General features: G+C 70.1%; 215 protein-coding genes, 1 pseudogene and 2 riboswitches (2 of these 218 running past the window's edge). Of the genes and pseudogenes, 147 read left to right on the top strand and 69 right to left on the bottom strand.

The features are described from left to right. The 5 genes from ACWGI2_RS16670 to ACWGI2_RS16690 form a co-directional block, all read right to left on the bottom strand. Positions 1-158: the start of a Pycsar system effector family protein gene (locus ACWGI2_RS16670; protein WP_453696036.1), read on the bottom strand. Its footprint begins 406 nt before the window's first position; 158 of the gene's 564 nt are visible here — the first part of the coding sequence; its start codon is at positions 156-158; the stop codon falls past the left edge of the window. Beyond that, positions 155-1,336 carry a PE-PGRS family protein gene (locus tag ACWGI2_RS16675; protein WP_453696037.1) on the bottom strand — a complete coding sequence of 394 codons (1,182 nt, stop codon included), beginning with the start codon at positions 1,334-1,336 and terminating at the stop codon, positions 155-157. Before ACWGI2_RS16675 ends, ACWGI2_RS16670 begins: the two co-directional genes overlap by 4 nt. Positions 1,337-1,367: 31 nt before the next feature. Continuing rightward, entirely contained in the window at positions 1,368-3,428 is a 2,061-nt protein-coding gene (locus ACWGI2_RS16680; RefSeq protein ID WP_453696038.1) for a hypothetical protein, read from the bottom strand. Positions 3,429-3,556: 128 nt separating this feature from the next. Next, on the bottom strand, positions 3,557-4,390 hold the full coding sequence (locus ACWGI2_RS16685; protein ID WP_453696040.1) for a hypothetical protein: 834 nt from the start codon (positions 4,388-4,390) through the stop codon (positions 3,557-3,559). A 136-nt stretch (positions 4,391-4,526) separates the two neighbouring features. Then, the gene (locus tag ACWGI2_RS16690; protein ID WP_453397441.1) at positions 4,527-5,246 is read right to left on the bottom strand and encodes a Crp/Fnr family transcriptional regulator; all 720 of its coding nucleotides are present in this window, start codon (positions 5,244-5,246) and stop codon (positions 4,527-4,529) included. Positions 5,247-5,639: 393 nt separating this feature from the next. On the opposite strand from ACWGI2_RS16690, the gene rpsL reads away from it, so the two are divergent. The 4 genes from rpsL to tuf all read left to right on the top strand — a co-directional run bounded on the left by rpsL (position 5,640) and on the right by tuf (position 9,996). After that, the gene (gene rpsL, locus ACWGI2_RS16695; protein ID WP_003948652.1) at positions 5,640-6,011 is read left to right on the top strand and encodes a 30S ribosomal protein S12; all 372 of its coding nucleotides are present in this window, start codon (positions 5,640-5,642) and stop codon (positions 6,009-6,011) included. A 2-nt stretch (positions 6,012-6,013) separates the two neighbouring features. Next, entirely contained in the window at positions 6,014-6,484 is a 471-nt protein-coding gene (rpsG, locus tag ACWGI2_RS16700) for a 30S ribosomal protein S7 (RefSeq protein WP_003974303.1), read from the top strand. Between the two features lie 39 nt (positions 6,485-6,523). Next, positions 6,524-8,650 (top strand): elongation factor G, encoded by a 2,127-nt coding sequence (gene fusA, locus ACWGI2_RS16705; RefSeq protein WP_453397440.1) that lies wholly within the window; start codon positions 6,524-6,526, stop codon positions 8,648-8,650. A 152-nt stretch (positions 8,651-8,802) separates the two neighbouring features. Further along, positions 8,803-9,996 carry an elongation factor Tu gene (gene tuf, locus ACWGI2_RS16710; protein WP_160506655.1) on the top strand — a complete coding sequence of 398 codons (1,194 nt, stop codon included), beginning with the start codon at positions 8,803-8,805 and terminating at the stop codon, positions 9,994-9,996. Positions 9,997-10,141: 145 nt separating this feature from the next. Here the strand turns inward: tuf and ACWGI2_RS16715 are convergent, their stop codons facing one another. Together ACWGI2_RS16715 and ACWGI2_RS16720 are read right to left on the bottom strand one after the other, a co-directional pair. Then, a complete protein-coding gene (locus ACWGI2_RS16715; RefSeq protein WP_453696042.1) occupies positions 10,142-10,537 on the bottom strand; it encodes a hypothetical protein in 396 nt (131 codons plus the stop codon). Positions 10,538-10,547: 10 nt separating this feature from the next. Then, positions 10,548-10,979, bottom strand: a complete 432-nt coding sequence (locus ACWGI2_RS16720; RefSeq protein WP_453696043.1) for a CdiA C-terminal domain-containing protein — start codon at positions 10,977-10,979, stop codon at positions 10,548-10,550. A 70-nt stretch (positions 10,980-11,049) separates the two neighbouring features. Between ACWGI2_RS16720 and ACWGI2_RS16725 the strand changes: the two genes are divergently transcribed. Further along, entirely contained in the window at positions 11,050-11,178 is a 129-nt protein-coding gene (locus tag ACWGI2_RS16725) for a hypothetical protein (RefSeq protein WP_453696044.1), read from the top strand. After that, positions 11,175-11,684, top strand: coding sequence for a hypothetical protein (locus ACWGI2_RS16730; RefSeq protein WP_453696046.1), 510 nt, complete (start codon positions 11,175-11,177; stop codon positions 11,682-11,684). Before ACWGI2_RS16725 ends, ACWGI2_RS16730 begins: the two co-directional genes overlap by 4 nt. A 12-nt stretch (positions 11,685-11,696) precedes the next feature. On the opposite strand, the gene ACWGI2_RS16735 is transcribed toward ACWGI2_RS16730, so the two are convergent. From ACWGI2_RS16735 to ACWGI2_RS16745, 3 genes are all read right to left on the bottom strand, one after another. Beyond that, positions 11,697-11,954 carry a hypothetical protein gene (locus ACWGI2_RS16735; protein ID WP_453696047.1) on the bottom strand — a complete coding sequence of 86 codons (258 nt, stop codon included), beginning with the start codon at positions 11,952-11,954 and terminating at the stop codon, positions 11,697-11,699. Further along, the gene (locus ACWGI2_RS16740; protein ID WP_453696049.1) at positions 11,951-12,298 is read right to left on the bottom strand and encodes a hypothetical protein; all 348 of its coding nucleotides are present in this window, start codon (positions 12,296-12,298) and stop codon (positions 11,951-11,953) included. The genes ACWGI2_RS16735 and ACWGI2_RS16740 overlap by 4 nt, the downstream gene beginning before the upstream one ends. A gap of 88 nt (positions 12,299-12,386) precedes the next feature. Then, positions 12,387-13,277 (bottom strand): helix-turn-helix domain-containing protein, encoded by an 891-nt coding sequence (locus tag ACWGI2_RS16745; protein ID WP_453696051.1) that lies wholly within the window; start codon positions 13,275-13,277, stop codon positions 12,387-12,389. Positions 13,278-14,184: 907 nt separating this feature from the next. Here ACWGI2_RS16745 and rpsJ point away from each other — a divergent pair. From rpsJ to truA, 31 genes are all read left to right on the top strand, one after another. After that, positions 14,185-14,493 (top strand): 30S ribosomal protein S10, encoded by a 309-nt coding sequence (gene rpsJ, locus ACWGI2_RS16750; protein WP_003948644.1) that lies wholly within the window; start codon positions 14,185-14,187, stop codon positions 14,491-14,493. Positions 14,494-14,506: 13 nt separating this feature from the next. Continuing rightward, the gene (rplC, locus tag ACWGI2_RS16755; RefSeq protein ID WP_160506658.1) at positions 14,507-15,151 is read left to right on the top strand and encodes a 50S ribosomal protein L3; all 645 of its coding nucleotides are present in this window, start codon (positions 14,507-14,509) and stop codon (positions 15,149-15,151) included. Between the two features lie 7 nt (positions 15,152-15,158). After that, positions 15,159-15,812 (top strand): 50S ribosomal protein L4, encoded by a 654-nt coding sequence (gene rplD, locus ACWGI2_RS16760; RefSeq protein WP_160506659.1) that lies wholly within the window; start codon positions 15,159-15,161, stop codon positions 15,810-15,812. Further along, the gene (gene rplW / locus ACWGI2_RS16765; protein ID WP_160506660.1) at positions 15,812-16,228 is read left to right on the top strand and encodes a 50S ribosomal protein L23; all 417 of its coding nucleotides are present in this window, start codon (positions 15,812-15,814) and stop codon (positions 16,226-16,228) included. The genes rplD and rplW overlap by 1 nt, the downstream gene beginning before the upstream one ends. 39 nt (positions 16,229-16,267) lie before the next feature. Beyond that, positions 16,268-17,104 carry a 50S ribosomal protein L2 gene (gene rplB, locus ACWGI2_RS16770; RefSeq protein WP_160506661.1) on the top strand — a complete coding sequence of 279 codons (837 nt, stop codon included), beginning with the start codon at positions 16,268-16,270 and terminating at the stop codon, positions 17,102-17,104. A 12-nt stretch (positions 17,105-17,116) separates the two neighbouring features. Next, positions 17,117-17,398 (top strand): 30S ribosomal protein S19, encoded by a 282-nt coding sequence (gene rpsS, locus ACWGI2_RS16775; RefSeq protein WP_160506662.1) that lies wholly within the window; start codon positions 17,117-17,119, stop codon positions 17,396-17,398. A gap of 41 nt (positions 17,399-17,439) precedes the next feature. Beyond that, positions 17,440-17,787, top strand: a complete 348-nt coding sequence (gene rplV / locus ACWGI2_RS16780; RefSeq protein WP_016645177.1) for a 50S ribosomal protein L22 — start codon at positions 17,440-17,442, stop codon at positions 17,785-17,787. Further along, positions 17,787-18,629: a 30S ribosomal protein S3 gene (gene rpsC / locus ACWGI2_RS16785; RefSeq protein ID WP_453397438.1), complete on the top strand. Its 843-nt coding sequence runs from the start codon at positions 17,787-17,789 to the stop codon at positions 18,627-18,629. The genes rplV and rpsC overlap by 1 nt, the downstream gene beginning before the upstream one ends. A gap of 5 nt (positions 18,630-18,634) precedes the next feature. Then, positions 18,635-19,054: a 50S ribosomal protein L16 gene (gene rplP, locus ACWGI2_RS16790; RefSeq protein WP_135332557.1), complete on the top strand. Its 420-nt coding sequence runs from the start codon at positions 18,635-18,637 to the stop codon at positions 19,052-19,054. Continuing rightward, complete coding sequence (gene rpmC, locus ACWGI2_RS16795; RefSeq protein ID WP_010036720.1) at positions 19,054-19,278, top strand: 50S ribosomal protein L29; 225 nt, start codon at positions 19,054-19,056, stop codon at positions 19,276-19,278. Before rplP ends, rpmC begins: the two co-directional genes overlap by 1 nt. Continuing rightward, positions 19,278-19,562, top strand: coding sequence for a 30S ribosomal protein S17 (rpsQ, locus tag ACWGI2_RS16800; RefSeq protein ID WP_055564830.1), 285 nt, complete (start codon positions 19,278-19,280; stop codon positions 19,560-19,562). The genes rpmC and rpsQ overlap by 1 nt, the downstream gene beginning before the upstream one ends. A 108-nt stretch (positions 19,563-19,670) precedes the next feature. Continuing rightward, positions 19,671-20,039 (top strand): 50S ribosomal protein L14, encoded by a 369-nt coding sequence (gene rplN, locus ACWGI2_RS16805; RefSeq protein WP_003974257.1) that lies wholly within the window; start codon positions 19,671-19,673, stop codon positions 20,037-20,039. A 2-nt stretch (positions 20,040-20,041) separates the two neighbouring features. After that, positions 20,042-20,365 (top strand): 50S ribosomal protein L24, encoded by a 324-nt coding sequence (rplX, locus tag ACWGI2_RS16810; RefSeq protein WP_160506664.1) that lies wholly within the window; start codon positions 20,042-20,044, stop codon positions 20,363-20,365. Next, entirely contained in the window at positions 20,365-20,922 is a 558-nt protein-coding gene (gene rplE / locus ACWGI2_RS16815) for a 50S ribosomal protein L5 (protein ID WP_355803841.1), read from the top strand. Before rplX ends, rplE begins: the two co-directional genes overlap by 1 nt. A gap of 5 nt (positions 20,923-20,927) precedes the next feature. Continuing rightward, positions 20,928-21,113 carry a type Z 30S ribosomal protein S14 gene (locus tag ACWGI2_RS16820; RefSeq protein WP_003948630.1) on the top strand — a complete coding sequence of 62 codons (186 nt, stop codon included), beginning with the start codon at positions 20,928-20,930 and terminating at the stop codon, positions 21,111-21,113. Positions 21,114-21,337: 224 nt separating this feature from the next. Continuing rightward, a complete protein-coding gene (rpsH, locus tag ACWGI2_RS16825) occupies positions 21,338-21,736 on the top strand; it encodes a 30S ribosomal protein S8 (RefSeq protein WP_030359017.1) in 399 nt (132 codons plus the stop codon). Positions 21,737-21,757: 21 nt separating this feature from the next. Next, complete coding sequence (gene rplF, locus ACWGI2_RS16830) at positions 21,758-22,297, top strand: 50S ribosomal protein L6 (RefSeq protein WP_160506667.1); 540 nt, start codon at positions 21,758-21,760, stop codon at positions 22,295-22,297. Positions 22,298-22,300: 3 nt separating this feature from the next. Continuing rightward, the gene (rplR, locus tag ACWGI2_RS16835) at positions 22,301-22,684 is read left to right on the top strand and encodes a 50S ribosomal protein L18 (protein WP_363212681.1); all 384 of its coding nucleotides are present in this window, start codon (positions 22,301-22,303) and stop codon (positions 22,682-22,684) included. A gap of 46 nt (positions 22,685-22,730) precedes the next feature. Further along, positions 22,731-23,333 carry a 30S ribosomal protein S5 gene (gene rpsE / locus ACWGI2_RS16840; RefSeq protein WP_453397437.1) on the top strand — a complete coding sequence of 201 codons (603 nt, stop codon included), beginning with the start codon at positions 22,731-22,733 and terminating at the stop codon, positions 23,331-23,333. Then, complete coding sequence (gene rpmD / locus ACWGI2_RS16845) at positions 23,333-23,515, top strand: 50S ribosomal protein L30 (protein ID WP_056552385.1); 183 nt, start codon at positions 23,333-23,335, stop codon at positions 23,513-23,515. Before rpsE ends, rpmD begins: the two co-directional genes overlap by 1 nt. A 1-nt stretch (position 23,516) precedes the next feature. Further along, positions 23,517-23,972: a 50S ribosomal protein L15 gene (rplO, locus tag ACWGI2_RS16850; RefSeq protein ID WP_098244248.1), complete on the top strand. Its 456-nt coding sequence runs from the start codon at positions 23,517-23,519 to the stop codon at positions 23,970-23,972. Between the two features lie 224 nt (positions 23,973-24,196). Continuing rightward, positions 24,197-25,510 carry a preprotein translocase subunit SecY gene (gene secY, locus ACWGI2_RS16855; protein ID WP_160506670.1) on the top strand — a complete coding sequence of 438 codons (1,314 nt, stop codon included), beginning with the start codon at positions 24,197-24,199 and terminating at the stop codon, positions 25,508-25,510. Continuing rightward, positions 25,510-26,163, top strand: coding sequence for an adenylate kinase (locus tag ACWGI2_RS16860; RefSeq protein ID WP_160506671.1), 654 nt, complete (start codon positions 25,510-25,512; stop codon positions 26,161-26,163). Before secY ends, ACWGI2_RS16860 begins: the two co-directional genes overlap by 1 nt. Before the next feature lie 121 nt (positions 26,164-26,284). Continuing rightward, positions 26,285-27,121 (top strand): type I methionyl aminopeptidase, encoded by an 837-nt coding sequence (map, locus tag ACWGI2_RS16865; protein WP_453397435.1) that lies wholly within the window; start codon positions 26,285-26,287, stop codon positions 27,119-27,121. 163 nt (positions 27,122-27,284) lie between these two features. Continuing rightward, on the top strand, positions 27,285-27,506 hold the full coding sequence (infA, locus tag ACWGI2_RS16870) for a translation initiation factor IF-1 (protein WP_003948620.1): 222 nt from the start codon (positions 27,285-27,287) through the stop codon (positions 27,504-27,506). 58 nt (positions 27,507-27,564) lie between these two features. Beyond that, positions 27,565-27,678 carry a 50S ribosomal protein L36 gene (rpmJ, locus tag ACWGI2_RS16875; protein ID WP_003948619.1) on the top strand — a complete coding sequence of 38 codons (114 nt, stop codon included), beginning with the start codon at positions 27,565-27,567 and terminating at the stop codon, positions 27,676-27,678. A gap of 179 nt (positions 27,679-27,857) precedes the next feature. Continuing rightward, positions 27,858-28,238, top strand: a complete 381-nt coding sequence (rpsM, locus tag ACWGI2_RS16880; protein ID WP_116511038.1) for a 30S ribosomal protein S13 — start codon at positions 27,858-27,860, stop codon at positions 28,236-28,238. Between the two features lie 62 nt (positions 28,239-28,300). Continuing rightward, a complete protein-coding gene (rpsK, locus tag ACWGI2_RS16885) occupies positions 28,301-28,705 on the top strand; it encodes a 30S ribosomal protein S11 (RefSeq protein WP_003948617.1) in 405 nt (134 codons plus the stop codon). A 120-nt stretch (positions 28,706-28,825) separates the two neighbouring features. After that, positions 28,826-29,848, top strand: coding sequence for a DNA-directed RNA polymerase subunit alpha (locus tag ACWGI2_RS16890; RefSeq protein WP_016645160.1), 1,023 nt, complete (start codon positions 28,826-28,828; stop codon positions 29,846-29,848). An 81-nt stretch (positions 29,849-29,929) separates the two neighbouring features. After that, positions 29,930-30,427: a 50S ribosomal protein L17 gene (gene rplQ / locus ACWGI2_RS16895; protein WP_453397434.1), complete on the top strand. Its 498-nt coding sequence runs from the start codon at positions 29,930-29,932 to the stop codon at positions 30,425-30,427. 81 nt (positions 30,428-30,508) lie between these two features. After that, entirely contained in the window at positions 30,509-31,363 is an 855-nt protein-coding gene (gene truA / locus ACWGI2_RS16900; protein WP_453696052.1) for a tRNA pseudouridine(38-40) synthase TruA, read from the top strand. A 30-nt stretch (positions 31,364-31,393) separates the two neighbouring features. On the opposite strand, the gene ACWGI2_RS16905 is transcribed toward truA, so the two are convergent. After that, positions 31,394-32,242 (bottom strand): hypothetical protein, encoded by an 849-nt coding sequence (locus ACWGI2_RS16905; RefSeq protein ID WP_453397432.1) that lies wholly within the window; start codon positions 32,240-32,242, stop codon positions 31,394-31,396. 74 nt (positions 32,243-32,316) lie between these two features. On the opposite strand from ACWGI2_RS16905, the gene ACWGI2_RS16910 reads away from it, so the two are divergent. The 4 genes from ACWGI2_RS16910 to glmM all read left to right on the top strand — a co-directional run bounded on the left by ACWGI2_RS16910 (position 32,317) and on the right by glmM (position 36,217). Continuing rightward, positions 32,317-33,528 carry a glycosyltransferase family 87 protein gene (locus tag ACWGI2_RS16910; RefSeq protein WP_453696054.1) on the top strand — a complete coding sequence of 404 codons (1,212 nt, stop codon included), beginning with the start codon at positions 32,317-32,319 and terminating at the stop codon, positions 33,526-33,528. Between the two features lie 211 nt (positions 33,529-33,739). Beyond that, positions 33,740-34,183: a 50S ribosomal protein L13 gene (gene rplM, locus ACWGI2_RS16915; RefSeq protein ID WP_361182318.1), complete on the top strand. Its 444-nt coding sequence runs from the start codon at positions 33,740-33,742 to the stop codon at positions 34,181-34,183. A 42-nt stretch (positions 34,184-34,225) separates the two neighbouring features. Then, positions 34,226-34,747, top strand: a complete 522-nt coding sequence (gene rpsI / locus ACWGI2_RS16920; RefSeq protein WP_055548454.1) for a 30S ribosomal protein S9 — start codon at positions 34,226-34,228, stop codon at positions 34,745-34,747. A gap of 111 nt (positions 34,748-34,858) precedes the next feature. Next, positions 34,859-36,217 carry a phosphoglucosamine mutase gene (gene glmM, locus ACWGI2_RS16925; protein WP_453397430.1) on the top strand — a complete coding sequence of 453 codons (1,359 nt, stop codon included), beginning with the start codon at positions 34,859-34,861 and terminating at the stop codon, positions 36,215-36,217. On the opposite strand, the gene ACWGI2_RS16930 is transcribed toward glmM, so the two are convergent. Then, entirely contained in the window at positions 36,214-37,164 is a 951-nt protein-coding gene (locus ACWGI2_RS16930) for a DUF389 domain-containing protein (RefSeq protein ID WP_453696055.1), read from the bottom strand. The genes glmM and ACWGI2_RS16930 overlap by 4 nt on opposite strands. A gap of 31 nt (positions 37,165-37,195) precedes the next feature. Beyond that, complete coding sequence (gene coaA, locus ACWGI2_RS16935) at positions 37,196-38,194, bottom strand: type I pantothenate kinase (RefSeq protein WP_453397428.1); 999 nt, start codon at positions 38,192-38,194, stop codon at positions 37,196-37,198. A gap of 100 nt (positions 38,195-38,294) precedes the next feature. Between coaA and ACWGI2_RS16940 the strand changes: the two genes are divergently transcribed. The 5 genes and pseudogenes from ACWGI2_RS16940 (at position 38,295) to tsaE (ending at position 43,852) form a co-directional block, all read left to right on the top strand. Further along, a complete protein-coding gene (locus ACWGI2_RS16940; RefSeq protein WP_160506682.1) occupies positions 38,295-38,663 on the top strand; it encodes a holo-ACP synthase in 369 nt (122 codons plus the stop codon). Positions 38,664-38,852: 189 nt separating this feature from the next. Next, positions 38,853-40,289 (top strand): NAD(P)H-hydrate dehydratase, encoded by a 1,437-nt coding sequence (locus tag ACWGI2_RS16945; RefSeq protein ID WP_453696056.1) that lies wholly within the window; start codon positions 38,853-38,855, stop codon positions 40,287-40,289. A 635-nt stretch (positions 40,290-40,924) separates the two neighbouring features. Further along, positions 40,925-42,094, top strand: coding sequence for an alanine racemase (gene alr / locus ACWGI2_RS16950; protein WP_453696057.1), 1,170 nt, complete (start codon positions 40,925-40,927; stop codon positions 42,092-42,094). Between the two features lie 13 nt (positions 42,095-42,107). Next, positions 42,108-43,401: pseudogene (locus ACWGI2_RS16955) on the top strand (alpha/beta fold hydrolase). Beyond that, positions 43,340-43,852 (top strand): tRNA (adenosine(37)-N6)-threonylcarbamoyltransferase complex ATPase subunit type 1 TsaE, encoded by a 513-nt coding sequence (gene tsaE / locus ACWGI2_RS16960; RefSeq protein WP_453397425.1) that lies wholly within the window; start codon positions 43,340-43,342, stop codon positions 43,850-43,852. The pseudogene ACWGI2_RS16955 and the gene tsaE overlap by 62 nt, the downstream one beginning before the upstream one ends. A gap of 285 nt (positions 43,853-44,137) precedes the next feature. Here the strand turns inward: tsaE and ACWGI2_RS16965 are convergent, their stop codons facing one another. After that, the gene (locus tag ACWGI2_RS16965; RefSeq protein WP_453397424.1) at positions 44,138-44,689 is read right to left on the bottom strand and encodes a hypothetical protein; all 552 of its coding nucleotides are present in this window, start codon (positions 44,687-44,689) and stop codon (positions 44,138-44,140) included. A 108-nt stretch (positions 44,690-44,797) separates the two neighbouring features. Here ACWGI2_RS16965 and tsaB point away from each other — a divergent pair, with 108 nt between their 5' ends. The 6 genes from tsaB (at position 44,798) to ACWGI2_RS16995 (ending at position 49,210) form a co-directional block, all read left to right on the top strand. Further along, the gene (tsaB, locus tag ACWGI2_RS16970; RefSeq protein WP_453696059.1) at positions 44,798-45,454 is read left to right on the top strand and encodes a tRNA (adenosine(37)-N6)-threonylcarbamoyltransferase complex dimerization subunit type 1 TsaB; all 657 of its coding nucleotides are present in this window, start codon (positions 44,798-44,800) and stop codon (positions 45,452-45,454) included. Positions 45,455-45,483: 29 nt separating this feature from the next. Further along, positions 45,484-45,966, top strand: a complete 483-nt coding sequence (rimI, locus tag ACWGI2_RS16975) for a ribosomal protein S18-alanine N-acetyltransferase (RefSeq protein ID WP_453696747.1) — start codon at positions 45,484-45,486, stop codon at positions 45,964-45,966. Next, on the top strand, positions 45,959-47,065 hold the full coding sequence (gene tsaD, locus ACWGI2_RS16980; protein WP_453696060.1) for a tRNA (adenosine(37)-N6)-threonylcarbamoyltransferase complex transferase subunit TsaD: 1,107 nt from the start codon (positions 45,959-45,961) through the stop codon (positions 47,063-47,065). Before rimI ends, tsaD begins: the two co-directional genes overlap by 8 nt. Beyond that, a complete protein-coding gene (locus ACWGI2_RS16985; RefSeq protein ID WP_453696062.1) occupies positions 47,062-47,319 on the top strand; it encodes a hypothetical protein in 258 nt (85 codons plus the stop codon). The genes tsaD and ACWGI2_RS16985 overlap by 4 nt, the downstream gene beginning before the upstream one ends. Positions 47,320-47,508: 189 nt before the next feature. Next, entirely contained in the window at positions 47,509-47,865 is a 357-nt protein-coding gene (locus ACWGI2_RS16990; protein WP_453397420.1) for a YciI family protein, read from the top strand. A 49-nt stretch (positions 47,866-47,914) separates the two neighbouring features. Then, positions 47,915-49,210 (top strand): RNA polymerase sigma factor, encoded by a 1,296-nt coding sequence (locus ACWGI2_RS16995; RefSeq protein ID WP_453696063.1) that lies wholly within the window; start codon positions 47,915-47,917, stop codon positions 49,208-49,210. A 51-nt stretch (positions 49,211-49,261) separates the two neighbouring features. On the opposite strand, the gene ACWGI2_RS17000 is transcribed toward ACWGI2_RS16995, so the two are convergent. Then, entirely contained in the window at positions 49,262-50,503 is a 1,242-nt protein-coding gene (locus ACWGI2_RS17000; RefSeq protein ID WP_453696064.1) for a THUMP-like domain-containing protein, read from the bottom strand. Positions 50,504-50,585: 82 nt separating this feature from the next. Here ACWGI2_RS17000 and ACWGI2_RS17005 point away from each other — a divergent pair, with 82 nt between their 5' ends. The 3 genes from ACWGI2_RS17005 to groL all read left to right on the top strand — a co-directional run bounded on the left by ACWGI2_RS17005 (position 50,586) and on the right by groL (position 54,042). Further along, complete coding sequence (locus tag ACWGI2_RS17005) at positions 50,586-51,509, top strand: polysaccharide deacetylase family protein (protein ID WP_453696065.1); 924 nt, start codon at positions 50,586-50,588, stop codon at positions 51,507-51,509. 476 nt (positions 51,510-51,985) lie between these two features. Further along, positions 51,986-52,294: a co-chaperone GroES gene (gene groES / locus ACWGI2_RS17010; RefSeq protein WP_006347174.1), complete on the top strand. Its 309-nt coding sequence runs from the start codon at positions 51,986-51,988 to the stop codon at positions 52,292-52,294. Between the two features lie 119 nt (positions 52,295-52,413). Next, positions 52,414-54,042: a chaperonin GroEL gene (groL, locus tag ACWGI2_RS17015; RefSeq protein WP_453397416.1), complete on the top strand. Its 1,629-nt coding sequence runs from the start codon at positions 52,414-52,416 to the stop codon at positions 54,040-54,042. Between the two features lie 140 nt (positions 54,043-54,182). On the opposite strand, the gene ACWGI2_RS17020 is transcribed toward groL, so the two are convergent. Both ACWGI2_RS17020 and ACWGI2_RS17025 read right to left on the bottom strand, forming a co-directional pair. Continuing rightward, the gene (locus ACWGI2_RS17020; protein WP_453397415.1) at positions 54,183-54,956 is read right to left on the bottom strand and encodes an SDR family NAD(P)-dependent oxidoreductase; all 774 of its coding nucleotides are present in this window, start codon (positions 54,954-54,956) and stop codon (positions 54,183-54,185) included. Positions 54,957-55,087: 131 nt separating this feature from the next. Then, positions 55,088-55,765 (bottom strand): MOSC domain-containing protein, encoded by a 678-nt coding sequence (locus ACWGI2_RS17025; RefSeq protein WP_453696067.1) that lies wholly within the window; start codon positions 55,763-55,765, stop codon positions 55,088-55,090. A 79-nt stretch (positions 55,766-55,844) separates the two neighbouring features. Between ACWGI2_RS17025 and ACWGI2_RS17030 the strand changes: the two genes are divergently transcribed. Continuing rightward, positions 55,845-56,741, top strand: a complete 897-nt coding sequence (locus ACWGI2_RS17030; protein WP_453397413.1) for a LysR family transcriptional regulator — start codon at positions 55,845-55,847, stop codon at positions 56,739-56,741. A 22-nt stretch (positions 56,742-56,763) separates the two neighbouring features. Here ACWGI2_RS17030 and ACWGI2_RS17035 read toward each other — a convergent pair whose 3' ends face one another. Further along, on the bottom strand, positions 56,764-57,126 hold the full coding sequence (locus tag ACWGI2_RS17035; protein WP_453397412.1) for a WhiB family transcriptional regulator: 363 nt from the start codon (positions 57,124-57,126) through the stop codon (positions 56,764-56,766). A gap of 390 nt (positions 57,127-57,516) precedes the next feature. Here ACWGI2_RS17035 and ACWGI2_RS17040 point away from each other — a divergent pair, with 390 nt between their 5' ends. The 4 genes from ACWGI2_RS17040 (at position 57,517) to ACWGI2_RS17055 (ending at position 61,933) form a co-directional block, all read left to right on the top strand. Next, positions 57,517-58,128 carry a response regulator transcription factor gene (locus ACWGI2_RS17040; RefSeq protein WP_003948568.1) on the top strand — a complete coding sequence of 204 codons (612 nt, stop codon included), beginning with the start codon at positions 57,517-57,519 and terminating at the stop codon, positions 58,126-58,128. A 266-nt stretch (positions 58,129-58,394) separates the two neighbouring features. Beyond that, entirely contained in the window at positions 58,395-58,970 is a 576-nt protein-coding gene (locus tag ACWGI2_RS17045; RefSeq protein ID WP_160506701.1) for a sigma-70 family RNA polymerase sigma factor, read from the top strand. A 152-nt stretch (positions 58,971-59,122) separates the two neighbouring features. Further along, positions 59,123-60,640 carry an IMP dehydrogenase gene (guaB, locus tag ACWGI2_RS17050; protein WP_453696069.1) on the top strand — a complete coding sequence of 506 codons (1,518 nt, stop codon included), beginning with the start codon at positions 59,123-59,125 and terminating at the stop codon, positions 60,638-60,640. Positions 60,641-60,808: 168 nt separating this feature from the next. Continuing rightward, on the top strand, positions 60,809-61,933 hold the full coding sequence (locus tag ACWGI2_RS17055; RefSeq protein ID WP_453397410.1) for a GuaB3 family IMP dehydrogenase-related protein: 1,125 nt from the start codon (positions 60,809-60,811) through the stop codon (positions 61,931-61,933). A gap of 75 nt (positions 61,934-62,008) precedes the next feature. On the opposite strand, the gene ACWGI2_RS17060 is transcribed toward ACWGI2_RS17055, so the two are convergent. After that, complete coding sequence (locus ACWGI2_RS17060; protein WP_453397409.1) at positions 62,009-63,262, bottom strand: nucleotide sugar dehydrogenase; 1,254 nt, start codon at positions 63,260-63,262, stop codon at positions 62,009-62,011. Positions 63,263-63,512: 250 nt separating this feature from the next. On the opposite strand from ACWGI2_RS17060, the gene ACWGI2_RS17065 reads away from it, so the two are divergent. Next, complete coding sequence (locus tag ACWGI2_RS17065; RefSeq protein WP_453397408.1) at positions 63,513-65,240, top strand: glycerol-3-phosphate dehydrogenase/oxidase; 1,728 nt, start codon at positions 63,513-63,515, stop codon at positions 65,238-65,240. On the opposite strand, the gene ACWGI2_RS17070 is transcribed toward ACWGI2_RS17065, so the two are convergent. After that, entirely contained in the window at positions 65,237-66,463 is a 1,227-nt protein-coding gene (locus ACWGI2_RS17070; protein WP_453696070.1) for a serine hydrolase domain-containing protein, read from the bottom strand. The two genes, ACWGI2_RS17065 and ACWGI2_RS17070, sit on opposite strands and share 4 nt — an antisense overlap. A gap of 135 nt (positions 66,464-66,598) precedes the next feature. Here ACWGI2_RS17070 and ACWGI2_RS17075 point away from each other — a divergent pair, with 135 nt between their 5' ends. The 7 genes from ACWGI2_RS17075 to ACWGI2_RS17105 all read left to right on the top strand — a co-directional run bounded on the left by ACWGI2_RS17075 (position 66,599) and on the right by ACWGI2_RS17105 (position 81,196). Next, entirely contained in the window at positions 66,599-68,806 is a 2,208-nt protein-coding gene (locus tag ACWGI2_RS17075) for a protein kinase domain-containing protein (protein ID WP_453696071.1), read from the top strand. Positions 68,807-68,971: 165 nt separating this feature from the next. Beyond that, the gene (locus tag ACWGI2_RS17080; RefSeq protein ID WP_453696072.1) at positions 68,972-72,076 is read left to right on the top strand and encodes a protein kinase; all 3,105 of its coding nucleotides are present in this window, start codon (positions 68,972-68,974) and stop codon (positions 72,074-72,076) included. Positions 72,077-72,273: 197 nt separating this feature from the next. Further along, positions 72,274-73,932 (top strand): serine/threonine-protein kinase, encoded by a 1,659-nt coding sequence (locus ACWGI2_RS17085; RefSeq protein ID WP_453696073.1) that lies wholly within the window; start codon positions 72,274-72,276, stop codon positions 73,930-73,932. Positions 73,933-74,035: 103 nt separating this feature from the next. Further along, positions 74,036-75,670 carry a serine/threonine-protein kinase gene (locus ACWGI2_RS17090; protein ID WP_453397403.1) on the top strand — a complete coding sequence of 545 codons (1,635 nt, stop codon included), beginning with the start codon at positions 74,036-74,038 and terminating at the stop codon, positions 75,668-75,670. 135 nt (positions 75,671-75,805) lie between these two features. After that, positions 75,806-77,515: a serine/threonine-protein kinase gene (locus ACWGI2_RS17095; RefSeq protein WP_453696074.1), complete on the top strand. Its 1,710-nt coding sequence runs from the start codon at positions 75,806-75,808 to the stop codon at positions 77,513-77,515. Positions 77,516-77,689: 174 nt separating this feature from the next. Beyond that, positions 77,690-79,306, top strand: coding sequence for a succinic semialdehyde dehydrogenase (locus ACWGI2_RS17100; protein WP_453696075.1), 1,617 nt, complete (start codon positions 77,690-77,692; stop codon positions 79,304-79,306). A 54-nt stretch (positions 79,307-79,360) separates the two neighbouring features. Continuing rightward, entirely contained in the window at positions 79,361-81,196 is a 1,836-nt protein-coding gene (locus ACWGI2_RS17105; RefSeq protein ID WP_453696077.1) for a GMC oxidoreductase, read from the top strand. An 82-nt stretch (positions 81,197-81,278) separates the two neighbouring features. Here the strand turns inward: ACWGI2_RS17105 and ACWGI2_RS17110 are convergent, their stop codons facing one another. After that, positions 81,279-82,388, bottom strand: a complete 1,110-nt coding sequence (locus ACWGI2_RS17110) for an LAETG motif-containing sortase-dependent surface protein (RefSeq protein ID WP_453696078.1) — start codon at positions 82,386-82,388, stop codon at positions 81,279-81,281. 180 nt (positions 82,389-82,568) lie between these two features. Here ACWGI2_RS17110 and ACWGI2_RS17115 point away from each other — a divergent pair, with 180 nt between their 5' ends. Together ACWGI2_RS17115 and ACWGI2_RS17120 are read left to right on the top strand one after the other, a co-directional pair. Next, a complete protein-coding gene (locus ACWGI2_RS17115; protein ID WP_453696080.1) occupies positions 82,569-82,994 on the top strand; it encodes a hypothetical protein in 426 nt (141 codons plus the stop codon). Positions 82,995-83,087: 93 nt separating this feature from the next. Continuing rightward, entirely contained in the window at positions 83,088-83,888 is an 801-nt protein-coding gene (locus ACWGI2_RS17120; RefSeq protein WP_453696081.1) for a hypothetical protein, read from the top strand. A gap of 709 nt (positions 83,889-84,597) precedes the next feature. Here ACWGI2_RS17120 and ACWGI2_RS17125 read toward each other — a convergent pair. Then, a complete protein-coding gene (locus tag ACWGI2_RS17125) occupies positions 84,598-84,885 on the bottom strand; it encodes a chorismate mutase (RefSeq protein WP_453397396.1) in 288 nt (95 codons plus the stop codon). Between the two features lie 397 nt (positions 84,886-85,282). Here ACWGI2_RS17125 and guaA point away from each other — a divergent pair, with 397 nt between their 5' ends. Then, positions 85,283-86,866, top strand: coding sequence for a glutamine-hydrolyzing GMP synthase (gene guaA, locus ACWGI2_RS17130; protein WP_453397395.1), 1,584 nt, complete (start codon positions 85,283-85,285; stop codon positions 86,864-86,866). Positions 86,867-86,940: 74 nt separating this feature from the next. Here the strand turns inward: guaA and ACWGI2_RS17135 are convergent, their stop codons facing one another. Beyond that, on the bottom strand, positions 86,941-87,456 hold the full coding sequence (locus ACWGI2_RS17135) for a pyridoxamine 5'-phosphate oxidase family protein (protein WP_453696082.1): 516 nt from the start codon (positions 87,454-87,456) through the stop codon (positions 86,941-86,943). A 163-nt stretch (positions 87,457-87,619) separates the two neighbouring features. Here ACWGI2_RS17135 and ACWGI2_RS17140 point away from each other — a divergent pair, with 163 nt between their 5' ends. From ACWGI2_RS17140 to ACWGI2_RS17150, 3 genes are all read left to right on the top strand, one after another. Continuing rightward, entirely contained in the window at positions 87,620-88,405 is a 786-nt protein-coding gene (locus ACWGI2_RS17140) for a class II aldolase/adducin family protein (RefSeq protein WP_453397393.1), read from the top strand. A gap of 169 nt (positions 88,406-88,574) precedes the next feature. After that, a complete protein-coding gene (locus tag ACWGI2_RS17145) occupies positions 88,575-89,840 on the top strand; it encodes a hypothetical protein (RefSeq protein WP_453397392.1) in 1,266 nt (421 codons plus the stop codon). 198 nt (positions 89,841-90,038) lie between these two features. Continuing rightward, positions 90,039-90,563 (top strand): DoxX family protein, encoded by a 525-nt coding sequence (locus ACWGI2_RS17150; protein WP_453696084.1) that lies wholly within the window; start codon positions 90,039-90,041, stop codon positions 90,561-90,563. Here ACWGI2_RS17150 and ACWGI2_RS17155 read toward each other — a convergent pair. Together ACWGI2_RS17155 and ACWGI2_RS17160 are read right to left on the bottom strand one after the other, a co-directional pair. Then, on the bottom strand, positions 90,560-90,835 hold the full coding sequence (locus ACWGI2_RS17155; RefSeq protein ID WP_453696085.1) for a hypothetical protein: 276 nt from the start codon (positions 90,833-90,835) through the stop codon (positions 90,560-90,562). The genes ACWGI2_RS17150 and ACWGI2_RS17155 overlap by 4 nt on opposite strands. Next, positions 90,822-92,159 carry a PspC domain-containing protein gene (locus ACWGI2_RS17160; RefSeq protein WP_453397389.1) on the bottom strand — a complete coding sequence of 446 codons (1,338 nt, stop codon included), beginning with the start codon at positions 92,157-92,159 and terminating at the stop codon, positions 90,822-90,824. The genes ACWGI2_RS17155 and ACWGI2_RS17160 overlap by 14 nt, the downstream gene beginning before the upstream one ends. A gap of 183 nt (positions 92,160-92,342) precedes the next feature. Here ACWGI2_RS17160 and ACWGI2_RS17165 point away from each other — a divergent pair, with 183 nt between their 5' ends. Beyond that, positions 92,343-93,632 (top strand): ATP-binding protein, encoded by a 1,290-nt coding sequence (locus tag ACWGI2_RS17165; RefSeq protein ID WP_453696087.1) that lies wholly within the window; start codon positions 92,343-92,345, stop codon positions 93,630-93,632. Then, a complete protein-coding gene (locus tag ACWGI2_RS17170) occupies positions 93,629-94,420 on the top strand; it encodes a LuxR C-terminal-related transcriptional regulator (RefSeq protein ID WP_453696089.1) in 792 nt (263 codons plus the stop codon). The genes ACWGI2_RS17165 and ACWGI2_RS17170 overlap by 4 nt, the downstream gene beginning before the upstream one ends. A gap of 3 nt (positions 94,421-94,423) precedes the next feature. Here ACWGI2_RS17170 and ACWGI2_RS17175 read toward each other — a convergent pair whose 3' ends face one another. Continuing rightward, positions 94,424-95,044 carry a hypothetical protein gene (locus tag ACWGI2_RS17175; protein ID WP_453696090.1) on the bottom strand — a complete coding sequence of 207 codons (621 nt, stop codon included), beginning with the start codon at positions 95,042-95,044 and terminating at the stop codon, positions 94,424-94,426. A gap of 34 nt (positions 95,045-95,078) precedes the next feature. Further along, a complete protein-coding gene (locus ACWGI2_RS17180) occupies positions 95,079-96,122 on the bottom strand; it encodes an NlpC/P60 family protein (protein ID WP_453696092.1) in 1,044 nt (347 codons plus the stop codon). Between the two features lie 319 nt (positions 96,123-96,441). Here ACWGI2_RS17180 and ACWGI2_RS17185 point away from each other — a divergent pair, with 319 nt between their 5' ends. Beyond that, complete coding sequence (locus ACWGI2_RS17185) at positions 96,442-96,795, top strand: hypothetical protein (protein ID WP_160506724.1); 354 nt, start codon at positions 96,442-96,444, stop codon at positions 96,793-96,795. An 85-nt stretch (positions 96,796-96,880) separates the two neighbouring features. On the opposite strand, the gene ACWGI2_RS17190 is transcribed toward ACWGI2_RS17185, so the two are convergent. Further along, entirely contained in the window at positions 96,881-98,089 is a 1,209-nt protein-coding gene (locus tag ACWGI2_RS17190; RefSeq protein WP_453696094.1) for an NlpC/P60 family protein, read from the bottom strand. Between the two features lie 8 nt (positions 98,090-98,097). Next, a riboswitch (cyclic di-AMP (ydaO/yuaA leader) is annotated at positions 98,098-98,254 on the bottom strand. A 243-nt stretch (positions 98,255-98,497) separates the two neighbouring features. On the opposite strand from ACWGI2_RS17190, the gene pcrA reads away from it, so the two are divergent. Next, entirely contained in the window at positions 98,498-100,999 is a 2,502-nt protein-coding gene (gene pcrA, locus ACWGI2_RS17195; RefSeq protein WP_453696095.1) for a DNA helicase PcrA, read from the top strand. A 21-nt stretch (positions 101,000-101,020) separates the two neighbouring features. Here the strand turns inward: pcrA and ACWGI2_RS17200 are convergent, their stop codons facing one another. Together ACWGI2_RS17200 and ACWGI2_RS17205 are read right to left on the bottom strand one after the other, a co-directional pair. Beyond that, a complete protein-coding gene (locus ACWGI2_RS17200) occupies positions 101,021-102,631 on the bottom strand; it encodes a M23 family metallopeptidase (protein WP_453696097.1) in 1,611 nt (536 codons plus the stop codon). A gap of 206 nt (positions 102,632-102,837) precedes the next feature. Further along, positions 102,838-103,698 carry a lipase family alpha/beta hydrolase gene (locus ACWGI2_RS17205; protein WP_453397381.1) on the bottom strand — a complete coding sequence of 287 codons (861 nt, stop codon included), beginning with the start codon at positions 103,696-103,698 and terminating at the stop codon, positions 102,838-102,840. Between the two features lie 407 nt (positions 103,699-104,105). On the opposite strand from ACWGI2_RS17205, the gene ACWGI2_RS17210 reads away from it, so the two are divergent. After that, positions 104,106-104,522: a cobalamin B12-binding domain-containing protein gene (locus ACWGI2_RS17210; RefSeq protein WP_160506729.1), complete on the top strand. Its 417-nt coding sequence runs from the start codon at positions 104,106-104,108 to the stop codon at positions 104,520-104,522. A gap of 68 nt (positions 104,523-104,590) precedes the next feature. Here ACWGI2_RS17210 and ACWGI2_RS17215 read toward each other — a convergent pair whose 3' ends face one another. Together ACWGI2_RS17215 and ACWGI2_RS17220 are read right to left on the bottom strand one after the other, a co-directional pair. Next, positions 104,591-106,267, bottom strand: coding sequence for a DUF5691 domain-containing protein (locus ACWGI2_RS17215; protein WP_453696099.1), 1,677 nt, complete (start codon positions 106,265-106,267; stop codon positions 104,591-104,593). 276 nt (positions 106,268-106,543) lie between these two features. Then, a complete protein-coding gene (locus ACWGI2_RS17220; RefSeq protein WP_453696100.1) occupies positions 106,544-107,926 on the bottom strand; it encodes an SWIM zinc finger family protein in 1,383 nt (460 codons plus the stop codon). 155 nt (positions 107,927-108,081) lie between these two features. Between ACWGI2_RS17220 and ACWGI2_RS17225 the strand changes: the two genes are divergently transcribed. The 7 genes from ACWGI2_RS17225 (at position 108,082) to sucD (ending at position 117,442) form a co-directional block, all read left to right on the top strand. Then, positions 108,082-109,236, top strand: a complete 1,155-nt coding sequence (locus ACWGI2_RS17225; RefSeq protein WP_453696102.1) for an ATP-binding protein — start codon at positions 108,082-108,084, stop codon at positions 109,234-109,236. 75 nt (positions 109,237-109,311) lie between these two features. Next, complete coding sequence (locus tag ACWGI2_RS17230; RefSeq protein ID WP_453696104.1) at positions 109,312-111,753, top strand: DUF5682 family protein; 2,442 nt, start codon at positions 109,312-109,314, stop codon at positions 111,751-111,753. Further along, positions 111,753-112,982 carry a vWA domain-containing protein gene (locus tag ACWGI2_RS17235; protein ID WP_453696106.1) on the top strand — a complete coding sequence of 410 codons (1,230 nt, stop codon included), beginning with the start codon at positions 111,753-111,755 and terminating at the stop codon, positions 112,980-112,982. Before ACWGI2_RS17230 ends, ACWGI2_RS17235 begins: the two co-directional genes overlap by 1 nt. A gap of 119 nt (positions 112,983-113,101) precedes the next feature. Further along, the gene (locus tag ACWGI2_RS17240; RefSeq protein WP_453696107.1) at positions 113,102-114,010 is read left to right on the top strand and encodes a hypothetical protein; all 909 of its coding nucleotides are present in this window, start codon (positions 113,102-113,104) and stop codon (positions 114,008-114,010) included. Between the two features lie 112 nt (positions 114,011-114,122). Beyond that, the gene (locus ACWGI2_RS17245) at positions 114,123-115,028 is read left to right on the top strand and encodes a hypothetical protein (protein WP_453696108.1); all 906 of its coding nucleotides are present in this window, start codon (positions 114,123-114,125) and stop codon (positions 115,026-115,028) included. Positions 115,029-115,357: 329 nt separating this feature from the next. Further along, positions 115,358-116,536 (top strand): ADP-forming succinate--CoA ligase subunit beta, encoded by a 1,179-nt coding sequence (gene sucC / locus ACWGI2_RS17250; protein ID WP_453696110.1) that lies wholly within the window; start codon positions 115,358-115,360, stop codon positions 116,534-116,536. Positions 116,537-116,557: 21 nt separating this feature from the next. Continuing rightward, positions 116,558-117,442: a succinate--CoA ligase subunit alpha gene (gene sucD, locus ACWGI2_RS17255; protein WP_365862608.1), complete on the top strand. Its 885-nt coding sequence runs from the start codon at positions 116,558-116,560 to the stop codon at positions 117,440-117,442. A gap of 132 nt (positions 117,443-117,574) precedes the next feature. Here sucD and ACWGI2_RS17260 read toward each other — a convergent pair whose 3' ends face one another. After that, a complete protein-coding gene (locus ACWGI2_RS17260) occupies positions 117,575-118,801 on the bottom strand; it encodes a helix-turn-helix domain-containing protein (RefSeq protein ID WP_453696111.1) in 1,227 nt (408 codons plus the stop codon). A gap of 150 nt (positions 118,802-118,951) precedes the next feature. Here ACWGI2_RS17260 and ACWGI2_RS17265 point away from each other — a divergent pair, with 150 nt between their 5' ends. Beyond that, the gene (locus tag ACWGI2_RS17265) at positions 118,952-120,550 is read left to right on the top strand and encodes a cell division protein PerM (RefSeq protein WP_453696113.1); all 1,599 of its coding nucleotides are present in this window, start codon (positions 118,952-118,954) and stop codon (positions 120,548-120,550) included. 438 nt (positions 120,551-120,988) lie between these two features. Here the strand turns inward: ACWGI2_RS17265 and ACWGI2_RS17270 are convergent, their stop codons facing one another. Then, positions 120,989-121,822: a hypothetical protein gene (locus tag ACWGI2_RS17270; RefSeq protein ID WP_453696115.1), complete on the bottom strand. Its 834-nt coding sequence runs from the start codon at positions 121,820-121,822 to the stop codon at positions 120,989-120,991. Positions 121,823-122,088: 266 nt separating this feature from the next. Between ACWGI2_RS17270 and purN the strand changes: the two genes are divergently transcribed. Together purN and purH are read left to right on the top strand one after the other, a co-directional pair. After that, positions 122,089-122,718, top strand: coding sequence for a phosphoribosylglycinamide formyltransferase (gene purN, locus ACWGI2_RS17275; protein WP_453397370.1), 630 nt, complete (start codon positions 122,089-122,091; stop codon positions 122,716-122,718). Then, the gene (gene purH, locus ACWGI2_RS17280) at positions 122,715-124,286 is read left to right on the top strand and encodes a bifunctional phosphoribosylaminoimidazolecarboxamide formyltransferase/IMP cyclohydrolase (RefSeq protein ID WP_453397369.1); all 1,572 of its coding nucleotides are present in this window, start codon (positions 122,715-122,717) and stop codon (positions 124,284-124,286) included. Before purN ends, purH begins: the two co-directional genes overlap by 4 nt. Before the next feature lie 69 nt (positions 124,287-124,355). On the opposite strand, the gene ACWGI2_RS17285 is transcribed toward purH, so the two are convergent. Next, positions 124,356-124,985: a hypothetical protein gene (locus ACWGI2_RS17285; RefSeq protein WP_453397368.1), complete on the bottom strand. Its 630-nt coding sequence runs from the start codon at positions 124,983-124,985 to the stop codon at positions 124,356-124,358. Positions 124,986-125,251: 266 nt separating this feature from the next. On the opposite strand from ACWGI2_RS17285, the gene ACWGI2_RS17290 reads away from it, so the two are divergent. The 5 genes from ACWGI2_RS17290 (at position 125,252) to ACWGI2_RS17310 (ending at position 129,576) form a co-directional block, all read left to right on the top strand. Next, the gene (locus ACWGI2_RS17290; RefSeq protein ID WP_453696117.1) at positions 125,252-126,118 is read left to right on the top strand and encodes a bifunctional methylenetetrahydrofolate dehydrogenase/methenyltetrahydrofolate cyclohydrolase; all 867 of its coding nucleotides are present in this window, start codon (positions 125,252-125,254) and stop codon (positions 126,116-126,118) included. A 19-nt stretch (positions 126,119-126,137) separates the two neighbouring features. Next, the gene (locus tag ACWGI2_RS17295; protein ID WP_453696119.1) at positions 126,138-126,716 is read left to right on the top strand and encodes a DUF3017 domain-containing protein; all 579 of its coding nucleotides are present in this window, start codon (positions 126,138-126,140) and stop codon (positions 126,714-126,716) included. A gap of 240 nt (positions 126,717-126,956) precedes the next feature. Continuing rightward, positions 126,957-128,111: a sensor histidine kinase gene (locus tag ACWGI2_RS17300; RefSeq protein ID WP_453696120.1), complete on the top strand. Its 1,155-nt coding sequence runs from the start codon at positions 126,957-126,959 to the stop codon at positions 128,109-128,111. Next, entirely contained in the window at positions 128,112-128,798 is a 687-nt protein-coding gene (locus ACWGI2_RS17305; RefSeq protein ID WP_453696121.1) for a response regulator, read from the top strand. 253 nt (positions 128,799-129,051) lie between these two features. After that, positions 129,052-129,576: a helix-turn-helix domain-containing protein gene (locus ACWGI2_RS17310; RefSeq protein WP_453696122.1), complete on the top strand. Its 525-nt coding sequence runs from the start codon at positions 129,052-129,054 to the stop codon at positions 129,574-129,576. A gap of 61 nt (positions 129,577-129,637) precedes the next feature. On the opposite strand, the gene ACWGI2_RS17315 is transcribed toward ACWGI2_RS17310, so the two are convergent. Beyond that, positions 129,638-130,183, bottom strand: a complete 546-nt coding sequence (locus ACWGI2_RS17315) for a peptidoglycan-binding domain-containing protein (RefSeq protein WP_453397362.1) — start codon at positions 130,181-130,183, stop codon at positions 129,638-129,640. A 356-nt stretch (positions 130,184-130,539) separates the two neighbouring features. Here ACWGI2_RS17315 and ACWGI2_RS17320 point away from each other — a divergent pair, with 356 nt between their 5' ends. Together ACWGI2_RS17320 and ACWGI2_RS17325 are read left to right on the top strand one after the other, a co-directional pair. Then, positions 130,540-131,664, top strand: coding sequence for an XRE family transcriptional regulator (locus tag ACWGI2_RS17320; RefSeq protein ID WP_453397361.1), 1,125 nt, complete (start codon positions 130,540-130,542; stop codon positions 131,662-131,664). A gap of 394 nt (positions 131,665-132,058) precedes the next feature. Continuing rightward, positions 132,059-133,048 carry a malate dehydrogenase gene (locus ACWGI2_RS17325; RefSeq protein WP_453696123.1) on the top strand — a complete coding sequence of 330 codons (990 nt, stop codon included), beginning with the start codon at positions 132,059-132,061 and terminating at the stop codon, positions 133,046-133,048. Here ACWGI2_RS17325 and ACWGI2_RS17330 read toward each other — a convergent pair. Next, entirely contained in the window at positions 133,045-134,478 is a 1,434-nt protein-coding gene (locus ACWGI2_RS17330; RefSeq protein WP_453696125.1) for an MFS transporter, read from the bottom strand. The genes ACWGI2_RS17325 and ACWGI2_RS17330 overlap by 4 nt on opposite strands. Before the next feature lie 91 nt (positions 134,479-134,569). Here ACWGI2_RS17330 and ACWGI2_RS17335 point away from each other — a divergent pair, with 91 nt between their 5' ends. The 3 genes from ACWGI2_RS17335 (at position 134,570) to ACWGI2_RS17345 (ending at position 136,367) form a co-directional block, all read left to right on the top strand. Beyond that, positions 134,570-135,499 (top strand): LysR family transcriptional regulator, encoded by a 930-nt coding sequence (locus ACWGI2_RS17335; protein WP_453696126.1) that lies wholly within the window; start codon positions 134,570-134,572, stop codon positions 135,497-135,499. A gap of 74 nt (positions 135,500-135,573) precedes the next feature. Continuing rightward, the gene (locus ACWGI2_RS17340) at positions 135,574-135,822 is read left to right on the top strand and encodes a helix-turn-helix transcriptional regulator (protein ID WP_160506754.1); all 249 of its coding nucleotides are present in this window, start codon (positions 135,574-135,576) and stop codon (positions 135,820-135,822) included. Beyond that, positions 135,819-136,367 (top strand): hypothetical protein, encoded by a 549-nt coding sequence (locus ACWGI2_RS17345; RefSeq protein WP_453397358.1) that lies wholly within the window; start codon positions 135,819-135,821, stop codon positions 136,365-136,367. The genes ACWGI2_RS17340 and ACWGI2_RS17345 overlap by 4 nt, the downstream gene beginning before the upstream one ends. Here the strand turns inward: ACWGI2_RS17345 and ACWGI2_RS17350 are convergent. Continuing rightward, entirely contained in the window at positions 136,361-137,143 is a 783-nt protein-coding gene (locus tag ACWGI2_RS17350) for a hypothetical protein (RefSeq protein ID WP_453696128.1), read from the bottom strand. The two genes, ACWGI2_RS17345 and ACWGI2_RS17350, sit on opposite strands and share 7 nt — an antisense overlap. Before the next feature lie 165 nt (positions 137,144-137,308). On the opposite strand from ACWGI2_RS17350, the gene ACWGI2_RS17355 reads away from it, so the two are divergent. The 5 genes from ACWGI2_RS17355 to ACWGI2_RS17375 all read left to right on the top strand — a co-directional run bounded on the left by ACWGI2_RS17355 (position 137,309) and on the right by ACWGI2_RS17375 (position 144,603). After that, the gene (locus ACWGI2_RS17355; protein WP_453696130.1) at positions 137,309-138,838 is read left to right on the top strand and encodes an aldehyde dehydrogenase family protein; all 1,530 of its coding nucleotides are present in this window, start codon (positions 137,309-137,311) and stop codon (positions 138,836-138,838) included. Between the two features lie 135 nt (positions 138,839-138,973). Then, a complete protein-coding gene (locus ACWGI2_RS17360) occupies positions 138,974-140,518 on the top strand; it encodes a GMC family oxidoreductase (RefSeq protein WP_453696131.1) in 1,545 nt (514 codons plus the stop codon). Beyond that, positions 140,515-141,654, top strand: a complete 1,140-nt coding sequence (locus tag ACWGI2_RS17365; protein WP_453397354.1) for a quaternary amine ABC transporter ATP-binding protein — start codon at positions 140,515-140,517, stop codon at positions 141,652-141,654. The genes ACWGI2_RS17360 and ACWGI2_RS17365 overlap by 4 nt, the downstream gene beginning before the upstream one ends. After that, complete coding sequence (locus tag ACWGI2_RS17370) at positions 141,654-143,630, top strand: ABC transporter permease (protein ID WP_453397353.1); 1,977 nt, start codon at positions 141,654-141,656, stop codon at positions 143,628-143,630. Before ACWGI2_RS17365 ends, ACWGI2_RS17370 begins: the two co-directional genes overlap by 1 nt. Positions 143,631-143,652: 22 nt before the next feature. Then, positions 143,653-144,603 (top strand): ABC transporter substrate-binding protein, encoded by a 951-nt coding sequence (locus ACWGI2_RS17375; RefSeq protein ID WP_453696748.1) that lies wholly within the window; start codon positions 143,653-143,655, stop codon positions 144,601-144,603. 585 nt (positions 144,604-145,188) lie between these two features. Here the strand turns inward: ACWGI2_RS17375 and ACWGI2_RS17380 are convergent. Both ACWGI2_RS17380 and ACWGI2_RS17385 read right to left on the bottom strand, forming a co-directional pair. After that, a complete protein-coding gene (locus tag ACWGI2_RS17380) occupies positions 145,189-145,635 on the bottom strand; it encodes a carboxymuconolactone decarboxylase family protein (RefSeq protein ID WP_453696132.1) in 447 nt (148 codons plus the stop codon). Beyond that, positions 145,632-146,141 carry a carboxymuconolactone decarboxylase family protein gene (locus ACWGI2_RS17385; protein WP_453397350.1) on the bottom strand — a complete coding sequence of 170 codons (510 nt, stop codon included), beginning with the start codon at positions 146,139-146,141 and terminating at the stop codon, positions 145,632-145,634. The genes ACWGI2_RS17380 and ACWGI2_RS17385 overlap by 4 nt, the downstream gene beginning before the upstream one ends. Positions 146,142-146,188: 47 nt before the next feature. Here ACWGI2_RS17385 and pdxR point away from each other — a divergent pair, with 47 nt between their 5' ends. Beyond that, positions 146,189-147,622 (top strand): MocR-like pyridoxine biosynthesis transcription factor PdxR, encoded by a 1,434-nt coding sequence (gene pdxR, locus ACWGI2_RS17390; protein ID WP_453696133.1) that lies wholly within the window; start codon positions 146,189-146,191, stop codon positions 147,620-147,622. Next, on the top strand, positions 147,604-147,741 hold the full coding sequence (locus ACWGI2_RS17395; RefSeq protein ID WP_453696135.1) for a hypothetical protein: 138 nt from the start codon (positions 147,604-147,606) through the stop codon (positions 147,739-147,741). Before pdxR ends, ACWGI2_RS17395 begins: the two co-directional genes overlap by 19 nt. Here the strand turns inward: ACWGI2_RS17395 and ACWGI2_RS17400 are convergent. Then, complete coding sequence (locus ACWGI2_RS17400; RefSeq protein ID WP_453397650.1) at positions 147,722-148,579, bottom strand: hypothetical protein; 858 nt, start codon at positions 148,577-148,579, stop codon at positions 147,722-147,724. The genes ACWGI2_RS17395 and ACWGI2_RS17400 overlap by 20 nt on opposite strands. Before the next feature lie 132 nt (positions 148,580-148,711). On the opposite strand from ACWGI2_RS17400, the gene ACWGI2_RS17405 reads away from it, so the two are divergent. The 3 genes from ACWGI2_RS17405 to ACWGI2_RS17415 all read left to right on the top strand — a co-directional run bounded on the left by ACWGI2_RS17405 (position 148,712) and on the right by ACWGI2_RS17415 (position 151,326). Beyond that, positions 148,712-149,167: a hypothetical protein gene (locus ACWGI2_RS17405; RefSeq protein WP_453696137.1), complete on the top strand. Its 456-nt coding sequence runs from the start codon at positions 148,712-148,714 to the stop codon at positions 149,165-149,167. A 61-nt stretch (positions 149,168-149,228) separates the two neighbouring features. Further along, positions 149,229-150,416, top strand: coding sequence for a glutathionylspermidine synthase family protein (locus ACWGI2_RS17410; RefSeq protein WP_453696138.1), 1,188 nt, complete (start codon positions 149,229-149,231; stop codon positions 150,414-150,416). 112 nt (positions 150,417-150,528) lie between these two features. Beyond that, on the top strand, positions 150,529-151,326 hold the full coding sequence (locus ACWGI2_RS17415) for an SAM-dependent methyltransferase (RefSeq protein ID WP_453696139.1): 798 nt from the start codon (positions 150,529-150,531) through the stop codon (positions 151,324-151,326). A 32-nt stretch (positions 151,327-151,358) separates the two neighbouring features. On the opposite strand, the gene ACWGI2_RS17420 is transcribed toward ACWGI2_RS17415, so the two are convergent. Next, positions 151,359-152,381: an NADP-dependent oxidoreductase gene (locus ACWGI2_RS17420; protein ID WP_453696140.1), complete on the bottom strand. Its 1,023-nt coding sequence runs from the start codon at positions 152,379-152,381 to the stop codon at positions 151,359-151,361. 218 nt (positions 152,382-152,599) lie between these two features. Between ACWGI2_RS17420 and ACWGI2_RS17425 the strand changes: the two genes are divergently transcribed. Then, positions 152,600-156,184: an AfsR/SARP family transcriptional regulator gene (locus ACWGI2_RS17425; protein ID WP_453696141.1), complete on the top strand. Its 3,585-nt coding sequence runs from the start codon at positions 152,600-152,602 to the stop codon at positions 156,182-156,184. Here the strand turns inward: ACWGI2_RS17425 and rocD are convergent. After that, complete coding sequence (gene rocD / locus ACWGI2_RS17430; protein WP_453696143.1) at positions 156,129-157,331, bottom strand: ornithine--oxo-acid transaminase; 1,203 nt, start codon at positions 157,329-157,331, stop codon at positions 156,129-156,131. The genes ACWGI2_RS17425 and rocD overlap by 56 nt on opposite strands. A gap of 111 nt (positions 157,332-157,442) precedes the next feature. Beyond that, a riboswitch (ZMP/ZTP riboswitch) is annotated at positions 157,443-157,533 on the top strand. A gap of 40 nt (positions 157,534-157,573) precedes the next feature. Here rocD and ACWGI2_RS17435 point away from each other — a divergent pair. Further along, entirely contained in the window at positions 157,574-158,896 is a 1,323-nt protein-coding gene (locus ACWGI2_RS17435) for a serine hydroxymethyltransferase (protein WP_453696144.1), read from the top strand. A gap of 69 nt (positions 158,897-158,965) precedes the next feature. Here ACWGI2_RS17435 and ACWGI2_RS17440 read toward each other — a convergent pair whose 3' ends face one another. From ACWGI2_RS17440 to ACWGI2_RS17450, 3 genes are all read right to left on the bottom strand, one after another. Next, on the bottom strand, positions 158,966-159,670 hold the full coding sequence (locus ACWGI2_RS17440) for a hypothetical protein (RefSeq protein WP_453696146.1): 705 nt from the start codon (positions 159,668-159,670) through the stop codon (positions 158,966-158,968). A 108-nt stretch (positions 159,671-159,778) separates the two neighbouring features. Beyond that, a complete protein-coding gene (locus ACWGI2_RS17445; RefSeq protein WP_453696147.1) occupies positions 159,779-160,639 on the bottom strand; it encodes a hypothetical protein in 861 nt (286 codons plus the stop codon). Then, positions 160,632-161,246, bottom strand: coding sequence for an RNA polymerase sigma factor (locus ACWGI2_RS17450; protein ID WP_453696148.1), 615 nt, complete (start codon positions 161,244-161,246; stop codon positions 160,632-160,634). Before ACWGI2_RS17450 ends, ACWGI2_RS17445 begins: the two co-directional genes overlap by 8 nt. Positions 161,247-161,392: 146 nt before the next feature. Between ACWGI2_RS17450 and trpS the strand changes: the two genes are divergently transcribed. Both trpS and ACWGI2_RS17460 read left to right on the top strand, forming a co-directional pair. Beyond that, positions 161,393-162,406 (top strand): tryptophan--tRNA ligase, encoded by a 1,014-nt coding sequence (trpS, locus tag ACWGI2_RS17455; RefSeq protein ID WP_453397339.1) that lies wholly within the window; start codon positions 161,393-161,395, stop codon positions 162,404-162,406. Positions 162,407-162,480: 74 nt separating this feature from the next. Continuing rightward, positions 162,481-163,068: a 2'-5' RNA ligase family protein gene (locus tag ACWGI2_RS17460; protein WP_160506774.1), complete on the top strand. Its 588-nt coding sequence runs from the start codon at positions 162,481-162,483 to the stop codon at positions 163,066-163,068. A gap of 52 nt (positions 163,069-163,120) precedes the next feature. On the opposite strand, the gene ACWGI2_RS17465 is transcribed toward ACWGI2_RS17460, so the two are convergent. Together ACWGI2_RS17465 and ACWGI2_RS17470 are read right to left on the bottom strand one after the other, a co-directional pair. After that, a complete protein-coding gene (locus ACWGI2_RS17465; protein WP_453397338.1) occupies positions 163,121-163,876 on the bottom strand; it encodes a decaprenylphospho-beta-D-erythro-pentofuranosid-2-ulose 2-reductase in 756 nt (251 codons plus the stop codon). A 20-nt stretch (positions 163,877-163,896) separates the two neighbouring features. Then, complete coding sequence (locus ACWGI2_RS17470) at positions 163,897-165,282, bottom strand: FAD-binding protein (protein ID WP_453397337.1); 1,386 nt, start codon at positions 165,280-165,282, stop codon at positions 163,897-163,899. A gap of 167 nt (positions 165,283-165,449) precedes the next feature. On the opposite strand from ACWGI2_RS17470, the gene ACWGI2_RS17475 reads away from it, so the two are divergent. From ACWGI2_RS17475 to ACWGI2_RS17490, 4 genes are read left to right on the top strand one after another with little or no spacing between them, the layout of a single operon-like run. Continuing rightward, complete coding sequence (locus ACWGI2_RS17475; RefSeq protein WP_453397336.1) at positions 165,450-165,971, top strand: phosphatase PAP2 family protein; 522 nt, start codon at positions 165,450-165,452, stop codon at positions 165,969-165,971. Beyond that, positions 165,964-166,905, top strand: coding sequence for a decaprenyl-phosphate phosphoribosyltransferase (locus ACWGI2_RS17480; protein ID WP_160506778.1), 942 nt, complete (start codon positions 165,964-165,966; stop codon positions 166,903-166,905). The genes ACWGI2_RS17475 and ACWGI2_RS17480 overlap by 8 nt, the downstream gene beginning before the upstream one ends. Positions 166,906-166,931: 26 nt before the next feature. Further along, positions 166,932-167,357, top strand: a complete 426-nt coding sequence (locus ACWGI2_RS17485) for a GtrA family protein (protein ID WP_453397334.1) — start codon at positions 166,932-166,934, stop codon at positions 167,355-167,357. After that, the gene (locus tag ACWGI2_RS17490; protein WP_453696150.1) at positions 167,345-168,304 is read left to right on the top strand and encodes a YihY/virulence factor BrkB family protein; all 960 of its coding nucleotides are present in this window, start codon (positions 167,345-167,347) and stop codon (positions 168,302-168,304) included. The genes ACWGI2_RS17485 and ACWGI2_RS17490 overlap by 13 nt, the downstream gene beginning before the upstream one ends. Here the strand turns inward: ACWGI2_RS17490 and ACWGI2_RS17495 are convergent. Beyond that, positions 168,252-169,514 carry a D-alanyl-D-alanine carboxypeptidase family protein gene (locus ACWGI2_RS17495; protein WP_453696152.1) on the bottom strand — a complete coding sequence of 421 codons (1,263 nt, stop codon included), beginning with the start codon at positions 169,512-169,514 and terminating at the stop codon, positions 168,252-168,254. The two genes, ACWGI2_RS17490 and ACWGI2_RS17495, sit on opposite strands and share 53 nt — an antisense overlap. A 118-nt stretch (positions 169,515-169,632) precedes the next feature. Between ACWGI2_RS17495 and ACWGI2_RS17500 the strand changes: the two genes are divergently transcribed. From ACWGI2_RS17500 to ACWGI2_RS17510, 3 genes are all read left to right on the top strand, one after another. Continuing rightward, positions 169,633-169,875, top strand: a complete 243-nt coding sequence (locus ACWGI2_RS17500) for an SCO4848 family membrane protein (RefSeq protein ID WP_160506782.1) — start codon at positions 169,633-169,635, stop codon at positions 169,873-169,875. A 40-nt stretch (positions 169,876-169,915) separates the two neighbouring features. Further along, a complete protein-coding gene (locus ACWGI2_RS17505; protein ID WP_453696154.1) occupies positions 169,916-171,184 on the top strand; it encodes a metallophosphoesterase in 1,269 nt (422 codons plus the stop codon). A 147-nt stretch (positions 171,185-171,331) separates the two neighbouring features. Beyond that, positions 171,332-171,727 (top strand): ATP-binding protein, encoded by a 396-nt coding sequence (locus ACWGI2_RS17510; protein WP_453696155.1) that lies wholly within the window; start codon positions 171,332-171,334, stop codon positions 171,725-171,727. Between the two features lie 121 nt (positions 171,728-171,848). Here the strand turns inward: ACWGI2_RS17510 and ACWGI2_RS17515 are convergent, their stop codons facing one another. Both ACWGI2_RS17515 and ACWGI2_RS17520 read right to left on the bottom strand, forming a co-directional pair. Beyond that, on the bottom strand, positions 171,849-173,273 hold the full coding sequence (locus ACWGI2_RS17515) for a sensor histidine kinase (protein WP_453696157.1): 1,425 nt from the start codon (positions 173,271-173,273) through the stop codon (positions 171,849-171,851). 23 nt (positions 173,274-173,296) lie between these two features. Next, positions 173,297-173,962 carry a response regulator transcription factor gene (locus tag ACWGI2_RS17520; protein WP_453696749.1) on the bottom strand — a complete coding sequence of 222 codons (666 nt, stop codon included), beginning with the start codon at positions 173,960-173,962 and terminating at the stop codon, positions 173,297-173,299. Positions 173,963-174,277: 315 nt separating this feature from the next. Between ACWGI2_RS17520 and ACWGI2_RS17525 the strand changes: the two genes are divergently transcribed. Beyond that, positions 174,278-176,749 carry an MMPL family transporter gene (locus ACWGI2_RS17525; RefSeq protein WP_453696750.1) on the top strand — a complete coding sequence of 824 codons (2,472 nt, stop codon included), beginning with the start codon at positions 174,278-174,280 and terminating at the stop codon, positions 176,747-176,749. A 16-nt stretch (positions 176,750-176,765) separates the two neighbouring features. On the opposite strand, the gene ACWGI2_RS17530 is transcribed toward ACWGI2_RS17525, so the two are convergent. Further along, on the bottom strand, positions 176,766-177,692 hold the full coding sequence (locus ACWGI2_RS17530; protein WP_453696158.1) for an SMP-30/gluconolactonase/LRE family protein: 927 nt from the start codon (positions 177,690-177,692) through the stop codon (positions 176,766-176,768). A 130-nt stretch (positions 177,693-177,822) separates the two neighbouring features. Between ACWGI2_RS17530 and ACWGI2_RS17535 the strand changes: the two genes are divergently transcribed. Beyond that, positions 177,823-178,275, top strand: a complete 453-nt coding sequence (locus ACWGI2_RS17535) for an Lrp/AsnC family transcriptional regulator (protein ID WP_453696751.1) — start codon at positions 177,823-177,825, stop codon at positions 178,273-178,275. On the opposite strand, the gene ACWGI2_RS17540 is transcribed toward ACWGI2_RS17535, so the two are convergent. The 9 genes from ACWGI2_RS17540 to ACWGI2_RS17580 form a co-directional block, all read right to left on the bottom strand. Next, positions 178,272-178,721, bottom strand: a complete 450-nt coding sequence (locus tag ACWGI2_RS17540; protein WP_453397326.1) for a VOC family protein — start codon at positions 178,719-178,721, stop codon at positions 178,272-178,274. The genes ACWGI2_RS17535 and ACWGI2_RS17540 overlap by 4 nt on opposite strands. Before the next feature lie 89 nt (positions 178,722-178,810). After that, positions 178,811-179,884: a hypothetical protein gene (locus tag ACWGI2_RS17545; protein WP_453696160.1), complete on the bottom strand. Its 1,074-nt coding sequence runs from the start codon at positions 179,882-179,884 to the stop codon at positions 178,811-178,813. After that, positions 179,884-180,528 (bottom strand): hypothetical protein, encoded by a 645-nt coding sequence (locus tag ACWGI2_RS17550; RefSeq protein ID WP_453696162.1) that lies wholly within the window; start codon positions 180,526-180,528, stop codon positions 179,884-179,886. Before ACWGI2_RS17550 ends, ACWGI2_RS17545 begins: the two co-directional genes overlap by 1 nt. Positions 180,529-180,728: 200 nt before the next feature. Next, complete coding sequence (locus tag ACWGI2_RS17555; RefSeq protein WP_453696163.1) at positions 180,729-181,355, bottom strand: Uma2 family endonuclease; 627 nt, start codon at positions 181,353-181,355, stop codon at positions 180,729-180,731. A gap of 195 nt (positions 181,356-181,550) precedes the next feature. Next, positions 181,551-182,321, bottom strand: a complete 771-nt coding sequence (locus ACWGI2_RS17560) for a succinate dehydrogenase iron-sulfur subunit (RefSeq protein WP_453397322.1) — start codon at positions 182,319-182,321, stop codon at positions 181,551-181,553. Next, the gene (gene sdhA, locus ACWGI2_RS17565) at positions 182,321-184,075 is read right to left on the bottom strand and encodes a succinate dehydrogenase flavoprotein subunit (RefSeq protein WP_453696165.1); all 1,755 of its coding nucleotides are present in this window, start codon (positions 184,073-184,075) and stop codon (positions 182,321-182,323) included. The genes ACWGI2_RS17560 and sdhA overlap by 1 nt, the downstream gene beginning before the upstream one ends. A 16-nt stretch (positions 184,076-184,091) precedes the next feature. After that, complete coding sequence (locus ACWGI2_RS17570; RefSeq protein WP_351172835.1) at positions 184,092-184,574, bottom strand: succinate dehydrogenase hydrophobic membrane anchor subunit; 483 nt, start codon at positions 184,572-184,574, stop codon at positions 184,092-184,094. 8 nt (positions 184,575-184,582) lie between these two features. Next, positions 184,583-184,963, bottom strand: a complete 381-nt coding sequence (sdhC, locus tag ACWGI2_RS17575; protein ID WP_160506796.1) for a succinate dehydrogenase, cytochrome b556 subunit — start codon at positions 184,961-184,963, stop codon at positions 184,583-184,585. A 149-nt stretch (positions 184,964-185,112) separates the two neighbouring features. Continuing rightward, complete coding sequence (locus ACWGI2_RS17580) at positions 185,113-185,664, bottom strand: 2-oxo-4-hydroxy-4-carboxy-5-ureidoimidazoline decarboxylase (RefSeq protein ID WP_453696167.1); 552 nt, start codon at positions 185,662-185,664, stop codon at positions 185,113-185,115. Positions 185,665-185,932: 268 nt separating this feature from the next. Between ACWGI2_RS17580 and ACWGI2_RS17585 the strand changes: the two genes are divergently transcribed. The 4 genes from ACWGI2_RS17585 (at position 185,933) to ACWGI2_RS17600 (ending at position 189,783) form a co-directional block, all read left to right on the top strand. Continuing rightward, complete coding sequence (locus ACWGI2_RS17585) at positions 185,933-187,522, top strand: beta-N-acetylhexosaminidase (protein ID WP_453696169.1); 1,590 nt, start codon at positions 185,933-185,935, stop codon at positions 187,520-187,522. Between the two features lie 88 nt (positions 187,523-187,610). Then, positions 187,611-188,450, top strand: coding sequence for a DUF4328 domain-containing protein (locus tag ACWGI2_RS17590; RefSeq protein ID WP_453696170.1), 840 nt, complete (start codon positions 187,611-187,613; stop codon positions 188,448-188,450). Positions 188,451-188,606: 156 nt separating this feature from the next. Continuing rightward, positions 188,607-189,113 carry a hypothetical protein gene (locus ACWGI2_RS17595; protein ID WP_453696171.1) on the top strand — a complete coding sequence of 169 codons (507 nt, stop codon included), beginning with the start codon at positions 188,607-188,609 and terminating at the stop codon, positions 189,111-189,113. Between the two features lie 61 nt (positions 189,114-189,174). Beyond that, the gene (locus tag ACWGI2_RS17600; protein ID WP_453696173.1) at positions 189,175-189,783 is read left to right on the top strand and encodes a hypothetical protein; all 609 of its coding nucleotides are present in this window, start codon (positions 189,175-189,177) and stop codon (positions 189,781-189,783) included. 131 nt (positions 189,784-189,914) lie between these two features. Here the strand turns inward: ACWGI2_RS17600 and ACWGI2_RS17605 are convergent, their stop codons facing one another. Then, positions 189,915-192,710, bottom strand: a complete 2,796-nt coding sequence (locus ACWGI2_RS17605) for an FG-GAP-like repeat-containing protein (protein WP_453696175.1) — start codon at positions 192,708-192,710, stop codon at positions 189,915-189,917. A gap of 211 nt (positions 192,711-192,921) precedes the next feature. Between ACWGI2_RS17605 and ACWGI2_RS17610 the strand changes: the two genes are divergently transcribed. The 4 genes from ACWGI2_RS17610 to ACWGI2_RS17625 all read left to right on the top strand — a co-directional run bounded on the left by ACWGI2_RS17610 (position 192,922) and on the right by ACWGI2_RS17625 (position 197,047). Next, a complete protein-coding gene (locus tag ACWGI2_RS17610) occupies positions 192,922-193,785 on the top strand; it encodes a hypothetical protein (RefSeq protein WP_453696177.1) in 864 nt (287 codons plus the stop codon). A 99-nt stretch (positions 193,786-193,884) separates the two neighbouring features. Further along, entirely contained in the window at positions 193,885-194,472 is a 588-nt protein-coding gene (locus tag ACWGI2_RS17615; protein ID WP_453397313.1) for an RNA polymerase sigma factor, read from the top strand. A gap of 803 nt (positions 194,473-195,275) precedes the next feature. Next, entirely contained in the window at positions 195,276-195,941 is a 666-nt protein-coding gene (locus tag ACWGI2_RS17620) for an RNA polymerase sigma factor (RefSeq protein ID WP_453397312.1), read from the top strand. Continuing rightward, positions 195,941-197,047, top strand: a complete 1,107-nt coding sequence (locus ACWGI2_RS17625; RefSeq protein ID WP_453696178.1) for a hypothetical protein — start codon at positions 195,941-195,943, stop codon at positions 197,045-197,047. Before ACWGI2_RS17620 ends, ACWGI2_RS17625 begins: the two co-directional genes overlap by 1 nt. Before the next feature lie 219 nt (positions 197,048-197,266). Here ACWGI2_RS17625 and ACWGI2_RS17630 read toward each other — a convergent pair whose 3' ends face one another. Next, the gene (locus ACWGI2_RS17630; RefSeq protein WP_453397310.1) at positions 197,267-198,109 is read right to left on the bottom strand and encodes a L,D-transpeptidase family protein; all 843 of its coding nucleotides are present in this window, start codon (positions 198,107-198,109) and stop codon (positions 197,267-197,269) included. 166 nt (positions 198,110-198,275) lie between these two features. On the opposite strand from ACWGI2_RS17630, the gene ACWGI2_RS17635 reads away from it, so the two are divergent. Continuing rightward, positions 198,276-199,856, top strand: coding sequence for an acyl-CoA mutase large subunit family protein (locus ACWGI2_RS17635; protein WP_453696180.1), 1,581 nt, complete (start codon positions 198,276-198,278; stop codon positions 199,854-199,856). A 114-nt stretch (positions 199,857-199,970) separates the two neighbouring features. Further along, positions 199,971-200,624 carry a leucine efflux protein LeuE gene (leuE, locus tag ACWGI2_RS17640; RefSeq protein ID WP_453397308.1) on the top strand — a complete coding sequence of 218 codons (654 nt, stop codon included), beginning with the start codon at positions 199,971-199,973 and terminating at the stop codon, positions 200,622-200,624. Positions 200,625-200,660: 36 nt separating this feature from the next. Here the strand turns inward: leuE and ACWGI2_RS17645 are convergent, their stop codons facing one another. Both ACWGI2_RS17645 and ACWGI2_RS17650 read right to left on the bottom strand, forming a co-directional pair. Beyond that, entirely contained in the window at positions 200,661-201,125 is a 465-nt protein-coding gene (locus ACWGI2_RS17645; RefSeq protein WP_453696181.1) for a MarR family winged helix-turn-helix transcriptional regulator, read from the bottom strand. 33 nt (positions 201,126-201,158) lie between these two features. Continuing rightward, entirely contained in the window at positions 201,159-202,619 is a 1,461-nt protein-coding gene (locus ACWGI2_RS17650) for an FAD-dependent oxidoreductase (protein WP_453696182.1), read from the bottom strand. A gap of 29 nt (positions 202,620-202,648) precedes the next feature. Between ACWGI2_RS17650 and ACWGI2_RS17655 the strand changes: the two genes are divergently transcribed. Together ACWGI2_RS17655 and ACWGI2_RS17660 are read left to right on the top strand one after the other, a co-directional pair. After that, positions 202,649-203,314 (top strand): TetR/AcrR family transcriptional regulator C-terminal domain-containing protein, encoded by a 666-nt coding sequence (locus ACWGI2_RS17655; protein ID WP_453397646.1) that lies wholly within the window; start codon positions 202,649-202,651, stop codon positions 203,312-203,314. A gap of 9 nt (positions 203,315-203,323) precedes the next feature. Continuing rightward, on the top strand, positions 203,324-203,506 hold the full coding sequence (locus ACWGI2_RS17660) for a hypothetical protein (RefSeq protein ID WP_453696184.1): 183 nt from the start codon (positions 203,324-203,326) through the stop codon (positions 203,504-203,506). On the opposite strand, the gene ACWGI2_RS17665 is transcribed toward ACWGI2_RS17660, so the two are convergent. Genes ACWGI2_RS17665 through ACWGI2_RS17675 form a run of 3 tightly spaced genes read right to left on the bottom strand, consistent with a single transcriptional unit; the run spans position 203,490 to position 206,958 of the window. Beyond that, positions 203,490-204,632 (bottom strand): acyltransferase family protein, encoded by a 1,143-nt coding sequence (locus ACWGI2_RS17665; protein WP_453696186.1) that lies wholly within the window; start codon positions 204,630-204,632, stop codon positions 203,490-203,492. The two genes, ACWGI2_RS17660 and ACWGI2_RS17665, sit on opposite strands and share 17 nt — an antisense overlap. Then, positions 204,629-205,981, bottom strand: coding sequence for an alpha-2,8-polysialyltransferase family protein (locus tag ACWGI2_RS17670; RefSeq protein WP_453696187.1), 1,353 nt, complete (start codon positions 205,979-205,981; stop codon positions 204,629-204,631). The genes ACWGI2_RS17665 and ACWGI2_RS17670 overlap by 4 nt, the downstream gene beginning before the upstream one ends. Continuing rightward, positions 205,981-206,958, bottom strand: a complete 978-nt coding sequence (locus ACWGI2_RS17675) for a glycosyltransferase family 2 protein (protein ID WP_453397302.1) — start codon at positions 206,956-206,958, stop codon at positions 205,981-205,983. The genes ACWGI2_RS17670 and ACWGI2_RS17675 overlap by 1 nt, the downstream gene beginning before the upstream one ends. A gap of 198 nt (positions 206,959-207,156) precedes the next feature. Here ACWGI2_RS17675 and ACWGI2_RS17680 point away from each other — a divergent pair, with 198 nt between their 5' ends. From ACWGI2_RS17680 to ACWGI2_RS17740, 13 genes are all read left to right on the top strand, one after another. Then, positions 207,157-208,470, top strand: a complete 1,314-nt coding sequence (locus ACWGI2_RS17680; RefSeq protein ID WP_453696189.1) for a DUF6716 putative glycosyltransferase — start codon at positions 207,157-207,159, stop codon at positions 208,468-208,470. Between the two features lie 44 nt (positions 208,471-208,514). Further along, a complete protein-coding gene (locus ACWGI2_RS17685; RefSeq protein WP_453696191.1) occupies positions 208,515-209,801 on the top strand; it encodes a cytidylyltransferase domain-containing protein in 1,287 nt (428 codons plus the stop codon). A gap of 14 nt (positions 209,802-209,815) precedes the next feature. Next, complete coding sequence (locus ACWGI2_RS17690) at positions 209,816-210,766, top strand: N-acetylneuraminate synthase family protein (protein ID WP_453696193.1); 951 nt, start codon at positions 209,816-209,818, stop codon at positions 210,764-210,766. Positions 210,767-210,850: 84 nt separating this feature from the next. Further along, entirely contained in the window at positions 210,851-211,963 is a 1,113-nt protein-coding gene (locus ACWGI2_RS17695; protein WP_453397298.1) for a hypothetical protein, read from the top strand. A gap of 160 nt (positions 211,964-212,123) precedes the next feature. Beyond that, complete coding sequence (locus tag ACWGI2_RS17700) at positions 212,124-213,386, top strand: M20 family metallopeptidase (protein ID WP_453397297.1); 1,263 nt, start codon at positions 212,124-212,126, stop codon at positions 213,384-213,386. Positions 213,387-213,561: 175 nt separating this feature from the next. Further along, positions 213,562-214,689, top strand: a complete 1,128-nt coding sequence (locus tag ACWGI2_RS17705) for a BMP family lipoprotein (protein ID WP_453696195.1) — start codon at positions 213,562-213,564, stop codon at positions 214,687-214,689. 209 nt (positions 214,690-214,898) lie between these two features. Further along, positions 214,899-215,954: a BMP family lipoprotein gene (locus ACWGI2_RS17710; RefSeq protein WP_453397295.1), complete on the top strand. Its 1,056-nt coding sequence runs from the start codon at positions 214,899-214,901 to the stop codon at positions 215,952-215,954. Between the two features lie 206 nt (positions 215,955-216,160). Next, the gene (locus ACWGI2_RS17715; RefSeq protein WP_453696753.1) at positions 216,161-217,786 is read left to right on the top strand and encodes an ABC transporter ATP-binding protein; all 1,626 of its coding nucleotides are present in this window, start codon (positions 216,161-216,163) and stop codon (positions 217,784-217,786) included. Beyond that, entirely contained in the window at positions 217,783-218,925 is a 1,143-nt protein-coding gene (locus tag ACWGI2_RS17720) for an ABC transporter permease (RefSeq protein WP_453696197.1), read from the top strand. Before ACWGI2_RS17715 ends, ACWGI2_RS17720 begins: the two co-directional genes overlap by 4 nt. Next, positions 218,922-220,184 (top strand): ABC transporter permease, encoded by a 1,263-nt coding sequence (locus ACWGI2_RS17725; protein WP_453696198.1) that lies wholly within the window; start codon positions 218,922-218,924, stop codon positions 220,182-220,184. The genes ACWGI2_RS17720 and ACWGI2_RS17725 overlap by 4 nt, the downstream gene beginning before the upstream one ends. Then, on the top strand, positions 220,181-220,570 hold the full coding sequence (locus ACWGI2_RS17730) for a cytidine deaminase (RefSeq protein WP_453397291.1): 390 nt from the start codon (positions 220,181-220,183) through the stop codon (positions 220,568-220,570). The genes ACWGI2_RS17725 and ACWGI2_RS17730 overlap by 4 nt, the downstream gene beginning before the upstream one ends. Before the next feature lie 109 nt (positions 220,571-220,679). Beyond that, positions 220,680-221,957, top strand: a complete 1,278-nt coding sequence (locus ACWGI2_RS17735; protein ID WP_453696199.1) for a thymidine phosphorylase — start codon at positions 220,680-220,682, stop codon at positions 221,955-221,957. Between the two features lie 248 nt (positions 221,958-222,205). Beyond that, positions 222,206-222,601: an STAS domain-containing protein gene (locus ACWGI2_RS17740; RefSeq protein ID WP_453696200.1), complete on the top strand. Its 396-nt coding sequence runs from the start codon at positions 222,206-222,208 to the stop codon at positions 222,599-222,601. Here ACWGI2_RS17740 and ACWGI2_RS17745 read toward each other — a convergent pair. Further along, on the bottom strand, positions 222,488-223,078 hold the 3' portion of the coding sequence (locus ACWGI2_RS17745) for a sigma-70 family RNA polymerase sigma factor (protein ID WP_453397288.1). The gene runs 417 nt beyond the window's last position; the window shows 591 of its 1,008 coding nt (coding positions 418-1,008); its start codon lies off the right edge, out of view; it ends in the stop codon at positions 222,488-222,490. The two genes, ACWGI2_RS17740 and ACWGI2_RS17745, sit on opposite strands and share 114 nt — an antisense overlap.

Here is a 223,078-nt window from a genome sequence, read left to right on the forward strand (position 1 = left end):
ACCAGGACCGACGCCTTGCTGTCGGCTCGGGCGATCTCGGACCGCAGGTCGGCGAGGAGGCGCTCGGCGGTCTTCTCGCCGGGTCGCCCCACCCCGGCCGCCGGTGGTGTGTCCGGCGGCGAGACCGGCGCTGACGGGGGTGCGTCCGGCGTGCTCATGCGGGCGTCGGGTCGTGCGGAGGCGTGCGCGGATCGGATCCTGGTGCGCCGGGCCCGCCCTCGGCGGTCGGCCCGGCCTGGGGCGGTGCCCAGGCGGCGTACGTGGCTGCGGGCCCGGGCGGCGCACCCTCCGGTGCCGGAGGGGCGTACGGCTGCTCCGTGTACGCCCCGGGCTGCTGCGGCAGGGCCGCCGGTTCCGCTTCCGCGTCGGCCGGGGGCCCGGCGGGCGCGAGGCCCTGCTGGTGGATGAGTTCGTTGACCGCGTGCAGGGCGAACTTCGCCGACTCGGCCTTCTGGTAGTCCTCCAGGCCGTCACCGCTGATCAGCTCCAACTGGCTCTGGATGAGGGAGAGCTGGTCCTTGCGGATGCTGCTCATCACGAGCTGGGTGTCCTCGGGGTGCTCCGCGAGATGCAGCGCCCACGCCCCGACCCCGTTGTGCTGGAGGTGATAGCGGTAGAACTCGATCTTCCGTGCGGTCAGCTCCTGCGCCTGCTGCTGGCGCAGCACCTCCAGCTCGTGCTGCTGACGCGCCTGCTGCAGGTGGTACTGGTGCTCGGGGGCCAGCATCTCGTGCTCGTAGCGCAGACTGCGCCTGCGCCGTCGGTGTGCGACCGCCTCGTCGTCGAGCCGCAGCCGCAGCATGCAGGTGACGGCGATCCCGATCCCCGCGGCGAAGACCCCGGCCTCCACGGTCTGCTGCACCGCCTCCTCGGCGGCCGGGCTGTCCTCGATGGAGAACCGGCGGCTGACCGGTCGCGCGCACTGGTGGAGCTCACGGGTGAGCCGGGCGGGCAGGTTCCGCTCACCGCTGCGCACGTACGCGATCGGATCAGCCACCCGCCAGGTCAGATCGGCGGTGACCCCGAAGGAGAACGCGTCGTCGTCGCTGGGCAGTTCCAGCTCCAGCTGAACCGGATGGCTTCCCATGTCGACCTCGTACACGGATACGTAGCGCCGGGTCGCGGCGTCCGTGCGGGTGGGCCGGTGCGGGGGGATGTAGACGTCGTAGACGCCCGCGGCGGTGGCGAAGACCAGGGCGTGGTCGATCGCGGTGACGGGTCTGCGGGCCGTGTAGTCGAAGCGGGAGATCGGCCGGACGGTGAGCACTGGGTCGATCAACTGGCTGTGCCGGTCGGCGTGTTGCTGCCACTCCGGCTGACGGCGGAACTCCGCCATGGGCTCAACTCCTCGGTGGATCGGGCAGGGGTCAGTGGGCGACGGCCGGGGTGCCCGCCGGGTGCACCGCGGCTAGGAGCCGGTCGGCGACCTCGGGGCGGGGCCCGCCGTCCTCGGCGCGCAGGGTCTGCAGCAGGTGCGCCAGGCGGTCCCGGTCGGCCGCCGTTTTGACCAGGGAGGGCAGCAGCAGGGCAAGCGCCCGCTCGGCGTCGGGGCGCCGCACGGCGACGTACACCCAGGTCCGCAGCGCGGCCAGGGCCTCGCGCGTGTGGGCACGCTCGCCCAGAGCCGTGTGCCATAGGGTCGCGAGGTCGCGGGCCCACTCCGGACTGTGCATCCCGGAATCCGCGTACCACTCGACGAGGCTCCCCTCCTCGCGGTTGTCGCAGGCGCGGACGAAGGCGCCGAGGGCGAGCGCCCGGACGGCGGGGGTGTCCAGGTGGAGCAGCCGCACCAGCTCCGCGAGCATCTCGCCGCGGTTGCCCGCGGACAGGAGCAGGGCCGTCGATTCGATCAGGTTGTGGCGCTCGGCGTCGCTGCTGTCGTCGGCGCGCGCCCGCGAGGACAGCGCGTCAAGGGCGGGCCCGGCCAGGTCGGGCCGGAGCGGTGCGAGCAGCGCGAAGGCCCGGATCGCCGTCCAGCGGCGGGCCCAGTGGCGGTCGGTGCACCACTGCGAGAGCAGCTGCGGGATCACCGGGGCGCCGGAGAGCTGCGCCAGGGTGAGCGTGTTGGCCGCCGTCACCCGCGGTCCGAAGGAGCCGGAGGCCGACCAGCCGTCGACCAGCAGAGCCACGGTCGAGGGCAGATCGGCGGCTGCGAGCAGCGCGGTCGCGGCGGCGGCACGGGTGCGCACCAGCGGTCGGCCGTCGCGGGCCAGCTGCTTGAGCCAGGGGACCAGGGCGGGACGCGTCGAGGGATGGCCCGTCCACACCTCGGTGAGCAGCGCGCCCGGCATGCGGGCCTCACTGAACTGCGCCAGGTACTGAGGGACGGGACCCCAGTCCGTCGCCTCGCTGCGCAGCTCGCCGACAGCTCGCGCGAGGTCGAGACGGTCGCCCGGCGCGGGACCGAACACCGGGATCTCCGGCGGCTGTTCGGGATGCTGGAGCCGCTGGAAGTGGACGAAGAGCGTGTCGGCGAACTCGGCGGCCAGCACATACGGCGCCTGGTCGAAGACCGCGAGCGAGATGAGGAACGCCTTGTCGCGCAGGCCGAGCGCGGGATCGCTCAGCCAGTCCCTGCACTGCTTCTCGACCGAGGCCAGGCTGAACCCCCGCAGCCGGTCGAGCGCCTGCTCAGTGCCGTCGTACGCGGCGAGACCGGTGGCGAGGTCGACGGCCTCGGCGGGCCTGCGGTGGCCGTGCCCGAGGAAGTCCCGCACCGGTTCGAGGGCGAGGAGCCGGTCGACATCGGCCGGCTCCGGAAGGTGCGCGGACAGGTGTGCGCGGAGCACGTCGGCGGCGTCCGGGGCCTCCCAGCCGACCGGGGTGACGCCCAGCAGATGGGGGGAGTTCTCGACGGTGATCACGAGGTGCCCGCCGGTCTGCCTGAGCTGATCGCGCGCCGCGTAGAGATGGGTGTCGCGCAGCGGCTTGTTCCTGCTCAGCGGCATGTCGCACAGCACGTGGCCGCCGCCGTTGGTGAGCTGACCGGCCAGCTCGGTGGGGCTGGTCTCGGGCTGCAGGGCACGCACGGCAGGGGCACCGACGCGGCGCAGGAGCATCAGGGCCGCCGCGCTGCGCCCGGTGGCGTGGGCACCGCGGAGCACAAGGACCTGCTCCTCACGCAGGCGGCGCAGGGCGACCGCGAAGGCGGGGCCCTCGACGAACACCTCGGCGAGGGTGTCGAGGCGCGCGCTCGGGATCTCTCCGGAGGCGTACGCGGACGGGGTCGCGGCGCCGTGATGGTGGATCTCCGTCTTGGCGCCCATCACGACGTCGCGGCCGACGTGCCCGCCGGACACGCCGTGCTGGGCCCCGCCGACCAAGGAGCCACCGAAGGATGCCGCCGAGCCGAGCATGAACTCCGGGGCGTGCGCGAACAGTTCGCGCTGCGCCGCGCGTGCCTCCTGGGCCTGCTCCTCCGGCTCCATGGTTTCGGCGCCGTGCGGATCGGGCGCCTCGGTCCTGCTCGGGGGGCTCTGGCCCTGGTTCCGCGCCGGACCACCCGGGCGCGGGTGGCCGGCCTGCGGCTGTGGTGGCGTTGCACGCGGAGGGAGGTTCACGACGCATCGCCACGGTCGGGGGCGGTGTTGCCGGAGCCTCCGATGTGGATGTCGCCGTGCACGGTCCCGCCGGACACGATGTGCTGGTCGCCGCCGACCAGGCTGCCGCCGAAGCTCGGCGCGCCGCCGTTGAAGGTGAAGCTGGCGCCGCCCGCGGGGGCCGCCCCCTGCCCCGGCGCCGGACGCTCCCCCGAGCCGGCGCCCGGCGCCGGGGCTCCCCCGGCCCCCCTCTCACTGTGGTCGTCGGCCTCGGCGCCCGGGGGCACCGGACCGTGCAGCCAGGCCCGAAGCGGGCCGTTCTTGCTGGCCACGGTCACGGCGCAGAAGTCATCGGCCGGTACGCCGGGCCTGTCGTGCCGGACGACCCCCGCGTACACGCTCTCGGAGACACAGAGCGCGAAATCGTTCGTACGTTCCCGCAGTGCCGCACGCAGTACGTCGGCGTCCAGCAGCCGACACGCATGGTTGAGGTCGGAGCCGACCCACCCGTCGAGTTCGTCCACCGCGACGTACCCCGTCGCGAGTACCGCCCGGAGCCGGATCTGCGCGGAGCTCGAAGCCATCCGGTTGACGGCCCGCAGCTGCACCGGCACCTCGGTGAGCAGGGCGCGCAGGAGAGCGGTCAGGGAGGCGTTGGCGTCGATCAGCTCCATCACGCTGTCACCGCGGTCGGCGCGCAGGCGCAGCGTCTCGTCGATGCCGGCGTTCTCCAGGGCGCGGTCGGTGATGTCGTAGAGCATGCGTCGCAGATAGGCCTGCTCGACATCGTCACGGTCGCTGAACTTCTCGATGTCGAGCAGCAGGATCGTGCGGCTCACGGGGTCGGTCATGGTCGCCCTTCGGTGGGGAATCCGAACTGACCAGCAGCGTGGCCGTGCGGGAGCCGCCGTCGTGAGGGCGGATGACGCACTCGAACTGTGACCGTGTGCACAGAGTCGCCCTACGGGGGCAGGCGGGCACCGAGAGTCACGCAGGGCCTGTGTGACCCGCCCGTGCGATCCGCCGCAGCACGTCAGGCCGCATGATCACCAGCTCCCGGCGGCCGGTGGCCACCGCCTCCCGGTCCCGCAGTTCCTTGAGCAGTCGCTGCACCATCTCCCGGGAGGCGCCCACGGAACCGGCGAGCTCCTGCTTGCTCAGGGGGACGGCGAGCTCGATGCCTTCGTCGGTACGTCGCCCATGGGTGCGGGCCAGGTCGAGGAGCAGCGCCGCGAAGCGCTCGCGCACGGTCATCGACGCGAACTCCAGGCGGCGCCGGTCCGCGGCCCGTGTCCGGTCGGAGGTGAGGCCGAGCAGGGCGAAGGAGACCGTGGGGGAGCGGGCGAGGAAGCCGGTGAACTGCGCGAGCTCGACGGCCACGGCACGGACCGGTTCGAGTGCGGTGACCGTCGCGGAGCGCGGGCGCCCGGTCAGCGCGGCGGACTCGCCGACGATGTCGCCGGGGCCTCGCAGCGCGAGCAGCGCTTCGTACCCGTTGGCGGCGGACGCGGTCACCTTGGTCCAGCCGTGCAGGATCAGCAGGACGTGCGACGAGGGTTCGTGCTGATGGATCAGCGCCGCCCGGGCGGCGAAGGGCAGGGTGCTGCCGAGCGCGAGCAGCGCGGAACGGTCCTCCCGCTCCAGGCGGGCGAGGAACGGCACCCGGTCGTCGAGGCCTCCGTCGCCCGGTAGCTGCGCAGCCGTCATACGTCCCCCGATCATTGAGCCGACCGACGAACGTAGTGAAGGTTGCCTGTCGCGCGAGCGGGAACGGCTGAAAGCTGCTGCCCGGCCGCCCTGAACGGCTGAAATCGCGTCGGAGGCGTCGGGTGGGAGGTGCGAAAAGCCCGGCGTGTCGCCCCCCACCGCATTTGTTTTGACCAGACTCGATGAGGTAGGTACGCTCAGACCTTGTGCCTGGGGTGTGCCTGGGCTCGCGCGCGTGTCTTCAGCCGCAGCGTGAGTCCGAGAACGGCCACCGTAATCTGCGCCCCTTTCCGCCTTGCGGCGGGAGTCTGCAGCATTCGACACACCCGACCGCGTGGGTCGGCGACGTTCCAGGTTAGCTTTACTATTCGGCACACAGAAACCGGAGAAGTAGTGCCTACGATCCAGCAGCTGGTCCGGAAGGGCCGGCAGGACAAGGTCGAGAAGAACAAGACGCCCGCGCTTGAGGGATCGCCCCAGCGCCGCGGCGTCTGCACGCGTGTGTTCACGACCACCCCGAAGAAGCCGAACTCGGCCCTCCGTAAGGTCGCGCGTGTGCGTCTGACCTCCGGGATCGAGGTCACGGCCTACATTCCGGGTGAGGGACACAACCTGCAGGAGCACTCCATCGTGCTCGTGCGTGGTGGCCGTGTGAAGGACCTGCCGGGTGTTCGTTACAAGATCATCCGCGGCTCCCTTGACACCCAGGGTGTCAAGAACCGCAAGCAGGCCCGCAGCCGCTACGGCGCCAAGAAGGAGAAGTAGAAATGCCTCGTAAGGGCCCCGCCCCGAAGCGCCCGGTCATCATCGACCCGGTCTATGGTTCTCCTCTGGTGACCTCCCTCATCAACAAGGTGCTGCTGAACGGCAAGCGCTCCACCGCCGAGCGCATCGTGTACGGCGCCATGGAGGGCCTGCGCGAGAAGACCGGCAACGACCCGGTCATCACGCTCAAGCGCGCGCTCGAGAACATCAAGCCGACCCTCGAGGTCAAGTCCCGCCGCGTCGGTGGCGCGACCTACCAGGTTCCGATCGAGGTCAAGCCCGGTCGTGCCAACACGCTGGCCCTGCGCTGGCTGGTCGGTTACTCCCGCGCCCGTCGCGAGAAGACGATGACCGAGCGTCTCCTCAACGAGCTCCTCGACGCCTCCAACGGCCTTGGTGCCGCTGTGAAGAAGCGTGAGGACACCCACAAGATGGCCGAGTCCAACAAGGCCTTCGCGCACTACCGCTGGTAGTCGCTACCCACATCGAGACCGAGAGAAGACTGAGCCGATATGGCTACCACTTCACTTGACCTGGCCAAGGTGCGCAACATCGGCATCATGGCCCACATCGACGCGGGCAAGACGACGACCACCGAGCGGATCCTGTTCTACACCGGTGTCTCGTACAAGATCGGTGAGGTCCACGACGGTGCCGCGACCATGGACTGGATGGAGCAGGAGCAGGAGCGTGGCATCACGATCACCTCTGCTGCCACCACCTGTCACTGGCCGCTGAACGATGTCGACCACACCATCAACATCATCGACACCCCGGGCCACGTCGACTTCACCGTCGAGGTAGAGCGTTCGCTCCGTGTGCTCGACGGTGCCGTGACGGTGTTCGACGGCGTCGCCGGTGTTGAGCCCCAGTCCGAGACCGTGTGGCGTCAGGCGGACCGCTACGGCGTCCCGCGCATCTGCTTCGTCAACAAGCTCGACCGTACGGGTGCCGAGTTCCACCGCTGCGTCGACATGATCGTCGAGCGCCTCGGTGCGACCCCGATCGTCATGCAGCTGCCCATCGGCGCAGAGGCTGACTTCAAGGGCGTCGTCGACCTCGTCACCATGAAGGCGTTCGTCTGGTCCGCAGAGACCAAGATGGGCGAGGCGTACGACATCGTCGACATCCCCGACACGCACACCGAGGCTGCCGAGGAGTACCGCGGCAAGCTGCTCGAGGCTGTCGCGGAGAACGACGAGCAGATGATGGAGCTGTACCTCGAGGGCCAGGAGCCCACCGAGGACCAGCTGTACGAAGCCATCCGCCGCATCACCATCGCCTCCGGCAAGGGCGGCGACACCACCGTCACCCCCGTGTTCTGTGGCACCGCGTTCAAGAACAAGGGCGTCCAGCCCCTGCTCGACGCGGTCGTGCGTTACCTGCCTTCCCCCCTGGACGTCGAGGCCATCGAGGGCCACGACGTCAAGGACCCCGAGACCGTCGTCAAGCGCAAGCCTTCGGACGAGGAGCCGCTTTCGGCTCTCGCGTTCAAGATCGCGAGCGACCCGCACCTCGGCAAGCTCACCTTCGTCCGGATCTACTCCGGTCGCCTGGAGGCCGGCACCGCGGTGCTGAACTCCGTCAAGGGCAAGAAGGAGCGCATCGGCAAGATCTACCGCATGCACGCGAACAAGCGTGAGGAGATCGACTCGGTGGGCGCCGGCGACATCGTCGCCGTCATGGGCCTGAAGCAGACCACCACCGGTGAGACGCTGTGTGACGACAAGAAGCCGGTCATCCTGGAGTCCATGGACTTCCCGGCGCCGGTCATTCAGGTCGCCATCGAGCCCAAGTCCAAGGGTGACCAGGAGAAGCTGGGTGTAGCCATCCAGCGTCTCTCGGAGGAGGACCCCTCCTTCCAGGTCCACTCGGACGAGGAGACCGGCCAGACCATCATCGGTGGTATGGGCGAGCTTCACCTCGAGGTGCTCGTCGACCGCATGAAGCGCGAATTCCGCGTCGAGGCGAACGTCGGCAAGCCCCAGGTCGCGTACCGCGAGACGATCCGTCAGGCCGTCGAGCGCGTGGACTACACCCACAAGAAGCAGACCGGTGGTACCGGTCAGTTCGCCAAGGTGCAGATCGCGATCGAGCCCATCGACAGCGGCGACGCTTCGTACGAGTTCGTGAACAAGGTCACCGGTGGCCGTATCCCGCGGGAGTACATCCCGTCGGTGGACGCCGGTGCGCAGGAGGCCATGCAGTTCGGCATCCTGGCGGGCTACGAGATGACTGGTGTTCGCATCACGCTTCTCGACGGCGCCTACCACGAGGTCGACTCTTCCGAGCTCGCCTTCAAGATCGCCGGTTCGCAGGCCTTCAAGGAGGCCGCGCGTAAGGCGAAGCCCGTGCTGCTCGAGCCGATGATGGCCGTTGAGGTCACCACGCCCGAGGACTACATGGGCGATGTCATCGGTGACATCAACTCCCGTCGTGGCCAGATCCAGGCCATGGAGGAGCGCAGCGGCGCTCGCGTCGTGAAGGGCCTCGTGCCCCTCTCGGAGATGTTCGGCTACGTCGGAGACCTCCGCAGCAAGACGTCGGGTCGCGCAAGCTACTCAATGCAGTTCGACTCCTACGCCGAGGTTCCGCGGAACGTCGCCGAGGAGATCATCGCGAAGGCCAAGGGCGAGTAACTCACCCGAGTTCACGCTTTAGGCTTGACTCCGGAGTCTCCGGGGCATTCCGACCCTCTTCGGGTCGGGTGCCCCGGGCCCCGGGTATCCCAGCAAAGATCACCTGGCGCCGATGAAGCAAGGCGTACAGAACCACTCCGCAGGAGGATTCAGTGGCGAAGGCAAAGTTCGAGCGGACTAAGCCGCACGTCAACATCGGCACCATCGGTCACATTGACCACGGTAAGACGACCCTCACGGCCGCCATTACCAAGGTGCTGCACGACGCGTACCCCGAGCTGAACGAGGCCTCGGCCTTCGACCAGATCGACAAGGCTCCCGAGGAGCGCCAGCGCGGTATCACGATCTCGATCGCGCACGTCGAGTACCAGACGGAGACGCGTCACTACGCGCACGTCGACTGCCCGGGTCACGCGGACTACATCAAGAACATGATCACGGGTGCCGCGCAGATGGACGGCGCCATCCTCGTGGTCGCCGCCACCGACGGCCCGATGCCGCAGACCAAGGAGCACGTGCTCCTGGCCCGCCAGGTCGGCGTTCCGTACATCGTCGTCGCCCTGAACAAGGCCGACATGGTGGACGACGAGGAGATCCTGGAGCTCGTCGAGCTCGAGGTCCGTGAGCTCCTCTCCGAGTACGAGTTCCCGGGCGACGACCTGCCGGTCGTCAAGGTCTCGGCGCTCAAGGCGCTCGAGGGCGACAAGGAGTGGGGTGAGTCCGTCCTCAACCTGATGAAGGCTGTCGACGAGTCCATCCCGGAGCCCGAGCGTGACGTCGACAAGCCGTTCCTGATGCCGATCGAGGACGTCTTCACGATCACCGGTCGTGGCACCGTCGTCACCGGTCGTATCGAGCGCGGCATCCTCAAGGTCAACGAGACCGTCGACATCATCGGCATCAAGACCGAGAAGACCACCACCACGGTCACCGGTATCGAGATGTTCCGCAAGCTGCTCGACGAGGGCCAGGCCGGTGAGAACGTCGGTCTGCTCCTCCGTGGCATCAAGCGTGAGGACGTCGAGCGCGGCCAGGTCATCATCAAGCCCGGTTCGGTCACGCCGCACACCGAGTTCGAGGCCCAGGCCTACATCCTGTCGAAGGACGAGGGTGGCCGTCACACCCCCTTCTTCAACAACTACCGCCCGCAGTTCTACTTCCGCACCACGGACGTGACCGGCGTCGTGACCCTCCCCGAGGGCACCGAGATGGTCATGCCGGGCGACAACACTGAGATGACCGTTGAGCTCATCCAGCCCGTCGCGATGGAAGAGGGCCTGAAGTTCGCCATCCGTGAGGGTGGCCGGACCGTCGGCGCCGGCCAGGTCACCAAGATCAACAAGTAAGCATTTCGCTTGCGCGTTGATCGGGGAGACCCGGTTGCTCTGAACTGAGAGCACAGCAGTACACGCAGTAACGGGAGGGCCCGTACGACTTCGGTCGTACGGGCCCTTTCGCGTGCTTGCCGTACCCGGTCCGTATGGCCCGGACTCATGGGGCGGCCTGTCGTCCTTGTCCCACACCTTGATCCGGTGTGGCCGCATCGATGAACTCCTGCACATCGAGCGTGAGAAGAAGGTAGTAGCGCCTCAAGGAGGCGAGCCTTTCGTAGATTCGCCTGGCCGTGGCTTCTTGCCGTCCGATGTCCGAGTCGAAGTCCCGCACGGCGAACACCGAGTCGTACCGCTCGAACGGCATTCTCTGATCTTCCTCATACTCATGTTCAAGTTCGAGCTCGACGGCGGCATACCCGAGGCTCGCGCAGTAGTCCAAGTCAGGGTTGCCGTCGAGCGCGCGCAGTTGGACACCGCAGGCCCACGAGAGATCGGCGACCAGCTGGTCAGGTGGAGAGCCAGGGTGGACGAAGACGTAGTGATACTCGCTCATGTGGATTTCCCTAGGGCCAGGTGATGTTGTAGTTGTTGCCGATGATCCTGATGGAGTTCATGCGCCCGGGTGGATTATTGCGCAGCCATTTCCCGAGAACCTCCCTTGCCTGGTCCTCACCGACTGTGCTGTTACGTGTATCGATGATCGCGTCACGTGCTTGTTTCTTGGCGGTGTTGAGATTGTTCTTGATCGCGTTCGGTGTGGCATCTGGAGACAGGGATTTGAATTCAGTCGGAACTCCGTCCACCAGCGAGTCCGCCCGCTTCTCGCCGGCCACTGTCGATTCCTTGACCGCTTTGACATGCTTACCCTCCTTCTCCAATTCCTCAGCGATTCTGCGTTCCTTCGGCGAAAAGGGCTTTTCCGACTCATCTATGGAGCCCCGGCCTCGACCTGCCGGTGAGCCGACGCCCTTTCCGCTGCCCGACTCCGCCGGCACCGGAGGTGTGGTGATCCCGGACTCGGAGATGGGGCGCCTGCACCAGACAGGTCTTGCCCAGGAGTTCGATATGCGCGGCAGTAGCTCGAACTACACGTACGACCTGAACAGTGATGCGTCCCCGACGACGAATCCGCCGGACCAGGGACGCGAAGGCACCCGTGGAGACGTCTCCCGCGGCGACGAGGAGAACCGTTGAAGATCAAACGTGGTGCGTGCTTCGTCGCGTCACTGGCTGCCGGCCTCCTCCTCTCCGCGTGTTCCGTCCCGGACGCGGGTGATCGCCCGGTGACCGAAGGACGTGACTGGCAGTGGGACCAGGAGGCAGGAGCGGACGAAGCTTCAGCCTTCATGGATGTGGCGGTGCCCAAGGGAGCGGCCGAGGTTAAAGGCGCGGTTCAGATCAACCCGCAGGAGGACGTCTACTTCCTGTCGTTCGTCACCGGCGAGAAGGATGCCGAAGACATCGCGGAAGCCCTCCACTCCGAAGAGCCCCTTCGGGCGCGTAAAGCGGAAGCCGTACCGAAGGCGGAGCTTTTCGGGCATCTGGGGCTGGCCGAGCCGCAGACCCTGAAGGGAACGCGCTGGGCAGGCGTTTGCCCGCCGTGCGTCAACGACGACCGCCGCAAGAAGGTTCAGTGGATCGAGATCCACGTTCAGACTCTCAAGTCCGATCGGGCGCGGGTCTATCTGCAGGCGTTCTGAGACCTTCCGGACTCAGAAGCCCAGGTACGTCAGTTGGACGACGTAGACGCGTTCGCTGCGTACGACGATCTGGTACCGGAACATCCCGCCGGGGACGGTGATGTCGCCGCCCTTCGGGTCGACGCCTTGGTGACCGCGGCCGTGGACGTACAGTGCCTCGGCCGCCCTGACCAGCTCCCCGGCCTTGCGCTCCACTTCGGCGAGAAAGGCTGGTGACGCGGTGCGGGCGGCTTCCTCTGCCGCGAAGGCGTACTCCCAGCTCCAGCTCAAGTCCGTACTGCCTTCATGGCCTCGTCCAGGACGGCGCTCAGCTCGCGCAATGCCTCCTGGGCGACGGCGGCGTCCTCATGCTCCAGATCTCGCGTGGCGCGGGCGTGCCGGGCGGACAGGTCGGGGCGGCGGGCGATCTCGATGTCGCGGGCCCAGGCGAGGACCCAGCTCTGCACCGGGCTGAGGGACTGCCATTCGACGGCCTTGGCGAAGGCCTCGTCCTTGGTCCGCTGCATCTCCGGCAGGCGCGCGGGGGCGACGACGGCGAGGGCGGCGCGCAGGGCGTCCGGGGTCTGCTCAGGGCGGGGCGCCAGCTCGTGCCCGTGATCGGCCTGCGTGCTCATGGAGTCCTCCCGGGAGTGCACTGGCCAGGTTAGTCGGCCGGGGCTCGCGGGGTGCGGGGACGCGAACATTGCTGAGTGTTTCCCCTGGTCAGTGGGCGTGCGGGGAGCTGTGGCAGTCGCGGCAGCGGCCTGGTTCGGGAGCACGGAAGGCGCGGTCGCAGGTGTCGCAGTTCTGGAGCGGGTGCCGGGCGGGCGGCGGGCCGTGGAAGGGGGGTGGGAGGAGCGCTGTCAGGCGGTGCGCGAGGAGGGCGGCTGGGCGGCGCGGGCCCTCGGGTGGCAGGTCGTGGGTGAGGGCGTGGCGTACGGAGGTGGGGGCGACCTCGCGTTCCAGCCAGGCGGCGACGCCGGGGGCGAGGTGAGCGGTGTCGCGGGCCGAGAGCAGCAGGCGCGGGTCCTCGTGGCGCAGGTCGGCGAGGAGGTCGGTGGCCTGCTGGAGGAGGGCGGAGGCGGGGAAGGCCGGGTGCGGTACGGCGGGGAGGGGGCGGGGCTGCTTGGGGCGCGCGTGTGGGGCCGGAGTCACGTTGATCTCGGGCGGCGGGTGCGAGTGCCGCTGGGCCGCCGCGCGTGGCTGGTTGCAGGAGATCGTGCGGGTGACGATGCGGCCTGCGGGGGTGCGTTCACGTTCGCGGCGCAGGTAGCCGTGGGCCTCCAGCTCGCGGAGGGCCGCGGCGATACGGGTCGCGCCCTCGGGGAAGCGGGCGGCGAGCGTCTTGATGTCGACGCGGGATCCGGCGGGCAGCGACTGCATGTGGCAGCCCAGGCCGATCGCTAGGAGGGATAGCTCCTGGTGCTGGGTGAGGTGGTTGCCGATCACCGTGAAGCGGGTGGTGTGGCGGGTGTTCTCGTGGGCGATGCCGGAGGGGCGCGCAGCGGTGGGGCGGGGGTGGCTGCGGGGGTGCCGGGTCGCTCGTGAGGGGGGTTGATTGCCGCCAAGGGCGGACTGGGCGCGCGGGGGCGCGCTAGGGTTTTGGGTGTCCATCGGGAAGCTCTTCTCTTCCTCGGTGGTCAGGCCCTCGCCTCGGGATTGCCGTCCCGGCGGGGGCCGTCGCATGTTTGCTGTTGTTTCGCCTACTGGGGCTGAGACTAAGGCAGTTGGGGGAGCGGAAAGCCAGCTGAGCCGGTGATGTTCACTCGGGTGAGTGAGCGGGGTGTCGGTCGTTGCCGCCGACGTTCGGGCGGGCGCGTCTGCGGGCGGGTGGGGTGGGGTTTGGTGCGGTCCTTTCTCCCTCTCAGGTTTCTTGGGGAAAGGCGCGAGCGGTACCGGAGCATGAGGGGACGGGATCCGGTGGCGCGAAGACGCGCCCTGGGGTGCGGCCGTGGGGACTGCGTCGAGGTCGCCGCCGTCGGCGGCACGGTCCAGGTCCGTGATCGAGCGCTCACCGTGCGAAACCGGTGGTCGAGTGAGTCGGCTCCCCAGGCCGGTACGCACGCGCCGGGACCCGTGGAGCCTGGGCCCGGGTTTGATCTCCGGCGTCCGCCGGGTACGATCCCAAGCTTCGATTGGCCAGGCCCGTGCCCCGTATGGCAGACTGTCGGGGTTGCTCGGTTGAGTGCCGATGCTGTGCGCCTCCCGCCGGGAGGACTGAAAGCGAGTCCCACAGTACTCGTCGCCCCATCTGTCAAACGGTCGTAAAAAGCCCGCAGGCAGCGCTGGAGCGGACGTACGGGAATCTTTCGGGAAGTGCAGCGCGGAGGCTCAGCCAGGCGCCCGGTGGGTTTCTTCCCCCGGACCGGCGGTCATCTGGGCCGCAGCCCCTAGCAGGGAAATCCTTCGGGAAATCTCCGTGAGCGGGACTGCGACACGCCCGACCGCGTGGGTCGGAGGAAGTAGAAAAAAGGGCCTCCCGGGAGCCAGAGCGTTCGAGACAAAGGACTACCAAGTAGCCATGGCGGGACAGAAGATCCGCATCCGGCTCAAGGCCTACGACCACGAGGTCATCGACTCTTCGGCGAAGAAGATCGTCGAGACGGTGACTCGCACTGGTGCGTCGGTCGCAGGCCCGGTGCCGCTGCCCACTGAGAAGAACGTGTACTGCGTCATCAAGTCGCCGCACAAGTACAAGGACTCGCGCGAGCACTTCGAGATGCGCACGCACAAGCGCCTGATCGACATCCTCGACCCGACGCCCAAGACCGTTGACTCGTTGATGCGCCTGGACCTTCCGGCCGGCGTCGACATCGAGATCAAGCTCTGAGAGGCGCGGACAGATGACTAAGCAGATCAAGGGCGTCCTGGGCGAGAAGCTCGGCATGACCCAGGTCTGGGACGAGAACAACCGTGTCGTCCCGGTCACCGTCGTCAAGGCCGGGCCCTGTGTCGTTACCCAGGTCCGTACGAATGACTCCGACGGCTACGAGTCGGTCCAGATCGCCTTCGGCGAGATCGACCCTCGCAAGGTGAACAAGCCCCTCAAGGGTCACTTCGCCAAGGCCGACGTGACCCCCCGCCGCCACCTGGTGGAGATCCGCACCCCCGACGCCAGCGAGTACACGCTTGGCCAGGAGGTGACTGCCGAGGTGTTCGAGTCCGGCGTCAAGGTTGACGTCACGGGCAAGAGCAAGGGCAAGGGCTTCGCCGGTGTCATGAAGCGTCACAACTTCAAGGGACTCGGCGCGGGTCACGGTACCCAGCGCAAGCACCGCTCTCCCGGTTCCATCGGTGGCTGCGCCACCCCGGGCCGTGTGTTCAAGGGCCTCCGCATGGCGGGCCGCATGGGCAACGAGCGGGTCACCACCCAGAACCTGACCGTTCACGCCGTTGACGCGGAGAAGGGCCTGCTCCTCATCAAGGGCGCAGTTCCCGGTCCGAACGGTGGCCTCGTCCTGGTCCGTACCGCGGCCAAGGGGGTTTGAGGAACCGATGAGCACCATTGACATCCTTTCGCCGGCAGGCGACAAGGCCGGGACGGTCGAGCTCCCCGCGGAGATCTTCGACGTAGAGAAGATCAGCATCCCGCTTCTCCACCAGGTCGTCGTCGCCCAGCTGGCCGCTGCCCGTCAGGGCACGCACAAGACCAAGCGCCGCGGTGAAGTCCGCGGTGGTGGTAAGAAGCCGTACCGCCAGAAGGGCACCGGCCGCGCGCGCCAGGGTTCGACCCGTGCGCCGCAGTTCGCAGGCGGTGGCGTCGTCCACGGCCCGCAGCCGCGTGACTACTCGCAGCGGACCCCGAAGAAGATGAAGGCCGCGGCCCTGCGCCACGCCCTCACCGACCGGGCCCGCAACGCTCGTATCCACGTTGTCACCAACGTGGTCGAGGGCGACATCTCCACGAAGGCCGCGAAGACGCTGCTCGGCAAGGTCAGCGAGCGCAAGAACGTGCTCCTGGTCATCGACCGTGCGGACGAGACTTCGCTGCTCTCCGCCCGCAACCTGCCCCAGGTGCACATCCTGGAGCCGGGCCAGCTGAACACGTACGACGTGCTCGTCTCGGACGACGTGGTCTTCACCAAGGCCGCCTTCGAGTCCTTCGTGTCTGGCCCCAAGGCCGATGAGACCGAAGGGAGCGAAGCCTGATGGCTACGCGTCACCCGAGCATCGCCCCCAAGGCGGCCAAGGCCGCCAAGGCCGCGCGCGTCGCCAAGGCGAAGCGCCACGCCACCGAGGGCAAGAACACCGTTGAGACGCCGCTGAGCAAGAGCTTCACGGACCCCCGTGACGTCCTCGTCAAGCCGGTCGTCTCTGAGAAGAGCTACGCGCTTCTCGACGAGGGCAAGTACACCTTCGTCGTCGCGCCCGGCGCCAACAAGACCCAGATCAAGCAGGCCGTCGAGGCGGTCTTCTCGGTCAAGGTCACTGGGGTCAACACGATCAACCGCCAGGGCAAGCGCAAGCGCACCCGCACGGGGTTCGGTAAGCGCGCTGACACCAAGCGCGCGATCGTGACCCTTGCTGAGGGCGACCGTATCGACATCTTCGGCCAGGCCTCCTAACGGAGCGCCCTGGTCCGAATATCGGACGAGGACTGAGAAATGGGAATCCGCAAGTACAAGCCGACTACGCCGGGCCGTCGTGGCTCCAGCGTCGCCGACTTCGTCGAGGTAACGCGGTCCACGCCGGAGAAGTCGCTGGTCCGCCCGCTGCACAGCAAGGGCGGCCGTAACAACGCCGGTCGTGTGACCGTTCGCCACCAGGGTGGCGGACACAAGCGCGCCTACCGAGTGATCGACTTCCGTCGTCACGACAAGGACGGCGTGCCGGCGAAGGTCGCGCACATCGAGTACGACCCGAACCGCACCGCGCGCATCGCGCTCCTGCACTACGCGGACGGCGAGAAGCGCTACATCCTGGCCCCCCGCAACCTGTCGCAGGGTGACCGGGTCGAGAACGGACCGGGCGCGGACATCAAGCCGGGCAACAACCTGGCCCTCCGCAACATCCCGGTCGGTACGACCATCCACGCCATCGAGCTGCGGCCCGGCGGCGGCGCGAAGTTCGCCCGCTCCGCGGGTGCCTCCGTGCAGCTGCTGGCGAAGGAGGGCTCCATGGCCCACCTTCGTATGCCGTCCGGTGAGATCCGTCTGGTCGACGTCCGCTGCCGCGCCACCATTGGCGAGGTCGGCAACGCCGAGCAGTCGAACATCAACTGGGGCAAGGCCGGCCGTAAGCGCTGGCTTGGCGTTCGCCCGACCGTTCGCGGTGTGGCGATGAACCCGGTCGACCACCCGCACGGTGGTGGTGAGGGCAAGACCTCCGGTGGTCGCCACCCGGTCTCGCCCTGGGGTCAGAAGGAGGGTCGTACTCGTTCGCCGAAGAAGGCGAGCAACAAGTACATCGTCCGCCGCCGCAAGACGAACAAGAAGCGCTAGGAGCGGGTTTAGATGCCGCGCAGTCTCAAGAAGGGGCCCTTCGTCGACGGACACCTCATCAAGAAGGTGGATGTCCAGAACGAAGCAGGTTCCAAGAACGTCATCAAGACCTGGTCCCGTCGCTCGATGATCGTCCCGGCCATGCTGGGCCACACGATCGCGGTGCACAACGGCAAGACCCACATCCCGGTGTTCGTCACCGAGGCGATGGTCGGCCACAAGCTCGGCGAGTTCTCGCCGACTCGCACCTTCCGCGGCCACGTCAAGGACGACCGGAAGTCGAAGCGCCGCTAGCGCGGGGTGGAACGACTATGACTTACACCGAAGGGACAACCATGGAAGCCAGGGCCCAGGCGCGGTACATCCGCGTCACGCCCATGAAGGCCCGCCGAGTGGTGGACCTCATCCGTGGCATGGATGCCACGGAGGCTCAGGCGGTCCTGCGTTTCGCCCCGCAGGCCGCGAGCGTGCCGGTAGGCAAGGTGCTTGACAGCGCCATTGCCAATGCCGCGCACAACTACGACCACAGTGACGCCTCTTCGCTGGTTATCAGCGAGGCGTACGTGGATGAGGGCCCGACCCTGAAGCGGTTCCGTCCGCGTGCTCAGGGCCGTGCCTACCGGATCCGTAAGCGGACCAGCCACATCACCGTGGTCGTCAGCAGCAAGGAAGGAACCCGGTAATGGGCCAGAAGGTAAACCCGCACGGGTTCCGGCTCGGCATCACCACCGACTTCAAGTCGCGTTGGTACGCCGACAAGCTGTACAAGGACTACGTCAAGGAAGACGTCGCCATCCGTCGGATGATGACGTCCGGCATGGAGCGCGCCGGCATCTCGAAGGTTGAGATCGAGCGCACCCGTGACCGCGTGCGGGTGGACATCCACACCGCGCGTCCCGGCATCGTCATCGGCCGCCGTGGCGCCGAGGCCGACCGCATCCGCGGTGACCTCGAGAAGCTCACGGGCAAGCAGGTTCAGCTGAACATCCTCGAGGTCAAGAACCCCGAGGTCGACGCTCAGCTGGTCGCGCAGGCCGTTGCGGAGCAGCTGTCCTCCCGCGTCTCCTTCCGTCGCGCCATGCGTAAGAGCATGCAGTCGTCGATGAAGGCCGGCGCCAAGGGCATCAAGATCCAGTGTGGCGGCCGTCTCGGCGGCGCCGAGATGTCTCGCTCGGAGTTCTACCGCGAGGGCCGCGTGCCCCTGCACACCCTCCGTGCGAACGTCGACTACGGCTTCTTCGAGGCCAAGACGACCTTCGGCCGTATCGGCGTGAAGGTCTGGATCTACAAGGGCGACGTCAAGAACATCGCCGAGGTCCGCGCCGAGAACGCCGCGGCCCGTGCGGGTAACCGCCCGGCCCGTGGTGGCGGCAACGACCGCCCGGCCCGTGGTGGCCGTGGTGGCGAGCGTGGCGGCCGCGGCCGCAAGCCGCAGCAGCAGTCCGCGCCGGCTGCCGAGGCCCCCAAGGCCGACGCTCCCGCCGCAGCTGCAGCTCCGGCTGAGAGCACCGGAACGGAGGCCTGACCGACATGCTGATCCCTCGTAGGGTCAAGCACCGCAAGCAGCACCACCCCAAGCGCAGCGGTATGTCCAAGGGTGGTACGCAGGTTGCGTTCGGCGAGTACGGCATTCAGGCCCTCACTCCGGCGTACGTGACCAACCGCCAGATCGAGGCGGCTCGTATCGCGATGACCCGCCACATCAAGCGTGGCGGCAAGGTCTGGATCAACATCTACCCGGACCGCCCGCTGACGAAGAAGCCCGCCGAGACCCGCATGGGTTCCGGTAAGGGTTCCCCCGAGTGGTGGGTCGCGAACGTCAAGCCCGGACGGGTGATGTTCGAGCTGTCCTACCCGAATGAGAAGACTGCGCGTGAGGCGCTTACCCGCGCTGCTCACAAGCTTCCGATGAAGTGCCGGATTGTTCGGCGCGAGGCAGGTGAGTCGTGATGTCGGCCGGTACCAAGGCGTCCGAGCTGCGCGAACTGGGCAACGAGGAGCTTCTCAACAAGCTCCGCGAGGCCAAGGAAGAGCTGTTCAACCTCCGCTTCCAGGCGGCGACCGGTCAGCTCGAGAACCACGGTCGGCTGAAGGCCGTCCGTAAGGACATCGCGCGGATCTACACCCTGATGCGTGAGCGCGAGCTGGGCATCGAGACGGTGGAGAGCGCCTGATGAGCGAGAGCAACGTGACTGAGACGAAGACCGACCGCGGATTCCGCAAGACCCGTGAGGGTCTGGTCGTCAGCGACAAGATGGACAAGACCGTCGTCGTCGCTGTCGAGGACCGCGTGAAGCACGCGCTGTACGGCAAGGTCATCCGCCGTACGAACAAGCTCAAGGCGCACGACGAGCAGAACGCTGCCGGCGTCGGCGACCGCGTCCTCCTGATGGAGACGCGTCCGCTGTCGGCGACCAAGCGCTGGCGCATCGTCGAGATCCTCGAGAAGGCCAAGTAATTCTCTGAGGGATTTTCCTCAGAGTTCGTTCCGCCAGGCTCGGTGGGGGCCGAGTCCCGCAAGGGATGAAGCCCCCGCCGGGAACCGGCAGACAATCAGGAGATAGACGTGATCCAGCAGGAGTCGCGACTGCGCGTCGCCGACAACACGGGTGCGAAGGAAATTCTCACCATCCGTGTTCTCGGTGGCTCGGGTCGCCGCTACGCGGGCATCGGTGACGTCATCGTCGCCACCGTCAAGGACGCGATCCCCGGTGGCAACGTGAAGAAGGGTGACGTCGTCAAGGCGGTCATCGTTCGCACCGTCAAGGAGCGCCGCCGTCCCGACGGCTCGTACATCCGCTTCGACGAGAACGCCGCCGTCATTCTGAAGAACGACGGCGACCCTCGCGGCACCCGTATCTTCGGCCCGGTGGGCCGTGAGCTGCGCGAGAAGAAGTTCATGAAGATCATCTCGCTCGCGCCGGAGGTGCTGTAAGCATGAAGATCAAGAAGGGCGACCTGGTCCAGGTCATCACCGGTAAGGACAAGGGCAAGCAGGGCAAGGTCATTGCCGCTTACCCGCGCGACGAGCGCGTCCTGGTCGAGGGTGTCAACCGGGTCAAGAAGCACACGAAGGCCGGCCCGACCGCCAGCGGTTCGCAGGCCGGCGGCATCGTGACCACCGAAGCCCCTGTCCACGTGAGCAACGTTCAGCTCGTCGTGGAGAAGGACGGCAACAAGGTCGTCACGCGTGTCGGTTTCCGCTTCGACGATGACGGCAACAAGATCCGCGTTGCCAAGCGGACGGGTGAGGACATCTGATGACGACCACCACCACTCCGCGTCTGAAGACGAAGTACCGCGAGGAGATCGCGGGCAAGCTGCAGGAAGAGTTCTCCTACGAGAACGTCATGCAGATCCCCGGTCTGGTCAAGATCGTGGTCAACATGGGTGTCGGCGACGCCGCCCGTGACTCGAAGCTCATGGACGGTGCCGTCCGTGACCTGACCACGATCACCGGTCAGAAGCCGGCCATCACCAAGGCCCGGAAGTCCATCGCGCAGTTCAAGCTGCGCGAGGGTCAGCCGATCGGCTGCCACGTCACGCTCCGTGGCGACCGCATGTGGGAGTTCCTGGACCGCACCCTGTCGCTCGCGCTTCCGCGCATCCGCGACTTCCGTGGTCTGTCCCCCAAGCAGTTCGACGGCCGTGGCAACTACACCTTCGGTCTCACGGAGCAGGTCATGTTCCACGAGATCGACCAGGACAAGATCGACCGCGTCCGGGGTATGGACATCACCGTGGTCACCACGGCGACCAACGACGCCGAAGGCCGTGCCCTTCTCCGTCACCTCGGCTTCCCCTTCAAGGAGGCGTAAGCGAGATGGCGAAGAAGGCTCTTATTGCCAAGGCTGCTCGTAAGCCCAAGTTCGGTGTGCGCGGCTACACCCGCTGCCAGCGCTGCGGCCGTCCGCACTCCGTGTACCGCAAGTTCGGCCTGTGCCGCGTCTGCCTTCGTGAGATGGCTCACCGTGGCGAGCTGCCGGGCGTGACCAAGAGCTCCTGGTAATTCCCTCCCGTCCTTAGGGACTTGGGAATTTCCGGACGCTCTCGGTAAGTATCTGGTCGGTAGGTGGCCCACCTCTCCATGGCTTAGGCTAGGAGGGTTGGGCGCCTGCCGCCCTGACCGACTTACTACGCCGTAGGTCCCCGCGCCGCACCCGTCCCGCCTCTGAGTGGGGAGAGGGATGGCGCAGATAGGAAACCACGGCGAGAGAGGCCGAAGGCCAATTCATGACCATGACTGATCCGATCGCGGACATGCTGACTCGTCTGCGTAACGCGAACTCGGCGTACCACGACTCCGTGGCGATGCCGCACAGCAAGATCAAGTCTCACATCGCGGAGATCCTCCAGCAGGAGGGCTTCATCACGGGCTGGAAGGTCGAGGACGCCGAGGTTGGCAAGAACCTCGTTCTCGAGCTGAAGTTCGGCCCGAACCGTGAGCGCTCCATTGCGGGCATCAAGCGGATCTCCAAGCCCGGTCTCCGGGTTTACGCGAAGTCCACCAACCTGCCGAAGGTGCTCGGCGGCCTGGGCGTGGCGATCATCTCCACGTCGCACGGTCTGCTCACCGGCCAGCAGGCAGGCAAGAAGGGCGTAGGTGGGGAAGTCCTCGCCTACGTCTGGTAGTCGGGAACGGAGGAATAGCTAATGTCGCGTATTGGCAAGCTCCCCATCACGGTTCCCGCCGGCGTGGACGTCACCATCGACGGCCGGACGGTCTCGGTTAAGGGTCCCAAGGGCTCCCTTTCCCACACCGTCGTCGCGCCGATCGACATCGCTAAGGGTGAGGACGGCGTCCTGAACGTCACCCGCCCGAACGACGAGCGTCAGAACAAGGCCCTGCACGGCCTGTCCCGCACGCTGGTGGCGAACATGATCACCGGCGTGACCACGGGTTACGTGAAGAAGCTCGAGATCAGCGGTGTCGGTTACCGCGTCCTCGCGAAGGGCTCCAACCTGGAGTTCTCGCTGGGCTACAGCCACCCGATCCTGGTCGAGGCGCCCGAGGGCATCACCTTCAAGGTGGAGTCCGCGACCAAGCTTTCGGTCGAGGGCATCGACAAGCAGAAGGTCGGCGAGGTTGCGGCCAACATCCGCAAGCTGCGCAAGCCCGACCCGTACAAGGCCAAGGGTGTCAAGTACGAGGGCGAAGTCATCCGCCGCAAGGTCGGAAAGGCAGGTAAGTAAGCCATGGCATACGGTGTAAAGATCGCCAAGGGTGACGCTTACAAGCGTGCCGCCAAGGCTCGCCGCCACATCCGGATCCGCAAGCACGTGTCGGGTACGGCGGAGCGTCCGCGCCTCGTCGTGACTCGCTCGAACCGCAACATCGTTGCTCAGGTCATCGACGACCTCAAGGGTCACACCCTTGCGTCGGCGTCGACCCTGGACGCGACGATCCGCGGTGGCGAGGCCGACAAGTCTGCGCAGGCCAAGCAGGTCGGCGCGCTCGTTGCCGAGCGTGCCAAGGCTGCGGGTGTCGAGGCCGTCGTGTTCGACCGCGGTGGCAACAAGTACGCCGGGCGCATTGCCGCTCTGGCGGACGCCGCCCGCGAAGCCGGGCTGAAGTTCTAAGCCCCGGTTCCGGAGCTAGCGGACGTAACAGAGAGAGGTAATTCCAATGGCTGGACCCCAGCGCCGCGGGAGCGGTGCCGGTGGCGGCGAGCGGCGGGACCGGAAGGGTCGCGACGGTGGCGCTGCCGCCGAGAAGACCGCATACGTTGAGCGCGTTGTCGCGATCAACCGTGTCGCCAAGGTTGTCAAGGGTGGTCGTCGCTTCAGCTTCACCGCGCTGGTCGTGGTGGGCGACGGTGACGGCACCGTAGGTGTCGGTTACGGCAAGGCCAAGGAGGTGCCGGCCGCCATCGCCAAGGGTGTTGAGGAGGCCAAGAAGCACTTCTTCAAGGTCCCCCGTATCCAGGGCACCATCCCGCACCCGATCACGGGCGAGAAGGCCGCGGGCGTCGTCCTGCTCAAGCCTGCTTCCCCCGGTACCGGCGTTATCGCCGGTGGCCCGGTGCGTGCTGTGCTCGAGTGCGCCGGCGTTCACGACATCCTGTCGAAGTCGCTCGGTTCGTCGAACGCGATCAACATCGTGCACGCGACTGTGTCGGCCCTCAAGGGCCTGCAGCGTCCCGAGGAGATCGCGGCTCGCCGTGGTCTGCCCCTCGAGGACGTGGCCCCCGCGGCCCTGCTTCGTGCACGTGCCGGGGCGGGTGCGTAATGGCTCGCCTCAAGGTCACGCAGACGAAGTCGTACATCGGCAGCAAGCAGAACCACCGCGACACGCTGCGTTCGCTTGGCCTCAAGCGGGTCAACGACGTGGTTGTCAAGGAAGACCGCCCCGAGTTCCGCGGAATGGTGCACACCGTCCGCCACCTCGTGACGGTTGAGGAGGTCGACTGACATGGCGGAGCAGAACCCGCTGAAGGTCCACAACCTCCGGCCCGCCCCGGGCGCCAAGACCGCCAAGACCCGTGTGGGTCGTGGTGAGGCGTCCAAGGGTAAGACCGCTGGTCGTGGTACCAAGGGCACCAAGGCCCGTTACCAGGTTCCGGAGCGCTTCGAGGGCGGGCAGATGCCCCTCCACATGCGTCTCCCGAAGCTCAAGGGCTTCAAGAACCCGTTCAAGACCGAGTTCCAGGTCGTGAACCTCGACAAGCTGAGCGCGCTGTTCCCCGAGGGTGGCGAGGTCACCGTCGAGGCCCTCGTGGCCAAGGGTGCGGTTCGCAAGAACAGCCTCGTCAAGGTCCTCGGCCAGGGTGAGGTCACCGTGGCGCTGCAGGTGACGGTTGACGCCGTCTCCGGCTCCGCCAAGGAGAAGATCACCGCCGCCGGCGGTACCGTCACCGAGCTCGTCTGAATTCTTCAGGCCACTCGATGACTTGAGCGATTCCCAGCCGGGGATGCCCCACAAAAGGGGCATCCCCGGTTGGTCGTTCCTAGGGGGGCACGGTCGCCGGTAAGGTGGCGTGCACTGTCTAAGCTCCGTGCGGTCTGCCCGTGCGGTTTTTGTGACTGATACGTATTCGTCATTCCTCAGACCACTACCTCTGACGCACGCGCGCGGGGGTCGCAGGAGGCACCGTGCTCACCGCGTTCGCCCGGGCGTTCAAGACGCCCGACCTGCGCAAGAAGCTGCTCTTCACTCTCGGCATCATCGTGATCTACCGGCTCGGAACGCACATTCCGATCCCGGGCGTGAGCTATAAGAACGTCCAGGTATGTATGGACCAGGCCAACTCCAACCAGGGGTTGTTCGGTCTGGTCAACATGATGAGTGGCGGGGCGCTGCTGCAGATCACGATCTTCGCGCTCGGCATCATGCCGTACATCACGGCGAGCATCATCCTGCAGCTGCTGACCGTGGTGATCCCGCGGCTCGAGGCGCTCAAGAAGGAGGGCCAGGCCGGCACGGCGAAGATCACGCAGTACACGCGTTATCTCACCGTCGCGCTCGCGATCCTCCAGGGCACCGGCCTCGTGGCCACCGCACGCACGGGCTCGCTGTTCTCCGGCTGTCCCGTCGCCACCGAGATCGTGCCGGACCAGTCCATCTTCGTGACCGTCACCATGGTCATCACGATGACCGCGGGCACGGCCTGCGTCATGTGGCTCGGTGAGCTGATCACCGACCGCGGCATCGGCAACGGCATGTCGATCCTGATGTTCATCTCGATCGCCGCGACCTTCCCGAGCGCCCTGTGGGCGATCAAGAAGCAGGGCTCGCTGGCCGACGGCTGGATCGAGTTCGGCACCGTCATCGCGGTCGGGCTCGTCATGGTCGGCCTGGTCGTCTTCGTGGAGCAGGCTCAGCGCCGCATTCCGGTCCAGTACGCGAAGCGCATGATCGGCCGCCGGTCCTACGGCGGTACGTCGACGTACATTCCGCTGAAGGTCAATCAGGCGGGCATCATCCCTGTGATCTTCGCCTCTTCGCTGCTCTATATCCCCGCTCTCGTCGCCCAGTTCGCGGGTGGCAACTCCGGGTGGAAGCAGTGGATCGAGGCGAACCTGACCAAGGGCGACCACCCGATTTACATCGCGACGTACTTCTTGTTGATCGTGTTCTTCGCCTTCTTCTACGTGGCTATCTCGTTCAACCCCGAGGAAGTCGCGGACAACATGAAGAAGTATGGTGGCTTCATCCCGGGCATCCGGGCTGGCCGTCCGACCGCTGAGTACTTGAGCTACGTACTCAACCGGATCACGTGGCCGGGCTCGCTGTATCTGGGTCTGATCGCTCTCGTACCGACGATGGCGTTGGTGGGCTTCGGCGCGAACCAGAACTTCCCGTTCGGCGGGACAAGCATCCTGATCATCGTGGGTGTGGGTCTGGAGACCGTGAAGCAGATCGAGAGCCAGCTCCAGCAGCGCAATTACGAAGGGTTCCTCCGCTGATGCGAATCGTCCTCGTCGGGCCGCCCGGTGCGGGCAAGGGAACGCAGGCCGCGTTCCTCGCCAAGAACCTGAAGATTCCGCACATCTCCACGGGCGACCTGTTCCGCGCCAACATCAGCCAGGGCACGGAGCTGGGCAAGCAGGCGAAGGCCTTCATGGACGCCGGCAACCTCGTCCCCGACGAGGTCACCATCGGCATGGCCCACGACCGCATGACGCAGCCGGACGCCGAGAACGGCTTCCTGCTCGACGGCTTCCCGCGGAACGTGTCGCAGGCCGAGGCCCTGGACGAGTCGCTCAAGGCGGACGGCCAGAAGCTCGACGCGGTGCTCGACCTCGAGGTCCCCGAGGACGAGGTGGTCAAGCGCATCGCCGGCCGCCGCATCTGCCGGAACGATTCCAGCCACGTCTTCCACGTGACGTACAGCAAGCCGAAGACCGAGGGTGTCTGTGACGTCTGCGGCGGCGAGCTCTACCAGCGCGGTGACGACCAGGAAGAGACCGTGCGCAAGCGTCTCGACGTGTACCACCGCGAGACCGAGCCGATCATCGACCACTACAAGGCTCAGGGCCTGGTGGTCACGATCTCCGCGCTCGGCAAGGTGGACGAGGTCACGAAGCGCGCGATGGACGCCCTCAAGGGCGACAAGTAGCACGTAGCCAGTACGCTGTCTCGGCCGCGGTGCCCCTCGGGGGACCGCGGCCGTAGTGTTGTGTACGTAGCGGTTACGTGCGTAGCCGGTTGTCGGACGGATGACGGAGAGCGGAAGCCCCATGGTGCAGATCAAGACCCCCGAGCAGATCGCGAAGATGCGTGAGGCGGGCCTTGTCGTCGCCGCCATCCACGCCGCGACGCGCGAGGCGGCGGTGCCGGGTGCCACCACGAAGGACCTGGACGACGTCGCCCGCAAGGTGATCGCCGAACACGGCGCGAAGTCGAACTTCCTCGGGTACGGCGGCTTCCCCGCGACGATCTGCACCTCGGTCAACGAGGTCGTCGTGCACGGCATCCCGGACGACAAGACCGTCCTGAAGGACGGCGACATCATCTCGATCGACGCGGGCGCCATCATCGACGGCTGGCACGGCGACGCGGCGTACACCGCGTTCGTGGGCACCGGTCACGCCCCGGAGCTGGTCGAGCTCTCCCGGGTGACCGAGGAGTCGATGTGGGCCGGTCTGGCCGCCATGAAGCAGGGCAACCGGCTCGTCGACATCTCCCGCGCGGTCGAGACGTACATCCGCCGCCAGCCGAAGCCCGGCGGCGGCAAGTACGGCATCGTCGAGGACTACGGCGGCCACGGCATCGGCACCGAGATGCACATGGACCCGCACGTCCTGAACTACGTCGAGCGCCGCCGCGGCAAGGGCCCCAAGCTGGTCCCCGGCCTCTGCCTGGCCATCGAGCCCATGGTCTCCCTCGGCACGCCCCGCACGGAGGTCCTGGAGGACGACTGGACCGTCATCACTACTGACGGGACCTGGTCTTCGCACTGGGAGCACACGATCGCTCTCACGGAGGAGGGGCCGCTTGTTCTCACGGCTCCTGACTGCGGGCGGGCGAAGCTTGCCGAGTACGGGGTTACGGTCGCGCCCGATCCGCTGGGCTGAGGCTCTTCGTGCCGTTGCTTAAGGATCTTGAGCGTGGGGCAGACTTCCTCGATTCGTCTTTCCGGGGTGCCTGACGTAGACTGACTCGTCGGCTCTCGTGCATCCGTGTGCCTGCATGCGGCAGTACGAAGTCGATCAAGGTAGTCGATTCGAAGGGCAAAGCGTGGCCAAGAAGCAAGGTGCCATCGAGATCGAGGGCACTGTCGTTGAGTCTCTTCCGAACGCCATGTTCAAGGTTGAGCTCCAGAACGGCCACCAGGTCCTGGCACACATCAGCGGCAAGATGCGTATGCACTACATCCGCATCCTCCCTGACGACCGGGTCGTGGTGGAGCTGTCTCCGTACGACCTGACGCGTGGCCGGATCGTCTACCGGTACAAGTAGATCTTGCCCGCACCCCATTCACGTGGGGTGATGGCACTGACCCGGAGAACCTCACCCAATGAAGGTCAAGCCGAGCGTCAAGAAGATCTGCGACAAGTGCAGGGTGATCCGCCGTCACGGCCGGGTCATGATCATCTGCGACAACCCGCGCCACAAGCAGCGCCAGGGCTGACGCACGACTGCAGTTCGCAGATTTTCGCGCGACGCACGTAAAGCACATGTGCAGGACCCGTCCCTCTTCAGTGATGGAGGGCGACACCCCCGGTCGGAGGCCGGGGACCCAGGATGTACCTCGTACGGCACCTGGGACCGGTCCTGCTGAAGACCTCCGAAAATCAACAGGAGCCTTGAATGGCACGCCTTGAAGGTGTTGACCTCCCGCGCGATAAGCGTGTTGAGGTTGCCCTCACGTACGTGTTCGGCATTGGCCGCACGCTGTCCCAGCAGACGCTGGACGCCACCGGTGTGGACCGCAACACCCGTGTTCGTGATCTGTCCGAAGAGGACCTGATCAAGATCCGCGAGTACGTGGACGCCAACATCCAGACCGAGGGTGACCTCCGTCGCGAGATCCAGGCCGACATCCGCCGCAAGGTCGAGATCGGTTGCTACCAGGGTCTTCGTCACCGTCGTGGCCTGCCCGTCCGCGGTCAGCGCACCAGCACCAACGCCCGCACCCGTAAGGGCCCGCGTCGCGCCATCGCCGGTAAGAAGAAGCCGGGCAAGAAGTAGTCCTCAGCGGTCGATCGACAGCTGTCGCTGCAGGACCGACCACCTCGCGTAGGAGTTAATAGATGCCCCCCAAGGGTCGTCAGGGCGCTGCCAAGAAGGTGCGCCGCAAGGAAAAGAAGAACGTCGCTCACGGGCACGCCCACATCAAGAGCACGTTCAACAACACCATCGTCTCGATCACGGACCCCACGGGCAACGTGATCAGCTGGGCCTCCGCCGGCCACGTCGGCTTCAAGGGCTCGCGCAAGTCGACTCCGTTCGCCGCGCAGATGGCCGCCGAGTCGGCCGCGCGTCGCGCCCAGGAGCACGGCATGCGCAAGGTTGACGTCTTCGTGAAGGGCCCGGGTTCGGGTCGCGAGACCGCCATCCGTTCGCTTCAGGCGACCGGTCTTGAGGTCGGCTCGATCCAGGACGTCACCCCCACGCCGCACAACGGCTGCCGTCCCCCCAAGCGCCGTCGCGTCTGACGCACGTCGCTTGACTCAGGGATTTTCGGGCGGTGCGGCTCTCCGGAGCCGTACCGCCCGTACCCTTGTAGCACTCAAGGACATCAAATAGTGGGTGTCCATGACTGAAGGAAACACTTCATGCTGATCGCTCAGCGTCCCTCGTTGACCGAAGAGGTCGTCGACGAATTCCGCTCCCGGTTCGTGATCGAGCCGCTGGAGCCGGGCTTCGGTTACACCCTCGGCAACTCCCTGCGTCGGACCCTTCTCTCCTCGATCCCGGGTGCGGCTGTCACGTCCATCCGCATCGACGGTGTCCTGCACGAGTTCACCACCGTGCCGGGCGTCAAGGAAGACGTCACCGACCTCATCCTCAACATCAAGCAGCTCGTCGTGAGCAGTGAGCACGATGAGCCTGTCGTGATGTACCTGCGCAAGCAGGGCCCGGGTCTCGTCACCGCCGCTGACATCGCCCCGCCGGCCGGTGTCGAGGTGCACAACCCCGACCTGGTCCTCGCCACGCTCAACGGCAAGGGCAAGCTGGAGATGGAGCTGACCGTCGAGCGCGGTCGCGGCTACGTCTCCGCCGTTCAGAACAAGCAGGTGGGCCAGGAGATCGGTCGTATTCCGGTCGACTCCATCTACTCGCCGGTCCTGAAGGTCACGTACAAGGTCGAGGCCACGCGTGTCGAGCAGCGCACCGACTTCGACAAGCTGATCGTCGACGTCGAGACCAAGCAGGCCATGCGTCCGCGTGACGCCATGGCGTCTGCCGGTAAGACGCTGGTCGAGCTCTTCGGCCTGGCCCGTGAGCTCAACATCGACGCCGAGGGCATCGACATGGGCCCGTCCCCGACGGACGCCGCCCTTGCCGCTGATCTCGCCCTGCCGATCGAGGAGCTGGAGCTCACCGTTCGGTCGTACAACTGCCTCAAGCGCGAGGGCATCCACTCCGTGGGTGAGCTCGTGGCCCGCTCCGAGGCGGACCTGCTCGACATTCGCAACTTCGGTGCGAAGTCGATCGACGAGGTCAAGATGAAGCTCAATGGCATGGGCCTTGCGCTGAAGGACTCGCCTCCCGGCTTCGACCCGACCGCCGCCGCCGACGCCTTTGGCGCCGACGACGACGCTGACGCCGGGTTCGTCGAGACCGAGCAGTACTGATGAACTGCCCGGGGGCGTCCGCCCTCGGGGCCCTGTCCCCGGTACCTGATACGGCCGGGGCAGATCACTAGGAGAAACACCATGCCGAAGCCCACCAAGGGTGCCCGTCTGGGCGGCAGCGCCGCGCACGAGAAGCTTCTGCTTGCGAACCTCGCCAAGCAGCTCTTCGAGTACGGCCGCATCACCACCACCGAGGCGAAGGCCCGTCGTCTGCGTCCCTACGCGGAGCGTCTGGTCACCAAGGCGAAGAAGGGTGACCTTCACAACCGCCGCCAGGTGCTGTCCGTCATCACCGACAAGAGCATCGTGCACACGCTCTTCACGGAGATCGGCCCGCGCTACGAGAACCGCCCGGGTGGCTACACCCGTATCACCAAGATCGGTAACCGCCGTGGCGACAACGCGCCCATGGCTGTCATCGAGCTGGTGGAGGCCCTGACCGTGGCCCAGGAGGCCACCGGTGAGGCCGAGGCGGCCACCAAGCGTGCCGTCAAGGAAGACGCCCTCAAGAAGGACGACGCGCCCGTCGAGGACGCGAAGCCGGCTGAGGACGCTGCCGAGGAGTCCAAGGACGCCTGAGGCTCTGCCTTGCTGTGAGCGGGTCCGCCCTTCGGGGCGGGCCCGCTTTCGCGTGTACCTGGTGCTGAGAGGATTGTTGGTGTGAGTGATGAAGTAGAGCCCGGGTTCGTGCGGGTGCGGCTCGACCTTTCGTACGACGGCAAGGACTTCTCCGGCTGGGCGAAGCAGCGGCAGGGGCAGCGGACCGTCCAGGGGGAGATCGAGTCCGCGCTGCGGACCGTGACGCGGTCGCAGGAGACGTACGAGCTGACCGTCGCCGGGCGGACCGACAGCGGGGTGCACGCGCGGGGGCAGGTCGCTCATGTCGATCTGCCGGAGAGCGTGTGGGCCGAGCACAGTGACAAGCTGCTGCGCAGGCTTGCCGGGCGGCTGCCGCACGACGTGCGGGTCTGGAAGGTGGCCGAGGCCCCTGCGGGCTTCAACGCCCGGTTCGCGGCCGTGTGGCGGCGCTACGCCTATCGCGTGACCGATCACCCGGGCGGCGTCGATCCGCTGTTGCGCAGTCATGTGCTGTGGCACGACTGGGAGTTGGATCTCGATGCCATGAACACCGCTGCCGAGAAGCTTCTCGGTGAGCATGATTTCGCTGCCTACTGCAAGCGGCGCGAGGGTGCCACCACCATTCGTACGCTCCAGGAACTGCGGTGGGAGCGGCGGCCGGACGGGATCCTCGAAGCGACCGTGCGGGCCGATGCCTTCTGTCACAACATGGTGCGTTCGCTCGTCGGTGCCATGTTGTTCGTGGGCGACGGGCATCGGCCCGTGGAGTGGCCCGCCAAGGTGCTGGCCGCCGGGGTGCGTGACTCCGCCGTGCATGTCGTACGGCCGCACGGGCTGACCCTTGAGGAAGTCGGTTACCCCGCCGACGAGTTGCTCGCCGCGCGCAGCAAGGAAGCGCGCAACAAGCGGACGTTGCCCGGCGCCGGGTGCTGCTGAGCCCCGGCTGCCGGAACCCGGACTGCCGGTCTACTGCGGGGCGTTGGCCGCGGCGGAAGCCTGGGCTTCGCCCCGCCGCTGGATCTGGCCGAAGGCGAAGCGGGCCAGGTCGTCGCCGACCGTGTAGACCTTGCGCTCCTTGGTCGTGACGTCCTTGTCGCTGGTGAAGCCGGACGTCGTGAAGTAGGCGTAGCGGCCGTGGGCGTTGTAGGTGCCGCGGCAGACCGCCGTACGGCAGAAGGCGGGCACGCCCTTGCCGGGCAGGGCGACGACCAGGCCTTCCTTCGCCTCTTCGTTGACCTTGGCGGCCTGGGCCGCCGTGTCGAAGACGGCGACGCCGACCGTCACGGCGATGTTGTCCTTCACGTAGCTGGCGCGGAAGAGCTGCGTGCAGTCGTTCTTGGTGAGGATCGCGCCGAGCTTGGCCTGGGTGACGCTCGCGCACTTCTTCGTGCCGCTGGTGGCGCCCTTCTTGTAGACGCGGTCGCCCGAGGTCAGCGACTTGCCGGGGAAGAGCGTGTCGGCGCTGAGCGGCGCCTTGTCCTTCTTGGCGCTGGAGATGAACTCCTTGGGGTCCGGCGGGGGCGGCGGCGTCGTCTCCTCGAAGGACGGGCCGGGATTCTCGCTCGCGCCGGGGATGTCCGCGGTCGAAGGCAGCTCGCTCGCCGGTTTGTTCGACGCGGAGGTGTTGTCGCTGTTCGCGGAGACGACCGCGACGGCGACGGCGGCCGCGACCACGACGGTGGCGAGCGCGCCGCCGCCGATCATCAGCCATTTGCGGCGCCGGGTGCGCGATTCGGACGCCTCGGCGAGCGCCGCCCAGTCAGGGGTCTGTGAATCCCCTGGACCCCACTGAGGTCCCCCTTGCCCAAAGCTCATGCGCCGCATCTTAGACGGGGAGTTGGGGATGTTGAGCGGGGGCCGGGGGGGGCGCCCGACCTAGCCTGATCCCTATGAATACGGGCAAAGTAGCTGTTAGCGGGTGGGTGCTGCGGCCGGTGACCTGGCACGCCTGGGCGGCGCTCGGGGCCGTGCTGCTCGCCGCGGTCGTCCGGGTGGGGCTGAAGAGCTCGGGCGGAGGCATGGACAACGCCATCGTGGTGCGGGCGGCCGAGGCCTGGCTGGAGGGGCGTTCGCCCTATGCCGACCGGCACTTCCTCTATCTGCCGGGTGCCGTGCTCGCCGCGGTGCCGCAGGCGCTGCTCCCGCAGTCCGTCGTGCGCTTCCTCGTCCCCGCGGGGGTCACGGCCTCGCTCGTCTTCGGGTGGGGGTGCGCGCTGCGGATCTACGGGGTGCAGTGGCGCAGCCGGTTCGCGGTCCTCGGGCTGCTGGCCCTCGCCGTGGGGTTCGCGCCGTTCGGGCACCTCGTCAGCCTCGGCAACTGGACCGTGGCGTCGGCCGCCGCGCTGCCGCTCGCGCTGCTCCTCGCGTGCCGGGGGAAGTGGGTGGCCGCGGGCCTGGTGATCGGGGCCGCCGTCGCCGTGAAGCCGCTGCTCGCGCCCGTGGTGCTGCTCTTCGTCTTCGCGCGGCGGTGGCGGGCGCTCGCGGACGCGGTGCTCGTGCCGGCGGTGGTTTCGGCGGTGACGGCGCTCGCGATGCCGGACCCCGCGGGGTTCTTCACGCGGACGCTGCCGTTCCTGCTGCGGGGCGACGACAGCTTCGTACGGCTCTACGAGGCTTCGCCCGCCGCTGTTCTGCCGCGGCTGGGGGTGCCGCAGGGGGCGGCTTCGCTGCTCGCCCTCGTGGCCGCGGGAGCGGGAGTGTGGTGTGCGTGGCGGCGCTGGCGGGGCGGTGAGGGGCCGCGGGAGCTGCGGGTGGTGGAGACGGCCGTGATGCTGATGCTGGCGGCCTTCCTGGTGTCCAGGCCGTCGTACGACCACTATCTGCTCGTCGTCGTGCCGCTGCTGCTCGCGGGGGCGCTCGTGCCCGGGGCGGCGACCCGGGAGAAGTGGTTCTGGCTGGCGCTCGTCCCGCAGATCCCGGGGTTCACCTGGCCCTGGCTCGAACCCGGCACCCGGCGGGCCTTCAAGGACTCCGTAACGCTGTGTGTGCTGGCCTTCACGGTCGGCCGGTCCTGTCTGCGGCCGAGGGCGGTTACCTTGGATGGCGCAGAACCGCCTGAGGCGGCGGAGTCGGCTGTGCCGGTCTCCAGGTCCGCGTTTTGACCCGTACGGGGCGGCGCGGGTACTCTCGTGGATTGTTATGCGTATTGGTGTCGTCGTTCTCACGCGATGGGCACATACGTAGGTTCCCTGGAGCAGTTACCAGTGGCTCGCATACGGGCAGCGTCCCCGGCATTGTGAGCCCCAGCTGCATGATCGCTTCCTGGGTGCCGTGTGTCTGGACCCCATCCACTGAAGAAGCGAAGGCTACGAAGTGCGTACGTACAGCCCTAAGCCCGGCGATGTGACCCGCCAGTGGCACGTCATTGACGCTCAGGACATCGTCCTGGGCCGTCTGGCGACCACTGCCGCCAACCTCCTGCGGGGCAAGCACAAGGCGATCTACGCCCCCCACATGGACATGGGCGACTTCGTCATCATCATCAACGCCGACAAGGTTCACCTGTCCGGCAACAAGAAGACCCAGAAGATGGCGTACCGCCACTCCGGCTACCCGGGTGGTCTGCGCTCCGTCCGCTACGACGAGCTTCTGGAGAAGAACCCCGAGAAGGCCGTCGAGAAGGCCATCAAGGGCATGATCCCCAAGAACACCCTGGGCCGTCAGATGCTCTCGAAGCTGAAGGTCTACGCGGGCGACCAGCACCCGCACGGCGCTCAGCAGCCGGTCCCGTTCGAGATCACCCAGGTCGCGCAGTAGTTCCGGCCACCCCCAAAGACGTAAAGAAATCTGAGGAGAATCGTGGCCGAGACCACCGTTGAGCAGCCGGTCGAAGAGACCGAGGTTGTTGACGTAGAGCAGTACACCACCGAGTCCGAGGCGCCCGTCGAGGGCGAGTACACCTCGGAGTCGAACGCCGCGCGCTTCGGCGACCCGCAGCCGGCCGCCGGCCTGGGCCGTCGCAAGAACGCCATCGCCCGCGTCCGGATCGTCCCGGGCACCGGCAAGTGGAAGGTCAACGGGCGCACGCTCGAGGACTACTTCCCGAACAAGGTCCACCAGCAGGAAGTCAACGAGCCCTTCAAGGTGCTCGAGCTCGACGACCGCTACGACGTCATCGCCCGCATCTCGGGTGGCGGCGTCTCCGGCCAGGCCGGTGCGCTCCGTCTCGGTGTCGCCCGTGCGCTGAACGAGGCCGACGTCGACAACAACCGCGCGGCCCTCAAGAAGGCCGGTTACCTCAAGCGTGACGACCGTGCGGTCGAGCGCAAGAAGGCCGGTCTCAAGAAGGCCCGCAAGGCTCCGCAGTACAGCAAGCGCTAATCTGCCTGCTTGTACTTTTCGTTCGCCCCGGCGGCACGTTGTGTGCTGCCGGGGCGTTCGTTTATCGGGACCCCGGTGATCCCCGGGGCAGAAGTCCGGAGGAGGACAGCAGTGGGACGACTCTTCGGCACGGACGGCGTGCGCGGTGTCGCCAACGCGGATCTGACGGCCGAGCTCGCGCTCGGGCTCTCCGTGGCGGCGGCTCATGTGCTCGGCGAAGTGGGCACGTTCGAGGGCCATCGGCCGGTCGCGGTGGTCGGGCGGGACCCCCGCGCGTCAGGGGAGTTCCTGGAGGCCGCGGTGGTCGCCGGTCTCGCGAGCGCGGGCGTGGACGTCCAGCTCGTCGGTGTGCTGCCCACCCCCGCGGTGGCGCATCTCACCGGTGCGCTGGGCGCCGACCTCGGCGTGATGCTCTCCGCGAGCCACAACGCCATGCCGGACAACGGCATCAAGTTCTTCGCGCGCGGCGGCCAGAAGCTGGCCGACGAGCTGGAGGAGCGCATCGAGTCCGTGTACGAGGAGCACCGCACCGGTGCCCCCTGGCAGCGCCCCACGGGCGCGGGCGTCGGCCGCGTGCGGACGTACGACCAGGGCCTCGATCAGTACGTGGCGCATCTCCTCGGTGTGCTCCCCAACCGCCTCGACGGACTGAAGATCGTCCTCGACGAGGCGCACGGCGCGGCCGCCCGCGTCTCGCCCGAGGCGTTCGCCCGCGCCGGTGCCGAGATCATCACGATCGGCGCCAAGCCGGACGGCCTGAACATCAACGACGGCTGCGGGTCCACGCACCTGGACCTGCTCAAGGCCGCCGTCGTCGAGCACGGCGCCGACCTCGGTGTCGCGCACGACGGCGACGCCGACCGCTGCCTCGCCGTGGACCACACGGGCGCCGAGGTCGACGGGGACCAGATCCTCGCCGTCCTCGCGCTCGCCATGCGGGAGCACGGCACGCTGCGCGAGGACACCGTTGTCGCGACGGTCATGTCGAACCTCGGCTTCAAGCTCGCCATGGAGCGCGAGGGCCTCTCCCTCGTGCAGACGGCCGTCGGCGACCGCTATGTCCTGGAGTCGATGAAGGAGCACGGCTTCGCCCTCGGCGGCGAGCAGTCCGGGCACGTGATCGTCCTCGACCACGCGACCACGGGCGACGGCACCCTGACGGGGCTTCTGCTCGCGGCACGCGTCGCCGAGACCAAGCGCAGCCTCGCGGAGCTCGCCGGGGTCATGCAGCGGCTTCCGCAGGTCCTGATCAACGTGCCCGACGTCGACAAGTCGCGCGTCACGACATCCGCCGAGCTGACGGCCGCCGTCGCCGAGGCCGAGCGTGAACTGGGCGCCACCGGGCGGGTGTTGCTGCGCTCGTCCGGCACGGAGCCGCTGGTGCGCGTCATGGTCGAGGCCGCCGACATCGACCAGGCCCGGTCCGTGGCCGGCCGCCTCGCCGATGTCGTGAAGTCCGCGCTGGGCTAGGTCAGCCGGGCCTTTCCGGCCGTACGTTCATGCTGCCTGGCCCAGAGAATCTTCTGGGCCAGCAGTGTGAGGGTGCCGGCAAGGACGATGCCGAGCAGGTTGAGCAGGAGCTGCTCGGTGGAGCCCCACGCCTGCTTGTACTCGTCGTAGCTGAAGGCGACGGCGGCGTTCGCCGCGGCCGGGACCGTCGTCACCGAGATCGCCACGCCCACCAGCGCACCCGACTTGGCCGAGGTGAGCGAGAGCGTGCCCGCCGCGCCCGCGAGGACGGCCACGACGAACGAGAACCAGTCGGGGCGGTAGATGAAGTTCGTGTTCGGGCGCTCCGACTTCAGGGCGTCGTCGCTGAACAGGTTCACCGCGTCCATGAAGTAGCTGAAGCCGACCGTCACCACCATCGCGGCCGCGAAGCCCACCAGGATCGCGATGAGCGAGCGCAGGGCCAGCCGCGGGGCGCGCTGGACCAGGGCGGTGCAGAACCCCGCGAGCGGGCCGAACTCCGGGCCCACCGCCATCGCTCCCACGATCAGGATCGCGTTGTCGAGGACCACACCGCAGGCCGCGATCATCGTGGCGAGCGTGATGAAGGCCACGTACGTGATCGTGAGCGTCGACTCCTCGTGGGTCGCGTCGCTGAGCTGCTCCCACAGCACCGCGTCCGCGCCCTCGCCCGGCGCGTCGTCCTCCGCCTTGTCCGCCTGCTCGGAGAGCGACAGGTCGATGTTCTCCAGGGCGATCGAGCCCGTCTTGTCGATGCCGAGCACGCGCAGGCCGCCGATGAGCGTGTCGCCCGCCTCACGGGCGACGTCGCACATCACGACGTCGCCCGCGGGGGAGCGGGCCGCGCCCGGCATGACGGTCAGGTGCGTGGCGCCGACCGTTCTCTCGATCAGACGCACCACGTCGTCCGTCTTGTCCGCCGGGGTGATCAGGCGCAGATGCAGCATGCGCGCAGCGTAGCCGGGGCGCCCCGGGCGTCTACAGCTTGCGCAGGCTCAGCCGCTGCACCTTGTGGTCGGTGCCCTTACGGATGACCAGCGTGGCGCGGCCCCGCGTGGGGGCCACGTTCTCCAGGAGGTTGGGCTTGTTGATCGTGCGCCAGGTCGTGCGGGCGTAGTCCAGGGCCTCTTCCTCCGAGACCTGCGTGTACTTGCGGAAGTACGAGGACGGGTCCTGGAACGCCGTTGCGCGGAGCTTCTTGAAGCGGTTCAGGTACCAGCTCTCGATGTCCTCCGCGCGCGCGTCCACGTACACGCTGAAGTCGAAGTAGTCCGCGAGGCCCACGCGGGTGCGGCCGTCCTTGCCGGGGAGTGCGGGCTGGAGGACGTTCAGGCCCTCGACGATGAGGATGTCGGGGCGGCGGACCGTGAGGCGCTGGTCCGGCACGATGTCGTAGATCAGGTGGGAGTAGACGGGCGCCGTCACCTCGTCCTTGCCCGCCTTGATGTCGGCGACGAAACGGGTGAGGGCGCGGCGGTCGTACGACTCCGGGAAGCCCTTCCTGGACATCAGGCCGCGGGCTTCGAGCTCCTTGGTGGGCAGGAGGAAGCCGTCGGTCGTCACGCGCTCGACGCGGGGGTGCTCGGGCCAGCGCGAGAGCAGGGCCTGGAGGAGGCGGGCGACGGTCGATTTGCCGACGGCCACCGAGCCGGCGACTCCTATGACGAAGGGCGTGCCCGACTGGGAGCCCTTCTCGCCGAGGAAGGTGTTGAGGGCGCCGCGCAGGCCGTCCGTGGCGCCTACGTAGAGGTTCAGGAGGCGGGAGAGCGGCAGATAGATGTCCCGCACCTCGTCCAGGTCGATGACGTCACCCAGGCCGCGCAGCTCCTCCAGCTCGGCGGCGGTCAGAGGAAGCGGCGTCTTGTCACGCAGGGCGCTCCACTCGGTGCGGGTGAGGTCGAGGTAGGGAGTCGCCTCCGGCCTGTGCCGGTGGGCGCTCCGCGCGGTCGTCGGGGGTACGGAGACCGAAGAGATCACAGTCCATTGTTACGGCTGTTTGAACGGGCCGGGGGGTGGGGTGCGTCACCCCCTGCGGGGCTTGAACGGTCGGGGTGCCCAGGCTCGTAGGCTGCTGCTCGTGATTATTGGGGTCGGAATCGACGTGGCCGAGATCGATCGGTTCGAGGCGGCGATGGAACGTACGTCCGGGATGGCCGGGCGGCTCTTCGTGGAGCGGGAGTTGCTGCTGCCGAGCGGGGAGCGGCGGGGGATCGCCTCGCTGGCCGCGCGGTTCGCGGCGAAGGAGGCGCTGGCCAAGGCGCTGGGCGCCCCCGCGGGGCTGCGGTGGACGGACGCGGAGGTGTACGTCGAGGGGAGCGGGCAGCCGCGGCTCCGGGTGAAGGGGACGGTGGCCGCGCGGGCCGCCGAGTTGGGGGTGCGGTCCTGGCATGTCTCGCTCAGCCATGACGCGGGGGTGGCTTCTGCTGTGGTGATTGCCGAGGGATAGGCGCGGGGTGGTGGTTGTGGTGCGCGCGGAGCTTGCAGCGGTGGCTTTGGGTGAGGGGGCGGTTGCGTGGGTGGCTGGGCTGGGGGTGTGGTCGTGGCGTGTCTTGCTGGGGCGTGGCACGGGGTGGCCTCCGCCGTGGTGGTTGCTGAGGGATAGGCGCTGTTCGCGGCGCTGGGTGACACTCGGTGTATGCGTATTGCGTATCCGGTGGAGACGGTAAGGGCCGCTGAGCGGGAGTTGATGGCGCGGGTGCCGGAAGGTGCCCTGATGCAGCGGGCGGCCGCCGGGCTCGCGGTGGTCTGCGCCGAGGTGCTCGGCAAGGTGTACGGCTCCCGGGTCCTGCTGCTCGTGGGGAGCGGGGACAACGGCGGCGACGCGCTGTACGCCGGGGCGCGGCTCGCCCGGCGTGGGGCGGGCGTGTCCGCGGTGCTGCTTTCGCCCGAACGGGTGCACGGGGCGGGGCTCGCGGCTTTTCGGGCGGCTGGGGGGAGGGTCGCCGGGGGTGCGGGCGCGGAGGGCGTTCTTCGCGGGGCCGATCTTGTCGTGGACGGGATCGTGGGCATCGGGGGGAAGGGCGGGCTGCGGGCCGAGGCTTCTCAACTGGTGAGTGCTGTACGGGGTTTGGGGACCCCTGTGGTCGCCGTCGACCTGCCGAGCGGGGTCGACGCGGACAGCGGGGTCGTGGACGGCGATGCGGTGCGGGCCGATGTGACGGTGACCTTCGGGGCGTACAAGCCGGGGCTGTTGATCGATCCCGGGCGGGAGTACGCGGGTGTGGTGCGGCTGGTCGACATCGGGCTCGACCTCGGGGAGGACGGGGGCGGGGTCGAGGCCCTTCAGTACGCCGATGTGGCCTCGCTGTTGCCGATGCCGACCGGGGAGAGCGACAAGTACCGGCGGGGCGTCGTGGGGATCGTCGCCGGGTCCGCCCGGTATCCGGGAGCGGCGGTGCTCTCCGTGGCCGGTGCGCTGCGGGGTGGCGCGGGGGCCGTGCGGTACGTGGGGCACGCGGCGGATGCCGTCATCGCGCGGTACCCGGAGACCCTCGTGTCCGCGGGTCCGCCCTCGAAGGCGGGGCGCGTGCAGGCCTGGGTGGTCGGTCCCGGGCTCGGGGACGACGCCGAGCGGCTCGCGGAGGTGGTCGGCGCCGATGTGCCCGTGCTGATCGACGCGGACGGGCTGCGCCTTGCCGACGCGGCGGCCGTGCGGGGGCGGGGGGCGCCTACGTTGCTGACGCCGCACGCGGGGGAGGCGGCGGCGCTGCTGGGGGTCGCTCGGGAGGAGGTCGAGCGGGGGCGCCTGGCCGCTGTGCGGGAACTGGCGGGGCGGTACGGGGCGACGGTGCTGCTCAAGGGCTCTACGACGCTGGTCGCCGCCGGCCGGGAGGGCGTCGTGCGGGTCAACCCGACGGGGACCCCTTGGCTCGCCACGGCGGGCAGCGGCGACGTCCTCTCGGGCCTGGCGGGGGCGTTGCTCGCGGCGGGGCTCGGGGCGGGGGACGCGGGGGCGGTGGGGGCGTATCTGCATGGCCTTGCTGGGCGGCGGGCGGCGCAGGGGGCGCCGGTGGGAGCGCATGACGTGGCGGCTGCGCTTCCGTTGGCTTGGCGGGATGTTCGGGGGGTCTAGGGGGGCGGCTTGGGCGGGGGCCGGCGCGGGGCGCTGCGGGGCGCTGCGCTGTGCGGGGCTGGTTCGTGTGTGGGTGCGGGGCCGTGCCGGTATGTCCGTCCTCGCTATCGTCCGGTGGCTGTGGGGCTGCTGCGGCTCCGGAGTCTTCGGGAGCTGTGCTCCGGGCGGACATACCGGCACGTCCCCTCGCGTGCGTTGCCGGCTGCGGGTGCGTCCGGGGTACGGCAACGGTTCGTCTGTGGGTGCGGGGCCGCGCCGGTATGTCCGTCCTCGCTATCGTCCGGTGGCTGTGGGGTTGCTTCGGCTCCGGAGTCTTCGGGAGCTGTGCTCCGGGCGGACATACCGGCACGTCCCCTCGCGAGCGTCGCCGACTGCGGGTGCGTGTGGGCCGGGGCTCCCGAGGGTGGGGCGCGGTGTTGCCCCATCGATGTCCCCCCGGTTCCCCACCCACCCCTGCTGCGCACCCCTCGACACCGCGGGGCAATCGGGTGGGTGGGCGGGAAAGCTTGTTCGTTCAGGGGCGGATGCGGGGTAAACGGGCGGGTGGGTGGGAGAGGCCTGTTCGTCCAGGGGTGGATGTGGGGGAGGGCTATGGGCCAGGCGGCCAGGGATGCTCTGAGACACTGGTCGGCGTTATGACTGAGACCGCACCTTTGCGTGCCCGCGCCGAGATCGACCTGGCCGCCCTCCGGGCCAACGTGCGGACTTTGCGCGCCCATGCCCCAGGAGCCGCCTTCATGGCCGTGGTGAAGGCGGACGCGTACGGCCACGGGATGGTGCCCTGCGCCCGCGCAGCCGTCGAGGCCGGAGCCACCTGGGTGGGCACCGCGACCCCCGAGGAGGCCCTCGCGCTGCGGGCCGCCGGGATCAAGGGGCGCCTCATGTGCTGGCTGTGGACCCCGGGCGGGCCCTGGCGCGAAGGCGTCGAGGCCGATCTCGACATGTCGGTCAGTGCGCTCTGGGCGTTGCGGGAAGTGTCCGCCGCCGCCCGCGCAGTGGGACGTACGGCGCGGATTCAGTTGAAGGCCGACACCGGGCTCGGGCGGGGCGGCTGCATGCCCGCCGACTGGCCCGAACTCGTCTCGCAGGCGCGGCAGGCCGAGGCCGAGGGCCTGGTCCGCGTCACCGGGCTCTGGTCGCACTTCGCGTGTGCTGATGAGCCGGGGCATCCGTCCATCGCCGCTCAACTCGCGCTGTTCCGCGAGATGGTGGCCGCCGCCGAGGAGCGCGGGATCCGTCCCGAGGTGCGGCACATCGCCAACTCGCCTGGCACGCTCACGCTTCCGGAGACCCACTTCGATCTCGTACGTCCGGGGATCGCGATGTACGGGATCTCGCCGAGCCCCGAGGTCGGCACGTCGGAGGAGTTCGGGCTGCGGCCCGTCATGCGGCTCAGCGCCTCCCTCGCCCTCGTGAAGCACGCTCCGGGGGGTCACGGCGTGAGTTACGGGCATCACTACGTCACACCCGGCGAGACGACCCTCGGGCTCGTCCCGGTCGGGTACGGGGACGGGATCCCGCGCCACGCGTCCGGCACCGGCCCCGTGCTCGTCGGCGGCAAGCTGCGGACGGTCGCGGGACGCATCGCCATGGACCAGTTCGTGGTCGACCTCGGCGGCGACGAGCCCGCGGTGGGCTCCGAAGCCGTCCTGTTCGGACCCGGCGACCGGGGCGAGCCGACCGCCGAGGACTGGGCGCAGGCGGCGGGCACCATCGCGTACGAGATCGTCACCCGCATCGGATCGCGTGTTCCGCGCGTCTATGTGAACGAGGGACCACAACAGCGAGCAGCGGACGGCGTCTGAGGAGGAGCGGCACGTGAGCGAGACCAGCACGGGGGCGGCCGCGGACGCGGTGACGGAAGTCGCGGCGGCGGCCGGTAACTGGCGCAGGGCCGGCTTCGCCGGTGCCGCGATAGGTGTCGTCGCCGCGGGCGCCGCGGCCGGTGTCGCCATCGAGCGGCTGACCGTCGGCCGCGGCATGCGCAAGAAGGCGCGGCTCGCACTCGACGCGTCCGGGCCGTACGGCTCGCTGCGCGGCATGCCCGGCGTGGCGTACGCCGATGACGGCACGGAGCTCTCGTACGAGGTGGACGAGGTCGACAAGGCTTCGGCGGACAGCGCGCAGGCGCCGCGCCGCCGCAGGCTCTTCGGACGCAAGACCCCCGCTCCCGTCACCGTCGTCTTCAGCCACGGCTACTGCCTGAGCCAGGATTCCTGGCACTTCCAGCGGGCGGCGCTGCGCGGCGTCGTGCGCTGTGTGTACTGGGACCAGCGCAGCCATGGCCGTTCGGGGCGCGGCGTGGCGCAGCTGACGGACCGTACGCCGGTCTCCATCGACCAGTTGGGGCGGGACCTGAAGGCCGTCATTGACGCGGCGGCTCCCGAGGGGCCGCTGGTCCTCGTCGGGCACTCCATGGGCGGCATGACGACGATGGCCCTCGCCGACCACTTCCCCGAGCTGATCCGCGAGCGCGTCGTCGGCGTCGCTCTTGTGGGTACGTCGTCCGGGCGGCTCGGCCAGGTCAACTTCGGTCTCCCTGTCGCCGGGATGAACGCCGTGCGGCGCGTGCTTCCGGGGGTCCTGAAGGCGCTCGGATCGCAGGCGGAGCTGGTGGAGAAGGGGCGGCGTGCCACGGCGGATCTCTTCGCCGGCATCATCAAGCGCTACTCGTTCTCGTCGAAGGACGTGGACCCGGCTATCTCGCGGTTCGCCGAGCGGATGATCGAGTCGACGCCCATCGACGTGGTCGCGGAGTTCTATCCGGCGTTCGCCGAGCACGACAAGGCGGAGGCGCTCAAGCACTTCGCCGAGCTTCCCGTACTCGTCCTGGCCGGGGACAAGGACCTGGTGACGCCCAGCGAGCACAGCGAGGCCATCGCCGATCTGCTCCCGGACGCCGAGCTCGTGCTCGTCCCGGACGCCGGGCACCTGGTCATGCTGGAGCACCCCGAGGTCGTCACGGACCGCATCGCCGACCTCCTCGCCCGCACGGGAGCCCTGCCGACGGCGGCCGACGCACGGACCTCCAGCGGCTAACGTGGGTGGGCATGGAAGCACCGCACAACCCGGCCCCCGTGAACTCCCTCGGCATCACCGTCACCTCTCCTGAGCAGATGGGCGACCTGGGCCGCCGCCTGGCCAAGCTGCTCCGCCCCGGCGACCTCGTGATGCTCACCGGCGAGCTCGGCGCCGGCAAGACGACACTGACCCGCGGCCTGGGCGAGGGCCTCGGCGTGCGCGGCGCCGTCACATCGCCGACCTTCGTCATCGCCCGCGTCCATCCCTCGCTCTCCGAGGGCCCGCCCCTGGTGCACGTGGACGCGTACCGCCTGAGCGGCGGACTCGACGAGATGGAGGACCTCGACCTCGACGTCTCGCTGCCCGAATCGGTGATCGTCGTGGAGTGGGGCGACGGCAAGGTCGAGGAGCTCTCGGACGACCGGCTGCGCGTCGTCATCCACCGGGCCGTCGGCGACACGACGGACGAGGTACGGGAAGTGACGCTGACCGGGGTCGGGACGCGGTGGGCGGAGGCCGACCTCACGCTGCTTTCGGCCTGATCCTCGTCTTTTCGCCCGAACTTTCCGACAGGGCGTCGGGAAGATGTTGCGCGGCGTGCGTCGCGCGTGGTCACATGGATACCGGTACTGGTTAGGTCTACCTAACCACGTCTGCCCCCGGAGCCCAGGAGGCATCCATGTCGGCTTCAGAACGTGACGCACAGCCCCGGCCGCACGGGCTGTCGGGGCCATCGGGGATTTCCATGCGCGATCTGCTGGCGTCCTGCGCGGCCGCGAGCGCGGTCTCCACACCGCCGCGTGATCCGGCGCCCAGGGGCGACGCGCCTACGGAACGACGACGACCTTCTTGCTGATCGTCGCGAACTCCCACATCGCGTTGCCGTCCTTGCGGGACTCGCGGATGCCGCCGGTCTTCTTCGACGGGTCGGGCTTCGGCGTCGAGCCGTCCACCGCCGCGCTGAAGCCGATCGCGATCCCCTCGACGCTCGCGAAGCGCACGACGTGCTCGATCGCCACACCGTCCGTTCCGGTGACGGTGCCCGAGCGCGAGGTGACGGCGTACGTACCGGGGACCGGGTCCACCGTGCTCGGCGTGACCTTGAAGGTGCGCAGCGCCTTGCCGGAGCCGCCGACCAGCCACACGCGGTCCTCGCCCACCGAGTAGACGACCCGCTCGCCCGTACCGGACTGGGCCGGGACCGCCGTCGGGTCGGCCTTGTCCTTGGGGGAGCGCGAGGCCGACGCGGAAGGGGACGTGTCCGGTTTCTTGCCCAGGCTGTCCGGCGCGCTGGCCGATGCCTGGTAAGCGAGGAAGCCGACCGCGGCGAGCGCAGCGGCGGTGAGCCCGGCCACGAATCCCGAGCTGCTCCTGGACACCTGCGCCACCCTCTTCGTACTCCGTACGGCTACGGGGTGACGTTAGCAGCAGGTGTGCGGCAACCTCGGTCGGCCGTGCTCCGGGCGTCGGAGCCGTAGGCTATTCGCGTGCTCTTGCTCGCTCTGGATACCGCCACCCCCGCCGTCACCGTCGCGCTGCACGACGGCTCGTCCGTCGTCGCAGCCTCCAGCCAGGTGGACGCCCGCCGCCACGGCGAGCTGCTGCTTCCCGCCGTCGACCGGGTGCTCGCCGACGCCGGGCTCAGACTCGACGCCGTCACCGCCGTCGTCGTCGGCGTGGGCCCCGGCCCGTACACGGGTCTGCGCGTCGGCCTGATGACCGCCGACACCTTCGGCCTCGCGCTCGGCGTGCCGGTGCACGGCGTGTGCACGCTGGACGGCCTCGCGTACGAGTCCGGCATCGAGGACGGCCCCTTCGTCGTGGCCACGGACGCGCGCCGCAAGGAGGTCTACTGGGCGCGGTACGCGGATCCGCGCACCCGCCTCACCGACCCCGCGGTGGACCGCCCCGCGGACATCGCGGACGCGGTGGCGGGCGTGCCCGCCGTCGGCGCGGGCGCGGTGCTCTACCCCGAGACCTTCCCGGACGCCCGCGCCCCCGAGAACGTCTCGGCGGCCTCGCTCGCCTCCCTCGCCGCGGAGAAGCTCGCCGCGGGCGAGGAGCTGCCTGCCCCCAGGCCGCTGTACCTGCGCCGCCCTGACGCGCAGGTCCCCAAGAACTACAAGGTGGTCACCCCCAAGTGACATCCGTGACGACAGTCGTCCTGCGCGAGATGCGCTGGTGGGACATCGAGCCCGTCTTCGTCCTGGAGAAGGAACTCTTCCCGGACGACGCCTGGTCGCGCGGCATGTTCTGGTCCGAGCTCTCCCACGCGCGCGGGCCGCTGGCCACCCGCCGGTACGTGGTGGCGATGGACGGCGAGCGGCTCGTCGGGTACGCGGGGCTCGCATCGGCCGGCGACCAGGCCGACGTACAGACCATCGCGGTGGCCCCCAGCCACTGGGGCACGGGGCTCGGCTCCCGGCTCCTGACCGATCTGCTGAACGCGGCGACCGCCTTCGAGTGCGCCGAGGTCATGCTCGAGGTGCGGGTCGACAACACCCGGGCGCAGAAGCTGTACGAGCGCTTCGGCTTCGAGCCCATCGGCTTCAGGCGCGGCTACTACCAGCCGGGCAACGTGGACGCCCTGGTGATGCGCCTGACCGATCCATCAACTTCAGTGAATCCCGTACAAGGAACCGACACCCATGGCTGACTCGCGCGACCAACCTCTCGTTCTCGGCATCGAGACCTCCTGCGACGAGACCGGCGTCGGCATCGTCCGCGGCACCACCCTGCTCGCCGACGCCATCGCCTCCAGCGTCGACGAGCACGCGCGCTTCGGCGGCGTCGTGCCCGAGGTCGCCTCGCGCGCGCACCTGGAGGCGATGGTGCCGACCATCGACCGCGCCCTGAAGGAAGCGGGCGTGACGGCGAAGGACCTGGACGGCATCGCGGTGACCGCGGGGCCCGGCCTCGCGGGCGCGCTGCTCGTGGGCGTCTCGGCGGCCAAGGCGTACGCGTACGCGCTCGGCAAGCCGCTCTACGGCGTCAACCACCTGGCCTCGCACATCTGCGTCGACCAGCTGGAGCACGGCACGCTGCCCGAGCCGACCATGGCGCTGCTGGTCTCCGGCGGCCACTCCTCGCTGCTGCTCTCCACCGACATCACATCGGACGTACGCCCTCTCGGTGCGACGATCGACGACGCGGCGGGCGAGGCCTTCGACAAGATCGCGCGGGTGCTCGACCTGGGCTTCCCCGGCGGTCCCGTCATCGACCGGTACGCGAAGGAGGGCGACCCGAAGGCGATCGCGTTCCCGCGCGGCCTCACCGGCCCGCGCGACGCCGCCTACGACTTCTCCTTCTCCGGCCTGAAGACCTCGGTCGCGCGCTGGATCGAGGCCAAGCGGGCCGCGGGCGAGGACGTCCCCGTCCGTGACGTGGCGGCGTCCTTCCAGGAGGCGGTCGTCGACGTGCTGACCCGCAAGGCCGTGCGGGCCTGCAAGGACGAGGGCGTCGACCACCTGATGATCGGCGGCGGAGTGGCCGCCAACACGCGGCTGCGCGCCCTGGCGCAGGAGCGGTGCGAGGCGGCCGGGATCCGGCTGCGGGTGCCGCGGCCGAAGCTGTGCACGGACAACGGCGCGATGGTGGCCGCGCTCGGCGCGGAGATGGTGGCGCGGAACCGCTCGGCATCCGACTGGGACCTGTCGGCGGACTCCTCGCTCCCGGTGACGGAACCGCACGTGCCGGGCCACTCGCACGACCACAGCCACGTGCACGAGGTAAGCAAGGAGAACCTGTACTCGTGACCGTCGCGCTGATGTGGGAGGCCCGCGCCGCCGACGGGCGCGGCGAGGAACTGCTCGCGTGGGCGAGGGCCCAGCCCCTGGACGGTGCCCCGGTCCGCCGGGAGAGCTTCCGCGCCCCGCAGGACCGGGTGCTCGTCCTGACGTGGTGGGACGCGCCGTACGACGCAGACCTCCCCGAAATCCCGGAGCCCACACCGGAGTTGGTGACGCGGGCGGTGCACAGGTGGCGGTTCGAGTCGGCCGGCCTGGACTGACGCCTCGTGGCGGCAGCCGTCGCGACGGTGGTGCTGCATCGCGGCCCCGCGCGGCCGCGACCTGCGGAAACGTGTGCCCGGGAAAAATCTTCGAAGAATCTGGGCGACGATGTCGATCCGGGCGTCTCCCGTTCGACGCATGGGTGAGAGGCGAGGAGAAACCCCGCCGCCACCTGTTGGGAGACCACCATGCCGCGCTTTCTGACGATGATCCGCGTCGACGAGAAGAACTCCCCCGAGGGCGGCCCGAGCCCCGAGATGGGCGAGCGCATGGGCGCGCTGCTCGAAGAGATCACCAAGGCGGGAGTGATGCTGGAGACCGCGGGTCTCACCCCGAGCGACCAGACCACCCAGGTGCACTGGAAGGGCGGTCGGCTGTCCGTCACGGACGGCCCGTTCACCGAGGCCAAGGAGGTTGTCGGCGGCTACTCGATCAGCCAGTGCAAGGACAAGGCCGAGGCCGTCGAGTGGGCGAGCCGGTTCCTGAAGACCCACGACGAGCAGTGGACCGTGACGGCGGAGGTCCGGGAGATCATCGAGGGCTGACGTCCCGGCGCCGACCCTTTGCGGTGCCCCGCGGAGGGTGCTCTGATGGGTGGCCGTGACGGCCCACTCCTCAGAGCACCCCCGCCCGGACACCCCTGACCGCGCCATCGAGACCGTCTTCCGCATCGAGTCCCCGCGCCTGATCGCGGGCGTCGCGCGGATCGTGCGCGACGTGGGCATCGCGGAGGAGCTGGCGCAGGACGCGATGGTCGCCGCGCTGGAACAGTGGCCGCGGACCGGCGTCCCCGACAACCCGGGCGCCTGGCTGATGACCACCGCCAAGCGCCGCGCCATCGACCTCGTACGCCGCAGGGAGCGCTACGCGCGCAAGCTTCAGGAGGTGGGCCGCGACCTGGAGGCGGCGCCGCCCCACGTCGACGAGCCCGCCGACCCCGACGACATCGACGACGACCTGCTCCGCCTCGTCTTCACCGCCTGCCACCCGGTGCTCTCCGCGGAGGCCCGCATCGCACTCACGCTGCGGCTACTCGGCGGCCTCACGACGGCGGAGATCGCCCGCGCGATGCTGGTCCCCGAGTCGACGGTGGCCCAGCGCGTCGTGCGCGCGAAGCGCACCCTCGCCGCCAAAGGCGTGCCCTTCGAAGTGCCGTACGGGGGCGACCGCGAGGCCCGGCTCGGGTCGGTGCTCGAAGTCATCTACCTCATCTTCAACGAGGGGTACGCGGCCACGGCGGGCGACGACTGGCTGCGCCCCTCCCTGTGCGAGGACGCGCTCCGCCTCGCCCGCGTGCTGGCGGGGCTCATGCCGCGGGAGGCCGAAGTGCACGGCCTGGCGGCGCTGTTGGAGCTCCAGGCGTCCCGGTCGGCGGCGCGGACGGGGCCGAAGGGCGAGCCGGTGCTCCTCGCGGACCAGGACCGCCGCCACTGGAACCGGCCGCTGATCCGGCGGGGCTTCACCGCACTCGCCCGCGCGCGGGCCGCGTCCACGGGCGGCCCCGGCCCCTACGAACTCCAGGCCGCGATCGCCGCGAGCCACGCCAACGCGCTGTCGTACGAGGAGACGGACTGGCCCCAGATCGTCGCCCTGTACACCCTGCTGGCCGAGCGGGCTCCCTCGCCGGTGGTCGAACTGAACCGCGCCGTGGCGGTGTCGATGGCCTCGGGCCCCGCGGAGGCACTGCCCCTGGTCGACGCGCTCGCGGATGAACCCGCCCTGAAGGACTACCACTTGCTGCCGAGCGTGCGGGGTGACCTGCTGGTGAGGCTGGGACGGGTGGCGGAGGCGCGGGTCGAGTTCGAGCGGGCGGCGGGGCTCACGCGGAATGGGAGGGAGCGGGAGTTCTTGCTGGGGCGAGCTGAATCCTCCAGCCCGTCCGGCGATTGAGGACGAACTCGGCGGAGCCGGTGATCGACGGTGCCCGGGACCCGGGGGGCTTCAGGCTTCCGCCACGGGGTGAGCGATCACGGGGCGCCCGATCAGCATCGCCGGCGCCCCCGCCACCCTCGTCAGGAACACCGTCGCGGAGTTCTTGCCCTGCGGCTTCACCTTCCGCCGCAGTTCCTCCGGCTCCACCGCCGAGCCCCGCTTCTTCACCGTCAGGATCCCGACCTCCCGCTCCCGCAGCACCGCCTTCAACTTCTTCACGCCGAAGGGGAGTTGATCGGTGATCTCGTACGCCACCGCGTACGGCGTCGTGTGCGGCGCGTCGGAGGTGACGTACGCGATGGTCTCGTCGATCAGACCGCCCTCCACCCGCGCGGCCACCTCCGCCACCAGATGGGCACGGATGACGGCGCCGTCCGGCTCGTACAGATAGCGCCCCACCGCCCGCACCTCCGGATCCGGCAGCATCGCGTCGAGCGAGGACCACAGCGATGCCCCCGAGGGCAGCAGCGTCGCGCGGTGCGAGGACGGGGTGTCCGTGCCGAACCACAGCACGGCCTCCTTCACGTCCCCGCCGTCCGAGATCCACTCCGCCGCGGCATCGGCGGGAATCGCCTCGTGCGGAATGCCGGGAGCGATCTTCAGCGCCGCGTGCGGAGCCTTGCGGGCGGCCTCGATCGCCCAGGAGAGGGGCGGCGAGTAGGCCTCGGGATCGAAGATGCGGCCCCGCCCCCCGCGCCGGGCGGGGTCCACGAAGACCGCGCCGTACGCGGACGTGTCGACCTCGGTGACATCGGCCTCGCGCACCTCGATGAGGTCGGCGAGGCCAAGGGCGTCCGCGTTCGCCCGTGCCACCGCGCAGGTCAGCGGGTCGCGGTCGACGGCGAGGACGGAGATCCCGGCGCGGGCGAGGGCGATCGCGTCGCCGCCGATGCCACAGCAGAGATCGGCCACGCTCCGTACGCCGAGGGCCTTGAAGCTCTCGGCGCGGTGCACGGCCACGCTCGTCCGGGTCGCCTGCTCGACGCCGTTCGGCGTGAAGAACATCCGTCCCGCGTCCTCGGCGCCGAACTTCGCCACGGCCCGCCGCCGCAGCCGCGCCTGCGCGAGGACCGCCGTGACCAGCTCCGCCGGGTGGTCGCGGCGCAGACGGGTGGCGACGGCCAGCTCGCGGGCCGGATCGGCCTCCCGCACCTCGCCGAGTTCGAGCAGGGACCGGCCTTCGGGGGTGAGCAGCGCGGAGAAGGAGGTCAGGGCGGTCGAGTCGCGGTCGAGGTCGTTCACCCGGCCCATTGTGGGCCAGTCGGTGGATGGTGTGCGTCCGGTGGCGGTGTCGGCCCCACAGCGGGGCTGTGAGCTGCAAAGATCCGGCGCCATGCAACTAGTACGACAAAACGAAAAATACGGCAGAAGGCGGACGCGGCATGTACGGGCCGGAGTGGCCGCTCTCGTCGTCGCCGCGATCGCCTCCGGCTGCGCCTCGGGCGACGACGGCGGAGCCAACCCCGCCCCCGGTCAGCAGCGTCTGGACGCGCCGCCCGCCCGCGCCCTCGACTCCTACGCCCACAAACTCCGCGTCACCCAGGTCGCCCGCGCCGCCGCCGCGAAACGCTGGGGCCTGGCGAAGACCCCGCTGGCCGCGCCGCCCGCCCCGGCCAAGAAGCCGAAGATCACCACGCGCAAGGGGTTCGAGGTCAAGGGGCAGGAGGGTCTTCCGCCCGTCTTCACGACCATCCCGACCAAGAAGAAGATCGTCTTCCTGACCATCGACGACGGCGCGGAGAAGGACCCGGAGCTGCTCAAGATGATGAGCGAGCTGCAGATCCCGTACACCGCGTTCCTCAGCGACTATCTGGTCAAGGAGGACTACGGCTACTTCAAGAAGATGCAGTCCCGAGGCGTCGTCCTGAACAACCACACCCTCAACCACCGCTACATGCCGGGCCTTTCGTACGCGGCCCAGCGCCGCGAGATCTGCGGCATGCAGAACACCATCCAAAAGCGCTACGGCAAGCGGCCCGAGCTCTTCCGCCCGCCGTACGGCAACTACAACGCGGACACGCTGCGGGCCGCAAAGTCCTGCGGGATCAAAGCCGTGCCGCTGTGGGCGTCCGAGGCCTTCCCCAACCGCATGGCCTGGCGCGAGTGGGACCGGGACCTGCACCCCGGCGACATCATCCTCACGCATTTCCGGGGGCGCGAGGACTGGAAAGGCACGATGCCCGACATGGTCCGCAAGGTCATGAAGACGGTCACCGACAAGGGGTACGCCGTGGCCAGGCTGGAGGACTACCTGTGACCGGGCGGGCGCGGGCGCGGCGGTTCCTCGTCGGCGCGCTCGCGGCAGGCGTGCTCGCGCCCGCGCTGCTCACGGGGTGCGCGCAGTCGGTGGACCCGATCGAACGCCTGGGCAGAAAGGCGGCGGAGAAGGTCCCGCCGAGGAAACCCGCGGCCTCGCCAAGCTGTGCCCACCCGCCCGCGGGTGCGCCGAGAACGGGGCGGCACACGGCGACGGAGACGGAACCGCCCGCCGCGGGGAAGCGTTGCCCCGAGGGGCGCGGGGGCCCATCGGCGTCTCCACCCGGATAAGACCCGCGTCAGTGAATTAGCAGTCCGCTTGACCGAGTGCTAATCGTCGTCCTAGTCTCGGCCTTGGCACTCACCACTGGAGAGTGCCAACAGCGACGGGCAGGTCCGGCACCCGCGACGACGGATCCACCTGGTCGCCACCCCAGACTGTTAACCCCGTAGATCTCCGAAGGGGGAGACCGGATCGTGACGACCGCCAGCTCCAAGGTTGCCATTAAGCCGCTCGAGGACCGCATTGTGGTCCAGCCGCTCGACGCCGAGCAGACCACGGCCTCCGGCCTGGTCATTCCGGACACCGCGAAGGAGAAGCCCCAGGAGGGTGCTGTCCTCGCCGTGGGCCCGGGCCGCTTCGAGAACGGCGAGCGCCTGCCGCTCGACGTCAAGGTCGGCGATGTCGTGCTGTACAGCAAGTACGGCGGCACCGAGGTGAAGTACAACGGCGACGAGTACCTCGTCCTCTCGGCTCGCGACGTGCTCGCGATCGTCGAGAAGTAATTCACCCGAGCAGAAACATGCTTTGAGCTGCGCCCCTGGCCACCCCTGCTGATTGCCGGGCGGCGAGGGGCGCAGTTCGTTCGTCAAACCCGAGTTTCCGAGAGGGCTGAACCGCTCCCATGGCGAAGATCCTGAAGTTCGACGAGGACGCCCGTCGCGCCCTCGAGCGCGGCGTCAACAAGCTTGCCGACACGGTCAAGGTGACGATCGGCCCCCGCGGCCGCAACGTCGTCATCGACAAGAAGTTCGGCGCCCCCACCATCACCAACGACGGTGTCACGATCGCCCGTGAGGTCGAGGTCGAGGACCCGTACGAGAACCTCGGCGCGCAGCTCGTCAAGGAGGTGGCGACCAAGACCAACGACATCGCGGGTGACGGCACCACCACCGCGACCGTGCTCGCCCAGGCCCTGGTCAAGGAAGGCCTGCGCAACGTCGCCGCCGGCGCTTCCCCGGCCGCCCTGAAGAAGGGCATCGACGCCGCTGTCGCGGCCGTCTCCGCGGAGCTCCTCGCCACCGCGCGCCCGATCGACGACAAGGCCGACATCGCGGCCGTCGCCGGTCTGTCCGCCCAGGACCCGCAGGTCGGCGAGCTCATCGCCGAGGCGATGGACAAGGTCGGCAAGGACGGTGTCATCACCGTCGAGGAGTCCAACACCTTCGGTCTTGAGCTCGACTTCACCGAGGGCATGGCCTTCGACAAGGGCTACCTGTCCCCGTACATGGTGTCCGACCAGGAGCGTATGGAGGCCGTCCTCGACGACCCGTACATCCTGATCCACCAGGGCAAGATCTCGTCCATCCAGGACCTGCTGCCGCTGCTCGAGAAGGTCATCCAGACCAACGCCTCGAAGCCGCTCCTGATCATCGCCGAGGACGTCGAGGGCGAGGCCCTGTCGACCCTGGTCGTGAACAAGATCCGCGGCACCTTCAACGCCGTCGCGGTGAAGGCTCCCGGCTTCGGTGACCGCCGCAAGGCCATGCTCGGTGACCTCGCCACCCTCACCGGCGGCACCGTCATCGCCGAAGAGGTCGGCCTCAAGCTCGACCAGGTCGGCCTCGACGTGCTCGGCACCGCCCGCCGCGTGACCATCACCAAGGACGACACCACCGTCGTCGACGGCGGCGGCAACGCTGCCGAGGTCGAGGGCCGCGTCAACCAGATCAAGGCCGAGATCGAGGCCACGGACTCCGACTGGGACCGCGAGAAGCTCCAGGAGCGCCTCGCGAAGCTGGCCGGCGGCGTGTGCGTCATCAAGGTCGGCGCCGCCACCGAGGTGGAGCTCAAGGAGAAGAAGCACCGTCTGGAGGACGCCATCTCCGCGACCCGCGCCGCGGTCGAGGAGGGCATCGTCTCCGGTGGTGGCTCCGCTCTGGTGCACGCCGTCAAGGTCCTCGAGGGCAACCTCGGCAAGGAGGGCGACGAGGCCACCGGTGTCGCCGTCGTCCGCCGCGCCGCCGTCGAGCCGCTGCGCTGGATCGCCGAGAACGCCGGCCTCGAGGGCTACGTCATCACCTCGAAGGTCGCCGAGCTCGACAAGGGCTTCGGCTTCAACGCCGCGACCGGCGAGTACGGCGACCTGGTCAAGGCCGGCGTCATCGACCCGGTCAAGGTGACGCGCTCCGCCCTTGAGAACGCCGCGTCCATCGCTTCGCTGCTGCTGACGACCGAGACCCTGGTCGTCGAGAAGCCGGCCGAGGAAGAGGGCGAGGCCGGTCACGGCCACGGGCACGGTCACTCTCACTGACCTCGCCTGACGCCTGACGCTGCCGCGTAGCTGAAACGGAGGCCCGGTACCCCCTAGTGGGGTGCCGGGCCTCCGTGCGTTCCCGAGTGCGGGCCCGTCGTGGCTTGTCGCGCAGTTCCCCGCGCCCCTTACGGGGCCCGCTACTGCGGGCCGTACTTGCGGCCGGTACGGGATGTCACGCCGCCCAGCAGCGCCCTCGGGGTCACCTTCACGACTCCCATCATCGCCTTGTACTTGGGGTCCGGGATGGAGAGGGACTTGCCGCGCGCCAAGTCGGACAGCGCGGCAGCGACCAGTTTGTCCGCGTCGAGCCACATCCACTTGGGGATGTTGGACGTCCCCATCCCGGCGCGCTCATGGAACTCGGTCCGTACGAATCCGGGGCACAGGGCCATCAGCCGCACCCCGGAGCCGGCCAGATCCTTCGCCGCTCCCTGCGTGAACTGCACGACCCACGCCTTCGACGCGCCATACGTCCCGCGCGGCACGAACGCCGCCACCGAAGCGACGTTGACGACGCCACCGCGGCCCCGCTCCCGCATCGACTCCGTCGCCGCCGACGTCAGCCGCAGCACCGCCTCGCAGTGCACCTTCAGCATCGTCAGCTCGTCCTTGATCGGCACCTCCAGGTACTGGCCCTTGTTGCCGAACCCGGCGTTGTTCACCAGCAGGTCGACCGGGTTCCTGCGGTCCGCGAGCCGCTTCTCGACGGCGGCGATCCCGTCGTCCGTCGCGAGGTCCGCGGTGAGCACCTCCGCCTCGATGCCGTGCCGGTCGTGCAGTTCGGTCGCCTGTTCCCGCAGCCGCTCGGTGTTCCGTGCCACCAGGACCAGGTTGTGGCCGTCACCGGCGAGCCGCCGGGCGAAGGCTGCGCCGATACCGGCGGTCGATCCCGTAATCAGAGCCGTAGTCATGGACCAAGGCTAGTGAGATCCGGTGACCGCTGTGTCGCCCGGAGGCCCTCCCGGCCTGCTCTGCTTCCGTTTTCGCGTCGTGCCCGGCCCAAGTCGCCGGGCCCGAAGGCCAGTTACGCCGGTCATGCCCGTCATGAAGCCTGGGAGCCGTACTTCTCCGCGTACTTCCTTGCCGCGTCGACCGACTCGGGATGCAGCGCGTCCCCGGCGGCGAGCAGGCTCGGCAGCAGGTGCCTCTCCGTCGTGACGGCCCTGAACTGGAGGGCGACGGTGACCTCGTGCGCCGGTCGGTGCACGATCTCTATCGCGTCCCCGCCGCGGATCTCACCCGGTTCGATCACCCGCAGGTAGGCGCCGGGAGTGCCCTGCTGGGTGAAACGCTTGACCCACCGCGTCTCGCCGAGGTGGCCCTGGAACGTCTGGCAGGGAATGCGGCCCGATGTCACTTCGAGGAGCAGATCGGGGCCGACGCGCCAGCGCTCGCCGATCTTCGCACCGCTCACGTCGAGCCCGGACGTCGTGAGGTTCTCGCCGAAGGAGCCATGGGGCAGCGGGCGGCCGAGCAGCCGCTCCCACGCGTCGAGGTCCTCGCGCGCGTAGGCGTACACGGCCTGGTTGTCGCCGCCGTGGTGCCGCAGGTCGCAGACGTCGTCCCCGGCCACCCCGCTCCCGCCGACCCCCTTCGCGCCGGGCGCCGTCACCCGTACGGCCCCTTCGGCGGGCTGCTTGTCGATGCCGGTGCCGCCCGAGGGGGCGTCGGTGTACTCCACGGCCTTGTACCGGCCCAGATTCACGGAGAGAAGCTTCATGTCGAAAGGCTAGGCGAGCTCGCTCAAAGGGTCGACACATTATTCGCCGCCCGACCCAAGCGTCGCTTATGCTTGAGTCATGATCGAGGCCCGTCATCTCCGCGTCCTGCGTGCGGTCGCCGCCACCGGCTCCTTCTCCGCCGCGGCGCGCGAGCTCGGCTGCACCCAGCCCGCCGTCAGCCAGCAGATGAAGGCACTCGAAGCCTCCGCTGGCACGACACTGCTGATCCGCACAGGGCGTGAGATGCGCCTGACCCAAGCCGGCGAGGCCCTGGTCCGGCACGCTGCCGGGATCCTGGCGGGACTGACGGCCGCCGAGGAGGAGGTCGCCGCGATCGCGGGCCTGAGGGCGGGCCGGGTCCGCCTCGTCTCCTTCCCCAGCGGCAGCTCGACGCTGGTGCCGAGCGCACTGGCCGCCCTGCGCGCGGCGCACCCCGGCACCCGGGTGTCGCTCGTGGAGGCCGAACCGCCGCGCTCGGTGGAGATGCTGCGCGAGGGCGACTGCGACGTGGCGCTCGCCTTCCGGTACGAGGGTGCGTCCGCCGCGGAGGAGTGGGACGACCTGGTCGTACGTCCGCTTCTGGCCGACCGGCTCGTCGGTCTCGTGCCCGAGGGGCATCGGCTCGCCAAGGCGGAGTCGGTCGCCATCGGGGAGCTGGCCGACGAGCCGTGGATCGCGGGCTGTCCGCGCTGTCGCAGGCAGCTGGTCGAGGTCTGCGAGGGGGCGGGATTCGTGCCCCGCATCGATTTCGCGACCGACGACTACCCGGCGGTGATCGGACTGGTCGGCGCGGGCCTGGGGGTCGCGGTGATGCCCGAGCTCGCCATCGAGTCCGTACGCCCCAAAGGTGCACGCACAGTGACGGTGGAGCCTGCTGTCCAGCGCGAGATCGTCGCGCTCACCCTGCCGGATCTGGCGCAGGTACCCGCTGTGGCGGCCACGCTGGACCACCTCGCGCGCGCCGCGGAGCGCTGAGCGCTTCCGAAGAAACGTTCCTTCAGGTGTGCGTGACGATGCCGCCGCTTGATGCCCTGGTCGCGGCCGACGCCGACGCAGAGGGTGCGGACGTCGTGACGAGGCGGTTGCGGGCGCGGCCCATGAGTTCCTCGCGCTCGTCCTCGGTGAGGCCGCCCCACACGCCGTACGGCTCCCGTACCGCGAGGGCGTGAGCTGCGCACTCCGCACGTACCGGGCACCTCATGCAGACCTCCTTGGCGGAGTTCTCACGCGCGCTGCGTGCCGCGCCCCGCTCACCCTCGGGGTGGAAGAAGAGCGAGCTGTCGACCCCACGGCAGGCGGCGAGGAGCTGCCAGTCCCAGAGATCTGCGTTCGGTCCGGGAAGGCGGGAGAAATCTGCCATTGCTTGTCTCCTGGTAGCCGTTCTGCGCGGATACGGTGCCCACGACCGTACATCTACTGTCTAAGGAGATGAAAATATGACTCATTGGAAAATCTAGCCACAGACACCAGCAAAAGGGAAGGAAGAGGGCTAAATGGGGCATGGGTTGTGATGAAACGTTGAGGGTCTCTTGCGCTGCCTGCTCCGTGTCCGCGCCCTCACGTAGAGTGCCGAAGGTGGCCCACCGCCCCGTAACTCTTTCGGGTGACCGTCGTTGAGAGTGCGGAGGCGGTTGAAAGAACAAGCGCTCGGGCAGATGTCCGAGAGCGTCAACCGCACAGGTGACGAATAAGTACCAGCCTGGAGGCTCAAGGTGACGCGCAGCAGCTGTGAGAGCCGCGGAGGACAGTCATGACATCCGTCCTCGTCTGCGACGACTCCCCGCTCGCCCGAGAGGCGCTCCGCCGCGCGGTCGCGACCGTGCCCGGCGTCGAGCGCGTGACGACAGCGGCCAACGGCGAGGAAGTCCTCCGCCGCTGGGGCGCCGACCGCTCGGACCTGATTTTGATGGACGTACGCATGCCCGGTCTGGGCGGCGTGGAGACGGTCCGGCGGCTGCTGTCCGCCGACCCCGGTGCGCGCATCATCATGCTCACCGTGGCCGAGGACCTGGACGGGGTCGCACTCGCGGTCGCCGCCGGTGCCCGCGGCTATCTCCACAAGGACGCCTCGCGCGCCGAACTGCGCGCGACCGTCACGCAGGCGCTCGCCGACCCGACGTGGCGACTGGCTCCGCGCAGACTGCGTTCGGCCGAGATGGGCGCGGCGCCCACACTCACCGCGCGTGAGATCCAGGTGCTCGAGGGCATGAGCCACGGCCGGTCGAACGCCGAGATCGGACGTGAGCTTTTTCTCTCCGAGGACACGGTCAAGACCCACGCCAGGCGGTTGTTCAAGAAGCTCGGCGCCTCGGACCGCGCGCACGCCGTGGCGCTCGGTTTCCGCTGGGGCCTGGTCCGATAGGTGTGCCGCCGTGCGGGCACGGCGATCCCCGCCCGCCGTGTGGTGGGCGGGGTGACGGACGCCCGTCGCTCCCTCTCGCGGGAGCGGTTGCCGTTGCTTCGCCGCCGATGCCGCATCCTTGAGGTGTGGAGTTCCTCGGGGACAGGTCGGTCGAGCGGGAGGGGAGGGCGCACGAGATGAGTTCCGGCGCACCCGCTCATAACGCTTCGGTGCACAACTACGGACGTGGTGCCACGGATCAATCGGCGCCAAGGCACCATGGACCGATGCGCGATGACAGGACGACGGTGATCGGTGCCCTCGTCCTTCGCGCGGTCGAGGGTGACGAGCAGGCGACGCACGATCTGCTGGCTCATGTGCACCCCCTGGCGCTGCGGTACTGCCGCACCAGACTCTCCCGACTCCCCGGCGACGCGCGGCACTTCGTGGAGGACCTGGCGCAGGAAGTGTGCGTCGCGGTCCTTCTGGCGCTGCCTCGCTACAAGGACACGGGGCGCCCCTTCGAGGCGTTCGTCTTCGCCATCGCCGCGCACAAGGTCGCCGACCTGCAGCGCGCGGCGATGCGCCACCCCGGGTCCACGGCGGTGCCGTCGGACGAGATGCCGGAGCGGCCCGACGACTCCCTCGGTCCCGAGGAGCGCGCGCTGCTCAGCAGCGACGCCGAGTGGGCCAAGAAGCTGATGGCGAACCTTCCGGAGAACCAGCGCGAGCTGCTGCTCCTGAGGATCGCGGTCGGGCTCACGGCCGAGGAGACCGGGCAGATGCTCGGCATGTCCCCGGGCGCCGTGCGCGTCGCGCAGCATCGCGCGTTGAGTCGGCTGCGGGCGCTGGCCGAGCAGTAGCGATCACGGCTTGCTCGACATGTGACTTCAGCGGCCGTTCATGCCGTATGAACGTACAAACCTAGTCGATGATCTTGATCGTGGAATGAGACACCCTCCGTTCCCGTTAGCATGGACATCCGCACCGATCAAGGCCATTTGGGGAAGGTGTCATGACTGCAAACGGCGGTTCTTCGACTGGGGTGCCCGAGAAATTCGCGACGCTCGGGCTGACCTACGACGACGTGCTGCTGCTGCCCGGCGCGTCGGACATGGCGCCGGACCAGATCGACACTTCCTCGCTCATCTCGAAGAACGTGCGCGTGAACGTCCCGCTGCTTTCCGCGGCGATGGACAAGGTCACCGAGTCCCGCATGGCGATCGCCATGGCGCGACAGGGCGGCGTCGGCGTGCTGCACCGCAACCTCTCCATCGCGGACCAGGCCAACCAGGTCGACCTCGTGAAGCGTTCCGAGTCCGGCATGGTCACCGACCCGATCACGGTGCACCCGGACGCGACGCTCGGCGAGGCCGACGCGATCTGCGCCAAGTTCCGCATCAGCGGCGTCCCGGTGACCGACCCGGCGGGCAAGCTGCTCGGCATCGTCACCAACCGCGACATGGCCTTCGAGTCGGACCGCACGCGCCAGGTGCGCGAGGTCATGACGCCGATGCCGCTCGTCACCGGCAAGGTCGGCATCTCCGGCGTCGACGCCATGGAGCTGCTGCGCCGCCACAAGATCGAGAAGCTTCCGCTCGTCGACGACAGCGGCATCCTCAAGGGCCTCATCACGGTCAAGGACTTCGTCAAGGCCGAGAAGTACCCCGGCGCCGCCAAGGACAGCGAAGGCCGCCTCCTGGTGGGCGCCGCCGTCGGTGTCGCGGGCGACGCCTTCGAGCGTGCCCAGGCCCTCATCGAGGCGGGCGTCGACTTCATCGTCGTCGACACCGCGCACGGCCACTCCCGCCTGGTCGGCGACATGGTCGCCAAGATCAAGTCCAATGCTTCGGGCGTGGACGTCATCGGCGGCAACATCGCCACCCGCGACGGCGCCAAGTCCCTCATCGACGCCGGTGTCGACGGCATCAAGGTCGGCGTCGGACCCGGCTCCATCTGTACGACGCGTGTCGTCGCCGGAATCGGCGTACCGCAGGTGACGGCCATCTACGAAGCGTCGCTCGCCGCCAAGGAAGCCGGGGTCCCGGTCATCGGCGACGGCGGCCTCCAGTACTCCGGCGACATCGCCAAGGCGCTCGTCGCCGGCGCGGACACGGTCATGCTGGGCTCGCTGCTCGCAGGCTGCGAGGAGTCCCCGGGCGAGCTGATGTTCATCAACGGCAAGCAGTTCAAGTCGTACCGCGGCATGGGCTCGCTCGGCGCGATGCAGACCCGCGGTGACCGCAAGTCCTTCTCCAAGGACCGCTACTTCCAGGAGGGCGTCGCCTCCGACGAGAAGCTGGTGCCCGAGGGCATCGAGGGCCAGGTGCCCTACCGCGGCCCGCTCTCCTCGGTCGTGCACCAGCTGGTCGGCGGTCTGCGCCAGTCGATGTTCTACGTAGGCGGCCAGACGGTTCCGGAGCTCCAGAGGAACGGCCGTTTCGTACGGATCACCTCGGCGGGCCTCAAGGAGAGCCACCCGCACGACATTCAGATGACGGTCGAAGCGCCGAACTACACGAACAAGCGCTGACGGCCTCGTAGGCCGAGAGACGCTGACAGCGCTCCACGCGCGCGTGAGGGGCGGTCCGGATTCCCCGGGCCGCCCCCTTTGCGCGCGTCGGGGATACTGGAGCGGCAGACCGAGTGCCGAAGTGCCGAAGAAGTGCGAAGTACCGAAGAAAGCTGAAGGGCCACCCACGTGACTGAGATCGAGATCGGGCGCGGCAAGCGCGGCCGCCGGGCGTACGCCTTCGACGACATCGCCGTCGTGCCGAGCCGTCGTACCCGCGACCCGAAGGAGGTCTCGATCGCCTGGCAGATCGACGCCTACCGCTTCGAGCTGCCCTTCCTGGCGGCGCCGATGGACTCGGTCGTCTCGCCGCAGACCGCGATCCGCATCGGTGAGCTGGGTGGTCTCGGCGTCCTGAACCTCGAGGGCCTCTGGACGCGGTACGAGGACCCGCAGCCGCTGCTCGACGAGATCGCGGAGCTGGACACCGACAACGCCACCCGCCGCCTCCAGGAGATCTACTCCGCGCCGATCCAGGCCGACCTGATCGGGCAGCGCATCAAGGAGGTGCGCGACTCGGGCGTGGTCACCGCCGCCGCGCTCTCCCCGCAGCGCACCGCCGAGTTCTCCAAGGCCGTCGTGGACGCGGGCGTCGACATCTTCGTCATCCGCGGGACCACCGTCTCGGCCGAGCACGTCTCCGGTGCCGCCGAGCCGCTCAACCTCAAGCAGTTCATCTACGAGCTCGACGTGCCGGTGATCGTCGGCGGCTGCGCCACGTACACCGCCGCGCTGCACCTGATGCGTACCGGCGCGGCCGGTGTCCTCGTCGGCTTCGGCGGTGGCGCCGCGCACACCACGCGCAACGTCCTGGGCATCCAGGTCCCGATGGCCACCGCTGTGGCGGATGTCGCCGCCGCCCGCCGCGACTACATGGACGAGTCCGGCGGCCGGTACGTGCACGTCATCGCGGACGGCGGCGTGGGCTGGTCCGGCGACCTGCCCAAGGCCATTGCCTGCGGCGCCGACTCGGTGATGATCGGCTCCCCGCTGGCCCGCGCCACGGACGCGCCGGGCAAGGGCCACCACTGGGGCATGGAGGCCGTCCACGAGGACGTGCCGCGCGGCAAGCGCGTCGACCTCGGCGTGGTCGGCACGACGGAGGAGATCCTCAGCGGTCCCTCGCACATCCCGGACGGCTCGATGAACTTCTTCGGGGCGCTGCGCCGCGCGATGGCGACGACGGGCTACAGCGAGCTCAAGGAGTTCCAGCGCGTCGAGGTGACGGTCGCGGACGCGCAGCACAAGCGGTGACGGTTCGGTTTTCGGACTGACGTCCATGGAGGGCCCCGGTATCTACCGGGGCCCTTGTTGTGTGCCCTCAACGCATCAGAGGCGGTGGGCCGCGCCCGCCGGGGTCGCGCCGCGGGTGTCCAGGAGTAGCTGGGCCTTGACCGCCAAGCCCTGTAGGTCGTACGTGCGGTGGTGCTGGAGCAGGATCGTGAGGTCGGCGTCGGCCGCTGCCTCGTAGAGGGAGTCCGCGCGGGGGACGGGGTGGCCGAGCACGCGCCAGGTGGGGACGTAGGGGTCGTGGTAGCTGACGGCGGCGCCCATCTCCATCAGGCGGGTCGCGACCTCCTGGGCGGGGGAGCCCTGCTGGTCGGCGAGGTCGGGCTTGTAGGTGACGCCGAGGAGCAGGACGCGGGCGCCGCGGGCGGACTTGCCGTGTTCGTTGAGCAGCGTCGCCGAGCGCTGGATCACGTACCGGGGCATGCGGTCGTTGACCTGCTGGGCCAGTTCGACCATGCGCAGGGGGTGCGTGCCGCGGCCGGGGCCCGGGATGTCCAGGGGGACGCCGTGGCCGCCGACGCCGGGTCCTGGGCGGAAGGCCTGGAAGCCGAAGGGCTTGGTCTCGGCGCAGCGGATGACGTCCCACAGGTCGATGCTCAGGTCGTGGCAGAGCACGGCCATCTCATTGACCAGGGCCATGTTCACGTGCCGGTAGTTGGTCTCCAGGAGGTGCACGGTCTCGGCCTCGCGTGGGCCACGCGCGCGTACGACCTTGTCGGTGAGGCGGCCGTAGAAGGCGGCGGCCGATTCGGTGCAGGCCGGGGTGAGGCCGCCGATGACCTTGGGGGTGCCGGCGTAGCCGTGGGTGCGGTTGCCCGGGTCGAGGCGTCCCGGCGAATGCGCGAGGTGGAAGTCGCGGCCCGCGCGCAGGCCTGAGCCCTCTTCGAGGATGGGGCGCAGGAATTCCTCCGTGGTTCCCGGGTAAGCGGGTGACTCAAGGATGACCGTGGTGTGCGGGCGCAGGCGCGCGGCCAGGGCGCGGGCGGCTTCGGCCACCTGGCTCAGGTCGAGGCTGCGGTCGGCTGCCGGAGGAGTGGGAGCGCAGATGACCGCGGTGCGGACCCTGCCGAGCTCGACCGGGTCGGTGGTGGGCCGGAACCCCCCCGAGAGCATCCGGCGGACATCGGCGGCGGTGAGGGTTCCCTCGGCGCCGTCGCAGGGCAGGCGGCCGCCTGCCAGGTCGACGGCGCGCGCGGGGTCGTAGCCGATGGTGGCGATGCCGCCGGAGACGGCGGCCTGGGCGAGGGGCAGGCCGAGGTGGCCGAGACCGATGACGGCGAGATCTGCGGGCATGGCGGTGGGCCGTCCTCCCAATAGCCGGAGCGGGACGAGCGCGCAAGTCCTGTGGACAAGGTGGACCAGCGCAATGTCAGACTAGGAGTAAATATGACCGTTATGCGGCATTGCGCTGCGCCGGGCGTCGGAGTGTTGGCCGCGGATTGGCCGCAGGTTGTCCACAGGCGGCGGCCGAACTCAGCGGACCTGACCAGAATCTGGGCATGATGTGAGCGCGACCACACCCGACAGCTAACGGGAGGCAGCGGTGAGGACAGCGACCTTGGGACCGGCGGAGCGTGCCGAGTCACTTGCGGGAATGGCCGAGCGGGAGCTGGATGTCCTGGTCGTGGGCGCGGGAGTGGTCGGTGCGGGCACCGCACTGGACGCCGTGACCCGCGGCCTGTCCACCGGCCTGGTCGAGGCACGGGACTGGGCGTCGGGCACGTCGAGCCGGTCGAGCAAGCTGATCCACGGCGGACTGCGCTATCTGGAGATGCTCGACTTCGCGCTGGTGCGGGAGGCGCTGAAGGAGCGCGGCCTGCTCCTGGAGCGGATCGCCCCGCATCTCGTGAAGCCGGTGCCGTTCCTGTACCCGTTGCAGCACAAGGGCTGGGAGCGGATCTACGCCGGATCGGGCGTCGCGTTGTACGACGCCATGTCGATGTCGCGCGGCCATGGCCGCGGCCTGCCCATGCACCGCCACCTGACCCGGCGTCACGCCCTGCGCGTCGCCCCGTGTCTGAAGAAGGACGCGCTGGTCGGGGCGATGCAGTACTACGACGCGCAGATGGACGACGCCCGCTATGTGGCGACCCTGGTGCGCACCGCTTCGGCGTACGGCGCGAAGGTCGCCAACCGCGCGCGCGTGACGGGCTTCCTGCGCGAGGGCGAACGGGTCGTCGGCGCCCGGGTGCAGGACGTCGAGGGCGGCGGGGAGTACGAGGTCCGGGCCAAGCAGGTGGTGAACGCCACCGGTGTGTGGACGGACGACACCCAGGCGATGGTCGGTGAGCGGGGGCAGTTCCACGTCAGAGCGTCCAAGGGCATCCATCTGGTCGTGCCCAAGGACCGGATCAACTCGACGACCGGGCTGATCCTGCGGACGGAGAAGAGCGTCCTCTTCGTCATTCCGTGGGGGCGGCACTGGATCGTGGGGACGACCGACACCGACTGGGACCTGGACAAGGCGCATCCCGCGGCGTCAAGCGCCGACATCGACTATCTGCTGGAGCATGTGAACTCGGTGCTCGGGGTGCCCCTTTCACGGGACGACGTCCAAGGGGTGTACGCGGGTCTTCGGCCGCTGCTCGCCGGCGAGTCGGACGCCACGAGCAAGCTGTCGCGTGAGCACACGGTGGCGCATCCGGCACCGGGCCTGGTGGTCATCGCGGGCGGCAAGTACACGACGTACCGCGTGATGGCGAAGGACGCCGTGGACGAGGCCGTGCACGGCCTCGACCAGCGCGTCGCCGACTGTGTCACCGAGGACATCCCGCTGGTCGGCGCCGAGGGGTACAAGGCGCTGTGGAACGCGCGCGCCAGGATCGCGGCCCGCACCGGGCTCCATGTGGTGCGCGTGGAGCACCTGTTGAACAGGTACGGCTCGCTGGCGGAAGAGGTCCTCGCCCTCGTCACGGCCGATCCCACCCTGGGCGAGCCACTGCCCGCCGCGGACGACTATCTGCGCGCCGAGATCGTCTATGCCGCGTCGCACGAGGGCGCACGGCACCTGGACGACGTACTGACCCGGCGCACGCGCATCTCGATCGAGACGTTCGACCGGGGCACACGCAGTGCGCGGCTGTGCGCCGAGCTGATGGCGCCGGTCCTCGGGTGGGACAAGGACCAGGTGGAGAAGGAGGTCCAGCACTACGAGAAGAGGGTGGAGGCGGAGCGGGAGTCGCAGCGGCAGCCGGACGACCTCACGGCGGACGCGGCGAGGCTGGGGGCGCCGGACATCGTTCCGCTGCCGGCCCCGGACGGACAGCCCTAGGTGCAGAACTCCGCGGTCAGGAGCGTCCGTTCGAGACCTGGGTCCGCAATCTCGTCCGTGTTGACGCGGAACGTGAGGACGCGGTCGCCGTCGCGGGTGGCGGCCGTGCGGACGTAGCTTCCGGCTATGCGGCCGTTGTGGCCCCAGACCGTGGTGCCGCAGGGCAGCTTCTGCGGGTAGAGGCCCATGCCGTAGCGGCCTTCCGCGGCGCGGGTGTTGAACATCTGGCGGAGGTGGGCCTCGGGGAGCAGCCGGCCGGCGAGGAGGGCGGCGTAGAAGCGGTCGAGGTCGGCGAGTGTGGAGATCAGCTCACCGGCGGCGCCCGCGACGCCCGGGTTGAGGGCGGTGACGTCCTGGCCCTCGCTCGTGTACGCGCGGCCGTGCGGGGACGGGAGCGTGGTGCGGGTGCCGGGGAAGGAAGTGCCGGACAGGCGAAGGGGGGTGATGATGCGGCGTGCGGTCTCGGTGGCGTACGAGTGGCCGGTGACCTGCTTGATCACCATGCCGAGGACCACGTAGTTGGTGTTGGAGTACGACCAGCGGCCGGGCATGGTCGCGGGGAGGGCGAGGGCGGTGCGGACCGCCTCTGCCGGAGTGAGGGGGACGAGGCCTTTGGTGTCGGTGGTGTAGTCCGCGAGGCCGCTGGTGTGGGTGAGCAGGGCGCGCAGGGTGAGGGTGCGGCCGTCGGGACCCTTGCCTCGGAGTAGACCGGGCAGATGGCGTTCCACGGGGTCGGACAGGGACAGACGTCGTTCGGCGGCGAGTTGGAGGACGACGGTCGCGATGAACGTCTTGGTGATGCTGCCGGCGCGGAAGTGGTCGGTGCGGCGGATGCGGGTGGCATCGTCTTCGCCGTCGGCGCTGATGCCGGTGTCGGTGGCGGGGCCGTTGGGTCTGTCAGATCCGGGGCCGGTGGCGGGTGTTTGGTTTTTGCCAGCTCCTGGGGTGGTGTCGTCGGTTGTGGGCTGGTTGACGTGGGCGAAGTGCCAGAGGGGTTGTGGTGTCGCCCCGCGGCCCGGTTGCGGGTCCGGGGCTCCCGGCTCGGTCGTTGACCATGGGGCTTCGCGGGCCAACAGCGCCGCGGCGGGGGCCTTGCCCCGGGTGACGAGCAACGGAAGAGTGGCGTCCGTGGCCGGTTTCGCGGCCAATGGCGCACTGGCGGAAGTCAGGCCGAAAAGGGCCATCGCGAGGGGTATGGCCAGCAGTGTCCGTGGATTGGGCATGGCGGTCCCTCCTTGTGCGGAGGCCATCATGAGGGACGTTGGACCCTGGGCGTAGACCGGTCCCCGAGTGAGGGACAATGGAGGCTCTGTCAGGGCGGGTTGCGCGGGTAGCAGCGGTAGCAGCAGAGGGGACGCATGTCGGACGCGGAGAAGACGGGTCAGTCCCGTCAGGACAAGAGCGAACGTCTCCTCTCCGGGCGCTACCGGCTGGGAGAAGTGCTCGGCCGCGGCGGAATGGGAACCGTCTGGCGCGCCAAGGACGAGACACTCGGTCGTACGGTCGCGGTGAAGGAGCTGCGCTTTCCGTCGAGCATCGACGAGGAAGAGAAGCGCCGGCTCATCACGCGTACGTTGCGTGAGGCCAAGGCGATCGCGCGGATCCGCAACACCAGTGCGGTGACCGTGTACGACGTGGTCGACGAGGACGACCGGCCGTGGATCGTGATGGAGCTGGTCGAGGGCAAGTCGCTCGCCGAGGCCATTCGCGAGGACGGACTGCTCACGCCGAGGCGCGCAGCCGAGGTCGGGCTCGCGGTGCTCGACGTACTGCGGTCCGCGCACCGCGAGGGAATTCTGCACCGCGACGTGAAGCCGTCGAACGTGCTGATCGCCGAGGACGGGCGAGTCGTCCTCACGGACTTCGGCATCGCGCAGGTCGAGGGCGACCCGTCGATCACCTCCACCGGCATGCTCGTCGGCGCTCCCTCGTACATCTCGCCGGAGCGGGCGCGAGGGCACAAGCCGGGCCCGGCGGCCGACCTGTGGTCGCTCGGCGGTCTGCTGTACGCGGCTGTTGAAGGCGTGCCTCCGTACGACAAGGGGTCGGCGATCGCGACCCTCACCGCGGTCATGACCGAGGACGTCGAACAGCCGACGAACGCGGGGCCGTTGGAGAAGGTCATCTACGGCCTGCTCGCCAAGGACCCCGAGCAGCGGCTCGACGACGCGGCGGCGCGGGCGCTCCTGATCGACGTGATTCACGCGCCGGAGGTCAAGGACGAGCCGGAGCCGGTCGACGCGACGAAGGTCGTGCCGCTGCCTCCGGTGCCGCCGGCTTCCGGTATGGGGAAGCGGTTCGGTAAGGGCAAGGGCAAGGGCGGTTCCTCCGGCCGCGCGGGTGCGGCCGGTGCGGCGGGCGTGGCTGGTGGCGGGGCTGTGGGTGCCGCTGGGGCTGCTGGGGCCACTGGTTCGGCGGATACGGCTGAGTCCTCCGGGGCGGCTGGGTCCTCCGGGTCTTCTGGGGCCGTCGGGTCCTCCGCGGATTCCGGTGGCAAGGGCGAGGAGGCCGCCGAGCGGCTGAAGGGTGCGCTCCGGTCGGTGCGGAAGGCCGCGGCTGCGGCTACCGCGCGGGGGGCGGGGGCCGGTTCGGGTGCTTCCGGTGCTGCTTCACCTTCACCTTCACCGTCTGACTCTGCCTCTGGTTCTGGTTCCGGCTCTGCTTCTGGGGCGGTGGCGAAGAAGCCTTCGCGCTCCGGGGCGGCTGGAGGAGCCTCCGCTTCTTCGAGCACTCCGCCGGTTCCCGCGGCGCCGCCGCGTGCGACGCCTCCCAAGGCCTCGCTCACCGACGTGGTGCCTCGGCGCACGCTCGTGATCTTCTCGTTGGCGCTCGCGCTCGCTGTGCTCGGAACCGTGCTCGCCTTCGCGATGAACGACGGGGACGAGAGCGGTGCGCGGGACAGCAAGAACGGCGGTGACAAGGCCGCGTCCAGCGGGGCGACCGCGGGCAGCGGCGAGAAGGAGAACGACAAGGGCGCCGGGCAGGACGGCGGTGCCGAGGAGGACAAGGGCAAGGGCGACACGGAAGCGGGCGCGGGGTCGAGCCCCGGTTCGGGTGACGGCCAGGATCCGAGTGAGGGCGGCGACGACGCTGGTGACGGTGGCGACGACTCCGGCAAGAAGCCGGAAGACGACGGTGCCGAGTCGACGTACAAGCACTCCCAAGGTTTTTCCGTGGGGCTGCCCAAGGGGTGGAAGTACCAGTCCACGGGTGCCGCGGGCGCGCGTTTCACCGGGCCGGACGGGCAGAAGCTGCTGATCGGCTGGACTCCCACGCCCAAGTCGGACCCCGTGGGCGACTGGAAGAACCAGGAGTCGTACATGGTCCGGTCGCAGTACAAGCGCATCCGGATAGAGAAGGTCGACTTCCGCGGCTGGAACACGGCCGACTGGGAGTTCACGTACGTCGACGGGGGTACGAAGTACCGCTCGATAGACCGCGGTTTCGTCGTGAACGACAACTTGGGCTACGGCCTGATGTATACGGCCAAGGCGGCCAAGTGGGGCAGCGACGAGCGCAAGGACGCGTGGCGGACCTTCACGAAGTCGTTCGAGCCGAAGAAGTAGCGATCGAGGGGGCTCGCGGTACGCGTCCGGTGTATCCGGTGAGATCTCGCATCCCCTCAATGTGGTTTGCCTCCGGCACGTATCGTGAGTGCTTGCGGACCGTACGCAGCCGCAACAGGGCGTAAGGCGAACGGAATTGACCACCGGGCGGACGGGGGAGGCGTCGTGGACGAATACGCGGGGCGGGTACTCGCCGACCGTTACCGCCTGCCGCTGCCTCCCGCTGATGAGTACGAGCTCGCGGAGACGCGGGCCTTCGACACGTACAGCGGGCAGGAAGTCCTGGTCAGGCAGGTGCCGTTGCCTGAGGTCGTCGACGCGGAAGTGCTTGAGCTCGATGAGCGGGACCTGCCGGAGGGGGAGCTTCCGGCAGGGTTCGTGAGCGCGGGGGCGGTGCGGCGGCCTTCGGCGCGTACGACCCGGCGTCCATCGGATCCGGCGGTGCGCCGCGCGATAGAGGCGGCGCAGGCCGCCGCGCAGATTCCCGACCATCCGCGGCTCGACCAGGTCTTCGACGTGTTCGCCGAGGGCGGTTCGCTGTGGATAGTCAGCGAGTTGGTGGCGGCGAGGCCGCTGGCCGCGCTGCTCGCGGACCGGCCGCTGAGTCCGTACCGCGCGGCGGAGGTCGCGTCGGACGTGGTGACGGCGCTGCGGGTGCTGCACGCGCATGGGTGGGTCCACCGGAACATCACCGCCCGCACGGTCCTGGTCTGCGACGACGGCCGGGTGGTCCTGACGGGCCTCGCGGCGGGCGCGGCGGAAGAGGCGCTGTGCGGGTACGACCCTCGGCCTGAGGAGTTCTTCGGGGGGTTCGAGGGTGGGGGGCCGGAGGCGGACGAGCGCGGCGATGAGTCCGATGAGTCCTACGGGCCCTACGAGGCGTACGAGGTCGCTCCGGCCCCGGAGCCTGGGGATGACGCGCGGGCCGCGCGGACCAGCGCCATAGCCGCGTATCGCGCCGGGGCGCGGGCCGCGGCGCGGGTGAGCGAGGACGAGGGGCGCCGGGGCCCGGAGTTGCCAGGGCCCAGGGCAGGCGGTGACTCGGCGGGGGCCGAGGGGTACGACGAGGGCGACAGGAGCGGCGGCGAGGCCGAGGCTGCGGGGCGGATCCTGGACCCGTACGGCGTCGGGGGTACGAAGCCGTGGCACGGGGCTGTGCCGAGGGGCGGGGGCGCGGGGGCTTCGAGTTCCGTTGCGGACAGGGGTGTTGGGGGTGGCGGGGGGCCTGCTGGGAGTTTCAGCGGCGAGGAGCCGCACAGGGGGGGTGCCTCGGAGCGGGGCGGCACGCGACCCGAAGAGAGCGGACCCGGCCGCGGCGAGCTAGGCCCTGCGGGCGGCCGTGGCGGGGAGGGCGCTGGGCCTGGCTATGGCGGTCAAGGCGCTGGGTCCGGATACGGCGGGCAAGGGGCTGGGCCTGGCTATGGCGGTCAGGGCGCTGCGTCGGGCTACGGCGGGCAAGGCGCTGGGCCCGGATACGGCTGGCAGGGTTCCGAGTCTGGCCTGGGTGGTTCGCGGTCCTCGTCCGGCTACGGCGGGCCTTCCCGGGCGAGTCAGGGTGACCCGGATGCTGCGTCTGCTCGCGGGGGGCAAGGCTCCGGCTATGGCGTGGCGGGTTCCTTCCCCGGTCGGGGTTCGGCCGGAACGCCGGGCCGCGGTGGGTCCGGGGCCCTCCCTGGTCGGGGTTCGGCCGGAACGCCGGCCGGCCGCGGAGGGCAAGGGCTCCCCGCGTCGAGTCAGGATGCGCCAGGCTCCGCCGTCAGTCGAGGTGGGCGGGGGGCCATCGGCGCCGCCCCCGGCCACAGTGCCAACCCGTCAACCCCCGTTCCCCCGGCATCATCCGGCCACAGCTACTGGGACGCCCTCGTCGCCGAGCGGCGTGGGGGGCGGCGTGGGCCCGCTACCGCTCTTGCCGCCGAGCGGGCCCGGCACGCTCGGATGACCGTGGTCGGGGGCGTGACCGAGCGGTGGGCGCCGGAGCAGGCCGGGCCCGTGCACGAGAACTGGCAGCTTGCCCCGCCCATCGGGCCGGCCACCGATCTCTGGGCGCTGGGCGCGCTGTTGTTCCGGGCCGTGCAGGGCCACGCGCCCTACCCGGAGGAGAGCACCTTCGAGCTCGTCCAGCTGGTGTGCGCCGAGCCGCCCGCCTTCGCGGAGGAGTGCGGGCCGCTCCGGCCCGTCGTCGAGTCGTTGTTACGGCAGGACCCCACCGAGCGGCTCGACATCGAGGAGCTGAGCGGCTGGCTTCGCTCGCTGGTCCGCTCCGCGCCCGAGCCGGAAGCCGGTGCGAACGTCGTGCCCGCGCCGCCGTTCGACGCCCGGCGGCTGCCCGTCGTACGCCGTCGCGGTGACCTCGTACGGCGCAAGAAGCGGCGCGCCCCCGCGCCCGCAGCCACCACCCCCCCGCCGAACTCCCGGCAGAACGGGCGCCACAAGCACAAACACAAGCGAGGCCGGGAAGCCAGGCAGGCGGCCACCGCGCCCATGCCCAAGCGGACAGCCCCCGCGCCCCCGCCCAAGCGGAGCGGTACGGGGCGGCCACGTTCCCTGGGGCGCCTCCTGCTCCTGCTCATCCTGGTCGGCCTCGCCGCGGCGGTCGCGTACGCCATGGTCTTCATGCCCAAGGCGGGGGAGAACGAGGGCGGCGAGCGCGCGGGCTCCGCGGGCGACCCCGGCACCAGCCAGCCGCCCGACCCCGGCAGCACCTCCAGCGCCCGGCCCAGCGAGGACGGCGAGGAGGACGGCAAGTCCGGTCAGCCCAGCGACAAGCCCGAGAAGAGCCCCGGCTCGCAGAAGCCGCAGACCAGCGGGCCCGAGGTGCCGCAGGGCTTCACGCTCCGCAAGGACGCCGAGGGCTTCAGGGTCGCCGTAGCCAGCGGCTGGGACCGGCAGCCCAAGAACGGGCGGGGCCAGGTCGTCTACACGAAAGGCGACTTCGAGCTGATCGTCGTGCCGGGGCGGGACGGCACGGACGAGTACGGCAGCGACCCCATGAAGTACCAGCGCGAGCACGAGCGCGAGCTGCAGCCGTTCCGCGACTCGACCTGGGCGGAGTCGTCCGGAATGCGCAGGATCGACGTGGGCGGACGGGTCATGGGCGAGGGGCAGTTCACCTGGCAGGGCCCGGGCGGCGGCGAAATCTTCGTACGCAATCTCGCGATGATCGTCGGCGGGAAGTACCACGTCGTGCAGGTCCGGGGGCCCGAGGCCGAGCGTGACGAAGTGGACCGGCTCTATGAGCAGGCCTCGTCGACCTATCAAGTCACTGATTGACGTCGCCGGATCGCCTGAAGGTCATCATGTGCCCCTTTCGGGACGGGATTTGACCGTTCTTCGGGTGCGTTGAGCGGCCTGTCGACGTTGCGTCACGCGTCACAGTGAGGTCTCCTAGCACCCCCGGAGGTTCCGCGTACGCCGACCGCTCCCTAATCTGTGCCATGTCAGAACCATTGCGGGGGATCGTGAATCAGATGCAGGGCCTGCTCCTCGCGGGCCGCTACCGGCTCGGAGAGTCCATCGGCCGCGGTGGCATGGGACGGGTGTGGCGCGCACAGGACGAGGTGCTGCACCGAACCGTCGCCGTCAAGGAACTGACGGCCGCGCAGTTCGTGGCGGAGGCCGACCGCGCGGTCCTCTTCGCCCGTACGCACGCTGAGGCGCGGGCCGCGGCCCGGATCAACCACCCCGCCGTCGTCACCGTCCACGACGTCCTTGAGTACGACGACCGCCCCTGGATCGTGATGGAGCTGGTCGAGGGCCGCTCGCTCGCGGACGCCGTCAAGGAGCGGGGCCGCATCGACCCAGTCGAGGCCGCCCGCATCGGCCTGTGGACCCTGAGGGCCCTGCGCGCCGCGCACGCCGCCGGGGTCCTGCACCGCGACGTCAAGCCCGGCAACGTACTCCTGGCGGACGACCGGCGCATCCTGCTCACCGACTTCGGGATCGCCGCGATCGAGGGGGACACGACGATCACGCGGACCGGCGAGGTCGTCGGCTCCGTCGACTATCTGGCGCCCGAGCGGGTCAGCGGCGCCAATCCAGGGCCCGCGTCCGACCTGTGGGCGCTCGGCGCCACGCTGTACACGGCGGTCGAGGGGAACTCCCCGTTCCGGCGCACGTCTCCGCTGGGCACCATGCAGGCCGTGGTCACGGAGGAGCCCGCGCCGGCCGAGTACGCGGGGGCGCTCGCCCCGGTCATCGGCGCCCTCCTGCGCAAGGACCCGGACACCCGGCCGACCGCGGAGGTCGCCGAGCTGATGCTGGCCGAGGCGGCGGAGGGGCGGCTGCCGAGCTCGGCGCAGGCGTACGTGCCGACGCAGATCCACGCCACGCCCCAGCAGCCGCAGCCGCAGCCGCAGCCGCAGCCGCGACCGCAGCAACAGCAACAGCCGCAGGCCCACACCCCGCAGTTCGGCCACCACCCCATCGAGCCCGGCACCGTCGTCCACGGAAACGGCCCCGCATCCCACACCCACACCTCCGGCACCGTCTTCCAAGGCACCCACCAGCACCCGGCCGGCCCTCAGAAGCGCCGCAAGCTGCCCGCGGTCGTCGCGGCGGTCGCGGCGGTCGTGCTGCTCGGCGGCGGAACCGCCGGCTACCTGTACTACGCGGTCAGCGACGACGGCAGTACGCAGCAGTCCAGCGACGGAGGGCCGGGCAAGACCGTCGGCGGCATCCCCAAGGACTGGCAGCGCGTAAACGACGCCGAGGGCTTCAGCATGATGCTGCCCAAGGGCTGGGAGCGCGAGGCCGACGGCAGCCAGATCGACTACACGCCCGACCACGGCCGCCACTTCGTACGCATCGCCATCGACCGCAACTCGACGTGGGAGAGCCCCTACACGCACCAGCTGGACCTGGAGAAGAACCTCAAGGTCAAACTGCCCGGCTACAAGCGGCTGCAGCTGGATCAGAACAACTTCCGCGACCGGGCGGGCGCGCTCTGGGAGTTCAGCTGGACGGCGGGGGCGAACGACACGACAGCGGGCCCGCGCCGCGCCATCTCACAGTCCTATCTCAGCCGTGACGGCGTCGAGTACGTGATTTACATGTCGTCCCCCGCCGACGACTGGAACACGGCGCGCCAGCAGTTCGACGCGATGCTCCGGGGCTGGCGGGAGGGCTGAATGCGGCCGTCCGCAGCCGGGATGCCTGGGACAAGCGGCCGGAACCAGTCCGCCTCGCAGGCCCACAGGGTCCGTCCGCACACGTGTGGGGCATGATGGCCGCATGGGGAGCGTGGGGGACAACGCCCGGGTCATAGCTGGCCGTTACCGCCTGGATGCGCGGCTCGGCAGGGGTGGCATGGGCGTGGTCTGGCAGGCCACGGATCAGTTCCTCGGCCGCCGGGTCGCCGTCAAGGAACTCGCGCTCGACGACACGCTCTCCGAATCCGACGCGATGCAGCAGCGCGAACGGACCCTGCGCGAGGCGCGGGCGGCGGCGCAGCTCAGGCATCCGCACATCATCGTCGTCCACGACGTCGTCGTGCAGAGCGACCACCCGTACATCGTCATGGAGTTGATCGAGGGCGGCTCGCTGGCCGGGCGGATCTCGCGGGCGGGTCCGATGAGCGCGCGTGAGGTCGCCCGGATGGGCATCGCGCTGCTCGGCGCGCTGCGCGTCGCGCATGCCGCCGGGGTTCTGCACCGCGACATCAAACCCGCGAACGTCCTCATGGAGGAGGCGACCGGCCGTGTCGTCCTCACCGACTTCGGGATCGCGCAGGTCAGCGGGGCGACGACGCTCACGGAGATCGGGTCGTTCGTGGGCTCGCCCGAATACACCGCGCCCGAGCGGATGTCGGGCGAGCGGACCGGGCCCGAGTCCGACCTATGGTCGCTCGGCGCGCTCCTCGTCACGGCGATGACGGGTGAGTCGCCGTTCCGCCGGGACTCGATCAGCGGTGTGCTGCACGCCGTCGTCTTCGACGAGATCCGCCCGCCGCCCGCCGCCGCGCCGCTGCTGCCCGTCATCCTCGGCCTCCTCGAACGCGACCCGGAGCGGCGGCTCGGCGCGGAGGACGCGGAGCGGCTGCTGCGGACGTACGTCGATACGGGGCGGATGCCGTCGACGCCCGCGGGCCGGGCCGGCGGTCAGCCGTCGGCGCTGCCGGGCGGGCGGCTCGGCGGCTACACGCCCACCTACCGTGACCTGCCCACACGCCCGCCCGCGCAGGCGGCGGGGCCTTCCCGTGGCCGTCGCCGGATCATGCTGATCGCGGCCGCGCTCGTGGCCGCGGTGGCCGGAGCCGGGGTGTCCGCCGCGCTGTTGATGAGCAGGGACGGCGGTGGCGGCGGCGGTGAGCCCACGGCGACGGCCACGCAGTCCGCGCCGACGAAGACGGTGAGCCCCTCGCCCTCGCCGACCCCGACGGTGACGGTCACGCGCGGCTCCCGCACCCCCAAGCCCTCCACGCCCGAGGCCCCCGAGGGCTACCGCGTGACGAAGGACCGCCGCGGCTTCACGCTCGCCGTGCCCCACGGCTTCACGCGCGAGGTGGACGGGCCCCGCGTCTTCTACAAGTCGGCAGGCGGCACTTTCCGTATAGGCATCAAGGAGTCGGCCCCCGAGCCGGGCGGGCCGCTCGCCGTGCAGCGCCGCTCCGACGCCAAAGGGCCCGAGAACAACCCGGGTTACCGGGACGGAGAGGTCACCGAGACCTCGCACAACGGACGGCCCGCCGCCCTCTGGCAGTTCAGCTGGGACGGCTTCACGGCCGCGGAGGGCGACCGGCACACGTACGACCTGTGCTGGGAGGAGGGCGGCCGGATGTACGACGTGTGGGTCTCGGCGCCGATCGGCAAGGCCGAGGAAGGCAGGCGGTACTTCGACACGGCGGTGGACTCTTTCGTAAGCCGCTGACGTGAAGCCGCTGTCGTACACGGCTGTCGTACGCGGCTGTCGTACGCCGCTGAAGTTCCGCCGGGTGCATCACCCCGGTCACAAGTCAGTGACCCGAGTGGAACCGGATGCCTTCGGCAAGGTACTGATGTGTGCATGAGTAATGACGGGGGACCCTCCTACGGCCCGTACGAACCCACCAGTTTCGGACTGCAGCCGCCGCAGCCGCAGCCTTACCAGCAGACTGCGCAGCACCCCGCCGGACCGCAGCGCCCCGCCGGACCGCAGCAGCCCGGCGCGCCGACGCCGCCCCCGTCGCCGTACGCTCAGCCCACCCAGGTGGTACCGAATCAGCCATCCGAGCCTGAGCCGGGCGCGGGCCGTCTGATCGCGGGCCGTTACCGCCTGCTGTCCAAGCTCGGCCACGGCGGCATGGGCACGGTCTGGCGCGCGAAGGACGAGACGGTGGACCGCGAGGTCGCCGTCAAGGAACCCCGCATCCCCGACCACCTGCCCGAGCGCGAGCGGTCCAACGCCTTCGAGCGCATGCGCCGCGAGGCGCGCGCCGCGGCCCGCCTCGACCACCCCGCCGTGGTCAACGTCCACGACGTGGCGGTGGAGGACGGCCAGCCGTGGATCGTCATGGAACTGGTCCAGGGCCGCTCGCTCGGCGCCGCGCTCCAGGAGGGCACCCTGGGCGCCCGCGACGCCGCCCGCATCGGCCTTGAGGTGCTCGGCGCCCTGGACGCCGCCCACCAGGCGGGCATCCTGCACCGTGACGTCAAGCCGGACAACGTGATGCTGGGGCAGCACGACCGCGTCGTCCTCACCGACTTCGGCATCGCCCAGATCGAGGGCGAGACGAACCTGACGGACACGGGCGGCTTCGTCGGTTCGCCCGAGTTCATCGCCCCCGAGCGGGTGCTCGGCCAGCGCCCCGGCCCGGCGTCGGACCTCTGGTCGCTCGGCGTGGTCCTCTACGCCGCGACGGAGGGCGTATCGCCGTTCCGCCGCAACAACACCCCCGCGACACTGCAGTCCGTCCTGAACGCGACCCCGGCGGCGCCCGCTTCGGCCTCGGGCCCGCTCGCGCAGGCGATCAACGGCCTCCTGGCCAAGGACCCCGCCCAGCGCCCGCGCGCGACGCAGGTCCGCGCCCTCCTGGAGGAGGCGGCCCAGCCACCGCAGGCGGCACCTACGCGGGTCGTCCAGGTCGGCGGTGGCGGTGCCTCCGGCGGCAAGGGGGTCACCATCGGCCGCAAGGCGCTCATGGGCATCGGCGCGGTGGTCGTAGCGGCCGTGGTCGCGGGCGTCCTCGTGGTCATGGACCCGTTCGCGGCAGCCGAGGCGGACAGCTGGAAGAAGCACGAGGAGAAGGCGCTCGGCGCGACGATGGCGGCGCCGCCGGACTATGTGAAGTCCGTGTCGGACGGCATCAACAAGACGGAGCACTGGGTCAGTTACACCGACCCGAGCACCGCCGTCTCGATCACTCTGCACCTGGCGAAGAAGTCCGAGGACAGCGTCGGCGACATCGCGGGGTCCTCGGCCGCGCAGGCGTACAGCGAGGCCGACGAGATCGAGAGCGGCGACAAGAGCAGCATGGCCGAGACGCCCGCGCCCCGGAGCAGTACGGCGAAGACCACGTACAGGGACCGGGAAGCCGCCGAGAACACGGTCACCTACGTCGATGATTCGGACTCGGAGCGACAGAAGCCGCGCGAGGCCAAGGTCTTCTACTACAAGACCATGTCCGGTGACATGTACAAGCTCTGGATCGACTACCCGAGCAAGGGCGATTTCACCGAGCGCGGCAGGGAGGTCGCCAAGACCGCGATCGCCGAACTGGAGATCGCGAAGCCCTGACCCGGGTCCGTTCCGCCGCTGCGGTCTCACATGGTGATGCCTTGTTGATCAACTCCGGTTAAGCCCCTGATCAGGGGCTTTGCCGCCAGCAATCGCTGGCATCGTGTGTCCGCCCGGTGAAAGTGGATTACCGACGGGTACCCAAAACCCTGACCTGGGCCTACGCTCACCTCCATGACGGACTCGCAGGCCACCGCAGCGCCCCTCGGAACGAACCCGACAGCCACCGCCCCCGAAGGCGCGCGCACCGCCGCCGACGTGGTGACTCCCGAGCTCATCGCGCAGCTCACGCGGGACGTGATCGGTTCGGGACGGACCGCCAACCACACGCCGTTCACCGGCGAGAAGCTGGCCGACCTGCCCGAGTCCACCCCCGAGGACGTGGCCACCGCCTTCGAGCGGGCCCGGGTCGCCCAGATCTCCTGGGAGCGCACCCCGGTCCGCCGCCGCGCCGCGGTCCTGCTCCGCTTCCACGACCTGGTGCTCCAGCGCCAGGCCGAGGTCCTCGACCTCATACAGCTGGAGACCGGCAAGGCCCGGCTGCACGCGCACGAGGAGCTTCAGGCCGTCGCCGTCGCCGCACGGCACTACGGCCGCAAGGCTCCCGCGTATCTGAACCCCAAGCGGCACACCGGCGTCGTACCGACCCTCACGAAGGTCACCGAGAACCGGCAGCCGCGCGGTGTGGTCGGCCAGATCGCGCCCTGGAACTACCCCTTCGAGCTGTCCATCGGCGACGCCCTTCCCGCGCTCGTCGCGGGCAACGCGCTGGTGATGAAGCCCGACACGGAGACCTGCCTGACCGCCCTGTGGGCCCGCGACCTCATCATCGAGGCCGGTCTGCCCGCCGAGGTCTTCCAGGTCGTCATCGGTGAGGGACCCGTCGTCGGACCCGAGATCGTCAAGCACGCCGACTACGTCTCCTTCACCGGCTCCACCCGCACCGGCCGCGAGGTCGCCCAGGGCGCCGCGGGCCGCCTCGTCGGCGTCTCGCTCGAACTGGGCGGCAAGAACGCCATGTTGGTGCTGCACGACGCCGACATCGAGAAGGCCGCCGCGGGCGCCGTGCGGGCCTGCTTCTCGTCCGCAGGCCAGCTGTGCATCTCCATCGAGCGTCTTTACGTCCACGAGTCGATCGCGGACGAGTTCGTGGAGCGCTTCGCGGCGCGGACGAAGGCGATGCGGCTCGGCCGCTCCCTCGCGTACGGAGCGGAGATGGGTTCGCTGGTCGGCGAGCGGCAGCTGGAGACCACCAAGCGGCATGTCGACGAGGCGGTCGCCAAGGGCGCGACGGTGCTCGCGGGCGGCGTCGCCCGGCCCGACATCGGCCCCTTCTTCTTCGAGCCGACGATCCTGGACGGCGTCGAGTCCCCGATGGCGGTGTGCGGCGAGGAGACCTTCGGCCCGGTCGTCTCCATCTACCGCTTCACCGACGAGAACGAAGCGGTCGAGCTCGCCAACTCCACGTCGTACGGCCTGAATTCCTCGGTCTGGACGAAGGACGGCAGCCGCGGCCGCAAGCTCGCTGCCCGCCTGCGCACCGGCACGGTCAACGTGAACGAGGGCTTCGCGCCCGCCTACGGCAGCGTGCAGTCCCCGATGGGCGGCATGAAGGACTCGGGCCTCGGCCGCCGACACGGCTCCGAGGGCATCCTGAAGTACACCGAGGCGCAGACCGTCGCGCACCAGCGGCTGATGCCGCTCGCGCCGTCCTTCGGCATGGACGACGAGAAGTACGCGGCGTTCATGAGCCTGAGCCTGAAGGTCATGAAGTCCCTGCGCCTGCGCTAGTCGTCCCGGCCGCCGGATCCCTACGAACGGGCTAATTCTCAACGAGGAGAGTCGATGTCACAGGAGAGCTCTGTCCAGAAACAGCCGGGCAGTGAGGCGGGTGGGTACGACGAAGCGTCGTACGACTACGACGTCCTCGTCGTCGGGTCAGGCTTCGGCGGCTCCGTCTCCGCTCTGCGTCTGACGGAGAAGGGTTACCGCGTCGGCGTGCTCGAAGCGGGGCGCCGCTTCACCCGTGAGTCGCTCCCGAAGAACTCCTGGGACCTCAAGAACTACCTCTGGGCACCGGCGCTCGGCCTCTACGGCATCCAGCGCATCCATCTGCTGGGCAACGTGATGGTGCTCGCGGGGGCGGGCGTCGGCGGAGGTTCGCTGAACTACGCGAACACGCTCTACGTACCCCCCGCGCCGTTCTTCAACGACCCGCAGTGGAAGGACATCACGGACTGGCAGAACGAGCTCGCCCCCTACTACGAGCAGGCCAAGCGCATGCTCGGGGTGCGGCTCAACCCGACCACGACTCCGTCCGACATCCACCTGAAGGCGACCGCCCAGGCCATGGGAGTGGGCGACAGCTTCCACATGGCGCCGGTCGGCGTCTTCTTCGGAGACGAGCAGGACGCCTCAGGTACTTCAACGGCCAGGCCCGGCGAGGAAGTTCCCGATCCGTACTTCGGGGGCGCGGGCCCGTCGCGCAAGGCGTGCAGCGAATGCGGCGAGTGCATGACGGGCTGCCGCCACGGCGCCAAGAACACCCTCAACGAGAACTACCTCTACCTGGCGGAGAAGGCGGGCGCCGTCATCCACCCGATGACGTCCGTCGTCACCGTCACCGAGGACTCGCGGGGCGGATTCGCCGTCGCCACGCTGCCCACCGACGCCAAGCGCAAGGGCAAGGGGCGTACGTTCACGGCGCGCGAGGTCGTCGTCGCGGCGGGCACCTACGGCACGCAGACGCTCCTGCACCGCATGAAGGACACCGGTCTGCTCCCGCGCATCTCGGGGCGGCTCGGCGCGCTGACCCGCACCAACTCCGAGGCCCTGGTGGGCTCCCAGACCACCGACCGCCGCTACCGCAAGCAGCACGGCATCGAAAAGGCGGACTTCACCAAGGGCGTCGCGATCACCTCGTCGATCCACCCGAACGCCACCACGCACATCGAGCCGGTCCGCTACGGCAAGAAGTCCAACGCGATGGGCGGCATGACGATCCTGCAAGTGCCGTACAGCATCAAGGGCGGCAAGGCGCGCGTCGCCGGATGGCTCGGCAATGTCGCCAAGCACCCGTGGCTGACGGTCCGTTCGCTCTCCAACCGGCGCTGGTCGGAGCGGACCATCATCGGCCTCGTCATGCAGACGCTCGACAACTCCCTGACCACGTACCGCAAGGAGAAGGGCATCGGCAAGGGCCTGCTGACCGCCCGGCAGGGCCATGGCGCGCCCAACCCGACACAGATCCCCGAGGCCACCGAGGCCGCGACGCTGCTCGCCAAGGAGATCAACGGCTTCGCCGGGTCGAACATCGGCGAGCTGATGGGTACCCCGCTGACCGCGCACTTCCTGGGCGGCTGCCCGATCGGCGACTCGGCAGAGACCGGGGTCATCGACCCGTACCACCGCCTCTACGGCCACCCCGGCATCTCGGTCGTCGACGGCGCCGCGGTCTCCGCCAACCTGGGCGTGAACCCGTCCCTCACGATCACCGCGCAGGCCGAGCGCGCGATGTCGTTCTGGCCCAACAAGGGCGCCGAGGACACGCGTCCCGCGCAGGGCACGGAGTACGTGCGTCTCGCCGCCGTCGAGCCCAAGTCCCCGGCGGTACCGGCGGACGCGTTCGGCGCGCTGCGGCTTCCCTTCCTGGGGATGCCCGCGATGCCGGCGAAGAAGTAGCCGGGCGGCGACTTCCCTCGCGTACGCGAAAGGACCTGCACCCCCCTCCGAGCGCAGGTCCTTTCGCGTGTTCAGGTGCCGCTTACGCGGTGGCGTCGGCCTTCTTGCGGCGGACGACGAAGACCGCGCCCGCACCGGCGATGACGGCGACGCCGCCGACGAGGCCGATGGTCGGCAGCATGGAGCTCGAGCCGGTCTCGGCGAGGTTGCCGGTGGTCGGGATCTCCTTGGCGCCACCGGTGGGCGTCTTGCCACCGGCGGGCGTCTTGCCGCCCTCGTTCTTCTCGGCCTCGCCCGGGTTCTCGTTGTTGCTGCCGGCCTTCAGGACCGTGAACTCGTAGAACGCGAACGCGTTGTGCACGCAGTTCTGCTCGGAGTCGAGGTAGCCGCCGAGGCCGAGCGCGTAGCCGTCACCGGCCGGGGCCTTGGCGCTGACGTTGACGCGCAGCTTGATGTCGACCTTCTCCTTGGCACCCAGCTCGGTGCTGCCGAAGTAGAGGCCGCCCGTGACCTCGTCCGCGATGGACTCCCAGGCCTTGGTGTCGGGGTTGAAGTACTGGATCTGCGCGTAGTTCGCGAGCCAGTCCTTCTCGTCCTCGCTCTCCGTGAAGTTGTCCACGGCGGCGAGCCACTGGACCTCGCCGAGGTCCTCGTCGCTCGGGTTGGACGCGGTCAGCTTGAACTGGTGCCAGCCGCTGCCCGCGACGATCTTGCCCGGCAGGCCCGAGAGGCCGAGCTTCAGCTTCGAGTCGGCGTCCTCGCCGTTCTCGTCGACCGGGCAGTCCGTGGGCGCCTCGGTGGGCTCCTCGGTCGGCTTGGCCGTCTCGGTGGGCTTCTCCGTGGGCTTGCCGGTGTCGGTGGTCGACGGGGTCGGCGACGCGGTGGTCGACTCGGTGGCCGACGGGGTCGGCGTCGCCGACTCGGACGGCTTCTCGGTCGGGCTGGCCGTCGCGCTCGACGTGGCCGACTCGGTGGCCGACACGCTCGGGGACGAGGTGGTGGTGTCCTCGGTCGCGAAGGCGGCGGGAGCCGAAAGCAGCGCGATCGGGGCTATGGCAGCGGTCGCGGCCGCGGCGGCCATGACACGGCGAAGCTTCATGAAGACCTCAGGGAGTCCGGCGTACCACCTGGTGGGCGATACGGAGGTGGAGGCCTCCGCGGTGGGGACGCGGGTGTGGCCGTTGTTACGCATGCATGACCTGTGTCCCCTGTGAATGGTTGTCCTCGAACTCACAGAATTCTTATGTGGCTTGGATCACACGGCCTGCGCGGCTTGGATCACAGAGCTTGTGCGGTCGTCGCCGGGTGCCGTAGAAATTCCTCCGCTCGACGGCGACCCGCCGGGGAGCGAGGGGCGTCAGGAGGGGGCGGCGTGGCGGAGCCGGATGAGATACGGGACGAGATGCCGGGGGAGATACCCGGAGAGATACCGGACGACGTGTGGGAGCGGTTCGAGCGCGGCAGCCTGCGTGACATCCGTACCTCGGCGCCGAAGGAGCCTTCCGCGCGGGCGCGCATGGTGGCCGAACGGCTGCGGCGCCTCGACGAGGAGGCGGCGCGCCAACAGGCGGAGGACTCCCGGGCGCTGGGCCGTCGGCGCAGGAAGCGCAAGGCGGCGCGGGGGGAGGGTGCCGCCGGGGCGTGGCGCCCGGACGAGTGGCGCGCGGCGCCGACAGGGCCGCGGCGCAGCGCGCGTTCGGAGCGCAGCCGCCGGGTGTGGAGCGTGGTGATCGTGGTGGGCGGCATGGCGCTGGCGATCGCGCTCCTGAGTCCGTTCCGGTTCTGGATGTGGCAGTAGAGGGATCCTGGGGAACCGACCGGAACGATCTTCCGTCGTAGAAGGGGTGCGGGTGACTCCGCACGATGCGTACGAAAGTGGGGGAGCGGGAACGTGAAGTCAGCTGTGTCGCGTGGCGTGGTGGCTGTTTCGACCGTGGCGGTGCTCGGCCTGACGGCGGCGTGCAGCGGAAGCGGCGGCGACGGCAAGGACGAGAAGCCGGCGCAGGCGGACGCGCCCTCCGCCACGGCGAAGCTGGAGAAGGCGGCGCTCGCCTCGGGCGACGTCAAGAAGTACAAGGTGGAGGCCACGAAGGAGTCCGGGAATTCCGGGGACTCCGGGAAGTCCGGGGGCAAGGCCGCGCCTCCCGCCGGACGCGTGAACCCGGCCGAGTGCCGCCCGCTGTCCGAGATGCTCATGGCCGACGCCCCGCCGAAGTCGAAGGCTCACGTCAGCCGGACGCTGACCAGCACCGATGCCGCGGACACCACGACGACCGAGGTCGTGCTGCTGGCGTACGGCCAGGCCGACGCCGAGCACACCATGGACACGCTGCGTACGGCGACGAAGTCGAAGAAGTGCGCCACGTTCGGGGACGGCGGGCGCCGGTACATCGGCGTCAGGCCGCAGCCCGGGCCGGTCGGCGGCGACGAAGCCGTCTCGTACAAGCTCGCGAGCCGTGCCGGTGAGTTCCTCCACCGGGACCGCGTCACGGTCGTACGCAGCGGCTCGACGCTGATGGCCTTCCGCGCCTCGAACATCTTCGACCCCGAGTCGGCCCGTGACGACCAGGAGGGCGAGGCCGCCGGGCTGCCCGAGAAGTTCCGTGACGGCGTGACGGGCGACCCGAAGGTGGCCGACGCGATCGTCGACGCGCAGCTCGCGAAGCTGGCGAAGCAGGGCGCAGAGAAGTAGCGGCGCCCGGAGCAGGGTGACGGCAGAGCGAAGGGCCCCGCGGGACGGATCCGCGGGGCCCTTGGCCGTCAGCACCGACGTCAGGGCAGCGTCGGTGCCACGGAGCGGCGCCGGGGGGAGTGCGCCGCGGGCCTGAGGGGCGCCGGTGGCCTACCCGGCGCACGAGGGGCGCACGGGTGGTCTCGACCAATGGCAATGGAGTTGTGCAGAACCGTATGTGCGGCCTGTCCTGCTACGCATCGTGCTGGATGCGCCGTGACCCGCGCAACCGGTTCGACATGATCCAGACGAACAGTGGCGGCCGGGTCCTCGTGCGGGGGCGAAAGAGCCCAAGAGCTGAGGGGCCTGGGGACCGGGAGACGGTTGGGAAGGCGACCGGGGACGGTCGGGGGACGGGCCGGGGGATGGATCAGGGGGACCGGGGGACGGAGGCCGGTCGGCTCCGGGCGTCCCCGAAGCCGACCGTTCCCTGGGTGACCGGGCTGCTGTCCCCTGCCGTCCGGTCACGTCTCTGGAGCGAGGTCCCACGGCGCACACGAGGTGTGCGCCTCATCGCTCCAGCGGAGCCACGCGTGGTTTTTCCGTGCCCGCCCCTGGCTGGCACGGACATCGGGACCAACGAAGCCCCTCCGGCCCTGGTCACGCGCCGTACGGGTGAGAGCGGGCCCGAACTCAGGTCCGGTGGGGGCGGGAGGGCGCCGGGAGGCGGTCAGACCCGGCCCCTGCACAGCTCGAGGAGCGTCATCGCGAGCGACGTACCGGGCTTGCCGAGCGCGTCCCTGTAGTGGGCGAGGACCTCCATCTCGCGCGAGAGATTGACGCGGCGGCCGCCCGAACCGATCCGGGCCTCCTGGATGACGGCCGACACGGCCATCCGTTCCTGTACGAGACCGATGATGCGGTCGTCGAGTGCGTCGATGCGGTCGCGTGCGCCCTCGATCACATCGGCGGCCTCGGGGGTGCGGGCGCCGGTCTTGTCGGTCGTGGCGATGGTCATCTGGGGCTCCTCGTCGGATGGGGAGGCGGCCCCGGAGCGACAAGGTCCGGAAATGACAGAACGCCCCGGGCCTTGTCGGCCCGGGGCGCCTGGGAAGTCGCTTGTCAGTGGATCAAGCAGCTCGACCATGGCAGCCGGCGGGCCGGTTGCCATAGGTAAAGAGGAAGCTGAGGTGCTTGGTCACGAGGCCAGTATGCCCCCAGGCGCGCGTGCTCGGTCAACACGGGTTCCGACGCGGCTCGGATGCTGAGACGCCCCCCGGCGCCGGGCCCGTGAGGACTGCATCCCGTCGGATGCGACGAAGGGAGCACTCACACGCCCGTTAGAATCGACAAAACAGACCCCTTGCCACACGCACTGAGCCCCAGCTCACGCTCAACGCCGGAAGGCCGCCGCCGTGCCATCAGCGTCCCCCGCTGCCGCCCCCGACACCGTTCTGGTCGTCGACTTCGGAGCGCAGTACGCCCAGCTCATCGCCCGCCGCGTCCGTGAGGCCCGGATCTACAGCGAGATCGTGCCGAGCAGCATGCCGGTCTCCGAGATGCTCGCCAAGAACCCCGCCGCGATCATCCTCTCCGGTGGCCCCTCGTCGGTGTACGCGGACGAGGCCCCGCGCCTGGACCGCGCGATCTTCGAGGCCGGCGTCCCCGTCTTCGGCATGTGCTACGGCTTCCAGCTGATGGCGACCACCCTCGGCGGCACCGTCGACAACACGGGCGCGCGGGAGTACGGACGTACGCCCCTGGCCGTCTCCAAGCCCGGCTCGACGCTCTTCGAGGGCACCCCGACCGAGCAGTCCGTGTGGATGTCGCACGGCGACGCGTGCAGCGCGGCGCCCGAGGGCTTCTCCGTCACCGCGTCCACGGACGTCGTGCCGGTCGCGGCCTTCGAGGACGACGAGAAGAAGCTGTACGGAGTGCAGTACCACCCCGAGGTCATGCACTCCACGCACGGCCAGCAGGTGCTCGAGCACTTCCTCTACCGGGGCGCGGGCCTGAAGCCCGACTGGACCACCGGCAACATCGTCGAGGAGCAGATCACCGCGATCCGCGAGCAGGTCGGCAACAAGCGCGCGATCTGCGGTCTGTCCGGCGGCGTCGACTCCGCCGTGGCCGCCGCCCTCGTACAGAAGGCCATCGGTTCGCAGCTGACCTGCGTGTACGTCGACCACGGTCTGATGCGCAAGGGCGAGACCGAGCAGGTCGAGAAGGACTTCGTCGCGGCCACGGGCGTGCAGCTCAAGGTCGTCGACGCGCAGGAGCGCTTCCTCAGCGCGCTGGCTGGGGTCTCCGACCCCGAACAGAAGCGGAAGATCATCGGCCGCGAGTTCATCCGCGTCTTCGAGCAGGCCCAGGCGGAGATCGTCGCCGAGGCGCCGGGTGACCAGCCCGTCGAGTTCCTGGTCCAGGGCACGCTCTACCCCGACGTCGTCGAGTCCGGCGGCGGCACCGGCACCGCGAACATCAAGTCCCACCACAACGTGGGCGGGCTCCCCGAGGACCTCGAGTTCCAGCTGATCGAGCCGCTGCGCCAGCTCTTCAAGGACGAGGTGCGGATGGTCGGACAGGAACTCGGTCTGCCGGACGAGATCGTCCAGCGCCAGCCCTTCCCGGGTCCCGGCCTCGGCATCCGCATCGTCGGCGACGTCACCAAGGAGCGCCTCGACCTGCTCCGTGAGGCCGACGCCATCGCCCGCGAGGAGCTGACCGCGGCCGGTCTCGACCGTGAGATCTGGCAGTGCCCCGTCGTGCTGCTCGCGGACGTGCGCAGCGTGGGCGTGCAGGGCGACGGCCGGACGTACGGCCACCCGATCGTGCTGCGGCCCGTCTCGTCCGAGGACGCCATGACCGCCGACTGGTCGCGTCTTCCGTACGAGGTCCTCGCGAAGATCTCGACGCGCATCACGAACGAGGTCGCCGACGTCAACCGCGTCGTCCTCGACGTGACGAGCAAGCCGCCGGGCACCATCGAGTGGGAGTAGTCCTCCCCGCGGGAGCCTGCCCGCAGAGCTGACACGGCGCCGTCCACCGAGGTGGGCGGCGCCGTTCGCATACGTCAGGTCCGCCTGGTCGTCCGCGTCGGCGCGCCCGGCGTCCACAACTGCACCGCCAGGTACTTCCCGTCCTCGATGTACGTCCGGACCACCTCCGTCAGTTCCGTACGGAAGAGGTGGAACGCCTCCGGGTCCGGCGGGTCCACCTCGCCCGTGTACCGCGCGATGAGCTCGGGGTCGTCGGCCGCGATCGCCCGCCCGGAGATCCGGATGTCGCCGCCGGCCATCTCCGTGCCCGCTCCCGGGTTCGCCTGGATCGAGAAGCGCGGATCGCGGTGCAGGTCGAGCGCCTTCATCGAGTTCGGCATCATGCCGAGCCAGAACTCCCCGTACAGGAAACGGACTTCGAGGCAGGTCGTGCGCGGTGATCCGTCCTTGCGGAGTGTGGCGAGGACGTGATGCGTGAACAGGCCGAACCGCTCCTCGGCCGTGCGCGCGAAGGCGGGTTCCGCCGCGCTGAATGCTGCCCAGTTCGTCGCGGTGTTCTTCCTCGTGTTCGCCGTCGTGTTCGTCGTCATACGGTGAGTGTCCCGCTGATACCCGACACCTACTGTCCGGCATCACGCACCACTTTCCGCCCCGCCCCGCGCCCCGATTGCGCACTCTCTTCACAGGGAGCCCCTGTCTTCCTGCGCTGACCGGCGGTAACTTCCGCTCCGTACAGCCAGGGATGGAGGACACATGCAGGCGCCCACACCGATACCCCTCGAGCGGTTGCAGTTCGCGATGCCGCCGGTGCACGACTCGTTGGCGGACGAACGGCTCTACCGCAAGGAACGGCTCGCCGGGGCGCTGCGGATCTTCGGGCGGCTCGGATACGAGGACGGGGTGTCCGGGCACATCACCGCGCGGGACCCGGAGCACGAGGACTGTTTCTGGGTGAACCCCTTCGGGATGCCGTTCAAGCACATCACCGTGGGCGATCTGGTCCTCGCCAACGCGGAGGGGCAGGTCGTCGAGGGCCGCCACCACGTCAATCAGGCCGCCTTCACCGTCCACGCGCAGGCGCACCTGGCGCGGCCCGACGTCGTCGCCGTCGCGCACTGCCACTCGCTGCACGGCCGCGCCCTGTCCACACTCGGCGAACTCCTCGACCCGATCACCCAGGAGTCCTGCGCCTTCTACGAGAGCCATGCGCTGTACGACGGCTACACGGGCGTCGTCGTGGACTCGGACGAGGGCCGGCGGATCGCCACCGCGCTCGGCGACCACAAGGCCGTCATCCTGCGCAACCACGGGCTGCTCACCGTCGGCGACTCCGTCGACGCCGCCGCCTGGTGGTTCCTCACGATGGAGCGCTCCTGCCAGGTGCAGCTGAGCGCGCGGGCCGCGGGCCGCCCGATCCTCATCGGACACAAGCAGGCGGTGGCGACGCGCGAGCAGCTCGGCAGCGATCTCGTCGCGTGGATCAACTACCAGTCCCTGTGGCAGGACATCAGCCGCAGCGAACCGGACCTGCTGGCCTGAGCCCGACCCTGAGCCGACGGCCCCCGCCGTCAACCCGCGTACGGGGAAATCACCCTCGCTGACCTGACCCGGGGAACCCGATCGCCTTCCAGTACGGCACAATCCCCTTCCATCGCAAGGAAGTTCACGTTTCGGTGTTCGAACGAGGGCGGGGAAGGCGGCGTACGCGGTGGCGGTGCAGGAGGCGCGGCAGGGCGCACACGGGGGCGGCTGCACATGCGGCGACTGCCCGCACGGTGCGCGCGAGGGGCATCGGCGTGCGGTGGCCGCATTCCTCGCCAAGCGCGACGAGCTGGCAGCGGGGCAGGGGCTGCCCGCGGCGGTCGCCCACTCGGCGGGAGCTTCCCGGCAGTGGGTGTCGGACGAGCTGACCCAGTCCGCGCATGCCGTCGCCGAACGCGGCAGGGCCGAGGGCGAGGCCTGGCTCGGCTGCCTCTGGCGCCGCACGGCCGGCGTGGTCTGGGTGGCCGTGGGCGTCCTGCTCCTGGTCCAGGCCCTCACCGCGATCGGCACCGGGTGGACCCTCGCCAGGACCGCCGGGGTGCTCGCGGCCGTGGTCGTCGCCGGCCTGCTGACCGGCGCCGGATACGTGCACCGGGCGCGCGGCGGTGTCCTCGCGCCGCTGATAGGGGAGGACAACCGCCTCTCCACCTCCCGTGCGGTGGCCGCCTGTTGGGTCCTCCTCGTCGTCTTCGCGGTGCTCGTCCTCGTCGGCGAGCTCGCCGGGGCGTCGGGCCACCGTGAGCGGGACGAACTGATCGCCGGGCTCGACCTCGCCCGCGCCGCTGGCGCCGTGACCGTCCTCGCCGTGGTCTGCGGGGTCGCCGTGCTCGTACGCCGCGTGGTGGGTCTGCGCGTCCTCGGCCAGCGGCTGCAGAAGGTGCCCGCCGACCGGCCCCGGGCCGCCGACCTGCTCACCGACGACGCGGGCCGCGGCAGCTTCGCGGACGCGCAGTACGTCCTGGTCAGCGTCGTCGCCATGGTCTTCGCCGCCGTACGCCTCGCGCGGCGTCCCGAGCAGCTGCCCGACCTGCCGTGGGGCCTTGCCCTCCTCGTCCTTGTGTCGGCGGCGACGTACCTCGCGGGCAAGTACGCCGAGGGCGGCCGGCCCGTGATCCACTCCGTGGTGCGCGCCCGGGAGGCGGGCGATCTCGACGCCCCCATCCGCACGGGCGACGACATCGAGATCCGCGGCGCCGGATTCGTGCCTCCCGGCGCGCAGACCGCCGACCGTCTCGCCCGGATGGTCGTTCGCATCGGCGCCGTGCACGTCCATGTGCCGCTCGTCCCCGTGCCCGGCGGATTCACCAACCCGACCGACGCGGCCCTGACCGTCCCCGTCCCGGTCGACGTGGAACCGGGGCGCGTCGACGTCCAGGTGATCACGGCCGCGGGCGTGGAGACGAACCGCTGCACGATCGACGTCACGGACTGAGCGGCGCGGCGGACGAAACGCAGCGCTGCGCGGCGGATCGAGCGACGGGCCGTGCGACGGATTGAGCTCCCCCGGCCCGGCTCCGGGTCGGGCGTCGCGAATTCGGTGCAAGCCACTGAGCAGGGCCCCCTCTTCGTACGTATCGTCAGATGACGGGTCAATGGGCGAGGCGGGTCAACGGGAGAGGCGGCGAGGGCGATGGCTCACGGCATGCGCAGCGACAGCCACACCAGCTACGTCAGAAGCAGCGGCTGGCGGGAGAGCGCTTCCCGATACGCCCTGCTCCCGCTCCGGATCTTCCTCGGCGTGACGTTCATCTACGCGGGCCTGGACAAGCTCACCGACAGCGCCTTCATGTCGGCCGACGGAGACGGATCCATCGGCCAGCAGATGAAAGACATCCGCAGCCTCTCCGCCGTCCCTGACCTCGTCGACCTCGCCCTCAAGAGCCCCGTCGGCTTCGGCTACGCCATCGCCCTGGGTGAACTGGCCGTCGGCATCGGCACCCTCATCGGCCTGTTCGCCCGGATCGCCGCGCTCGGCGGTGCGCTGATCTCGCTCAGCCTCTGGCTGACCATGAGCTGGTCCATCGAGCCCTACTACTACGGCAACGACCTGGCCTACCTGATGGCCTGGCTCCCGCTGATCCTCGCGGGGGCGTCCATCTTCTCGGTCGACGCGATGCTCGCGACTCGGCGCAGGCACACCTCGGGACTCGGCTAGGCGTCCCGGGAGCCGTCGACCGTGCGGTCCGTCGTGCGGTCCGAGGCCCGGTCCGAGGTGCGGTTCGCCGTGCGGGCGGTGGGCCGGCCGCGTATGCCGTAGGACACCGCTGCCGCCGCGCCTCCGAGCAACAGGCCCGCCAGCAGGAGCGGGAACGCCACGAACCACGGCGTGTCCCAGATGCCGCCCGCGTCGCCCGCGTAGGCGATGGCCGCTATCAGCAGGAACAGGCCAAGGACCAGCTTGCCGGGATGGAACTCATGACGTAGCACGGGTCACCTCCACCTGTCCGATACCTACTTCGACGTGCAGCTCGAGCGTGCCGCCGTCCTTGCCTCCCGCGACCGGGGCCAGCGTCACCGACTTCTCCTTGCCCGGCGCGACGTCCACGTCTCCCTTGCGGTCGTCCGGCAACTGGATGTCGCCGACGCCCACTTCGATGTCCAGCTTCACCGTGCTGTCCTTCGGCAGGATCACCTTCAGCTGCCCCGCTCCCACCTCGGCGCTGGTGCTCAGCGTCCGGCCCTTGCCGGGACCGGCGCGGGTCAGGTCGAGCGTGCCGACGCCTGAACCCAGTTCGTACTGAGGCCGGACCTTCTCCACCGCGGTCGGCTTCCACTCCGTCTCCGCCCAGGTGGTGCTGATGTCCTTGGGCAGCGCGGCCGCGCCCGCGAGCAGCACGGCCGTGATCACCGCGAGCACGATCGAGCCCACGCCGGTGCGCCCGAGGAAGGCGCTGAGGGCGATGCCTATGCCGAACACGCCGAGCGCGAGGGCGAGGCCGGTCTGCACGCTGGTGCCGAGCGGCTGCTCCTCCCATGTGAGGCCGGTGCCGAGACCGCCGGCGAGCAGCGCTCCCAGGAAGACGAAGCCGCCGATCCAGCGCGGGCCTCGCGGCTTGGGCTGAGGGGCCGCCTCGGGAGCATGCTGCGGTGCGCGTCCGTGCGGAGGGTCGGGCTGGTACTGGACGGTCACTCCCTCGGGGCCCCAGAAATAGCCCGAGATCCCGTCATGCGTGCCGTCCTTGACGATCGGGTCCCGCCACCACGAAGGGGCGCCGGCCACCGGCGGCGCCTTCGCCTCGGGCGGGGCGTCCGCCACGGCCTGGGCCGCCACCGGGTCGGGGTCGGTCGTGCCGCGCTGCTCCGACCAGTACCCCGCGCCCGCGAGGAGCAGCGCGAGGACGGCCGCGAAGGTGAGCGCACCGCCGTTGTTCAGGAGGGAGAGGAAGACACCGCAGCCGACGAGCGCGAAGAGCACCGCTGTCAGGGCCTGGCCGTCCACCCGGCCGGAGAGGAGCCTGCGCGCCTCGTTCTCCTCCTCGTCGTCGTAGGGCACGAACAACCATGCGAAGCCGTAGAAGACAAGGCCGAGCCCGCTGGTGACGGAGAGGAGCGCGAGCCCGATCCGGAAGATCACCGGATCCATGTCGCAGTGCTGACCGAGCCCCGCGCACACACCGCCCAGCTTTTTGTGCCGGCGGTCGCGGCGGAAGGCCCGCACGACCATCGGCCCGCCCGGCTCCTGCGCCGTGGCGGTGAGAGGATCGCGCGGCGCGGCCTGCGGGCCCGTCCCGGCGGGCTGCTCGTCTGTCATGTGTCCATGGTGACGGGCCGGAGGCCGCCGCGGCAGTCGGGACAACCCTGGCCGAACCCTGAGATCGTCCCTGACACGCCCCTGCCCTGACCTGACCGCCCTGTCGTCCGGGTCGGAGATCAGGGACGTCTCGGGGGTCGACCCTGATGCCCGCGCCCGCGTACGCGTGTGAATATCGGAGACATGCCGGAAGCCGCAGCAGTATCCATCGAAGACGAGCGGCCGCTGCGAAAGCTCTATCGCAGCGGTGACGGTCGTTGGCTCGGCGGTGTCGCGCGCGGCCTCGCCGGTCATCTCGGCCTGCCCGTCGTCTGGGTGCGGCTGATCTTCGTCGGCCTGTTCATGGCGGACGGGCTCGGCGCGCTGCTGTACGCGGCGTTCTGGTTCTTCGTGCCGCTCGGCGTCGGCGGGGTCGACTCCCAGCGCCCGCCCTCAGCCGTCACGGCCGAGACGTCGCCCGACGGGCGCCGCAGACTCGTCGCCCGCAAGCCGGACAAGGGCCAGCTCGTCGCGCTGCTCGCGATGGTCATCGTCGCCATGGTCTTCGTGGGCAACGTGGACCTGGGCAACTCGACCAAGGCCTATCTCTGGCCGACCCTGCTCGTCGCCGCCGGTGTCGCCCTGGTCTGGCGCCAGGCCGACAACGCCCGCCGGGCCCGCTGGATGGCCGTCGGCCGCCGCAGGCGCACCCTGACCATCGCCCGCGCGGGGGCCGGAGTGCTGCTGGTCGGTGCCGGTGTCTCCGGGATCGTCGTGCTGCAGGGCTCCACCTCGCACCTCAGCTCCGTGCTGCAGGCCGCGCTCGCCGTGCTCGTCGGCGTCGCGCTGCTCGCCGGCCCCTATCTCGTGCGCATGATGCAGGACCTCTCCGAGGAGCGGCTGATGCGTATCCGTGCCCAGGAGCGGGCGGAGGTCGCCGCCCATGTGCACGACTCGGTCCTGCACACCCTGACCCTGATCCAGCGCAACGCCGAGAACGCGGGAGAGGTCCGCCGCCTGGCCCGCGCCCAGGAGCGCGACCTGCGCCAATGGCTCTACAAACCAGAGGGCACGGGCAAGGACGAGGCGGACGAGCCCGACACCCTCGCCGAAGCGGTCCGACGCGACGCCGCGGAGGTGGAGGACAAGCATGGCGTCCCCATCGAGGTCGTCATAGTCGGCGACTGCCCGCTGGACGACCGTCTCACGGCGCAGACGCAGGCCGCGCGGGAAGCAATGGTGAACGCCGCCAAGTACGGTGGCGAGGGCGGTGCGGTGCAGGTCTTCGCCGAAGTCGAGGGGGAGACGGTGTTCGTGTCCGTCCGGGACCGTGGCCCCGGCTTCGATCTGGATTCCGTGCCCGACGACCGCATGGGCGTACGAGAATCGATCATCGGCCGTATGCAGCGCAACGGCGGCACGGCGCGGCTGCGCGCGGTGCCGGGGGGCGGCACGGAAGTCGAGCTGGAGATGGAGAGGACGGCGACGACATGAGCGACGCGAGTGAGCCCGTGGGGCCCAGGGGCGGAACGGAGGGTGCGGTCGAGTCGGCTCAGCCCGCCGAAGCGACGGCCGACGCGCCCGAAGCGGCCGGTGCCGCCGCGGGCGGTGCTCCGGAGGGCCGCCGTGCGCGCGTCGTCCTGGTCGACGACCACAGGATGTTCCGCACGGGCGTCCAGGCGGAGATCGGCAGGACCGCGATCACCGGTGTCGAGGTCGTCGGAGAGGCCGCGGACGTCGACCAGGCGGTCACCGTCATCACCACGACGCGCCCCGAGGTCGTGCTCCTCGACGTGCACCTTCCGGGCGGTGGCGGTGTCGAAGTGCTGCGCCGCTGCGCGCCGTTGATGTCCGATGCCGAGCGCCCTGTGCGATTCCTCGCGCTCTCCGTCTCGGACGCGGCCGAGGACGTCATCGGAGTCATCCGTGGCGGTGCCCGCGGCTATGTCACCAAGACGATCACCGGCACCGATCTCGTCGACTCCATCTTCCGTGTGCAGGACGGCGACGCGGTGTTCTCGCCGCGCCTGGCCGGGTTCGTCCTCGACGCCTTCGCTTCGACCGACGCGCCCCCGGTCGACGAGGACCTGGACCGCCTCACGCAGCGCGAGCGGGAGGTGCTGCGGCTCATCGCGCGTGGATACGCGTACAAGGAGATCGCCAAGCAGCTCTTCATCTCCGTGAAGACGGTCGAGTCGCATGTGTCGGCGGTGCTGAGGAAGCTCCAGCTGTCGAACCGTCACGAGCTGACGCGGTGGGCGACGGCGCGGCGACTGGTCTGACGGTCAGGCCGGGGCCTGGGCCAACTTCCGTATCGCCCAGCGGTAGTGGCCCGCCGCCTTGGTGATGCCGATGAGGCCCGTCAGCCACAGGATGAGGCCGGCCCCCATGCCGAGCATGACGTCGCTGTACGAGTCCCGGCCGGGCTCGGCGTAGGCGGCGGCCGCGAAGGAGGCCCACAGGCCGAGAGCGCACACGGTGAGGGACGAGAGGAGCCAGCAGAGGCTCAGGCCGGGGGAGCGCAGAGCGGAGTCCGACGCCGGGTGACTGTCCAATGCCAGCCAGCTGTCGGTGAGTTCGCGGATCCTCCGGTCGTTGCGGATGCCGACTACGACTCCGATCACCGAGGGAGCGAGGGCCCCGAGGCCCAGGAACGCGCAGATCGGGCCCATCACGAAGGCCATCGGATCGTGGTCCTCGATCATCCCGACCGGCACCGTCAGGAGCGCCCAGCCGATGACACCGCCGAGTGCGAACAGCCAGAGCAGCAGGAGACGGTGCACGCCAAGGCTTCGTCTGCGCAGGTCTTCGAGGGCCATGCCGCGGTCGTACAGGAGCGCGTTCCGGTCCGGCCAGGTGCGCAGATGGACAGGCGGCGGAGGCGGCGGCAGCGTACGGCGGGGCATGGCCCTGACATTACCCGCGGGCCTGCGAGACCTCTCACGCCACCCGCGTCGCCCCCGCGAACGGCATCTGGCTGATCGGTGCGAGGCGGACCGGCGCGCTCGGGTTCGGGGCGTGGATCATCTGGCCGTTACCCACATAGAGGCCCACGTGGCTGATGCCCTGGTAGAAGAAGACCAGGTCACCTGGCTGGAGTTGGGAGCGCGGCACGCGTTCGCCCGCGGCGATCTGCGCATACGTCGTGCGCGGCAGATCGACCCCCGCCGACCGGTAGGCGGCCTGGGTGAGCCCCGAGCAGTCGAAGGCGTCGGGGCCGGTGGCGCCCCAGACGTACGGGCTGCCGAGGGCCTTGTAGGCGTACGAGACGGCCGCTGAGGCACGGGAGTTGGGAGCCTTGGCCGGAGCGCCCGAGGCGCCGTCGCGGCCCGCGGTGCGGGACGACCTGTCCTCGCCCGCGAGCTCCGCGCGCTGGTCGCCGGTGAGCCGCGAGAGGAGCCGCTTGGCCGCGTCGAGCTTTCCGTTGACGGTCTTCTTGTGCTTGTTCAGCTCCGCCTGGCGGGACTTGAGGTGCGCGAGGGTGTCGTCGGCCTCGGTGCGCAGCTGGTCGATCTCCTGGAGCTGCTTCTGTACGCCGGTGACGGCCGCGGCCCGGCGGCTGTCCGCCCGGTCGGCGAGCGCGGCGCGCTCGAGGTACTGGTCGGGGTCGGAGGAGAGCGCGAGCTGGACGGACGGGTCGATGCCGCCGCTGCGGTACTGCGCGGCGGCGATCGAACCGAGCCCCTCGCGCGCCGAGTTGAGCTTCTCCGTCTTGCGGGCCGCCTCGTCCCGCAGCTCGCCCAGGGACTTCTCGGCTTTCTCGGCCTTCTCCTTGGCGCCGTTGTACTTCTCGGTGGCGACCTCCGCCTCGCGGTAGAGCGCGTCGACCTTGGACTTCACCTCGGCCGGACCGATGCGCGGATCCGCGTGTCCCGTGCCGTCGAAGGCGGTGGCCGTGGCAGCCCCGGCGAGGGCGATGGTGGCGGCGGTGCGGGCCGTATGGCCACTGAGCGAGCGCTGTTTCGGCTTGCGGTGCGCTGCCACGAAGGGGGCTCCTTAAGGTTCCGGCGGCGGCCCGCACAGGGGGAGCGGACCGCCGCCGGATTCTCGGCGGTGGTGTCCGGATGCCGCCCCTGGTCCGGGCGGCAGTGGGGAGCCGGTCACCTGACGAAGGACGCTAAACCTGACCGTCACGGGTTGGTGACGGATTGTGCGCAACTGGCGGAAGTGGGCGGCCCGGTGACCGTATGTGACTGCGTGATCTGTCGGGTCGGCGCTCTTCGCATGCGCGTGTGACCGATGCGGGGCTTGGGGCCCACCTGGCTACGGAGTGGTGATAAGGGCCCGGCTAGGCTCCGGGCCCATGGACGTACTCACCCATCTTTTCGTCGGCCTGCACATCATCGGCATCGCCTCCCTCCTGGGCGGCTTCCTCACCCAGATGAAGCAGATGGGTCAGGGCACGGCCCGCTTCAGCCCCGCCATGCTGCACGGCGCGCTCACGATGCTCGTCACGGGCGTGATCCTGGTGGGCCTCAACCAGGCGGACGACAACCCCGTCAACAACGTCAAGATCGGCATCAAGATGGCCGTCCTGATCGTGATCCTCGCGCTGGTCTATGTGAAACGGGACGAGGAGAAGGTGGACAAGGGGATGTTCGGCGCCGTCGGGCTGCTGACTGTCGCGAACATCTTCATCGCGGTGCTGTGGACCTGACACGACCCGCGGAAAACGGCCCTCCACGCGCGCGTGGAGGGCCGTTTCTCGTCTGACTCGTGTGAAGGGTTCTCGTGGGCGGCGGCTACGCGGGGCGCACCACGCTGTGGATCGGCATGTAGTAGATCGACTCGACGCGGACGTTCGCACCCGGCTTCGGGGCGTGGATCATCTTGCCGTCGCCGATGTAGATCCCTACGTGGCTGATGTCGTCGTAGAAGAAGACCAGGTCACCCGGCTTGGCATCGGCGGTCTTCACGGTCGTGCCGACCTTCACCTGGTCCCACGTCGTACGCGGCAGGGAGATCCCCGCGGCCTTCCACGCGTCCTGGGTGAGCCCGGAGCAGTCGTAGGAGTCGGGGCCGGTGGCGCCCCACACGTACGGCTTGCCGATCTGGGCCTCGGCGAAGTTGATGACCTTCGCGGCCTTCGTCGCGTAACCGCTGTCCGTGTCGCCGGAGCCAGAGCCGGAGCCCGTGCCGGAGCCGGTGTCGGAACCGGAACCGGAGCCCGAGTCCGGGGTCTCCTTGCCCTGCTCGCGCTCCTTGGCCGCGGCCTCTTCCGCCGCCTTGCGCTTGGCCTCCGCCTCGGCCTCCTGCTTGCGCGCCAGCTCGGCGGCCTTGCGCTTGGCCTCTTCTTCCTTCTTCTTCTCGATCGCCGCGAGCCGTGCCTTCTCCTCGGCCGTCAGCTCCGAGAGCAGCGTGCGCGCCTTGCCCAGCTTCTTCTGGACGGTCTGCTTGCTCGTCCTGAGTTCGTCCCGCGAGTCGCTCAGCGTCTCCAGGCTCTTGGCGGCCTTCGTGCGCTGCTTCGTCGCCGATGCCTGCTGCGTCTGGTAGTCGTCGACCGCCTTCTTCTGGCGCGCGGTCAGCCGGTCCGACAGGTGGTTCTGGTCGAAGAAACTCTGCGGGTCGTCGGCGAGCATCATCGTGGCGGTCTCGGAGACGCCACCGGTGCGGTACTGGGCCGCGGCGAACGTGCCCAGCTCCTGGCGGGCCTCGTTCAGCTTGTCGGTGCGCTTGGCCACGTCGTCGAGAAGTGTGTCGACCTTCTTGCGCTGCTTGTCGGTGCGCTCCTTGACCGAGTTGTACTTCTGGGTGGCCACGCCCGCCTGGTGGTAGAGGTCGTCGACCTTCTTCTGGACCTCTTCGAGGCTGGGCTTCCGGGGCGCGGACGGTGCCGCTTGCGCGCTCTGTGACAGGAGGGCCACGGAGGTGAGGGCTGCCGTCGTGATGCCGATGGCGGGGGTGGCGCGTAGGCCGGCAATGCGGGTCCGCGGCTTGCGGTGCGACGCCAAGGGAGGCGACTCCTTCCGTAGACCGCCTACCGGGTTAGCTGTCGGGTTCGGGCGGGTGGTTCCGGAAGGTTGCCCTACAGTCCCGTACTTCGTACGGGACCGATTCACCCCAAGTTCATCGTGGGTCCCCGGCTCCGAGGAGATCGAACTCGGCGGAGGCCGCCCGTTCCCGGCGGGGTTCGCCGGTGGGAGTACGAGCAGCCCGCGGAGCACGCTAGCCAACTCGTGTGGCCCGTGTGAAGGTTGATGTTCGATATGCCCGATACGTTTTCGTTACTTTACGAAGCTCTTGACGCGGGCACCCCGTGCCGTGGCGGAGAGTGATCAGAAGCGGGCGGGGCGTAGCCGGATCGACCTGGCCGGAACCCGGGGCGGGTTGTCAGTGGGGCCGCCTAGACTCGGGAGGCGATGAGCAGCCTCTTTGATGACAGCTTCCTGGCGGACCTCAAGCCCTCACGGGCTTCGGAGGAAGAGCCCCCGCCGCCGCCCGAGGACAGTGCTCCGGAGTCCGTTCCGGATGATCTGTTCGACGGGAAGTTCGACGCGCCCGTGCCCCGGGACGCGCACTACCGCGGCGGCGCCCCGCGCCCAGTGATCGACCCGGCTGCCCTGCTCGACGGTCTTAACGAGAACCAGCGCGCGGCCGTCGTGCACGCGGACTCCCCGCTGCTCATCGTCGCGGGCGCCGGCTCCGGCAAGACCCGGGTCCTGACGCACCGCATCGCGTATCTCCTGGCCGAGCGGCATGTGCACCCGGGACAGATCCTGGCGATCACGTTCACGAACAAGGCCGCGGGCGAGATGAAGGAGCGCGTCGAGCAGCTCGTCGGACCGCGGGCCAACGCGATGTGGGTGTCGACGTTCCACAGCGCGTGCGTGCGCATACTGCGCCGCGAGTCGAAGACGATCGGCTTCACCTCCTCCTTCTCGATCTACGACGCCGCCGACTCCAAGAGGCTGATGGCGCTGGTCTGCCGCGACCTGGACATCGACCCGAAGAAGTTCCCGCCGAAGTCCTTCAGCGCCAAGATCTCGAACCTGAAGAACGAGCTGATCGACGAGGAGACCTTCGCGGGCCAGGCCGCCGACGGCTTCGAGAGGACGCTCGCCCAGGCGTACGCGATGTACCAGTCGCGGCTGCGCGAGGCGAACGCCCTCGACTTCGACGACCTGATCATGACGACGGTCAACATGTTCCGCGCGTTCCCGGAGGTCGCCGAGCACTACCGCCGCCGCTTCCGCCACGTGATGGTCGATGAGTACCAGGACACCAACCACGCCCAGTACGCCCTGGTGCGCGAGCTGGTCGGCCCCTCCGGAGGCGAGGGTGACGACCCCGCCGAGCTGTGTGTCGTGGGTGACGCGGACCAGTCGATCTACGCCTTCCGCGGCGCCACGATCCGCAACATCCTCCAGTTCGAGGAGGACTACCCCGACGCGACCACGATCCTCCTTGAGCAGAACTACCGCTCCACGCAGACGATCCTGACCGCGGCCAACGCCGTCATCGAGCGCAACGAAAGCCGCCGACCCAAGAACCTGTGGACCAACGCGGGCGCGGGCGCGGGCATCATCGGCTATGTCGCCGACACCGAGCACGACGAGGCGCAGTTCGTCGCCGACGAGATCGACCGGCTCACCGACGCGGGCGACGCGAAGGCGGGCGACGTCGCGATCTTCTACCGGACGAACGCGCAGTCCCGTGTCTTCGAAGAGATCTTCATCCGCGTCGGCCTGCCCTACAAGGTCGTCGGCGGCGTCCGCTTCTACGAGCGCAAGGAGGTCCGGGACGTCCTCGCGTATCTGCGCGTGCTGGCCAACCCGGAGGACTCCGTCCCGCTGCGGCGCATTCTGAACGTACCCAAGAGGGGCATCGGCGACCGCGCGGAGGCGATGATCGACGCGCTCTCGCAGCGCGAGAAGATCTCCTTCCCGCAGGCGCTGAAGCGCGTCGACGAGGCGTACGGAATGGCGGCCCGCTCGGCGAACGCCGTCAAGCGTTTCAACGTCCTGATGGAGGAGCTGCGGACCATCGTCGAGTCCGGCGCGGGTCCCGCCGTCGTCCTGGAGGCCGTGCTCGAACGGACCGGGTATCTCGCCGAGTTGCAGGCCTCTACCGACCCGCAGGACGAGACGCGCATCGAGAACCTCCAGGAACTCGCCGCCGTGGCCCTGGAGTTCGAACAGGACAGCGGTGAGGCGGCCACCGGAGGCGAAGGGGAAGGCGAAGGGGAGGTCGCGGCCACAGGTGTGTCCGGCACGCTCTCCGAGTTCCTGGAGCGGGTCGCGCTCGTCGCCGACTCGGACCAGATCCCGGACGAGGAGGACGACGGCTCCGGAGTCATCACGCTGATGACGCTGCACACCGCCAAGGGCCTGGAGTTCCCGGTCGTCTTCCTGACCGGCATGGAGGACGGCGTCTTCCCGCACATGCGCTCCCTCGGCCAGGTCAAGGAGCTGGAGGAGGAGCGCCGCCTGGCGTACGTGGGCATCACGCGCGCGCGTGAGCGGCTCTATCTGACGCGGTCCTCGATGCGCAGCGCCTGGGGACAGCCTTCGTACAACCCGCCGTCGCGCTTCCTGGAGGAGATCCCGGAGACCCACCTGGACTGGAAGCGGAAGGGTTCCGTCGGCGCACCGGCATCCTCCGGGCCCGCGGCCTCGATCGCCTCATCCCTGTCGTCGTCGCGCTCGCGCACCGGGGGCGCGCAGGGCTTCGCCACGCGCCGTGCCTCGGAGAAGCCGGTGGTCGCGCTGGCGGTCGGGGACCGGGTCACGCACGACCAGTTCGGCCTCGGCACCGTGGTCGGGGTGAAGGGGACGGGCGCGAACGCCGAGGCGACGGTGGACTTCGGAGAGCCGAAGCCGAAGCGGCTCCTGCTGCGGTACGCGCCGGTGGAGAAGCTGTAACGCCGCGGGCGGCGGCCGGAGTTACGTCGGGTCGAGGCCGTGGCTGCGCAGCCACGGCAGCGGGTCGATCGCCGAGCCGCCGCCGGGGCGCACCTCGAAGTGCAGGTGCGGTCCTGTGGAGTTGCCGGAGTTCCCGGAGAAGGCGATGGGATCGCCTGCCTTGACGGGTCCGCTGGAGACCTTGTGCGTGGAGAGGTGGCAGTACCACGTCTCCGTGCCGTCCTTGGCGGTCACGATCGCCATGTTGCCGTAGGCGCTGTTCCACTTCGTGGAGACCGTGCCATCGGTGGCGGCGAGCACCTCGGTGCCGTACGACACCGGGAAGTCGATTCCGGAGTGCGCGGACATCCAGTTGATGCCGGCCTGTCCGTAGTACGCGCTCAGACCGTGCTGCTTCACCGGAAGCGAGAACTTGGGGCGCAGGCGCTCCTTGCGCGCGGCTTCCTCGGCGGCCTTCTTCTCGGCGGCGACCTTCTCCGCCTTGAGGTCGATGCGCTCCTGCGTACGGCTCGCGCGGTCGGCGAAGTCACCGGCGTCCGCGGAGAGGTTCGCCAACTGCGTGTCGAGCTTGTTGTTGGCGGCCGACGGCTGCACCGACGTGGGGTCCGGGGCCGATGCCGCCTGCGTCTCCTTCTCGTCACCGCCGCCGAAGTCGCCCACGGAGGCGGCGGCGATGCCCGCGACACCCATCACGCAGGCCGAGGGCACGGCGACGGTGAAGAGCGCGGAGCGTTTGGCGGGGGAGCGGCGGCGGGCCCGCGAGCGGGAGCCGTGCGCACGGTCGATGACCGGCGGCTCGTCGTCACCTGCGGCGCCCTGGCGGCTCGGCTCGACCGGGCCGAGCGAATCGGCGGGAGCCTCGTCGGGCGTGAACTCGTGCTCGGCGGGGGCCGGTTGGGCGTAGGCCTCGGGGGAGTGTGCCTCGGAGGCGTAGGACCCGGTGTCGTAAGGCGAATGCTCGTACGTTTCGGGCGTCTCGTACGTGTCGGGTGCTCCGGGCGTGTCCTGAGCCTCGTACGTGCCGTGCGCCTCATGTGTCTCGGGGGTGTCGTACGCCTCGAGCGTCTCCGTGGCCCCGTACGTCATGTCCTGGCCGCCGGAGTTCCACGCGGTCGCGTCGTACGCGCCGGTGTCGAAGGCCTGGGTCTCCCACTGGCCGGTCTGCTGTGGCTGGTGCTGCGGGTCCCAGGCGCCGGCGTCCCAGTGGCCCGTGGTGTCGGGGCCCGGCTGCGCGGGGATGTCGGCGGAGAGGTGCTGATAACCGCCGGTCGACCACATGGCGCTGGTGTCGTAACTGCCGGTCTCGTAACCACTGGTGTCGTACGCGGCTTGGTGCTGCGCCGCGTACGGGTCGTAGTTCAGCGTCTGCTGCGTACTCGTGGTGGACCACTGGCCGGTGTCGTACGAACTGCCGGGCATGTCGCCGAAGAGCGGGTCGGACGCGAAGCTTCCGGTGTCGGGACCGGCCGTCGCATAGCTGCCTGTGGTGTCGAAGCTTCCGGTGGAGTAGCCGTCGTATCCGGTGTAGGCGCCGTGCTCGGTGCTCTGCGGGTCGTACGCCGCGTAGGGCGCATAGTCGGCGGGTGCCGAGGCCGGGGGTGTCGAGCTCCCCGACGGGTGACGGTCGTTCACCAACTTCTCTTTCGCCTCGGCAGCAGGGGCAGAGCAGTGCGGCGACTGTACCCGGCGGTATGCGGGCGCGACAATCTTCGGCAGGTTTCACGCTCTCAGGAAACGGGCATTCGGCCGCCTTTCGGCGGACTGCGGGCACAGCCTTGGCCCTGCGTTCGAGCTCCGTTCGACAAATTGCCCCCGCTGCGGGGTGCGGGAACTACTCCTCAGGCCACGGTCAGACCGTTCTCGGTACCTGTCGCGGGGGTCCCCGTCGCCGGTGCTGCCAGATCGAGGGCCTGACGGATTCCGGCGGCGACCGCGGGGTGCACGGGCAGGGCGAGATGACCGATACCGGAGACACGTACGTTCTGTGCGATCAGATCGGGGTGGTTGACGCAGGCCGTCTCGAGCGGAGCCATCAGCTGGTCGAGATCGCTCCAGAAGCTCACGAAGCGGGTCCGGCAGCCCGGGGCGGGCTCGCGCAGCTCCTCGATCACGTCCGATCCGGGGCGCATCTGGCGCACGATCGGGTGCGCGTCGGCCAGCGGCACGACCCGCGTTCCCTCGTGTGGGGTACCGAGGGTGACCAGTGTGCGGACGCGCTCGTCGCCGCCGAGGCGCTGCGCGTAATAGCGGGCTATCAGGCCGCCGAGGCTGTGCCCGACGATGTCCACCTGGTGGTGGCCCGTGCGCTCGCAGATCTCCTCTATGTGGCGGCCGAGCAACTCGGCGGCGGTGCGGATGTCGCAGGTGAGGGGGGAGTAGTTGAGGGACTCCACGTGCTGGCCGCCGTGCTGGGCCAGGGAGCGGCGCAGGAGGACGAAGACCGAGCGGTTGTCGATGAAGCCGTGCAGGAGGACGACCGGCGGCCGGCTTTCCGCGGGGAGCCGGGGGGCGTCGGGAGACGGCAGTTCGGAGATGATCCTGCGTTCCTGGGCGATGCCCGAGGGGTAGAGGAGGAGGTGGCCGGCGAGGATCGCCACCTCCAGTGCGGTCGCCTTCAGCAGAGCCACGGAGAGCCCCGCCAGTCTGGCGGGCAGCTGGAAGCAGGGCGGGCGAAAGGGCAGGACCCTCGTGATGGTCATGGTCGACCTCCCGGTCGGCACGCGGGAGGACGGCTCTGTCCCCCGTGTGCCCGTAGTGGGGAGGCGTGAGCGAGGTCGTACGGCAGCGGCGCGTGGTCAGCGCCGATGGCGCCCCGCATACCGGCGCGATCGCCGATGCGCCGCATCACCGCGGCGTGCGGCTGACGGCGCGGTGGCACGGCGACCTCGTTGCGGCTCCCCTTGCGCCGTCCCCGAAACGGTCCGTATACCGCTGGATACGGGAGTGGCGCGCAGCGAACGTGTCCCATCGTGTGATTTCCCCCTCGCTCTCCACCGTGAAACTGCCGGGTGCGAGATGCTGGGGATAACGTTCGTTCACTTCCCCGGCCGGTGCGGCACGGGGTGCCAGTGCTTGAACAGATGGATATCGGTACATGGAGGCAGTGATGGGTGTGGCAGCCGGACCGATCCGCGTGGTGGTGGCCAAACCGGGTCTCGACGGTCATGATCGCGGAGCCAAGGTGATCGCGAGGGCACTGCGTGACGCGGGTATGGAGGTCATCTACACCGGCCTGCACCAGACGCCCGAGCAGGTCGTGGACACCGCGATCCAGGAGGACGCCGACGCGATCGGCCTGTCCATCCTCTCCGGCGCCCACAACACGCTCTTCGCGCGCGTGATCGAGCTTCTCAAGGAGCGCGACGCCGAGGACATCAAGGTCTTTGGTGGCGGCATCATCCCCGAGGCGGACATCGCGCCGCTCAAGGAGAAGGGCGTCGCGGAGATCTTCACTCCCGGGGCGACGACGGCATCGATCGTGGACTGGGTCCGGGCGAACGTCCGCCAGCCGGCCGGGGCCTGACGGGCGTCGGTCCGCGGAGGGGGCGGCGGTGAAGGTTTCCGGCCGCCTCGGCTGCTTGATGGGGGTGCCTAAGATGACGGCACCTCCGTCACTTCCGGTGCCGCGCCCGGTTCTCCGGGCTCCGCACCCAGCTCCGCCCGCATCGCCGCGCGTAGACGCAACGTACTGACCAGGCGCTGGAAGGCCTCCGACCAGTAGCCGCCCGCGCCGGGGGACGCGTCCTCCGGCTCGTCCGGTATCGCGGTCAGTACGTCGAGACGGACCGCCTCCGCCGGGTCCAGGCAGCGCTCGGCCAGGCCCATCACCCCGCTGAAGCTCCACGGGTAACTCCCGGCGTCCCGCGCGATGTTCAGCGCGTCCACCACCGCCCGGCCCAGCGGCTCCGACCAGGGCAGCGCGCACACGCCGAGCAGCTGGAACGCCTCGGACAGGCCGTGCGTCGCGATGAACCCCGCGACCCAGTCCGCCCGCTCCCCGGCAGACAGCGCGGCGAGGAGCTTCGCGCGCTCGGCGAGCGAAGCCGCGCCGGGCCCCGCCGCATCGGGGGACGAGGGGGACCCGAGCAGCGCCCGGGACCAGATCGCGTCGCGCTGCCGCACGGCCGCGCGGCACCACGCGGCGTGCAGCTCGCTCTGCCAGTCGTCGGCCACGGGAAGCGCCACGATCTCGGCGGGCGTACGGCCACCGAGCCGCTCCGGCCAGGTGCCGAGCGGGGCCGCCTCCACCAACTGACCCAGCCACCAGGAGCGTTCTCCCCGTCCTGCCGGCGGCTTCGGGGTGACCCCGTCGCGCTCCATGCCCGCGTCGCACTCGTGCGGCGCCTCGACGGTGAGCGTCGGCATGCTCTTCGTGCCCTGCGCGTGGTCGATGGCCACGCAGGACGCCGCCCGGTCCGCCATCCGCGCGGCGAGGGCGGACGAGGGGAGCGCGGAGAGGAGCTCGGCCGCCGTGGCGCGGACATTGCGGCTGCGGTCGGTGAGGGCCTGCTCCAGGAACGGCTCGTCGGCGTCGCCCAGGTGGGTGCGCAGGGAGTCGAGGAACATCAGGCGGTCCTCCGCCCGCTCCGTGCTCCAGGTGGAGGCGAGCAGGTCCCGTGCGGCGGCCGGGTCATGGGACCGCACCGCGCCGAGCAGGGCGACGCGCTCGGCGAACAGGCCCTCTTCCCAGAGCTGTTGGACCTGGGCCGTGTCCTCCGGGGCGGGCAGGGCCACGCCGCCGCCCGGAGTGGAGCGGAGTGCGAACTTCCAGTCCGGGTTGAGCCGCGCGAGCCACAGGGCCCGCGGGCCCGCGAAGGCGAGGGCCTGCGGCCTGAGATCCGTGCGCCCGCGGGCCGCGTTCAGGAGGGCTGGAAGCAGCTCGGGCGGCGCCGCGAAGCCGCGGTCGTTGGCCAACGCCAGCCACTGGGGCAGCAGTTCCATGAGGTCGGGCACCGCTCCCCGGCGGCCGCCGCTGCTCGCTCCGGGGTGATCGGTCAGCAGCGTGGCGAGCCTGCGCCGCGCCGAGGGCGGCACCAGGGGCCTGGGGTCGTCCGCCGCGGGCTCGGGAGGCGCGGCGGCGGGCGCGGGGGTCAGCCCGGCTCTGCGCCGCACGGTCTGCACCGCGGCCGCGTCGAGGAGGGCGGTCGGCGCGTCCTTGTCCTGGGTGCGTACGGGGGGCGTGCGACGGTCGGTGCCGAGGAGCGCGGCGGTGACCAGGTCTTCCCAGGGGGTGACGGTCGCTTCGGTGAGTGCGGTGGTGCCGGTCATGTGGACTCCTCTCCCGGACGGGTTCTCTCCGGCCTTTCCGGTGTCGCCGGTGTCGCCGGTCTCGCTGGTGTCGCCGGTCGCGCCGATCCTTCGGGTCCTACGGGTCCTTCAGGCGCTTCGTGCCCTTCGGGTCCTTCAGGTCTCTCGCGTTCTTCGTTTGGATCTGCTGCCTTGGATGTGCCGTCCTGGGGCTGTCGGAGGGCGTTGTGGTGCTGCGGCATTACGGGGACCCGCTGTGTGCCGAGTGGACCCGGCGGCGGTGCCACCCCGTGGTGGTCAGCACAGGGCCACCGCCTCTCCCGCTCCGCGTGGCCAGGCCGTCAGAGGGGTGAAGCCCTTGTGGCCACACTCGCCGAAGACCGTCACCGGAGCGCCTCCAGAGAGTGCCACCAACCGCCACAGGCCCGCTTGAGACGCCGTGGAAGCGGTGATGGGCAGGGCCATGTCGCCTCCCGCGTCCGCCAGTTGCCAGCTGTCGGGGGAGGACCCCGGGTGTGGGGTCGGTATGACTTCGCTCAGCGCCACCGGCCAGGAATCCAGCCAGGGGTCCTCTCGAAGCACCTCTCCGTAGCGGCGCGCGGCCTCTTCCGTTCGTACGCCAGGCGGCCGGGTGGCTGTCGGCGTGGGAGCGCCGAATTGCTCGCCCAGGTCGGCCCGCAACTGCCCGGCGCCCGGATACGAGGTCAGCTCGGCGTCCAGCGCGAGGCCCACCGGCAGCGCGAGCGCCGGTGCGCGGCCCGCGGCTCCGTACGACAGGAGCAGGGCCGTCCGCCCGGACTCCGCGCCGTACAGCCATATCCGGCGGGTGGTGAGCTTGCTGTCCGCTCTGTCGTACTGCGCGAGCACCAGCCAGTTGTCACGCGTCGGCGGGCCATCCGCCGGTGCGGGCAGGCCTATGCGGGAGCGGACCGTGGCCGCCAGGGCGTCCGGCAGTCGCTCGCGGTGCAGCCAGCCCTGGTCGAGGAGGTGGAGGAGCGCGCACTCCTCCAGCATCCGCACCGGCCAGCCGGGCCCGGAGGAGGGAATGGCCCCCAACTCCCGCACCCGCGCGGCCAGTCCAGGCGCCTGCGCGTCGACCATGCGGGCCGCCGTCTCCTCCCACAGTCCATACCCCATCTGCTCGGCGGCGGCTATACCGCCCCGCAGCAGATCGGAGAGGCGCTGCTCCAGCTCCGTCACCCCCGCCGTGACCCGCTCGGCCCGCCGCTCCGCCCTGCGGCGTGCCGCCTCGGGATCGGCGACCGGTGAGCTGGGCTCAGCGTCCGAAGTCCGCTTCGTCTCCGCTCTTTTACGGCGCCCCGCCAGCCATTCCTCCGCCCACTCCGGCGGCCGCGCGTCCGGCACCGCGCCGACTGTCCCGTCCCCGCCCGCCCAGAGCAGAAGCAGCCCCAGCGCGTGCTTGCACGGGAACTTCCGGCTCGGACAACTGCACTTGTACGCCGGGCCGGCCGCGCCGGTGATGTCCGCGATGTCGACGACCGTCTGATACGGCTTGCTGCCACTTCCCTTGCACAGTCCCCACACCGTCCCCTCGCCCGAACTGCCCGCCTCCGACCATGGGCCGGCGACGCCGAGTTTGCTTCCCGCCTTGCGTGACGGGGCGTCAGGCGCCAGGGCCAGCACCTGATCCGCCGTCCAGCGCACCCCCTGCTGAGTCATGTCATCGAAGGTAGATCCCGCCACTGACAATCGACCCCGCGCTCGGTGTTCGTGCAGGTCAGCGGGGCGCGAGGGGCGATTGTCAGTGGCGTGGTGCACGGTAGGAATCACATCCGGGCCAGATGCGTCCGGACGAGTTGGAGGGGGATCGCTCCATGACCGTGTCCGTCGACTCGACGACCTCGACAAACTCGACAAACCCGACGGCCGAGAACGAACCCGCGGGGGAGGCGGAGGCGCTGCGGCCGCATGCCGAGCATGCCTTCGCCGCCGAACTGGCCGCGCTCGCCGCGCAGGACGACCGGCCCCGGCCTGCCCGCTGGCGGCTCTCGCCATGGGCGGTCGCGACGTATCTGCTCGGCGGCACGCTGCCCGACGGGACGGTGATCTCGCCGAAGTACGTGGGGCCGCGCCGCATCGTCGAGGTCGCCGTCACCACCCTCGCCACGGACCGCGCCCTGCTTCTGCTCGGCGTGCCCGGCACCGCGAAGACATGGGTGTCCGAGCATCTGGCGGCCGCCGTCAGCGGAGACTCGACGCTGCTCGTGCAGGGCACGGCCGGCACGCCGGAGGAGGCGATCCGGTACGGCTGGAACTACGCGCAGCTGCTCGCGCACGGCCCGAGCCGCGACGCGCTGGTGCCGAGCCCCGTCATGCGGGCCATGTCGGACGGCATGACGGCGCGCGTCGAGGAGTTGACCCGCATCCCCGCGGACGTACAGGACACGCTGATCACGATCCTGTCGGAAAAGACCCTTCCCATACCGGAGTTGGGCCAGGAGGTGCAGGCCGTACGAGGCTTCAACCTCATCGCCACGGCCAACAACCGCGACCGCGGGGTCAACGACCTGTCGAGCGCGCTGCGCCGCCGCTTCAACACGGTGGTCCTTCCGCTGCCGGAGAGCGCCGACGCCGAGGTCGACATCGTCTCGCGCCGCGTCGACCAGATCGGGCGCTCGCTCGATCTGCCGTCCGGGCCCGAGGGGATCGACGAGATACGCCGCGTCGTCACCGTCTTCCGCGAGCTGCGGGACGGGGTCACGGCAGACGGGCGTACGAAGGTGAAGTCGCCCAGCGGCACGCTTTCGACGGCCGAGGCGATATCCGTCGTGACCAACGGCCTCGCCCTGGCGGCCCACTTCGGGGACGGCGTGCTGCGGCCGGGCGATGTCGCGGCGGGCATCCTCGGCGCGGTCGTCCGTGACCCGGCGGCGGACCGGGTGATCTGGCAGGAGTACCTGGAGGCGGTGGTCCGCGAGCGTGACGGCTGGAAGGACTTCTACCGCGCGTGCCGTGAGGTGAGTGCGTGACGGACTGGGGCGGCCCGGGTGTGCCGGGTGTGGGTGTGACGGTGGCTGGTTCGCGTGAGAAGGGGAGGGGCGGACATGAGCGACGTGGTGCGGGGGACGACGACTCGGGCTGGCGAGGGGCCGTTGCTGCTCGGGGTGCGGCATCACGGGCCGGGGTCGGCGCGTGCGGTGCGGGCCGCGCTCGATGAGGGCGCGCCACGCGTACTGCTGATCGAGGGACCACCGGAGGCCGACGGACTTGTGGCGCTCGCGGCGGACGAGGGGATGCGGCCGCCGGTCGCGCTGCTCGCGCACGTGGTGGACGAGCCGGGACGGTCGGCGTTCTGGCCGCTGGCGGAGTTCTCGCCGGAGTGGGTCGCGATCAAGTGGGCGGCGGGGGCCGGGGTGCCGGTCCGCTTCATGGATCTTCCGGCGGCGCATGCGCTGGCGAGGCCGGAGCAGGAGGCGGGCGAACCCGGAGCTCCGGGCGACACGGACGTGGACGCGGACGCGGTGCGGATCGATCCGCTCGCGGTGCTGGCCGAGACCGCCGGGTACGACGATCCCGAGCGGTGGTGGGAGGACGTCGTCGAGCACCGGGGTGCGGGCGGGGACGCGTTCGCGCCGTTCGACGCGCTGGGCGAGGCCATGGGGGTGCTGCGCGAGGAGTACGGGTCCGGCGGGCATGACCGTGACCTGGTGCGCGAGGCGTACATGCGGATCCAAATCCGTACCGCACAGCGGGAGTTCGGTGCGGACGACGTCGCGGTCGTGTGCGGGGCCTGGCATGTGCCCGCGCTGCGGCAGAAGGTGACCGTGGCGGCCGACCGGGCGCTGCTCAAGGGGCTGCCCAAGGTGAAGGTCGACATGACCTGGGTGCCCTGGACGCACCGCCGCCTCTCCCGGGCCAGTGGATACGGCGCGGGGATCGCGTCACCCGGTTGGTACGGGCACCTGTTCAGCGCGCCCGACCGGCCCGTCGAGCGATGGCTGACCAAGGTCGCTCGGCTCCTCCGGGACGAGGACAGGCTTGTGTCGTCCGCGCATGTCATCGAGGCGGTACGGCTCGCGGACACGCTCGCCGCGATGCGGGGGCGTCCGCTGCCGGGGCTCACCGAGATGACGGACGCGATCCGGGCGGTGATGTGCGAGGGATCCGATGTGCCGCTCTCCCTCGTGCACGACAAGCTCGTCGTCGGGGATGTCCTCGGGGAGGTGCCGGACTCGGCGCCGGCGGTGCCGTTGCAGCGCGATCTCACCCGCCTCCAGCGGAAGCTCAGGCTCAAACCAGAGGCGCTTGAGCGGGAGTTGGAGCTGGATCTGCGCAAGGACACGGACGCGGTGCGCAGCAGGCTGCTGCACCGCCTCCGGCTGCTCGGGATCGGCTGGGGCGAGCCGGCCGAGTCACGGGGGAGTACGGGTACGTTCCGGGAGACCTGGCGGCTGCGGTGGGAGCCGGAGCTTTCCGTGCGGGTGGCGGAGGCGGGGGTGTGGGGGACGACCGTGGTGGCGGCGGCCACCGCGCGGGCGGAGTCCGATGCCATCGGGGCCCGCGCGCTGGCTGACGTGACGGCGTTGGCCGAGCGGTGTCTGCTGGCCGAGTTGCCGGACGCGTTGCCTGTGGTGATGCGGGTCCTCGCCGACCGGGCGGCACTGGACGCGGATGTCGGCCACCTGGCACAGGCGTTGCCCGCGTTGGTGCGGTCGCTTCGGTACGGGGACGTGCGGGGCACGGACACGGCCGCGCTGGGCGAGGTGGCTGTGGGCCTGGCCGAGCGGGTGTTCGTCGGGCTGCCGCCTGCGTGTGCGGGGCTCGACCAGGACGCGGCGCTCGAGATGCGGGGTCATGTGGACGCGGTTCACCAGGCGGTGGGCCTGCTGGGGGAGCTGGGCGCCGGGCCGGTGGATGAGGGGATGTCCGGCCCGCGTGTGACTCCACTGGGCGCCGGTATGCGGGGGCGGTGGTACTCCGTGTTGAGGGTGCTGGGGGAGCGGGACAGCGTTGCGGGGGTGGTGCGGGGGCGGTGCGTCCGGCTCCTGATGGACGGCGGGGAATTGGCCGAGGGCGAGGCCGCTCGGTTCATGGGGCTCGCCCTGTCACGAGGGACCGAACCCGCTGAAGCCGCCGCCTGGATCGAGGGGTTCGTGGGCGGTGGGTCAGGGGGCGGCATGTTGCTCGTGCACGACGAGCGCCTGCTCGGTCTTGTCGACGACTGGCTGACGGGCGTCCCCGACCGCGCCTTCACCGACGTTCTGCCACTGCTGCGGCGCACCTTCTCGGCGTACGAACCGGGAGTGCGGCGGACGCTCGGCGAGCTGGTGCGGCGTGGGCCTGCGGCGGGCGGCGGCTCCGGCTCGACCGTGGCCGGCGGGATACCTGGCTTCGGACAGGAACTGGACGGCGAGCGCGCGGACGCGGTGCTGCCGGTGCTGAGTCTGCTGTTGGGGGTTGGGCTCGGTCCCGGTCCCGGGGCTGGGGCCGAGTGTGGGGCCGAGGCGAGTGTCGGTGACGGTAACGGGCTTGTGGGGGTGGGCTGATGACGCAGGACGTGACAACGGTCGCCGGTCGGGGTGTGGCCTCGGAAGCGGGGAGCGGCCAGGCGTTGGACCCCGTAGAGGAGCGGATGCGGCGGTGGCGGCTTGTGCTGGGAGGAGGGTCGGCCGACGGGGCCGGGTGTGAGCTCGGGGGGCGGGACGCGGCCATGGACGGGGCGCTCGGCGCGCTCTATGGGGGAGGGGATGCGGGGAAGAAGGAGCGGGGGCGGGAACGTTCGGCGGGGCTCGGGGCGTCGGCGCCGTCCGTGTCGCGCTGGCTCGGGGACATACGGACCTACTTCCCCTCCTCCGTCGTTCAGGTCATGCAGCGTGACGCCATCGAGCGGCTGGGACTGTCCACCCTCCTCCTGGAGCCCGAGATGCTGGAGGCCGTGGAGGCCGACGTGCATCTGGTCGGGACGCTCCTCTCCCTCAACAAAGCCATGCCGGAGACCACCAAGGAGACCGCGCGAGCCGTCGTACGCAAGGTCGTCGAGGACCTGGAGAAGCGGCTCGCCACGCGAACCCGCGCCACCCTCACCGGGGCGCTCGACCGCAGCGCCCGCGTCAGCAGGCCGCGCCACCATGACATCGACTGGAACCGCACGATCGCGGTCAACCTCAAGAACTACCTGCCGGAATACAAGACGATCGTGCCCGAGCGCCTCATCGGGTACGGACGGGCATCGCAGTCCGTGAAGAAGGAGGTCATCCTCTGCATCGACCAGTCGGGCTCGATGGCCGCGTCCGTCGTCTACGCCTCGGTGTTCGGAGCGGTGCTCGGTTCGATGCGGTCGCTCAACACGCGGCTCGTCGTCTTCGACACGAATGTCGTCGACCTCACCGATCAGCTCGACGACCCGGTGGACGTCCTGTTCGGCACACAGCTGGGAGGCGGGACCGACATCAACCGGGCGCTCGCGTACTGCCAGTCGCAGATCACCCGGCCCGCCGACACCATCGTCGTCCTCATCAGCGACCTCTACGAAGGGGGCATACGCAACGAGATGCTGAAGCGGGTCGCGGCGATGAAGGCGTCCGGCGTGCAGTTCGTGACGCTGCTCGCGCTCTCCGACGAGGGGACACCCGCGTACGACCGCGAACACGCGGCGGCGCTCTCGGCGCTCGACGCACCCGCCTTCGCCTGCACCCCCGACCTCTTCCCGGAGGTGATGGCAGCGGCGATCGAGAAGCGCCCTCTGCCCATACCGGACATGAATACGCATCGATAACAGGGGACTTGCGCGAAGGCGGGCGGCCCGTGCGAGGATCGGCGGGCTTCACTCCCGGAGTGTCGCGCTCCGTGTACCGCTCCGGGCCCCGCCCGGCCCAGTAGAGGAACCTCCTCGTCTTGACTTCCGCAGCAGTCGTTCTGCCCGATGCCGCTGTGCGCATGCTGCGCGCCGTGGCCGGGCGGCGTGCGCTGCAAGTGGTGCTGGTGCTGGCCGGGTTGCTCGCCCTGGGTTTCCTCTGCGGCGAGCGCGCGCATGCGGCGGACGGTGTGCCGGCTCCGGGGCGTGCGGAGTCGGCGCGGTCGGCGGAACCGGTGCGGTCGGCGGAACCGGTGCGTGAGCGGGTGGCCGGGACCGCGCGTGAGGGCGCGAACAGGGCTGATGACGTGCGGCGCGCTGCTGTCGAGCCCGTGGCCGGTGCCGCCGAGCCCGTGGTTCGGGACGCGCGGGGTGCTGTGCGGCCGGTCGTGGACGGGGCCACCGGAGTTCTCGGGGGTGCGTCGCAGCGGGCGCTGCCCGAGGCGCCGGCTTTCCCTGACTTCCCCGAGAGGCCCACCGTTCCCAGCATCCCCACCGTCCCCGGCGTGCCTGAGCTGCCGGAGCCTGGTTCTGGCTCTGGCAGTGGCACGGGCGATGGCGTTGGTGATGGCGCGGATGTCGGCGTTGAGCCTCAGTCACCTCGCGCCGGTCAGAGCGAGGCGACTGCTCGGGCGCGGGCTGAGTCCTCGTACGGCACAGGTACCGGCACTCGCACAGGTATCAGCGGCGACCGCGGCTCGGGCGGCGCGCACCGCACCGGGTACGAGCCGTCCCCATCCCCGACCCCGTTCCCGTCCGCGCCCGGTGATCCCGCGCGGACGCTGGGCGGGCAGTCGGCCGGTGACGGTGGCTCGACGCGGCACGGCGATCCGTGTGCCGCCTCGCTGGACAGCCGGGCGCCGGTGCGGCTTCTGCAGGGTGCCGGGGCCGGTCAGGTTCCCGTGCCGATCCGCGAACGACACCGGGACATTCCCGAATTCCCTGGCTAGGGCAGCCCTTTCCCCGCGAAGACCTGCCGCGCGGGGGTGGCAAAGGTCTGCCCGCCGACCGGACGTATCCGGGTCGGATTCACAGCCAGAGTTCGAAGGATCTGAAGCACGCATGAACAAGAACATCCGTCGTTCCATCGTCATAGCCGCCGGTGTCACGGGCGCCTGGGCTCTCGGTTCCGCCGCGGCCAGCGCGGACGAGCTGCCGCAGCAGCACTCCGTCGCCCTGCCGGACAACGCGTCCGACACGGTCGCCGATGTCGCCGACGTCAAGGGCGAGGTGAAGTCCACCATCGCCGAGGCGAAGTCCACCGTCACCGAAGCGAAGGCCGCCGCCCCCAAGGCCGACCTCCCCAAGGCCCCCGCCCCCGCAGTCGACACCCCGGACGTCACCACCTCCGACGTCACCACCCCCGAAGACTCCGTCGACTACCTCTTCGGCCCGCTCTCCGCCTTCGCCCCCGAGGTCGAAGCCGCCGCGACGGATGCCCCCGCGACCGCCACGAAGACCGCCACCCCCATCGCCGACGAGACCGCCGCAGCCGTGCTGCCGCCCGTCGCCGCCACCGCAGTGGACGGTGCCGTGCCGGTCGCCGGGCAGGCCGTCGGCGACGCCGGTTACCTGGCGCAGGGCGTGGCCGGCGACGTACAGCCGTTCGCGGGCGGTGTCGTCGGCGAGGTCCCGCCGTTCGCCCAGGGGGTCGTCAGCGATGACGTACAGCCCTTCGCGGGCGGTGTCGTCGGCTCGGTCTCGCCGCTCGTGCAAACCGTCGCACAGACCGTCACCGACCAGGTGCGGCCCGTCGTGCACGGTGTCGGCGGCAGCGCGGAAGAGCTCGCGTACGGCGTCACTGGCGACGTCCACCCCTTCGCGCACGGCGTCGCCGGCCAGGTCTCGCCCTTCGCGCAGGACCTGACGGGCACCGTCACCCCCGACGCGCAGTCCCTCGCCGGGAACGCCGTCACGGGCGTCCAGGGCGTGGCCGACTCGGTGACCCCGAGCTACCTGCACCTCTGACGGCGGGAGCGGCAGCCGTGCGGCGGCGCGGTCTGTGGCTTCACCAGCCGTAACAGGAGCAAACGGGCGGTCCCTGTCACCACAGGGGCCGCCCCCCTCTGTCCGCATCCGCGATCTGTGACAGTCATCACCGCCCAAATGTGATCTGTGATTTAGGGACCAACGGCCCACGGCGATAACCTGCGAGACGGACATGCCGCGTACCGGACTCCGTCCTACGCCTCCCTTGTGACAGCGCAGTCACGTTGCCCTCCGCGGCACGCCCACGCAGACAGCTGACCACAAAGCAGCGAGATCGCAGCGAGATCACGGAAAAGGGACGGACGCGCGTGGACCTGTTCGAGTACCAGGCGAGGGACCTCTTCGCCAAGCACGGTGTACCGGTGCTGGCCGGTGAAGTCATCGACACGCCTGAGGCGGCGCGCGAGGCCACCGAACGACTGGGCGGCAAGTCGGTCGTCAAGGCGCAGGTGAAGGTCGGTGGCCGCGGCAAGGCCGGCGGCGTGAAGCTGGCCGACAACCCCGACGAGGCGGTCGCTCGCGCGACGGACATCCTCGGGATGGACATCAAGGGCCACACGGTCCACAAGGTGATGATCGCCGAGCTGTCTCCCGAGATCGAGGCGGAGTACTACGTCTCGTACCTCCTCGACCGCACCAACCGCACCTTCCTCGCCATGGCGTCGGTGCAGGGCGGCATGGACATCGAGGAGGTCGCGGAGAAGACCCCCGAGGCCCTCGCGAAGGTCCCGGTCAACGCCGTCGAGGGCGTGAACATCGAGAAGGCCCGCGAGATCGTGGCCCAGGCGAAGTTCCCGGCCGAGGTGGCCGAGGGCGTCGCCGAGGCGATGGTGACCCTGTGGGACACCTTCGTCGCCGAGGACGCGCTCCTCGTCGAGGTCAACCCCCTCGTCAAGACCAAGGACGGCCGCATCCTGGCCCTTGACGGCAAGGTCTCGCTCGACGAGAACGCCGACTTCCGCCAGGCCGACCACGCCGCCCTTGAGGACAAGGACGCAGCCAACCCGCTCGAGGCTGCTGCCAAGGCCAAGAACCTCAACTACGTGAAGCTCGACGGCGAGGTCGGCATCATCGGTAACGGTGCCGGTCTGGTCATGTCGACCCTGGATGTCGTCGCGTACGCCGGTGAGGCGCACGACAACGTCAAGCCGGCCAACTTCCTCGACATCGGCGGCGGCGCTTCGGCCGAGGTCATGGCGAACGGCCTGGAGATCATCCTCGGCGACCCGGACGTCAAGTCCGTCTTCGTCAACGTCTTCGGTGGCATCACCGCCTGTGACGAGGTCGCCAACGGCATCGTCCAGGCGCTCGAGCTCCTCAAGTCCAAGGGCGAGGAAGTCACCAAGCCCCTGGTCGTGCGCCTCGACGGCAACAACGCGGAGCTGGGTCGCAAGATCCTGAGCGACGCCAACCACCCGCTCGTGCAGCGCGTGGACACCATGGACGGCGCGGCCGACAAGGCCGCCGAGCTCGCGGCCGCGAAGTAAGGGACGAGGGACAGAACAGCCATGGCTATCTTCCTCAACAAGGACAGCAAGGTCATCGTCCAGGGCATGACCGGTGCCACGGGCATGAAGCACACCAAGCTCATGCTGGGTGACGGCACCAACATCGTCGGCGGCGTGAACCCGCGCAAGGCCGGCACGTCCGTCGACTTCGACGGCACCGAGGTACCGGTCTTCGGCACCGTCGCCGAGGCGATGGAGAAGACGGGCGCCAACGTCTCCGTCCTCTTCGTGCCGCCGGCCTTCTCCAAGGCCGCCGTCGTCGAGGCGATCGACGCCGAGATCCCCCTCGCCGTCGTCATCACCGAGGGCATCGCCGTCCACGACTCCGCCGCCTTCTGGGCGTACGCGAAGTCGAAGGGCAACAAGACCCGCATCATCGGCCCGAACTGCCCCGGTCTCATCACCCCGGGCCAGTCGAACGCCGGCATCATCCCGGGCGACATCACGAAGCCGGGCCGCATCGGCCTGGTCTCGAAGTCCGGCACGCTGACGTACCAGATGATGTACGAGCTCCGTGACATCGGCTTCTCCTCGGCCGTCGGCATCGGTGGCGACCCCGTCATCGGCACGACGCACATCGACGCCCTCGAGGCGTTCGAGGCCGACCCCGACACCGACCTGATCGTCATGATCGGCGAGATCGGCGGCGACGCCGAGGAGCGTGCGGCGGACTACATCAAGGCCAACGTGACGAAGCCGGTCGTCGGCTACGTCGCCGGCTTCACCGCGCCCGAGGGCAAGACCATGGGCCACGCCGGCGCCATCGTCTCCGGCTCCTCCGGTACGGCTGCCGCGAAGAAGGAAGCGCTTGAGGCTGCGGGCGTCAAGGTCGGCAAGACGCCGACCGAGACGGCGAAGCTGGCGCGGGCGATTCTGGCCGGCTGAAGTTTTAGCTTGGCCTGAGCTGTTGAAGGTGGGCCCGCATCTCTCTTACGTGAGATGCGGGCCCACTTTTCTTTGTCCGCAGGCCGCCTGTGGCTGGTCGCGCAGTTCCCCGCGCCCCTTACGGGGCGCTCCTCATCTCGCCTCCGGCGTCAGTCTCTCCGGGCCGCTCGACAAGTCCTCGCGCAGCTTCTTGTGGAGGATCTGGTCCGCGTACGTCAGGTGGCCCGGGCCCATCCGGGGCGGTACGCCGCTGATGGCCGTGCCCGGGGCCTGGGGTGGCTCGTAGTGCGTGGGGGCCGTTCTCAGGGTGAGGGCCGTCGCGCCGACGATCAGGGCGGTGAAGGCGATCGCCGTGCGGGTCCAGAACCGGGCGCGGTGCTCGCTCCCGGTGCGTACGCGGCCCGCGTTCGGGGGGCGCAGTTTCTCCGCCTTGCAGAGTTCGCCGAGGCGCTGGGTCAGGGCGTCGGGCGTCGCCGCGAGTTCGGGAAGCTTCTCGGTCATCGTCTCGCGCGCGTTGAGGAGACGGTTGGCCGCCGCGGGCGTGCTCGCCTCCGTCTCGGCCGCGGTCTCGGGCAGGTCGAGCCCGACGCCGTCGTAGAGCAGGAGGGTGCGGCGCTGCGCGGGCGGCAGGCTCATCAGCACCTTGAGGAAGGCGCGGTCGGCCGCCTCGGCGGGCGGGGCGTCGGGCTGCCGGTGGGTGGGGCGGAGGCGGTGCCAGGGGGACATCGCGTACTCGTACGCCGCCGCGCGGACCCAGCCCGCCGGGTCACGGTCGACGGCGACCTCGGGCCAGCGCTGCCAGGCCAGCTGGAAGGCGCGCTCCACGGATTCCTGGGCGAGGGTGCGGCGGCCGGTCAGGAGGTAGGTCTGGCGTACGAGGCCGGGGGCGCAGGCCGCGCAGAGCGTGTCGAAGGCTTCGGCGGGGGTCGCCTCCGGCGTGGGCGCGGACGGCTCAGGTTCGGGCATCGGTTCGGGCTTCGGCTCGGGCCGGGCGACGGCCGGTGCGCGTACCACCGGCTCGGGCGGTGCTTGGCCGTTCATCGCCGCGCCCACCGGGATGCGCTCGGGGGACTTGCCGCCCTTGGTGTCGACGGCCGAATCCGGGTCCTTGGCCCAGCTGGGGCGGCGTACGGAAGGTTTGTCGGCGACCGTCTGCTCGTTCGCGATCTCGGCCAGCAGCTTCGCGTAGATGCCACGCCTGCGGCCGCTCGGAGTCGAGCGGCCCGACTCCCAGGAGCGGACGGTCTCCCGGGTGACGCCCACCTTCGCGGCGATCTCGGCCTGGCTCAGGTGCTTCGCCTCGCGCAGACGCCGGCGTTCCTTGGGGGACGGCAACGGGGTGGCAGGGCTCTGGGTCATGTCGGACTCTCCGCGCCGTGGGCCGGGGGCCTTCGTGCGGCGGGCAGTAGGGCGCGGCCGATCCGCCGTACGAAAAAGTACATAAACGTATCTTGAGCGACACATCCGGTATTCGCCTGTTACGGGGAGAAAGCGCGTGTCGTTGGCAGCATGGTGGGTGTGACTCAAATCACCGACCGCAGCTCACCGTTGCCGCCTCTCAAGCCGCTGATCGAGCGGGCCCGTGACCGCTCACCCGGACTGGGGACGTGCCTGTTCGGCGGGGCCGTCGCGGCCGGGCTCGGCCTGGGTTCGTGTGCCGTCCTGGTGATGGTCCTCTGGATCAGCTCGCCCTATCCGGACAGCGGGCCCGACGCGGCGCTGCACGTCGCGGCCGCGGTGTGGCTGATCGCCCACGGCACGGAGCTGATCAGGACGGACACGCTCTCCGGGGCTCCCGCGCCGGTCGGCGTCACGCCCCTGCTCCTGATGGTCCTTCCGGGCTGGCTCGCGCACCGGGCGGCGCGGGACGCGGCGGATCCGGAGGGGCGGGGCATGGCGCCGCGGACCGCGTGGTGCGGGGTGGTGGGCGGCTATCTGCTGGTCGGCGCCGCCGCGACGCTGTACGCCGCCGGGGGCGAGCTGCGGCCGTCGTGGTTGAGCGCGGTCGTGCAGCTGCCGGTGGTCGTGGGGGGTGCGGCGGCGCTGGGGGTGTGGACGGCGCTCGGTCGGCCCCGGGAGCCGGTGCCCGACGTGGTGCGGGGCGGCCTGCGGGCCCTGCCGACAGCGGTACGTCCCTTCTTCGTACGCCGACACATCCGTGCCGTCACGCGGGCCGGGGCGGCAGGGGCGGTGGTGCTCGTCGGCGGTGGAGCGCTCCTGGTCGCGGTGTCCCTCGCCCTGCACGGCGGCCTGGCGAGGGCGTCGTTCGCGCAGGTCACGGACGTGTGGTCGGGGCGCTTCGCGGTGCTGCTGCTCGCCGTGGCGCTGGTGCCGAACGCGGCGGTGTGGGGTGCGGCGTACGGCCTCGGCCCCGGTTTCGCGCTCGGCACGGGGGGCGTGGCGGGGCCGCTCGCGGTGACGTCGGGCCCGATGCTGCCGGCGTTCCCGCTGCTCGCCGCGGTGCCGGCGGAGGGGCCGGGGTCGCCGTTGACGTGGGCGGCGGGTGCGGTGCCGCTGGCCGCGGGGATCGCGGTCGCGTGGTTCACGGCGGGGGCGGCGGCTCCTGTCCGCGGGGAGCGGGGCGGGGCGTGGTCCCGGGGGCGGACGGTGCTGGTGGCCGTGGTGGCGGCGGCGCTGTGCGGGGCTTTCATGGCGGGGCTCGCGGCGCTGGCGGGGGGCCCGATGGGGGTGGCCGCGCTGGCCGACTTCGGGCCGGTGTGGTGGCAGGCGGGGCCTGCGGCGCTGGGGTGGACGGGGGTGGTGGGGGTGCCGGTCGCCTTGCTGGGGCGGGCGTGGCGTTTGCGGGCGCGGCGGGCTGCGCCCCGCTGGGCGTGGCTGCCGGGCCTGCGGCTGCCGAGGCCGCGCGTTCCCCAGCTGAACCTGCGGGCCCCTCGCCTGAGCCTCCCGCGGGTCCCTCGCCTCCCTCGCCACAGGGAGAAGCCGCTGCCGCCGGCGCTGCCTGCGCCGGAGCCGTTCGAGCCTTATGACTTCCTGCCTCAGTCGCCTGCGGGGGGCGTGACGGACGACTGGCACAGCGAGGCGTCCCGCGAGGCTCGCTGGGCGGCCCTCCGAGAGGTGAACCCGGAGGAACGGCCTCCGGGGGCCTGAGGGGGCGGGGCGCTGCCGGTGCCCCTGCGGCGCGGGCGGGCGGGGCCCCTGTCGCAGGGGGTGCCGGGCTGATCCCGCCCGCCAACAAGCCCGCCGCTTCGCGGCGGATCTTTCCCGCCCACCCACCCGATTACCCCGGAGTGCCCCAGCCTCGACACAAGAGAGTTCGCCGCCCGCGGGAGACACCCGCCGCGAAGCGGGCTCGGGTGGCGGAGGCGCAGACGCTGCGGGGCAAACGGGTGGGTGGGAGGGGAGCATCCGCCGCGAAGCGGCGGTCTAGTGAAGCCGACCCACAGGCGAGGAAAATAGCCGGTCCAGCCCCGGCCGGGCTAGGTCAGCCCCAACCAAGTCAGCCCCCGACCAGGCCACGCCAGAACCCCGGGCCACGCCAGGACCCCAGGCAAGGTCAGCCCCGCACAGCCAGGCCCCCGGCCAGGATCAGTCGCGCTCTGCGAGCAGAGGGCGCAACTGCTTCGGCAGGAGATCTTCGCACTGCTGCTTCGACTGGCTCGTGAGCGCGTCGTTCACGCACGTGTAGTAGTCGCGGTACACCAGCTGCGCAGCGAACGTCGCCGCCACCATCGCCAGCGCCAGCGACGCCGTCACCAGGCCGCTGACCGCCGCCGTGGTCTGCGGCTTCGTGCTCGCGGGGTCGGCCGCGGGCTGGTTGGTGACCGGCGCCGTAGGGTCCGGCTGCTTCGGCTTCGCCCGCAGCGAGCTGATGCCCCAGTTCAGCGCGAGCGCGCCCAGGAGCAGGGCCACGTACCGCCAGCCGAAGAGGGCGAAGAAGAAGGCCCACATGCCGGAGAGCAGGGCGTACCGAGCGCGGCGCTGAGCCGGGTCCGTCGGGTCCCAGCGCATGCCGCCGCCAGGGCCGGAGGACCCGTCGGAGCCCTGCCCGCCCTCCTTGCCGGGGCGCTCGCCGAAGCCGCCGCCCTGGGAGCGGCCGGGCTGCCGGTCGCTCCACTGGCTGCCCCAGGGGGAACGCCCCCGGCCGTCCGAGTCCGGGCTTTCGCCGCCGTTGCCGGGGCGGGGCCGCCACGGCTGGTCCGGGGTCCCCTCCGGCGGCGGCGCGAAGGGGTTGTCGTCGTCCTTCTTCTTCCCTGAGCCCGAGGAATCGGAGGAACCCGAGGAGTCGGAGGAACCCGAGTCCTGGGAGCCCTGCGGCGGGGACGACGGGCGGCCGTCGCGCAGCAGCGTCGAGCCGCGCTCCCCTGCGTGCGTCGAACCGAACGCGAAGGACAGCGGGAGGCGGAGGCTACGGTCCGGCATCAGGTGTGCGTCTTCCCCTTGGTCGAGCGAGCTTGTCGAGCGAGCTTCTGGACGGTGTCCACGTCGGCATCTGCGTCGGCTTCCACGTCGGTGTGACGTTCTGGTGCAGACGCTACCTTCCGGCCGCGCCCCCGTCCCGTGAGGGGCCGCACCGTGTGCCGGTATCGTTGCTGACGGTCGGCCGCTTCGTAGAGTTCCCCGTATCGCGGGGGGCGAAGCCTTTGTACGACCCTACAAAGACGCACCTCCCGAGAAAGGGCCCCGCTGTGGCCAAGAGCCCTGTGGCCAAGCGCCTCGTCGTGCTGGTCTCCGGATCAGGTACGAATCTGCAGGCTCTGCTCGACAAGATCGCCACGGACGGGGCGTCGGGCTACGGCGCCGAGATCGTCGCGGTCGGCGCCGACCGCGACGGCATCGTCGGACTGGAGCGCGCCGAGAACGCGGGGATTCCCACGTTCGTCTGCCGGGTGAAGGACCACGCCACGCGCGACGAATGGGACGCGGCTCTCGCCGAAGCGACCGCCTCGTACAGCCCCGATCTGGTCGTGTCGGCCGGGTTCATGAAGATCGTGGGGAAGGAATTCCTCGCTCGGTTCGGCGGCCGGTTCGTCAATACGCACCCCGCCCTGCTGCCCAGTTTCCCGGGGGCCCACGGTGTGCGCGACGCGCTCGCGTACGGCGCGAAGGTCACGGGATGCACCGTCCACTTCGTCGACGACGGCGTCGACACCGGCCCGATCATCGCCCAGGGCGTGGTCCCGGTCGGGGATGAGGATGACGAGAGCGCTCTGCACGAGCGCATCAAGGAAGTCGAGCGAAGGCTGCTCGTCGATGTCGTGGGGCGTCTGGCCCGTAACGGCTACCGCATTGAGGGACGAAAGGTACTTATCCCGTGACCGCCGAAGGTACGCACGGTTCGCAGCGCCCGATCAAGCGCGCGCTCATCAGCGTCTATGACAAGACCGGGCTCGAGGAGCTCGCGCGCGGTCTTCACGAGGCCGGCGTCGAGCTCGTCTCGACCGGTTCGACCGCCGCGAAGATCGCCGCCACCGGGGTGCCCGTCACCAAGGTCGAGGAGCTCACCGGGTTCCCCGAGTGCCTGGACGGCCGGGTCAAGACGCTGCACCCGCGCGTGCACGCCGGGATCCTCGCCGACCTGCGCCTGGACGACCACCAGCGCCAGCTCGCCGACCTCGGCATCGAGCCGTTCCAGCTGGTCGTCGTGAACCTCTACCCCTTCAAGGCGACCGTCGCCTCGGGCGCGACGCCCGACGAGTGCGTCGAGCAGATCGACATCGGCGGTCCTTCGATGGTCCGCGCCGCCGCCAAGAACCACCCGTCGGTGTCGGTCATCACGAGCCCCGACCGGTACGCGGACGTGCTCGCCGCCGTCCGTGACGGCGGTTTCGACCTGACCGCGCGCAAGCGCCTCGCCGCCGAAGCGTTCCGCCACACCGCCGAGTACGACCTCGCTGTCGCCTCGTGGTTCGCCGATGACTACGCGGCCGACGACAGCTCGGCCTTCCCCGAGTTCCTCGGCAGCGCGTACGCCCGCAAGAACGTCCTGCGTTACGGCGAGAACCCGCACCAGGGCGCCGCCCTCTACGTCGACGGCAACGGCGGCCTCGCCGAGGCCGAGCAGCTGCACGGCAAGGAGATGTCGTACAACAACTACACGGACACGGACGCCGCGCGCCGTGCCGCGTACGACCACGAAGACCCCTGCGTCGCGATCATCAAGCACGCCAACCCCTGCGGTATCGCGATCGGTTCGAACGTCGCCGAGGCGCACCGCAAGGCGCACGCCTGTGACCCGCTCTCCGCGTTCGGCGGCGTGATCGCCGTCAACCGCCCGGTCTCCAAGGAGATGGCGGAGCAGGTCGCCGACATCTTCACCGAGGTCATCGTCGCGCCCGAGTACGAGGACGGCGCGCTCGAAGTCCTCACCAAGAAGAAGAACATCCGCGTCCTGCGCGCCCACCAGGCCCCCTCCAACACGGTGGAGGTCAAGCAGATCGACGGCGGCGCGCTCCTCCAGGTCACCGACCGCCTCCAGGCCGACGGCGACAACCCCGCCAACTGGACGCTCGCCACGGGCGACGCGCTCAACGCGGGCGAGCTGGCCGAACTGGCCTTCGCCTGGAAGGCGTCACGCGCGGTGAAGTCCAACGCGATCCTGCTCGCCAAGGACGGCGCGTCGGTCGGCGTCGGCATGGGTCAGGTCAACCGCGTCGACTCGGCGAAGCTCGCCGTCGAGCGGGCGGGCGAGGAGCGCGCGCACGGTGCGTACGCCGCTTCGGACGCGTTCTTCCCGTTCCCCGACGGCCTGGAGATCCTGACCGCCGCGGGCGTCAAGGCCGTGGTGCAGCCGGGCGGTTCGGTCCGTGACGAGCTGGTGGTCGAGGCCGCGAAGAAGGCGGGCGTGACGATGTACTTCACGGGCACGCGGCACTTCTTCCACTGAGCGGGTCCCACACAGAGCGGTGGCCGCGCCCTTCCCGAAGGGCGCGGCCACCGTTGCTTTGCTCTCGCCTCAGTAGCGGGGACGGGCGAACCAGGCGGTGCCACTCGGCACGACCGGGGCGATCGTGATGATGACGCCGAAGACGACCCAGATCAGCGGGAAGATGATCGCGCTCGCGAAGCCGGAGTCCAGGCCGACGAAGAGCCCGATCAGACCGAGGATGGTGCCGAGGGCGCCGTACACGACGGTGGTGATGCGCACACCCTGCGCGCCCTTGCTGAACTTCACGCCGAGCGTGATCGACAGGGCCGCGAGGCCTGCCGCGATCAGGGCCACGACGATGAGGATCCCGGCCACGGCGTCGCCGCCGTCACCGACGGCGCCGAACCCGTAGTCGTCGGCGCTGTCCGAGACATCGCTGGCGATGGCGCCGATGTACAGGTAGATGATCGCGGCGAGGATCTGCACCGCCGAGATCAGGAACAGGAAGACGCGGGCCGTCATCAGGAGCCCCGGCATCGACTGCTGCATCATGTTGCCGCCGCCGCCCGGGTAGCCGGGGTAGGCCGGCTGCTGCGGGTAGCCGTAGCCCTGCTGCGGCGGGACGCCGGGCGGGGCCTGGGGGTAGCCGTAACCGGGAGCGGCCGGGGGCTGCTGGGGCGGCTGCCCGTAAGGGTTGTTCGGGTCGCCGTAACTCATGGCGGTCTTCCTCCGTCGGGTAGTGCGGGGACGACGCGGCACATCACGGAGGAAAGTTCTACAGATGCGGTCCGTCCCCCCGACACTGCCCGCGGCACTGTGTCGCATATCGTTCTTTAGGCCAGGCTTATTTGTCCAGCCGCATTCCGTATGTGTTGTGCAAGTGCAACAGAGCTGGTCAGGTCTCGGGACACAGCTGAGACACAGCCGGGCCGCAGGGGCGACCTGATTGGTACCGGGCGGGTCTCATCCGGGAAGATGGAGTCATGACCGCCCAGATTCTCGATGGCAAGGCCACCGCAGCCGCGATCAAGTCCGAACTGACCGCCCGCGTGGCGGCCCTGAAGGAGAGGGGCTTCACGCCCGGCCTCGGGACTGTTCTGGTCGGTGACGACCCGGGCAGCCAGAAGTACGTCGCCGGGAAGCACCGCGACTGCGCGCAGGTCGGCATCGCCTCCATCCAGCGCGAGCTGCCCGCGACCGCGACGCAGGAGGAGATCGAGGACGTCGTCCGCGAGCTCAACGACGACCCGGCCTGCACCGGTTACATCGTGCAGCTCCCGCTGCCCAAGGGCATCGACGAGAACCGCGTCCTCGAACTCATGGACCCGGCCAAGGACGCCGACGGCCTGCACCCGATGAACCTCGGCCGCCTCGTCCTGAACGAGCCCGCCCCGCTGCCCTGCACGCCCTACGGCATCATCCAGCTGCTTCGCCAGTACGGCGTGGAGATCAACGGCGCCGAGGTCGTGGTCGTCGGCCGCGGTGTGACGATCGGTCGCTCCATGCCGCTGCTGCTCACCCGCCGCTCGGAGAACGCGACGGTGACGCAGTGCCACACCGGTACGCGCGACCTGTCCTTCCACCTGAAGAAGGCGGACATCATCGTGGCCGCTGCGGGCGTGCCGCACCTGATCAAGCCCGAGGACGTGAAGCAGGGCGCCGCGGTCCTGGACGTCGGCGTCTCGCGCGACGAGACCGGCAAGATCGTCGGCGATGTGCACCCCGGCGTCCGCGAGATCGCCGGGTGGATCTCGCCCAACCCCGGCGGTGTCGGCCCGATGACGCGCGCCCAGCTGCTCGTCAACGTCGTCGAGGCTGCCGAGCGCGCCGCGTCCGTCGCCGCGAGCTGAACCGGGAAAGGGTGAGCCCATGAGCGCCGAACCTGATCAAGGGGCATCGCCTGCCGACGTCACGAAGGCGGGCGGCACGGAGGCGGGCGCCACGAAGGCCGATGTCACGAAGGCCGACGTCACGAAGGCAGGCCTCACGGAGGCCGAGGCCGTGGAGGACACCGAGGCCAAGGGTGCCGTCAGCTCCCCCGGTCCCGACGGGCCGAAGAAGACCACGCGGCGCTTCCCCCTCCTGACCCGGGACACCGCGCGGCCCGAGGGCGGCGGCCGGGCCGCGGGCGGCGACGCCCCCGCGCCCGCCCGGCAGTGGCCGCTGCTCACCGTGCTCTCGACGGTGGGGCTCGGGCTGCTGCTCACGGCCTTCGACGTGTTCCGCGTCGGCACGATACTGATCGGCCTCGCGCTGATCGCGGGCGCCGTCATGCGGTGGGCGCTGCCCGGCGTCGGCATGCTGGCGGTGCGCTCGCGCTTCACGGACATGGTCACGTACGGCGCCCTCGGCCTCGCCATCGTGCTGCTCGCGATGATGGCGCAGCCGGATCCGTGGCTGGAGATCCCGTTCCTCGGCGACACGCTGCACCGAACGATCACTACTTGACGGCGAGCGTTCCGCACGCCATGACCGCGGCCCGTCCTCTCCCCCCGTGTGAGGACGGGCCGCTGCTCTGTCTCGCCCTTGCCCTTGCCCGAGAAGCTACGGCGTCGGGGCGGGGGGAGTCGTCCCGCGCAGGGTTGAGGTTCGGGCACGCCCTGTGGAGTACGCCCGTGGTTCCTGCAACTTCCGCTGTACCGCCGTAGTTTGACGTTCCGGTGTCCGCACCCGAGCTACGCTGCGGCGATGCGGATCCGCCCCCTCGTCGCCGACACGTCGATCGCGGTCGCCCTGACCACCGTCGCCGTGCTCCTCGGGCAGGAGTCTGTGCGGCAGGGGTGGCCCGAACTCGACGTGCGGGGCTACGTGTTGGTGGCGCTCGCCAATCTGCCGGTCGCGTGCCGCTCCAAGGCGCCGCTCGCGGTCCTGCTCCTGGTACACGTGGTGTGGGCCGGGTACGTCACCCTCGGCTACTGGCCCGTGGTGAACACCTTCGCGCCCATGCTCACCGTCTACACGGTCACGTCCCTGCGGCCCGCCCGCGTCTCCGTCCCCTGCGCCGCCCTGATGAGCGCCGTCTGGATCTACGCGGGCCTGGTGAGCGAAGGCGCGTCCATGGCGTCCGTGGTCGGACAGGCCATCGGCTTCCCCCTGGTGATCTGGCGGTTCGGTCACCTCGCGCGCCGCTCCGCGGAACTGGCCAGGCAGCTGAAACGTGAGCAGGACGAGCGGGCGCGGCGCGAGGTGGCCGAGGAACGCGGGCGCATAGCAAGGGAGTTGCACGATGTCGTGGCGCATCACATGTCCGTGATATCCGTGCAGGCGGGCCTCGCGAAGTTCGTCTTCGCCTCCGATCCCGCCACCGCCCACGCCGCGCTCTCCACCATCTCCGGCACCAGCGGTGAGGCCCTTGAGGAGCTGCGCCGCATGCTGCGGGTGCTGCGGGCGCGGGAGGAGGACGACGGTGCGCCCGACGCGCCGATGCCGGGGCTCGCGCGGCTCGGCGAGATGATCGAGCGGGTGAGGGCCGGGGGAGTCGATGTCGAGCTGCGCGTCGAGGGGACACCGCGCCAGCTCGCTCCCGGGATCGAACTCTGCGCGTACCGCGTGGTCCAGGAGGCCCTGACCAACGTACTGAAGCACGCGCGAGGAGCCGGCGCGGCGGTCGAACTCCGTTACCAGCCGCACCACGTGACGGTTTCGGTGACCAATGACGGGGAGGGGGTGATTCCGGACAGAGTGAGCACAGGGAGCGGCCATGGGTTGATTGGGATGCGGGAGCGGGCCAAGCTCTACGGCGGGACGATCAGCATCGGCCCGCGGAGCGAGGGAGGGTTCGCCGTGCGTCTGACCCTGCCGACCTCCGCGCAGGCCGCATCGCAGGGGGACGACGCGACTTAGATGACCAGGGTGCTCGTGGTCGACGACCAGTTCCTCATCCGGGCCGGATTGGTGGGGCTGCTGCGCGCCGCGCCCGGCATCGAGGTCGTCGGTGAGGCGGGTGACGGTGCGGAAGCCGTAGCTCTCGCCGCGACGACCCGGCCCGACGTGGTCCTTATGGACATCCGCATGCCCGGCATGAGCGGCATCGTGGCCACCGAGAAGATCCTCGCCGAGGCACCCGAACCACCGCCGCGCGTCCTGGTGTTGACCACCTTCGATCTCGACGAGTACGTGTACGGGGCGCTGCGGGCCGGAGCGTCGGGCTTTCTGCTCAAGGACTCCGGGCCCGAGCGCCTGCTCGCCGCGGTGGCCGCCGTCGGTGGCGGCGACGCGCTCTTCGCGCCCAGTGTCACCTGCCGCCTCGTCGAGGCCTTCGCCCGGCAGGCCGGTGCGGGAGCCGGGGGTGAGTGCGCGGAGCCGCCGCCCGATCTGCGGGCGCTGACCCTGCGCGAGGTCGAGGTCCTGAAGCTGATCGCGACGGGCCTGTCCAACGCGGACATCGCCGACCGCCTCTACATCAGCGAGGCCACCGTCAAGACCCACCTCAACCGGACGATGTCCAAACTCGACCTGGACAGCAGGGCGCAGGCGGTGGTGGTGGCGTACGAGACGGGCCTCGTCACGCCGGGCGGCGGCGGCCGCTGACAGCAGAGACGGCGCCCGTCCTCTCCCCCGTGGGAGGACGGGCGCCGCCGGTTCGTGGAGGGCCGCTCCAACGGGATCCAGCGTCATGCCCCCGCCAATTCCGTACAAGGGATGCCTTGCCCCTGTGGCAGGGAGGTGACCATTCCGCAACGGTGTTCCCAGCCCGCAACAGGGGGCGGCGCGGCGCGGAAGGAACCACTTCGGGTCACCCCGCCGTCATGGGGGCAAACTGGGCGCATGCTGGGGGTGAAGCATGAGTGCTGCCTGGCAGCCGCTTCCGGAGGCACTTCCGCCGGAGGTACGGCATTTCGTGGAGCAACTGCGGCTGCTCAAGGACCGCACCGGCCTGAGCCTGATCGCGCTCGGCGAGGAGACGGCCTACAGCAAGTCCTCCTGGCAGCGTTACCTCAACGCACGGCAGCCACCGCCCCGGCAGGCGGTCGCTGCGCTGTGCAAGGTGGCGGGCGAGGACGGCGAACGGTTCTGCGCGCGCTGGGAGGTGGCCGTCCGCGTATGGCCGCGGGGCGGTGCGGGCGGCACGGAGCCCGCCCCGGGCGTCGTACTGAGCAAGACGAGCAAGGCAGGCAAGGCGAGTAGGGCAGGCAAGGCGAGCAGGGCAGGCAAGGCGGGCAAGAGCGCGCCCTCTGCCCGGTCCAGAGGGCCACGGCGGCCGTCGCGTGCCCGCTCGGCCTGGACGTGGCGCTCCACCGTCGCAGTCACCACGTTCCTCGTCCTCGCGGTGCTGTTCGAAGGGCTGCTGAGGTTCCTGATGAGCTAGCGCATGAGCCGGGGCCGCCACGACGTGGCGGCCCCGGCCGGGGGTGAGGCGGAGTCGGGGGTCAGCCGCGCCAGTTGTACGCCGCCTTCTTCCACTTTCCGTCGATCTTCACGTAGTACGTGCCGGAGAGGCGCTTGAAGCCGACGTCGTGCTTGTAGCCGCTGTACGTGACATGGCCGCCGCCTGCTGGGCCGTTCAGGAAGTCGTCGGCGACGCCGAACGTCTCCTTGCCGACGATGCCGTCCACGTCCTCGACGTCCTCGCGCTGCTGCCACCACTTGGTGGCCGACTCGGTCTTCCGGCCGAAGCTGCCGTCGATGTCCCACTTCTTGAACGTGTGCCGCTTGCCGTTGCTGTCCTTCCACTTGGCCCCGTCCGCGTACAGGACGGACTGCCACAGGCGCGTGGCGTTGCTGTTCGCGTGGCTGTGGCGCGACAGATCGCCCTCGTCGCCCCAGTCGTTGTACGCGGCGCCCTTGCCGTCGACGACGTGCGGCCCGCTGGCCTGCGCGAGCGACGCGGTGCCGCCGAGCGCGATCGCCGCCCCCGCCGTCACGGCCACCGCCGAGCCGAGCAGCCGCTTCGACCTGCCCTTGCTGATGCGCATGTGTTCCCCCTAGGTGGTGCGTTGACGTCTTCGATGCTTCCTCCCGGAGGCATTTCGCAAAAGGGCCAAGCGGTGCATTCGGGATGATTTGGGACGTCCCAGGCCGCTACCAGGGGTTCCGCATCGTGGAGCGGGACAGCGATGGGACACTGGACGCCGGACCGCACGGAGTGCGACGGTGCACGCCAGTGGCCCGAACACTCCCGTGCGCCCCCGGTCCGGGAACTGACATCCTGACTTTTGGCATCCCTCTGGGTAGCCCATGACAGGAGCGGCGGGGGGCTGCCTCATGGGCAGAGCGGGGGGAACCACGCGCGGGGGCACGTTGGCACGTACCGGGGGGAATAGGGGGAGTAATGCCTCGTTGGAAGGCGCTACCGGATGAGCTGGATCCGCAGGTCAGGGAGTTCGCGAGTCAGCTGCGCAGGCTCGTCGACCGCAGTGGTCTGAGTATCGCCGCGGTGTCGGACCGCACCGGGTACAGCAAGACGTCGTGGGAGCGCTATCTGAACGGGCGGCTGCTCGCTCCGAAGGGTGCGATCGTCGCGCTTGCCGAGGTGACGGGGACCAATCCCGTTCACCTCATCACCATGTGGGAACTCGCCGAGCGCGCGTGGAGCCGCTCCGAGATGCGGCACGACATGACCATGCAGGCGATCCGGATCTCCCAGGCGCGGGCCGCGCTCGGCGAGTTGGGACCGAATCCGCCCAAGGGCAAGAGCAAGGGCGCGGAAAGTGGCGGCACGGCGCGCAACGGCGCCCCGGGCGCGGGTGCCGGTGCCGGAGCCGGTGTCGGTTCCGTCGACCGGCCAGGGCGTACGGCACGCCCCGGCGGCAGCGTCACGGGGGTCGCGGGCCCCGCGGGTGTCTCGCCCACGGTGCCGCCGCAGGCTCCGTCGTACGGACCTGGGGGCGGGGGCGACCAGGGCGTCGTCCTGGGGCCGCCCGGTACGCACGAGCCGGGCCGTGGCGGTGACTCGCCCGACCGGCAGCGGCGACGCAGGAAGCTGACGATGTTCCTGGCGGGTGTCGTCGGCGCGCTCGTCGTCATAGCCGCCGCGGTCTTCCTGACCGACTTCGGCAAGGACGACAAGGGCAACGAAAGCGCCAAGCCGCCGGCGTCGCCGAGCACGAGCGACAAGGACCTGCCCGAGGGCGTCGAGTGCAGCGGCAAGAGCTGCACGGGCAAGGACCCGGAGACCATGGGCTGCGGCGGCGAACTGGCCGCCACGACGACGCGCGCGACGGTGGGCAAGGCCGTGGTCGAGGTCCGCTACAGCAAGACGTGCGGGGCGGCGTGGGCGCGCATCACGCAGGCGGCTCCGGGCGACAAGGTCACGATCTCCGGCGACGGAGCCAAGCAGAACGGGACCGTGAACGCGGACTTGGACGCGTACACGCCGATGGTGGCCGTCAAGGACGGTGCGTCGGCGGAGGCGTGCGCGACCCTCAAGGCGGGCCAGACCGGCTGCACGAAGTAGGCGCGGCCGGGGCCGGGTGCCGGGGGTGACCGACGGGAGATGGCGGCCACCATCTCAGGGGGGGAGCGTGGCGGCCGCCTGGGGGTGTGACCACTCCCGTGGGGGTACTGCTGCGTGTGCCCGCACTCGCCGAAGACATGCCTGTCGATTTCGCAGAAATTTCGCGAGGCCCGAACGGAGCCCGTACATCGCGGTCCTGCGGCACGGATGGATCTCTGTGGGGCGGGCCACACCCTCCCGGGGTTCGGGGGTCGGCGGGGCGCGATAGCCTGAGCGGCGGATCTCTCTTGATGCCAAGAGATCGATCATCGAGGGCGTCGGTGGGGATCCAGCACAAGGGGACCCCGCACAAGGGGCGGGGACCCCCACCGCCAGCTGTCTTACGGAGATCGCCATGACCCGCACTCCCGTGAATGTCACCGTCACCGGCGCGGCCGGCCAGATCGGCTACGCGCTGCTCTTCCGCATCGCGTCCGGCCACCTGCTCGGCGCGGACGTGCCGGTCAATCTGCGACTGCTCGAGATCACGCCGGCCCTGAAGGCCGCCGAGGGCACCGCCATGGAGCTCGACGACTGCGCCTTCCCGCTGCTGAACTCGATCGAGATCAGCGACGACCCGAACGTCGCCTTCGACGGCGCCAACGTCGCCCTCCTCGTCGGCGCCCGCCCCCGCACCAAGGGCATGGAGCGCGGCGACCTGCTCTCCGCCAACGGCGGCATCTTCAAGCCGCAGGGCAAGGCGATCAACGACAACGCCGCGGACGACATCAAGGTCCTCGTCGTGGGCAACCCGGCCAACACGAACGCGCTCATCGCGCAGGCCGCCGCCCCGGACGTACCGGCCGAGCGCTTCACCGCGATGACCCGCCTCGACCACAACCGCGCGCTTTCGCAGCTGTCGAAGAAGACCGGCGCCCCGGTCTCCGACATCAAGCGCCTCACCATCTGGGGCAACCACTCGGCCACCCAGTACCCCGACATCTTCCACGCGGAGATCGCCGGCAAGAACGCCGCGGACGTCGTGAGCGACCAGGCCTGGCTCGCCGACGACTTCATCCCGACCGTCGCCAAGCGCGGCGCCGCGATCATCGAGGCCCGTGGCGCGTCCTCGGCCGCCTCCGCCGCCAACGCCGCCATCGACCACGTCCACACGTGGGTGAACGGCACGGCCGCCGGTGACTGGACCTCGATGGGCATCCCGTCGGACGGTTCGTACGGCGTTCCGGAGGGCCTCATCTCCTCCTTCCCCGTCACCACCAATGACGGCAAGTACGAGATCGTCCAGGGCCTGGAGATCAACGAGTTCTCGCGTACGCGCATCGACGCGTCCGTGAAGGAGCTCACCGAGGAGCGCGAGGCGGTCCGCGGCCTCGGCCTCATCTAGGACGACACCTCACGTCGACCGGTACGACCCTTCACTTCGCCCCCGGCAGCCGCTCGACCGGCAGCCGGGGGCGAAGTGCGTCCGGCCCCGTAGCCGAAGGTGACCAGGGCCGCCGCGGCCACCACCGCGAGCCCCACGACCCGCAGCGACGCCTCCATCCCGGAGGTGAATCCCTCGTGCGACGCGAGGACCGTCCCCGTGACGGCCACCCCCAGCGCGGCCCCGACCTCCCGCGCCGACGTCCCGAGCCCCGAGCCGAGGCCCGCCTGGTGCGGCGGCAGCGAGGAGACGACGCCGAGCGTGAGCGCGGGCATGCACATCCCGGTGCCCGCCGAGATGACGAGCAGCCAGCACGCGTACGCCGCGTAGGGCGTGCCCGCGTCCGCCGTGGACGCGCCGAGCAGGCCGAGCCCGATCAGGAGCAGCCCGCCGCCCACCAGCGGGCGAGGCCGCTTCGAGAACCGTGCCGCGAGCTTCGGGACGAGGACCATGCCCACGGTGAGGGGGACGATGGCGAGGCCCGCGCGGGCGGCGCCGTACCCCTTCACGTACTGCAGATACTGCGAGTTGACGTAGAAGAGCGAGAAGAGACCGAAGAAGGACGCGGCCGTTCCGAGGGTCGCCGCCCGCAGCCTGCGGGACCCGAAGACCCGCGGGTCGAAGAGCGGTGCGCGTGAGCGCAGGGCGTGTGCCACGAACGCCCCGATGAGCGCCGCGCCCAGCGCGAACGCGACGAGGATGCGCGCCGACGTCCAGCCGTACACCGGGCTCTCGATGATGCCGAAGAGCACAGCGAACAGCCCGCCGGTGAGGAGGACCGCGCCGACGGGGTCGATGGCGGCCTCAACGGACGTCTCCGTACGGGGAGTTGTGCGCACCGCGGCGAGAGCGAGGATCGCGGCGAGCGGCACCATCAGCCAGAACAGCGCGCGCCACGGCAGGTACTGGCCGATCAGGCCGCCGACGGCGTTCCCCGCGAAACCGCCGAGCCCCGCGGCCAGCGCCCAGGACGCGATGACCCGCGGCCGCTGCTCCGGCGACGCGGTGCGCACCAGGATCGACATGGTCGCGGGCATGATCAGCGCGGCCCCCGCGCCGGAGACACCCCGCCCGGCGATCAACTGGAGGGGCCCGGTGGCGAGCGCGCTGACCGCCGCGCCCAGGGCGAAGAGTCCAAGACCCCAGAGCAGCGCGCCCTTGCGGCCGTACCGGTCGCCGAGGGCGCCCGCGGGGATGAGGAGGCCCGCGAAGACGATGACGTACGCGTCGACCGTCCACAGCAGTTCGCTCGCCGAGGGATCGATGGACGACGAACTCAGCTGCGGGATGAGGAGGTTGATGGCGGCGACCATGCCCTGCGCGACGAGCACGCAGGCGCAGAGGGTCAGTTCGGCCGAGCGGCCGAGCCGGTTTCGGGCAGGAGAGGGCAAGGCTCCTCCAAGGAGCGTCGTGGTGGGGGATGCCCGCTCACCGTAGGCTCGCTCCTCACATGATCTCCAGTGCAACCTTTGCAAGGGATGTATGCGCGTGACGCAATCCGAGCCGGGTCATCCCGGCAGCGGCCTCGACCTCAATCTCCTGCTCGCCCTCGACGTGCTCCTCGACGAGGAGAGCGTGTCCGGCGCCGCCCGCCGGATGCACCTGTCGGAGCCCGCGATGAGCCGCACCCTGGGCCGCATCCGCAAGGCCCTGGGCGACCCCGTCCTCGTACGGGCGGGACGGCAGATGGTGCCCACCCCGCACGCGCTCGCCGTCCGCGCCGAGGTGAGCGCCGTGGTGGAGCGGGCGCGGGCCCTGTTCGCCGGTCCTGGCGCGGCCGATCTGCGCACCGTGTCCCGCACCTTCACCGTGCTCGGGCAGGACTCGATCGCCGCCGCCTACGGCCACGCGCTGTTCGCCCGCGCCGCGGCCGAGGCGCCCGGCGTGCGCATCCGCTTCCTCGGCGAGAGTCACGTGGACGCGCCCGTGCTGCGCGAGGGCACGGCCGACCTGGAGGCCGGGGTCATCGACACGGTCGCGCCCGAGGTGCGGGTGGAGCACCTGCGCGACGACCGGATGCTGGGCGTCGTGCGCTCCGGACATCCGCTGCTGCGGGGGGAGTTGACCCCCGAGCGGTTCGCGGCCGCCGACCACATCACGGTCTCCAGGAGGGGCAGACTCCAGGGACCGCTGGACGGCGCCCTCGCTGAACGAGGGCTGACGCGCCGGGTGGTGGGCAGCGTGGGGACGTACCCCTCGTCGCTCTTCATCCTTCTGCGCACCGACCTGGTGGGCCTCGCCGTCTCCTGGGCGCGGCCCTTGACGGACACCCTCGGCCTGGTCACCTTCGAGATCCCCCTCGACCTGCCGGTGCTGCCGCTGGGCATCGCCTGGCACCCCCGGCACGACGCGGACCCCGCTCATGCGTGGCTGCGGGAGTGCGTGCGGGATCTGCTGCGAACCGCTGGGTGATCTCTGTCGCGTAGCTGCTCTGTTGCGCACCCGCTCTGTTGCGTGTCTGCTCGCTGATGTAGTACTTCTTATACATGAGCGAGCAAGTGCACAACAGGTTGGCGATGGTGCGCGCGGAGCGGAAAGTGTCGCGCCAGAGCCTGGCCGAGGCAGTGGGGGTCCACTACCAGACCATCGGCTACATCGAGCGCGGGCAGTACAACCCGAGCCTCGACCTGGCGCTGAAGATCGCGGTGTTCTTCGGACTGCCGGTGGAGGCGCTGTTCTCCCTCGAGCCGTTCCGCCCGCTCACGGACGAGGTCTACGGGAGGAGTCAGGGATGACGGGCCGGCAGGCACAAGGGGCACAGGAGATGACCGGCTACGACCGGCGGATGTTCGCGCTCATGAACCGGCGCGAGGGGGCGCCGATGTACGCCACCGCCACGCGCAGGCGGATCGCGGTCGGCGCCCACATAGTGCTGACCGTGGCCAGTGAGGTGGCCTGGCTGCTCACGGTCGTCGGCGACCAGCGGTGGGCGATGTGGACGATGCTCGGCCTTCTGCTGCCGTGGTGCGTCGCCACCGGCGTCATCAACGGCGCCACGCGCGGCCTGCTCGAACTGCGCGAGCGGGTCCTGGACGAGCGGCAGCGCGCGGAGCGGGTCCGCGTCGCGGCGCGTGCGCGTCAGATCATGCTCTGGCTGCTCCTCGCGGCGGCGGTCGGCGCCGGGTTCACCGCGTACCAGGGGTGGGACACCGAGGGGCTGCTCTTCCCCGTGCTCTTCACCGCGTTCGTCGTGCACTGGCTGATGCCGCTGTGGGTGGCGGGACTCGCCGTGCGGGACGAGCCGGCGGACTTCGACGAGATCCAGCACGAGGTTCAGTAGGTGTTCGGCTTGTCCGTCACCTGACCCTGCAACTGGGACACGTCCACGGAGTCCTTCTCCGACGGAGTCTTCGACGGGACCGGCTTGTCGTAGTCGCTGAGCGTCAGCGTCGAGTCGGTCCCTCCACCCTTCTCCGTCGCCCTGACCAGGTACGGAGTGCCTTCGGTCGCGACGTACAGCGTGGTGGTCTTGCCGTCCTCCCTGCCGGAGACGGGGATCGCGGACGTGCCGTCGACCTTGGTCGTCTCGCCCTTCTTCAGGGCTGTGCTGTCGTCGGACTTGTTCTTCACCTCGTCCTGGATCGTGTTGAGGTCGCAGACCCCGGCCATGTCCTTGAGCAGGGCGTCGTCGGTCGTGCCGTACAGATAGCGGTCCCCGATCACCTCGGCCGCGGCCTCGCCCTGGCCGCCGGGGAGCTGGGCCTTCCAGAAGGCGAGGTCGGGCTTCATCCAGACCTTCTCGCCCTGCTTGATCAGCTCCAGGCTGCCGCCGTCGTCGGCCATGCGCAGCGAGCCGACGCAGTTGTCGTCCTGGTCCAGGGTGAGGTCCATGGAGACCGGCTCGCCGCCGTCGACGTCCTTGCCCTTCTGCTCCAGCTTCAGGTGGACCGACTTCGCGTCGAGCAGCTCCTGCTCCGCCTTGTCGGAGATCTCCTGTGCGCTCAGATCCTCCGTGTCGGCGAGCGCGACGGCCGGTGCGACCAGCAGCGCGGCAGCCGTACAGGCCGCCGTGCAGGCCGCGGTGCCCCAGCCACGCTTCCTGGATATTCCACGCATAGCGCCACCTCCAGGGATGAACCCCATAAACCCCTCTTCGAGCGTACGTTTCGCCCCAGGTGCCTGCACGCGCAGTGACACAGCGCACTTTCAGTTATGTAATGCGCATGGTTTCTCCGCCTCGGGGCATGTGCACCCGGCTACCGCGAGTGACAGGCGGGGCGTATGACAGGAACGGAAGGCAAACGGGACGTGTCCGCACAACAGACCATCCATGTGGGCGGAGAGTGGCGAAACGCCCTCTCCGGCGCCACGCGCGAGATCCTCGACCCGGCGGATGCCAAGCCGTTCGCACTGATCGCCGAGGGCGGCACCGAGGACACCGACGCGGCCATCGCCGCCGCACGTGAGGCGTTCGACCACGGACCGTGGCCGGCCACGCCCGTCGCCGAACGGGCCGCACTGCTGCGCCGCGTCGCGGACCTCCTCGTACGCGACCGGGAGAAGATCGGGCTCCTGGAGAGCCGCGACGCCGGCAAGACCGTCGAGGAGGGCCGCGTCGACGTCGACTGCGTCGCCGACGCCTTCCGCTACTTCGCCGACCTGGTGATCGGCGAGGGCGCGGGCCGCGTGGTCGACGCCGGGTCCGACGAGATCCACAGCGTCGTCGTGCACGAGCCGATCGGCGTCTGCACGATGATCACGCCCTGGAACTACCCGCTCCTCCAGGCCAGCTGGAAGATCGCCCCCGCGCTCGCCGCGGGCAACACCTTCGTCATCAAGCCGAGTGAGGTCACTCCGCTGACGACGGTCGCGCTGATCGAGCTGCTCGTCGAGGCGGGCCTGCCTGCCGGTGTCGCCAACATCGTGACAGGACCCGGCCACACCGTCGGCGCACGCCTGTCCGACCACCCCGACGTCGACCTGGTCTCCTTCACCGGCGGCCTCGTCTCCGGCACCAAGGTCGCCCAGGCCGCGGCCCTCGGCGTGAAGAAGGTCGCCCTCGAACTCGGCGGCAAGAACCCGAACGTCGTCTTCGCCGACGCCTGCGCCACCGAAGAGGGCTTCGACACCGCCGTCGACCAGGCGCTGAACGCCGCCTTCATCCACAGCGGGCAGGTCTGCTCCGCCGGCGGCCGCCTCATCATCGAGGAGTCGGTGCGCGAGCGCTTCGTCGCCGAACTCGCCCGCCGCGCAAGCAAGATCAAGCTCGGCCGCGGCACCGAGGACGGCGTGGAATGCGGCCCGCTCGTCTCGCAGCAGCAGCGCGAGAAGACCGAGATGTACGTCGCCTCCGCACTGGAGGAGGGCGCGGTCCTGCGCACCGGCGGCAAGCGCCCCGAGCCCAGCGAGGTCCGCCCCGCCACCGGCTACTTCTACGAGCCGACCGTCCTCGACCAGTGCCACCGCGAGATGCGCGTGGTCCGCGAGGAGGTCTTCGGCCCGGTCCTGACCGTCGAGACCTTCCGCACCGAGGACGAGGCCGTCGCGCTCGCCAACGACACCGAGTACGGCCTCGCGGGCGCCGTCTGGACCAACGACGCGGGCCTCGGCCGCCGCATGGCCCGGCGCCTGCGCCACGGCACGGTCTGGATCAACGACTTCCACCCCTACCTGCCGCAGGCGGAGTGGGGCGGCTTCGGCAAGAGCGGCGTCGGGCGCGAGCTCGGACCCGCAGGGCTCGCCGAGTACCGCGAGTCCAAGCACATCTACCAGAACCTGGCACCGCGGCCGGTCCGCTGGTTCGCGGGCTGAGGCCCGACTCGTAGAGGCGTGCGCGGGGGCGGCGGTCCCGCCCCCGCGCACGTGTATGTCCGTACGTCCGAGCACCCCCCGCTCACTACGCGCAAGCACCTTGCACCACACCTCGCAGGAAGAGGAGCAGCACGCATGGCTGAGACCACTGAGTACGACTACGTCATCGTCGGTGGCGGCACCGCCGGTTCGGTGATCGCGTCCCGCCTCACCGAGGACCCGGGCGTCACCGTCGCCGTCATCGAGGGCGGCCCCAGCGACATCGACCGCGAGGACGTCCTCACGCTGCGCCGCTGGCTCGGCCTGCTCGGCGGCGACCTCGACTACGGCTACACGACCACCGAGCAGCCGCGCGGCAACTCGCACATCCTGCACAGCCGCGCCAAGGTCCTCGGCGGCTGCTCGTCGCACAACACCCTGATCTCCTTCAAGCCGCTGCCGTCCGACTGGGACGAGTGGGAAGAGGCGGGCGCCACCGGCTGGGGCGCCAAGGCGATGGACCCCTTCTTCGGCAAGCTGCGCAACAACATCGTGCGCGTCGCCAAGAAGGACCAGAACCAGATCGCCACCGACTGGGTCGAGGCGACGAAGAGCGCGCTCGGCGTCCCCGAGGTCGTCGGCTTCAACGACAAGCCCTTCGACGAGGGCGTCGGCTTCTTCGACCTGTCGTACCACCCGGAGAACAACAAGCGTTCCTCCGCGTCCGTCGCCTACCTCCACCCCCACATGGAGGCTGGCGACCGCCCGAACCTCCACCTCTTCCTGGAGACGTGGGCCACCAAGCTGGAGCTTGAGGGCAAGACCGCGCGCGGCGTCCACATCCGTACGAAGGACGGCGCCGAGCAGCTCCTGACCGCCCGCCGCGAGGTGCTCGTCTGCGCGGGCGCTGTCGACACGCCCCGGCTGCTCATGCACTCCGGCATCGGCCCCGCGGGGGACCTCGAAGCGCTCGGCATCCCCGTCACGCACGACCTGCCGGGCGTCGGAGAGAACCTCCTCGACCACCCCGAGTCGGTCATCGTCTGGGAGACCAACGGCCCGATCCCCGGCAACTCCGCGATGGACTCCGACGCGGGCCTCTTCGTGAAGCGGGACCCGGACCACAAGGGCCCGGACCTGATGTTCCACTTCTACCAAATCCCGTTCACGGACAACCCGGAGCGCCTGGGCTACGAACGCCCGGAGCACGGCGTATCGATGACGCCGAACATCCCCAAGTCCCGTGCGCGCGGCCGTGTCTACCTGACGTCGGCCGACCCCGAGGTGAAGCCCGCCCTCGACTTCAAGTACTTCGAGTACGACGAGAACGGCGTCGACTACGACGGCCAGACCCTCGTCGACGGCATCAAGCTGGCCCGCAGGATCGCGCAGGCCGAGCCCTTCGCCAAGTGGCTCAAGCGCGAGGTCTTCCCCGGTCCCGACGTCACCGACGACGCCGAGATCAGCGAGCTCGTGCGCAAGGCCGCGCACACCGTGTACCACCCGGCGGGAACCTGCCGCATGGGTGCCGTCACGGACGAACTCGCCGTAGTGGACCCGGAGTTGAAGATCCGGGGTCTTGAAGGAATTCGTATCGCGGACGCATCCGTCTTCCCGACGATGCCCGCCGTGAACCCGATGATCGGAGTGCTCATGGTCGGGGAAAAGTGTGCCGAGATGCTGGGTGGTGATGGCCGATGAGCGAGGCCGCGGTGATGAAGAAGGAAGAAGCGAAGCCGCCGGAGTCCGCCGACGGGCCCGTCTTCGCCGTCGAGAACCTCTGGAAGGTCTTCGGCCCGAAGGCCGACCGAATACCGGGCGACACCTCCGTCCATGACCTCACCCCCGCCGAACTGCGCGAGCAGACCGGCTGCACCGCCGCCGTGCGCGACGTGTCCTTCGAGGTGAAGAAGGGCGAGGTCTTCGTCGTCATGGGCCTGTCGGGGTCCGGCAAGTCGACGCTCGTACGCTGCCTCACCCGGCTCATCGAGCCGACATCGGGGTCCATCGCGATCGACGGCGAGGACGTCCTCGGCATGGACAAGGCGCGCCTGCGTGAACTGCGCAGGCACCGCGCCGCCATGGTCTTCCAGCACTTCGGCCTCCTCCCGCACCGCACCGTCCTCGACAACGTCGCGTACGGCCTGGAGATCCAGGGCGTCGGCAAGGCCGAGCGCCGCGCCAAGGCACTCGAAGTCGTCGCCAAGGTCGGCCTCGAAGGCCTTGAGCAGCGCAAGCCCGGACAGCTCTCCGGCGGCCAGCAGCAGCGCGTGGGTCTGGCCCGCGCCCTCGCCGTCGACCCCGAAGTCCTGCTCTTCGACGAGCCGTTCAGCGCGCTCGACCCCCTCATCCGCCGCGACATGCAGGAAGAAGTCATCCGCCTGCACCGCGAAGAGGGCCGCACGATGGTCTTCATCACCCACGACCTCAGCGAGGCCCTGCGCCTGGGCGACCGCATCGCGCTGATGCGCGACGGCCGCATCGTGCAGCTCGGCACGCCCGAGGAGATCGTCGGCTCCCCGGCCGACGACTACGTACGCGACTTCGTACGGGACGTGGCACGCGCCGACGTGATGAGCGTGCGCACCGCCATGCGCCCCGCCGACACCGACGAACAGGACCGCGGCCCGGCGCTCTCGCCGGACGCCAAGGTCGCCGAAGCCATCGAGGCCGTCGCCAAGTCCGGCTTCCCGGTGCGCGTGATGGACGGCCCGCGCTGCCTGGGCGTCGTCGACCACGAGGCGCTGCTCGGCGTCGTCGCGGGCGTGGCCCCGGCGGACGGGCGCGTCACGAAGCCCGACAAGGGGCACTCCGATACCGGCGAGGTGGTCGCCTGATGGCCACCGCCACCGCATCGACTCCCGTACGCGACTCGGGGATCGGCGCGCTCCTGCGCCACCGTGCCGTCGGCAAGCTCCTGCTGCTCGCTGTCGCCGCGGCGATCCTCATCCCCATCGTCAACGCCAAGTGGGCGTCCGGCGCCTGGCCCGGCGCGCTCACCGTCGACCTGACCGAGCCGCTCGGCAAGACCACCGACTGGATCATCGACAACCGCGACAGCCACCCGCTGTTCGTCTACGTCCTCGGCAACATCTCCAACGGCATCGTGCTCTCCATCCGCGGTGTCTACCTGGTCCTTCTCGCAGCGGGCTGGGCCGGAGTGAGTGTCGGCGCCGCGCTCGTCGCCTGGCGTGTGGCGGGCGTACGGCTCGCGGTCCTCGCCGGTGCCTCGTTCGGCCTGTGCGGACTGCTCGGCATGTGGGTGCCGACGATGCAGACGCTGGCCCTGATGATCGTGGCCGTGCTCGTCTCCGTCGTACTCGGCATGCTGCTCGGCCTCGCCGGCGGTCTGAGCGACCGGATCTTCCGCATCCTGCGGCCGGTGCTCGACACCATGCAGGTGCTCCCGGCCTTCTCGTACCTGCTGCCCGTCGCCCTGGTCTTCGGCATCGGCGTGCCCGCCGCGGTCATCGCGACCGTCATCTACGCGGCACCGCCGATGGCCCGCCTCACCGCGCTCGGCCTGCGCGGCGCCGACGGCGGCGTGATGGAAGCGGTGACGTCGCTCGGCACCACCGCACGCCAGCGCCTGCTCTCCGCGCGCCTCCCGCTGGCCCGCAAGGAACTCCTTCTCGGCCTCAACCAGACGATCATGATGGCGCTCGGCATGGCCGTCATCGCGTCGATGATCGGCGGCGCCGGTCTCGGTGACCGCGTCTACCAGGCCCTCGGCTCCGTGGACGTCGGAGCCGCGCTCGCGGCCGGAATCCCGATCGTGCTGCTCGCCGTGGTCCTCGACCGCGTGACGGGCGCCGCCGGGGAGCGGCTCGGCGCCCACACCGAGGACAACTCTCCGCTGCGTGGAGGGCGCGGCTGGGCCGTGGCCGGAGCGGTCACCGTCGTCGCGGCGCTCGCCGCGCGCTTCGCGGACCGCCTGGAGTGGCCCGAGAGCTGGATCGTGAACATCGCCGAGCCGGTGAACACCGCCAAGGAGTGGATGGTCGACCACATCTACACCGACGTGCCCGTCGTCGGCGGCACCGCCGACTGGGCCGCGCACTTCACCACGTGGGTCCTCGACCCGATCCGCGACGGTCTCCAGGGCCTGCCCTGGTGGTCGGTCCTCCTCATCATCGCGGCCCTCGCCTGGCTGATCGGCACCTGGCAGACCGCGCTCACCGCCGTACTCGCCATGGCGGCGACGGGCGTACTGGGCGTGTGGAAGCCGTCCCTCGACACGCTCGCGCAGGTCCTTGCGGCCGTCGCGGTCACGGTGGTCCTCGGCTTCGCGGTGGGCATCGCGGCAGCGCGCAGTCCGCGGCTGGAGGCACTTCTGAGGCCCGTCCTCGACGTCTTCCAGACGATGCCGCAGTTCGTGTACCTGATCCCGGTCGTCGCCCTCTTCGGCATCGGCCGCGCCCCGGCGGTCGCCGCGGCCATCGTGTACGCGCTGCCCGCCGTCATCCGCATCACCACGCAGGGCCTGCGCCAGGTCAACGGCGCCGCGATGGAGTCGTCCCGCTCCCTCGGCGCCACCAGCTGGCAGCAACTGCGCCAGGTCCAGCTCCCGCTGGCCCGCCCGGCGCTCCTGCTCGCCGTCAACCAGGCGGTCGTCCTCATCCTCGCCGTCGTCGTCATCGGCGGCCTGGTGGGCGGTGGCGCACTCGGTTACGAAGCGGTGTTCGGCCTCGCGCAGGGCGACCTGGCCACGGGTCTCGTGGCGGGTACGGCGATCGTGTGCCTCGGTCTGATGCTGGACCGGGTCACGCAGCCGACGACACGTCGGGAACACGGCACGAAGAAGGGTGCGTGACATGCGAGTACGTACGCGTGTGATGCGTGTGACGAGCGCGGCAACTGCGGGCTGTGCCTTGCTCGCCCTCTCGGGCTGCGCCTCCGACATGACCAAGCAGGCGTCCCCGTACGCCAACGCCGAGGGCGCCAAGACCGTGACGCTGTCCGTCCAGTCCTGGGTCGGCGCGCAGGCGGACGTGGCCGTCGCCGAGTATCTGCTCAAGCACGAGCTCGGCTACCGGGTCGACAAGGTCCAGATCGACGAGGTCCCCGCCTGGGACGCGCTCAGCCAGGGCCGCGTCGACGCGATCATGGAGGACTGGGGCCACCCGGACCAGGAGCAGCGCTACATCAAGGACAAGAAGACGATCGTCCCCGGCGGCGACGTCGGCGTGACGGGTCACATCGGCTGGTACGTCCCGACGTACTTCGCGAAGAAGCACCCGGACGTCACCAACTGGAAGAACCTCAACAAGTACGCGAAGGACTTCCGCACCTCCGAGAGCGGCAGCAAGGGCCAGCTCATGGACGGCTCCCCGTCGTACGTCACGAACGACAAGGCCCTGGTGAAGAACCTCGGCCTGGACTACGAGGTCGTCTTCGCGGGTTCCGAGGCGGCGCAGATCACGCAGATCGAGCAGTTCGCCAAGCAGAAGAAGCCGTTCCTGTCGTACTGGTACAAGCCGCAGTGGCTGTTCAAGAAGGTGCCGATGACGGAGGTGAAGCTGCCCGAGTACAAGGAGGGCTGCGACGCCGACCCCGCCAAGATCAAGTGCGCCTATCCGCATACGCCGCTGCAGAAGTACTTCAACGCCGACTTCGCCAAGAAGGGCGGCGACGCGGCGGAGTTCCTGAAGAACTTCAAGTGGTCGGAGGAGGACCAGAACGAGGTCTCGCTGATGATCGCGGACAAGAAGATGGCGCCGGAGGACGCGGCGAAGGCCTGGGTCGCCGACCATGAGTCGAAGTGGCGGGGCTGGCTTCCGAAGTAGCGCTGGGGGCGGCGGCGGGGCCCCTGAACCGCCGCTCCGCGCCGGGCCCTTCCCACCCGCCCACCCGGCACTCCGCGGTGGGCGGGGGCCTGGTGCGGCGCCGCCGTCGTGGGGGAACCTGAACCGCCGCTGCGCGCCGGATCTTCCCCACCCACCCGCCCGATTGCCCCGCGGTGGATCTCTCGCTCCCACCCGCCCGGCACCCCGCAGTGCGGAAGCCTGGTGTCGCGTCACCGTCGGCGGGGCCCTGAACGGCCGCTGCGCGCCGGGTCCTTCCCGCCCACCCGCCCGATTGCCCCGTGTGACCCCACCCACCCCCACGCCCCCCGGTGCTCCGGGGTAATCGGGTGGGTGGGCGGGAGACATCCGCCGCGAAGCGGCGGTCCAGGGCGGTGCCACAGGTGCCGAGCGCCCCGGCACAGGGGCGGCACTGTGCGTGAGCTGGGTGGCTGGCACAGGGCGGCGCCCTGCGCCAGCCGCAGGCCCGGTACGGGAGTGCTCTAAGCGCCCGGCGTCAGGGGCGCCGCGCCTCAGCTACCCCAGCCGGGAGGCGACCACGCAGCGCGCGGAACTCCTCCACGAGGCTCACGGCACGTACCCTCCCGGTTCGATACGGCGGCTGACCATCACCCGGTTCCAGCTGTTGATGACGGTGATCACCCCGATGAGATGGGCCAGTTCGGATTCGGTGAAGTGCTTGGCCGCCGCTTCGTACGCCTCGTCGGGGACGAACCCGTCCGTCAGGACGGTGACCGACTCGGTCAGCGCTAGCGCGGCCCGCTCCCGCTCGCTGAAGACCTCACCCGCCTCCGCCCACGCGTTGAGGAGCGCGATCCGCTTCGCCGTCTCGCCGCTCTTCACGGCGATGTCCACATGCATGTCCAGACAGAACGCACACGCGTTGATCTGCGAGGCCCGCATCATCACGAGCTCGGCGAGCACAGGGTCGCCGAGCCCCTTCTTCGCCGCCGCGCTCAACGCGGACAGCGCGCTGGTGACCCCCTTGTCGAGATGAGTGGTCCGAGCGCTCACTTCTGGTCTCCGGCCTTGTAGTGGCCCGGCACCTGACGCGTCGAGACACCGAAGCGGTTCCACGCGTTGATCACCGTGATCGCGGCGATCAGCTGCGTCAGCTCCTGCTCCTCGAAGAGGGCCGCCGCCCTGTCGTACACCGCGTCCGGCACGAAGCCGTCCGTAAGGACCGTGATCGCCTCGGTCAGTTCGATCGCGGCGACCTCCTTCGCCGTGTAGAAGTGCTTCGACTCCTCCCAGGCGCTGAGCTGAATGATCCGCTCCACGCTCTCGCCCGCCGCGAGGGCGTCCTTGCTGTGCATGTCGACGCAGAGCGCGCAGTGATTGAGCTGCGAGGCGCGGATGTTGACGAGCTCGAGGATCACCGGGTCGACACCCTTACGGGCGGCCGCGTCGAGCCGGATCATCGCCTTGAAGACCTCGGGGGCGTGCTGGTGCCAGTCGAGGCGGGGGGTGTGCTCGTGGACGTACTCGGGTGCGGGGGTGGTGTTGTCGTTCGTCGTCATGACATCGACCGTACGACCGGAGTAGCCCACAGGTATGGTCCATTCCCATGGAAGAATCCTGGGCCACTTTGGGCGTCGACCTCCACCTGGAGACCGGGAAGACCGGGGAGCCCGTGGAGCCCGGGGGAGAGGCGGCGCGCTCCGGCGTACGCAAGGGCCTCACGGACGCCCTGCGCGAGGCGGTACGCGGCGGCAGGCTCGCCCCCGGCACTCGCCTCCCCTCGTCCCGCTCCCTCGCCGCCGACCTGGGCATCGCCCGCAACACCGTCGCCGACGCGTACGCGGACCTCGTCGCCGAGGGCTGGCTCACGGCACGCCAGGGCTCGGGCACCCGCGTCGCCGAACGCGCCGTGCCGCGCCCCGCCGAACCCGCACCGCGCCGCAGGGCCGCCGGCGGCCCGACGTACGACCTGATGCCGGGCACCCCCGACCTCTCCTCGTTCCCGCGCGCCGCCTGGCTCAAGGCCGCGCGCCGGGCCATGGCGGCCGCCCCGAACGACGCGCTCGGCTACGGCGACCCGCGCGGCCGCATCGAGCTGCGCACCGCCCTCGCCGGCTACCTCTCCCGCGCGCGCGGCGTGCACACGGACCCGGACCGCATCGTCATCTGCGCCGGGTTCGCACAGGGCCTGAGCGTGCTCGGAGCTGTGCTGCGGGCGCGCGGTCTGCGGGAGGTGACGGTCGAGTCGTACGGCCTGGACGTGCACTGGAATCTGCTGAAGCGGGCGGGGCTACGGACGAGGCCGCTGCCCTTCGACGAACGGGGCACCTGCACCGATGAGTTGGGGGAGGGTTCGGCGAAGGTCGCGCTCCTGACGCCCGCCCATCAGTTCCCGATGGGAGTACCGCTGCACCCCGACCGGCGCGCGGCCGCCGTCGACTGGGCGCGGCGCGCGGGCGGTCTGATCCTGGAGGACGACTACGACGGGGAGTTCCGCTACGACCGGCAGCCGGTGGGCGCGCTCCAGGGTTTGGACCCCGACCGCGTGGTCTACCTCGGCACGGCGAGCAAGTCTCTCGCCCCTGGCCTCCGGCTGGGCTGGATGGTCCTTCCGGCGCCGATCGCCGAGGAGGTCGTCGAGGCGAAGGGGGGCGCGGAATGGGCCTGCGGAGCGCTGGATCAGCTGACGCTCGCGGAGTTCATCACGTCGGGTGCGTACGACCGCCATGTGCGGGGCGCGCGGCTGCGCTACCGCCGTCGGCGGGACCAACTGGTCGCCGCGCTTGCCGCGCGGGCACCGGAGGTGCGGGCCACGGGGATCGCCGCGGGGCTGCACGCGGTGCTCGAACTCCCGCCGGGTACGGAGCGCTCGGTGGTGCAGGCGGCAAGCTGGCAACGCCTTGCCGTGCAGGGCCTCGGGAGCTTCCGGCACCCCGCCGCACGGGTCCCGGAGCGGGACGCGCTGGTGGTGGGGTACGGGACGCCGGCGGATCACGGGTGGGCGGGGGCACTGGAGGCGTTGTGCAGGGTGCTGCCGTAGCCGCGCGCAACGTCATCACCGGCTCCGCAGCCGTGCGCACCGTCATCACCGGCTCCGCAGCCGTGCGTACCGTCATCACCGGCTCCGCCGAGTTCGTCCTCAAACGCCGGACGGGCTGATGGGTTCCCCCTCCTCCACAGGAGCCGGCGCCTCGCCGAACCGCGCCAACGCCAACGCCCCCACCACAGCCACCACGAACCCCAGCACCGCCACCCACTCCATCCCGCCCCGAGTCCGGTCCCCGAGCCACACCACCCCCACCACCGCGGGCCCGATCGTCTCCCCGATCACCATCCCCGCGGTAGCGGTCGTCACCGACCCCCGCTGCAACGCCGACGTGAGCAGCAGGAACGCCGCGCCCCCACCCACCAGCAGGGCATACGCGGCCGGATTCCGCGCCAACGCCCCCGGCGAGGCATCGTCGATCAGCCGCACCGCCACCTCCACCACCCCGAACCCGAACCCCGCCCCGAGCCCCAGAGCCAGCGCGCGCCCCCGCCCCGGCAGCCGCCCGGCCACGGCCCCCAGCACCAGCACCCCCACCGCCACGCCCAGCATCACGTACCGCAGAGTCGTCGACCCGACGTCGTCCCCCTCGTCCCCCGACGCGAGCCCCAGCATCGCGAGCCCCGCGCACACCACCCCCACCGCTGCCCACTCCACCCCGCTCAACCGCACCCGCAGCAACCGCGAGGCCACCACCGCGGTGACGGCGAGGCTCGCGGCGAGCGCAGCACCCACCGCGTAGATCGGGATGGAACGCAGCGCCACGATCTGAAGCAGGAACCCGAGCCCGTCGAGCCCGAGCCCCACGACGTACCGCCACTGCTTCACCGCGCGCAGCAGCAGCGCGGGGTCGACCCCGGACCCCGTTCCCGGCGCCGTGGCGCGGGCGGCGATGGCCTGGAAGACGGAGGCCGTGCCGAAGCAGACCGCTGAACCGAGTGCGCAAATCATCCCAAGAGACACGAAGTGACTGTAGAGGAAGGGGATTCGGCTGAGCCGGTTGGCGTGACGTGCGGGGACTTACCTACGCTGATCGCCGAACACGCTTTGACACATGTACGACAACGGGGAGCTGTAGAGCAGATGGCGGCTGAGCAGCAGGAACTGAAGCAGGAGCCGAAGGAGCGGACGCAGCGGCGAAGGCTTCGGTCCAGCACGGTGATACTCGGCGGAATGGGCGTCCTCGCGGCGGCCCTGACCTCCTGCGGCTCGGAGCCGGACAAGCGGTGCGTGGACCGCGACAGCTACGACTACCTCACGGGCTACAAGATCGTCGCCGACAAGAACTGCAAGAGCGGCTCGTCCTCGGGCTCGTCCGCCGGTTCGTCATCCTCGTACGGCAAGGGGCGTCAGTCCGGCGGCAGTTCCTACGGAACCGGCACAGGCACCGGCACCGGCAGGACCGGCCGCATGGACGCCGACTGGTACTACGACGCCGACGTCGAAGGACGGCGCGCCGACTACGGCACCTTCAGCCGCAGCGAGGCCGTCGACCGCGACGGCTTCGGCTGCTCGGGCAGCGGCAGCGGCGGCGGCTGAGCCGGAAGCGAGCGAGACCCGAGGCCCGAGACCCGAGAGCTGAGACCCGAGGCCCGAGACCATGGAACGTCACACCATCACCCCCCGCCCAGGCTGGCAGCAGACGGTCGAGGACCAGGGGCTCATCTACCCCCTGACCCGCTACCCCGACGACTCGCTCCGCCCGTACTGGGACGAGTCCGCGTACTACGAGTTCACGCTCCCCGAGGTCGAGGCCCTGGAGGAGGTCGTCGAGGAGCTGCACACGATGTGCCTCGCGGCGGCCGAGCACATCGTCACGCACGGCCGCCTCGTCGACCTCGGTATCACGGACCCCCGAGTGGCCGACGCGGTCACTGAGGCCTGGCACCGGCGCGCCGAACTCCCTTCCCTCTACGGCAGGTTCGACCTGCACTACGACGGTACGAGCGGCCCGGCCAAGATGCTGGAGTACAACGCCGACACCCCCACCTCCCTGGTCGAGGCCGCGAGCCCCCAGTGGTTCTGGATGGAGGAGTGCTTCCCGGGCGCCGACCAGTGGAACTCCCTCCACGAGCGCCTCGTCGACGCCTGGAAGAAGCAGGCCGCGCTGCTTCCGCCCGGTGGCCCGCTGTACTTCGCGCACTCCGCGGGCGACGAACTCGGCGAGGACCTGATGACGGTCGCGTACCTGCGCGAGACCGCGCAGCAGGCCGGGCTCGACACCGAGGCGATCTCCATGGAGGACATCGGCTGGGACCGGCTCTCGCGGCGCTTCGTCGACAAGAAGCTCGGCTTCATCCGCAGCTGCTTCAAGCTCTACCCGTGGGAGTGGCTGACCACCGACCGCTTCGCCCCGCACGTCCTGGAGACCCTCGACAACGGCGGCGGCACCGGTTCCACCCTGTGGATCGAGCCCGCGTGGAAGATGCTCCTCTCCAACAAGGCGCTGCTCGCGGTGCTTTGGGAGCTGTACCCCGGCCACCCCAACCTCCTCCCCGCCTACCTGGACGGCCCCCGGGAGCTGGCCTCCGGCCGTGGCTACGTCGCCAAGCCCCTCCTCGGCCGCGAAGGCGCCGGAGTCACGGTCCATCCACCGGGAGTAGAGGCCGCCCTACGCGAAGAGGCGTGCTGCTACCAGGAGTTGGCGCCGCTGCCCGAATTCGACGGCAACCGTGTGGTGCTCGGTGCGTGGGTCGTGGAGGACGAGGCGGCGGGGCTCGGCATCCGGGAGTCGGCGGGTCTGATCACGGACGAGTACGCGAGGTTCCTGCCGCACGTCATTCTCTGAGGGCCAGCGGAGACCGGATTCTCTGAGGCCCCGCGGAGACCGGTGAAGTCCCGCGAGTACGCTGCCGGTTGATCGGGTTGATCGAGGTGACGCACTCGGAGGCGAAGCGAACATGACCGACAGCAGGATCAACACCACGCAGCCTCACACGGCCCGGATCTGGAACTACTGGCTCGGCGGCAAGGACAACTACCCCGTCGACCAGGCCGCCGGGGACCAGATCCGCGCGCTGCACCCCGGTATCGGTGCGTACGCGCTGGCCGACCGGCAGTTCCTCGGCCGCGCCGTGAGCCACCTGGTGACCGAGTGCGGCATCCGCCAGTTCCTCGACATCGGCACCGGGCTGCCGACCGCCGACAACACCCACGAGGTCGCCCAGCGGATCGCCCCCGAGACCCGCGTCGTCTACGTCGACAACGACCCGCTGGTCCTCACCCACGCGCGCGCCCTCCTCACCAGCACCCCCGAGGGCAGGACCGACTACCTCGACGAGGACCTGCGCAACGTCGAGACGATCCTCGAACACGCCGCCAAGACACTGGACTTCGACCAGCCGGTCGGGCTGATCCTGCTCGGAGTCGTCATCTTCATCGACGACGACTCCGAGGCGTACGGCATCGTGCGCCGCCTGCTCGACGCGCTGCCGACCGGCAGCCATCTGGTCCTCTCGCACACGATCACCAGCCCGGAGATGCCCGACGTCGACGAGGCGGTGGCGTTCTGGAACGAGAACGGCACACCCAAGCTGACGCAGCGCACGCCCGAGCAAGTGGCCGGATTCTTCGAGGGTTTGGAGCTCCTCGCGCCCGGGGTGGTGTCGTGCAACCGCTGGCGTGCGGACGCGGACGCCGGCGCGGCGCCGGCCCTCGAGGACGTGGCCATGTTCGGCGGGGTCGGCGTCAAACGCTGACGCCGACCCGCGGACGCCCGGCAGTGGTTGGCTCACAGCCGGACGAGCATCTTGCCGGTGTTGGCGCCGCGCAGTACGCCGAGGAAGGCGTCGGGCGCCTGCTCGATGCCGTCGACGACGGTCTGTTCGGTGCGCAGACTGCCGTCGGCGAGCAGGCCCGCGGCCTTGCCGATCCACTTCGGGAACAGGTCGAAGTGGCTGCTGACGAGCATGCCGCGCAGGGTCACCTCGTGGGTGGCGGCACGGAACAGGTTGTTCGGTCCTGGCGCGGGTGCGGTGGTGTTGTAGCCGCTGATGGCGCCCACGAGAGCGATACGGCCGCCGGTGCGGATGGCGCCGATGGCGGCCTCCAGGTGGTCGCCGCCGACCGAGTCCAGGTAGACGTCGATGCCGTCGGGGGCGGCCTGGGCGAGCTGTTCGGGTATGCCGCCCTGGCGGTAGTCGATGGCCGCGTCGTAGCCGAACGTGTCGAGCAGCTTCTTGGTCTTCGCCGGTCCGCCCGCCGAGCCGATCACGCGGGAGGCGCCGAGCTCGCGGGCCAGCTGCCCCGCGACACTGCCGACCGCGCCCGCCGCCGCGGAAATGAAGACGACGTCGCCCTCGCGGACGGGGGCGGTGCGAGTGAGCGCGGCGTACGCGGTCAGGCCCGTGGTACCGAGGGGGCCGAGGTAGGCGGCGGCCGGGGCGAGGGCGGTGTCGATGACGGTGGCGGTGGCGGCGTCCATGACGGCGTACTCGCGCCACCCGAGGAAGTGCGAGACGGTCGCGCCCACCGGCACGTTCTCGGCGCGGGACGCGACGACCTCGCCGACCGCGCTGCCTTCGAGGGCGGCGCCGAGTGCGAAGGGCGGGATGTAGGAGGGGACGTCGTCCATGCGGCCCCGCATGTACGGGTCCACGGACATCCAGGTGTTGCGGACCAGGATCTGCCCCTCGGCGGGCTCGGGGATCCCGACAGTCACCAACTCGAAGTCGGTGGGGGTGGGTTCGCCGGTGGGGCGGGAGGCGAGGTGGATTTCGCGGGAGGTGGGGGTGGAGGTGGTGGGGATGGGCATGGCGGGGGTCCTTTCGAGGTGGGTTCGGCGTGACCGGGCTGCTGTGTTCGGGGTGTTGCGTGGGCGGGCTGTCCTGGTCACGTGGACTACCGTGCCCGGGCCCGCGCACGAGCCACTGACGGCTCACGCACGGCCGCTGGTGCGCCACGCACGGCCGCTGGTCCGCGCCACGCACGGCCGCTGAGGAACCCCGCTCGGTCCCGCATTAACGTTGCGGCATGCGATTCGAGGTCCTTGGCCCGTTGACGGTGCGCACGGCGGACGGGGCGGTCGTCCCGGTTCCGGAGCCGAAGGTCCGTGCCCTGCTCGCGAATCTCCTGGTCCACCAAGGGCGGCCGGTCCCCGCGGACGTGCTGATCGACGACCTCTGGGGCGAACGGCTGCCGGGCAACCCCGCCAACAGCCTCCAGACCAAGGTCTCCCAGCTGCGCAGGGCCTTGGAGAAGGCGGAACCGGGGGCGCGCGAACTCGTGGCGTACGGCCCCGCCGGGTATCTGCTGCGGGCCCCCGAGGGAGTGGCGCCGGAGGAACTGACGGACGCGGCCCGCTTCACGACGCTGACGTCACGCGCGTACGCCTCCAACGCCGCCCCTGAGGTCCCTGACGTGCGTACGAGGATCACACTCCTCACGGAGGCGCTGACGCTGTGGCGTGGACCGGCGTACGCGGATTTCCGCGACGCGGAGTTCGTGCGGGTGGCGGTGGCGCGCCTGGAGGAACAGCGGCTCACGGCGCAGGAGGCACGGGCGGAACTGCGCCTGGACTCGGCCGCCCCGGGCGAACACGCCTCCCTGGCCGATGAGTTGGCGGAACTGGTGGCCGAGCAGCCGCTGCGGGAGAGGCTGCGGGGCGCGTACATGAGGGCCCTGTACTTGGCGGGGCGCCAGACGGAGGCGCTGGACGCATACCGTGACCTGCGCGAGCGCCTGGCCGACGACCTGGGCATAGACCCCGGAGCGGAACTCGCCGCTCTCCACGAGGCGATGCTCCGCCAGTCCCCGGAACTGGCCTCGCCGAGGGCGGATGTGGCGGCCCCGCGCCCCGAGCTGGAGGCACCGCCAACACCGCACACCCCTCGCACGAACCTGCCCGCCCAGGTGACTGCTCTCGTGGGCCGGGACGACGCGGTGGCCCGGGTACGGGAACTGGTCGGAACGGCGCGGCTCGTCACCCTGACGGGACCGGGGGGCGTGGGCAAGACCCGACTCGCGCTGGAGGCGGCGGCAGGGCTGGCGGATAACTTCGAGGAGGGCGTCTGGCTGGTGGAACTGGCCGGCACGAAGCACGACGTAGCTGAAACGGTCGCCACGACACTAGGCATCAGAGACGCCCCCGCCCCCCTCCACACCGAGCCACCAACGACGACCGCCACGGCACTGGGCATCGAGGACGCCTCCGCACCCCTCCACAGTGAGCCACCAGCCCCAGCCACCAACAAGACCGAGCCACCAAAGCCAAACGCTCACGATGACCTGGGTCATGGCCATGCCTCAGCTACCCCGGGCCGGGCCGCCCCGACCCCGGGCCACACCCCTCACACCCCGGCCACTCCTACTCCCACCCCCGCCCTAGTGCGACTCCTAGGCCAAGCTCTTGCCCCGCGTCGCATGCTCCTTGTGCTCGACAACTGCGAGCATGTGTTGGAGCCCGTGGCCGAGCTGTTGTCCGAACTGCTTCGGTGCGCCCCCGAGTTGCGCGTGCTTGCCACCAGTCAGGAGCCCCTCGCCCTCTCCGGCGAGACCCTCGAAGCCGTCGCGCCGCTCGCGGAGCGTGAGGCCTTGGCGTTGTTCGCCGAGCGGGCCGCCGCTGCCGCGCCCGGCTTCGTGCTGGATGCGGAGAGTACCCCCGACGCCGTCCTCATCTGCCGCCGCCTCGACGGCATTCCGCTCGCCATCGAACTGGCCGCCACCCGCGTACGCGCCCTCGGCGTGCACGCCCTCGCCGAGCGCCTGCACGACCGGTTCAGGCTGCTCAACCAAGCGCGCAGGGACGCCCCCGCCCGCCAACGCACCCTGCGCGCGATGATCGACTGGAGCTGGGAGCTGCTGACCGCGGAGGAACAAGGCGCCCTGCGTCAACTCGCCGTCTTCGGCGGCAGTTTCACACTGGACTCGGCCGAAGCCGTGTACGTGTACGGGGTCGGCCCCGCGCCGCGTGACGTGCAGGGCTGCGACGAGCCCCGCGGCGCCCTCACCACCCCCAGAGGCGCCGACGCTCCGGACGTACTGGACCTCATCACCCGCCTCGTCGACCGCTCCCTCCTCACCACCGCGCCCGGAGCGAACCGCGCCCACGGCCTCCGCTACCGCATGCTCGAATCCGTCACTGCCTACAGCCTCGAACGGCTCGACGAGGCGGGGGAGACGAACGACGTACGCCGCCGCCACGCCCACCACTACGCCGACCTCGCCGAACACGCCGCACCCCACCTCCTCGGCCCCGGCCAACAGCAGTGGCTGCACCGCCTCGACACCGAAGCCGTCAACCTGCGCGCCGCACTCGAATGGGCCGCGGCCGACGCCGACGCCGCCCTCGCCCTGCGCCTGGCCAACTCCCTGACCTGGTACTGGTTCCTCCGCGGCCGCCTCGGCGAAGCCGAGCGCTCCCTGACCCAGGCCCTGAGCCTGCCCCCGGCCGAGATCACCGACACGGGACAAGCTCGCGCCTCCGCCCGCACGGCCCGCGCCGCCCTCGCCCTGCTCACCGGCGACGACACCCCCTACGCGGAGATCGGCACCGACGGCCCCGCCGAGGGCGCCGACCTCCGGTCCCGCTGGCTCCTCGCCTACGCCCGCTGCGGTTTCAACCGTACGGAGAGCGAGGAGACCCAGGTCGACGAGCTCCTGGAGGAGTTCCGCGCGGCGGACGACCGCTGGGGCGTCGCCGCCGCCCTCAGCACCCGCGCCACCCGGGCCCTCTACCGCGGCGACCTCGCCACCCTGCGCCGCGACGCCGAGGCCAGCGCCGCCCTCTTCGCTGTACTCGGCGACCGCTGGGGCCAGTTGCAGGCCTCCGAGCAGCTGGGCGTGCTCGCCGAGATCGCCGCCGACTACGAGGGCGCCGCCAGGCTCCACCGCGACGGCATGCGCGGCGCGCAGGAGCTCCAGCTGTGGACCGACGTGTCCTTCCGCCTCGCCCGCCTCGGCCGCATCGCCCTGCTCACCGGTGACGACGCCGCGGCCACCGACTTCCACGAGCGCGCCGCACGCCTCGCCGCGCGGCACTCGCACGGGCCCGCGCAGCAGTTCGCCGAGACGGGCCTCGCCATCGGCGCCCGCCGCCTCGGTGAGCTCGACACCGCGGAGAAGTACCTCCTGCCCTGGCTCGCCTGGAATCGCCGTCTCGGCGTCCAGTCCGGCACCGCCCTGATCCTGGCCCAGCTCGGCTACGTCGCCGAACAGCGCGGTGACGCGGCGCGCGCGGAGGAACTCCACCGGGAGGGCCTCGCCGTGGCCCGCCGCACGGGCGACGAGCGCGCGGTCGCCCTCGCCCTCGAAGGACTGGCCGGAGCCCACTCCCTCGCGCACGATCACACCGGCGCCGCCGAACTCCTCGGCACCGCGGCCGCCCTCCGCGAGGCGGTCGGCAGCCCCCTGCCGCCCGCCGAACGCCGCGATGTCGACCGCGCCGCACAACGCTCCCGGAACGCCCTCGGCGAGGACGGCTACGCGGCCGCGTACACCCGCGGCCACGACACCGGCAGCCGCGACACCCGCGGCCACGGCAACCGCGACCGGGGGGCTCGAACTAGGCCAGCACAGCCCGCAGTTGATCGAGCCCCCAGTCCAGGTCCTCCTTGCTGATCACCAGCGGTGGAGCGATCCGGATCGTCGACCCGTGGGTGTCCTTGACCAGCACACCCCGGTCCATCAGCTTCTCGGAGATCTCGCGGCCCGTGCCGTGCGACGGCTCGATGTCGACGCCCGCCCACAGCCCACGGCCCCGCACCTGCGTCACCGCGCCCGTACCGGCAAGGAGCCCCAGCTCGGCGTGCAGATGCTCGCCCAGCTCGGTGGCCCGCTGCTGGAACTCGCCCGAGCTCAGCATCGCGACGACCTCCAAGCCCACCGCGCACGCCAGCGGATTGCCGCCGAACGTCGACCCGTGCTCGCCCGGCTTGAACACCCCAAGCACATCCGCGTCCGCCACCACCGCCGACACCGGCACGACGCCCCCGCCGAGCGCCTTGCCCAGGATGTACACGTCCGGGACCACGCCCTCGTGCTCGCACGCGAACGTCCTGCCTGTCCTGCCGAGCCCCGACTGGATCTCGTCCGCCATGAAGAGGACGTTCCGCTCCCGCGTCAACTCCCGCACGCCCGCGAGATAACCGGTCGGCGGCACCAGAACCCCGGCCTCTCCCTGGATCGGTTCGAGGAGCACGGCCACGGTGTTCTCCGTGACCGCGGCCCGCAGCGCCGTCAGATCGCCGTACGGCACGATCTCGAAACCCGGGGTGTACGGACCGAAGTCCGCCCGCGCCTCCTGGTCCGTCGAGAAGCTGACGATGGTCGTGGTCCGCCCGTGGAAGTTGTCGCGGGCGACGACGATCTTCGCCCGCCCGGCGGGCACGCCCTTGACCTGATACCCCCACTTCCTCGCGGTCTTCACCGCCGTCTCCACCGCCTCCGCCCCGGTGTTCATCGGCAGCACCATCTCCTTGCCGCACAGCTCCGCGAGCCGCGTACAGAACTCGGCGAACCGGTCGTGGTGGAAGGCCCGCGAGGTGAGCGTCACCCGCTCCAGCTGCGCCTTGGCCGCGTCGATCAGGCGGCGGTTGCCGTGCCCGAAATTCAGCGCCGAATACCCGGCCAGCATGTCGAGGTAGCGGCGCCCCTCGACGTCCGTCATCCAGGCACCCTCCGCCGACGCCACCACGATGGGCAGCGGATGGTAGTTGTGCGCGCTGTGCGCTTCGGCCGAGGTGATGAACTCTTCGGTAGTCGACACGGGGTCTCCGTTCGTCCTGCGGCATGGGGCGGGTGTGGCGCCCAAGTTCTATCGTCGCTCGGATCGCGGACGAAGAAACCTGCCGACCCGGCGTGCCCGATAGGCTGGTCTCTACAGCACGGCGACTGGCGCACGGGGAACGGACCCCGAGGAAGCCGTGCGAGGCAGAACCTTCGAGGTGCCGACCGCCTGGGCACCCCGGGACCACGACCGGACACTCACCGCTCGCCCCGGAGGACGCCATGACTCACTCTCCTTCCCTCAGTTCCTCGCAGTCCGCGGCCACCGCGGATGCGCCGAACACCCTCAGCCACCCCGCGCTCGCCGCGACGGACCCCGAACTGTCCGCGCTCGTCGCCGCCGAGGAACAGCTCCAGGCCGACACCCTGCGCCTGATCCCCAGCGAGAACTACGTCTCCACGGCCGTCCTCGAAGCCTCGGGCACGGTCCTGCAGAACAAGTACAGCGAGGGCTACCCGGGCCGCCGCTACTACGAGGGCCAGCAGAACATCGACCCCGTCGAGCGCCTCGCCGTCGCCCGCGCCAAGTCCGTCTTCGGCGTCGAGCACGCCAACGTCCAGCCCTACTCCGGCTCCCCGGCCAACCTCGCCGTCTACCTCGCCTTCGCCGAACCGGGTGACACCGTGATGGGCATGGCCCTCCCCATGGGCGGCCACCTCACCCACGGCTGGGGCGTCTCCGCCACGGGCAAGTGGTTCCGCGGCGTCCAGTACGGCGTCCGCCACGACACGGGCCGCATCGACTTCGACGAGGTGCGCGACCTCGCCCTCAAGGAACGCCCGAAGCTGATCTTCTGCGGTGGCACCGCCCTCCCTCGCACCATCGACTTCGCCGCCTTCGCCGAGATCGCCCACGAGGCGGGAGCCGTCCTCGTCGCCGACATCGCGCACATCGCCGGCCTGATCGCGGGCGGCGCCCACCCGTCACCGGTGCCGCACGCCGACGTGATCTCCACGACCACCCACAAGACCCTGCGCGGCCCGCGCGGCGCGATGCTGATGTCCCGCGAGGAGCACGCCAAGGCCATCGACAAGGCGGTCTTCCCCGGCCTCCAGGGCGGCCCGCACAACCAGACCACCGCGGCCATCGCCGTCGCCCTGCACGAGGCGTCGCAACCCTCCTTCCGCGACTACGCCAACACGGTCGTCGCCAACGCCCAGGCCCTCGCCGAAGCGCTGCTCGCCCGCGGCTTCGACCTGGTCTCCGGCGGCACCGACAACCACCTGATCCTGATGGACCTCACCCCCAAGGACGTCCCGGGCAAGGTCGCCGCCAAGGCCCTCGACCGGGCCGGGATCGTCGTCAACTACAACACCGTGCCGTACGACCCGAGGAAGCCGTTCGACCCCTCCGGCGTCCGCATCGGCACCCCCTCGCTCACCTCCCGCGGTCTGGGTACTCAGCACATGCCGACCGTCGCCGACTGGATCGACCGAGGCGTCGCCGCGGCCCGTGCCGGAGACGAGGACGCCCTGACGAAGATCCGGTCCGAGGTCGCCGACCTGATGGCCGCCCACCCGGCCCCGGGCCTGCCGCCCCACTGACCCGCCGGGTCCGACAGCCCCCCCCGGCCGGTCGATCCACCGGCCGGGGACGGCCGCTGCCCGCAGCGCTCACACATCCCTCAACTCCTGCCGCGGGCCGTCCTCATGAGGCCGCCGCCCACGCAGCGAGGCAAGGGGAGGGAGGAGGGCGCGCCGCTCGGCGAGCGGCCCCCGCAGCAGCAGCGCTCCCGCGGCCCCCGCCGCGGCGCCCGGTATCGCCCACCACCAGTCCGTCCCACTGCCCCCCGACGCACCGTCCCCCGAGGCGCCGTCGGTCCGTCCGGAGGCCGGTGCGGGTGCCATGCCCTGGCGGCCGCCGTCCTCCTCCGGGCCCATCACCCCGAGCTTGTCGAACAGCTTCGTCAGGCGGGCCGGGTCCTTCGCCTTGTGCCAGTACCCCTTCATCGAGTCCAGCTCGGTCGACGTGTGCACCCACACGTCCGCGGTGTCCTTCCCGGCGTCGGGCGTGACCGGATAGACCCGGTCCACTCGCCACGGCTTCACGTCATGGACCATCCACGTCACATTGAGCTGACGGCTGTCCTGCCCGATGTCGAGCCCCGGCGGCCGCTCACGGCTCCCCCGCTCCGCGCGGAGCTCCCCGAGACCCTGCTCCAGCCGACGATAGTCCCCGTCCTCGATGGTGAGCGCCGCGCTCTCCCCGCTGATGGGCGAGACCACCAAGACGCTCGTCGACCCGCCCCCCACCGCCTGCGGCGCTCCCAGCACCACCAGCGCCAGCGCGGCCGCGACCCCCGCAACCGACCCGCACACTCCCCTTGCCGTCCCTACGGTCCCTACCGTCCCCATGTCCGATCCCCCAGCCGCTCTCCGGCACGACCCGTCCGCACCGCGTCACTTCTGGTACACCGCCCGAGCCGTTCAGGTTCCCGATTCGCCCGGCCGAATCGAGACCGACTTCCCGATCTCCAGCGCCCGCTCCTTCGAAGCCACGCCCTCGAGCCGCAGCGTGAGCTCCGGTCCGTGCGTCCACAGGAGCGTCGGGCCCGCCGTCCGTTCGGAGCGCGTCCACCGGTCGCCGTCGCCCTCCACCATCCAGAACGTGAGCCGATGCGGGCGCGGGAACCACAGCCCCGTCTCCCGGCCGACCTGAACCCAGTCGGGACGCTCCGTCACCGTCTTGCTGAAGCTCGGGTCCAGCTGTGCCCCGAACTCGTCGAGCCGTATCGTCCGGCCCTCGTCGCGCCAGCACAGCGTGACCCGGACGCGCGCGCCCGGCTCCCGCGTCACGACCACGGCGTCCGGCGCGCCGAGCGCGCCCGGCACCGCGGGCGCGAACCCGGCCCGCCGCTCGGCCTCGGACAGGCTCACCCCGCCACCGCACCCCGGCACACCGGCCTCGGTCGGCGGGGTCGCCGACGGGTCGTACCGCACCTCGACCCCGCCGAAGTCGAACCACTCGAAGACCGCGGCCCGCACCGGCGGTGTGAGCACCGCCGCCGTCAGGAGCCCGCACAGCGCCGCCGTCAGGACCCGCCACCGCGCCCGCAGCCACGACCGCAGCCGGGAGAGGAGACCCGGCGGTTCGGCCACCGGGACCGGCACCGACTCCGCGATGATCTGCGCGATGACCCGCTCGGCCATCGACTCGCCCGTGACCCCCGGCGGATCGAAGGACCGGCCGAGCGCCCGCAGCTCCTCAGGAAGCCGACGGGCGCCCCGCCCGGCCTCCTCGGCGGCGGCCTCGTCCTGACCGTCCCGACCGTCGCCCCGCTCACTCATGCCCGTCACCTCCTTCCGCTTCCGCTCCCTGCGGCAGGATCCGCCCCAGCTTCCGCAGCGCGCGGTTCAGCCGGGACTTGACCGTGCCCCGCGGCCAGCCAAGCGCCTCGGCGGTCTCCGTCTCGTCCATCTCCAGGAGATAGCGGTACGTGACGACCAGGCGGTGCTCCTCGCTCAGCCGGTCGAGCGCGGCGAGCAGGGCCGTCCGGCGCTCGTGCCGCAGCGCCGCCACCGCTGGGTCCGCCGATTCCGGTATCAGCGGCTCCGCCTCCGCGAGCGCCGCCTCACGTCCGACGAGCGACCGCTGCCGGACCGCCGAACGCACTGTGTTCCTCGTCTCATTGGCGACGATCGACAACAGCCACGGCTTGAACGCCGAGCCGTCCCTGAACCGCCCCAAGGAGCAGTACGCCTTGAAAAAGGCCTGCTGCACCACGTCTTCCGCGTCCGCTCCCGCCCCGAGTGCCACGGCCGCCCTGAGCGCGATCCCGGTGAAAGCGCGCACCAACTCCGCGTACGCCTCCGCCTCCCCGGCGCGCACACGCGCGATCACCGCACCCTCGTCGACGACGCGGCCCCCCTCCAGGACCTCCCCCTGTGCCCTCACACTCTTGATACACCGGCCGGACGAGATCGGTTCCGTATTCGCGAGGACCGGATCGAGCTGGGTGGGGCACGGGCCAGGACAAGATCGCGGCACACCCGTCACACGTCTGTTTCCGAGCAATGAGAGACACCTGAGAGAATGGCTCCATGGCCCTTGATCGTCCTCGCGTGCTTTCCGGAATCCAGCCCACCGCAGGCTCGTTCCACCTCGGCAACTACCTTGGCGCGGTCCGCCAGTGGGTGGCGCTGCAGGAGTCCCACGACGCCTTCTACATGGTGGTGGACCTGCACGCGATCACGATCCCGCAGGACCCGGCCGAGCTCCGTGCCAACACCCGGCTCGCCGCGGCCCAGCTCCTCGCGGCTGGACTCGACCCTGAGCGCTGCACGCTCTTCGTCCAGAGCCACGTCCCCGAGCACGCCCAGCTCGGCTGGATCATGAACTGCCTGACGGGCTTCGGCGAGGCGTCGCGCATGACGCAGTTCAAGGACAAGGCGGCCAAGCAGGGCGCGGACCGCGCCTCGGTGGGCCTCTTCACGTACCCGGTGCTCCAGGTCGCGGACATCCTGCTCTACCAGGCCAATCAGGTCCCGGTCGGCGAGGACCAGCGCCAGCACATCGAGCTGACCCGCGACCTCGCGGAGCGTTTCAACGGCCGATTCGGCGAGACGTTCACTGTTCCGGCGGCGTACATCCTCAAGGAGACGGCGAAGATCTTCGACCTTCAGGACCCGTCGATCAAGATGAGCAAGTCGGCGTCCACTCCGAAGGGCCTGATCAACCTCCTCGACGAGCCCAAGGCCACCGCCAAGAAGGTCAAGAGCGCGGTCACCGACACCGACACGGTTGTGCGCTACGACACCGTTGACAAGCCGGGTGTCAGCAACCTCCTCACCATCTACTCGACGCTCACCGGTGCCGGTATCCCGGAACTGGAGCAGAAGTACGCCGGCAAGGGCTACGGTGCGCTGAAGACTGACCTCGCCGAGGTCATGGTCGACTTCGTGACTCCCTTCCGGGACCGCACCCAGGCCTACCTGGACGACCCGGAGACGCTCGACTCGATCCTGGCCAAGGGTGCGGAGAAGGCGCGCGCCGTCGCCGCGGAGACCCTCGCCCAGGCGTACGACAAGGTGGGCCTGCTGCCCGCCAAGCACTGAGCCACACGACCCCCCTGCATCACGCCAGGTGCAGCAGCGCCCTCTGCCCGCCACCCGACCGACAGGAGTACGACGTGGGGACCGTAACGATCGGTGTGTCGATCGCGGTCCCGGAGCCTCACGGCAGCCTGCTCCAGGAGCGGCGCGTGGGCTTCGGGGACCCCGCGGCACACGGCATCCCCACGCACGTCACGCTGCTGCCGCCGACCGAGGTGGACGCCACGGCGCTGCCCGCCGTCGAGGCGCACCTGGGGGCCGTCGCGGCCGCCGGGCGCCCCTTCCCGATGCGGCTCTCCGGGACGGGCACGTTCCGTCCGCTGTCACCCGTGGTCTTCGTCCAGGTGGTGGCGGGCGGCGCGGCCTGCGGCTGGCTCCAGGAGCGGGTGCGGGACGCGTCCGGGCCCATGGCGCGCGAGCTGCAGTTCCCGTACCACCCGCACGTCACGGTGGCGCACGGCATCTCCGAAGAGTCCATGGACCGGGCGTACGCGGAGCTCTCGGAGTACGAGGCCGAGTGGCCCTGCACCGGCTTCGCGCTCTATGAGCAGGGCGCCGACGGAGTGTGGCGCAAGCTGCGCGAGTTCGTCTTCGGCGGTGGCGGACCGGTGGTGCCTCCGCAGGCGGCCGCCCCCGCCGCGCACGGCACACTGCCCGCCCGCTGACCCAGGCGCCTGCCCCCGAAGAGCCCACTTAGGCGCCCGGCCCCGAAACGCCTCACACCGGAAGCCGCCGGAACACCGCCCGCGGGGCGTGACGCAGCGCCGACATGACCACCCGTAGCGCGCCGGGCACCCACACCGTCTCCGAACGCCGCCGCAGGCCCGTCTCGATGGCTTCGGCGACCGCCTCCGGAGTGGTCGCCATGGGGGCCTCCTCCAGGCCCGCCGTCATCTTGGAGCGTACGAAGCCGGGGCGGACGACCATCACGTGCACCCCTGTGCCGTGCAGCGCGTCGCCCAGGCCCTGGGCGAAGGCGTCGAGGCCCGCCTTGCTGGACCCGTAGATGAAGTTCGAGCGGCGGGCACGCTCGCCCGCGACCGAGGAGAGCACCACCAGGGAGCCGTGCCCCTGGGCCTGGAGCGACCGCGCGCACACCAGGCCGGCGGAGACCGCGCCGGTGTAGTTCGTCTGCGCGACCCGCACCGCCGACAGCGGCTCGTCCTCGTCGCGTGCCTGGTCGCCGAGGATGCCGAAGGCCAGCAGGACCATGTCGATGTCGCCCTCGGCGAAGATCTTGCCGAGCGTGTCCTCGTGGGACTCGGAGTCCAGCGCGTCGAAGGCGACGGTGCGGACGTCCGCACCCATGTCGCGCAGGCCCGCCGCGGCCTTCTCCAGGCCCGGGGACGGCCGCCCGGCGAGCCACACGGTGCGGGTGCGCCGCGCGACCAGACGGCGGGCGGTGGCGAGGCCGATCTCGGAGGTGCCGCCGAGTACGAGAAGGGACTGGGGGGTGCCGAAGGCGTCCTTCATGGGACCAACTCCTGGAGGTGCTAGAGGGCGAGGCGGCGCGAGAGGTCCGAGCGGAACACGCCGCGCGGGTCGAGGTCGGCCCGCAGCGCGCGGAAGTCGTCGAGCCGCGGGTACATCGCGGCGAGCATGTCCGGCCGCAGGCGGGAGTCCTTGGCCAGGTAGACGCGGCCGTCGGAGGCGGCGACCTCCTCGTCGAGCTCGTCGAGGAAGGCGCCGAGGCCCGGCAGGTTCGCCGGGATGTCCAGGGCGAGGGTCCAGCCGGGCATCGGGAAGGAGAGCCAGCCCGGATCGCCCTCTCCGAAGCGCTTCAGTACGGCGAGGAAGGACGGGCAGCCGCGCTCCGAGATGCGCCGCACGATGCGCCGCAGGGACTCTTCCTTGCCGTACCCGACGACGAATTGGTACTGCACGAAGCCGCCGCGGCCGTACACGCGGTTCCAGTGCGGGACGCCGTCCAGGGGGTGGAAGAACGTCGACATCTTCTGGAGTTCGCCCACCCGGCAGCGCGGTGCCTTGCGGTACCAGAGCTCATTGAAGAGGCCCACCGACCTGCGGCCGAGCAGGCCTTCGGGCAGGAAGCGCGGGGCGGGCGGCAGTTGGCCGGGGCGGAACGTCAACGGGGCTCTACGCGCGCGTGCCGGGAGGGCGTCCAGGGGAGCGTGGTCGCCGCGCGTGAGCACGGAGCGCCCCATCGACGCCCCGCGCGCGAGGAGGTCGATCCAGGCCACGGAGTAGCGATAGCGGTGGTCGGTGGCGGTGAGTCGGGCCATCAAGTCGTCGAGGTCGGTGGCGCGCTCGGTGTCCACCGTCATCAACGAGGTCTCGACCGGCTGCAGTTGCAGCGTCGCGGCGAGGATCACGCCCGTCAGGCCCATGCCGCCCGCCGTTGCGTCGAACAGGGGGGTGCCACGCTCGACCGCCTGCACTGTGCCGTCGGCGGTGAGCAGTTCCACGGCCATCACGTGGCGCGAGAACGACCCGGACCCGTGGTGGTTCTTGCCGTGGATGTCCGCGCCGATCGCGCCGCCCACGGTCACATAGCGGGTCCCCGGCGTGACCGGCACGAACCAGCCGAGCGGGAGCAGGACTTCCATCAGGCGGTGCAGGGAGACCCCGGCGTCGCACAGGACGGTGCCGGCGTCGGCGTCGATGGCGTGCACGCGGTCCATGCCGGTCATGTCGAGGACCGCGCCGCCCGCGTTCTGCGCGGCGTCCCCATAGGCCCGCCCAAGGCCTCTGGCGATGCCGCCACGCTCCCCGCAGGCCTGGAGGGCCGCCACGGCCTCCTCGGGCGAACGGGGGCGGATCAGGCGGGCCGTGGAGGGGGCGGTGCGTCCCCAGCCCGACACGGACACGGTCGGCGCGATCGCGGAGTCGGCGGGCGGCGGAGCGGAGTCGGCAGGCATAGGCGTGACCGTATCGTCCGAGCAAGGGCAGTTTGCCCATATTCGTCAGAGCTCTCACCGAAATGGGTGATTGATGGAGTGTCGTCCTATATTGCCGTAAATATTGAGAGGTTGCCTAGAAGAGTCGCCGAGGTCAGGTCCTTGAAGTCCCCGGAGAGGGAGGCCACATGCACGACATGGACCACCGGCTGCTGTCGGCCCTGCGCGACTGCGGCTCCGACGCGCGCGTGGCCGCCGCCGCACGGGCCCTGTCCTGGACCGGCGAGCACGCCGCCCTCTGGATCGTCGCGGGGCTCGCGGGCGCAGCGGTCGACCGCGAGCGGCGCTCCGCGTGGCTGCGCGGCACGGCGCTGACCGCCGCAGCGCACCTGGCCAGCATGGGCGTCAAACGGGTCGTACGGCGCCCGCGTCCCGGCGGCGACCCGGGCGTGGAGCCCCTCGTCAGGACCGCGGGGCGGCACTCCTTCCCCAGTTCGCACGCCACTTCGGCCGCCGCGGCCACCGTCGCGTACAGCACGCTGAGCCCAGTCGGAGCCCGCATCGTCCCGCCGCTCGCCGCCGCGATGTGTGTCTCGCGGATGATCGTCGGCGTCCACTACCCGAGCGATGTGGCGGCCGGAGCGGCCCTCGGCGCCCTCACCGCGCGCGTGGGCTCCGCCTGGATGAACGGGGGCCGCGCGCATGGCTGACCGCACCGCCCTGCTCGAACGCCCCCAGCCGCCCCGGCCGTCCGGCTCGGGCTCCCTGGCCCTGCCGCTCGGCCTCCTGAAGACCGCCCGGCCCCGCCAGTGGGTGAAGAACGTCCTGGTCGTCGCCGCCCCCGCCGCCGCGGGAGAGCTCTTCTCGCGCCACTCGCTGATCCAACTCGCTGTGGTGTTCGCGCTGTTCACGGCCGCCGCGTCCGCCGTCTACCTCATCAACGACGCGCGTGACGCCGATGCCGACCGCGCCCACCCCACCAAGTGCCGCAGACCGGTCGCCGCAGGGCAGGTGCCCGTGGCGCTCGCGTACGTGGTCGGCGGGCTGCTCGCCGTGCTCGCGCCGGCGGCCGCCGCCGCGTTCTGCACGCCCCTGACAGCGGGCCTTCTCGCCGCCTACGTAGTGATGCAACTGGCCTACTGCGTCAGCCTCAAGCACGTCCTCGTCATCGACCTCGCCGTCGTCACCACGGGCTTCCTGATGCGGGCGATGATCGGGGGAGTGGCCCTGGACATCCCGCTCTCGCGCTGGTTCCTGATCACGACGGGCTTCGGCGCGCTCTTCATGGTCGCCGCCAAGCGCTACTCCGAAGCCGTGCAGATGTCCGGGAAAGCGGGCGCCACGCGCGCGTTGCTCACCGAATACACCACCGGCTACCTCCGCTTCGTCTGGCAACTGGCCGCCGGAGTCGCCGTACTCGCGTACTGCCTGTGGGCCATGGAGAGCGGCGGCACGGGCAACGGCCTGCTGCCCTGGCGGCAGCTGTCGATGGCCGCCTTCGTCCTCGCCGTCCTGCGGTACGCCGTCTTCGCCGACCGGGGCACCGCGGGAGAGCCCGAGGACGTCGTCCTGCGCGACCGTGCCCTTGCCGTCATCGGTCTGGTGTGGATCGCGATGTACGGCCTCGCGGTCGCCGACTGGTGAGCCCCTTCAGGGAGCGGCTACGGGCCATGGGCCCCGAACTGCTCGGCTTCGCCGCCGCCGGGATCTGCGCGTACGCCGTCGACCTCGGCCTCTTCATCTGGCTGCGCGGGCCCGTCGGTATGGACCCGCTGACCGCCAAGGCGCTGTCGTTCGTCGCCGGTTGCACGGTCGCGTACGCGGGCAACGCGCTCGGCACCTATCGGAGACGCGAGGCGGCCGGAGTCTCGCGCCTTCGCCAGTACGGGATCTTCTTCGCCGTCAACATCGCGGGCGCCCTCGTGCAGTTGCTCTGCATCGCGGTGTCCCACTACGGCCTCGGCCTCACCTCACAGCGCGCGGACACCATCTCCGGGGCGGGCGTCGGTATGGCACTCGCCACTGTTCTGCGTTTCTGGGGTACACGGACCTTGGTCTTCCGCACAACGGGCAGGGAGGCATCATGGACTGGCTGAAGAAACTCCCCGGCATCGGGCCCCTGGTGGAGCGCCTGATGCGCACGCACGCGTGGAGCGCGTACGAGCGGCTCGACAGCGTGCACTGGACCCGTCTCGCGGCCGCGATGACGTTCATCAGCTTCCTGGCGCTCTTCCCGCTGATCACCGTCGCCGCCGCCATCGCCGCCGCGACGCTCTCCAAGAGCCAGCAGAACAAGCTCGAGGACACCATCTCGAAGCAGGTCCCCGGCATCTCCGACCAGCTGAACCTGGACGCCCTGGTCGCCAACGCGGGCACCGTCGGCCTCGTGGCGGGCGCCCTGCTGCTCTTCACCGGCATCGGCTGGGTCGGCTCGATAAGGGAGTGCCTGAGGGCCGTCTGGGAGCTTGAGGACACCGACGAGAACCCCGTCATGCGCAAGGTCAAGGACGCCGGGGTGCTCGTCGGACTCGGCGGCGCCGGGCTGGCGTCCCTCGTCGCCTCGACCCTCGCCTCCACCGCCGTCGGCTGGAGCGCCGACCTCATCGGGATCTCCGAGGACGGCTGGGGCGGGCTGCTGCTCCAGGCGATCGCGTTCGCCATCGCCGTCCTCGCGGACTTCCTGCTTCTGCTCTACGTCCTGACCCTGCTGCCGGGCGTCCAGCCGCCGCGCCGCCACCTGATCACCGCGGGTCTGATCGGCGCGGCCGGGTTCGAGCTGCTCAAGCTGCTGCTCGGCGGCTATATGAAGGGCGTCGCCGCGAAGAGCATGTACGGCGCCTTCGGAGTGCCCGTCGCGCTGCTCCTGTGGATCAACTTCACCGCGAAGCTCCTGCTGTTCTGCGCCGCCTGGACGGCGACGCGGAAGCAGGAGCGTACGGAAGCGGAGCAGGCGCAGGAGAAGGAGCAGAAGCAGGAAGAGTGCCGCGACGTCAGCGGCGGCTCTTCCGCCGCACCAGGTCCGGCAGCGGCATCCGGCGGTTGATCACGAACAGCCCCGCGGCGATGAGCGCGAGGACACCGGCCGCGATCCCGAGCGCGACGCCGGCACCGCCACCCGATTCCTTGTCGGAGGCGTGCGCCACGTTCTTGGACGAGTCCGACCCGCCCTTGCCCGCGCCGGGAGCGCCCTTGCCGCTGCCCGTACCGGCACTCTTCGGAGCGACCAGTTCACCCACGGGCTCGACCTTGCCCGACGCCTTGAAGCCCCAGTCGAGGAGACGCGCGGTCTCCTTGTAGACCGCGAACTGCTCGCCCGAGTCGGGGTTCATCACCGTCACGAGCAGCACCTTGCCGTTGCGCTCGGCGACACCGGTGAAGGTGTTGCCCGCGTTCGTGGTGCTGCCGTTCTTGACGCCCGCGATGCCCTTGTAGGGGGCGACTCCGACGTCCCCCGTAAGGAGTCGGTTGGTGTTCTGGATCTCGAAGGACCCGCGCTTCTTCTTGCCCTTGTCCTTGCCCTTCGTGACCTTCTTGGTCTCGCCGGGGAACTTGGCGGTGGCCGTCGAGCAGTACTCGCGGAAGTCCTTCTTCTGCAGCCCGGAGCGGGCGAACAGCGTCAGGTCGTACGCGGAGGAGACCTGCCCCTTCTCGTCGTAGCCGTCCGGGCTGACCACGTGAGTGTCCAGGGCCTGCAGCTCGTCGGCGTGCGCCTGCATGTCCTTGACGGTCTGCGGGACACCGCCGTTCATTGCCGACAGGACGTGCACGGCGTCGTTGCCCGACTTCAGGAAGACGCCGAGCCACAGGTCGTGGACCGTGTACGTCTCGTTCTCCTTGATGCCGACCAGGCTGCTGCCCGCGCCGATGCCCGCCATGTCGGAGAGCTCGACCTTATGCTTCTGCGTCTTGGGGAACTTCGGCAGCACCGTGTCCGCGAAGAGCATCTTCAGGGTGCTCGCCGGGGCCAGCCGCCAGTGGGAGTTGTGCGAGGCGAGGACCTCGCCCGTCTCGGCGTCCGACACCATCCAGGAGCGCGCCGAAAGGTCCTTGGGGAGGACGGGAGCGCCCGCCTTGAGACTCACCTGGGTGCCCGGCTTCCCGAGCTTGGCGCCGCCCACTGTCGACATCGAAGCCGGGGGCTTGGGCTTCTTCTCGCCCCCCGGATTGTCGTCCGCCCATGCGGGAGCTGTGGTCGACATGGTCAGCAATGCGGCGGAAGTGACCAACAAGGCGGTCTTTTTTAGGGCAGGCACGGACGAGAACGTACAGGGCGCCGCTGTGGAAGTCGCCGCCGAGGTGGGCTGTGTCCTTGACGGCCCGGACTCCCCACCCCGGCGGCGGTGCGGAAGGGAGCCTCGCGATACTGAACGTATGAAGCTCAGCCGCCCGGTCTCCTGGTTCCTGCTCGCCTTCGGGGTGTGGAGCTGGTTCATCTGGATCACTTTCGTCAAGAACCTGTGGAAGGACGGCAGCGGGCTCGCCTTCGATGACGCAGGCGACCCGACCGCGTACTTCTGGGTGCACCTGACGCTCGCCGTCGCCTCCTTTGTCTTGGGGACGGTGGTAGGGGCCATCGGGTTGCGCGGAGTGCGTGCTCTGCGCCGTACGTCATAGCTGATCGGTCACTTCGGGCACTGCTGAGGGGCGCGCAACCGTGGTCATCCTGTTCGTGCTGGTCGGCCTCGCCGCGCTCGCGGTCCTCGCCGCAATGCAGTGGTACGCCTGGCGGCGTCTGGTGCGGGACACCACCGCCAGGTCCGGGTTTGCCCGGCGTGCGGGCGCTGTGGTCTTCGTGGCGGGGCCGCTGCTGATGTTCGCGGCGGTCGCCAGTGAGCGGGCCGGGGCGCCGTTCTGGCTGCAGAAGGTGCTGGCCTGGCCGGGCTTCATGTGGATGGCGCTGTCGATCTATCTCGTGCTCGCGCTTCTCGTCGGTGAGCTCGTACGGCCCTTCTTCTTGAGGCGCGGTTCGAAACGCGCCTCTACGGAGGACGCCGCCGAGCCGGAGAAATCCGGCCCTGCGGGTCAGCCAGAGACTCCCGGCCCCGCAGTCCAGCCGGAGACCCCCGCTCCCGCGCAAGCGCGCGCAGAGCCGGTCGCTCCCTCGCGCCGCCTCTTCGTCTCCCGCGTCGTCGGCGGGAGCGCCGCGGCCCTCGCCGTCGGAACAGTCGGCTACGGGACGTACGGCGTCCTGCGCGGCCCCCGCGTGAAGCGCGTCACCGTGCCGCTGGCCAAGCTGCCGCGCGGGGCACATGGTTTCCGGATCGCCGTGGTCAGCGACATCCATCTGGGGCCGATTCTCGGACGCGGCTTCACCCAGCGGGTGGTCGACACGATCAACGGCACACAGCCCGACCTCATCGCGGTGGTCGGTGACCTGGTCGACGGCAGTGTCGAGGACCTCGGCCCCGCTGCCGAGCCGCTCGCGCAGCTCCGGGCGCGGCACGGGACGTACTTCGTGACCGGCAACCACGAGTACTTCTCGGGAGCCGAGCAGTGGGTCGATCACGTACGCGAACTCGGCCTGCGGCCCCTGGAGAACGCCCGCACCGAACTGCCAGGCTTCGACCTCGCGGGAGTGGACGACGTGGCGGGCGAGCGCGAGGGGCACGGGCCCGACTTCGCCAAGGCACTGGGCGACCGGGACCGCTCGCGGGCCTCCGTGCTCCTGGCCCACCAGCCGGTCGTCATCCACGATGCCGTCAAGCACGGCGTCGACCTGCAGCTCTCCGGGCACACCCACGGCGGACAGCTGTGGCCAGGCAATTTCATCGCCGACCTGGCGAATCCGACGCTCGCGGGCCTTGAGCGGTACGGCGACACGCAGCTGTACGTGACGCGTGGCGCGGGCGCGTGGGGGCCGCCGGTGCGGGTGGGGGCGCCGTCCGACGTCACGGTCGTCGAACTGGCCTCCCACCAGGCGTGATCGTGCGTCGGTTCGATACGAGACAAAGCTGGCCGGATACAGCCGGGCCGTAAGGTGACGGTGTGACACCGGGTATGACCTCTGCGCAGCATTAAGTGTCGGAAGTGTGTGCGGTTCTTGGTGCTTTGGTGTGCCATAGGGGGAACGTTGTTGCGACGTCAGGCTTTCCGGCTTCCGCCGCATCCGGCATCCGTCTCGCTCGCCCGGCTCCGTGTGCACGACCATCTCGCCGCCTGGGGTCACAAGGAGGAGAGCGCGGCGTTGCACGACGCCGTGCTCCTCGTGTCGGAACTCGTGACGAACGCGGTCTGCCACGGCGTCGTCCTTGACCGGGAGTTCGAGGTCGCGGTCACGGTCCTCGCTGACGGCGACTGCTTCATAGAGGTCTCCGACGAGAGCCCGAGCAGCCCGGAGCTGCGGGAAGTGGGGCCCTTGGAGGAGGGCGGCCGCGGCCTGCGGCTGCTCGACGCGCTCGCCGAGGCGTGGGGCGTCTGGCAGCGGGGACGGCACGGGAAGACGGTGTGGGCGCTGGTACGGGCCTGAGCGCGCCCTGAGCCGCTCCTGCGACCCTCCCCAGGAGCCGCCCCTGTGCCCCTCCCCGGGAGCCGTCCCGACGACCCTCCCCAGGAGTCGCCCCGGCGACCCTCCCCAGCCGACCGCCCCCTCAATTAGCCGTTCGCGCAGGCAATGTGACCGTCACCGTGAGCCCCGCCCCCGGCGCCGTCTCCACCCCCACCTCGCCGCCGTGCGCCGCGACGACCCCCTGCACGATCGCCATCCCGAGCCCGCTGCCCGCGCCCCCGCCCGCGCGGAAGAACCGGTCGAACACACGCGCCGCATCCTCCTCCCCGAGGCCGGGCCCCTGGTCGGCCACGCGCAGCCGCACCACCCCGTCCTGCCGCTCCACGCCCAGCGTGACCGGCGCGTCGGCGGGCGTGTGGACGCGTACGTTGCCCAGCAGATTTCCGAGCACCTGCCGCAGCCCCGACTCGTCAGCGCGGATCAGCACCGCCCCCTCGGCGCGGACAGTGAGCGGGCGCTCCGGCTCCTGCACCCGCAGATCGTCGGCGGCGTCCCGTACCAGGCGGCTCAAGTCGACGTTCCTGAAACGCAGTTCCGGCTGCTGGTCCAGGCGGGCCAGGGTGAGCAGCTCGTCGACGAGGTGTCCCATCCGGTCGGTCTCCGCGATGACGCGGCTCCACGCGCGCGTGCGTTCCGCCGGATCGCGGAGCATCCCCTTGTCGTACAGCTGGAGGTAGCCGCGGATCGCCGACAAGGGCGTACGCAGTTCGTGCGAGGCATCGGCTACGAAGCGGCGCAGCTGTGCCGAGCTGCGCTCGCGGGTCTCGAAGGCGGATTCGACCTGGTGGAGCATGGAGTTGAGGGCCAGGCGCAGCTGCTCGGTCTCCGTCGCGGGGGCACGGCTGGAGGGAACGCGCCGGGTGAGGTCGCCCTCGGCGATGGCTGACGCGGTCTCGACCATGTCCTCCAGGGGGCGCAGCCGGTGGTGCGCGGAGATCATCGTCAGGACGGCGAGCAGCGCCAACAGGACCACTCCGAAGGCGGCGTCCAGCTTGAGCGCCTTCTTGATGCCCGATTCCACGTTCTGGGTGGCCGCGGCCATCAGGACCGTCGTACCGTCGGCGAGCTCAGCGCCCACCATGCGGTGGGCGTCCCCGTCCAGGGTGATGTCCTGCGGCTCGGACCTGCCGGCGACCGCGTCGGGGTCGTCGACGGCGGCGGCCAGGGCGCGCTGGCGCGGGGTCGGCGTGAGCGATCCGATGGCGACGGGTTCGCCACGTTCGTTCACCGCCACGAACACCGTGTCCCCGCGCGGGAGGGCGCTCGCGCTCTCCTTGCCGCCGGGTGAGAGCTTGTCGAACGCGATGCCCAGCTCACTGAGCCTCCCGATGTCCTTCATGGTGAGGCCGGTGCTCAACAGTGAGGTGCGCGACTGCGTCAGCTCGGCGTCCACGTTGTCCAGCAGGTAGTGGCGCATGCCCATGACGCTGACGCCGGTCGCCACGATGATGCCGAGGGCGAGGAGGGCCACGTTCACCCACGTGAGCTTGGCGCGCAGCGAGCTCATGCCGCGGTGTGGTGCCGCACGCCTCATGCGAGGCCGTATCCGACACCCCGCCGGGTCGTGATCACCGGTGGGCCCAGCGCGTCCAGCTTGCGCCGCAGATAGCTGATGTAGGTCTCCACGACGGTCGACTCGGCGGGGTGCTCGTACTGCCAGACATGGCGCAGGAGTTGCTCCTTGGGCACCACGCGGCCGCCGTTGCGGACCAGGAAGCGAAGCAAGGCGTACTCGGTGGGCGTGAGTTGCGCCGTGCGGCCCGCGCGGCGCACCACGTAGGCCGTCTCGTCCAGCTCCAGGTCGCCGTAGCGCAGCGGCGGGCGCTGGGGGAGCACGTCGCCCGCCCTGGTGCGGCGCAGGACCGCGCCGACGCGGGCGATGACCTCGTCGATGTTGAACGGCTTGGTGATGTAGTCGTCGCCGAGGGCGAGCGCCCCCACGACCTCCGCGGGCGCGTCCCGCGCGGTCAGGAAGAGCAGGGCCGACTCGGGGCACCGGGAGCGCAGTTCCCTGGCCAGGGCCCGTCCGTCGCCGTCCGGCAGCATCACGTCGAGGAGCGCCACGTCGGGCCGGGTGCGCCCGGCGAGGGCGAGGGCGTCGCGCACGGTGCCCGCCACCATCACGTCGAAGCGGTGGTAGCGCAGGGCGATGGCGAGCACGTCGGCGATGCTGGGCTCGTCCTCGACGACGAGCACGGTGGCACAGGTGCCGGGACCGCCCGCGCCGCTGCCCGTAGCGCCACCTGTAGCGCCGCCCGTAGTGCCCCCCGTAGCGCCCGTCCCGCTCGGACGGGTTGGCACTCCGACATCTGTTCCCTGCTGGCCTTCGGCGTGGCTCATGCCCTCAGTATCGGCGCGGGCGTTGTACGAAGACCCGGTCCGTGCCTTGGAGTTACTTGAGAATCATGGCCGCGTCACGCCGCTGGAGCGTGGTGCCGCCGATGCTGAGGCCCCTGAAGGCACGGACCCGGGGGACTTGGCGACGCGGAGGAGGAGTGGATCGTGGCGGCATTGGCGCGATGGTGCTATCGGCACCGTCTGGTGGTCCTTGTGCTGTGGGTGGGAGCCCTGTTCGGACTGGGGGCCGCGGGGACCTCCGCGGGCACCGACTACGCGAACGTGTTCTCCCTGCCGGACACGGATTCCAAGCGCGCGTACGACCTGATGACGAAGGCCTTCCCGGAGAGCGCCGGAGACACCGACACGGTCGTCTGGCGCGTCGACGAGGGAGCCTCGGACGGTGACGCCTCGGTCCGTGAGGCGTCGGTCCGTGACGAGGGCGTACGTTCTCGGATCGAGCCCGCGCTCAAGGAGATCGCCGGCATGAAGGGCGTCGGCGAGGTCACGAGCCCGTACGCGTCCAAGGAGGCGGGCGCGGCCCAGATCAGTCAGGACGGGCGCATCGCCTACGCCCAGGTGACCTTCGCCGAGGAGGCGAACTCGGTACCCAAGGACCTCGTCCAGGACGTCGTGGACACGGCTCAGAACGCCGAACGCGCCGGTCTGCACGTCGAGCTGGGCGGCCAGGCGATCACCCGCACCCAGGAGCCGCCCACGGGCATCGCCGAGATGGTCGGCATCGCCGCCGCCGCGGTCGTCCTCTTCCTGGCCTTCGGTTCGCTCTTCGCGATGGTCCTGCCGATCGTCATCGCCGTCTTCGGAGTGGGCCTCGGCATGCTCTCGACGATGCTGCTCAGCCATGTCACGGACATCCCCGAAGTGGCCCCGCTGCTCGGCTCGTTGATCGGCCTGGGCGTCGGCATCGACTACGCGCTCTTCATCGTCACCCGGCACCGGCGCGGCATCCTGCGCGGCATGGAGCCCGAGGAGTCCGCGGTGCAGGCCCTGAACACCTCGGGCCGTGCGGTGCTCTTCGCGGGCGGCACAGTGTGCATCGCGCTCGCCGGGATGCTGGTGATGAACATGCGCTTCCTGGACGGCGTGGTCATCGCGGCCTCCCTGACGGTGGTCCTGAGCGTCCTCGCGGCCATCACCCTGCTGCCCTCGCTCCTCGGGCTGCTCGGACCCAGGGTCCTCAGCCGCAGGCAGCGGCGCCGCCTCGCCGCAACGGGACCGGAGCCCGCGGAGGCGAGCGGACTCGCGGCGCGCTGGTCCTCGTACGTCCAGAAGCGGCCGCGTTCGATCGCGGCGCTCGCCTTCGTGGTGATGGCCTTCCTTGCGCTGCCGCTGCTCTCCTTGCGGCTCGGCGCGACCGACCAGGGCAACCACCAGGAGTCGACGACCACCCGGCAGGCGTACGACATGCTGGCCGAGGGATTCGGTCCGGGATTCAACGGTCCACTCCAAGTAGTGGCCGAAGAGGCCGACACCGGGGACCTGGTGGCGACCATCCGCGAGACGGAGGGCGTCGCGAGGGTGGCGGCCGCACCGCCGACGGACGGCATTTCGGTCATCAACGTGGTCCCGACGACATCCCCCCAGTCGGAGGAGACGGACCAGCTCATCGACCGTCTACGGAGGGACGTGATTCCGGAGGCCGGAGTCGACGCTCATGTAGGCGGCGTCACCGCCGTCTTCAAGGACTTCGCCGCGGTGACCGGCGACCGACTGCCCTACTTCGTAGGAGCGATCATCGCGCTCGGCTTCCTCTTGCTGCTGATCGCGTTCCGCTCCCTCGTGGTGCCGCTGACGGCGGCCCTGATGAACCTGATCGCGGCGGCGGCGTCCTTCGGCGTACTGGTGGCGGTCTTCCAGTGGGGCTGGGGCACGGAGATCCTCGGCATCGGCAAGGAGGGCCCGATCACCGCCTTCCTGCCCGTCATCATGCTGTCGCTGCTCTTCGGGCTCTCGATGGACTACCAGGTGTTCCTGGTGAGCCGCATGCACGAGGAGTGGGTGCACACGAAGGACAACGCGCGAGCGGTTCGCGTCGGCCTTTCCGAGACGAGCAGGGTCATCAACTGCGCGGCCCTGATCATGATCTGTGTCTTCTCCGCGTTCGTCCTGAGCGGCGACATGGAGGGCGCGATGGCGGGCATCGGCCTTGCGGCTGCGGTCGCCCTGGACGCGTTCATCCTGCGCACGGCCCTCGTCCCCGCCGCCATGCATCTGCTCGGCCGCTCCAACTGGTGGCTTCCCGCGGGCTTGGAGAAGCGTCTTCCGCACCTTGCGGTGGAGCCGCGTGAGGCACCGGAGGAGACGGCACCTGTGCCCCACGCGCGCCTGAGGGAGCCCGATGGCGAAGGCGGCGCCTCCGTAGTGCACGGTTTCATCCGCACGGCGGACGGTGAACCAGTGGAGGGCGCGGTCCTGACCCTCCTCTCCAAGGGGGGCCGCCAGCTGGACCGCGTCACCTCCCTGGCCGACGGTTCGTACATCGTCGCGGCCCCGTCGGCGGGCGCGTACCTGCTGGCCGTCACGGCCCCCGGATACGCGGCCCGCGCGCGGCATATCGCGGTCGCGGGCGAACCGCTGGTGTACGACGTGGAGCTGGCCGTGGGCGAGATGGACACGGTGAACTGAGGTCGTCGACCGGGGCTCAGCTCGTGGTCCGCACGCGCGGCAGCCCCGTAGCGGACATCACCAGCGAGTAGAGCGAGGTCGTCGCCGTGATGAAGAGCCGGTTGTTCTTCGGCCCGCCGAAGGCGATGTTGGAGACGGCCTCGGGGACGGTGAGCCGCCCGATGAGGGTGCCGTCGGGGTCGTAGCAGTGCACCCCGTCATTGAGGGCGGCCGCCCACAGCCGCCCCTCGTCGTCGAAGCGGATGTTGTCGAAGCCGGAGTCCTTCGACTCGGCGAAGACGACGCCGTCCGAGAGGGTCCCGTCGTCACGCACCTCGAAGGCGCGGATCTGGGCCGCGCGAGAGTCGGAAACGTACAACTGCCGCTCGTCGGGCGAGAAGACGAGCCCGTTCGGCCCGTCGAAGCCGTCGGCGACGATCCGTACGTCACCGGTCACGGGGTCGATCCGATAGACGTGACAGCCACCGATCTCGGCGGGCGCCCGGAACCCCTCGTAGTCATTGGTGATCCCGAAGTCAGGGTCGGAAAACCAAACTGACCCATCCGAGCGGACCACGGCGTCGTTCGGGCTGTTGAACCGCTTGCCTTCGAAGCGGTCGGCGAGGACGGTGACGCGGCCGTCGTGCTCGGTGCGGGTGACGCGCCGATTCCCCTGTTCGCAGCAGATCAACCGCCCCTCCCGGTCGAGGGTGTTGCCGTTGACGTGTCCGGCGTTCGACCGGAAGATCCCGACGCGCCCGGTCGCCTCGTCCCAGCGCAGCAGCCGGTCGTTGGGTATGTCGCTCCAGATGAGCTGCCGCCAGGCGGGGAGGTAGAGCGGCCCTTCGGCCCACCGGCAGTCGTCGTGGAGCACTTCCAGCTTGGTGTCCCCGTTGGCGCACCGTCCCGTGCGGAACCGCTCATCCAGAATCTCGTACGACGTAGGCACCTTCTGAGAAGACATGACGACCCCTGTCCGACGTGTGAAGTGAACTTCATTCGGCTACATGGAGATAATGCAGTACGAGGTATGGTGAACGTCAAGGAAGGGCGAACGAAGGGTGGGAGTGCAGCCGATGCCGCAGATGCAGCCGATGGACGGCACCGACCGAGAGTTGCTGACGCTGCTGCAAGAGGACGCCGCCCAGCCCTACGCGACCCTGGGCAAGGCGGTGGGACTCTCGGCGGGCGCGACCCACGAACGCGTACGGAAGCTGCGTGAACGCGGAGTGATCCGCCGCACGACGGTCGACGTGGACCCGGCGGCCGTGGGCCAGGGCGTGCTGGCCTTCGTCATGGTCGACTCGACGGCGTGGATGGGGGACCGGGCGGAGGACTTCGCGGCGATCCCCGAGATCCAGGAGGCGCACGTCATCGCGGGCGCGGCAAGCGTCCTGGTGAAGGTCCGCACGGGGACGACGGAGCAACTCCAGGACGTGCTGCGCCGGCTGTACGCGATCGACGGGGTGAGCGGGACTCAGGCGACGGTCTCCCTGGAGACGTTCTTCGAGAGGCCGGTGTCGCCGGGGGCCCGCCCCACCGGCTAACTCCGGGCCAACTCGGGCCGCTTGCGGTAGTCGGTGAACCCCACGACGTTCCCCCACGGGTCGGCGAACTCCACGGTGTACCCGGTGGCGACGGAGAACGGCGGGGCCAGCAGCTTGACCCCGGCGTCATCGAGGGCACGCCCGGCAGCCCGTGCGTCGGGCACCTCCAGCCACACCCGGGGCGTGGCCCAGGCGGAAGGCCGGTGCTCGACCCCCTCCTCCACCCGGAGCAGAATCCCGGGCGTCTCCTTGCCCACCGCCAGGATCGCGAGCCCGATCTCGTCGATGCGGTGGGTCACGGGGAACCCGGCACGCTCGTAGAAGTCGACGGCTTCACCGAGTTCGCCGACGGGGAACACGACGTTGTCGAAGCCGAGCAGTTCGGACGAGTTCTCGTCCACCGAAGGCTGGTCAGCTGACAGGCCGACCGACTGGTTGTCTGACATTCCGTCAGGGTAAGCCGGTCGGACTGAAATCAACCGTATTGTCGCTATTTAGCCGCCGCATGGACGGATGCGTCACCCGGCCGGGGTGCTCAGCGGTTGATCGACTGGATCTCCTGGACCTCGATGTCCTGCGTCCCGTCGAACGTGCCGTCCGGAAGGTCGTGGACGCCGTCGTTGTCCGAGCCCTCCCAGGTGATCTCCCAGGTGATGGAAGCTTTCAGCTGGAACGGCTTGCCTCCGGTTGCCCGCAGGTACGCGATGCCGCACGGCGGGTCCTCCTTGGAGGAGCCTTTCGTGTACGGAGTGCCGATGCTGCCGTCGTCGTTGACCTTGCACTCGCCGGACGCGGGGAACGTCCTCGCGTCCGCCGTGCCGGGTTCCAGGTGGAGGCTCTTCGGCTTCGCCGTGGTCTCCGCCCACAGACCCGTACCGGGCAGCTCGGCGCGGACCTTGACGTCCTCGAACTTGCCCTTGTCCAGCCAGACCCAAGTCGGCAGATTCACCGTCGACTTGGCTTCCGGCTTCAGCTCGACCTTGGTGTCCGGGACCTTGATCTTGTCGTACGCGTACGAGGCGAGGACTTTGGGTGTGGGGGCGTTGGCGATCTTGGGGATAGCCCCGGCGTCCTGCCAGAAGAGCGTCTCTTCGCAGTCGTACGCCCCAGGATCGTCCTCCATGTCCGGGTTGACGACACCGCGCCAGAACTTGCCGTCCTTGCCGAGGTTGAAATTCTTGTAGCTCTTTACGTCGTCGCTCGGCGGCTTGTCCTTTTCGAAGGTGTTCACCATCAGCTCCTGACCCCAACGGAGTGTGGGGGTGACCAGGACAAGGTTCTCGTTGGGGGTCTTCTTGAGCTGGTCCGTCGCGGCCTTCACCTGCTCGGACGTAGCCACGGGCTCGTACCAGCAGGCCGGGGGCTTCCAGTTCGGGTCCACCGGAGCGAGCCCCTTGGTGGAGGAGCCGCCTTTGCCGCCGCTGACCTGAGCGACCTTGATGCCCGTCTTGCCGACCCCGGCGTTCAGCATGTTGTTGTTCGCGCCGCCCGAAGGCCCCGACGGATTCTGGTTGTTCTTGTCCCCGATGCCGTATGCCGCCGTCGAGGAGAATCCCAGGGCGAGGGCGGTGGCGAGCAGGAAGGCACCGGCCTTCGTGGTGGTCCGCACTACTTGCACCCGCCCGGGACGGTCTCAAGGGAGACGGTCTGCCACACGCCCTGTTGGGACTTGGTGAGCCTGGCCCGGTACTGCAGCACCGAGTCGGGGGTGTCGGGGGTGGCCGTGACCTTCTTGGTCTTGCGGTTCTTCGTGGATGCCTTGCGCTCGTCGACGCAGTAGAAAAACACAGCGGCATCCTTGCCGCTGACGTGGACCTTGGGATCGTAGGCCTTGATCTCACCGATCAGGCTGTCGTCGGTCTCGGTGAAGCCCTTGATCCACTTACGGGCCGTGGTGAGGGACGAGCCCGAGTTGTAGAACGTCACCGCGTCCGAATCCGGGTTCCCCTCGATGATCGCCGCGTACTTCGCCCGCAGCTCCTCCTTGCCGTCGTCCAGGACCCCCTGGAGCTTCGGGTCACTGTTCGTCCAGCCCGCGAAGTTCGCCTCGAACTCCGCCGGGAGCTTGATCTCCGGCCGCTTCGCCCCGCCCGGCTTCGCCGACGCACTCGCGGAAGCCTTCGAGCCGCCGTCGCCCGCACCCTCGATCTTGTCCGGGGCCCCGTCGTCCCCGCCTCCCGAACCGCAGGCGGTCAACAGCAGGGCCGCGGACGCGGTGAGCGTGGCCGTCAGGAGACGGATGGGGCGGTTCACTCGGGACTCCCGTGAGGTGGGGGGTAACTGAAGCGAACCAACGCTATCTCTGGGGCGAGTGAGGACACCAGGCGGATTCCGTCAACCAGATGGGCCTTTATGTTGATTGAGCCCCATTGGTCGACAGCCCTCGGCCCAGTGACATTTGCCTTAGCGGGCTTCGCCGGCGCCCATCCGCGGCCAGCTGCGGGGCCGGATGCTCAACTCCCCTCCTGCACAGCCTTTCCCGCCTCCAGAACCTCCGTCACGTCGAGCGTGACCTTCGCGCCGATCGACTCGGGGAGGGTGACCAACTGGCCCGGGGCGTGCACCTGGTGGGTCGCGTACTCGTCGTTCGACGGGTCCATAAGGGTGTGGAGGCGCCCGTGCTTGCGGTCGACGATGACGTAGACCGGGATCTCGGCGGCGGCGTACGACGTGACCTTGGCCCGGAGGTCGTTCTGGTAGTTGCTGGAGGTGACTTCGAGAACGAGGCGGAAGGAGAGCGGGTCGTAGCAGTTGTTCTCGATGACGTGCTCGTCGATGTCGGCGTCGACGACGACGAGGTCGGGGATCGCGTAGTCCTCGGCACCGGTGGGGAGCCAGAGACCGACGCCTTCGAGAACCTCGGTTTCCCCGCCGTCGAGCCCTGCCGCGGCGAACGGACGCCTCAGCCGGGAGAGGGCGCGGGCATGTGCCACGTCCGGGGGAGGGGTCACGGTGATCTGGCCTCCGATGATCTCGACGCGGTGGCCCGGGTTGCGATCCATGAGCAGGTTCGCCTCGGCGAGCAGGGACCGCTCGCCGGACAGGTCGTCATGGGGCCGCTCGGCAGCTGCTGCAGACATCGCGTGCCTCCTGAGGGCTGGTGTCGAGAGCATCATCGTAGGACGGGGAAGGGGCCGGAGTCCGATCCCGACGCGTTCACCGGTGCGGGTGAGTGAGGCCCAGGCCGGCCGCCGGGAACGTCGAGAGGGCCCCGCCCCCGGCACAAAACCGGAAGCGGGGCCCTCAGCGACTGCGTGAAGCCGGCCAGGAAGAACTCAGAAGCGCCGCGTGATCAACGCCCGCTTCACTTCCTGGATCGCCTTCGTGACCTCGATGCCACGCGGGCACGCGTCCGTGCAGTTGAACGTCGTGCGGCAGCGCCACACGCCGTCCTTGTCGTTCAGGATCTCCAGGCGCTGCTCGCCCGCCTCGTCACGGCTGTCGAAGATGAAGCGGTGCGCGTTCACGATCGCGGCCGGGCCGAAGTACTGGCCGTCGTTCCAGAAGACCGGGCACGACGACGTGCACGCGGCGCACAGGATGCACTTCGTCGTGTCGTCGAAGCGCTCGCGGTCCTCCGCCGTCTGGTGGCGTTCGCGCGTCGGTTCGTTGCCGGTCGTGACCAGGAACGGCATGACGTCGCGGTACGCCTGGAAGAACGGGTCCATGTCGACGACCAGGTCCTTCAGGACCGTCAGACCCTTGATGGCCTCGACCGTGATCGGCTTGGACGGGTTGATGTCCTTGATCAGGGTCTTGCAGGCCAGGCGGTTGCGGCCGTTGATGCGCATGGCGTCGGAGCCGCAGATGCCGTGGGCGCAGGAGCGACGGAAGGTCAGCGACCCGTCCATGTCCCACTTGATCTTGTGGAGGGCGTCGAGGACACGCTCCTTGGGGTCGATCTCCACCTGGAAGTCTTCCCAGGTCGCGTCCGCCGAGATCTCCGGGTTGAAGCGGCGGATGCGGAAGGTGACCGTGATGTACGGGGAGTCGGCGAAGCCGGCCTCGGGCTTGGCGTCTTCCTTGTCGAGGGTCGGGGTTGCCATCAGTACTTACGCTCCATCGGCTGGTAGCGGGTCTGGACGACAGGCTTGTAGTCGAGACGGATCGACTCGGCACCGTCGTCGCCGACCTCGCGGTACGCCATGGTGTGGCGCATGAAGTTGACGTCGTCGCGGTTCGGGAAGTCCTCGCGGTAGTGACCGCCGCGCGACTCCTTGCGGGCCAGGGCCGACTGCGCCATGACCTCGGCCAGGTCGAGCAGGTTGCCCAGCTCGATGGCCTCCAGGAGGTCGGTGTTGAAACGCTTGCCCTTGTCCTGGATCGAGACGTTGAGATAGCGCTCGCGGAGCTCCGCGATCTTCTCCACCGCCGTCTTGATCGTCTGCTCCGTGCGGAACACCATGACGTTGGCGTCCATGGTCTCCTGCAGCTCCTTGCGGAGCTCGGCGACCCGCTCGGTGCCCGTGGCGTCGCGCAGGCGCTCCACCTGGGAGGCGACCAGCTCCTCGGGGTTCTCCGGGAGCTCCACGAAGTCGTTCTTCGCCGAGTACTCCGCGGCGGCGATGCCCGCGCGCTTGCCGAAGACGTTGATGTCCAGGAGCGAGTTGGTGCCCAGGCGGTTGGCGCCGTGCACCGAGACGCAGGCCACCTCGCCCGCCGCGTACAGGCCCGGAACGACCGTGGTGTTGTCCGCGAGGACCTCACCCTCGACGTTCGTCGGGATGCCGCCCATGGCGTAGTGCGCGGTCGGCTGGATCGGGATCGGGTCCGTGTAGGGCTCGATGCCGAGGTACGTACGCGCGAACTCCGTGATGTCGGGGAGCTTCGCGTCCAGCTGCTCCGGCGGGAGGTGCGTCAGGTCCAGGTACACGTGGTCGCCCTCGGGACCGCAGCCGCGGCCCTCTCGGATCTCCGTGTAGATGGAGCGCGAGACCACGTCTCGGGACGCCAAGTCCTTCATCACCGGCGCGTACTTCTCCATGAAGCGCTCGCCGTCCTTGTTACGGAGGATGCCGCCCTCACCACGGGCGCCTTCCGTAAGAAGGATGCCCATACGCCAGATGCCGGTCGGGTGGAACTGGAAGAACTCCATGTCCTCCAGCGGCAGGCCGCGGCGGTAGCAGGCCGCCTGGCCGTCGCCCGTCAGCGTGTGCGCGTTCGACGTCACCTTGAAGAACTTGCCGGTGCCGCCCGACGCGTAGACCACGGCCTTCGCCTGGAAGATGTGGATCTCGCCGGTGGCCAGCTCGTAGGCGACCACGCCCGCGCTCTTCTTGACCCCGTCGACCTCGACGATGAGCTGGTCGAGGACGTAGAACTCGTTGAAGAACTCCACACCCTCCTTGACGCAGTTCTGGTAGAGGGTCTGGAGGATCATGTGGCCCGTGCGGTCCGCGGCGTAGCAGGACCGGCGGACCGGGGCCTCACCGTGGTTGCGGGAGTGGCCGCCGAAGCGGCGCTGGTCGATGGTGCCGTCCGGGGTGCGGTTGAACGGCAGGCCCATCTTCTCCAGGTCGAGGACCGCGTCGATGGCTTCCTTCGCCAGGATCTCGGCGGCGTCCTGGTCGACCAGGTAGTCACCGCCCTTGACGGTGTCGAAGGTGTGCCACTCCCAGTTGTCCTCCTCCACGTTGGCGAGCGCGGCGGCCATGCCGCCCTGCGCCGCGCCCGTGTGGGAGCGGGTCGGGTAGAGCTTCGTCAGGACCGCGGTGCGGCTGCGCTTCGTCGCCTCGATGGCCGCGCGCATGCCCGCGCCGCCGGCGCCGACGATGACAGTGTCGTACTTGTGAATCTTCACTGGGTTCGCCTCGGCTTTAGCGGATGTTCGGGTCGAAGGTGAAGATCACCAGCGTGCCCAGAAGGATGGTGAACACCGTGGCGGTGTACAGCAGGCCCTTGAGCCACAGGCGCGTGTTGGCGCGCTCCGCGTAGTCGTTGATGACCGTGCGCAGGCCGTTGGCCCCGTGCAGCATCGCGAGCCACAGCATCAGCAGGTCCCAGACCTGCCAGAACGGCGAGGCCCAGCGACCGGCGACGAAAGCGAAGCCGATCTTGCTCACGCCGCCGTCGAGCACCAGCTGGATCAGCAGGTGGCCGAGGACCAGGACGACCAGGACGACGCCGGACAGGCGCATGAAGAGCCATGCGGCCATCTCGAAGTTGCCGCGGGTCGAGCGCGGGGTCTTGGAGGTGCGCTTGCGCGGCGCCTCGATGAGGGGGGCCGGGTTGTCGACGTCGTAGAGCGAGGCGCCTTCGACGGGACCCACTCCGGCTTTGTCGAGCGTGGTGTCGGACATGTCTGGCGTCAGCTCCCGAAGACTTCGCGGACGGCGTGGCCGAGGACCGGGTAGAGCGCCCCCACCATCAGGACGATCCAGATACCCATGACGGTCCAGAGCATCTGCTTCTGGAAGCGCGGGCCCTTCGACCAGAAGTCGACGGCGATGACACGCAGGCCGTTCAGCGCGTGGAAGAGGATGGCGGCGACCAGGCCGTACTCAAGGAGTGCGACGAGGGGCGTCTTGTAGGTGCTGACGACATCGTCGTACGCCTCCGGGGAGACGCGGACGAGAGCGGTGTCCAGCACATGCACGAACAGGAAGAAGAAGATGAGGACGCCGGTGACTCGGTGAGCCACCCAGGACCACATTCCTTCCCGGCCGCGGTACAGCGTTCCAGCCGGCACGGCAGAACCCTCCGGGAGCGGGGATTGGGGCCAGCCGGCTTGGGTGGTCGGACGGGCCCGGCCGGGTACGGTCCACCGGCCGCTCGTCATCGTATCGACGAGTTGTCGGTTCGCTCGCGCGGGGTAGCCAGGTGTGATCAAACAGGCAATCAAACAGGCACGTACGGGCTATTCAGGTCGTGCACGAGCCGGGTGAGTCGTCCGCGGGCGAGCTTCCGCATCTCCTCGGCCGCGAGGACCCGCTCCTCCTCCGGGTCGTTGGCGAGGCGGGCGCGGATTCCGGCGAGCAGATGGTCGAGGGCCTGGGTCGGCGGGACGTCGTCCAGGCAGATCACGAAGACGTGACCGAACCGGCTCTCGTACGCGGCGTGCGCGGCCCGCAGGGCTGTGTGGGCGGCGGTGTAGGTCCCCTGCCGGGGGACGGCCGGCCACAGAGGTTCGCAGGCCAGGGCCTCGGCGAGGTCAGCGGGCGGCAGGTCGTACGCCGCTTCGTCGGACGCGGCGAGCAGGGCGTCCAGGTCGGGGTACGGCCGGTGGGCGACGAGGCGCCGGGCCCAGAGGTGGCTGCCGCAGCAGGTGAGCAGCGCGGCTTCGGCGGCGCCGGGCTCTGCGGTGTTCAGTTGCTCCGGGGCGTGTGTCGGCTCCGCCGGGGGACTCGGTGAACGGTGCGGGGACAGCGGGGGCTCCTGGGCAGGGGGCATCGACTGGGGGCTGTGGGGGTTTTGTCGTAACGCTAGCGAGGGGTGGTGAAGTGTGTCGGTCGGATACGTGAAATATCACTCGGATGGGAGAGTTTCGCTTCGCGTGGTGGACGAGGTGGCCCCGGGGCCCGCTTTACCGTGGGCGGATGACTGGTGCCTTTGGCTGCCCGCCGGTGGGGGTTTCCCGTACCGCCGCTTCGCGGTGGACGTCTCCCACCCACCGACCCGCTCGCCCCGCGGCGTGTAACCCGGCGCAGGGCGACAACCGATGATCCCCCGCCGCCTCGCCCTCGTCGCCGCGGCTGTCGCCGCCGGAGCCGTCGCCCTCACCGTGGCCGTCTGGCCCGACGACGGGGGTGGCGCCGCGCCCGCGAAGTCCCCCTCCGACAGCAAGTCCGCCGTCGCCCCGACCCCCTCGCCCACGAAGTCGTACCCCCTCTCCAAGGCTCCGGCCACCATCCCCGCCGTACGCGAGCACAGCGCGGCGCGCGGGCCGGGGTGGAAGCCGGGGGGCGGCGGGCGCGTGGTCGTCGGTGACGACGAGCTCGCGGACGAGGGCAAGCTGCTCGCCGGTGAGCTGAAGCTCAAGTACGCCGGTGACGCCGACCCCCGCAAGGGCGACGTGGAGCTCTCGCTCACCGAGGACGACTCCGATGAGCGAGACGAGTCGTACACCCTCTCCGTGAAGGGGCAGCGGGTGAAGATCAGCGCCCCCGAGGATGTGGGCGTCTTCTACGGGACGCGCACCCTGAAGCAGGAGGTGCGCGGCGGCCGGACCGCGCCCGAAGGCGTCGTACGCGACCGCCCCGCCAAGCAGCAGCGCGGATTCATGATCGACATCGCGCGCAAGCACTTCGACGCGAAGTGGATCGAGGACCGCATCCGGGAGCTCGGCGACCTCAAGTACAACCAGCTCGGCCTGCACTTCTCCGACGACCAGGCCTTCCGTATCGAGTCGGAGTCGCACCCCGAGATCGTCTCGCGCGACCACCTCACCAAGGCGCAGGTCCGCCGCATCCTCAAGCTGGCGGCCAGCCGCCACATCACCGTGGTGCCCGAGATCGACTCACCGGGCCACCTCGGCTCGGTCATCGCCGCGCACCCCTCCCTCCAGCTCCGCGACACCCGTGGCGTCGCCGCGCGCGGTGCGGTGGACATCTCCAAGCCGCTGGCCGCGGAGATCGTCGACGATCTCCTGGAGGAGTACGCGGACCTCTTCCCCGGCCGCTACTGGCATCTCGGCGCCGACGAATACCAGGCCCTCACGGTCAGCAATCCTGAGGCCAGCTACCCGCAACTGGCGTCCGCGGCCCGCGAGAAGTACGGACCCGACGCCCGCGTCCAGGACCTCGCGACCGGCTGGCTCAACGACCGGGCCGAGACCATGCGCCCCTACGAGCGCGGACTGAGGGCCTGGAACGACGGGTTCTTCCGCGGCGGGGTCGAGAAGGCCGACGACGACATCGACGTCGCGTACTGGACGGGCAAGGAGATCGGGGCGAGGGAGCCGGCCGAGTATCTGAAGGATGGCCGGAACGTCATCAACTACAACGACGAGTACCTGTACTACGTCCTCGGCCAGCCCAACGACTTCCGCTACCCCACCGGTCAGCGGATCTACGAGCAGTGGACCCCGCGGGTGATCCGCGGGACGAAGCCGGTGGACGCCCGTTACGACGACCAGATCCTCGGCGGTTCCTTCGCCGTCTGGTGCGACCTGGCCGGCTCGCAGACGCAGGAGCAGGTGGCGCAGGGCATCCGGATGCCGCTGCGGGCGACGGTCCAGAAGCTGTGGGATGAGCGCGAACCGGGCCTGTCCTGGGGAGAATTCGTGAAGCTGGCCGACCAGGTGGGATAGGTTCCGGAGGCCGTCGGCGCTCTGGGGAGGGACGCGGACGGCTTCTTCTATCTCATCTCTGTCCGGTTCTCTGGGGGGGCGCTCAGCCATGCTGTGCACGGAATGTCAGTTCAATACGGCGACGACGTCGGAGGGCCTCTGCGACATCTGCGTGACGGTGGCCGCGCAGTCGCAGCCGGCGCCTCGCCCCGGGTACGCGTCCAGCGGACGCCCCGCCGGGCTCCGTTCACCGGTCGGCCTCGCCCGGGCGACGGTCGCGCTCCTGTGCGGCGTCATCGCCGCCGACCTGTACTCGATGTGGGCGGGCACGGTCCTCCAGGGCGTGATCGAGGACCTGCTCGGCGTGCGGTACACGGTGAACTTCGGGGCGGACCTGGTGCGGGAGGCGGAGCGGGCCGACACGCTGTACGGCGTCTCCGGCGTGCTGCAGACGGCCGCGCTGGTCGCCACCTGCGTGGTCTTCCTCTGCTGGTTCCACCGCGTCCGCGTGAACGCCGAGGTGTTCGAGCCGTACATCCACACCAAGACGCGCGGCTGGACGGTGGGCAGCTGGTTCGTGCCGGTCGTGAACCTGTGGTTCCCGCGGCGGATCGCGCTGGACATCTGGGACGCGAGCGGCGACCGCTCGGTGGCCCTGGACCGGACGATGACCCTCGGCGACGCCTCGGCCCGCGCCACGCACCCGCTGATCAACGGCTGGTGGACGCTGTGGGTGGCGAGCCTCCTCGTCGGGCGGTGGGCGTCGACGAAGTACTGGGGCGCGGAGGAGGCCGACGAGATCGACGCGGCGATCTCCGGGCTGATGTTCGCGGACGTGCTGGACATCGCGGCCGCGGTGATGGCGATCCTGTTCGTACTGCGTCTGACGCGGATGCAGGACACGAAGGCGAGGGCAGGCGCGCTGAAGCACGCGCAGACGTCGGCCTGAGAGATCCACTCCGTCTGAGAGGTCCACGAGATCCGTTTTCGGCTTTTTGGTGGCGAACTTGCATACGTCTGTGGTGTATTCGGCCCAAAGCCGATCGCAATCGCAGCCGTCGAGCGCAGTTGAGCAGCAGAGTCGAGTACACGGGGGGACGCGAGCATGGGCTACTGGGGTTACTACGTCGTGGGCAGGAGTGAGCGGCCACTCGTGGAGCTCTCGGCGGTGGCGGGAGTGCGGGACGAGCTGAGCCTCCTCGTACAGCGGGACGACGGCTGGCAGGTGTGGGAGGTGCCGGGCGGCGACGGCACGCGCGACGTGGGCAACATGAACACCCTGGCCCTGGAGACGGGTTCGCCCGCCCTCTTCGGCTACGTCATGGACAGCGACTGCGTGGTCGTCGAGGCGGCGGCCCCGGAGAGCGGCGTATGGACGACGTGCCTGGCCCGCGAGGCGATGGCCGGGTACATCGGCGACGACGGCCTTAGCCTCGACGACTACTTCCTGGAGCCGCGCGACGCCGCGGACCGGGCCGTGACGTGGGCGGCGGAGACGGGCAGGACGGTGGCGCCCGCGACGCTGCTCGACGTGCTGAACGCCGCCGCGGAACCGTCGGCGGAGGAGCTCTTCTTCCGCTTCCTCGACCGGCTCGGCGTAGTGCCCCAGTGACGTTCCCGGGGACCCGCACGCAGTAGGTGACGTGCATTGTCCGCGACGGGAGGCGTACGACATGAGCGGCGCGAGTCTGGTCGAGCTGATTGCCGAGGCCGACGAGAGAGGTCTGGCGGCGAGCGGGCTCGCCTGCCTCGACCGCTGTGTACCGCTCCTGGGCGGCGGTGACGAGGTGCTGCGCCCGCTGTGGGGGAGCCTCGCCGAAGGCGGGGCCTGGGACGTGGCGCTAGCCGAGGCGCGGGTGACGCTCGGCGGCGCGGACGTCCTGGAGGACCCCTCCGCGGACGAGGCGAGCACCCTCGCGTACCGCATGCTCGGCGCCGTGCCCTCCACGCGTACGGCCGCCGAACTCCGGGAGTGGGCCGACGCCTGCTCCGTCGCCGCGCTTCAGGTCCACCGGCTGCTCGACACCGCGCCGGACGGAGGCACCCGTACGTCGGCCCTGAGCGCGAGGCGCGCGGGGAGTACGGGGCGGCCCGCGGGGCGCACGGAAGGGATGTCGCCGCTCGTCGCCGCCGAGTTGAGGCGACAGGTGCGGATCCTGGAACTGCTCGCCCACCCGGGCACGGGCGCGGGCGGCCTGCGCCAGGCGCTGGACGTATCCACGGAGGGGCGGCGGGTGCTGCGGGCGGTGGTGTCCCGGCGGGAGCGGGGGAGCAAGGTCTGACGGTGGCCTGGGTGGCCTGGGTGGCCTGGGTGGGGGGTTGGCTGGGTCCGCCTGCAGAAAAGTCCCACGGAAGCAGCCCGAATCGGCGCGTCCGTGGGACTTTTCTGCAAGCGGCCCTCTGGGCCCTCTGGTTACGGCGTCAGCAGTTGGCCCAAGTGCGCCGCCGCCGGAGTGCCCAGCTGCGTACGCCCGTAGTAGACCCCTGTCGTCGTTGAGACGCCCGATGCGCCGCTGTCCAGTTGGAGGATCGTGCCGTTGCCCTCGTCCTCGCCGTCCGCGCCGATCGCCAGGTCCGCGCGGCCGTAGCCCGACAGGTCCGCAAGGACCACCGACGAGCCGAGGCGGTCCGCCGACTCCGTGGAGCCCGTGATGCCCTCCGTGTCCTGGGAGAACGCCTGGGCGCCTGTGCCCGTCAGGCCGGATGACGTGCCCTTGAGGAGGAGCGATGTGCCTGCGTCCGTTTTCGCCGAACCGGAGCGCGTGATGTCCTCGTTCGGGGCTCCCGCAAGGACGTCCGCGTAACCGTCCAGGTTGAAGTCGCCCGCCGAGACCGACCAGCCCATCGCGTCGCCCGACTCCGCCGCTCCCGGGACTCCGGACGTGTCCTGGTGGACTGTCTTCATACCCGTCGTGGTGAAGCCTGTGGAGGTGCCCGGGATCGTCGTCACCTGGCCGCCCGCGTGCGCGCCCGACTCCGACGTGTACGGCTGGCCTATGACCAGGTCGTCGTAGCCGTTGCCGTTCACGTCGGCCACGGCGAGCGATCGGCCGCCCTTGACCGTCAGCGAACCGACCCTGCTCAGGCCTGACTTCGTGCCCTTGAACCACTGGACGCGGCCGACTCCTGACTGGTCGCGGTAGTTCAGGGCCACATCCGCGTAGCCGTCGCGGTTGAAGTCGCCGGACGCGGCGTCGGCGTACGAGATGGCCGTGTCGCCCGACGTCAGGGTGCCGCCCACCTCGGTGCCCGCCTTGAAACGTGCCGCCCAGGTGCCGCCTGTGCCGGTGGACGCCGCGAAGACGTCCGCCTTTCCGTCCGCGTTGAAGTCACCGACCGCCACCGCCGAGCCGAACTTGGCGCCCGGGTAGTGGAAGTCGTCCGCCAGTTGCATGTCCGTGCCGGTGGTGAAGTCTGGGCCGTAGAGCATCGTGACCGCGCCCCGGTCCTTGTTCGTGGCGTCGTCCTCGCCGGGGGCGCCGATCGCCAGGTCCGCGTGTCCGTCGCCGTTGATGTCGCCCCACGCCGTGGCCGCGGCCCAGTTGTCGCCCGCCTCGGAGGCGCCGGGGACGCCGGGGCTGGACTGGGTGAGGGTCTTCTTGGAGGCGGCCACCGGGCCGTCCAGGCCGCCGGGGATCAGCGTCAGTGTGCCTACGCCGCCCGATGCCTTCGGCGTGCCCGCCACCAGGTCCGTGATGCCGTCGCGGTTGAAGTCGGAGGTGGGGATCGCGGAGTTGCGGGCCGCGCTTGTCGCGTAGCGGCGGATCTCGGTGAGCTTGGGGTAGAGGTTCTTGCCGGGGCATGCCGTCGCGAAGCCGTCCCGGTGGCCCGAGATCGTGTTGAGGGAAGGGGTGTCGCCCTTCTTCCATACGCCCGTGTCGTCGGCCGCCGTCAGCGTGACCTTGCCCTGCGGGTCGCCCTCGTACTGGCCGAGCTTCCAGGCCGCGACGCGGGAGGCCGACTCCAGCGCGGCGCGGGTCGGCTTGCCCGCCTTCTTGTACGTCTCGCCGGGCTGCGGGTTCTCGTTGCCCTCGAAATCGCCGAGGACCGCGACGCCCGCCGACTCGCCGTTGAAGCCGTACGTGTGTGCCCCGCGCACCGGCAGATCGGTGCCGCCGCCGCGGCCCTCGAAGATCTGGCCACACTTGTCCACGAGGAAGTTGTAGCCGAGGTCGTTCCAGCCCTCGGTCTCCACGTGGTACGCCATGAGGCCGCGGACCAGGGCCGCCGACTGGGCGCAGCTGTAGTCGTTCGTACCGGCCGTGTGGTGGACGAAGACCGCCTTGACCTTCTCGATGTACTCCGGCGGGTCCTCGACCTGGGACTCGTCCGCGCCCCACGCCGCCCTGCTGATCATGGGCGGCTTGGTGACGGTGGACGGCGGAGCTGTCGGGACCGGCGGAACCGTGGGCTCCGGGTCGGCGGACGGTGAGCCCGTGGGGGACGGGTCCGGTGCGGTCGGGTCCGGTGCGGTCGGCGCTGGTGAGGTGGGGGCCTCCGTAGGCGCCTCCGTAGGCGGATTCGTCGGCTCGGGTGACGCGGGGGCGCTCGGCTCCGGCTCGGGCTCGGGTGTCGGTGGCACCGTCTCGTCGGCCGCGAACGCCACCGGCGCCATCGCCGAACCGTCGAGCGCCGGGTTGTTCGCCTCCTTGGACGTCACACCCGGGTCTACGAGGTTGACCTCAAGCCCCTTGGGCAGGGCGGCGGTTGATGTGCCGTCCGCCGCTACCACGCGGACCTCGACGCCGTCCGACGGGCCGACCCACAGCGGCTCGGAGGCGGCCCGCATGCCCGCCTCCGCCTTCTCGGGCAGGTGCAGCTCCAGGTCCAGGTTCTGCCAGCCGGTCCACTTGTCGCTCTCGATGGAGCGGGTGCGGACCTGGGCCGTGCCCTCCAGCTCCTGCGTCACGCCGGTCCATGAGACGCCGAGCAGCGAGAACTGCTCGGTCGACGTGCGCGGCAGCTCCCTCTCCTTGGCTCCGTCGGCCTTGAGCGCGATGTCGTGCACGCTCACCGGGCGCTTGCCGCGTGAGACGTCGCCCGGCTGCTTCCCGTCCGAGGACTCCGCCATCGCGTACGTGACGGCCCCCGCGCCGCCGAGCACGACGGCCCCGATCGTCAGCCACGCCCTGCGCTTGAGACTCAGTGGTCTGTACGCGTGCGTGGTTCGCGCTGCTTCGCGCGGTTTGCGCGGGCTCAAATGCCCCACCCCTTAGCGGAATTGCCGGCGGAATCGCCGGTTGACCCGGTTGACCAAAGCGAGTGCGTACGACCGCCCGAAGGATCAAACGGTTGTACGAGGGTGGGTGAAATGTGACGTGACGTATCCCGCACCGCTGGGGTGTGACATATGGACAGAACATTGCGCTGGGTCACCTGACAGGTGTGAACGAGGAGTGTGGGTGGGGACCGTGATTTCTGTGGTGAGGAAGAGACGCCTGTGGGTGCGGGGGATCGCCTGTTGCCTCGCGATGGGGGCGCTCGCGTCCTGCGGCGGTGCGGAGGGGAAGGTCTACGAGGGTCTTGTCGAGCGGACGCCGGCGGAGCCGCCGAAGCCGGCCGCCGAGGTGCGGGGCGAGCGGCTCGCGGGGGAGGCCATGGGGCTGCTCAAGACCACCGATTCCGTGCGTATCGGGGTCGAGATGAACACACCCAAGGGGCACAAAGAGGTCTCCTTGCACATGGACCGCCGGAGCAACTGCACGGGCACCTTCGATTCGGGGCCCATGCAGAAGGGCGAGCTGATGATGGTCGGTGGCGAGGAGGGCGGTGGCGGGGAGGCCTACATTCGCTTCTCGGACGAATCGCTCGACGCGATCCGCGATGCCGCCGTGGCACGCGGCCCGCAGATCGCGGCCACGGCCAAGGAGCGGACAGCGCTCGCTCGCGGCAAGTACATGAAGTTGCCGAAGGGGGGCGGGAGTTCGGGTGCCGGGTCGCCGACGAAGATGTGCGACCTCGACAAGGTGTTCGGCCAGTTGGGCGGCCCGGGGGCGGACACCGACATGAGCGGCGCCCGCGCCCTGCCGGACAGGCGGTGGCATGGAGAGAAGGTCACTCCGCTCGCCGCGACGGACGACGGTCACGACATGACGGTCTATCTGGCGACAGGCGACAAGCCGTACATCGTGGGCATGACGCAGACGCGGGGCGACGAGCAGATGGAGATGCGGATGTCGGACTACGACAAGCCGGTCGCCGTGCACGCCCCCGACCCGTCCCTGGTCCTCGACATCGAAGCGCTCGGCATGGGCGCCGGTGCCGGCTCGCTGTTCGAGGTCTGAGGCCGGTCCCGACCTGTGACATTTCCGTGAGCCCTGGCGCAGCTCAGCGTGGGGGCACGGACACGGTGAGCTGTGTCGCGTCGGTACGGATGGGAAAGCGTGGGTCGAGGAGGGGAGCCCCGTCGCGCACGGGTGCGGGACGAGGAGCTGGGCGCCGCGGTCGCGCGGGCACAGGAGGGCGACGAGGCGGCCTTCGCGGTCGCGTACCGCCTGGTGCAGCCGGGTCTCGTGGGCTATCTGCGGGGCCTGGTCGGCCACGACGGTGAGACCGCGGAGGACATCGCGGCCGAGGCCTGGCTGGAGATCGCCCGCGATCTGGGGCGGTTCCGCGGGGACGGCGCGGGGTTCCGCGGCTGGACGGCGACCATCGCGCGGCACCGGGCCCTCGATCACCTGCGGCGCCAGAAGGTCAGGCCGCGCCCGTCCGCCCTCGAACAGGACATGCTCGATCTTCCCGGGCCGCACAGCACGTCGGAGCAGGCGCTGGAGTCGATCTCCACGGGGGAGGCCATCGCGCTGATCGCCGGGCTGCCTCGCGATCAGGCGGAGGCGGTGCTGTTGCGGGTGGTCGTGGGCCTGGACGCGGCTGCGGCCGCGCGGGTGCTTGGCAAGCGGCCCGGGGCGGTACGGACTGCCGCGTATCGGGGGCTTCGGCGGCTTGCACGGCAGTTGGGGGGTGCGGGGTGAGGGAGCCTTGGCCGGTTGCCGGGGTCCTCGCCAGGGTGCTGGCGGAGGCGATTCGTGCCGACCGCGTCGACGTGGAGGCTCAGCGCAGGGCTGTCGCAGCGTTTCGCTCGGCGCGGGAGGCTGCCGCCGAGTATCCCCCGCCGACCCGCCCCGACGATGATTGGCGCGGCTGAGGGGGGCGGGGGGAGGGGGGGCTCGCGTTGTACCTCGCCTGCACGTGCGTGGGGGCTGGCCGCGCAGTTCCCCGCGCCCCTTAAGGGGCGCCCACGTCTGATTTCGTCTGCACGAGCGTCGTGGCTGATCGCGCAGTTCCCCGCGCCCCTGACGGGCGCCCCGTCGTTTTTTGTCTGCACGTGCGTGGGGGCTGAGCGCGCAGTTCCCCGCGCCCCTGACGGGGCACGACCCCCGGCGAGGAGCGCCCCGAAGGGGCGCGGGGAACTGCGCGACCAGCCACGAAAGGCCCGCGGACGAATGGCGGGCGGCGTCAAACGTCAGGGGGTAAGGATCGAAGCTCCGGTGGGGGCCGAGCCGCGGGGGCGACTTTCCGTCAGGCCCCGCCAAGGTGAGCGGCCGGGGTCGCCACCCCCCACAGGAGAGACCCCGGCCGTCACGCGGACGGACCGCACGCGGCCCGTACTCCCTTCAGCGCCGCGCGTGCGTTTTCTGTCACACCGCGTACTGTCACGCGCTAGTTGCACGTTGTACCAAACATGGACGTGAGCCCACTTCAGCCCGTAGCGTGCTGCTTCGCGCCAGGCGGCGGGGTCAGGACCGCAACCGGTGTAGGCGCATAGGGAGAAGTTGTGCTGGGGGACGACGCGGAACTGACCGCCGCGGTGCTTGCGGCGCAGGACGGGGACGAGACCGCGTTCCGGACTGTGTACCGCGCCGTGCACCCGCGGCTGCTCGGCTACGTACGGACACTGGTCGGAGACCCGGACGCGGAGGACGTCGCGTCCGAGGCCTGGCTGCAGATAGCCAGGGACCTCGACCGGTTCAGCGGCGACGCGGACCGGTTCCGCGGCTGGGCCGCGCGCATAGCGCGCAACCGCGCCCTCGACCACATACGCATGCGAGGCCGCCGCCCGGCGATAGGCGGCGACGAGACCGAGCTGACCGGAAAGCCGGGCGACGCGGACACCGCGGACGAGGCGATGGAGTCCCTCGCCACCGGTGACGCCCTCGCCCTGATAGCCCAGCTCCCGCAGGACCAGGCCGAAGCGGTCGTGCTCCGGGTCGTCGTCGGCCTCGACGCCAAGAGCGCGGCCCAGACCCTCGGCAAGCGCCCCGGCGCCGTCCGCACCGCCGCACATCGCGGCCTGAAGCGGCTCGCGGAACTCCTCGGCGCCGACGGCCCGCCGAGTGAGGGCGCGCTGGACGCCGTACCGCCCCAGAGGGAGCGGCGTGGGCGGGCGGTGACGTCCGCCGGTGTGACGCATTCTCGTTCGCGGGCGCAGAAGGACATGTGATGGCCGACGAGGATTACAGGTGGCTGGACCGCGACGCGGCGGAGCGTTTGCTGAGCGGTGAGTCCATCGACGGCACCACCATCGACGGCACCGGCATCGACGGCACCGACCATCACGCGCGGGAACAGGCCGCGCGACTGGCCAAGGCCCTGGCCGCGCTGGCGGCCGATGAACGTGCGGGATCCGTCGTACCCGCCGACCTCTCCTCCGAACTCCCTGGCGAGGCCGCCGCGCTCGCGGCGTTCCGGGAGGCCCGTGGCACCAAGGCCCGGGCGGCTTCTACGCGCGTGGGAGCGGGCGAAACCGTACGTATCGGGCGCTCGGCCGCGCCTCCGCGCCCCGCACGCTGGGCCCGCCCCCTGCGCTATGGACTCGCCGCCGTGCTCGCGGGCTGCATGGTCGGCGGTGTCGCCGTCGCGGCCGGTACGGGCGTGCTGCCCTCGCCCTTCGGTGACCGGGACCAGCCGGGCCCCGCGGCTTCCGCGTCGTCCGTAGCGTCGCCCGAGCCGCTCGCGTCCCCGTCGGAGGGCGAGAGCGACACCCCGGACGTGAAGCCCGACGATGTGACCACCACTCCGGATGACCCCTCCCGCGAGCCCGGCAGCAGCGCGCCGCCGCAGGAGTCCGCGCCCCCCGACGGCGCGTCCAAGGGCACCCCGGGCACCAAGCAGCCCGGCTCCGGCGACCCGCAGCGCGACGACGAGGCCAAGGACTGGTACCGCAGGGTCGTCTCCGCCTGCCGCGACTACCGCAGCGGAGAACTCCAGGGCGAGAAGAGGCGCCGCCTGGAGGAGGCCGCCAAGGGATCCCGGCGGGTGACCGAGTTCTGCGGTCGCGTCCTGGACGGATCGGGCAGCGACCGCGAGCACAACAACGGCGGCGGCAGCGGTGGCAGCGGTGGCAGTGGCGACGACGGCGACAAGGGCGGCGACGGCGACAAAGGCAACGGCGACAGCGACGGCGACGGATCATCCGGCGGCGGCAACGACCACTGGGGCAACGGCGGCAGCGGCCCGGTCCCTCCTGCCGTGAGGCCCACGGCCTCGCGGCCGGCTCCCGCTCCCACCGCCTCGTACAGCGCGCAGCCCGTGCTGCCAGGCTCCTGACCTGCTCAAAAGCCCCGCTCGCAGCGGGTGTGACGTTTTTTGAAGCAGTGACGCAGTAAGAAGTGAGCCGACTGGTCATCGGCCCGCGCACGAGCCAGGGGTTCCCCCCGTACCTTTGGCTCAGTGCCACCAGCGTGGGCGGGAGACGTTCCCCCGATCCCGCCCACGCTGATTAATCCGCCCCGGCAAGGCCTTCTGCCTCACTTGTGGACGACTGCCTCACTTGTAGATGACGACCTTGTCGCCGTTCTCGACCTGCGCGAACAGGCTCGCGATCTTCTTCTCGTCCCGTACGTTCACGCAGCCGTGCGAAGCGCCGTTGTAGCCCGTCGCCGCGAAGTCCGACGAGTAGTGCACGGCCTGGCCGCCGCTGAAGAACATCGCGTACGGCATGGCGGTGTCGTAGAGCGTCGAGACGTGGTGCCGGGACTTCCAGTAGACGGTGAACGCGCCGTCGCGCGTCGGCGTGTACTGCGAGCCGAAGCGCACGTCCATCGTCGAGACGACCTTGCCGTCGATCATCCAGGTCAGCGTGCGGCTTGCCTTGCTGATGCACAGGACGCGGCCGGTCAGGCAGCGCTTGTCGGGCTTCGACGCCGGGATGCCGCCCCCGGAGTAGAGCTCGTACTTCGTGGGCTTGCGGGTCATGCCGATCAGCTTCTGCCAGGTGACCGTGTCCGTCGTGCCCGTGCGGGGCAGCCCGCGCTTGCCCTGGAATCCCTTGACCGCGGTCGTCGTGGATGAGCCGTACGTGCCCGAGGGGTTGTCGAAGAACCAGGCGATCTGCCGGAGCCGGGCCTGGAGCTCGCGCACCTGGTCGCCGCGCTGTCCCGGGGCGAGCAGGGTCTTCGGGGCAGGCTTCGGGGCCGCCGGCTTCCCCTCGGGCGTTCTGGCCCCGGACGGCTCGTCCTGGCCGCCCGGCTTCGTCTTCGTGGGGGATATCCGGACCGGCTGCGCCTTCCCGTCCGAGTCGACGGCCTGCGCCTTGCATCCGCCCACCAGGGCGACCGTGACCACGGCCCCCACGGCTATCGCACCTCTGCGCACAATGACCCCCGTCATCGCTCGACCGCTCGACAGACTCGCCGAGAGTGTTCCCCGCGAGTGACCACCCCTGAACGTTGCCGCATGCTGGAGGCGGACCGCTATACCGGATGAGTAACGAAGGATCTCCAAAGGCAAGGATCTCCAAAGGCAACGAAGGATCTCTGGCAGGAGGCACAGAGCGATGGCGCGTGAGTCGGAATCCGGACTGCCGATCGAGCCCGTGTACGGCCCGGGGGCCCTGGAGGGCTGGGACCCGGCCGAGAAACTGGGCGAACCGGGCGCCTATCCCTACACGCGCGGGGTCTACCCCTCCATGTACACGGGCCGCCCCTGGACGATGCGCCAGTACGCGGGCTTCGGCACGGCCGTCGAGTCCAACGCCCGCTACAAGCAGCTGATCGCGAACGGCACGGCGGGCCTTTCGGTCGCCTTCGACCTGCCCACGCAGATGGGCCACGACTCGGACGCCCCGATCGCGTCCGGCGAGGTCGGCAAGGTGGGCGTCGCGATCGACTCGGTCGACGACATGCGGATCCTGTTCGGCGGCATCCCGCTGGACGAGGTGTCGACATCGATGACGATCAACGCCCCCGCGGCCCTGCTGCTCCTGATGTACCAACTGGTCGCCGAGGAGCAGGGAGTTGACCCGGGCGAGCTGACGGGCACGATCCAGAACGACGTCCTGAAGGAGTACATCGCGCGCGGCACGTACATCTTCCCGCCCAAGCCGTCGCTGCGTCTGATCGCGGACATCTTCAAGTACTGCCGGGCCGAGATCCCGAAGTGGAACACCATCTCCATCTCCGGCTATCACATGGCCGAGGCGGGCGCGACGCCCGCGCAGGAGATCGCCTTCACCCTCGCCGACGGCATCGAGTACGTCCGCACGGCGGTCGCCGCCGGTATGGACGTGGACGACTTCGCGCCCCGCCTCTCCTTCTTCTTCGTGGCGCGTACGACGCTCCTGGAGGAGGTCGCCAAGTTCCGTGCGGCCAGGCGTATTTGGGCCCGTGTGATGCGCGACGAGTTCGGCGCTAAGAACCCGAAATCCCTGATGCTGCGCTTCCACACGCAGACGGCCGGGGTCCAGCTCACCGCCCAGCAGCCCGAGGTGAACCTCGTCCGGGTCGCGGTCCAGGGCCTTGGCGCGGTGCTCGGCGGCACCCAGTCCCTGCACACGAACTCCTTCGACGAGGCGATCGCGCTGCCGACCGACAAGAGCGCGCGCCTGGCCCTGCGCACGCAGCAGGTCCTGGCGTACGAGACGGACGTGACCGCCACGGTCGATCCGTTCGCGGGGTCGTACGTGGTCGAGAAGATGACCGACGACATCGAGGCCGCGACCCTCGGGCTCATGGAGCGCGTCGAGGATCTGGGCGGCGCGGTGGCCGCCATCGAGCACGGCTTCCAGAAGAACGAGATCGAGCGTGCCGCCTACCGCATCGCCCAGGAGACCGACTCCGGCGAACGTGTCGTGGTCGGCGTCAACCGCTTCCAGCTGGACGCCGAGGAGCCCTACGAACCCCTCCGCGTCGACCCCGCCATCGAGGCCCAGCAGGCGGCCCGCCTCGCGAAGCTGCGGGCGGAGCGGGACCAGCGGGCGGTGGACGCGGCGCTCTCGTCGCTCCAGGAGGCGGCGAAGGGGGAGGTCAACGTCCTCCACCCGATGAAGGACGCGTTGCGGGCGCGGGCGACGGTGGGCGAGGTGTGCGACGCGCTGCGGGAGGTGTGGGGCGCGTACGAGCCCTCGGACGTCTTCTGACGGGACCGGATGCGGGCGCGGGACCAGACGCGGGCGCGGCACGGGAAGCGGGCGAGTGTCCGCTGGGCGGACGCCCCGTCCCTCATGTCGTACGCCCGTGCGAGACTCCGCCCCATGCTGGGTGTCACCGATCTTCCGACCTATCTCGCGGGTCTCGCCCTGATCATTCTGCTGCCGGGGCCGAACTCGCTGTACGTGCTCTCCGTCGCCGCGCGCCGCGGCGTACGCACCGGCTATACCGCCGCCGCGGGCGTCTGGTGCGGGGACGCCGTCCTGATGACGCTGTCCGCTGCCGGTGTGGCCTCCCTGCTACAGGCCAACGCGCTGCTGTTCGGGATCGTGAAGTACGCCGGTGCCGGATATCTGACCTGGCTCGCGGTCGGGATGCTGCGGGCGGCCTGGGGGATGTGGCGGGAGCGGCGGCAGCCGGTGGCCGAGACCGGTGCGCAGGCGCAGGAAGGTGCCGCGGAGCGGCCGTTCCGCAGGGCCCTGGTGATCAGCCTGCTCAATCCGAAGGCCATTCTCTTCTTCATCGCCTTCTTCGTGCAGTTCGTCGATCCGGGGTACGCCTACCCCGCGCTCTCCTTCCTCGTGCTCGGGATCTTCGCCCAGGTGGCGAGCGTCCTCTACCTCACCGCCCTGATATTCAGCGGCACGAAGCTGTCGGCCGCGTTCCGCCGCCGCAAGCGGCTCTCGGCGGGAGCCACTTCGGCGGCGGGGGCGCTGTTCCTCGGTTTCGCGGCGAAGCTGTCGCTCGCCAGTGGGTGAGTGACGGTGAGCGGCGGTGAGTGACGGCAGAGGGGCTCAGTGGTGCCAGGCCGTGCCTCCCACGTTGTGGATCATGCGCTGGAGCACCTTGAGGGTGCGGACGAACTCCTCGTCCGGGATGCCTTCGTGGATCTCCGCGCGGGTCTTCTGCTGACGTGCGGCGGCCTCCTCCCGGAGCTTGCGCCCCGCGTCGGTGAGGCGGAGGCGGCCCCCGGCGTCCTCGGTGAGCAGGGCGCGGTCGTGCAGAGCCTCGATGTCGTGGTGCAGGGCGCCGTCGCCCACGTTCAGGTAGCCGCGCAGGGTGGCCACCACGGCCTCCTTGTCGCGGCCGTCCTCGGCGATGATCTGGTTCAGGACCCACCACTCGGGCTGGGTGAGCCCGAACTCGGCGAGCATGGTGCGGATGTGGTGGACGACGGCTTCGCCCGCGGCCGATGCCCAGTAGCCGATGGGCTGGTCGAGGAGGCCTTCGTCGCTGTGGGAGTACGTGAAAGTGTCCATGCCCAGAAGGTAGAACCTCAAGCATGATTGAGGTCAACTGCCGCCGTGCGTAAGCCTGAAGTACTCCGTCAGGCCCGTCGCGTCCTCGCCCGCCCAGCCGACGTACCCGTCGGGCCGCACCAGGAAGAGTCCCTTGCCGTAGGGCGCGTAGGGGCCGATCCGGTGTGTGTGCGCCAACTCGACGCCCAGCGCGGGGAGTTCGGCGTCCGTGCCGACTGCGAGAAGCGTGAAGTGCGGCCCCCTGAACGCGTCGAACAGCCTCCCCCCGGCATACGGCCCGTCCGGCGCGCGGTCGCCCGCCCGCAGCGCTTCCTCCGGGAGGCCGTCACGGGTCTCCACCGCCAGAGAGCTGCCCCGGTAGCCCAGACCGAGCTGGCGGGTGGCCTCCCCGCGCCGTTCCTCGCCCCGGTGGATGCGGGTGGAAAGGCCGAGCATCTGCGCGGCGACGGGCAGGCGCTCGGCCTCGTACGTGTCGAGGAGGGTCGCGGGCGCGCCGTCCCGCAGGACCGCGCCCAGCTTCCAGCCCAGGTTGTAGGCGTCCTGCACGCTGGTGTTCAGGCCCTGTCCGCCCGCCGGTGAATGCACGTGCGCCGCGTCCCCCGCGAGGAAGACGCGGCCCTCGCGGAACCGGTCCGCCATCGCCGCGCGCGGCCGGAAGTCGGAGGCCCAGCGCACCTCGGTCACCTCGTCGGCGGTGAGGTGCGTACGGGCGGCGACGACCTTGCGTACGCCTTCGAGCGAGGTGTCGGGGTCGGTCCCGTCCGTGAACTGCGCCGTCAGCTGGAAGTCCGGCGTGCCCGACAGCGGGCAGATCGCCAGAAAGCCTCCGCCCTCCACGGTGGGCGGGAACATGTGCCAGTTGTCGCGGTCCAGCGTGGGGATGCGGACGTCGGCGACCAGGACAGGGTTCGGGTCGACGGTCTCACCGGTCATCCCGATGCCGAGCGCTGCGCGCACGGTCGAGCGGCCGCCGTCGGCCGCCACCGCGTACGCCGCGCGGACGGTCCTGCCGTCCGCGAGCCGGGCCGTGACGCCTTCCTCGTCCTGCGCGAGGCCGGTCAGGGCGGCGCCGAACTCGACGGCGGCGCCCCCGAGTTCGCGCAGGCGGGCGTACAGGATCTCCTGCGTACGCCACTGCGGGAGCATCAGCGGCCGGTCGTACGGGGAGTCCTCCGTCGGCTCCTTCTCGTCGAACATCCGGTGCTCGCCCTGCCGCTCGCCGTCCCGCCAGACCATGCCGACCGGGTAGGGGCCGCCCGCCGCCTCGGCAGCGCCGATGATTCCGAGGTCGTCGAAGACCTCCTGGGTGCGGGGCTGGATTCCCTTGCCGCGGGAGCCGGGGAAGAGGGCGTCGGCCCGCTCGACGATCAGGGCGCGCACACCGCGCCGGGCGAGGTCGCAGGCGAGGGTCAGGCCGGTGGGGCCCGCGCCCACGACGAGTACGTCGGTCATGACAGCCGTCACGGCCGCCTCCTTAACGCTGTTAAGTGCCATGCGTCAGAGCCTGCGCTTAACGGTGTTAAATTGTCAAGGTGGCTACGACACCCCTGGACCGCACCCGCGTGGCGCGCACCGCCCTGAAGCTCCTGAACGAGACGGGCCTCGACGGGCTCTCCCTGCGGGCCATCGCCAAGGAACTGGACGTCAAGGCGCCCGCCCTGTACTGGCACTTCAAGGACAAGCAGGCGCTGCTCGACGAGATGGCGACGGAGATGCTGCGCCGCATGAGCGAGGAACTCGCGGCGGGCGCGCCGCCGGACGCCGAGTGGCCGGACGCGCTCGCCGCCGCGATGCGGGGCCTGCGGCGCCACCTGCTCACGTACCGCGACGGCGCGAAGGTCTACAGCGGTACGCGCTTCACGGACCTGTCGTACGCCGCCCCCATGGAGGCCCACCTGCGCATGCTCACCGACGGGGGCTTCACGCCGGGTGGCGCGGCCCGTGCCTGGCTCACGGCGTACAGCTACACGATCGGCTACGTCATCGAGGAGCAGTCCATGGGGCCGGACCCCGCGAAGGCGGAGGGTGGGTACGACCTGGCGGCGCGGGCGGAGCGCCTCGCCGCGTATCCGCTCGCGGCCGCGGCGGGCGACGAGATGTTCCGTGACTACGACGCGGGGTTCGAGAAGGGTCTGGCCGCGGTGGTCGCCGGGATCGGGGCCACGATGCGGGAGACGCGGGAAACGTAGTCTTGCCCCATGAACGAAGGCACCGGAGGCACCGCAGGCACCGAGGGCGAGACGTTGGAACGGCTGGTCCAGGAGTTGGCGGATGCCCTAGGGGAGGCCGAGGTCGTCATGGGTGAGGCCATGGGCGTGGCCCGTGCGGTGGCGGCGGACGACGCCGCCACCGATACCGGGAGCGTTACTTACGAGTCATGAGCCCGTTCCGGATCAGCGGCGTCAGCCGCTCCTCCACGAAACGGTTCAGGAGCCACGCGAGCAGCAGCATCGCCGCGATCGTCAGGCCGAAGGTCGCGTACGAGGGGAGCCCGAGCCCCCGGTGCAGCGCGCCCACCGTCACCCAGCCCAGGTGCTCGTGCACCAGGTAGAACGGGTACGTCAGGGCGCCCGCCACCGTCAGCCACTTCCAGTCGACCCGGTGCAGCGCGCCCAGCGCGATCAGGAGCACCGCGGCGAAGCCCGCCGTCACGACCGCGATGATGCCGAAGGACGTGCGGTAGGAGAAGAAGTCGGGGTTCGGCGCGTGCCAGAGGCGGGAGACCGCGTAGTGCTGGCCGATCAGCCAGCTCACGCCCACGATGCCCCAGGCCGTGAGGTCCTTGCGGTCGCGGTGGACGAGGTAGATGCCGATGCCGCCGATGAAGAAGGGGGCGTACTCGGGCATGAGGACGAGGTCGAGCAGCGGCTCGTTCGCACCCTCCGCGACGACCGCGGCCAGGGTCCACACCGCGCAGAAGAGGATCACGCGGGCCCGGTTCGCGCCCGGCATGACGACGCAGAGCGCGAAGAGGGCGTAGAAGCGCAGCTCGGCCCAGAGCGTCCAGCAGACCCCCAACACCCGGTCCACGCCAAGGGGTTGCTGGAGCATCGTCAGGTTCACCAGGGCGTCGCTCGGCGAGACCGCCTTGTACGCCACGACGGGCAGTGCGAAGACCGCCGTCACCAGGACGATCGCCGCCCAGTAGGAGGGGAGCAGCCGTGACGCGCGCGAGGCGAAGAACGCCCGCAGCGGCCGGCCCCAGCCGCTCATGCAGATCACGAAGCCGCTGATCACGAAGAAGATCTGCACGCCGAGGCAGCCGTACGCGAACCAGTTGTGCGCCGTGGGGAATTGGAGCTGTGGCGAGCTGCCCCAGGCCTCGGAGATCTCGCCGTCGCGGCCTCCGTAGTGGTAGGCGGCGACCATCAGGGCCGCGATGAGCCGCAGCCCGTCCAGGGCTCTGAGGCGGGGGCGCGCACGCCGGACGGTGGGGGTCGTGATCGTGAGCGCGAGACTGTCCGCCCCTGAAGACTTCTTCGGGAGCGTGGTTCCGGGAGAGGTCATCCGAGTGCGGTCCGCTTGATGGAGCGCTGGACCGAACGGGCGCGGCGCGCGACCCTGCGTACGGCCGCGTTGCGCGGGATGAACGAGAGCTGCGTGGGCAGCGCTCCGGGCAGGGCGAGGGCCGTGAGGCGGCGCCGCTTGAAGTAGCGCCAGATGTGCGGGGAGAGCTGCGCCGAGAGGTACCGCTCGGCTTCCGCGCGCCGGCGCGGGTAGATCTGCGGCTGCATGGCGAAGCCGACGGCGACGAGCAGCTCGCCCAGGTCGGCGACCGGCATGCCCGGCTGGCGCCCGGTGACCGCGCCCTTGTCGGCGAGGTCGGGGATCAGCGCGTCCACGATGGTGACGGGGACGCGGTTGCTGTTCTGGTAGGGCGCGAGCCGCTCAAGGAGGGTCTCCGTGCCGGTGCGGGCGACCGGCAGGCCGTACAGCGCGGAGGCGGTGAGCAGCGCGGTCGAGAAGCAGCCGATGACGAGCGCCGGCCGCATCCGCTGGTACAGGACCTCGGCGAGGACCGGCGAGTCGAGGACGGTCAGCTCCACGCTGATCGCCTCCGCCTCCTTCTCCAGCATGCGCGACCAGCGGGCCGGTGCCGTCGGGTGCGGCTTGAACACCACGCGCGTATGGCCGAGTTCGGCGGCGCCGCGCACCATGCGCACATGCAGCTCCTCCTCTTCCTCGGCGGTCAGGATGGAGAGGGCGGAGAGGTACTGGCCGAGGAGCAGTGCGGGTTCGGCGATGTCGGGGATGTCCGCGGCATCGGCCTCCGCGAGGCGGTCGAGCACCTTCACGAACGCGTCGGTCGGCACGATCTCCGGCTCCACGCCGAACTCGGTCAGGAGCAGCGGGGTCAGGCCGGGCACCAGGTCCAGGTGAAGCAGGCGCCGCACCCGCGTGCCGACCAGCGGGTCGATCTTGTTGCGGGTCGGGCCGTAGCTCATCAGGCCGTCCGCGTAGACGTCCACGGGCGCGCCCGTGAAGATCTGCGTGAGGGCCAGGGCCGGGTTGACCTGGATCGACTCGACGGCCAGCTCGATGTCGTCGTCACCGAGGTCCCACAGGAGCCGGATGTACCGCTCCCACATCGGGATGTCGTCCGACCGGGGGGCCCAACCGCCCGGATGGAAAGGGGAGATGGCCTCGTTCCACGAACGTACGTCGTCGAAGCGGTCACGCAGCTGAGCGAAACCCGGCATCTCGTCCACCGCGACCGTGGTCTCCGGCGTCGCGGCGTTGTTGCTGACGAGCAGCAGCCGCCGGTCGGCCGGACCGAAGCGGTCCGCGTCGATCGCGGCGGCCAGCGTCGCGGTGCCGTACAGCGTGGACGCGAGGAAGATCTGCGTCGTCGCCATTACGCGGCCACCTCCGCCGACACCGGGCGCCGGCGCAGCCGGCGAAGGCGGGTCGCCCGCTGTATGTCCATGGAGTCGAGGGCGTCGTCGAGAACGCCCTGCGGCATCCGCTTCAGGGCGGCCGCACTCAGTGACTTCAATTTCCGCGCCACTTGTGGCTCGAACCTTTCGATGGATCCCAGATGGTGGGAAATGATCGCGCAGTAAGTACGGACTGCCTTCGGCAGGAGTTTGTCCGCGTCCCGGTCCTCGGCTGTTTCGCGGATCACCTGGTCGAATGCCCGGATGAAATCGAGCTGTCGTACGTCGCCGATCTGTGTCAGTGACGAGGCGACTCCGCGCCGGTAGAACACGCCGAGAAGACCCACCGCGGCGAAGGATTCCGCCTCGCGGTGAAGCCGCCAGATCCAGGGCCGGTCCTCCGCGGTGCGCAGGCCGTCCGTGAAGTGCAGCAGGCCCCGGTCGGCCAGGCGCCGGTGGTAGATGCCCGCCCAGGCGTACGCGTAGTCGACGGACGTCGAGCGGTCGGCGGGCAGGATGACGTCCCGCGGCGGCATGACGACACCGCGCCTGCCGTGCGGGACACGGTGGATGGAGCGGGCCCGAGCGGTGCACTGCACATGGTCGGTACGCACGAAGTCGCAGCCCAACTGCTCAATGGCTTCGACGAGTTGGGCGTAGTAACCGGGGGCGAGCCAGTCGTCACCGTCCAGGAAGGTGAGGTACTCGCCGCGCGCCGCGTCAAGGCCCGTGTTGCGGGCGGTCGCCAGACCGCCGTTCGTCTCATGTCTGAGATGGACGGCGCCGGGCAGCTCGCGCGCGGCACGCTCCAGGATCTCTGGAGTCTCATCCTTCGAACAGTCGTCGACGAGAATGAATTCGAAGTCTTCACGTGCGTTCGCTCGCAGACTCCTCAAGGTGTCGGGCGCGTATTGCTGCACGTTGTAGAACGGCACGATGACGGAGAGCTTAACCACGTGGGTGACGTTAGGTGTCGGCCCGGCATTCGTCTTGGCCGAAGGTGAGATGTCAGGTGAACGACGCATGGCGGAATGGTTAACCCGCCTGCCTACCGGCGGTTTCCCGGGCTGATTCGCCATTCGTCGGCGCGCTGTTAACCGTTTGTTGCACCTGAGTTGGGCCGCCAATCTCAATGCCTTCCTAGCGTCCTTCCTGTGCCAGTAAGCAACAGCGGGACGACACGGATCACCGTGCTCGCCGACTCCGACACCCGGTGGAAATGGGGCGCGCTCACCGCGAGCCGCCTCACCGCCGAGGGAGCGGACACGCGCCTCGACGGACGCCTCCTCCGCGGCAGGGCCACGCCCACCGTCCGGCAGCTCGAAGAGGTCGGGGTGCGCGCGGACTCGCTCCGTGAGGTCACCGCCGTCGAGTTCCTGCGCGAGGTGGAGCGCGACGCGCCCGACGTGATCGTGCTCGCCCTCGTGGGCGGCGCGGTCCAGGCGGTGCTGCACGGGCTCGCCCGCATCGCGGAGGGGTCCGTCGGCAGCAGGCGCCCCGTCGTCGTCACCGGCTATGTCGGCGTCGTCTACGAGAAGCTCGCCGACGGCCTGCTGCTCCGGCACGGCGCGGACGTCGTCCTCGCCAACTCCCGTCAGGACGCGGAGCGTTTCCGCGCCGTGTACGAGGGAGTGGGCGCCGACGCGTCGGGCGTCGTGGAGAGCGCGCTGCCGTTCCTCGGCGGTGCGGCATACGAAAAGCACGACCCGTACACGGTCGTCTTCGCCGCGCAGCCCTCCGTGCCCGACAGCCGCGCGCACCGGACGTACCTGCTGCGCCGCATGGTCGAGCACGCACGGCTCCATCCGGACCGCGAGGTCCTGATCAAGCTGCGCAGCAAGCCCGGCGAACACACCACGCACATCGAGGAACTGCCCTACCAGAAGCTCGCCAAGGGCGAGGACCTGCCGCCCAACTGCCGCCTCGTGTACGGGAACATGGGCGAGGTCCTGGACCGTACGGATCTGCTCGTCACGGTCAGCTCCACCGCCGCGCTCGAATCCCTGCACCGCCGCATCCCCACCGCGGTCCTCACCGACCTCGGGGTGCGCGAGGCGCTCGGCAACCACCACTTCATCGGCTCCGGATGCCTGGCGTCCTGGGACGAGATCGACGCGGGGTACAGCCCCGAGGCCGCTCCGGAGTGGGTCGCACGGCAGGGCGTCGCGCCCGACGGGACGTACGCGAAGGCCTTCGACGCAGCCCGCGAGCGCGTCACGGAGCTTCTCGCGCGGCCCGCGCTGCCGCCGATCGCGCCGTACTACAGCCTCACCACCGCCCCCGGCTACCTCCCCGGCATCCTGGCCCGCCACCACCTCGGCCCGGACGGAGCCCCGCTTCCCGGCGCCCCCGCGGCGGACCGCGAGCCCGGGCCCGTGCGCCAGGCCGTCCGCAGCGCGGCGCGCGGCGCCTACCGGCACGGGGTGCAGCGCGTGGCCCCCGTCATCCGGCGGATGGGCGAGCTGTGAACCGCGGGCGAGCCGTGATCCCCCACCCCTCTCAAGGAGCCCCCATGTCCCACCCCGCCCCAGGGAGCGCGCCAACCCGCCGCGTCCTTGCCGTCATCCCGGCCCGCGGCGGCTCCAAGGGCGTGCCCGCCAAGAACCTCGCCCCGGTCGGCGGCGTGCCCCTGGTGGCGCGCGCCATCCGCGAGTGCCTGGCCGCGCGGCTCGTCACGGACGTCGTCGTCTCCACCGACGACCACGTGATCGCCGAGGCCGCGCGCTCGGCCGGCGCCGAGGTGGTCCTGCGGCCCGCGGCGATCGCGGGGGACACCGCGACCAGCGAGGCCGCCGTCCTGCACGCCATGGACGCCCACGAGGCGCTGCACGACACCTCCGTGGACGTCGTCCTGCTCGTGCAGTGCACCAGCCCCTTCATCGTCCGCGAGGACGTCGACGGCGTGGTCGGCTCGATCGTCGACGGCGGCGCGGACACCGCGCTGACCGTCGCGCCCTTCCACGGCTTCGTGTGGCGCGACGCCGACGACGAGCCCAAGGCCCTGGACGCGCGCCGCACCGGCGAGATGGGCGGCACCACGAAGGTGGCGAGCTCCACGGCCACCGACGGCGGCTACGGCGTCAACCACGACAAGTCCTTCCGCCCGCGCCGCCAGGACCGCCCTCAGGACCTCCTGGAGACCGGCGCGGTCTACGCGATGGACGTGACCGGCTTCCGCGAGCACAAGCACCGCTTCTTCGGGCGCACCGAGCTCGTGAGGACCGACCCGGCGCGCGTCCTTGAGGTCGACGATCCGCACGACCTCGCCCGCGCCCGCGCGCTCGCCCCGCTGTTCGACGGCGGCCGGGCGGACGCCCTTCCGACCCGCGACGACATCGACGCGGTCGTACTCGACTTCGACGGCACCCAGACCGACGACAGGGTGCTGATCGACTCCGAAGGACGGGAGTTCGTCTCCGTGCACCGCGGGGACGGCCTCGGCATCGCGGCCCTGCGTGACGCGGGCATCCCGCTGCTGATCCTGTCCACGGAACAGAACCCGGTCGTCGCCGCGCGGGCCCGGAAGCTGAAGCTTCCCGTCCTGCACGGCATCGACCGCAAGGACCTCGCACTCAAGCAGTGGTGCGAGGAGCAGGGCATCGCTCCCGAGCGCGTGCTCTACGTCGGAAACGACGTCAACGACCTCCCGTGCTTCGGCCTCGTCGGCTGGCCGGTGGCGGTCGCGAGCGCCCACGACGTCGTACGCGGCGCCGCACGCGCGGTCACCGCTCTCCCCGGTGGTGACGGCGCGATCCGAGAGATCGCCGCATGGATCCTCGGCCCCTCCCTCAACAAGTAAGGAAAGTTCCTGCCATGAGCTCTACGGTCTCCAACTCCCGTCTGCGCACCTTCGGTTCGAAGACGGCCGGACCTGGTCAGCCCGTCTACATCACCGGCGAGATCGGCATCAACCACAACGGCGAGCTCGACAACGCGCTCGCGCTGATCGACGTGGCCGCCGACGCCGGCTGCGACGCGGTCAAGTTCCAGAAGCGCACCCCGGAGATCTGCACCCCGCGCGACCAGTGGGACATCGAGCGCGACACCCCCTGGGGCCGGATGACGTACATCGACTACCGCCACCGCGTGGAGTTCGGCGAGTCCGAGTACCAGGCCATCACCGAGCACTGCAAGAAGCGCGGCATCGACTGGTTCGCGTCCCCGTGGGACACCGAGGCCGTCGCCTTCCTGGAGAAGTTCGACCTCCCGGCCCACAAGGTCGCCTCGGCCTCGCTGACCGACGACGAGCTGCTGCGCGCCCTGCGCGCCACCGGCCGCACGGTCATCCTCTCCACCGGCATGTCGACCCCGAAGCAGATCCGTCACGCGGTCGAGGTCCTCGGCTCGGACAACATCCTGATGTGCCACGCCACGTCGACGTACCCGGCGCAGGCGGAGGAGCTCAACCTCCGCGTCATCAACACCCTCCAGGCCGAGTACCCGAACGTCCCGATCGGCTACTCCGGCCACGAGACGGGCCTGCAGACCACCCTCGCGGCGGTCGCCCTCGGCGCCACGTTCGTCGAGCGCCACATCACCCTCGACCGCGCCATGTGGGGCTCGGACCAGGCGGCGTCGGTGGAGCCCCAGGGCCTCACGCGCCTCGTCCGCGACATCCGCACCATCGAGGCCTCCCTCGGTGACGGCGTCAAGAAGGTCTACGAGTCGGAGCTCGGCCCGATGAAGAAGCTCCGCCGCGTCGCGGGCGTCGTCGCCGAGGCCGAGTCGGCCGAGGGCACCGACCGTGAGCCCGTCGCGGTCTGAGCGGCGAGCCGACGCTCTTACCGGGGCCTTTCACCGGGACCCCCGGGACCCCTTTCGACAAGGACAGGACACGGTCATACGACGATGAGCCCCCGACCCGGGCCGACGGCCCCCACAGCTGCGGCGCCCACCACCCTGGCGTTCGTAGAGAGCCCTGTGCAGCTCCTCAACGTCCTTGAGTGGGCGCATTCGGCAGGGGCGACCGGCCCGGCCGGGGGTCTCACCGTCGTCGTCCTCTCCCCGAACGACCCCATGACCCGGGGCCAGTTGCGCCGCATGGCCCAGCTGGCCCGTGACGAGGGCCTCAACGTCCGCTGGGAGGAGGCGCGCGGCGGCGCGGCTGCTCCCTTCCAGACCATCGGCGGCCTGACGGGCTCGCTGCGGGCGGCGGACAGGATCGTGATCGGCGACCCGTTCTCCCGCTACGTACAGCTGTTGCTGACGATCACCAGGGCCCGCTCGCTGGTGGTCGTGGACGACGGCACGGCCACGATGGAGTTCGTGGCGCAGCTCGCGGCGGGGGAGCGCCTGGTGCGCTGGCACCGCCGCGGCGGCCGCCCCGGCGCACGCGACATCGCCTTCGCCCCCATCTCGGCCTCGGCCCGGCGCCGCCTGACGCCGGGCGGCAAGCGCAAGGTGGAGGTCTTCTCGTCCATGCCGATCGAGAAGGCTCCGGAGGGCGTGGCCGTGACGGCCAACACCTTCGCGTGGACGCGGGAACGGTTCGGCCCGCCGCGGGTGTCCAAGGGCGCGGACCTGGTGGGCACCTCGCTGGTGGAGACGGGCGTGGTGGACCTGGACCGCTACGTGGAGGCGGTCCGCTCCCTGTCCCGGGCCCACGGCGCGACGCGCTACTTCGCACACCGCCGCGAGAGCTCCGAGAAACTCCACCGCCTGGCGGTGGAGACGGGCTTGCAGGTGGTACGCCCGGACCTGCCGCTCGAACTGATCGCCCGACGGGGCCCGATCGGCCGTACGATCCTGAGCTTCCCCTCGACGGTGGTCCACACCCTGCCGCTGGCCCTGGCCGGCACGGAGGTCCGGGTGGCGGTCTGCGACATCGACCCGGCGTGGCTGACGGAGAACGCCTCGCCGAGGGCGCAGGGCTTTTTGTCGGGCGTCACGGGAACGGCACGGGATGTGCACCGTCTGGCGTCCATCGCCTCCCCGGCGCCAAGGGTCGCGGCCACGGCCTGACGCGGAGCTGGACGGCGTCGAAGGGCAAAAACTTTACCCACCTCAACTAGCGCCCATGCGCCACGCGGCCACTTTTTCTTACCCTATCGGGCTGAACTTTTGTTGATCGTGGGTCAGTTGGACCGTGCCTCGCCCTACCCTTCAGAGGGTGAACCAACTGATGTCACAAGAGTCCGAGCAAGGATCCGGGGCCGATCTGCCCGGGGAAGCAGCGGGGGACGCCCCCGGGGAAGCAGCACTCCCCGGTGCGCTCCCGGATTCCCTGCGCGCCGAACTCATCGCCTTCCGCCGCGACTTGCACATGCACCCCGAGCTCGGAAACCAGGAGTTCCGCACCACCGCGGCCCTCAAGGCCCGGCTTGAGCGGGCGGGGCTCGAACCCCGCGTACTGGACATCGGTACGGGTCTCATCTGTGACATCGGCACCGAAGAGTGGGACGGCGTGCGCCCCATGCTCGCGCTGCGCGCCGACATCGACGCGCTGCCCATCCCGGACACCAAGCTCGGCGTCCCGTACCGCTCCACCGTGCCCGACCGCGCCCACGCCTGCGGCCACGACGTGCACACCACCGTGGTGCTCGGGGCGGGGCTCGTCCTCGCCGAGCTCGCGAAGCAGGGGCAACTGCCGCAGCCCGTACGGCTGATCTTCCAGCCGGCGGAGGAGGTCCTGCCCGGCGGTGCGCCCGACGCCATCGAGTCGGGGGTGCTCGACGGTGTCGGGCGCATCATCGGCGTGCACTGCGATCCGCGCGTGGACGCGGGGAAGATCGGGCTCCGGCACGGCGCCATCACCTCCGCCTGCGACCGCCTTGAGGTGTCGCTCGACGGGGCCGGGGGGCACACCGCCCGGCCCCACCTCACCACCGACCTCGTCACCGCCGCCGCCAAGGTCGTCACCGAGGTCCCCGCCCTGGTCGCCCGGCGCATCGACGCCCGCTCGGGGCTCGCGGTGACCTGGGGCCGCATCGAGTCAGGCCACGCCTGCAACGTCATCCCGCAGCACGCCGAACTCTCCGGCACCGTCCGCTGCCTCGACCTCACCGCCTGGCGGAAGGCGCCCGACCTGGTGCACGGAGCCATCCAGGAGATCGCCGATCTCTATCGCGCCAAGTCCGAGGTCAACTACATCCGTGGCGTGCCGCCCGTCGTCAACGACCCGGACATGACCGACCTGTTGAAGGAGGCCATGGAGCTTCGGCTCGGGGCGCACTCCGTCGAGGACACCGAACAGAGCCTGGGGGGAGAGGACTTCTCCTGGTACCTCGAGCACGTCCCCGGAGCCATGGCCCGCCTCGGCGTCCGTACGCCCGGCGAGCGCACCGTCCGCGATCTGCACCAGGGCGACTTCGACGCGGACGAGTCGGCGATCACCGTGGGCGTCGAGCTCTTCACCGCCGCGGCGCTGCTCGACGGGGCCCGGTAGGTAACCACCGCTATCGGCCGGTTACGGCGGACCCGTTCACCCGGACGTAACCGGCCCTCGGCACGAATAGGTAACGGCAGTGCGAAACCCCGTTCCCCTCCCTTTCTACGCGCGTTACTGTGCGCCGGAATCAGGCCCTTCAAGGGTGCTTTGGGGAACGTAAGGGGTGCGTCCTATGCGTCTTCGTCGAGGATCTTGTGGAACCCGTGGAATCCGTGGAACCCGGGGATCGAAGCTCTCCCAAGTGGCCGTCGTGGTGGCGTCCCTCGCCCTCGCGGCCTCAGCGTGCGGCAAGACCAGCAGCGAGGCGTCATCGGAGGACGAGGGCAAGGACGGCAAGTCCGGGAACTCCTCGAAGTACAAGGCCAAGGGCATCGGTCTTGCCTACGACATCGGCGGCCAGGGCGACCAGTCGTTCAACGACGCCGCCTACGCCGGATACGCGAAGGCCCGCAAGGACTTCAAGATCGGCGGCGTCGACATGGAGCCGGGCGACGGCGAGTCCAGTGCCGACAAGGTGCAGCGGATCGAGCAGCTGGCCAAGCAGGGCTACAACCCGGTCGTCGGCGTCGGCTACATCTACGCCCCCGCCATCAAGGAAGCCGCGGCGAAGTTCCCGAAGACCACCTTCGGGATCATCGACGACAACACCGTCAAGGCCGACAACGTCTCCGACCTCGTTTTCCATGAGGAGCAGGGGTCCTATCTGGCGGGCGTCGCCGCCGCGAAGGCCACCAAGGCCGACCACGTCGGGTTCATCGGCGGCGTGGACATCCCGCTCATCCACAAGTTCGAGGCCGGCTTCGTGCAGGGCGTCAAGGACACGAACCCCAAGGTCAAGGTCGAGAAGCAGTACCTGACCGAGAAGCCCGAGGACGGCGGCTTCAGCAGCCCCGACAAGGGACAGAACGCGGCCAGCGGCCAGATCGAGTCGGGCGCCGACGTGCTCTACCACGCGGCGGGCCTCTCCGGGCAGGGCGTGATCCAGGAGGCCGGCTCGCAGAAGGTGTGGGCGATCGGCGTCGACTCCGACCAGTACAAGCAGAAGGCCCTCGCCAAGTACAAGGACTACATCCTCGGCTCGGCCCTCAAGGACGTCGGCGGTGCGGTGTACGACCTGACGAAGTCCGTCGTCGAGGGCAAGCCGATCACGGGCGAGCAGCGCTACGACCTCAAGTCGGGCCGCGTCGGGTTCGCCGACTCGAACCCGAAGTACACGGCGATGAAGGACGTGGTCGCCGCCGTCGAGAAGGCCGAGAAGGACATCGTCGACGGCAAGATCACCGTCAAGACCACTCCGTAGCCGACTTCGTGACAGGTGGGGCGCCCCGTGCGGTGAGGGGCGCCCCACAGTGCGTACATGCTCCCGCAACCTCGCGGCCACAGCTCGATAACGGACGGGACAGAAGGGTTCTTATGTCAGGTCTACGCGCGTTACGCTGCGGCGAAATCAGCGCCAGGTGAGGCGCTCGTACGTGCTTGTGCTTGCTTGTACATAAGGAGTTCCTCTCTATGCGCCGGGTTTCCCGAATTGCCGCAGCGGGTGCAGCCGCCGCCGCACTCGCCGTTTCCGCCACCGCCTGCGGCGGTACGTCCAGCGATGCCGCAGGCTCCAAGAGCGGCGGCAAGAGCAAGGGCGTCGCCATCGCCTACGACGTCGGCGGCAAGGGCGACCAGTCCTTCAACGACGCCGCGACCGCCGGCATGGACAAGGCCGCCAAGGACCTGAAGATCGGCAAGAAGGCCGTCGAGCCGAACGACGGCGAGTCCGACGCCGACAAGGCCCAGCGCCTCACTCAGCTGGCCAAGCAGGGCTACAACCCGGTGATCGGCGTCGGTTACGCCTACGCCCCCGCGGTCAAGGAAGTCTCCGCCAAGTTCCCGAAGGTCACCTTCGGCATCGTCGACGACGAGACGGTCAAGGCCAAGAACGTCGCCGACCTGGTCTTCAGCGAGCAGGAGGCCTCGTACCTCGCGGGCGTCACCGCCGCCAAGACGACCAAGAGCAAGACCGTCGGCTTCGTCGGCGGCGTGGACGTGCCCCTCATCCACAAGTTTGAGGCCGGCTTCACGCAGGGCGTCAAGGACACGAACCCCAAGGTCAAGGTCGTCAAGCAGTACCTGACGGAGAAGGCCGAGGACGGCGGCTTCACCAGCCCCGACAAGGGCAAGACCGCCGCGCAGGGCCAGATCGAGGACGGCGCCGACGTGGTCTACCACGCCGCCGGTCTCTCCGGTCAGGGCGTCATCGAGGCCGCGGCCGCCAAGAAGGTCTGGGCGATCGGCGTCGACTCCGACCAGTACAAGCAGGACGCGCTCGCCAAGTACAAGAAGCACATCCTGACCTCCGCGACGAAGGACGTCGCAGGGTCGGTCTACAACCTGGCGAAGTCCGTCGTCGACGGCAACGCCGAGGGTGGCGTCGTGCGCGCCGACCTGAAGTCCGGTGGCGTCGCGCTCGCCGACTCGAACCCCGAGTTCAAGAAGAACGCCGACCTCCAGGCTGCCCTGAAGAAGGCCGAAGAGGGCATCACCAGCGGCAAGATCAAGGTCAAGGCGACGCCGTAACGGCTGCTGCGACAACAGCTGCGGTGACCACCTCGACGGCGGTCGCCGCAGCCGTAACAACAGCGTGATGGTCGCGGAACGGGGTGTGGGGGACGATGGTTTTCCCCGCGCCCCGTTCGCGCGGCCCACTGCCCAACTCCCGTCGAACCAGGGGCGCTACGCGCGTAGGTGGCCCCTTTCCTGAGGATTCCCGAGGAGAGTGCGCCATCGACGCGTCCACCAATCCCGATCCGGGCAAGACCACCGCACAGGCCGTTGCCGTTGAACTCACCGGCATCACCAAGCGCTTCCCGGGCGTCGTGGCCAACCACGACATCCGCCTGATCGTCCGCAAGGGCACCGTGCACGCCCTCGTCGGCGAGAACGGCGCGGGCAAGTCGACCCTGATGAAGATCCTCTACGGCATGCAGAAGCCGGACGAGGGCACCATCTCCGTCGACGGCACCCAGGTGACCTTCTCCAGCCCGGCCGACGCCATCGCGCGCGGCATCGGCATGGTCCACCAGCACTTCATGCTCGCCGACCAGCTCACGGTCCTGGAGAACATCGTTCTCGGCAGCGAGAAGCTGCACGGCATCGGCGGCGCGGCCCGCCGCAAGATCGCGGAGATATCCGACCGGTACGGCCTCGGGGTGCGCCCCGACGCCATGGTCGAGGACCTCGGCGTCGCCGACCGGCAGCGCGTGGAGATCCTCAAGGTCCTCTACCGCGGCGCCACCACGCTGATCCTCGACGAGCCCACGGCCGTGCTCGTGCCGCAGGAGGTCGACGCGCTCTTCGACAACCTGCGCGAGCTGAAGTCCGAGGGCCTCTCCGTCATCTTCATCTCCCACAAGCTGGGCGAAGTCCTTTCCGTCGCCGACGACATCACCGTCATCCGGCGCGGCACGACGGTGGGCACGGCGATCCCGTCCGAGACGACCCCGCGCCAGCTCGCCGAGCTGATGGTCGGCAGCGAGCTGCCCACCCCGGAGACGGCCGAGTCGACGGTCACCGACCGCGCGATGATCGAGGTCAGCGAACTCAAGCTGCTCGCCGACGGCGAGTCGGGCCGCGCCCTCCTCGACGACATCTCCTTCACCATCCACGAGGGCGAGGTCCTCGGCCTCGCGGGTGTGGAAGGCAACGGCCAGACCGAGCTGATCGACGCGCTGATCGGCCTCAAGCACGCCGACTCCGGCGTCATCCGCATGGCCGGGAAGGACATCACCGACCTGGCCACGCGCCACCGCCGCGAGCAGGGCGTCGGCTACATCCCCGAGGACCGCCACCGCCACGGCCTCCTCCTGGAGTCGCCCCTCTGGGAGAACCGCATCCTCGGTCACGTCACCGAGAAGCCCAACTCCCGTGGCAAGGGCGGCTTCTGGCTCGACCCCAAGGGCGCGCAGGCCGACACCCGGCGCATCGTCGAGCAGTACGACGTCCGTACCCCCGGCATCGACGTCACGGCCGCCTCCCTGTCCGGCGGCAACCAGCAGAAGCTGATCGTGGGCCGCGAGATGAGCCACAAGCCCCGCTTCCTGATCGCCGCCCACCCCACCCGCGGTGTGGACGTCGGCGCGCAGGCCCAGATCTGGGACCAGATCCGCGAGGCACGGCGTGAAGGACTCGCCGTCCTGCTGATCTCGGCGGACCTGGACGAGCTGATCGGCCTCTCCGACACCCTCCGCGTGATCTACCGCGGACGGCTCGTCGCCGACGCCGACCCGGCCACCATCACGCCGGAGGAGCTCGGCTCGGCGATGACGGGTGCGGCGTCCGGCCACCTCGAACACGTAGAAGAAGACCCCGAAGAGGGCTCTGCCGAGACTTCGGAGGACGAGGCCCGATGAAGAAGTTCGACAAGGAGCGCGTGCTCCTCGCGGTGGCCGGACCGGTCATCGCGCTCGTCGTGGCCGTGGCGCTGACCTCGGTCGTGCTGCTCGCGTCGGGCAAGAGCCCGATCGAGCCGTACACCCTGATGCTGGAGCAGATCAGCTACTCCGACGTCCAGGTCCTGACCATCAACCAGGCCGGGATGTACTACCTGGCCGCGCTCGCGGTGGCCATCGGCTTCCGCATGAACCTGTTCAACATCGGTGTGGACGGGCAGTACCGCCTCGCCGCGGTGACCACCGCGGTCGTCGGCGCGCACGTCGCCCTTCCGGCGCCGCTCCAGATCCCGCTCCTGATGCTGGTCGCCATGCTCACCGGCGCCTTCTGGGCGGGCATCGCGGGCATCCTCAAGACCACCCGCGGGGTCAGTGAGGTCGTCGCGACGATCATGCTCAACGCCATCGCGACGAGCGTCATCGGCTACATGACCCTCACCGACAACTTCGGTGTCCCGGTCGGCAACAACCAGACCACCGGCGAGATGCACAAGTCCGGCTGGTTCCCCGGCATCAGCATGGGCGAGTCCGGCGAGATCTACGGCTTCGTGATCATCGCCGCGCTCGCGGGCGTCCTGTACTGGCTGGTCCTCAACCGCACCCGCTTCGGCTTCGACCTGCGCGCCACCGGCGCCTCGCCGTCGGCCGCCGCGGCCTCGGGCGTCAACGCCAAGCGCATGGTCCTCAGCGCGATGCTGATCTCCGGCGCGGTCGCGGGCCTCGCGGGCATGCCGATCCTGCTCGGCGACACCCACACCTACAGCCTCAGCTTCCCCGCGGGGCTCGGCTTCACCGGCATCGGTATCGCCCTGCTCGGCCGCAACAACCCGGTCGGCATCGCGTTCGCCTCGCTGCTCTGGGCTTTCCTCGACAAGGCGTCGCCCGCCCTCGACTACGCGACCCCGGTCGCGTACGACAAGGAGATCGCGGTGATCATGCAGGGCCTCATCGTGATCGCGGTCGTCGTCTCCTACGAGGCCGTACGCCGCTGGGGCCTCAAGCGCCAGCAGCGCCGCGTAGGCGAGGAACTGGCTGCCGCCGCGCGCGACAACGGCAACAACGGCAACAACGACACCGTGAAGGAGGTGGCTGCCCGATGAGCTCGGCAACCGTAGCCAAGCCCCCGGCCAAGCAGCCCGCGCCGGGCCGCCGCCGCATATCGCTCCCCGTCCTCCTCCTGGTGATCGCGGGCGTCCTCGTCCTGACGTCCGTGGTCCGGCTGATCACCGACGCGAACGGCATCACCTCCACCGGCCAGATGTCCACCGCGCTGCGGCTCGCCGTGCCGATCGGCCTCGCGGGCCTCGGTGGTCTGTGGGCCGAGCGCGCGGGCGTGGTCAACATCGGCCTTGAGGGCATGCTGATCCTCGGCACCTGGTTCGGCGCGTTCGCCGGTTACCAGTGGGGCCCGTGGGTCGGCATCCTGTTCGGCATCCTCGGCGGCGCGCTCGGCGGTCTGCTGCACGCGATCGTCACGGTCACCTTCAACGTCAACCACATCGTCTCCGGTGTGGCCATCAACATCCTCGCCCTGGGCGTCACGCGCTACCTCTCCACCTTCGCCTTCGAGGGCAAGGAGGGCGGTACGTCGAAGCAGTCGCCCCCGGTCGACTCGCTCGGGGAGTTCTCCGTGCCGGGTCTTTCCAACTGGCTCCAGGACCTCAACGAGAAGCACTGGTTCCTCGTCTCGGACCTCGCGGGCCTGTTCGGCGGCCTGTTCACCAACCTGTCGCCGCTCACCGTCATCGCCATCGCGATGGTGCCGCTGAGCTGGTGGGTCCTGTGGCGCACGTCGTTCGGTCTGCGCCTGCGCTCCTGCGGCGAGAACCCGGTGGCCGCCGAGTCCCTCGGCGTGAACGTCTACAAGTACAAGTACCTGGCAGTGATCATCTCCGGCGGCCTCGCGGGCCTCGGCGGCGCTTTCCTCTCTCTGGTCGCCTCCAACATCTACCTGGAGGGCCAGACCGGCGGACGCGGCTACATCGGCCTCGCCGCCATGATCTTCGGCAACTGGATGCCGGGCGGACTCGCGCTCGGTGCCGGCCTGTTCGGTTACACCGACAGCCTGAAGCTCCGGGGCGGCGGCACGAACGTGCACGCGCTGCTCCTGCTGCTCGCGATCCTGCTGGTCATCGGCGCGGCCTACCTCATCTGGCGCAAGCGTTACGTGCCCGCGGCGATCACCGCGGCCGTCTCGGCGCTGATGTTCGCGTGGTACGGCTTGACCGACGAGGTGCCCAACCAGGTCGTCACCGCGACGCCGTACGTCGTCACGCTGCTGGTGCTCTCGCTCTCCGCCCAGCGCCTTCGGATGCCGAAGGCGGACGGCCAGCCCTACCGAAAGGGACAAGGAACGTGACCGAGACCGACTGGGACGCGCTGCGGGATGCTGCGCGCGAGGCCATGTCCCGTGCGTACGCGCCCTACTCAGGCTTCCCGGTCGGTGCCGCGGCCCTCGTGGACGACGGCCGCACGGTGTCGGGCTGCAACGTCGAGAACGCGTCGTACGGCCTCGGCCTGTGCGCCGAGTGCGGCCTGGTCTCGCAGCTCCAGCTCACCGGGGGCGGCCGTCTGACGCACTTCACCTGCGTCGACGCCAAGGGCGAGATCCTGATGCCGTGCGGCCGCTGCCGCCAGCTGCTCTACGAGTTCGGCGGCGCGACGCTCCTCCTGGAGACGGCCGCGGGCATCCGGACCCTGGGAGAGATGCTGCCGGACCCGTTCGGCCCGCAGCACCTCAACTGACGTACGGCCCCTGCCCGTTGTGGACCTTCGGGCGGGGGCCACCTTCATCTCGTGGCTCTATGCGCGTAGAGTCGCGATCACCGTTTTACGCGCAAAGAGGGGTTATGCCATGGACGTCATCTCCGTCATCCGTACGAAGCGGGACCGCGGCGAGCTGAGCGGCGAGCAGATCGACTGGGTCATCGACGCCTATACGCGCGGCGCGGTGGCCGACGAGCAGATGTCGGCCCTGGCCATGGCGATCCTGCTGAACGGCATGAACCGCGGCGAGATCGCCCGCTGGACCGCCGCGATGATCGCGAGCGGCGAGCGCATGGACTTCTCGTCCCTGTCCCGCCCCACGGCCGACAAGCACTCCACGGGCGGCGTCGGCGACAAGATCACGCTGCCGCTCGCCCCGCTGGTCGCGGCGTGCGGCGCGGCGGTGCCGCAGCTTTCGGGCCGGGGCCTCGGCCACACGGGCGGCACCCTGGACAAGCTGGAGTCGATCCCGGGCTGGAAGGCCCTCCTCTCGAACGAGGAGATGCTGTCGGTCCTGGACGGCGTCGGCTCGGTGATCTGCGCGGCGGGCGACGGCCTGGCCCCGGCGGACAAGAAGCTGTACGCGCTGCGGGACGTGACGGGAACGGTGGAGGCGATCCCGCTGATCGCCTCGTCCATCATGTCGAAGAAGATCGCGGAGGGTACGGGCTCGCTGGTCCTGGACGTGAAGGTCGGCACGGGCGCGTTCATGAAGACGCTGGAGGACGCGAGGGAACTGGCGTCCACGATGGTGGGCCTGGGCACGGACCACGGCGTACGCACGGTCGCGCTCCTCACGGACATGTCCACGCCGCTTGGCCTGACGGCGGGCAACGCGCTTGAGGTCCGGGAGTCGGTGGAGGTCCTCGCGGGCGGCGGCCCGTCGGACGTGGTCGAGCTGACCCTCGCCCTTGCGCGGGAGATGCTGGATGCGGCGGGCCTGAAGGATGTGGACCCGGCGAAGGCGCTGGCGGACGGCTCGGCGATGGATGTGTGGCGCCGGATGATCTCCGCCCAGGGTGGCGACCCGGACGCGACTCTGCCGGTGGCCCGGGAGACGCACGTCGTGACGGCGCCGTCGTCCGGCGTCCTGACCCGCCTCGACGCGTACGACGTCGGTGTCGCCGCGTGGCGTCTCGGTGCGGGGCGTGCGCGCAAGGAGGACGTGGTGCAGGCGGGTGCGGGCGTGGAGCTTCACGCGAAGCCGGGCGCGGCTGTGGCTGCGGGGCAGCCGCTGATGACCCTGCACACGGACACCCCCGAGCGCTTCGAGTACGCCTTGCAGGCGGTGGCGGGTTCCTTCGACATCGCCCCGGAGGGCACGGGCTTCGCGGCGACGCCGATCGTGCTGGACCGCATCGCGTAGGGGGGTGCCGTAGGGGCGGTCCCTGCGGGGCTTTCCCCAATCCCGCCCCTTCCCGAAACTGGGGCTCCGCCCCAGACCCCGCTCCTCAAACGCCGGAGGGGCTGAAACCACTCAGCCCGTCCGGCGTTTGAGGACGAACTCGGCGCAGCCGGTGATGAGGCCCACCAAGGCCCCCGCGCCAGAGCGGGTTTTCGGGAAGGGGCGGGGTTGGGGAAAAGCCCGCCGCAGGCGCACCGGCGGACCTACCGATGAGTTCCGGCCCCCCGGCCAGTCATCCCAACGTGAACCCCAAGCCCCCGCCAGACCTGACCCTCACCGGCACCCTCAGCCGAGAGGCCACGCACCGCCTCTGCGAGGAGGCCAGAAGCCTGCTGCACGCGAGGGACGACGTGGACGTCCTCGTATGCGACGTCGCGGACATCGGCCCACCCGTACTCGCCGCGATAGACGCCCTCGCCCGCCTACAACTCACCGCCCGCCGCGCAGGCGCCCGGATCCGCCTCCGCAACCCGGCCCCGCACCTGCGCGAACTACTGCACCTCGTCGGGCTCCCCATTGAGGTCGAGGTGGAGCGGCAGGCCGAACAGCGGGAACCACCTGGGCGTGTCCAGGAAGCAGTGGAAGCCCGCGATCCGCCCCTCTGAGATCTCGATGACCTGAACCGCCCACGGCGCGAACCCGCCCTTCTCCGGGTCGGGCTTGTAGTGGGCGAAGCCCGGAGTGCCGTTGACCTCCACCGGGAACAGCTTGCTGTCGGCGCAGGAGGCGCCGATGGTCGACATGAAGCCGGTGATGTCGGACGTGCCGCGCAGCCACAGGTCGAACGGGGGCATCGTCATGATGGCGTCTTCGTGCAGCAGCGCCGTCAGCGCCGCCATGTCGTAACCCTCGAAGGCCGCGACATACCGCTCCAGCAGCTTCTGCTGCTCGTCGTCCAGCGGGTCGGAGACCGCCGTGTCGTCGCCCGGTCCCTCGGCCAGCGTCGCCCGCGCCCGCTGCAACGCGCTGTTGACGGACGCCACCGAGGTGCCGAGGAGCTCGGCGGCCTCGCTGGCCTTCCAGGCGAGGACCTCGCGCAGGATCAGCACCGCCCGCTGCTTGGGCGGCAGTTGCTGTAGCGC

The sequence above is a fragment of the Streptomyces sp. NPDC054866 genome, from assembly GCF_053610745.1.

Excerpts from the sequence above, each read along its gene's own strand:
- ACWGI2_RS16675 (WP_453696037.1), bottom strand. The coding sequence starts at position 1,336 with ATGGCGGAGTTCCGCCGTCAGCCGGAGTGGCAGCAACACGCCGACCGG.
- ACWGI2_RS16680 (WP_453696038.1), bottom strand. The coding sequence starts at position 3,428 with ATGGAGCCGGAGGAGCAGGCCCAGGAGGCACGCGCGGCGCAGCGCGAA.
- ACWGI2_RS16685 (WP_453696040.1), bottom strand. The coding sequence starts at position 4,390 with ATGACCGACCCCGTGAGCCGCACGATCCTGCTGCTCGACATCGAGAAG.
- ACWGI2_RS16690 (WP_453397441.1), bottom strand. The coding sequence starts at position 5,246 with ATGACGGCTGCGCAGCTACCGGGCGACGGAGGCCTCGACGACCGGGTG.
- rpsG (WP_003974303.1), top strand. The coding sequence starts at position 6,014 with ATGCCTCGTAAGGGCCCCGCCCCGAAGCGCCCGGTCATCATCGACCCG.
- fusA (WP_453397440.1), top strand. The coding sequence starts at position 6,524 with ATGGCTACCACTTCACTTGACCTGGCCAAGGTGCGCAACATCGGCATC.
- ACWGI2_RS16715 (WP_453696042.1), bottom strand. The coding sequence starts at position 10,537 with ATGAGCGAGTATCACTACGTCTTCGTCCACCCTGGCTCTCCACCTGAC.
- ACWGI2_RS16725 (WP_453696044.1), top strand. The coding sequence starts at position 11,050 with ATGCGCGGCAGTAGCTCGAACTACACGTACGACCTGAACAGTGATGCG.
- ACWGI2_RS16740 (WP_453696049.1), bottom strand. The coding sequence starts at position 12,298 with ATGAGCACGCAGGCCGATCACGGGCACGAGCTGGCGCCCCGCCCTGAG.
- ACWGI2_RS16745 (WP_453696051.1), bottom strand. The coding sequence starts at position 13,277 with ATGGACACCCAAAACCCTAGCGCGCCCCCGCGCGCCCAGTCCGCCCTT.
- rpsJ (WP_003948644.1), top strand. The coding sequence starts at position 14,185 with ATGGCGGGACAGAAGATCCGCATCCGGCTCAAGGCCTACGACCACGAG.
- rplC (WP_160506658.1), top strand. The coding sequence starts at position 14,507 with ATGACTAAGCAGATCAAGGGCGTCCTGGGCGAGAAGCTCGGCATGACC.
- rplD (WP_160506659.1), top strand. The coding sequence starts at position 15,159 with ATGAGCACCATTGACATCCTTTCGCCGGCAGGCGACAAGGCCGGGACG.
- rplW (WP_160506660.1), top strand. The coding sequence starts at position 15,812 with ATGGCTACGCGTCACCCGAGCATCGCCCCCAAGGCGGCCAAGGCCGCC.
- rplB (WP_160506661.1), top strand. The coding sequence starts at position 16,268 with ATGGGAATCCGCAAGTACAAGCCGACTACGCCGGGCCGTCGTGGCTCC.
- rpsS (WP_160506662.1), top strand. The coding sequence starts at position 17,117 with ATGCCGCGCAGTCTCAAGAAGGGGCCCTTCGTCGACGGACACCTCATC.
- rplV (WP_016645177.1), top strand. The coding sequence starts at position 17,440 with ATGGAAGCCAGGGCCCAGGCGCGGTACATCCGCGTCACGCCCATGAAG.
- rpsC (WP_453397438.1), top strand. The coding sequence starts at position 17,787 with ATGGGCCAGAAGGTAAACCCGCACGGGTTCCGGCTCGGCATCACCACC.
- rplP (WP_135332557.1), top strand. The coding sequence starts at position 18,635 with ATGCTGATCCCTCGTAGGGTCAAGCACCGCAAGCAGCACCACCCCAAG.
- rpmC (WP_010036720.1), top strand. The coding sequence starts at position 19,054 with ATGTCGGCCGGTACCAAGGCGTCCGAGCTGCGCGAACTGGGCAACGAG.
- rpsQ (WP_055564830.1), top strand. The coding sequence starts at position 19,278 with ATGAGCGAGAGCAACGTGACTGAGACGAAGACCGACCGCGGATTCCGC.
- rplX (WP_160506664.1), top strand. The coding sequence starts at position 20,042 with ATGAAGATCAAGAAGGGCGACCTGGTCCAGGTCATCACCGGTAAGGAC.
- rplE (WP_355803841.1), top strand. The coding sequence starts at position 20,365 with ATGACGACCACCACCACTCCGCGTCTGAAGACGAAGTACCGCGAGGAG.
- ACWGI2_RS16820 (WP_003948630.1), top strand. The coding sequence starts at position 20,928 with ATGGCGAAGAAGGCTCTTATTGCCAAGGCTGCTCGTAAGCCCAAGTTC.
- rpsH (WP_030359017.1), top strand. The coding sequence starts at position 21,338 with ATGACCATGACTGATCCGATCGCGGACATGCTGACTCGTCTGCGTAAC.
- rplF (WP_160506667.1), top strand. The coding sequence starts at position 21,758 with ATGTCGCGTATTGGCAAGCTCCCCATCACGGTTCCCGCCGGCGTGGAC.
- rplR (WP_363212681.1), top strand. The coding sequence starts at position 22,301 with ATGGCATACGGTGTAAAGATCGCCAAGGGTGACGCTTACAAGCGTGCC.
- rpsE (WP_453397437.1), top strand. The coding sequence starts at position 22,731 with ATGGCTGGACCCCAGCGCCGCGGGAGCGGTGCCGGTGGCGGCGAGCGG.
- rpmD (WP_056552385.1), top strand. The coding sequence starts at position 23,333 with ATGGCTCGCCTCAAGGTCACGCAGACGAAGTCGTACATCGGCAGCAAG.
- rplO (WP_098244248.1), top strand. The coding sequence starts at position 23,517 with ATGGCGGAGCAGAACCCGCTGAAGGTCCACAACCTCCGGCCCGCCCCG.
- ACWGI2_RS16860 (WP_160506671.1), top strand. The coding sequence starts at position 25,510 with ATGCGAATCGTCCTCGTCGGGCCGCCCGGTGCGGGCAAGGGAACGCAG.
- map (WP_453397435.1), top strand. The coding sequence starts at position 26,285 with ATGGTGCAGATCAAGACCCCCGAGCAGATCGCGAAGATGCGTGAGGCG.
- rpmJ (WP_003948619.1), top strand. The coding sequence starts at position 27,565 with ATGAAGGTCAAGCCGAGCGTCAAGAAGATCTGCGACAAGTGCAGGGTG.
- rpsM (WP_116511038.1), top strand. The coding sequence starts at position 27,858 with ATGGCACGCCTTGAAGGTGTTGACCTCCCGCGCGATAAGCGTGTTGAG.
- rpsK (WP_003948617.1), top strand. The coding sequence starts at position 28,301 with ATGCCCCCCAAGGGTCGTCAGGGCGCTGCCAAGAAGGTGCGCCGCAAG.
- ACWGI2_RS16890 (WP_016645160.1), top strand. The coding sequence starts at position 28,826 with ATGCTGATCGCTCAGCGTCCCTCGTTGACCGAAGAGGTCGTCGACGAA.
- rplQ (WP_453397434.1), top strand. The coding sequence starts at position 29,930 with ATGCCGAAGCCCACCAAGGGTGCCCGTCTGGGCGGCAGCGCCGCGCAC.
- ACWGI2_RS16905 (WP_453397432.1), bottom strand. The coding sequence starts at position 32,242 with ATGAGCTTTGGGCAAGGGGGACCTCAGTGGGGTCCAGGGGATTCACAG.
- ACWGI2_RS16910 (WP_453696054.1), top strand. The coding sequence starts at position 32,317 with ATGAATACGGGCAAAGTAGCTGTTAGCGGGTGGGTGCTGCGGCCGGTG.
- ACWGI2_RS16930 (WP_453696055.1), bottom strand. The coding sequence starts at position 37,164 with ATGCTGCATCTGCGCCTGATCACCCCGGCGGACAAGACGGACGACGTG.
- ACWGI2_RS16945 (WP_453696056.1), top strand. The coding sequence starts at position 38,853 with ATGCGTATTGCGTATCCGGTGGAGACGGTAAGGGCCGCTGAGCGGGAG.
- alr (WP_453696057.1), top strand. The coding sequence starts at position 40,925 with ATGACTGAGACCGCACCTTTGCGTGCCCGCGCCGAGATCGACCTGGCC.
- tsaE (WP_453397425.1), top strand. The coding sequence starts at position 43,340 with ATGGAAGCACCGCACAACCCGGCCCCCGTGAACTCCCTCGGCATCACC.
- rimI (WP_453696747.1), top strand. The coding sequence starts at position 45,484 with ATGCGCTGGTGGGACATCGAGCCCGTCTTCGTCCTGGAGAAGGAACTC.
- tsaD (WP_453696060.1), top strand. The coding sequence starts at position 45,959 with ATGGCTGACTCGCGCGACCAACCTCTCGTTCTCGGCATCGAGACCTCC.
- ACWGI2_RS16990 (WP_453397420.1), top strand. The coding sequence starts at position 47,509 with ATGCCGCGCTTTCTGACGATGATCCGCGTCGACGAGAAGAACTCCCCC.
- ACWGI2_RS17000 (WP_453696064.1), bottom strand. The coding sequence starts at position 50,503 with ATGGGCCGGGTGAACGACCTCGACCGCGACTCGACCGCCCTGACCTCC.
- ACWGI2_RS17005 (WP_453696065.1), top strand. The coding sequence starts at position 50,586 with ATGCAACTAGTACGACAAAACGAAAAATACGGCAGAAGGCGGACGCGG.
- groL (WP_453397416.1), top strand. The coding sequence starts at position 52,414 with ATGGCGAAGATCCTGAAGTTCGACGAGGACGCCCGTCGCGCCCTCGAG.
- ACWGI2_RS17020 (WP_453397415.1), bottom strand. The coding sequence starts at position 54,956 with ATGACTACGGCTCTGATTACGGGATCGACCGCCGGTATCGGCGCAGCC.
- ACWGI2_RS17025 (WP_453696067.1), bottom strand. The coding sequence starts at position 55,765 with ATGAAGCTTCTCTCCGTGAATCTGGGCCGGTACAAGGCCGTGGAGTAC.
- ACWGI2_RS17030 (WP_453397413.1), top strand. The coding sequence starts at position 55,845 with ATGATCGAGGCCCGTCATCTCCGCGTCCTGCGTGCGGTCGCCGCCACC.
- ACWGI2_RS17035 (WP_453397412.1), bottom strand. The coding sequence starts at position 57,126 with ATGGCAGATTTCTCCCGCCTTCCCGGACCGAACGCAGATCTCTGGGAC.
- ACWGI2_RS17040 (WP_003948568.1), top strand. The coding sequence starts at position 57,517 with ATGACATCCGTCCTCGTCTGCGACGACTCCCCGCTCGCCCGAGAGGCG.
- ACWGI2_RS17045 (WP_160506701.1), top strand. The coding sequence starts at position 58,395 with ATGCGCGATGACAGGACGACGGTGATCGGTGCCCTCGTCCTTCGCGCG.
- guaB (WP_453696069.1), top strand. The coding sequence starts at position 59,123 with ATGACTGCAAACGGCGGTTCTTCGACTGGGGTGCCCGAGAAATTCGCG.
- ACWGI2_RS17060 (WP_453397409.1), bottom strand. The coding sequence starts at position 63,262 with ATGCCCGCAGATCTCGCCGTCATCGGTCTCGGCCACCTCGGCCTGCCC.
- ACWGI2_RS17070 (WP_453696070.1), bottom strand. The coding sequence starts at position 66,463 with ATGCCCAATCCACGGACACTGCTGGCCATACCCCTCGCGATGGCCCTT.
- ACWGI2_RS17075 (WP_453696071.1), top strand. The coding sequence starts at position 66,599 with ATGTCGGACGCGGAGAAGACGGGTCAGTCCCGTCAGGACAAGAGCGAA.
- ACWGI2_RS17085 (WP_453696073.1), top strand. The coding sequence starts at position 72,274 with ATGCAGGGCCTGCTCCTCGCGGGCCGCTACCGGCTCGGAGAGTCCATC.
- ACWGI2_RS17090 (WP_453397403.1), top strand. The coding sequence starts at position 74,036 with ATGGGGAGCGTGGGGGACAACGCCCGGGTCATAGCTGGCCGTTACCGC.
- ACWGI2_RS17095 (WP_453696074.1), top strand. The coding sequence starts at position 75,806 with ATGAGTAATGACGGGGGACCCTCCTACGGCCCGTACGAACCCACCAGT.
- ACWGI2_RS17100 (WP_453696075.1), top strand. The coding sequence starts at position 77,690 with ATGACGGACTCGCAGGCCACCGCAGCGCCCCTCGGAACGAACCCGACA.
- ACWGI2_RS17105 (WP_453696077.1), top strand. The coding sequence starts at position 79,361 with ATGTCACAGGAGAGCTCTGTCCAGAAACAGCCGGGCAGTGAGGCGGGT.
- ACWGI2_RS17110 (WP_453696078.1), bottom strand. The coding sequence starts at position 82,388 with ATGCGTAACAACGGCCACACCCGCGTCCCCACCGCGGAGGCCTCCACC.
- ACWGI2_RS17125 (WP_453397396.1), bottom strand. The coding sequence starts at position 84,885 with ATGACCATCGCCACGACCGACAAGACCGGCGCCCGCACCCCCGAGGCC.
- ACWGI2_RS17135 (WP_453696082.1), bottom strand. The coding sequence starts at position 87,456 with ATGACGACGAACACGACGGCGAACACGAGGAAGAACACCGCGACGAAC.
- ACWGI2_RS17140 (WP_453397393.1), top strand. The coding sequence starts at position 87,620 with ATGCAGGCGCCCACACCGATACCCCTCGAGCGGTTGCAGTTCGCGATG.
- ACWGI2_RS17150 (WP_453696084.1), top strand. The coding sequence starts at position 90,039 with ATGGCTCACGGCATGCGCAGCGACAGCCACACCAGCTACGTCAGAAGC.
- ACWGI2_RS17160 (WP_453397389.1), bottom strand. The coding sequence starts at position 92,159 with ATGACAGACGAGCAGCCCGCCGGGACGGGCCCGCAGGCCGCGCCGCGC.
- ACWGI2_RS17165 (WP_453696087.1), top strand. The coding sequence starts at position 92,343 with ATGCCGGAAGCCGCAGCAGTATCCATCGAAGACGAGCGGCCGCTGCGA.
- ACWGI2_RS17170 (WP_453696089.1), top strand. The coding sequence starts at position 93,629 with ATGAGCGACGCGAGTGAGCCCGTGGGGCCCAGGGGCGGAACGGAGGGT.
- ACWGI2_RS17175 (WP_453696090.1), bottom strand. The coding sequence starts at position 95,044 with ATGCCCCGCCGTACGCTGCCGCCGCCTCCGCCGCCTGTCCATCTGCGC.
- ACWGI2_RS17185 (WP_160506724.1), top strand. The coding sequence starts at position 96,442 with ATGGACGTACTCACCCATCTTTTCGTCGGCCTGCACATCATCGGCATC.
- pcrA (WP_453696095.1), top strand. The coding sequence starts at position 98,498 with ATGAGCAGCCTCTTTGATGACAGCTTCCTGGCGGACCTCAAGCCCTCA.
- ACWGI2_RS17205 (WP_453397381.1), bottom strand. The coding sequence starts at position 103,698 with ATGACCATCACGAGGGTCCTGCCCTTTCGCCCGCCCTGCTTCCAGCTG.
- ACWGI2_RS17210 (WP_160506729.1), top strand. The coding sequence starts at position 104,106 with ATGGGTGTGGCAGCCGGACCGATCCGCGTGGTGGTGGCCAAACCGGGT.
- ACWGI2_RS17215 (WP_453696099.1), bottom strand. The coding sequence starts at position 106,267 with ATGACCGGCACCACCGCACTCACCGAAGCGACCGTCACCCCCTGGGAA.
- ACWGI2_RS17220 (WP_453696100.1), bottom strand. The coding sequence starts at position 107,926 with ATGACTCAGCAGGGGGTGCGCTGGACGGCGGATCAGGTGCTGGCCCTG.
- ACWGI2_RS17225 (WP_453696102.1), top strand. The coding sequence starts at position 108,082 with ATGACCGTGTCCGTCGACTCGACGACCTCGACAAACTCGACAAACCCG.
- ACWGI2_RS17230 (WP_453696104.1), top strand. The coding sequence starts at position 109,312 with ATGAGCGACGTGGTGCGGGGGACGACGACTCGGGCTGGCGAGGGGCCG.
- ACWGI2_RS17235 (WP_453696106.1), top strand. The coding sequence starts at position 111,753 with ATGACGCAGGACGTGACAACGGTCGCCGGTCGGGGTGTGGCCTCGGAA.
- ACWGI2_RS17245 (WP_453696108.1), top strand. The coding sequence starts at position 114,123 with ATGAACAAGAACATCCGTCGTTCCATCGTCATAGCCGCCGGTGTCACG.
- sucD (WP_365862608.1), top strand. The coding sequence starts at position 116,558 with ATGGCTATCTTCCTCAACAAGGACAGCAAGGTCATCGTCCAGGGCATG.
- ACWGI2_RS17260 (WP_453696111.1), bottom strand. The coding sequence starts at position 118,801 with ATGACCCAGAGCCCTGCCACCCCGTTGCCGTCCCCCAAGGAACGCCGG.
- ACWGI2_RS17265 (WP_453696113.1), top strand. The coding sequence starts at position 118,952 with ATGGTGGGTGTGACTCAAATCACCGACCGCAGCTCACCGTTGCCGCCT.
- ACWGI2_RS17270 (WP_453696115.1), bottom strand. The coding sequence starts at position 121,822 with ATGCCGGACCGTAGCCTCCGCCTCCCGCTGTCCTTCGCGTTCGGTTCG.
- ACWGI2_RS17285 (WP_453397368.1), bottom strand. The coding sequence starts at position 124,985 with ATGAGTTACGGCGACCCGAACAACCCTTACGGGCAGCCGCCCCAGCAG.
- ACWGI2_RS17290 (WP_453696117.1), top strand. The coding sequence starts at position 125,252 with ATGACCGCCCAGATTCTCGATGGCAAGGCCACCGCAGCCGCGATCAAG.
- ACWGI2_RS17295 (WP_453696119.1), top strand. The coding sequence starts at position 126,138 with ATGAGCGCCGAACCTGATCAAGGGGCATCGCCTGCCGACGTCACGAAG.
- ACWGI2_RS17300 (WP_453696120.1), top strand. The coding sequence starts at position 126,957 with ATGCGGATCCGCCCCCTCGTCGCCGACACGTCGATCGCGGTCGCCCTG.
- ACWGI2_RS17305 (WP_453696121.1), top strand. The coding sequence starts at position 128,112 with ATGACCAGGGTGCTCGTGGTCGACGACCAGTTCCTCATCCGGGCCGGA.
- ACWGI2_RS17310 (WP_453696122.1), top strand. The coding sequence starts at position 129,052 with ATGAGTGCTGCCTGGCAGCCGCTTCCGGAGGCACTTCCGCCGGAGGTA.
- ACWGI2_RS17315 (WP_453397362.1), bottom strand. The coding sequence starts at position 130,183 with ATGCGCATCAGCAAGGGCAGGTCGAAGCGGCTGCTCGGCTCGGCGGTG.
- ACWGI2_RS17320 (WP_453397361.1), top strand. The coding sequence starts at position 130,540 with ATGCCTCGTTGGAAGGCGCTACCGGATGAGCTGGATCCGCAGGTCAGG.
- ACWGI2_RS17325 (WP_453696123.1), top strand. The coding sequence starts at position 132,059 with ATGACCCGCACTCCCGTGAATGTCACCGTCACCGGCGCGGCCGGCCAG.
- ACWGI2_RS17335 (WP_453696126.1), top strand. The coding sequence starts at position 134,570 with ATGCGCGTGACGCAATCCGAGCCGGGTCATCCCGGCAGCGGCCTCGAC.
- ACWGI2_RS17340 (WP_160506754.1), top strand. The coding sequence starts at position 135,574 with ATGAGCGAGCAAGTGCACAACAGGTTGGCGATGGTGCGCGCGGAGCGG.
- ACWGI2_RS17345 (WP_453397358.1), top strand. The coding sequence starts at position 135,819 with ATGACGGGCCGGCAGGCACAAGGGGCACAGGAGATGACCGGCTACGAC.
- ACWGI2_RS17350 (WP_453696128.1), bottom strand. The coding sequence starts at position 137,143 with ATGCGTGGAATATCCAGGAAGCGTGGCTGGGGCACCGCGGCCTGCACG.
- ACWGI2_RS17355 (WP_453696130.1), top strand. The coding sequence starts at position 137,309 with ATGACAGGAACGGAAGGCAAACGGGACGTGTCCGCACAACAGACCATC.
- ACWGI2_RS17360 (WP_453696131.1), top strand. The coding sequence starts at position 138,974 with ATGGCTGAGACCACTGAGTACGACTACGTCATCGTCGGTGGCGGCACC.
- ACWGI2_RS17365 (WP_453397354.1), top strand. The coding sequence starts at position 140,515 with ATGAGCGAGGCCGCGGTGATGAAGAAGGAAGAAGCGAAGCCGCCGGAG.
- ACWGI2_RS17370 (WP_453397353.1), top strand. The coding sequence starts at position 141,654 with ATGGCCACCGCCACCGCATCGACTCCCGTACGCGACTCGGGGATCGGC.
- ACWGI2_RS17375 (WP_453696748.1), top strand. The coding sequence starts at position 143,653 with ATGCGTGTGACGAGCGCGGCAACTGCGGGCTGTGCCTTGCTCGCCCTC.
- ACWGI2_RS17385 (WP_453397350.1), bottom strand. The coding sequence starts at position 146,141 with ATGACGACGAACGACAACACCACCCCCGCACCCGAGTACGTCCACGAG.
- pdxR (WP_453696133.1), top strand. The coding sequence starts at position 146,189 with ATGGAAGAATCCTGGGCCACTTTGGGCGTCGACCTCCACCTGGAGACC.
- ACWGI2_RS17400 (WP_453397650.1), bottom strand. The coding sequence starts at position 148,579 with ATGATTTGCGCACTCGGTTCAGCGGTCTGCTTCGGCACGGCCTCCGTC.
- ACWGI2_RS17405 (WP_453696137.1), top strand. The coding sequence starts at position 148,712 with ATGGCGGCTGAGCAGCAGGAACTGAAGCAGGAGCCGAAGGAGCGGACG.
- ACWGI2_RS17410 (WP_453696138.1), top strand. The coding sequence starts at position 149,229 with ATGGAACGTCACACCATCACCCCCCGCCCAGGCTGGCAGCAGACGGTC.
- ACWGI2_RS17415 (WP_453696139.1), top strand. The coding sequence starts at position 150,529 with ATGACCGACAGCAGGATCAACACCACGCAGCCTCACACGGCCCGGATC.
- ACWGI2_RS17420 (WP_453696140.1), bottom strand. The coding sequence starts at position 152,381 with ATGCCCATCCCCACCACCTCCACCCCCACCTCCCGCGAAATCCACCTC.
- ACWGI2_RS17425 (WP_453696141.1), top strand. The coding sequence starts at position 152,600 with ATGCGATTCGAGGTCCTTGGCCCGTTGACGGTGCGCACGGCGGACGGG.
- ACWGI2_RS17435 (WP_453696144.1), top strand. The coding sequence starts at position 157,574 with ATGACTCACTCTCCTTCCCTCAGTTCCTCGCAGTCCGCGGCCACCGCG.
- ACWGI2_RS17445 (WP_453696147.1), bottom strand. The coding sequence starts at position 160,639 with ATGAGTGAGCGGGGCGACGGTCGGGACGGTCAGGACGAGGCCGCCGCC.
- trpS (WP_453397339.1), top strand. The coding sequence starts at position 161,393 with ATGGCCCTTGATCGTCCTCGCGTGCTTTCCGGAATCCAGCCCACCGCA.
- ACWGI2_RS17465 (WP_453397338.1), bottom strand. The coding sequence starts at position 163,876 with ATGAAGGACGCCTTCGGCACCCCCCAGTCCCTTCTCGTACTCGGCGGC.
- ACWGI2_RS17470 (WP_453397337.1), bottom strand. The coding sequence starts at position 165,282 with ATGCCTGCCGACTCCGCTCCGCCGCCCGCCGACTCCGCGATCGCGCCG.
- ACWGI2_RS17475 (WP_453397336.1), top strand. The coding sequence starts at position 165,450 with ATGCACGACATGGACCACCGGCTGCTGTCGGCCCTGCGCGACTGCGGC.
- ACWGI2_RS17480 (WP_160506778.1), top strand. The coding sequence starts at position 165,964 with ATGGCTGACCGCACCGCCCTGCTCGAACGCCCCCAGCCGCCCCGGCCG.
- ACWGI2_RS17485 (WP_453397334.1), top strand. The coding sequence starts at position 166,932 with ATGGGCCCCGAACTGCTCGGCTTCGCCGCCGCCGGGATCTGCGCGTAC.
- ACWGI2_RS17490 (WP_453696150.1), top strand. The coding sequence starts at position 167,345 with ATGGACTGGCTGAAGAAACTCCCCGGCATCGGGCCCCTGGTGGAGCGC.
- ACWGI2_RS17500 (WP_160506782.1), top strand. The coding sequence starts at position 169,633 with ATGAAGCTCAGCCGCCCGGTCTCCTGGTTCCTGCTCGCCTTCGGGGTG.
- ACWGI2_RS17515 (WP_453696157.1), bottom strand. The coding sequence starts at position 173,273 with ATGAGCTCGCTGCGCGCCAAGCTCACGTGGGTGAACGTGGCCCTCCTC.
- ACWGI2_RS17530 (WP_453696158.1), bottom strand. The coding sequence starts at position 177,692 with ATGTCTTCTCAGAAGGTGCCTACGTCGTACGAGATTCTGGATGAGCGG.
- ACWGI2_RS17535 (WP_453696751.1), top strand. The coding sequence starts at position 177,823 with ATGGACGGCACCGACCGAGAGTTGCTGACGCTGCTGCAAGAGGACGCC.
- ACWGI2_RS17540 (WP_453397326.1), bottom strand. The coding sequence starts at position 178,721 with ATGTCAGACAACCAGTCGGTCGGCCTGTCAGCTGACCAGCCTTCGGTG.
- ACWGI2_RS17555 (WP_453696163.1), bottom strand. The coding sequence starts at position 181,355 with ATGTCTGCAGCAGCTGCCGAGCGGCCCCATGACGACCTGTCCGGCGAG.
- ACWGI2_RS17560 (WP_453397322.1), bottom strand. The coding sequence starts at position 182,321 with ATGGCAACCCCGACCCTCGACAAGGAAGACGCCAAGCCCGAGGCCGGC.
- ACWGI2_RS17570 (WP_351172835.1), bottom strand. The coding sequence starts at position 184,574 with ATGTCCGACACCACGCTCGACAAAGCCGGAGTGGGTCCCGTCGAAGGC.
- ACWGI2_RS17580 (WP_453696167.1), bottom strand. The coding sequence starts at position 185,664 with ATGCCCCCTGCCCAGGAGCCCCCGCTGTCCCCGCACCGTTCACCGAGT.
- ACWGI2_RS17585 (WP_453696169.1), top strand. The coding sequence starts at position 185,933 with ATGATCCCCCGCCGCCTCGCCCTCGTCGCCGCGGCTGTCGCCGCCGGA.
- ACWGI2_RS17590 (WP_453696170.1), top strand. The coding sequence starts at position 187,611 with ATGCTGTGCACGGAATGTCAGTTCAATACGGCGACGACGTCGGAGGGC.
- ACWGI2_RS17595 (WP_453696171.1), top strand. The coding sequence starts at position 188,607 with ATGGGCTACTGGGGTTACTACGTCGTGGGCAGGAGTGAGCGGCCACTC.
- ACWGI2_RS17600 (WP_453696173.1), top strand. The coding sequence starts at position 189,175 with ATGAGCGGCGCGAGTCTGGTCGAGCTGATTGCCGAGGCCGACGAGAGA.
- ACWGI2_RS17625 (WP_453696178.1), top strand. The coding sequence starts at position 195,941 with ATGGCCGACGAGGATTACAGGTGGCTGGACCGCGACGCGGCGGAGCGT.
- ACWGI2_RS17630 (WP_453397310.1), bottom strand. The coding sequence starts at position 198,109 with ATGACGGGGGTCATTGTGCGCAGAGGTGCGATAGCCGTGGGGGCCGTG.
- ACWGI2_RS17635 (WP_453696180.1), top strand. The coding sequence starts at position 198,276 with ATGGCGCGTGAGTCGGAATCCGGACTGCCGATCGAGCCCGTGTACGGC.
- leuE (WP_453397308.1), top strand. The coding sequence starts at position 199,971 with ATGCTGGGTGTCACCGATCTTCCGACCTATCTCGCGGGTCTCGCCCTG.
- ACWGI2_RS17645 (WP_453696181.1), bottom strand. The coding sequence starts at position 201,125 with ATGGACACTTTCACGTACTCCCACAGCGACGAAGGCCTCCTCGACCAG.
- ACWGI2_RS17650 (WP_453696182.1), bottom strand. The coding sequence starts at position 202,619 with ATGGCACTTAACAGCGTTAAGGAGGCGGCCGTGACGGCTGTCATGACC.
- ACWGI2_RS17660 (WP_453696184.1), top strand. The coding sequence starts at position 203,324 with ATGAACGAAGGCACCGGAGGCACCGCAGGCACCGAGGGCGAGACGTTG.
- ACWGI2_RS17665 (WP_453696186.1), bottom strand. The coding sequence starts at position 204,632 with ATGACCTCTCCCGGAACCACGCTCCCGAAGAAGTCTTCAGGGGCGGAC.
- ACWGI2_RS17670 (WP_453696187.1), bottom strand. The coding sequence starts at position 205,981 with ATGGCGACGACGCAGATCTTCCTCGCGTCCACGCTGTACGGCACCGCG.
- ACWGI2_RS17685 (WP_453696191.1), top strand. The coding sequence starts at position 208,515 with ATGTCCCACCCCGCCCCAGGGAGCGCGCCAACCCGCCGCGTCCTTGCC.
- ACWGI2_RS17690 (WP_453696193.1), top strand. The coding sequence starts at position 209,816 with ATGAGCTCTACGGTCTCCAACTCCCGTCTGCGCACCTTCGGTTCGAAG.
- ACWGI2_RS17695 (WP_453397298.1), top strand. The coding sequence starts at position 210,851 with ATGAGCCCCCGACCCGGGCCGACGGCCCCCACAGCTGCGGCGCCCACC.
- ACWGI2_RS17700 (WP_453397297.1), top strand. The coding sequence starts at position 212,124 with ATGTCACAAGAGTCCGAGCAAGGATCCGGGGCCGATCTGCCCGGGGAA.
- ACWGI2_RS17705 (WP_453696195.1), top strand. The coding sequence starts at position 213,562 with ATGCGTCTTCGTCGAGGATCTTGTGGAACCCGTGGAATCCGTGGAACC.
- ACWGI2_RS17710 (WP_453397295.1), top strand. The coding sequence starts at position 214,899 with ATGCGCCGGGTTTCCCGAATTGCCGCAGCGGGTGCAGCCGCCGCCGCA.
- ACWGI2_RS17720 (WP_453696197.1), top strand. The coding sequence starts at position 217,783 with ATGAAGAAGTTCGACAAGGAGCGCGTGCTCCTCGCGGTGGCCGGACCG.
- ACWGI2_RS17725 (WP_453696198.1), top strand. The coding sequence starts at position 218,922 with ATGAGCTCGGCAACCGTAGCCAAGCCCCCGGCCAAGCAGCCCGCGCCG.
- ACWGI2_RS17735 (WP_453696199.1), top strand. The coding sequence starts at position 220,680 with ATGGACGTCATCTCCGTCATCCGTACGAAGCGGGACCGCGGCGAGCTG.
- ACWGI2_RS17740 (WP_453696200.1), top strand. The coding sequence starts at position 222,206 with ATGAGTTCCGGCCCCCCGGCCAGTCATCCCAACGTGAACCCCAAGCCC.